Origin of the sequence: Pseudoalteromonas qingdaonensis (assembly GCF_038739665.1) — a bacterium.
Lineage (GTDB): Bacteria > Pseudomonadota > Gammaproteobacteria > Enterobacterales > Alteromonadaceae > Pseudoalteromonas > Pseudoalteromonas qingdaonensis.
Window position 1 is genome coordinate 1 of record NZ_JBCGCU010000004.1, and the last position, 221,730, is coordinate 221,730.

Sequence of the window (221,730 nt, forward strand, 5' to 3'; positions counted from 1 at the left end):
CCATAGTCAGCCTGGTTGAGCGCAAAAGTAAGCTGTATCTGATACGTAAAGTACCAGCAAAGTGCGCGGCTGATGTGAGCCGAGCTATGGTCGGCATGCTGTGGCGTTATCGCCGTCACGTTCATACGATAACGGCAGATAATGGGTGTGAATTCTGTGACCACGAACAGGTTGCAAAGAAACTGAAAACGGATATCTATTTCGCTAATCCATACTCTTCATGGGAACGTGGATTAAATGAAAACTTTAACGGCTTGCTGCGCCAATACATACGCAAAGGCACTGACTTACGCACGGTAACAGACAAGCAAATTGCAGAGATTGAACGCGCGTTAAATGCCAGACCGAGAAAATGTCTGGGGTATAAACAGCCAGCAGTCGTATTCGAAGAATTACGCAAGGCGGCTTAATTTAGCGAGTGGTGCACTTCGGAGTTGAATTCGCGTTAAAATCAATTTACTAAATGTGAAATGAGAAGGGCGCCCTTAGATTAGGGCTTGCTGGCACTTTATATCAGTCAAATGGGTTGGGTTCTTTCCAAATAAAAAGACGCCATATTGGCGCCTTCTCTAGTCAAGCAGACTTAGTCAACTCACACTCTATTCACCCATAAACTTCATGGCTTGCAACAGGTTGCTATAGTCATCGCGCCATATAAAGGGAGTTGTATTGCTTGGCCAGGGTGATTGAATCGCGCGGTAGGCCTGTAATCGTGCGTGGTCTTGGCTTAGCAGCACCCAGCGTACGTCATGACCATGGCGCTGCTGTGCTTTCGCTTCGCCATAGACGATGGCTAAATCGAATTTCTGTGCGAGCCCACGCATCAGGGGGGTGAGATCCAAATGAGTATTGGAGATATGCACCGCCAGTATGCCGTCTTCTTTAAGCTGGGTTAAGTACAAGGCCATGGCTTCTTGAGTCAGCAAATGCATGGGGATGGCATCGCCGCTAAAGGCATCGAGCACTAGGGCATCAAATACCTGTTCCTGCCCCTGCGCTTGTTGTGCGCTTAACGTGATACGGCCATCTCCGAGCACATAATCCAGCTTGGCCTGGGAGTTCTCAAGGTAGCTAAACTGCGCCTTGGCTGTGGCCAGCACATTGGGGTTAAGCTCATAGAAGGTATAGGTATCTTTGCTTTTACCATAGGCCGCCAAGGTGCCGGCACCCAGGCCGATAAAGCCTGCTTGGGCGCCATTGGGTAAGCCTTGCAGCAACTGCCCCACCAGGGTTTGGTGGCGGTAATAGCTTTGTGGCTCGCCTTGGCCTTCACCTTTGAGTACCTCCACACCGTGCGTGGTGGTGCCGTCAATCAAACGGCGCTCTGTGCGCCCATCAATGTCGACTTCCGTAACGGTCAATAAGCCGTAAAAGTTGCGCAAGCGTTCTATATCGTTACTTTTAAACTGACCATCTAGCCAAACAAACAAGCCTGCTGCAAGCACGGCGCAGCTCAGAGCGCTGGCGCTCAACATAGTGCGCTTTTGGGTGTTTTTATCGAGCCAAATTCCTACCGCAAACAGCACCAAGGCGGCACCTATAGCTAGCGGATATTCGTAGTAGAGTGTGAATACTTGCGGGGCGATAAAGGTGATAAGCGCCGTGCCCAGCGCGCCACCTAAGGCCATCACTAGATAAAATTGCGTAAGGTATTCGGTGCTGGGTTTGGCATGCACTAGCTCGCCATGACAGATCATACAGGCGGCAAACAGCACCAAGGAATAGAGAATAACCTGGCTGACGATATCGAATTGGCTGCCGATAAAGAACAAGAAGCAGGAGATAAAGGCACACACCACCAGGGCCGCGAGCCAGAAAATACGATGATAGGCTTTGGGCGAGTGGAAGCACAGTACAAAGGTCAGCAGATACAGAGCTAGCGGTAACAACCATAAGAAGGGCACAGGCGCCACGTTTTGGGTCATGGCATTGGTGCTGGCGGTTAGCACCATCACGCCGCAGGCGCTAAGAGCAAGCCACAGCAGCCATTTACCGTGTACACCGCCACGAAAGGCGCTCTGCTCTGTGCTGCCTAGGCGTTTGGCCTGGTGATAAAAGCGCGCCATATAGGTATAGAAGGTGGCGGCAAAGGCCACAAATAAACCGCTCCACAACCAGGATTGATTGCCCAAGCCGAGCCAGGGTTCCACCGCAAACGGGTACGAGAGTAGGGCCAAAAAGGAGCCGATATTGGAATAACTATACAGCTTGTAGGCATGCTCATTATCTACCTTGGCCTGCCAGCTTTGCATCAAGGGCGCCGTGGCAGCCAGGGCAAAATAAGGCAAACCCACGGCCATCGCTAATTGTGCTAGTACGCCTAACGCGGGAGTGTCGCTGGGGGTAACAAGCACTTGCGTGCCTATGGGCAGGGCGATGGCTCCCGCCAATAACAGGCCAGCATGGACGAAAAACTGCTTTTTCAGCGCCAAGCGGCTCGAGATAAGGTGCGCATAACCATAACTTGCGAGCAAAAATGTTTGGAAAAATAACAAACAGGCTGTCCAAACCTGAGTGCCGCCGCCAAAGCTGGGGAGCAACATTTTGGCCATGATAGGCTGCACTTGGAAAAGTAAAAATGCGCTTAAAAATACAAGAATAATTGCAAGCATGGCGATAGCCGCCTCAATAGGGTGAAAAACGCGGCAAATGTAGCACAAATCATGCTTCTATCGCATTGCTTTGCCATGCAGAAGTAAAATTAACCGCTAAAAACACAGGCCTGATCGTTATTTTCAATAACTTGATGTATAACAAGGGGTACGACACCCAAGAATTAGTCAAAGCCTTTACCTTAAAAGCCAGGTAAAGCAAGCGACTGGTCAATCCATGCGCGAGTCTTTATGAATATTGAAAACAATCGTCTTCACCAGCATACCGAAGTTGCTCAGTTGCAGCCTTTGTTTGAAGCGCAGTTGAGAGCCTTTAACAAGAATAAATACCCAGCTGTCAACGAGCGGAAAGCTCAGTTACAGGCGCTTAAAAGAGCCATGCTAGCCTGGCAGGATGAGCTGGTTGCGGCCATTAGCAAAGACTTTGGTCATCGCAGTGAAGATGAAACCCGCCTTTGTGAGGTGCTGACTCTGGTTGAGGCTATCGACTCCACCATTAAATACCTTGCTCGCTGGTGTAAGCCTTCGGCTCGTTCAACCGCATTGATTTTCCAGCCGGCAAGCAACAAGGTGGTGTATCAACCCCTTGGGGTGGTGGGCATTATGGTGCCGTGGAATTACCCTCTATATTTAAGTTTAAGCCCGTTAATTACCGCCATAGCTGCAGGAAATCGGGTGATGCTTAAACTTTCCGAGCATACTCCTTATTTTAACCATTGCTTAGTGCAGCTGTTGGCCGAGGTTTTTAGCGAGGATCAGGTAGCGGTGACTACCGGCGTTGCCGATGTGTCTACGGCGTTCTCGCAATTGCCCTTTAACCACTTGTTTTTTACCGGCTCAACCGCAGTGGGCAGGTTGGTGATGCGCGCCGCGGCGGCCAACCTTACCCCGGTGACGCTGGAGCTGGGCGGTAAATCCCCAGTGATTATCGGCGATACTATCGATCTGGAGATGGCCGCCGAGCGCATTTGTTTTGGTAAATCTCTGAATGCTGGCCAGACTTGCGTGGCACCGGATTATATTCTTTGCCCCGAGCATAAAAAGCAGGCCTTTATTAGCGCCTATCAAAACGCCTTTGCTCGCATGTACCCCAGTATTAAAGACAACTCTGATTACACCGCCATTATCAATGACGGCCAACTCCAAAGGTTGCAGGCACTGCTGCAAGAGGCCAGAGCTGCGGGTGCGAGCTGCACCACTATTAACCCAGCCAATGAGGATTTGAGCGACAGCAGAAAAATGCCGCCAGTGCTGATTGAAAACGCCGGAGTCGACACTCGGGTGATGACAGAAGAGATTTTTGGCCCCTTGCTGCCCATTATCAGCTATGAGTCCTTGCAACAGGCAGTGGACTATATCAATGCGCGTCCGCGACCCTTGGCGTTGTATCTATTTAGCCTGGATAAGAATGAACACGCGCGAGTTATTCAGGACACCCACTCCGGCGGAGTCTGTATCAACAACACCATGACCCATTTGGCCCAGGTGGATTTACCTTTTGGCGGCATCGGTGAGTCGGGTATGGGCCATTATCATGGTTTTGAGGGCTTTCAGACCTTTTCCAAGGCCAAGGCGGTACAAACCCTGGGTAAGCTCAACGGCGGTAAGCTGCTTTATCCGCCTTATGGCCGCAGCATTCACCGATTGTTTTACAAGCTCTTTGTCAAATAGGTGCTTGTTTAGGCAGAGCGCCAAAGCGATAAATGAAATACCAGAGTAAAGATCAAACAAAGAGACTCAGACCCAGCCCTTCATTCCCCCCTTAGTTAAAGTGGGTGTCTTAGTTAGTTTTCTGAGTGAAATATGTACAGCAAAGAACAACAGGCCCAAGTTAATTTACTTTTGGATATCTATTCTGAAAAAAATAAATAACCAAGACACCCACTCTAAAGATTATTAGGTGTCTAAAAGAAGTACTCGTAATTACAGAAGGTTAAGCTGGTGTTCGGAGAGCTGGTTTGAATCGGTAGTTTTAGGAGCTCTGATGAGAACGTAAAGGGTCATGACAATAACGAACCTACGCAAACCAATCCTACACTTGCCCGTATTGGTCTGGGAGCAGAGCTACTTATAAACCTAATAAACAGTGACGTTTTTGGTAATAGCGAAATTTAACCTAGTGCATTACTCAGGGTAAAAAGTGACTCGCTATCTTTTTTACTTCAGCTTAAACACACCCACGGCGACACAGATGGCACCGCCGACCATGCCCAGCCAGGCTTCAATGGGTGTTTCACCGTTAAGCGAGCGGGTTAGCTGTGCTTCTACCGCGTCATACACGTTGTAACCCCAGGCAACCAAGGCCACGCCGATCACAATAAGAATAATACCGATAATTTTACCATTCATAATAAATGCCTCATTTTCTTGTTATTTGAAGTATAGACATTTCTACCTTACACACTTAATTACTTGATTGCATGTGTTTTGTGCCTATAAAAAGCGAAAGATGAGCACCTTTGTTGTCGGTAATTATGAATGTATAGGGCTGCTACTGAACCGCCACTACTTGGGTGATCAGCAGGCTTTTGTTAAGAGTTACCCTAATGTGGTTTCTAAAACAGGCGTATTCGGGTACACTGCGCGTCCTTTTTTTGAGCAAACATGGATATCACTTCCCTTGATCGCAACAGCAAATATCGCCATGCAGTTTGGCGCTAAGCCTCTTTTTGAAAACGTTTCCGTTAAGTTCAACAATGGAAACCGTTATGGCCTCATTGGTGCCAACGGTTGTGGTAAATCGACCTTTATGAAAATTCTGGGTGGCGACCTTGAAGCTTCAGCGGGTAACGTGATGCTGGGCGAAGGCGTGCGTTTGGGTAAGTTGCGTCAGGATCAGTTTGCCTTTGAAGAATATTCTGTGATGGACACGGTATTAATGGGTAATACCGAGCTGTGGGCGGTGAAAGAGCGACGCGATTTCATTTACAGCCAGGCCGAGATGAGCGAAGAAGAAGGCATGGAAGTGGCCGACCTGGAAGTGCGCTTTGCGGAAATGGACGGTTACACCGCAGAAAGCCGCGCTGGCGAGCTTTTGCTGGGCTTGGAAATTCCTATTGAGCAGCATTTTGGCCCCATGAGCGAAGTGGCGCCGGGCTGGAAGCTACGTGTATTGTTGGCGCAAGCCCTGTTCTCCGATCCGGATGTACTACTACTTGACGAACCGACCAACAACCTGGATATCAACACCATTCGCTGGTTAGAGCAGGTACTGGTTGAGCGTAAGTCGACCATGGTGATCATCTCGCACGACCGTCACTTCTTAAATACCGTGTGTACCCATATGGCCGATTTGGATTATGGTGAGGTGCGCCTATTCCCGGGGAACTACGACGAGTACATGACGGCGGCCACTCAGGCTCGTGAGAAAATGCTCAACGAAAACGCCAAGAAGAAGGCACAGATTGCCGAGCTACAAAGCTTTGTTAGTCGCTTCTCTGCCAACGCTTCTAAGGCCAAGCAGGCCACCTCGCGTGCCAAGCAAATCGATAAGATTCAGCTTGAGGAAGTCAAGCCATCAAGCCGCGTCAGCCCCTATATTCGCTTTGAGCAAGAGAAGAAGCTGCACCGTCAGGCTATTACTATAGAAGGCTTGTCAAAAGCATTTGAAACGCCCTTGTTCAGCAACTTTGATTTACAGGTTGAGGCCGGTCAGCGCGTTGCCATTATCGGCCAAAATGGCGCCGGTAAAACCACCTTGTTACGCTGTTTATTAGGTGAAATTGAGGCCGATCAGGGCTCTGTAAAGTGGGCCGAGCAAGCGAAAATTGGCTATATCGCCCAGGATCACGCCGCCGACTTCGTTGAAGACGATAACCTGTTCGACTGGATGAAACAGTGGACCACGGGTGATGATCAGGTGGTGCGCGGTGCCCTTGGACGCATGCTGTTTTCCAATGATGACGTGAAAAAACGCGTTAAGGTGCTTTCCGGTGGTGAAAAAGGCCGCATGCTGTTTGGTAAAATGAGCCTTATTAACCCTAATGTGCTGGTCCTGGATGAGCCGACTAACCACCTGGATATGGAGTCTATCGAGGCCCTTAACCTGGCGCTGGAAAATTACGAAGGCACCTTGTTCTTCGTCAGCCACGACCGTGAGTTTGTATCATCACTGGCTACGCAGATTATCGACATTCGTCCCGAGGGCATAGTGCACTTCCAAGGCTCGTACGAGGAATACCTTAAAAGTCAGGGTGTTGCATAATAGATTCTAAAATCTAACAGGCAAGGGGCGGCAATCACAGTCGCCCCTTATCATTTGTAAAACTCACCGCAAGACTCCCATCAAAATAATAGATTAAGCCAATCTATTTTTATCGCTGCAATAGATTGAAACCCTGAACTATATTTATTCTCGTTAATCACTAAACTCCAAACGGGGAGAGAGTTTCATGGGTAAAAAAACACGTCCTTTTATCAGCGCCGCGGCCTTAGCCGTTACCTCGGTGCTAACGTTCGGTGCACAAGCTGCAGCTGCTGAACCAAAATCAAATCAATTCTGGTGGCCAGAGCAACTCGACCTCAGCCCGCTGCGTGCCCACGGGGTAGAATCTAACCCCTATGGTGACAATTTTGACTATGCCAAGGGCTTTGAAAGCCTAGACCTAAAAGCCGTTAAAGAAGATATTCGCGTCGTCTTGACCCAGTCCCAGGACTGGTGGCCAGCGGACTATGGCCATTATGGTCCCTTCTTTATCCGCATGGCCTGGCATGCCGCCGGTACTTATCGAGTATTTGATGGTCGCGGCGGTGCCGGTGGTGGTCAGCAACGTTTTGACCCACTCAACAGCTGGCCCGACAATGCCAGTTTAGATAAGGCGCGTCGCCTGCTGTGGCCGATTAAGCAAAAGTATGGTCGCAATATCTCCTGGGCCGATTTAATGGCTTTGACCGGTAACGTGGCCCTGGAAGACATGGGCTTTAAAACCTTTGGTTATGCCGGTGGTCGTGAAGACGACTGGGAGCCTGATCTAGTGTACTGGGGCCCGGAAGGCAAGATGCTCACCGATGAGCGTCGCGATAAAAAAGGCAAGTTAAAAGGCCCTCTAGCCGCGGTTGAAATGGGTCTAATCTATGTTAACCCGCAAGGTCCTCATGGTAAGCCGGATCCGCTTTTGGCGGCTACCGATATTCGTATGTCGTTCGGTCGTATGGCCATGAATGACGAAGAAATTGTGGCACTTATTGCCGGTGGCCACACCTTTGGTAAAGCACACGGTGCTAAAAAGCCAGACTGTGTAGGCAAAGAACCGGCAGCTGCGCCGATTGAAGACCAGGGCTTTGGCTGGAAAAATAAGTGTGGTAAGGGCAATGCTGAAGATACTATGACCAGTGGCTTAGAAGGTGCGTGGACGGTTACGCCAACACAGTGGACAACCAACTACCTGGACAACCTCTTCAACTTTGATTGGAAACAAACCACGAGCCCCGCCGGAGCAATCCAGTGGATCCCGACCGATGAGGCGGCAAAAAATATGGTCCCCGATGCGCACGTTAAAGGTAAGCGTCACGCGCCTATCATGTTCACAACAGATATCGCGATGAAGGAAGATCCAGAGTTTCGCAAGATTGCCGAGAGCTTCCGTGCCGATCCTGCAAAATTCGAGCTCGCGTTCGCCAAGGCCTGGTTTAAGCTAAATCACCGTGACCTGGGCCCACGTGCTCGTTACCTTGGCAGTGAAATACCAAGCGAAGTATTGATTTGGCAAGACTACATTCCAGAAGTGAACCACACTCTGGTGAATGATAAGCAAATCGCTGATTTGAAAGAGCAAATTCTTGATTCTAAGTTAACCGTGCCTGAGTTGGTGCGTGTGGCCTGGGCCTCGGCGTCTAGCTACCGTGATAGCGATATGCGCGGTGGTGCAAACGGTGCCCGCTTACGTCTAGCGCCGCAAAAAGACTGGCCGGTGAATAATCCTGAAGAAGTAGCCAAGGTACTGAAAGAACTTGAGAAAATTCAGAATAAATTCAACAAAAAAGCAGGTAAGACGCAAATTTCACTTGCTGATATGATTGTACTTGGCGGTGCCGCTGCCATCGAAAAAGGCGCGAAGGATGCAGGGTTTAAGATCACTGTACCATTTAAGCCTGGTCGTATGGATGCATCACTTGAATACACAGATGTTGAATCATTTGAAGTGCTAGAGCCTACCGCCGATGCGTTCCGTAACTACTACAGCAGCGCGTGGAAATCACCCACTGGCATGCTGGTTGAGCGTGCTAATCTACTTGGCTTGAACGTGCCCCAAATGACGGTACTGCTAGGTGGTATGCGTACGCTTGATGCAAACTACAAGGGCTCGGATCACGGTGTGTTAACGAACAATCCGGGAACCCTGAGCAATGACTTCTTTGTTAACCTGCTTGATATGTCGACCAAGTGGAGCAAATCAAGCAAGGAAGAAGGTGTGTACGAAGGTTTCGATCGTCAAAGTGGTGAGAAAAAGTGGACGGCAACCTCGGTTGACCTGATCTTTGGCTCAAACTCTGAATTACGCGCCATTGCCGAGGTGTATGCCTCACAAGATGCGAAAGAGAAGTTCGTCAACGACTTCGTTGCTGCTTGGACAAAAGTGATGACAGCAGATCGTTTCGATCTAAACTAAACAGCAGTTGTGATGTTACGCAAAGGGCCGCATAAGCGGCCCTTTTTTTACGTATTGGTATCGCCTCCGAGATGATGTAAAATTAACCGCCCCTTAGAGCTGACCTCAAGGGACGTATGTTTTACTAAATCGAGCGACAGATATGCAGTACTTCAAATATACCCTTATTGTTTTAACCTCATTATTTATGCTTGGCTGTGGTGGCCATGGGTATGAAGGACACTATGTCAGTACTTCTGACAACAAGGTATTTAACGCGCTATCAGAGCTTGCTGGCGTCAAAAAAATCTACATCGGCGAGAACTTTATTGAAGCGGATGGCCAGCGCAGCGAGTTTGATGAAATCTTTGTACGTGAGCTGAAATCCGGTGATTACCTGGTGTTTAAATCCGGCAATGAAGAACAAGCCTGGTTGATTGAAGACGGCGACGTACTGGTACGCGATTTAGGCTTGATGTCTTTACGCTTTGAGCCGGTAGAAAAGTAAACCCCCTCTTTTATTGTTAGTGAGTAAATACTCGCTAACATCGAATCCAAGGTCTCTTTTTATTTTTGATTTATATATTTCCAAAATAAACCAAGACGATTGCACGCAAAAAGACGATAATTGGAACATTAAACTCATTAGATTGACCGACATTGCCACCTAGTCTGCCCAGCAGAGTTGGCAAGCTCGGTCATTGCGATTTTTAGGGTAGCGATAACTCATGGAAATTAAAGTTAATTTTCTCGATAACCTCAGATTAGAAGCCAAGTTTGACGACTTCACCGTAATAGCCGATCAGCCGATCCGCTACAAAGGTGATGGCTCGGCACCAAGCCCGTTTGACTACTTCCTGGCATCATCTGCTTTGTGCGCCGCTTACTTTGTGAAGGTGTATTGCAACAGTCGAGAGATTTCGACCGATGGTATCCGCATTTCGCAAAACAACATTATCGACCCAGAAGATCGCTACAATCAGATTTTCAAAATTCAGGTTGAGTTACCAGAGAGCATTTCTGATAAAGATCGCCTGGGTATTTTGCGCTCTATCGAGCGTTGTACGGTTAAACGCGTGGTGCAAACCGGGCCCGAGTTCCAAATCGATCCGGTAGATAATATCGACAAAGATGCCCAGGCCATGTTGATGGTTGAGGCCGACCTTGATCACAGTACCTACATCTTGGGTAAAGACCTGCCGCTAGAGCAAACAATTCAGAACATGACCGCCATGCTGGCCGACTTGGGTATGAAGATTGAAGTGGCCTCGTGGCGCAATATCGTTCCCCATGTGTGGTCTTTGCATATCCGTGATGCAGCTTCACCGGCGTGTTTCACTAACGGTAAGGGTTCGACCAAAGAAAGTGCGCTTTGCTCTGCGTTGGGTGAATTTATCGAGCGTTTAAGCTGCAACTTCTTCTATAACGATCAGTACCTGGGTGAAGAAATCGCGTACAGCGATTTTGTCCATTACCCCAATGAAAAATGGTTCCAGGCGGGTGCAGACGACGCCCTTCCGGAAGGCATCTTAGACGACTACTGCTTAGAGATTTACAACCCGGACGGCGAATTGCAAGCGTCGCATTTAATCGACACCAACTCAGGCCGTGTGGACCGTGGTGTGTGTTCAATTCCCTACACTCGTCATTCGGACGGCGAAACGGTTTACTTCCCGCAAAACCTGATTGAGAACCTGTTCCTAAGTAATGGTATGAGTGCGGGAAATAACCTCAATGAGGCCAAGGTGCAGTGTTTGTCTGAGATCTTCGAGCGTGCCATTAAACGCCAGATCATTGAGCAGGAAATTGTGCTGCCGGACGTACCGCAAGAGGTGCTGGCCAAGTACCCAGACATAGTTGAGGGCATCGAAAAGCTTGAAGAGCAGGGCTTCCCGATTGTTATTAAAGACGCCTCACTAGGCGGCCAATTCCCGGTTATGTGTGTGACCTTGATGAACCCACGCACCGGTGGCGTATTTGCCTCATTCGGTGCGCACCCAAGCCTGGAAGTAGCATTAGAGCGCAGCCTGACCGAGCTGTTGCAAGGTCGTAGCTTTGAAGGTTTGAACGATGTGCAGAAGCCAACATTTAACTCCATGGCTGTGTCTGAGCCGGAAAACTATGTTGAGCACTTTATTGACTCAAGCGGTGTGATCTCATGGCGTTTCTTCAGCGCCAAAGCGGATTACGACTTTGTTGAATGGGATTTCTCGGGTACCAACGAAGAAGAAAGCAAAGCCTTATTCGGTATTTTGAAAGCGCTTGGTAAAGAAGCGTATATTGCTGAATTTACAGAAATCGGCAGTGCGTGTCGTATTCTTGTGCCGGACTTTTCTGAAGTGTACCCGGTGGAAGACTTGATTTGGGATAACACCAATAAAGCACTGCAATACCGTGAAGATATCTTGAATCTGCACTCGCTCTCGGACGATGCACTGGCCGCCTTGGTAGAGCGTTTGGAAGAGAGCCAGCTGGATAACTATATCGACATCATCACCCTGATTGGTGTTGAGTTTGATGAAAACACCGTATGGGGTCAGTTAACCATCCTTGAGCTTAAGATTTTGATTTACTTAGCACTTGGTGAATTGGAAGAGGCTAATGAGCTGGTCGGTGACTTCTTGCAATATAACGACAACACGGTTGAGCGTGGCTTGTTCTATCAAGCCGTGAGCGCGGTGCTGGAAGTAACCCTGGATGAAGAGCTTGAATTGGCTGATTTTATCCATAACTTCTCTCGCATGTTTGGTAAAGACACCATGGAAAATGTCGTGGGCTTGGTAACCGGTGAAGTGCGTTTTCATGGCTTGACCCCAACCAATATGAAGCTCGAAGGCTTGGACAAGCACTTGCGCCTGCTTGAGAGCTATAAAAAGATCCACAAAGCCCGTGCTGACCTGTTCAACAAAGGCTAGTGTGAATAAGTTTAATGCCCATAATAAGGCGTTAAATTAAAGCTAAAAAGCGAACCGCGGAGGTTCGCTTTTTTGTTGGCTGTTTTAGTAAAGGTTAAAGATGGGTGCCCAAGTTAAAGTGGGTGTCAGTTACCCCATTAATTACTCACTAAACACTCTCATCTTTATCGAAATTGTATCAGCTTCGACATTATAGGAAACTCAAAATGCGTACCTAAAGCCTTTGTTTTTTGTTAATCTTTTGTTTCGGGGTGGCTCGGATAGTTAACAAAGGAATGTAAAATTGAATAAATATACATTTTTAATATTTGTAGCTGGAGTTTTTTCAGGTACTTCGTTAGCAGCTACTAGCTCGGTTCCTAGAGCCTTCGCCTGTACAGATTGTACTTTCGAAGAAAGTAAAACGATAGCAACCCGTGAAGCACCAGCTAACTATTGTAATATCTGGGAAAACGGTAGTACAGCACAGTACTGTGAACCTGTTTCGCAGGACATAATAGTAGTGGTGCATAGTACTAAGACTTTTGAGAAGTTCACTGTTACTACGTCAATCAACTCAGTTAACCAACCATTTGTAACTGTCTTTTCAACTCTTAAAAGTCCAGCAGATAACGCGGCAATTCAAAAATATTTCGATATCGTAGATACGATTGCGTCGTTTACTGTTGACATCGATATGACATCATTTAGTAGTCAATCTAGTACTTTGAATTTCAATGATGATCTGATGAGTATTAGCTCATCAACAGGTGAAGAAATATCTGATTGTGCTGAACACCCAACACACTACTTCAAGAGCCTAGATAATGAAAGAGATGTCAAGATGTATGCGTCTAGAAAAATGACTCTTCTTTCCGGTACGGACGTTAAGCAAGTAAACCTAGAGTATGATGAGATAAAAAAAGAAGGCGTAACAGTTGGCTTTGGCAGTACTGAACTCAAAATCGAGCAGGTATATGTCAAACAAAAGCTTGCTGTAAGATTAAAGTACGATAAAGAGGGAACTCACAACTACCTTACATTTATGATCGGTTCTATAAATGAGGTAGTGTGGGACGATGACAACAAAAGAGCGCTTATCAACTTAAAGTTAGCTCCTTCCTTTTCTCGTATTGACGGAATAAACGTCGCTAAGCTTTTTAGGGATGGTAAAGTTGATTTGACTGATGTGCCAATGTCTAAATGTTTCCAAGAATTTTTACAGGAAGAAACAGAACCTTTACCAGAAGACCCAAACAAACCTAGCTCAGGTACAGGTACACAGGAAGACCCATTTGAAGGTGGTGACCGTTCAAATTATCAAATGGGCACTTTTTGTAAGTTTAAACTTTCTGGTCTTGAAACATGCTCAATAACTGAAGATGAAACTGTAAAATGTACCGAAACTTTTGTTGAGTGGGTTGGTCCATGTAACACATGGCCATAGAGACCGTCCTTGGTAGATATTTAATATAGTCTGCCAAGGAAAGCCCCTTCCAGAGACTCTTCGAATAACGATACCCCTATTTTGAGATCAAGTTAAAGTGGGTGTCTAAGTTAAGGTGGGTGTCCAAGTTAAGGTGGGTGTCCAAGTTAAGGTGTCGGTGTCCAAGTTAAGGTGTCCAAGTTAAGGTGGGTGTCCAAGTTAAGGTGGGTGTCCAAGTTAAGGTGTCGGTGTCCAAGTTAAGGTGTCCAAGTTAAGGTGGGTGTCTGCGTTGTTGTTTAAAACATGTCGGTCTAAATGGCAATTGCAGGGTATAATTGAGGGCGATGTCATCAATCACATATCGAAACTAAGCACCAAGATAATGAACCGTAAAAAGAAAATTTTCACCAAGCTCAAAGCCAAAGACAAACGTGCGAATGCAAAATTGCACAAAAGCAATAAACCAGCCTATATCTCAAAAGCAGAGCGCGAAAAGTTAGAGCAGCAAGAGAATACGGCGTCTCAAGAGTAATCCAACACTCTAATTAATACGCCATATCAATAAATTACACTATTGGCAGCTGACGGCGAAATAGCCATTATTATCGCTTACCGTCAGTTCGGGCAGTTGGTTAATTAGGTGCTGGTACATTTCGGGATGCTCAAATCTGTGCTTCATCATCAGGCGATGATGGTGCGGTCGGATCTCGGCACCCTTATCCTTTAGATATTCTACAAGTCGGTGGTAATTTACAGGCCGCTCTGTGCCCGATTCGGGATGTATATAGCGCTCTAGAGCGTAGTTTTTGAGTGCAAAATACAGCGGGTCCAAGTGTTCACTCTTATCGAAACTCAGATAGGGCTCAAGCAATTTATATTGTGCAATATGACCCTTGGCGGCGGCCGCATTCGCCAGCTCGAAGGCTGTTTGCTCTGGGATATGAGAAAAGGTTTCTAACCACAGGGTCAGTTCTTTACTGCCGGCAAATTGAGCCAGCACCTGATGTGCCAAGGGACTCGGATCCAGCCCTAGGTTACTGAGCTTATTTACTATTTCCTGCTCTGTTAGCTTGTTATCAGCGACCGCCATTGACGATATAAACAGGCCCATGGCCGTTTTTTGCTGTTCTGAAAGAGGTGGCAAATTAAGATCATCCAGCTCCAGGCGCATTAGCTCGGGCAAGGGTTTGTTTTGCGCCAAGCTTACCAGCAGAGCTGCGGTGTCATTGATAAACAGCTTGATATCCGCATTATTATGGCTTTGGCAGTATTCATACTCGGGCGACTCGCTCACCTCGGCCACAAATTCTGAGTCGGCGAACTCTTGCCATTGTTCGACGGGCTTTTCCCGCTCCTCAAACCATTTATCTTGCACCGAGCAGGCCTCCAGTTGTGCCTGTTGCTGCGCATCCAAGGCCGCACTTGCCTCAAACTTTAATTGCACGCTGCCATTATCCCGTGGCAACTCGGCTAAAGGATGAATATCGATATGAATACCCAATTGGCTTAAGAGACTCGGAGCTCGGCTGACAGGTCTGACCGTCAGGCGGTGGTAATAGTAGCGTTTGCTCCCTAGTTGCGTGCCCTGAATAAGCCGGGACAGGGCATGAGTATCGGTAAATGTGCTGCCATAGGCTTCTATATGTTGCAGCACTGCCTGCTGTATATCATTGAAAAACAGGGAGTCATTGCGAAATGCTTGGGGGTATTGCTCGGTCAGCATGGCCGCCGCTTCGGTTTTTCCCAACATCAGCAGGGCGGCAAAAGACAGCTTAAGGGGAGTGAGGTGTGGGTCGTTCACCAAGGCGCTATCCACATCATAAACCGTGTTTTTGACCGCCTGCACCAGCTCATGGGCGGGCACATTGCTGACGATAAGTTCTTCAAAGCCCTTTTGCTCCAGGGTATGCCTGTAAAGGTATTCCATGGGAAAGCTCTGGGGTAAGCGCTGATCCTGCTGCATTTGCATCGACAGTTCGTCAAGCTGCTCTATAAAAGACGCCATGGCCTGAGCTTGAGCTGTTTCAACTTCCGTTTGTGCATTGGCTGGGATATTTTTTTGCATATAACTCTTGAGTGCCGGCCGCATCTTTAGCGTTGCCTGCAGGGCTGCGGCGCCATTGTGCCAGTGGTACAGGGCTCTTTCATCCATGCCCGCAGCCCACAGTGCCAAGCTAATATCGTCCAGGCTATGGCCCTGCTTTAAGGCGCGGGCGGCCAAGATTTCAAGTTGCTGACGATTTTGAAAATGGTGTTGATTAAAGAGGTCTTTTAAGTTCTCACATAGCTCGCTATCGAGTGTTTGCTCGGGAAAGGGCTCAGGAACATAGTGCTTTGTGGCTTTGTTTTGCGCTGAGAGAGTGCTCTGCTGCTGTGCGGGCTGCACATCGGCAGCAACATTCATCTTAGCCGTTTGTTGCTTATCCGCGCTTGGCAGAAGAAAATAACCCAGAAGCGCTGCGAGAGCCAGAGCCGCCAATATCACAATCACTTTTCTCATTGCTTTCCTTGCTTGTTATTTGAGCATAACATCATAGCGCTATTGTTAATCTAATTTGCTTATAAAACAAGCTTATACCCTCTATGTGCTGGGTATTGTCCAACAAAGCTTACAGCCGCTGATCAAGCACAATACACGCTAGTAAAATACTGATCCCAAGCCGCAGTAATGAGCGCAGGCTAAAGGTGTAGATCAACATCGATAGTTTGCGGCCATTAGGTCAGTATCACAGGCTTTTTGTGAAATTTAGGCGTTACATCCAAGGCAAAGAGAAGCTATAGTAATTTGTACTTTTATAATGAATTTAAAATGAATGGTTAGCTTTTCGTTAATTAGCTAAGCTGGAAGAAATGTATTCTTATCAAAATATTACATTCTATTACAGGGGGTAATATTGGGTTTCACTTTGCAGTTAAGTGCTATAAGATAACTCAGTCTTTTTCATTAAATTTTAGATATGGAAGTCTTGTCACTGTGGATTTTTTGTATTGGTTTGCAAGTTACCTCTTTGTCTTGAAATATGTAGTTTACGTATTAAGTGTATTGCTACTGTTTTTCGGCTTGGATGATCTATTTATTGATCTAGTCTATTGGGGCCGTAAATGTTACCGACGCTTGGTGGTCTATCGTAAGCATCCAAAGCTGCATTACAGCAAACTTAAGGAAAAGCCCGAGCAACCTTTGGCAATCATGGTTCCTGCATGGCAAGAGCAAGACGTAGTGGGGCCAATGGCCGAGCTGGCAGCATCCACTCTAGATTATGAAAACTACCACATCTTTGTTGGTACCTATCCCAATGATGAAAAAACCCAGGCCGATGTCGATGCCGTGTGCGCCCGTTTTCCAAATGTGCATAAAATTGTCTGTGCGCGTCCTGGGCCAACCAGCAAGGCGGATTGCCTAAATAACATCATTGCCTCTATTTTTACCTTTGAAGCGCAAGCCAAGTTTCAATTTAAAGGTTTTATCTTGCATGATGCTGAAGATGTCCTTAGTCCCATGGAAATGAGTTTGTTCAATTATTTGGTCGAACGTAAGGATCTGATTCAATTACCCGTTTTTCCATTTGAACGAAAATGGTACGAGTTTACCAGTGGCAGTTACCTTGACGAGTTTGCCGAGATCCATGGTAAAGATGTACCGGTGCGCGAAGCCCTGGTTGGTCAGGTACCGAGTGCCGGTGTGGGCACCTGTTTTAGCCGTCGTGCCATCGAGCTACTTATAGAGCAAGGTGATGGTATTGCCTTTGACGTACAGAGTTTGACCGAAGACTATGACATTGGCTTTCGCCTAAAACAACATGGTATGTCGGAGGTGTTTGTTCATTTCCCTGTGTTGACCGATAGCCATAAACAAAAAGTAAAAAAAGGTTCATTAAAGTCGCCCAGCTACAGCAGCGTGGTGTGTGTGCGTGAATATTTTCCCAATACCTTTACTACTGCTGTGCGGCAAAAATCACGGTGGATCATAGGCATAGTTTTCCAAGGCATGAAGTCACACGCGTGGACTAAAGATTGGAAGCTAAATTACTTCTTATGGCGAGACCGCCGTGGCGGCATCACTAACTTTATCGGTTTTATGGCGCTGTTAGTTTTGTTCCAGCTGGGTTGTGTGTGGGCTTATCAATTACTTTCAGACAGTGCCTATAACTTCCTTTCCATCTATGGTGATGAGCCATGGCTGGCAGCTGTGCTGTGGGCGAATGCGGTGCTGCTTGGCAACCGTATGCTGCAACGTTTTGTGTTTGTATCGCGTTATTACGGTTGGGTGCAAGGTGTGCTGTCACTTCCGCGTATGGTGTGGGGCAACATAGTTAACTTTTTCGCTAACCTTCGTGCGGTGCGACAAATCCTTGAAATTGGCGATGTAAAGCGAGTCGCATGGGATAAAACCAGCCATGATTTCCCATCTTTGGGAGAGCAGCGGGTGAATCACCGACCCTTGGGTGAAATCTTGGTGGAGCTTGGGGCTATTGATCGCGAACAATTGCAAAGTGCGCTGACGCAGGGGCAACGCAAAGTCAAGTTAGGCCGTTATCTGATGCGCGAAGGGCTGATCAGCGGTGAGCAGTTAGGGCAAGCACTTGCCGTCCAAGCGGACGTCTCATACCAAGATTGTCCTCCCCTGGCCAGCGTCGAACAGAATGAGTTGGGGATCACCAAAGCGGTGGCACGACGTTACGGTATTGTTGGCTTGTATAAGGAAGATGGGGTGCTGACCATTGCCAGTGAGCAATATTTATCGCCGGTAGCCATCGGTGCCATCAGCCGCAAAATTGGCACTAAGGTCAAGTATGTTATCGCCCAGCCAGGGCAGGTGACCCTGGCACTGCTTATGCACTTTAGTGGCCGTGCTGAGTATCAACACAGTGCTTTACAAAAGCGTGCCGTATGGGCGAATTGGTCGCGTTTTGTTAATGCTCATTACAGTGAGCTTGAAGCAATTAGTGAAGTGGCTATGTTAAGTCCATCTGTGGTCAACCAAGTGATGATAGGCCAAGAAAGCAGTGAAGATGGAGTGGGGGAGTACTTACTTGAGCGGGGGGTTATCGGCGCTGATATTTTACAGCAGGCCCGCCAGCATATGCAGCAGGCGCTGGCAGAAGTGTTAGGCATAGATAAAGAGGAGTCTTTGGTATGAGGATGATCTGTTTAGCCTTATTAGCTTCTTGGTCGGTGGCTGCGGCAAAACCTGGGTTTGAAGCGGGGAAAAACTACAGCGAGTACACCCAGTTTTTGCTCTATCCTCATGTTGACATGGCCTACCGCCATATAGATAAGCAGCAATACGCGGAGGCGGAAGACGAACTGCACAAAGCCTTGGCGATCACCGCCGACAATCCTTATTTGCTTGAGCGACTATTCTATGTTGTGAGTGCGCAGCAAGATTGGCTGGAGTTGGCACGCTTATATGGGCACCATAGCAGCACTTTACTCGCGCAGCCACAGTGGCATGACACCTTGGTGCATTATGTACAGCTTGGTTTAGCGCAGCAACCTGAGCGCTTTATCGGCTTTGTTGAGCCCCTGCTGGGCGATACCCGACTGAGCTTAACTCAGCGCTCACAATTAGGGGCGCTTAGCGCCAGTGTCGTTAATACAGAGATGCGTGCCGCCTATATAGAGCGACTGGTAAAAACATACAACCTTAATGAGTTGCAACTTAACTACTGTTTTGCGTTACTTGAGAGCGATGCTTTTGACAGCGTTGCCACTTGTATTACCGAGGTGAGCGACCCAGAGCAGCAACTGCAGATACGTAAACACTTTATTCAAGCCCTGATCGGCGCCCAGCGCTATCAAGAGGCTGGTGATCAGTTCCTGCTTTATCAACAGCAAACTCAGTTAAGTGCAGATGAGCGGGCACAGTGGCTGGAATTATCGATGATGGGTCAAGATTGGCACCAAGCACTGGCGCTGAACGCGGCTATGCCTGCATCGGTAGCGCAGCTGTTACAGCGGGCCGATATTGCCAAACTGGCGCAAAATGATGAAGAGTTAAGCTCTACCCTAATCGCCCTCACTCAGATGCAGCTACACCAAGCACAAGAGTATCGCGTGCTGGTGCTGATGGCTGACCAAGCGAGTAAGAAAGCGCCATGGCGGCAGCGTTTTTACCGCTATCAGGTGCACCATCTAGAGAATCACAGCGCTTGGCGTGAACGCGCTATACAAATAGCGCAAGCACATCAAGATAATGAATTCTGGGTCACTTTGCTTGCTGCGCAACCTAGATTATCACGTCAACAGCAGCTGCAATTGGCCCTAGGTTATGATCGCCTTGGTCAGCAGCAACAGGCACAACAACATTGGCAAACGCTTGCTGAGCGTTATCCCTATGAACTGGCTTATGCAGCGCGGGCCTCGCACTTTGCTATGCAACAGCAGCAGTATGCCCAGGTTGTCAGGTTATTGGCGCCGTTTTGGCCGCTTGCCAGTAGTCAGGATGAAAGCGCCGAACTCAGCTATCGTTTTCTATCTAGCCTAGAGCAACTCGACCCTGAGCGTGTGCCCGGGGCTTTAAAACAGGCTTTTGATGTGCCACTGAGCCTTGCTCAACAGGCAATATTCAGCGGCTTTGCCAGCACCTTGGAGTACTGTGATCTCGCTGCCCACTGGTTGGCGGCTACTGCGAGCTTGGCAGAGTTACATCAGCTTGGTACTTGCTACGCTAAGCTTGATAAAGAGCGGGCATATACGATTTTTAAACGTGCCGAACAGCTTGCCCCTGAAGATGTTAACACTCGTGTACAGCTTGCTTATCTCAGTAGCTTGATGGGCTTACATCAAAATGCTTTCGACTACTGGCTAAGTTTAGATCGTGAGTTGAGTGATGCTGAGCAGTTACACAATGCCATCGTCAGTGCGGTGAATGTGCATCAGTATGCTCCAGCCATGACTTGGCTGCACCGTTTGGAGGCCTTAGATATCCCCAAGGAAGCACGTTTTTACCAACTGCAATTGTTGTTGGCGCAACGTCTCGGAGATGTGTATACCCAGGAGCAAAGCCTGCTGTGGTTAAACCAACAGCAACCACAGCCGAGCTACCAAATACAGTTAGCGGGTTTATATTGGCAGCAAGGAAAACAGCAGCAAGCAATGGCCTTGGTGGCTGATATTGAAGCGTTGGGCGTTGAGCATCTCACCGTGAATGACTTGGCGCCACTGGGGTACTTATACACGGATATGGAGATGGCCAATAAAGCAACACCTCTGTACCAAGAGTATCTAAATTCGCAACCAGACCTTTACCCTATGCATCAGCAGTTGGCTTACAGTTATGTGGCTATCAATGAGCTTGATGCCGCGCTTGAACATGCGACCATAGCGGCGCAGCACATGGATATTATGGCACTGGATAAACCGGCGCAGCAGCAGCTAAAACGTTTGCGTCGTGATCTGTTAGCCGATAGTCGCTGGTTACTACAAGCCCAAATAGGGGAGCAATTACTCCCTATAGATGCTTCTCCACAGGCTAATGAGCTTGACTATGGCGGCTTTATTGATGTCCGTTATAGCCAGCGTCTGCATTATCATTGGCGCGAGCAAGACACTCATCAGTGGTACGCCCGTGCTTTTATGCAAGGTGATGAAGATAACAGGGCCACCACGTTAGCCACAGGCTACAGTTGGCAGCCCTCGGCGGCGATCGACTTTAATTTAGCCATTGAGCCGCAGTGGCAGCTTGATAGTGGCCATTTTGATGTCATGGTCAAAGCTGCGACCGATGTTTTCAGTATCAGCGACAGCCGCGCTAATTGGCAGGTTGAAGGCGAGGGCTGGGTACAGCAAAGCCTGTATTTGGAGGCGGTGCACTGGCTTAAGGCCGATCAAGGGCAAATATATGCACAGTACCAAGGTGGTTATCACTTTAAACTCAGTGAATCGGTACAGCGCGCATTTTCGCTCCAACCTTATGTACAGGCGCAATGGGCGCACTCGGGGCAACAGCAAGACAGTCGCATAGGTGTCGGCTTAGGCTTACATTGGTGGGGACAGGGCGATGAGATCACCGCTTATCGCAGCCGTGCCATGGTCAAATTGTTATTGCAGCGGGTTATGGATGGTGAGCGTGAAGGTGAGAACCTAGTGACGATGAATGTGGAGTGGTTATGGTAGGGTTACGCTGGTTTGTAATAATAATGGCTTTGTTCGCCAGTGTGCTGGCCGAGGCCAAGGTGATCATCTATCAACCATTGAATGATGATCGCGTGCTCAGCAGCATGCAATGGCATCAAGTGATGGTGGAGCTAAAACAGCAGGGCTACCACAGTATCGCCCTACAGTGGAGTCAACATGAACAAAGTGACTTTATTGATGAGCAAGGAAATGCCCTATTGCAGCAGTTGTTTAACCAAGCTGCCGAGCATGGACTACAAGTAATTGTTGGCTTGTACCATGAAAATAGCTTTTATCAGCGCATTAAACAGCAGCCTGTGGCATTACATTATTACCTTGCGCGTTTGGCTAAAAAACACCAGCAGGTGGCCATACAGTGGCAACCCTTTACCAGCAAGAGCAACTTTGCCGGCTGGTATATCAGTGATGAAATAGATGATCTGCATTGGCAAAACTATGCGCAACAACAAGAGTTGGTGGCGTATTTGCGCACCATAGAGCAGCAGCTTAAGCAATTGGCGCCAACTAAGCCCATTTATATGTCGAGTTTTTATGCCGGTCATAGCTATGCTGAGCAATATCTGTATTTGTTAACGCAAATACGCCAGCACACCAATATTCAGCTGTTATGGCAAGATGGCCAAGGTACTAAAGTGCTCAGTGATACGCAGCGTCAAGCGGTACAAGCGCTGATTTGTCAGGATCATGAAGATATTGCGGTGATCGCTGAGCTCTTTAATAACCCTGCGCCACTGCGTCAAGGTGGTGCCTCAGAGTGTCGTAACCAATGGGCTTTTTCGTTGCGTTATTTGTTGCCACACTATTTTCCTCCAGCATCGAATACGGTGCTGTAAAAGAGCTTGCCACTGCCGGTGGCTATCAACTAGGCCAGTAGTAAACATGCTGGCCTATCAGCACAACAAATACGTGTCTGTGCCATGTGGGCGCTGCTGTGGCGACAGCAACCACTTGGTGCAGTTTAGTATTAGGCCAGTACACCATGGCCTGTCATCTACCCAAACACTCCCCAAACACAATCCTAACGTCACCAGTGCGGTACAGGCATGGCAATAGTATTGGCCGCGCTTGTTGGTGCTGCCGCGTCCCAGTCCTAGGGATAAACTAGATGCCAGCAAAAATATGTGCCTGGCGGGGGAGTTATTCCTTTGAAGTATGGTTGGTTAATATATCAACAGTACGCATTCAAAAAGCGATCTTTTTTATTTTAAATGCAGTAAAAAACAACTAGAAAAGATTAATAAATGACCTGTTTGAAAATTATTTATACATATAATAAACAATATATAAACATTGATGGCATGTGGCTTTTTTGCAATTGTTAAATAAAGTGATGATTAATCACCTCCAAATGTTACATTTTTATTTTATTTAAAACAAAATCAAACATCTTGTGAATCAGTAATTTACAAAGCGGTATTATTTCTAGTTATTTGTGTCATTTTGTTTGTAAAAGTTACATTTACCATGTAAAAAATAATCCGGCCTTGGCTCCTCTTAATCAAAAGGTCGATGGAATTAGTTCTTAATAATTATAATTTCAGGGTTTAATAATGTTTAATAAATCATCAGTTAATAAGGCGATTCAATACTCGCTTTTACTTAGCTCAAGTGCTGCTGCCTTTTCTATTAACGCGGCACAACAACAAGACGCTGACACAGCGCAAAAAGAAGTCGAAAGAATCCAAGTAACCGGTTCTCGTATCGCCCGTCCTGAACTATCGCAAGCAGCGCCTTTGATGACTGTGGGTCAGGCTGACATTGCTCGCGCAGGCTCTCCAGACTTAGGTCAAATTCTTGCTGAATTACCGGCAATTGGTGCGACCGACACCTTGATCGGTAACCGTGAAAGTAACGCTTCAGCCGGTGTTAGCTCGGCGGATTTACGCCGTATGGGCGCAAGCCGTACACTTACCCTTGTAAATGGTAAACGTCATGTCGCCGGCTCAGCAGGCTCTGCTGCGGTAGATTTATCGACAATTCCAGCGGGTATGATTGAGCGTGTTGAGATCATCACAGGTGGTGCCTCTGCCGTGTATGGTTCCGATGCCGTATCTGGGGTTGTGAACGTTATTCTTAAAGACGGTTACGAAGGTTTTGAAGTGACAGGGCAAGCAAATGGCTCAACTGAAGGCGTGGGCGCCCGTAGCCACGAGTTTAGTCTATTAGGTGGTGGTGACTTTATGGATGGTCGCGGTAACGCTACCTTCTTTGCTGGTCTTAACCGCTCGCAAGAAACCATGGAAAACGACATCCGTCAGTTTGAGAACTGGGGAACAGTGTTAAACCCTGCCGATACCGGTCCGTCGGATGGTAATCCTAAGCGTTTTTACGTGCCAAATGTTGGCTCTGAATTTATCTCTGGCGGCGGTGTTATTAATGCCGACCAATTGTACGGTTTCTTCCCAGATGGTAGCTGGCAAGTGCAGCCGGAGCGAGATGGCACCAGTTCAGGTTTGTTCGGTTCGTTCCCTGAAGGTTGTGATACTTGTCTGTTTACACAGGACTATTCTAACTATCAGCCAGAAGTTAAACGTTTCAATGTTGGCTCTATGGTCAACTTTGAGATCAATGACAATGCCCGCTTCTACTCGGATTTTAAATATTCACAAGCGGACATTACTCAGCAATTTCAGCCGTCATTCTCTCAGTCATTACAGATCAATGTTGCAGACAACCCGTACCTAGACGAAGCCTTACGTCAGCACTTGCTCTCTGAAGGGGTGACGACTGCGAAAATGAGTAAGTTCTTTGAAGATTGGGGTAACCGCACCGCAGAGAATGAGCGTAGCGTATTCCGCTTTACTTCAGGTATTGATGGCGCCATCGAGTTTAGTGACACCTTCTTGGACTACGATATTTACTATGGCTATGGCGAGACTAAAAATACCCGCCGTACCCTTAACTCGCAAATTCCTGGCAATATGCACGCGGCTATTGATGCCATCAAAGACGCCAATGGCAACATTGTTTGTCGTGATATTGATGCCGGCTCGGTGAATATCGGTGGCGAATGTGTGCCGTACAACCCGTTTGGCGATCAAGCAAGCCAAGCGGCGGTGGACTTTATGAGTGCCGACGTACAGCGTGAAGACACCATTACACAAGAATATTTTGGTGCTTCGTTTGTTACCGATACAGCAAGCTTCTTGGAATTCCAAGGTGGTCCAATTGGTGTGGCATTCGGCTTTGAATGGCGTGAAGAAACATCGCAAACCCTTACCGATGAATTCACTAAACGCGGCTTAACGCGTAACGCGGCGACACCTGATGAGTATGGTGAGTTTGACGTTACCGAAGGTTTTGTTGAGGTGAATCTACCTATCCTTGCGGGTGTAGACTTCGCCGAAGAGTTAACCCTTGATCTTGCGTATCGTGCCGCTGATTACTCTCATGCGGGCAGCACAGATGCGTGGAAAATTGGCTTTATGTACGCGCCAATTGACCAGTTCCGTATACGTGGTACCTATGGCGTTGCAACGCGCGCGCCGAATATCACCGAAGCATTCAGTCCACGTGCGCCTGGTTTTACCCGAGTTACCGATCCATGTGACAAAACGCGTGTAGACCAGAACGCCAACCGTGCAGCTAACTGTGCAGCCTTGGGTGTGTCTGCGAACTTCGAATCAAGCACCAATGCAAGTATCGATCTTATCTCCGGCGGTAACCCAGAATTACAACCGGAAGAGTCAGATTCTTACACCCTAGGTACGGTTTGGACACCTACTGACGACTTAAGCTTTACCTTAGATTACTACAGCATTGAAATCACGGATGCGATCACCTTTATTGATCCTCAAGACGTGATCAACAACTGTGTAGATTCTGCAACGGGCATCAACAACACCTTCTGTGCTCAGGTTACCCGTGGTAGCGATATGAACTTGACCAATGTTGAGTCGGGTTACCTTAATGCTGCATCGCTGGAAACTGCTGGTTACGAGTTTGAAGTAAACTATCGTCCTGATATTGCTGATTTCGACCTGCCGGGTGAGTTACGTACCAAGCTATTTATCAACTATGTAGATAAGCTTGTTTCTTACTCATTCCAAGATCAGCCAGACTTGGATGATCAAGAAGCAGGTGAGCTAGGCGATCCTGAGTGGCAAGCTCGCTTTAGCGCCACGTATCAGCTTGACGACTTCAATGCGGCGTGGACAACGCGTTACATTGATAGCTCAGCACTGTTTGACGTTACTCCACGTCATAACTTGTCTGAAAACGTCGGTCCTAACTATGTTGGCTCTATCACCACTCATGATTTAGGTTTAGGCTACGCAGTGGATGAGCACTTGAATATCTCTGGCGGTATTCGCAACCTATTTGATAAGGTGCCTCCGGGTTATGTTGGCAACGCACTTTATGATCTGGTTGGTCGCCGTGCTTACGTGAACTTCCAATATCGCTTCTAAGCGTTTTTAAGACATGTTCAATATCGAGCCATAGTATTTATACTTATGGCTCTGTTAAAAAAAGGCCTGGACTCACCTCCAGGCCTTTGATCTTTATTCTACATAGTAAAATTCTGCCTTCTTACCATATTATTTATCCAGCGCTCTCTCTGATCATCTACTTAATTACATCTTGCCCAAGGTGAGCATCATGGCGGTGTACATTTTCAGGTTAAGTGCCAGTTGCTCCTCGGTAATAAACTCATGCTCTGAGTGACCTGTATAGCGTTTGCCCGGCATGGATGGACCAAAGGACACGGCATTATCAAATAGCTTGGCATTGGTGCCACCGCCGATGGAGACAAAAGAGGCATCCTGATCCCCAGTGTAATGCTTGAAAATATCCAACAGCGCCTGGGCGTGCGGGGCATTATCTAGCAACATGGGGGTGCCAAGTTCTACTTCTACATTACTTAAGGTTACCTGATGTTGCTGTTGCCAGGTTTTAAGAGCGCTGTCGATCTGCTGGGCCAGCAAGTCGGCATCCTTACCCATGGGGCGGCGCAGATTCACCGATAAAGTGATGTCGTTATTTTGCCCATCGCGACTAAGTAACGTAGGTGCCACTGTCAGTGGGCCCATAAAGTCATGCTCGTAGGCGATATCACCAAACTGCTTGCCATATAAACCCAAGCCAATGAGTTCATTAATAAACATCAGTGCCTGGCCATCGCTGTTGGTGGCAAGGGCGATGCCGTCAAAGATGGCCGCCAAGTGAGCAATGGCGTTAACGCCCGATTCCGGCTCGGATGAGTGAGCCGAAGTGCCCTTTACTCGAATATGCAGGCCATCTTCTTGCTCAACCAAGGACACCTTAACTCCTTGTAAGGCGCTGATATTGCGCTGTAGCTGGGTTTTGGTCTGATCGTCGGCATTATGCAGGATCACGCTTGCATCTTCGGGAATTTGGCTGACAAAAGCACCGCCTTGCAGCTTAGATACATAAAGGCCGCTGCTTGGGTTGGCGCCGCTAAAGGTGGGGGCTATCAGGCTCCAGCCTTTTTCCGCTACGACTACCGGGTAGCTGGCGTCTATGGTGACCGCATACTTGGGCTGGTTATAGGTTTTCATAAACTCTGTGATCGGTCCCCAGTCTGACTCCTCGGCCAGGTAAACCATCAGCTCGATGCGGTTATCAAGGGTTATGCCCTTGTCTTTAATCGCTTTCATGGCATATAAGGCGGTGGCGATGGCACCCTTGTCGTCTTCACTGCCACGGGCGATCAGCTTGCCCGGCTCTGTGATTTTATCTAGCTCAAATGGGCTTTTGCTCCATTTACTGGGATCCGCCGGTTGCACATCGCCATGGGTGACTATGGTAACTTTTTCGCTTTGCTCGCCCATGCCAATCAGCACTGTGTAACCAAAATCCTGATAGTCGAAGCCAAACAGCTCCGCCTTCATCTTTAAGTAGTTTTTAAAGCCGATAAAGGCTGGGTTATCCGGCGCTTTTAGGTCCTGAGTATTAACCGTGGGGAAAGACACCAGATTTGCCAGGGTATGAATTTGCGCTTCCTGGTACTGGTCCAGGGCGTAGTGCGCCACTGCATCTTTGTCACTGCCAACCGTGGCCGCCATAGATGCGGTACTGAGTAACGCCAGGGCCGAGGCCAAAATAGAGATTTTCACTGTTATTCCTTGATGTTGATGTGCATTAACGACCCGGATTGTAACGCCAGCTTAAGCTTTGAGGCCAGTTTTTGCTGTGTATGCCCGGCATATATCTTTACTCAGATACAGGGTTAAGCACCTAATTCCCCATTATTGAGAAAACAAAAACAAACATTGAAATGATAGTGGTTATCATTTACATTATTAGCCATTACTTCCCAAATCTAATAAGCTAGTAAGGACAAGGTCATGAAGTTCAAGCTGTCGCAGCTGTGTTTCGCAATTCTCGCAGGCCCACTTATCACTAACAACGCGCTTGCCGAGCAAGGCTCCAAAGAGTCGGCCGAGCCGGTGGAAACCATAGTGGTTACCGCCTCGCGCATTGAAAGGCCGCTAAGCCAGATCCCTAATACCATTACCGTTATTGATGAGTCTGAGCTGCAGCAGCAGTTGTCGCTACAGCATGATATTTCTACCGTGCTGGGAAATCTGATCCCGAGCTTTTCGCCAAGCCGTCAGAAGATGACCAGTGCCGGTGAGAGCCTGCGCGGTCGTAAACCCTTGTACCTGATTGATGGTGTGCCGCAATCGAACCCGCTGCGCAGTGGTGGCCGTGACGGTCATACCATAGACCCTTTTTTCCTTGAGCGCGTTGAAGTACTGCACGGTGCCAATGCCATTCATGGTCTGGGCGCCGCCGGCGGGATCATCAATCTGATCACCAAAAAGCCTAGCGGTGGCTTGGAGCAACAGCTGCGCTTTGATACCACAGTGCAAAGCGACAAGCTCTCCGAGGGCAGTTTAGGTGTTAACTACAGCCTGTCTAATCGCTGGGACAATGCCGATATTTTAGCCGGTATTAGCTGGCGGACCAGCGGCATGTCGTATGATGCCGATGGCAAGCTGATCGGGGTGGATAACACCCAGGGCGATACCATGGACGCCGATACCTTTGATGGCTTTTTAAAGGCCGGTTATGAATGGGACGACTCGCGCTTAGAGTTGATGTTTAACCGCTATCAGATTGAAGGCAAGAATGACTGGATTTCTGTGCCCGGCGATGTCGATGCGGATATTCCCAGCAGCGCTGAAAAGGGTGCGATCAATGGTGATGCGGCTCAAAACAAGGTGACTACCACGAGCCTGAACTATTCCAAGCAGGACTTCTTCTCTCAGCGTTTATCGGTGCAGTTATTCCGCCAGGATTTTGCCGCCACCTATGGTGCCGAAGCCACTCCTTTAGCGACATTCCAGGACCCAGCCTATGGCCCGGATCTGATCGATCAGTCGCAGAATAACTCTGAAAAAACCGGCATGAAGATCACCCTGGTTAAAGAAAACTTTGTTTTTGAACCCCTGAGCCTGGTTTATGGTTTGGACTTACTCGAAGACGAAACCTGGCAGGCGCTTATTCAAACCGGCCGTACCTGGGTGCCGCCGACTAAATACCACAACTATGCACCCTATGCGCAGCTGGAATATGCTGGTAGTTCACCGCTGAGTGTCAGCGCTGGTATTCGCTATGAAAAGTCGAAACTGGAAGTGGAAGACTTTACCACCTTGGCTTCCTATGGCAGTCAATTTGTTGCCGGCGGTAAGCCGGAGTTTTCACAAACCCTGTATAACCTGGGCGCCACCTACCGTTTAACCGGCGACTGGCGCACCTTTGCCAATTACTCGGAAGCCTTTTCAATGCCGGACGTGGGTCGTGTGCTGCGTGGTATCAATGTGCCTGGGCAAAGCGTGGAAACTTTCCTTGATCTTAAGCCCATTCTGACGGAAAACACCGAGATTGGCCTGGAATACGGCGGCGATCTGGTACAGGCACAACTGGCCTATTACACCTCAGACTCGGATTTTGGTCAGCGCTTACAGCGCGGTGACGATGGTATTTATACCGTTAAGCGTGAGAAAACCGAGGTTGATGGCATCGAGTTTCGTATTAACTATCTGGCCACGTCACTCGATAAACTGGGGCTGCGTTTTGCCACCTCCGACGGTCGTTATGACTCAAACCAGGATGGGCATGTCGACAGTGATTTAGGCGGCACCAATATCGCCCCAAATCGCATCAACGCCAGTTGGGACAGGGATTGGACGGACACCCTAAGTACGCGTTTACAAGTTAATCATCTGTTTGACCGTGACGTAGACAATGCTCAAGGCGAGGTAATAAATGAATTCGATGGTTACACCACGGTGGATCTTAGTGCCAATGTAGAGGCGTTTTCTGGAGTGGTGACCTTGGGTATTCAAAACCTGACCAACACAGATTATTACACCTATTACTCGCAATCGAGCCCGAACGATAAGCGTAATTTTAAGGGTATAGGACGTACCTTCTCAGCGTCTTATCAGATTAATTTCTAGGTTTGCGTTTTGACTTTGTGGGTCGGTGCTTTGCGCCGACATGTCAACGAATGCGCATATTTGTCGGGATGAAATCCCGACATCCCTGGCGGCAAAGCCTAAACCTCACAGCAAAAGCAGGAATACAAATAAACGCCGGTGTATCAGCCTCATCCCCTTACATTGCACCCGAAACGCGCTACGAGAAGCGTAATCGCCAGCACGACGCTGGCGAAAACATGCTCGGGACATGGATGTCCTGTGCATGTTGGTTACCTTCATTTCTCGTAGCGCGCTGAGGAAAAAGTGCAATGTTGGGGCGCCTTGGGGTTCTTAGGGGCGACGAGTGACCGAAGCACCGCTTCGCAGCGCGAGAAGGTGGAGGCATGGATGCCGACAGGAACCCAGCTTCATGGATGAATTATTAGCACTATTCTTCCTATTTCCTCTAAGTCGTAGTCGGCGACCCGACAAAATCTTAATTTGAAGGCCGTTTGTAGGTCAATGCGCCGACAAGGTGATATTAATTGGCGTTGTGTCGGCCTTTCGGCAATATGCTCCTGCATTGCTAATTGTCGGCCTAAAAGACCGACCAACAAGGTAAAGCCTGCACCTAGGGGCATACTAGCTTATAGCTTTTAGGTATTGAAAACCTCTCCCGCACTGGCGAGATTGCTTTATAATTGCCGCGCTATGATTAAATTCTTTATTGTTAAATATCTGGCCTTTTTACTTGGCTGTACGCTGTGCTTTATTTTGCATGCGCAGTTTGCCGTGCCCGTGGTGCTGGCAGCCAGCATTACCGGCTTATTGGGCAGCTTTGTTCCTGCAACTCAGGCCTTTGGTTTGCATCCAAGGGCGGCTATTTATGCCGGTAGCTTTGCCGGTATGTGCTCGGCGGAATTGATAGGCGATTACTGGCAACTGGCCTTACTGGCCTTAATCGGTACTTCTTTATATGCCTTGACCATGAATTTGTTTGCCGGTTTTGGTGGGCGCCTAGGTGGTGTGGCTTTTGTCAGCGTGGCATTGTTTATGCTCACCCGAGGAGTTCTATGATCACATTGATCTTTATTCTATTGGCACTGCTTGGCGCTCTGAGCACCTATTTGCTGGCGCAGCATAAACGTTTTGATGCCATTCGTGCCTCGGCGCTGGTGACCATTTTCGCCTATGGCTTGTTGAGGTTATTTAGCGATAATCCGGATCTCTATGCCCTGGTCTTTTTTGGTGGCACCTTTATCGGTATGAGCGCTCCCCATCGCTTTGGTTTTTATACTTTGACCAGCTCGGCCATTATTTTCGCTCCTCTTTTTCAATACCTGGTGCCCAAGCTAAACGGCTATGGCGGCGCCTTGGGGCTCAGTGCCTTTATGGCTATTTGTGTCTGCCATGTTGCTATTTTACTGGGCGCGCCGCGGAGCATAAAAAAGCCGCCGGGTTCATTCGGCGGCTGATAGATTCTAAAAGCAAGTGCTTAGTTAAAACCCTAGTAGTCAAATTTATGCTGGCTAAAGAGGCTCTGCACTCTTTGCCACATGGGCCCGGGGCGGCCCTGACCTATCTGTTTGCCATCGACCTTAAGCACGGGCCCCACTTCCTTGGTGGCCGAGGTGATCCATACTTCATCGGCATCGAGTAGTTCATCCTTGGTGATTACTCGTTCTTCAATGCGCAGTTCGCTGTGCGTGTGCACTATTTGTAAAATCAACCAGCGGGTGATTCCCGGCAGAATTTGCGTGTCCAGCGGTGGCGTAGCTATCACACCCTCTTTGACGATAAAGACATTGCTGGAGCTGGCCTCGGTGATCTCACCCAGGGCATTAAATAAAATGGTTTCCTTATTACCTGCACGGGCGCCGCTTTGGTAATGCATTACGTTGCCAAGCAGGGCAGTGGACTTGATATTACAGCGCTGCCAGCGTCTGTCTTGCTCTAAAGAGACTTCATAGCTGCTGGCCTTGTCGGCATCGCAGCTGGGCTCGCCGGGCAGGGTAAAGCAAAATGCAAATACCGTGGGGGCAACGCCGCTGGGGTAGGCGTGATTGCGCTTGCTGTCTGTGCCGCGGCTAACGTGCAAATAAATGCCCTGGTTGGGACCTGGATTGGTGCTTAGCAGGGTTTCGCAGATTTCGCGCCATTGCTCGACGTCGTAATCAAGGGCGATTTCGATGGCAGCCAGGCCCTGTTGCATGCGCTCGATATGGGCATTAAAGCCAAGCATTTTGCCATGGTAGGCGGGGATCACTTCATAGATGCCATCGCCAAACAGAAAGCCGCGATCCATGGGCGAAATCTTCGCTTCCTCGGGGGCCATATAGTCGCCGTTTAAATACACCTGGCTCATTGTGTTTCCTCATTCAATGGGCAAAAAGCCCGTTAACCGTCGTAATTCTGTGATCACCGCCTGGGCATGGGTGGCATCCAGGCTGTCTTCGGTGGCTTCGTTGCGTTTGGTGACACCATCAACGCTGCCGTGTTTGCTTAAATACGCCAACCAGTGTGGCGGGTCAATAACTGCGAGCATATCTTTTTGCTGCCACAGGGCAAAAAAGGCGATCAGCCCATAGGCACCCCAGTTGGAGACATCGGCCACTATCAATTCATCGCAGCTGGTTATGCTGGGAATAATGTCCAGCTGGCTCAGTGCCGAGGCGACCTTGCCCATGCCTATTTCATTACCGCCATCGCCAATAGCTATGCTGGTGCAGGGCGCGGTTTCAATAAAGGGATCGAAACTGGCACAGCCATGGCTGATATCCTCGCCACGCATATTGCAATAGCCGCCTTGTTGATTAAGCCCTGGGCGCTCTATGGCGAGCACGCAGCCGACCTGCTCGGTAGCGAAGTACTGCTGTGCCAAGAGCTTTGCCTGGGGCAGATCGTTTAAGGGTAGTTGAAAACAATTAAAATCTTCGCTTAGCTTGCTGTAAAGGGGGTTGCCACAGACCAACACGGGTTCTTTGCCAAGCGCCTTTAGAGCCAAATACAGGGCAATGGCGCCGACTGGGCCATCGGTTTCAAAGGTGCCGGCAACCCAAAAGCCGGTACCGATCAGAATTTTACCTTCGGCCTGATACAGGGCTTTTGCGCTGCGCTGCACATAGCCCGGCTGCAGGGCCGGTTGTATTTGTGCCATACCACGCAGGTTGCGCGCCACCAATAGGTCTTCGATGTGGCGACTCAGTTGCAGCTCTTTGTTTAACGGGCACATAGGGCGCGGATCTCGATAATGGCGTTGACCGCTTCCAGGTTGTCGCCGTGAACACACAAGGTATCGGCCTTTAGAGGCAAGGTTTGACCACCCTGGGTTTGCACCGTCCCCTCACTGACCAGTTGCTGAACCTGCTCTAACATCTCAGCTTTGGTAAGCACACTGCCGGCCTGGTTGCGCGGCGTCAGGGTACCGACGTCGGTATAACGACGATCGGCAAAGGCTTCCAGCAACAGGCTGATGCCTTGCTTGGCCGCCAGTTCGCTGTAATTTTCGGTGTTGTTGCCCGCTAAAATCATTAACTTAAGGCTCGAGTCATATTGAGTGATAGCCTGTAGCACGCTGACAAACACCGACTCATTGGCCATCATATCGTTATACAGGGCGCCATGAGGTTTAACATATTCCACTTGCAGCCCTTGTACCTTGGCCATGCCAGTCAAGGCGGCAATTTGATAATGAAGATCGGCGATAAGCTCTGTGGGGCTCAGTGCCATGGAGCGCCGGCCAAAGCCTTGGCGATCCGGGTAACTGGGGTGAGCGCCAATACGCACGCCATATTGTTTTGCTAACGCCAGGGTGCGTTGCATTACCAAGGGGTCACCGCCATGAAAGCCACAGGCGATATTGGCCAAGTCGATATGGGCCATGGCCAGTTCATCCTCGCCCATGGTCCAGCTGCCAAAGCTCTCGCCTAAATCACAGTTCAGTAACATGCTGCCTCCTAAAACGTCGCCAATGAGGTATTTTTGATGTCGAGCACCAGCATATGTCCTGGGCTATGGGTAATGCAAAAGTCCGGGCGGGCATTGCTAATGGCCACTTGCGGGGTGACACCACAGGCCCAAAATACCGGTACTTCTCCCGCCTTAATACTGACCGCCTCGCCAAAGTCGGGGCGATTAATGTCCTTGATGCCTATGGCTGCCGGATCGCCAAAATGCACCGGCGCACCGTGCACACTGGGATAGCGACTACAAATCTGGATGGCGCGAATGGCGTCCTTGGGTTTCATTGGGCGCATGCTTACCACCTGATTGCCGACAAAGGGGCCGGCGCCGTTGCAGGCTTGATTGGTAATATACATGGGCACATTTTTATGTTCGCTGATATTGCGGATTTCTATGCCATCGGCCAGCAGCGCCTCTTCAAAGGAAAAGGAGCAGCCAATTAAAAAGCTCACTAGGTCGTCGCGCCAGATATCAAGAACCTGAGTCGGTTCATATATCAACTGGCCGTGTTCGAACACCCGATATTTTGGCAGATCGGTGCGAATATCCAGGTCTTTAGCCAGAGCAGGGTGACCCAGGGCGCCTGCTTCGGTTTGTCCCAGCAAGGGGCAGGATTTGGGGTTGGCCTGACAAAAACGTAAGAAATCGTAGGCGTACTTTTGCGGCAGAATAACCAGGTTTGCCTGCACAAATCCCGGCGCAAAACCCGATGTATGACCTGTGTAATCACCACCACGGATCAGCTTGCGAATATCCGCAGGGGTATTTAGCGAGGCATTGGTATCCATTTTTATCCGCCTTATCTATAAATTAACAGCCTAGATTATTGTTTAATAGTAACAGGTAATTGTCCGCTTGGTATTTGTTGTCCAAGCAACACCTTGGCCAGGGCGCTAAAGGCCGGACCTTGCACCGTTTCGCCATCATCCACGTCTATGTTATAGGCGTAGGTGGCCAGTATGGCATCGGCATAAGCGCCAAAGCGGGCAATATCATAGGGCGCGCGCAGGCTCACAAAAACAGTGGGCTTTTGTGTGTGTTTGGCCTGCTTTAATAAACGCTCCAGGGCGTCTGGTTGCTGCGCCTGACTCAGGGCAAATGCGGCAATGGCCTCGCTGTCGTCCATACCGCCAATTTCCACCGCGCTTTGCGCCGGGCTGGCATTTCCGGCGATAACAAGATCAACTTCTGCTATCAGCGCCTGCGCCTTCACGGGATCATGGCCTTGCAGGCTCAAGCAGTGGAATTGGGTGTCTTTCAAATTTGCTTGCAGTGCTTGCTCCAAGGCCAGGCATTTACGAGTATCGGGCATAATAATGGCGACATTTTTTGCGTTTTTAAGCATGGCTGAAGTGTGTTTGCCATTCTTTATATCCGTGATAGCGGCACTGGCAAGCTCAGCCTCTAACGCACGGTGCTTAGGGTTACCAAGCACTTGCCTGGCGACGGCCTGCTGTTTACTCAGGCTCTTGTGGTGCTCGGGCAGTAATTGATAGCTGGCCTTAAGCGCCATAATCCGGGCTGCGGATTGCTTAAATTCTGCGGCATCCAGCTCGCCTGTTTGCACCGTTTTTTCTACCGCCTCAATGAGTGCGTTGAGCTTGGTGATATCATCTTGGTTACGCACAGCGATAGGCATCAGGGCAATATCCACCCCGGCTTTAAAGGTGTTGATCACTGCATCTTCGGCGCTAAAAAAGTGGCTGATCCCAGCCATATCCAGCGCATCCGTGATGGTGACGCCGTTATACCCGAGTTCATTGCGCAGCAAGTCGGTCATAATGGCGCGGGACATGGTCGCCGGTTTGATCATGGTATCGCCGTCCTTGCTGACAAAGGTGCTGTTGTCGAGCGCCGGATATTGAATATGGGCGGTCATGATCATGCCCGGAGCATGTCCGGCATCGATAATCTGTTTAAAAGGAGCGATATCCAGGGCCATCACCTGCGCCTTATCATGGGCCACTCGTGGCAAGCCGGTGTGGCTGTCGACATTGGTGTCGCCATGGCCGGGAAAGTGCTTTAGCGCAGCTATTATCTGGTGTTGCTGATAGGCATCGACCTGAGCGCCGCCAAGCTCGGCCACAAGCTGAGGGTCTTCACCGAAGGAGCGAACATTGATCACCGGATTATCCGGGTTCATATTCACATCAATTGTGGGCGCATAATTGAGGTTAATGCCTAGGGCGTTCAGCTCAGTGGCAATCACCTCGGCGCTGCGGCGGGCAAAGTCGGTGCCATGGCGCGCATAGGTGGCGCCTATGGACATATTGCCGGTCATGGCGGTGCCTAATTCCCGAGGAATACGGGCCACCCGGCCACCTTCCTGATCGATACTGATAAAGAGCGGGGCGCCAAGCTCACTTTGTTGTGCGGCTCTTTGCAATTGTTGGGTGAGTTCGACCATTTGTGCGCTGTTTTCAAGGTTTTCCGCAAAAAGGATCACACCGCCGATTTGCTGCTGCGTCAGCAGCTCTGCCAAAGGTGCTGGTAAGGAGGTCATAGGGGCACGGCAGCGGGCGCTGCTAATATCCTTATCTTCGCAGTAGTAGCGAAAATCCAGCATGAGTTTTTGGCCGATTTGCTGTTTTAGCGTAAGCGTCGGGGCGGCTAGGCTAGATGCACTCATAAATACACATCCTAAAGTGGCGAATTTGGCTAGTCTCTTGGCTTGCAGGCGCAGCGTCAAGGCACTGACTAGGCGGCGGAAAATCATGGCGAGCTCCCTTGGAATAAAGTATTCAAGATTCTATAGTTATTAATACCATGAGCACAAGCGCTTTAGCCGCGGCTAATACTCAGCATAACCATCTATTCTTTATATATCAGTGCTGATCTATGAATACGAGTTTAATAATATTTTATTCCCAGCTATGCTAGGGCAACCATGTTATAGCTAGTGCCTCATTATGTCAGAGTCCCCTAAGGCTATGGAAGCCTTCATTGATGCCATGACCCAAGTCCTTGGCCGCGAGCAAGTGATCACAGATTATGCCTTGCGTTATGCCCTGGGCACGGATGCCAGCTTTTATCGCTTAACGCCTCAATGTGTGGTGCTGGTCAAAAGCGCCGAGCAGGTACAAAAGGTGATATTAAGCGCCGGCGAATATAAATTACCTGTCACCTTTAGGGCCGCCGGCACCAGTCTCTGTGGTCAGGCCATTAGCGATAGCGTACTGGTGCTGCTCAGTGATGATTGGCAAGACTATAAGGTGGGCGAGGATGGCCGTTGGATCAGCCTATCGCCTTCTTTGGTCGGCGCCCGAGTAAACCGCATTTTGGCTCCTTATGGGCGCAAAATCGGCCCGGATCCGGCCTCTATCAATAGCTGTAAAATCGGTGGTATCGCCGCTAATAATGCCTCCGGCATGTGCTGTGGGGTGAAACACAACAGTTACCACACCTTAAAGGACATGGTGATTATCCTTGCTGATGGCACCTGTCTCGATACCGCTGATGAGCAATCCAAGGCGGCGTTTCGGCAAAGTCACGCAGAGCTGCTCAATGCCCTTGAACAGCTGGCGCAGCAAGTACGTGATAACCAGGAATTAAGTGAGCGCATCGCTCATAAATATCGCTTAAAAAATACCACTGGCTATGGCCTTAATGCCCTGGTGGATCACATTGACGGCATAGAGATCATAAAACACCTGATGATAGGCTCTGAGGGCACCTTGGGCTTTATCGCCAATATTACCTACAACACGGTTGTTGAGCCTGCCTTTAAACGCACCGGATTATTTACCTTTGCCGATGTAGACAGCGCCTGCGCCTTGATTGAGCAACTAAGCGCCTTGCCCATAGCCGCAGTAGAAATGCTGGATAAAAGGGCGCTTTTATCGGTGCAGGGGCATGCGGTGATGCCGCAAAATGTCGCCGACTTTCCCGCTGAGGCCACGGCCTTGCTGATAGAAATTAGCGAAGAAAATCAGCAGGCACTTGATAAGCTGATGCGCTCGGTTAATGCCATCTTGGCGCAATATCAAGAGCAGCTGGTGCATGGCTACCCCTTGAGCGACGATGCCGAGCTGGCACAGGCGCTTTGGAATGTGCGCAAGGGCACCTTTGTGGCGGTGGGAGCTGTGCGCGACACCGGCACTACTGTGATCATTGAAGATGTGGCCTTTGCCTTGGCGGACTTAAGCCGGGGCATTAAGGCGCTGCATCACTTGTTTGATAAGCATGGCTACAAGGAGGCCATTATTTTCGGCCATGCCCTGGCCGGGAATCTGCATTTTGTTTTTACTCAGGCCTTCGATAGCCCGGAGCAGGTTCAGCGTTATGAGGCATTTATGGCCGATGTGGCGCACTTGGTGGCGGTGGAGCTCAAGGGCTCTTTAAAGGCGGAGCATGGCACGGGGCGTAATATGGCACCCTTTGTGGCCCTCGAATGGGGCGATGATGGCTATGCGGTGATGCAGCAAATTAAGCAGTTATTTGATGCCCAAGGGATTTTAAACCCTGGGGTGATCATCAACGCCGACCCCCGCGCTCATGTGCAGCATGTTAAAGCCATGCCCGCCAGCGATGCGCAAATCGATAAATGTATCGAATGTGGCTTTTGTGAACCTGTGTGTCCATCTAAGGAATACACCCTTACGCCACGCCAGCGCATCAGCCTGAAACGCCACGAGCAACAATTGCTAAATCAGGAGTTTACCTTCAAAGACAAGGACGTCTATCGACGTCTTTCGGCGCTGCAACAGGGTTATCAACATCTGGCCATAGACAGTTGTGCCGCCACTGGTTTATGCGCCACTCGCTGTCCAGTTGGCATTGATACCGGCGCCTATATCAAGTCGCTGCGCGCCAAGCAGATGGGTAACAAACCTGTGATCACTAAAATCGCTACCTGGAGTGCAAATCATTTTGCCATGACCAGCGCTTTGGCTCGAGTGGGTGTCCGCGGTGCTCATTTAAGCGCCAAACTGCTGGGGGCGCAGCGTCTTGAGCGTATTAGTGCCCAATTACAACAGCGTTTTGGTACGCCGCTTTACTTTAGTGCCTGGCCCAAGGCGCAGCATGGCGAGCAGACTAGCGGCCAGGTTATGGGCGGCGATAAGGTGGTGTATGTGCCCAGTTGCGGCAACCGTATTTTTGCCAATGCCACCGAGCAAAGTGTGCAGCAGACACTGCAAAGCCTGTGCGACAAGGCAGGGCTGACCCTGGTAATACCCGAGAAGATAGCCGAGTTATGCTGTGGCATGCCCTGGCAAAGCAAGGGATTGACTGAGGTGGCCACACAAAAACAGCAGCAATTACAGGAAATCATCACGCAACTGAGCGAGCAGGGGCGCTGGCCCGTGGTGATGGACGCCAGTCCCTGTGCCCTGCAAAGCCAGCCTCAGAAAAAGCAAAGCCAGCAAGAAGAAAGCAGCCCAGTTCGGGTGTTAGATAGTATGAGTTTTGCCAGCGAATATTTATTGCCTCGCCTGGCAATTAAACGCAGTGAGGAGCCTTTGTGGCTGCATATCACCTGTAGTTCCCAGCATTTGGATGGCGGTAGCGCCATGCTGAACCTGGCCAGGGCGCTTAGTTCCAAGGTCAGCACTACGGAAGTGAGCTGTTGTGGGTTTGCCGGTGATAAGGGCTTTACTCATCCCCAGCTAAATGAGCATGCACTACGCCATGTTAGTGCCAGCAAACCCAGGGGTTGTACTGTGGGTTATTCTAACAGCCGTACCTGCGAAATCGGTTTGAGCAGGCACAGCGGGGTCAGTTTTACATCCTTGTTGAGCTTGCTGGATGAGCGGGCGTTAGCGCCAAGCAATTAATATGAGATACGCTTTTAGTGCTCTTTTGTAGTGCCTGTTTTTGACAGTAATTGGTGGGCTTTAAATTCGGCAAGAACCTTGACCCTGGCATCAATACAGCCGAGCAGGGACACGGCGGCCACGGCCAGCAGTAAGATATCGTCTAGTAAACCCAGGACTGGATACGCATCGGCTATCAGGTCGTAAGGAAAGGCCACATAGGCCAGGGTTGCACATAAAGCGAGGCGGTGTAGCAGAGGGCAGGTATCGCCGCTGATGGCGTAGTACAGCAGCAAAATACGCTCTAGTACGGCATGTGCCAGATTAAAAAAAATTAGCAAGACACCCACCTTTATCCTGTTTTTTAATTAGGGTATGTTATTTTTAATAGCTCACCTACGATTTGGCCCTAACATTATGAAAAAGCTGCTTTCCATTTGCTTAGCCCAGTTATTATTTTCAGCGTTTGCCAGCGCACAGGATGCCTTGCCCGAGGATTTTGTTGCTGTCGGTGAATTGGACACCCGCATAGAAAAAGAGATTCGCTATTTTGGCAGCAATAACTTTGTGGGGGCTAAAGTAGATGGCTATTACGCGCCTAAGTGTATCTTGCATCGCGATGCGGCTAAGGCTTTGGTGCGCGTGCAACAGGCCGCGCAGGCAAGCGGTTTAACCTTAAAGGTGTTTGACTGTTATCGGCCGCAGCGTGCGGTGGATCATTTTGTGCGCTGGGTTGAAGATGAGACCGATATTAAAACCAAGGCCGAGTATTATCCGAATCTAGCTAAGGATAAGTTACTAGGGGGCTATATTGCCGCTCAGTCCGGTCACAGTCGTGGCGCCACGGTCGACCTGACCTTGGTAGATAGAGCCAATGGCAAAGAGCTGGATATGGGCTCACCCTTTGATATGTTCGATACCTTATCGAACACGGACGATCCGCGCATTAATGAGGTGCAGCGAAAAAACCGCTATCTGTTACGAGATCTAATGCTGGCCGAAGGCTTCGCACCTTATCCCTTGGAGTGGTGGCACTTTTCATTAAAACCTCAGCCCTATCCTAATACCTATTTTGACTTTGTAGTACGCTGAAAATTAGCAAGACACCCACTTTAAAAGAGAATAACCAAGACACCCATTCTAAAGATTGAGCTTTGTAACAGAACGAGGGGAATGGATTTTAAAGCGAGTGGCACCTTGTTTGAATATTTTTGACGATTTGCTTTACGTTTTTATCATTTTCGTGAATTTTGGATGTGCGAATTCTGCTTCTCGCGAGCCTAGTCAAGAATTGAGAGGAAAGAAACGATACTTAAGTAAACAGCGCTTGGCTGTTACTTAAATCCACACGTCGTTTTCTGTGTTGGTGCTGACAGTAGGTTGTTAAGGCTTGCTCTTTACCCACCGCACCGTGAAATACCTTGGTGAATGAGGTTGTTAGAGCCAACCAATTTTCAGAACAAATATCGAGGCGTTCAAGTATGGGGGCTGCGTCAGATGAAATATGCCCTGGTTTATCTTCGCGCATACAGCGCCCTGTCCATTCAATCAGCTCTAAGTAACTCTTTAGCTCAAAAGGTAACCCCTTAGGCATGTTTTTACGGGGATTACCAACAAAGGGCATTAAGGTAGAGGGTTGCTCTCCTTTTTTTGCTGAAGCGATGCGGGTTTTCACGCTGGTATAGTCTGAGCGCTCAGGTAAATCAGCAGCTTTTGCACGAATAGGGTTTAAGTCCACATAGGCTAAGCAGGCCACCAAGGCAGCTTCATCAAGGAGGGCTTGAGACTTAAAGCGCCCTTCCCAAAAACGGCCGGTGCAGTCATCTTCGCGATTGGCTTGACGGGCTATCCCTTCATTGAGCACGCGCATAAACCAGCTGATATCACAGAGGCGCTCCCGATAAATCAAGATACGACTGTGCAGCGCGGCCAACTCGGCCGTATCGAGCTGCTCTCCTTGCAAAAAGCGCTGGCAGAGCACGGTGCCTTTAAATAATTTATGCCACCGCAGCACTATGGCTTTATCCGTTAAGTGCTGGGCTTTAGGCTTATCCACATGCAGCACCACATGGGTGTGGTTACTCATTACCGCGTAAGCACAGATATCAATGCAGAAAATTTGCGCTAGTTGCAATAGTTTATTTTCAACCCAATCGCGGCGATGCTCATAAGAGCGGCCGGTCAGTACATCTATGCCGCATAAAAATGCACGCCGTACACAACGAGAAATACAGTGATAATAGAGGGTATCTGCCAGACTGATTTGGTTTTTTCGAGGTGTTGCCATGATCCACTCCTCCTTGAGTAGCACCTTCAAAGTGTAGTCAAAGGATCGGGGAGTGTGAAATATTGGAATGGGTGTCTATCCAAATACACATGCAGAATTAACAAGACACCCATCATAAAGAGCGCTTTAAAGTGGGTGTCTTAGTTATTTTTAGAGTGGGTGTCTTAGTTATTTTCTAGGGTTTATCCATATACACTTGCTGGTAGGCATCTTTCACCGCTAAGTCTGTGATTGCCTTGGCAATACCACGGCGCAGGCCGGTGCGCCAGCGGTCAATATGGCGCTGCTCAACTTCGCAGGGTGGCTTTTTACAGTCATTGTTAACGCTTGAGATGGCCTCAAACCAAATCTTTTCGCTGTTGTAATGAATATCGACGCGCAGCACGTAGCCCTTGTAGTCCAACTCCGCCGCTATTGTGCCCGGGGTTTGCTCGGTACCACGCCATTGATACTGGTTCATCCCCAGTTTGATCACTTTAGCCGGCTCGGTGACATAGGGCTGTATCAATAAGGGATCGTCATACATGGTAAAGGTGGGTGTGGAGTCTGCGCTGGCGCCGCCAACTAAGGCACAACCCAGGCTCGCCGCAACTAGCCAGTGTGATAATGTGCTTTTGATATTTTTCATGCTTTAGACTCCCTGCAAGGCGATTTTCAACTGCTTGACCAGCGAGCGGTTGTATTTGTAATAGTTTTTATGGGTCTTATAGCAGTAATCGCCGACCAGTTTTTCACATTGGTATTCATTTAGGCCGCCAGCATATTTGATTTGCACCGCTTCAGCGTTGTATTCAATACGATGGAAAATGGTGTGACCCTTATAATCCCAGCGCGCCAGAATATAGCCGTCGCCTTCTCGCTCCAGTAGCCAGGCAACCCCCTTGGTTTTTTGCATGCCTTGGAGAATTGCCAAACGCGCCTTAGCGGCATCGCCACTGGGGTTAGGGATCAGATCATAAACGCCACGCATCTTAGATTCCGATGCCGAGCCGCGTCCTTGTTTTTTATATTCAAATGGTTCCGGGGCAGCGCTTAAGGCGGTGCTTAACAAAACCGCCGATAGGCCCAGTGCCATTGCCGCTAGTTGATGTCGCATAAAAAGCCCTTTGTTCTTGTTATATCTAAGGTTGGGGAATGTTTAACTTGATATAGTTAAAACTAAATTTAAACCGGAACATTAATGTAGCACATTGATAGGGTATTCATAACAAACACCAAGCAAAGTCGGGATCAAGGGTCTGGGAAAGCGGGTTATGAACTTCTTGGGTGAAAAGTATACAAAAAGATATCGTAAATCTTAGGTGATCTCGCGCCCTTGTGTTAGGATGCTCGCGTCTGATGAGTTCTACCCAGATTCGATTTTGCTTTTGTACTTCAGTTCTTCGTGTGATCTACCCAGTTAGTGTTCCACCCGAATTTATGCAGCGTAAGCCACTCGTGTTAGCTAGTACTTAGTTCGGCAATTCTGATGTTGCAATGCAACACATTATTTTATTTATATATTTTGGAGACACTATGTCTAAAACAACTGGTACAGTTAAATGGTTCGACGAAGCAAAAGGCTTTGGTTTTATTACTCCTACTGACGGCGGCAAAGACGTATTCGTACACTTCCGTGCTATCGTTTCTGAAGGTGGTTTCCGCACTCTTCAAGAAGGTCAGCAAGTTGAATTTAGCGTAGAAGAAGGTGCTAAAGGCCCTCAAGCTTCTGACGTTAAAGCTATCTAATTAGCTTGCCCAGGTGGAGCTCAAGCTCCACCTAGATATCCCCCCATTTTTTCCGCTATTTTTTATTCCCCAATTTTTACTTAAGGTTTTCTTAAGTTTCATTCCCTAATCTGCTTTCAACATAAAAACTGTAATTTATTATGAAAGCAATCAAACATTTCGTAACCCAAGTTAAACCCCTTATTCTTTTCGTACTTCTGATAATGAGTCTGCTGATCTTAAGCCGCTTAGCCTTGTATATCTGGCTGGATGAGCGCATCGGCGAGGTCGCGCTTAAGGAGCTGTTTGTCGGTGGCTTGCGCATAGATTTAAGTACCACCGCCTATCTGAGTGCGCCGTTATTAATCTTGCTAACAATAAGCTCGCTGGGAGGTAGCGTTAGTCGGCGCCTGTTAAAATACCTGGTTCCTGCATATTGCGCCCTGGCGGTAATGCTGATCACCCTGGTTGAGGCGGCTACTCCAGCCTTTATCGCCCAATATGATGTGCGCCCCAATCGACTTTTCGTGGAATACCTGATTTATCCGCAGGAAGTCTTGTCCATGCTGGTTAATGGCCATTTACTGACCCTGATAGTAACCACAGTGGTAGTGGGTTTGGCCGGTTTTTTTGGCTATCGTCTTTTTGCCAGAACTGCGCCGCCTGGCCGCAGCTCGCCATGGTCGGCGGTGATTATGGGCCTGGTTGTTTTCCCCTTGGTTGCCCTCGGCGCCCGCGGAACCTTGACACACAGACCACTGAACCCCGCCCTGGTGTATTTTTCTCAGGATGCGCTGGTTAATTCACTGGTCTTAAATTCTGCCTACAGCATCGCCTTTGCGCTAAAAAATATTGGCAGCGAACAAAGTGCCGCCCAGCTTTATGGTCAGTTAACTAAGGAAGAAGTGCTGGCTACGGTGAAAAGTGCATCTTATCGCACCGAGTTTCTTTCTCAGGAAATCCCCACCTTGGCGGTTAACCCGGCATATAATCAGGGGGATAAGAAGAATTTGGTGATAGTTTTGGAAGAAAGCCTGGGGGCGCGTTTTGTCGGCGCCTTAAACGGCCGAGGGATAACACCAAGGCTCGATAAGCTTTACGATGAGGGTTGGGGGTTTGAGCATCTCTATGCCACCGGCACACGCTCGGTGCGCGGCATCGAGGCGGTAACCACGGGCTTTTTGCCCTCGCCATCGCGCTCTGTGGTTAAATTGTCTAAGTCGCAACAGCACTTTGCCACTCTTGCCCAGGTGCTGACCAATCAAGGTTACCGCACACAATTTATTTATGGCGGCGAAAGCCACTTCGACAATATGAAAAGTTTTTTCCTTGGGAATGGGGTAGAGGATATAGTCGACTTCGATGATATCGATAGCCCCGAGTTTGTCTCATCCTGGGGTGCCAGTGACGCTGATTTGTTCCGCCAGGCGGATAAAGAGCTCAGTATTTTGGCGGCGGATGATAAGCCTTTTTTCAGCCTTATCTTTACCTCCAGTAATCACGATCCCTTTGCAATACCATCAGGCAAGGTGCAACTGCCTGCAGATTATCAAGGCGATAATCCCGCCCGAGATAAGGCTATTATGTATGCCGACCTGGCTTTGGGAGATTTTATCGAGACCGCCAAAAGCCGCGAATACTGGCAAAACACAGTATTTTTAATTGTCGCGGATCATGATGTGCGGGTATTTGGTAAGGAGCCCGTGCCCATTAAATCCTTCCATATCCCCGCGCTTATTTTGAACTCGGATATGCCGGTGCAGCGCGATACGCGCCTGGTCAGTCAGATTGATTTGCCGGTGACCCTCATGTCGCTGTTGGGCGTTGAAGCCGCGACGCCGATGACGGGGCTGGATTTAACCCGGTATTATCCGGTGGAGCGAGCCTTAATGCAGTATTACGACAACTATGCTTATGTGGAAAATAATGAAGCCACCATATTAATGCCCGGCAATAAGGTCAGTTACTGGGTCTATGATAAGGGCACCAAAAAACAGCTGGAAATTGCCGCTAATCCTCATGTAAAGCAGTTGGAGCATAAAGCCTTGGCGCATGTGCTGTTTAGCTCCATGGCCTACCAGCAGGGATTGTTTAGTTTGCCCAAAGAGTAACGGTTATTTTTGCTCTCTAAGTGCAAGCTCAAGATCTTGGGCTTGCACATGGGCGATAAGTTCTGGAAAGAAAGCTAGAAAATGCGCCTCAAGGGCGTCGAAATGGCGCTCAATATCATCAATCGCGCCGGCAAATGAATTCTCAAAGCGGATCCGCGAGGCGATCCTGTCCAACGCCATGGCGACGCCATCGAGTTCGGCGTAGGTGGCAAACCAGTCTTGTTCGCACATTTTTCCTACCACAGTTTGCATACGCTCAGGCATAAGTTCGGTGCGGGTATCGAGAAGTTGGTAACTTTGCCGACGGAAATCGTCAAACTCGGCGTTGCTATATTCTTGCCAATGACGGATCAAGAGGTGATCAAAGAGCACATCGAGTGCCACAGGTGCAAAGCGTCGTCGTTGCGGCGAAAATAAGCCGATGGCAGCGCGTACACTGCTGTGCTTATCGGTAAACCTGTCCACCAGTAAATGATTTTCTAAACCTAACTGCACCGCTTTTGGCCATTGTTGATGGACCAGGCCGCGGCGAAAGTCACCGAGCAGGTTGCCAAAATGGGAGTCGGCATTGGGCTGAGCTAAATACAGATGAGCGAGGTAATTCATCGCGCGTTATGCCTTGTTAAACCATGGGGCAGTTAAGAGTGTAACGCGTTTAGGGGTAAGAAATAAGGGGGCTAATGCCCCCAGGTATTAGGCCTGGCCTTTTAGCCACTGCATAAAGCCTTGCATATCGGCGTTATTTGCAAACTCGATATAGCTTTTGCCTTGATGGTGACTAATGGCCATGCGGCGTTTGTTGATAGAAATACCTGCGATCGGCAAGGTAATATCAATACGTTGATTGTTATATAAATAGGACATAATAAAACTCATTAATTGGCGCCTGTGGCGCATTAAAATTGCCTTATTATCGTCTGGAAAGCGGCGATATTGTCGCTGCATTGGGGTCGACGCCATTAATGAAAAGGCGGCACCCGAGTAATCTTTGTCAGACTTTTAAGGCGTTATAAATTTCGGGATGGAACTGACTGGATCAAGGAAAGGCATCACACGAGCACATCTTTAATGTGCCTTGTTTACTGAATGAGGATGAGTAAACAATCGCGCATTATAGACAATAGATAATGCGATGGGAAGCACTTTTTAATCATGCCTATGCCATATTAGTTGATATTGGCCTTGGTATCGTCGGTTTTGACCCTGCTGCCTTATGCTTACCTAGTGCTGCGGAAGCTCTTTGAGCGGACTGTAATCGATTTGCAGCTCCACCAAGGAAAGCTCAGGCATGGCTTTTAAGCGAGCCAGTTCGGCGGCCATATCCTGGGTTGCTGTGGCGCCGTTAAGCGTTAAATCGTTAGGTCGCTAGGGTCTGTTGACCTTTGTTGTTTGTTTCTGCAGCAGTTTGTAGTGTATTTGTACAAGGCGGCACATGTGTGGTGTAGTATTCTACATAAACATGTAACAACACAGTAGAAATGCGCTACAAACGCTGCCCTACGGGTTCACCTAAACGCATCCTGCTCTGTGTTGCTCGCGATGAACATAGGCGAGCAAGACCGAAGCAATGCTTCGCAGCTTAGCGAGGTGAGCGCATGGATGCGCGATGTAACCAAGCTTCATGGATGAATTTGACGACATAAATCAGTGATTATATTCATCAGAATGCGTTTAGATTGAACATAAAGTAAACCGCAAAGATAAACAGACCCTAGCAATGGCGGCCTTTTTTATCTTTGCAGTAAATTTTTTCTTGCCTTAAGACTTTCTTAAGTTTCACTTTCTAAATTTATCCCATCGCCTCATCTTCAGTAGGGTTTTTATGGGATCTTTATCGCTCAGCTACGGCACAATGCAGTCGCAATATCAGTTACCCGAGCCCGCATCTATCGCTCAGGGCTATTTTGTTGCCAACTCACAGCAGCCCATCCATCGTAGTTTGGCGACCCGTATTCAAGCGGGGTTTGCCAAGCATTATGGCGCCGATGTGCAGGAGTTTATGCCGCTGCTGGCCTGTCTTGGTTACTCCGAGCAGCGCTATTGCTGTTTTGGGTTGCGCAGCGCCAGCCAGCCGCTGTTTATTAACCAATATTTAGAACAGCCACTGGCCGAGCACCTGCAGCAATGGCAATGCCTGCCGTCTCAGTGTATCGAGCTAGGTAATTTGGTGTCCACCCACAGTCAGGCAACGCTGGCGCACTTTGTCGTTTTGGCTAAGGCGCTGCAACAAGCCGATAAGCGCAAACTGGTATTTTGTGCCACCGCCCATATTCGTAACCTGCTTACTCGCATCGGTGCACCCTTTGCGGTGCTTGGCGATGCCAAGCCGGAGCGCCTGGCAGATTGCGGGCTGAGTTGGGGCAGCTATTACAAGAATACTCCTCAGGTCTGCGTGGTGGATATTGAGCAGGTTTGTAAGCATGTGGATAGCACCGACACCCTGGCCTTTTTTGCCAAGTCCTATCAGAATGATATCGCTAATCTGGCCCTTGAGGTGGCGCAGTTATGATGGCCGAATTAACCCGCCTTTGGCACGGTCAATTGGTCGATGAGCTAGAGCACATGGATGCACCGCAGTTTTGGCAGCAAGTGGATCGCCTGGCTACGCACCTAAAGGATATGCAGTTAAGCTGTGTGGCGGTGGAGCTTGATAATGGCCTGCTCTGGCTGGTGGTTGATTTTGCCCTGATGCAGGCAGGCATAGTGTCCTTGCCCTTGCCGGCCTTTTTTTCGCCTGAGCAACGCCAGTTTGCCCTGGATAAGGCGCGTCCCGAACTGATTATTGGCGTCGTCGAGCAGGCAAAAAATGCCGCACAAAATGGCATAGAAGTCTGGACTATCGGCAGTGAAAGCATAGCCTTGCAGCCGAGCAATCTGGCGGCGCCCGAACACGCGGTGCCCCAAGGCACGCAAAAAATTACCTTTACCTCGGGCTCTACCGGTCAACCCAAGGGAGTGTGTTTATCCGCGGCGCATATGTTTGATGTCGCTGCGTCCTTGGTCAGTCGTACCAAAGTGAATGCGCCCAAGCATTTATGTTTGCTCCCCTTGCCCGTGCTGCTTGAAAACGTAGCCGGGGTTTATGCGCCCATGTTGGCCTGTGGTGATATTTATGTGCCCTCGCTGGCAAGCTTAGGCTTCGACGGCGCCCGCTTAACTAGCCCGCAAAAGCTATTGGCCACCATTAGCGAGGTAGAGCCCAATACCCTGATTTTGGTGCCGGAATTATTAAAGGTCCTGGTGCAAGCCTGCGCTTCGGGTTGGCAGGCACCCAGCTCCTTAACCTTTATTGCTGTCGGTGGTGCCAAGGTTGCGCCTCAGTTAATCGAACGCGCCCATGATCTGGGCCTGCCCGTGTATCAGGGCTATGGCTTGTCTGAGGCCGGCTCTGTGGTGAGTTTAGCAACGAGCGGCGCCGCCGGTGTGGGCGAGCCATTGGCGCATGTGCGTTATGAAATCCGCGATGATGAAATGATCATCAAGGCCCCGACCTTCCTAGGTTACCTTGGCGAGCCGAACACCCAGTCACAAGGCTTTGCCACCGGCGATCTGGTGCGCATGGAATATGGTGAGTTGCATATTCTTGGCCGTAAAAAGAACCAGCTTATTTTGAGCACCGGGCGCAATATTTCCCCGGAGTGGCCGGAGTCGCTCTTGCTTAGCCAAGGGCCCATATTGCAAGCCGTGGTGGTAGGTGAAGGTCAGGCTTTTTTGAGTGTCCTTATTTATTGTCATGAGGCCGTCGATGACGCCCAGCTAGAGGCGCTTATCGACGCCACCAATGCGCAGCTGCCCGAGTATGCGCAAATCGTTAAAACCTTGCGTTTGAACGCGCCGCTCAGTACTGCTGAGGGCTTGCTCAGTGCCAATCAAAGGCCTAAGCGCCCGGCTATCAATGCGCATTTTTCACAACAAATTTCTCAGTTATATCAGGAGTAGTCCGCTATGTTATTTTTCCAAAAACTGGTCGAGCAAACCGAACAAGAGCGTCAATACCTGTTGTCTGCCGAGGTGATCCAACAGGCCCTCGCGGGCCAGGTCAGTGTGGACCTTTATGTGGCCTTTTTACAACAAGCCTTTCATCACGTTGAACACACGATCCCACTCTTGATGGCCTGTGGCGCCCGTATTAGCAGCGAGCAGGAATGGTTACGCGATGCCATCGCCGAATACATAGAAGAAGAGCTGGGACACCAGGAATGGGTGCTCAATGACATTCAGGCCTGTGGTTTTGATAAAGAGCAGGCCCGTCACAGCGAGCCCAATTTTGCCACCGAAATCATGGTCAGCTATGCCTACGACAGCATAGCGCGTATTTCGCCGCTCAGTTTCTTCGGCATGGTCCATGTGCTTGAAGGCACGTCCATTGCGCTGGCCGATAATGCCGCCGACACCATACGCACTAAGCTGGGGTTGCCAAAAAAAGCCTTTAGCTATCTCACCTCCCATGGTGCCTTGGATATAGAGCATGTGAAGTTCTTCCAGGGATTGATGGACCGTATTACCGACGAGCAGGATCAGCAGATGATAGTGAATGCGGCGAAGCGCTTTTATCGTCTCTATGGCGACATGTTCCGCACCCTGGACGCTAACCATGGCCTGGCGCCTCTGAGCGCCGAGGTGGAAGCGTTATGAGCGCGCCGATTGCGGTATTGACCGGAGCCAGCGGCGGGATCGGCAGTGCCATCGCCAAGCGGCTGGCGGCTCGTAATTATCGGCTTATCTTGCTTGGTCGCGACCTGCCCGCCTTGGAGCAGGTACGCCAGCAGTTGCCAAGCGACGAGGCGTCCTATCATCTGGCCTTACAGGTGGATTTAAGCAAGGACGCCGATATTAGCCGGGTGGTTGATCTACTTGGCGATATTGGCCGCTGTGATTTGCTGGTCAACAACGCCGGGGTGAACACCATGGTGCCCTTTGGATCCCTGAGCAAGTGTGATCTCGATGCGGCGCTGGCGGTCAATGTCCGTGCGCCCATGCTGCTGACACAAGGGTTATTACCCCTGCTGCAACAAAGCGGCGGCACCATAGTGAATATTGGCTCCTCGTTTGGCGCCATAGGTTACCCGTTACAGGCCCAGTACTGTGCCACCAAGTTTGCCTTGCGCGGTTTTAGTGAAGCGCTGGCCAGAGAGCTAAGTGATACTCAGGTGCGGGTTAAATACTTTGCCCCGCGGGCCACGCAAACGGCAATCAACAGCGACAAGGTCACGGCACTCAATAAGGCATTGGGTAACGCCATGGATACGCCGGAGTATGTGGCCGAAGAATTTATGCGTTTACTCGACTCCGACGAGCGCCGCCGCAGTGTCGGGGCCAAAGAGTCCTTCTTTGCAAAAATTAATGCGTTACTGCCCAAGGTGGTGGATAACGCCCTAGCGAAACAACTTGCGACCATTAAACAATTAATGAGGTGAACTATGAAACCCTATTTCGCAATGGCCCTTGTGGCCGCGGCATTATTTCAAAGTGCTTTGGCTCAAAATGCCCTGTCTCAAACCTTATCCAGTGCCGATGAGCAAATGAACCTGCAGCAACTGATGCGCCAGTGGGCCCATGTAAATTATGAGCTCAAGGGCGACGATCAGGAAGATGCCTTCGCTGAGCTTGCAAAAAATGCTCAGGCCTATAGTAAAACGCACCCGGATGAGGCCGAAGGCCATATCTGGTCCGGCATTATTCATTCCAGTTACGCCGGTGCAAAAGGCGGCTTGGGGGCCTTAGGTCTGGCTAAAGAAGCGAAAAAAGACTTTGAAATGGCCATGAGCATCAATGGCCAAGCATTGCAGGGCTCTGCCTACACCAGTTTAGGTACTCTGTATGCGCAGGTGCCGGGCTGGCCAATCGGTTTTGGCGATGATGAAAAGGCTCAGGAGCTGTTTAAAAAGTCCCTGGCTATCAACCCTGATGGCATTGATATTAATTACTTTTATGCTCAGTTCCTCTATGATGAAAGGAAGTATAAACAAGCGGAAGTGCATTTATTGCGTGCCCAGGCAGCGGCGCCACGCGCCGAGCGTCCACTGGCCGATAAATATCGCCAGCAAGAGGTGGCTCAGTTACTGGCTAAGGTGGAGCGCAAGCTAAAACGCTAACTTACATCCTAACAAAGGAGACTGGGATTGCGGTTGTTACTGGTGGAAGACGATGTCATAGTCAATGAAGGCTTGAGCCGCACCCTGGCTCACGAGGGTTATGCGGTGGAATCTGTGACCTGTTTGGCCGAGGCGCGGCCCATGGTGGCGCATGATGATGTGGATCTGGTGATCCTCGATCTCGGTCTGCCCGATGGCGATGGCTTAAGCCTGCTCGCGGATATTAAACGTCGCGCCAAGCCCTTGCCGGTGCTGATCCTCACCGCTCGTGACAGCCTGGATGATAAAATTCAGGGCCTGGACTTAGGCGCCGATGATTACCTGGTCAAGCCCTTTGCCGTGGACGAGCTATTGGCACGTTTGCGGGTGTTGGGGCGGCGTGTCAGCGGGGTGACGTCAAGCCTGTTGCAATGTGGCTCGGTGAAAATGGATCTCGGTGCCCATCAGGTCAGTGTCGATGGCGCCTTGCTCAATCTGCCGCGCAAGGAATACATGCTGTTAAAGGCGTTAATGGAAAACCAAGGCCGAGTGCAGTCCAAGGAGCAGCTGGAGCAAAAGCTGTACCAATGGGGGGAGGAGCTCGGCTCTAACGCCATCGAAGTGCATATTCACCATTTACGCAAAAAGTTGCCGACCAAGATGATCAAAACCCTGCGGGGTATCGGTTATGTGTTGGCCAGCAATGAAGGCGGCGAATCTTGAGCATACGCACCAAGTTGATGATGCTCTTGCTGGCCATGCTGGTGCTGATCCTGTTTTTAGCCCTGGCCCAGGGCTATCAACGCAGTTTGGCCCGTGCCGATGCTTTGTTTGACCAGCATCTCCAGGCCCGCACGCAGTTGCTGTTTGCCGTTGCTCCCGAGGCCCTGCCCAAGCAACAGGCGCAATTTTGGCAGCGTTGGCAAGGCGATACGTTAGTAGGCGGAAGCGAAAGTTTACTCGCAAAGGTGCCGCCCCAGGGCTTGCAAACCATCAATAGCCAAGGGCAACGACTGCGTATCGCTACCTATTGCCAGCAACAGGATTGCGTGGTGCTGGGCGAGCCCATCAGTGAGCGCTTTGCCCTGTCGGAGCAATTGATCATCGCCCTGATGTTACCCATGTTGCTCGGTATTGCTTTATTGGCGGTGTTTATCAGTTTGGCGGTGAAGCGCGCCTTACAACCCCTCACCTTACTCTCTCGCGAGCTTAAAACACGCGCCGCCAATGACTTTTCCATGTTGCGCACCCAAGCCAAGGCCTCGGAAATCAAACCCGTGGTGGACACCCTGAATGCCTTGTTGCGGCGCACCGAGCAGGCCTATTTGCGTGAGCGCTACTTTGCCAGCGATGCCGCCCATGAGCTGCGCACACCGCTGAGCGCGATGAAAATCAACCTGCACAACCTGTTACAGCGTCATAATGATGAAGATGCCAAAGCGCTGAGCCTGAGTGTCGACCGCCTTAATCATCTGGTGGAGCAAATGTTGGCCCTGGGACGGACTTCCTCCCAGCAGTGGCAGGATAAACTGGCTAAACAGTCGCTGGCGCATATTTGCCAGCAGTTAATCGCCGAGCTCTATCCGCAAATAGCGCAGAAAAATCTGGATATCAGCCTGGTCGGCGAGTGTCGCGAGGTTATCGGTGAGCCCTTTACCCTTAATGTGATGTTGAAAAATATTATTAGCAACGCGGTGAAATACACCCCGGCTAATGGCCGTATTGCCATTCACCTGGCCGATAAGGGTGATAATATCGAGCTGCGGGTGGCCGACTCAGGCCCCGGTATCGCCAGCGAGTTACGGGAGCGCATTTTCGATCGTTTCTTTCGCGTTGGCGGCGACTCGCACCCAGCTCATATTCCCGGTGCGGGTTTGGGTTTGGCCATAGTTCAGCATGTGATTGGCCTCTATCAGGGGGAGGTGCAACTCAAGCAAAGTGAATGGGGTGGATTAGAAGTGATCATTACCATGGCGGTACAGCGGGAGACCTTATGCAGCGATTGATATGGATATTGCTGCTGTTGAGTATGCCGACTTTTGCCGAACTCAAAGAGTTTAAGCTGGTACTCAAGGACCACCTTTTCTATCCGGCGCGTATGGAAGTGCCGAGCGGCGAAAAAATTCGCCTTTTGGTGCACAACCTCGACGGCGACCCAGAAGAGTTCGACAGCTTTGATTTAAACCGCGAGAAGGTGCTGTTCCCCGGGCGCATTAACGTTATCTATGTCGGCCCTCTGGCGCCCGGTGAGTACTTCTTTTTTGGCGAATTTGCACCCGACACCGCACGGGGCACCTTGGTAGCTGTGCCTATTGAGGAGCAAAAGCCATGATCAACAGTTTATTGGTCACCATCAATCAATTGCTGCCACCGGCGGTGCTGCTGGTGTTTGCCCTGGTATTGCACGTTAAGCCCCTGGGTGCAAAGCGCTGGCTTATTTTAGCCTTGTGGCTGGTGGTGCCGACATTGAGCTATATCCTCTTGCTTGAGCAGATCAGCCAGTGGTTCGACTACCTGGGCTTTGAATACTCGCAAATGCTGCTTGTGGCCCTATTAGTGCTGGCGGCGCTCAGCGGTTTGGCGCTGCGGCTATGGGCCAGTTTTGTGTTGCTGCTGGCCAGTGCCAGCTGTTTGTATCTGAGTCATTATCTGCCCTGGCTGATGCAGGGCGAAATGGAGCCAGGACGGGTGCTGGGGATCGGTTTGGGCGTCGGTATTGTCGGCAGCTTCGCCATCTTGTTTTATTTTTTCCTGACCTGGCTGGGCGAACACTACGGGCCCTGGGGTGTGAAGGGATTGTTTAGCCTGCATATTGCTGGGGCCATGGTTGGCATGCTGGATATCGCCGCTGGCGCCGGTTTATTTACCATGCCCTCGGCGCTGCTGGATTTGCGCATGGTACTGGATGAACACAGTATTTTCGGTCGCGTGGCCAAGGTGGTCGTGGGGTATGAGGCGACCCCGAGTTCGCTGTCCTTACTGGTGTATATATTGACGCTGTTGGCGCTGCTGGGAGCGGCAAAATGGCAGGGGAGTAGACAAAAATGCGATATTTAACCTGGGCTTTATTGCTGCTAAGTGCCAGCAGTTGGGCTGATGGCATGGTGGTCGATAAGGTCTATCATCCCTATGTCCTGCCCTATGAAAGGGAGCTGGAGTGGCGTCTGGTATCGCGACAAACCGATGAGGGCAATGTGTTGGCGCAACGCTTCGGCATTGGCGGTGCCATCAGTGAAACCCTGAGCCTGGAAGTCTATGGTGTCGGTGAGCGCGATGATAAAGGCGACTTTGGTTTGGCCGCCTATGAAGCTGAGTTGCGCTGGCAAATGGTGGAGCAGGGGCGTTATTGGGCCGACTTTGGCGCCCTATTTGAAATAGAAAAGCAGCACAAAGAAGATAACTATGAGATCACCTCCGGCCTCTTGTTCGAAAAAGAGTTCGGCATCACCAGCCTTACCGTCAATGCCTTCTTGGTGTATGAGTGGGGCAGTGATATTGAATCAGAGTGGGAGACTGAATTTCGGGCGCAATATCGTTACCGTTTGCGCTCGGCGTTTCAACCGGCATTAGAGCTATACAGCGGCGAAGACTTTGTTGGCATTGGCCCAGGCTTTATCGGTTTGCATCGTTACGATGGTCAGCATCAGCTTAAATGGGAAGCGGGCTTTATCAGCGAAGTAGGGCATGGCGGAAAAGACCATAGCTTTCGCCTGGCCTTGGAATTTGAGTTTTAACAGCACTTAGCAGTTGTTATCAGGGCCTGCCTCTCAAAAAGGCAGGCCCTAGGGTCTGTTGACCTTTGTTGTTTGTTTCTGCAGCAGTTTGTAGTGAATTTATACAAGACGGCACATGTGTAGTGTAGTTATTCTACATAAACATGTAACAACACAGTAGAAATGCGCTACAAGCGCTGCCCTACGGGTTCATCTAAACGCATCCTGCTCTGTGTTGCTCGCTATGAACATAGGCGAGCAAGACCGAAGCAATGCTTCGCAGCTTAGCGAGGTGAGCGCATGGATGCGCGATGTAACCAAGCTTCATGGATGAATTATGCCTTATAGGTTAGTGCTAAATTCATCAGAATGCGTTTAGATTGAACATAAAGTAAACCGCAAAGATAAACAGACCCTAGGCTCTACTTAAAACTTACTGGGTGCCGGCGGCACGCTCAGTGGTTGTCTTGGATTGGCCTCAAGTTCCTTGAGTAGCTCCTCAACGGCGCGCTCAATGGAAGGATCCTTACCCTGATAAATAAGCTCGGGACGATCAATCACCTCGATATCCGGCGTTACGCCTTCATTCTCGATGATCCAGTTCCCCTCGTTATCCAGGATGCGGAAGGTCGCCGCAACAACCTGACCGCCATCGACCAGATTCGGGTTGCCGGAAATACCGATTAAACCACCCCAGGTACGAGTACCGATCAGTTTACCTAAACCCGCCTGACGGAAATAGTAAGGCAGGGCATCACCACCGGAGCTGGAATAACCATTGATCAGCATGGCCTTAGGACCATCGTGAGCAAACTGCGGGGTTTTTGTTGGCTCGACACCACGGCGCTTCCAGTAGTTCAGCGGCTTGCGTGCCAGCCAGGTGATCATGTGCTCGGGAATAAAGCCACCGCCATTGTAGCGGTCGTCGATGATCATGGCGTCCTTGGTGGTTTGCGGCATAAAGCTTTTGAACATGGCGCGGTTGCCCTCGTAATGAGTGTTGGGCAAGTGCACATAACCAATACGACCATTGGAAAGCTTGGTCACATAGTCGGCGCGCTCATTCACCCATTTTAGATAACGCAGACCTTGCTCGCTGGCCACCGGCTTGACGCTGACCTTCCAGGCACCTTTTTGGTTTGGTTTGGAGTTTATTAGCAGCTCAACTTGCTCTCCCTGGGTGTTTTCCAGTAATTCATAGAAGTTACTCACCTGGGTGACCGAGCGGCCGTTAACGGCGATAATGAAGTCTCCATCGCTGGCTTTAACGCCTGTGGTGCCAAGGGGGGAGCGGAAGTCTTCATGCCAGTTTTCGCCTTGGAAAATCTGCTCGATTTGCACATAACCCGAGTTGTGGCTCGCCAGTTTGGCGCCCAGCAAACCGTGCATTTTACGCTCCGCCTTAGGCATATCTCCAGATTGCACATAGATGTGACCGGCGTTGATCTCACCGGCAATTTCGCTCAGCACATAGTCAAGATCGGCGCGGTGTGCCACGGCATTGGCCAATGGCTGATATTTAGCCAAGATGGCATCCCAGTCCTGACCATGATGGTTTTCGTCGTAGAACCAATCACGCAGGGTGCGCCAGCCTTCCACATACATTTGCTGCCACTCGATTTGCGGGTCGATTTTCAGCGTCATCTTGGTTAAATCCAGCTTGGCCGCGTTTAAATCCTGATCCGCTTTCGGGGCTATAAGGCTGTAGTCCTTGCCCGCTTGTACCAGCAGGTGTTCACCGTTTCCTGAAAGGGTATAGCGAGCGACACCCTTGGCCACGGTTTTCAGTTCAGCATCGTGCTCTGTGCCAAGCAGCTGTAAATCGCCACCGCTCATGGTTAACACACCGCCTTCGACGCCAGCTAAGGTGTTGTAGTCGCCCGCCGGGGCGTTAAGAGCGGTCACTCGCTGCATAAAGCCACTGCTTTGCAGCTGATTCTTTTTGTCCTTGTCTTTACTCTTATCATCATCGCTAAGGATGGCCGCTTCATCGCTTTGCAGCGCATTTAAAGGGGCTATCTTGTTGTTGACCGCGGCGGCATAAATGCGCGTGGCGCGGTTAAACATATAGTCAAACTCATAACTGCTAAAGGTAAGGTTAAAGTCGCGCTCAGAGGTAAAGTACAGGTACTGGCCGTCCGGTGAGAAACTCGGGTTTTGCTCATTGGTCATCTCGTCGGTTAAACGTGTCACCTTTTGCTCATCGGTATTGTAGTGCCATAGCGAGGCATAGCGGTTTTCATTGTTTTTCACAAAGACGATGTCTTCGCTGTTGGGCGACCAGGTGTACTGTTGAATAGCGTCTTCGTCGTACAGGCCGGTATCTATCTTATGTTGCTTACCTGATTTAGCATCCAGCCACCACAAGGTGTGATTCTTATCGGCAAACAGCAGTTTTGAGCTATCCGGCGACCACACAGGGGTAAAGCGCCAAATGGTGCCGTTGTCGGTGAGTTGTTTCACCGCATTGTTGTTGGCGCGATCTTTTAGGTAAATCTCATATTCGCCGCTTTCATCGCTCATATAGGCAATATAGCGGCCATTGGGCGACCAGCTGGCGTCAATTTCACGCCCGGTTGGCGTGTAAGACAGGTTACGCGTTGGCCCTTGTTTTACCGGCACGCTAAAGAGCTCACCACGGGCGCTGAACAGGGCGCGCTTGCCATCATGAGAGATGGACATGGAGTCGATAAACTCACTAACGTTTTTACTGTAAGGCATGGCGTACTGGCGCACGCCGGCAATATTAATATTGAGCTTGGTGCTTTGCTCGGTAATTGGGTCAAAGCGATAGAGGTAGCCGCCATTTTCATAGACCAGGGCGTTAGGGCCGGCCGATGGCCAGAGCACGTCAAAATCCGCGTGATTGGTGAGCTTTTTCGCCTCGGCTCCCTCGCGGTATTGATACAGATTCAGGGTGTAGTCGCTGTCGGAAACAAAATAGATGTTGTCGCCCACCCAGGTCGGTTGCTGCTCGGTGGCGCGGCTGCTGGTCAATTGCTTGGAGGTGTTGTTCTCTAAGTCATATACCCACACATCCTGAGCACGACCGCCTCGCGAGCGTTTCCAGGTACGAAACTCGCGGTCGATGGGGGTGTACACATACTTACCACCATCGGGAGAGAGCATGCCGCCACCGGTTTCCGGGATAGCCAGTGGCTGCTCTAAGCCACCATCCGCCGGCACCATATAGGGACGGCCCATGCGTTTGCCCCAAGGGGTACGGTTGGCACGAAAGACCACGTTTTTGCCATCGGGCGTCCAATCCAGCACTCGGTAATCATAACCGCCGCGCGGTGGCATGGGGCCAACATCGTTATAGTAAGTCAGTTGCTTTAGCCCGGAGCCATCGCGGTTGATCACATAAATTTGGCGGCTGCCGTTGTACTCGGCGGCAAAGGCGATGCGCTCACCGTCCGGTGAGAATTTAGGGAAGGTCTCAAAGCCAACATGATCGGTCAGGCGTTGGCTGGCACCGGTTGCGGTGTTGGCCACATAGACATCACCGGCGTAGATAAAGGTGACATGTTCGTTGTGAATATCAGGGAAGCGCAACAGGCGCGTGTCTTCGGTTTCATAGGCCGATACCCAGGGCGCTAAAGAGGCTGCCACGGCCAAAGCCAAGGTCGTTATTTTTTTCATGGTTATCCTATCCTTTTGGGGAGATGGTTACATCATAGCAAGAGGGCAGATAACTGCGACCGAGGTGCGACTAAAAGTTTGTTAAAAATTATGTAGATGGTCGCAAAGAAGGCCCGAATAGCTGCTAATCATTAAAGTTTTTCAGCTCATTATAGGGATTGCGCAGCTTTTGCTGATACCAGGGGGTGTCTTCAATGGTGGCGAAGGCTTCTTTAATCTTGGCAACCGTGGTGGCATCCAGATCTTTGTTGGCCGCCAGATAGCCGTAAACACTGAGTTCGTCTATGGTGGTGATAAAGCGCAGATGCGTGGCGGGCAGATTAAATTGCTGCGCCATGGTATCGACATAATTAGGGTCATCTATGATTAAATCTACCTTGCCGGAAAGTAATAGGCGGTAGGAATGCTTGATATCAGTGGTTTGCAGCACGGTAAAGCCGCGTTTAGCAAAAAACAAGGCGCTGATATCATCGCGCTGCGCGGCAATGCGATAGGCGCGGGCATCGTCGAGCTGTTTGATATTTATATGTTTGCTTGAGGACAAGCTAACAAAGCCCAAATGAAAATGGGCCACCTTGCCAAGCCAGTGAAAGAGCGGTTCGCGCTCCGGCGTTTTTGCCATGCTGTAGATAAGCGTATTGGTCTGTTTTTTGGCGAGATGAAAGGCGCGAGCCCAGGGATAGATATTGATATCTGCATCCACCTTTGCCTCGCTAAGCACATGGCGCACTATGTCTGTGCTGCTGCCGCCGATATTGTCATTGATGAGAATCTGATTGGGCGGGCTTATTTCGGTCACCACCTGCACTGTGTTATTTGCACCGCTACTAAAGGAAATAAGGGCACATAGGCAGCATAATAAGAACAAAGGCGTTCGCAGTAAGTGGGTCATGCATTTCTCATCGGGCCAATAATTCCCCTAAGCATAGATAAATGCCATTGATAATGCACACAATTATGAAGAAAACATTCCTTATTTGGGTACTTTAATGGATTTATACCAATTCTGTTAAGTATGTGAGCATGATATTTAGCCCGCTAGAATGATTAGCTATTTAAGTGAATTGGTATTGATGAGGCGCAGAAACGATAAAAGGGCCTTGCGGCCCTTTGGTGAAGTATCGTTCAAGTTAGCTGCCGCCTTAACCCCTTAAGGCAACAACCTAGGTCTGAGACCCTGTTTTGCAACACTGGCTTCTCTTTGTATCTAAGCAATAGAGAGGAAAAACCCAGCAATTGCGGCGCTCATAAGGTTGGCCATAGATCCTGCCAACACTGCTCTGAGCCCTAGACGTGCGATGTCCTTTCGCCGGCTTGGCGCCATACCGCCAATCCCGCCTAGTAAGATGGCTATCGATGACAGGTTAGCGAAACCACATAGCGCAAAGGTTACAATTGCTTGTGTGTGCTCACTTAACTCATCACGATAATTTACAAAGTCCAAATAAGCGACGAACTCATTTACGACTAATTTCTGGCCGATAAAACTACCGGCTCGCATGGCTTCATCCCAAGGTACACCCAGTAACCAGGCCACCGGGGCGAAGACATAACCTAAAATCTGTTGTAGCGTCAGCTCCGGGTTATCGAAGAAGCCGCCAAACCAGCCTAATACACCATTAAGCAAGGCGATTAGCGCTACGAAAGCCAACAGCATGGCGCCTACATTCAGGGCCAGTTGCATACCGCTTGAGGCACCCGCGGCGGCGGCATCGATAACGTTAACCGGCTGCTCATGATCGGTATCGAGCTCGGCCAGGGTTTCCTTCGGGGTTTCCGTCTCCGGCACTATCATTTTGGCCATCAGGAAACCACCAGGTGCGGCCATAAAGCTGGCAGCAATCAAGTAGTGCAGCTCAACGCCTATCTTTACATAACCGGCCATTACCGAGCCTGCCACGGTGGCTAAGCCACCTACCATCACCGCGAATAACTCCGACTTGGTCATGGTGGTAATAAAAGGTTTAACTATCAAAGGCGCTTCGGTTTGGCCAACGAATATATTGGCGGTGGCCGAGAGCGACTCGGGGCGCGATGTTTTCAATAGCTTTTGCAGCGCGCCACCTAAAAATTTAATCACCCAATCCATGATGCCGAGGTAATACAAGACCGCCACCAGGGATGAGAAAAACACTATTACCGGAAGCACCTGAAAGGCGAATAAAAAGCCTAATGTGTCTTCCTTGGCCAAGGGGCCGAATAAAAAGCTGATGCCATCGGTGGCATAGCCGATTATCTTGGCAACCCCTCTGGACATGGCTTCAAGTATGTTTTTGCCAAATTCAAAAAATAATACAAAGCCACCTATGATGACTTGCAGTAAAAATGCCACGCCGACTGTGCGCGGATTTATCGCTTTACGGTTTGTTGATGCCCCGTAGGCAATCGCCAGCAGCACCAGCATGCCGACCAGGCTCATTAATGTTGTCATTGCCGATGTTCCCGTTATTCTTGTAGTAGGTGTTTGATTTTACTTTTTATTATGTCAATTGCTACGCGGTTTTTACCACCACGAGTGACGACCAAATCGGCATTATGCTTGGACGGCTCGATAAACTGGTAAAACATAGGGCGCACGGTACGCTTGTACTGTTCGACAATCGACTGGATTGTGCGACCACGCTCTTCAATATCGCGTTGCATACGGCGCATCAAGCAGATGTCGAGCGGCGTATCGATAAACACCTTGATATCGAACTCATCTCTGAGGGCCGGATCGCTTAACAGCAAAATACCCTCAACGATAAGAATTTTTGCCGGTAAAACGCGGCGTGTTTCCGTAGCGCGGGTGTGCTCGTTGTAATCGTAAATGGGCACATCCACGGCGCACCCGGCGCGCAATTTACGCAGGTGCTCGACCATCAATTCGTGCTCAAAGGCATCGGGGTGGTCGTAATTAGTTTTGACGCGGTGCGCCATAGGCAAATGGGATTGATCCCGGTAGTAGGCGTCTTCCTCGATAATGGCGATCGCCCCAGGTTCTAGCTCATTGACCAGTTCGTTATAAATAGTTTGACTAAACAACGATTTACCCGATGCAGACGCACCGGCAATGGCGATAATGGTTTGTGTCACAAACAAAGCACCTAGACTGAAATTAGACAATTGATTACTTTAGCAAATTCGCCACGAATAATCTCAATTGATGCCATCCTTTAGCGCTTACGCGCGCCAAAAGCGACGCAAATCCTTACGTTATTGTGACAAATGTAGCCTTTATACCGGGTTTTTATTAAGGACTTATGTCCGCTTGAAAAAACATAAGAGGCGCGCATCTAGCTGGCCAGATCAAACCTATAATTATTGTAGGACTTTTGTCCTGTAGCTAAATTTATCAAGTGGTTAAAGTGATTAGCAAAGCGTAACTAAGCGAGGCAAGTTATGGCACGAGCAATGATCTTGATGGCCGACAGTTTGGGTATAGGCGCAGCACCCGATGCTGAAGCCTTTGGTGATCTTGGCGCCAACACCCTGGGTCACATTTTAGATGCTTACCAGCAGCAGTGGGGCGAACCCCTGGCGCTGGCAAACTTGTCACGACTGGGTTTGATTGATGCCTGTGAGGCGGCGTCCGGTCGAACCCTGAATGTTGCCAATCGCCAACAGCCAATGGCTGCGTGGGGTTATGCCAAGGAGTTATCCAGTGGCAAAGACACGCCGTCGGGGCATTGGGAAATGGCCGGTGTGCCTGTGTTGTTTGATTGGGGTTATTTCCCCTTAACCACACCCAGCTTTCCCACCGAGTTGATTGATGAATTGGTGGCGCGTACAGGTATCCCTGGGATCTTGGGTAATTGTCATGCCTCGGGCACGACCATTATCGCCGAGCTTGGTGAGGAGCATGTGCGCACCGGTAAGCCTATTTGTTACACCTCGGCCGATAGCGTGTTCCAAATTGCCGCTCATGAACAAAGCTTTGGTTTGGATAAGTTATATCAGGTTTGTGAAGTTGCACGCTCACTGCTTGATGACTACAACATTGGCCGTGTTATTGCGCGCCCCTTTGTTGGCAATGACAAGGACGATTTTAAGCGCACCGGTAATCGCCGCGATTATTCGGTGTTACCGCCGGCCCCGACTGTGCTTGATAAGCTGGCTGGCGCCGGAGGCGAGGTGATCAGTATCGGCAAAATCGCCGATATTTATGCCCATCAGGGGATCACTCAAAAATATAAGGCGCCGGGCCTGGAAAACCTGCTGACGAAAACCGTCGAGGTATTTAAACAGGCACCGGATAACAGCTTGGTATTTACCAACCTGGTGGACTTCGATGAACTCTATGGTCATCGTCGTAATGCCATGGGTTATGGCGAAGCATTGAAAGTATTCGATGACTTTTTGCCCCATGTGTTGGCGCAGTTAAAAGAAGATGATCTGCTGATCATCACCGCCGACCATGGTTGCGACCCCACAGCCCCTGGCTCGGATCATACTCGCGAGTATGTGCCGGTAATCGCCTATCGCCCGGGCATGCAGGCCGTGGCGCTGGGTGAGCGTGAGAGTTTTGCCGATATCGGCCAGACCCTGGCGCAATGGTTTGACCTAACAAAACTAGAATATGGTAACGGCTTTGTTGCGGAACTGTCTCTTGAGACGCCGGACACAGCACAGTAAGAGGACAAGATATGAGTACGCCACATATTAGCGCAGCCCAGGGCGATTTCGCCGAAACGGTATTAATGCCGGGCGACCCACTGCGCGCCCAATACATTGCCGAGCACTTTCTTGACGATGCCAAACAAGTGACTGGCGTACGAAATATGTACGGTTTTACCGGCACCTATAAAGGCAAGCCGGTGAGCATCATGGGCTCTGGCATGGGTATTCCATCTATGTCGATTTATGCCCGCGAGCTGATTGTTAGCTATGGCGTGAAAAATATTATTCGTATCGGCACCTGTGGTGGCATCGCCGCGGATACCAAAATTCGCGACGTGATTTTTGCCCAGGGTGCGAGCACCGACTCCAATGTTAACCGCGCCCGAGTTCGTGGCTACGATTTTGCCGCCCTGGCCAACTATGGTTTGCTTGAAAATGGCGTTCGCGCCGCCCGTGAACTGGGTATCGATGCCAAAGTAGGTAACGTGTTTACCACGGATACCTTCTATCAGGCCGACCCTTCGTTTTACGAAGAGTTGCATAAGCTGGGCGTATTGGCGGTGGACATGGAAACAGCTGGCCTTTACGGTGTGGCCGCTGAGTATGGCGCCAATGCCATGGCACTGTTTACGGTGAGCGATCATGTGATCACCGGCGAAGCAACACCAGCCGAAGAGCGTCAAAGCACCTTTAACGAGATGGTGAAAATCGCCCTCGAATCAATCTAATTTATGCACCTAGGGGTCACCCTAGGTTGCAATCCCCGTGTTCCTTGGTAATTACGTGAAAAAACGTTAACCTCAAAGCCCCCGCTGTTTAGCGGGGCTTTTTTTCCTGCAGATAAATTAGCTGGACACCCACCTTAAATTACCAAGACACCCACCTAAATTAGCTAGACACCCACCTCAGACTGTGAAGGATAAGAGTGGGTGTCCTAGATAATTAGAGTGGGTGTCCTGATAACTAATTAGAGTGGGTGTCCTCGTAACTTTCTCTCGTCCCATTATTGTCGCCAAATTCTCCCCTAGAACTCCTCGGTTGACCCGCTTCGCGCCCCTAAAACAAAGCCAAACTGGTCGTATCAGCACGCTAAATTACTTATAACTATTTCAAATAATTCAATAATTGCATTTTCACACTTAAGTCGTAGTTGTTTTTTCTTTCAATCTTTACTTTTGTTGATAGGATGTTTATTAAAGGTTAAATCGGTTGGCCTGAGTTAGCCGTGATAACCGTGACAGAAATTATAATAAGTGCTTTAGCTTGCTCTTCTTTCTCTCCACCCTCAGGTGCGCCATTGATCAAGAAGAGCTGGCAGGAAAATCTACAGGACATATATGACAACACATCGCTTAAATATGCTGGCAGTTGCCGTTGGCTTAGCCGTTTCTTCGGTCTCAGTGCAGGCTGAAGAGTCACAACAGGTCAAAGCAGATGAAAAAATTGAAGTAATTTCGGTACTGGGCTCGCGCATGGCTAATCGCACGGCCACAGAGTCTACATCGCCGGTTGATTTGATTGACTCAGACGACTTAAATAAGGGCGGCTTTACCGAACTGGGTCAAAGCTTACAGGCTACGGCGCCGTCGTTTAACTTTTCTCGTACCCAGGTGTCAGACGGCTCTGACTTGTTCCGCCCCGCGACTCTTCGTGGCTTACAGCCGGATCAAACCTTAGTGCTTATCAATGGTAAGCGTCGTCATAACCAGTCTATTTTTGGTCTAAATGGTACGGTTGGCGCCGGTGCGGCGGGTACCGATATGAACGCTATTCCATTGATAGCGCTTAAAGGCGTTGAAGTTTTGCGTGACGGTGCCGCGGCGCAATATGGCTCAGATGCCATCGCCGGTGTTATCAACCTTTCTTTAAATAATTCAACAGGTGTAACAACAGGTTACGTTCAAGCTGGCAGCACGGGCGAGGGGGATGGTGATACCATTTCTATCGGCCTAAACCGTGGTTTTGATATCGGCGATGACGGCGGTTTTATCAACTTCTCCGTTGAATATCGTGATGCTGACGGTACCAACCGTGCCGAGCGCGATATTGGTGGCTCGGTCGATGTACCTGCGGGCACCTTATCCGATGAGGTGCGTTGGGGACAAGGTAATGCCGACAGCGAATTTACTTCATTGTTTTACAATATGGCTCTGCCTATGAATGATGTCGAGCTGTACTCGTTCGGTGGCTACTCAAACCGTACCGCATTGGGTAATGGTTTCTATCGAAACTTCGATCAGGCCGCTAAAAACGTGGTCCAGGTTTACGGCGATGGCTTCTTGCCGCGTATTGATAACGAGGCGGAAGATATTTCCTTCGCTCTTGGCCTTCGCGGCGAGATAAACTCGGATTGGGGCTATGATGTTTCTGCGGTTTATGGTGAAAACACCTATGACTTCCATTCGAAAAACACCATCAATGCCTCATATGCCGCTGAGTATGTGTTTAATAATCCGGGTGCCTCAGATGCGGATATCATAGCGAATGCTGGCCCTAGCGGTGGTTATTCTGGTGGCTTCCGTTTCGATCAAACCACGGTCAATGCGGATCTAAATGGTACGCTTGATATCGGCCGCGCTGATCCTATTTACCTTTCTGTGGGTGCCGAATACCGTAAAGAAAATTATGAAATCGTCCCAGGTGAAGAAGCCTCTTATGCTTGTGGCCTGGCCAATATGGACACCTCTTATCCGTCGGTAAACGATCCCAATCAGTTTGCTGAATGTGGTTTCCAGGCTTATAACGGCCTGCGTCCTGAAGCGTCGAATGATGAAAGCCGCCACAGCTATGCTGTGTATGCAGATGCCGAGACCTTGATCACCGATGCTTGGCAGGTGAGCGCGGCATTGCGTTATGAAGATTTCTCAGATGCCGGTGACGACATCATAGGTAAACTAGCGACTCGCTATGAAGTAAACGATGACTTCGCTGTGCGTGGTGCAATTTCATCAGGCTTTAGAGCGCCGTCATTACAACAAAGTGCTTACACTGCCTACACCACTAACCTGGGTGCCAGTGGTGAATTAGAGCAGTCGTTTACAGCCACTGCGGGTGCAGATTTCCCTTCAGCCCTAGGTGTAGATAAGCTGGAGCTGGAAAGCTCGGAAAACTTAAGCCTTGGTTTTGTTTGGGATGTTAGCAGCGAGTTGTCACTGACTCTTGATTTCTATCATGTTGAGATCAAAGACCGCATCACCCTAGGTAGTTTGATGTCGGCCGAAGATGTGGCCTTTAGCCCAGAAGCTGTGGCCGCGCTTAACGCCACGGGGGCGGAGCAGGCTAACTACTTCTCTAACTCGGTAGACTCAACTACCAAAGGCGTGGATATCATCGCCGCTTATAACACTGATTTATACGATGGTGCTTTCTCAGCGACTTTCGCCGGTAACTTAAATGAAACCGAAATCGATGATGTAAACGCGCCGGAAGGTGTTCCAGATTCTGTTGCACTTGATGATCTGCAGCGTAGTTTCTTAACCGATGGTCAGCCGGGTGAGCGTGCAACTTTGACGTTCGAATATGAGCGCGGCGATTACAACAGCATGGTACGCTTTAACTACTTTGGCGAAACTGATGTGAGTTACTTTGCGAATGATCACATTCCTTTAGGTGATAACTTTAAAGCCACCAGTACAGTTGAATCAGCCGTGCTAGTGGATGTAAATGTCGGTTATCACCTCTCTGATGAGGTAATGCTGTCAGTGGGTATCGACAACCTGTTTGATCAAACCCCTGATGAGTTGGGTGAAGATGAGGTACTGGATGCTATTTCAAATCAGGCATTTAAATACCCGCTTCGCGCAGTGCCTTATGGCTTTGATGGTATGACTTACTACGCCAAAGTAAGCTTTAGCTTCTAAACGAGTTCAGCTCTTTGTTGTTCGCTACTTATATAGCGTTACTATGCTACGTAGCTCGCGCCGCGATCAGAACGCGTTTAGATAGAGTAAATGGGCACTAAAAAATCAACAAACTTTAATTAAAAAAGCACGCTTAGCGTGCTTTTTTGTGTCTATTACTTCAGTGCGTAACGCCTAGCGTAGCAACTAGTTACTGCAGTTTTTGCCGCGACAGTGGTAATTATCGAGGACACCCACTCTTATTCTTCACATTCTGAGATGGGAGTTATCTAGGGCATCCACAGAGTTATCTAGGACACCCATTCTTATTCTTCACGGTCTGAGGTAGGTGTCTTGGTAATTTCGCCACTCTTACACGTTGAGGTTTAAGATGGGTGTCTTGGTAATTTCTTCTGATTGCCATACACCGGCTTGTTTTTTATGAGCCTTTCTCGTTGCAGCTCATAGCCGCTTTCGTCGCTCACATCATTCCAGCTTATGACTGCGGTGCCATCGCCACCATTAAGTATCGCAAAATTTCCCGGCGTCAGAGGTGGCAGTAGTTATCGAGGACACCCACTCTTATTCTTCACATTCTGAGGTGGGTGTCTCGGTAATTTCGTTGAGGTTTAAGATGGGTGTCTAGCTAATTTTTTAAGCACCGCAAAATTACCAGGTATCAGAGGTGGCAGTAGTTATAGTTATCGAGGACACCCACTCTTATCCTTCACTGTCTGAGGTAGGTGTCTTGGTAATTTCGCCACTCTTACACGTTGAGGTTTAAGATGGGTGTCTAGCTAATTTTTAAGATGGGTGTCTTGGTAATTTTTTTTTGGCTTTTAGATAGAGGAAAAGGGCACTAAAAGCTCAACAAACCTTAATTAAAAAAGCACGCTTAGCGTGCTTTTTTGTGTCTATTACGTCTGTGCGTAACGCTTAGTGCTTATCGCTTATTGCGTAGCAACTAGTTGCTGCACTTTTTGCCGCGACAGGGCTTATCGCCGCCTCCGCCTCCGCCTCCGCCGCTGCCGCCACCGCTTGCGGTGACATCTATATTTATCCAGCTCGACCAATTTGATGCTCCGCTGTTATTAAAGGCGCGTAGGCGATAGCGGAAGGTGCCGGTGCCGCTGGCATCCACGAAGGCTGTTTGGTTGGCACTTAGCGGGCCAATAGAAGTGGTGGATTGCCATACACCGGCTTGTTTTTTATGAGCCTTTTCTCGTTGCAGCTCATAGCCGCTTTCATCGCTCACATCATTCCAACTTATGACTGCGGTGCCATCACTACCATTAAGCACCACAAAATTTCCCGGCGTCAGAGGTGGCAGCGGGTTGCTGCTGGCATTGAGGGCGCCGGCCAGATTTAGGCGTCCGTTGAGTGACCAAGCCTGCATATTCTGGCCTCCGGCGCCACTGACATCGGCACCTTGCTCCAGGCGTTCACGCACCGCCTGGTTACAGGGCACGCCCGGAGCCGCTTCGCAGCTACTGGGGTCGGCTAGGCCATCGCTATAAAAGTGCGCCCAGACCACAGCCGCGGCGCCGGCAACAAAGGGGCTGGCCATGGAAGTGCCGGAATACCAATCCAGGCAGGCATCGTTATCAGGGTCAAAAATTGTTCCTAGTATTTCCGCGTAGAAAACGCAGATCTCATTGGGAACCGTGGAGATAATATGGTCGCCGGGCGCCATCATGGATATCCAGTTACCGAAATTAGAAAATGAAGCCCTGTCATCATTTCGCTCCGTAGCGCCTACGGCCAATACGGGGTCGTATGCCGCCGGATAGGAGAGGGTGTTAACACCATCATTGCCCGCTGCTGCGATCAGCACAGCACCTCTGCTCCAGGCATAGTCAACGGCATCGGACTCTGTTTGTGTCCAGCCGCCGAGGCCAGCAGGCTCGCCGCTTTCATCTACGGCATCGCTGGCATAGCTCATATTGATCACATGATAGCCGTTATCGGCGGCATAGGTGATCGCCGCTGCGGACGAGGACACAGGGCAGACGCCGACTATCACATAAATTCCCAGTGGTGGCATGAGATCTATGGTGTATTCAAAACAGGTTTTAAGGTTGCCCACGGCGCTGTTCCAGCCCACCCCAGCAATGCCGATATCATTGTTGGTGGCCGCCGCAGCGATACCCGCTACATGGCTGCCGTGAGCGGCAACATCATCGACCGTGGTACTGTAATCGGTAACAAAACTGACTTCTTCAACGCATTTTCCAGGAGCAATAAATTCAAGGCTGCCACCGGGACGAGCGGCAGTGCGACAGTCGATACCGGTATCGAGAATGGCAATTTTCACCTGATTGGAGCCTGTGCTGATATCCCAGCCTTCTGGCGCATCTATATCCGCATCTACCCGGCCAACTAGGTCCTGCACTCCGGTTTGCGGGTTGAGCAGCATTTGCCCAGTATTATTCAGGCCCCATTGTTCGTTAAACCATTGATTGTCGGTGCCGGTAGGCGGTGGATCTTGCCCTTCGTCGGGGATCATCAAGACCCGATAGTGATCCGGCTCGGCGTAGAGCACATTGGGGTTATTGCTGAACATCTTGATACTGTTGCCGACACTGCCCACGGGCACTTTAATAACATGCACATTGAGCTGGGATATGACTCTTTGTGGCGAGCCGCCGGCCATGGCCGCCATTTGGCGAACCTCCCCAGCCTTGGTGCCCGGTTTGAACTTTACCAGCACCCGATCGGGAGCATAGGCGGGGATATCATAGCGGCTGGGGAACACCATATCATCGGGTGCGGCCAGAGCATGGCTATAAATCAGGGCAAATAACAGCGACAACAAAAGACGATTAAAACTTTGCACTTTTTCTCTCCTTTTGAGTTTTTAAATTATCTCCTGTTGGCACCACTACAAGGGTAGATCCTGACCTTACGCCCGTTACTGTGCTCTTAATTACTAAAAGAAGATGTCCAAATAGGTAACCAAGAACCGTCGCACAGTTCAGCTTAACTTCCTAAGTCTAGAGCCTTTTGCGCCATGGCAATGTTCAATATTGGGATTGGTACTTTAGGGTTAAGGAGAAACAGGGACAAAAAAGCCCCGCACTCGGGCGGGGCTCAATGGTGAGTTAATGTCGCGCGGCGTACTACTGATGTTCCAATTGATTATGAATACTGGCGACCAATTCTGTGGGAATGCAAAGCTGATTAGCCAGTGCTTCCAGGTAGTGAGTTGAAGCGGCTTGTTGCAAGTCGATAGCAGTGACGCTGGCGGCATACACTTCTATGCCGGTTTGCGCATCCGGCACTGTGTTTACTAGCTCGGATAAGGTCATGGGCTTTCGCAGCTCATCGAAGAGCATGGCTTTTTCTGTGACTGTGAGTTCCATATTTTCTACGCTTGCGAAAATCTTTTGGCGCTCAGCTTCGTCGATATGGCCATCGGCATAGGCGGCGGCTATCATTGCCCGCATAAGCAGTAATTGCCCCGACTCATTGTTATCATCGACCACCTCGGTAAAGGCTTGCTCTGGCATGCGTGCCGGGGTGTAATCAAAGGTACGGCCACTGTTATTGGTCGAGTGGGTGTCCTGGACTGATTTGGCCGAGTGTGCGCCCTGAGCCGATTGCGGTGGGTATTCTCTTTGTACCTGACCAGCTTGTTCGGTCTCACTTTTTTGCGAGTATTGCTGATAGGCCTTCCACGCAAGCCCACCAACGGCGGCAAGGGCACCATATTTAAGCGCCTTTTTACCCACCTTCTTGCCTTTTTTGCTTGTTGCCAGGCTGGTTAGTCCACCACCGGCCACGCCGCCTAAAAAGCCACTGAGCGCCCCTGATTTATTCAGGCTGCCCACTAATTTTTGTAATTCTTTCATCACTGCGTCCTTTTCTCTGTGTTGAACACACCATATGCCAATTTTTTTGAAATGAAAACGCCGGTTTTGTTACAAAGCGCTACAAGGGATTAATCCAGCCTTTTGGTGAAACGTCTGGCAGCAAAAATAATGCCGAAAACGGTAAAGGCGCCAAGCCAGAGTGAGTCCTGCCATAAACTGCTGATTTCGGCGCTGCGCAGCACCAAGCCTCTGATCATACGAATAAAGTGAGTTGCGGGCAGAGTTTCAGCAAGCCATTGTGCCGCAACGGGCATGCCTTCATAGGGAAACATAAATCCCGAAAGTAAAATGGACGGTAGCAAAACGAACAGGGTCATTTGCATCGCCTGTAACTGGTTTTTGGCAAAGGTCGAAATTAACAGCCCCAAGGTTAAACTGGCGGAAATAAACAGCAGAGAGCTCAATAAAATCTCCAGAGGCTTGCCATTAATCGGCACATCAAACATAAAGTGGCCTAAGCCTAAAACGATCACCACCTGAATTAAGCCGACGAAAATGTAGGGCACAATCTTGGCTATCATCAGCTCAAGGGGGCGAACCGGGGTGTTAATTAACAGCTCCAGGTTACCCCTTTCCCGCTCGCGCACTATGGCAATGCTGGTGAACAGCACCATGGTCATGCTCAAAATGATGGCAAGTAAGCCGGGCACTATATTTACCGCTGTTCTGCGGCTGGGGTTGTAATACAGGGCGATTTCAAAAGTGTGGTTGGCACTCACCAAGGCTTGCCGACCATTGGCAGATTTAGGGTCGAGCGTAAAAGGCATATTCTGCAAGGCAGAGATAGCGCCGCCAATAACGCTGTCGGTGCCATCAACCAGCCAGTGTGCAAGTGCCCGCTCTTGTTCCAAGCGTTGGTTGATATCATGGGGAATAACCAGCACGGCTCGCACTTCACCGGCTTGTATGGCGGCTTTTGCTTCTTCTGGGGTCTCGAACGTCTTTTTAAAATCAACTATCTGGGTTGCGCGCACGGTTTCAAGCAGTAAGCGACCGGTTTGATTATGGCTTTGGTCGACCAAGGCGACAGGGATATGACGCACATCGGTATTGATGGCATAACCAAACAACAGCAGCTGTATTAGGGGAATAATCACTATCATGGCAAAGGTGAGGCGATCGCGAGCCAACTGCTTGACTTCTTTGAACATCACGGCGCGAATGCGGACAAAGGAGATCATGTTCGGCTCGCTCCGGTCACGCTCACAAATACATCTTCTAAGGTGGGGCGCGCCAGGGTCAGCTCCGCCTGCTGTAATTCCGGGAATTGAGATTTAAGCCACTCGATAGGGTTCGCTACTTGCTCATCGACTAAAACTCTAAGCCGTACTCCTAACTGCGCGGCAGAGCGCACCTGCTTATTGGCGATCAGTTTAGATTTTAACGAGCGCAGGCTGGTGGTTTTCACTTCCACTATGTTCACCCCCATAGTGCGCATCAATTCTTCCGGCGAGCCATCGGCTCGTATCACTCCGGATTCCATAATCGCCAAACGATGGCAACGCTCCGCTTCGTCCATATAGTGAGTGGTGACCAAGATGGTGGTGCCTAGCTCGGATAAGTCGAATAACTTCTCCCAAAAATTACGGCGGTTTTCCGGGTCTACGGCGGAGGTGGGCTCATCTAAAAACAAGAGTTCGGGCTTGTTAATGGTGGCGCAGGCCAAGGATAAACGCTGTTTTTGCCCGCCGCTCATGCCGCCGACAATCTGTTTTTGTAATTTATCCAGCCCGTAGGTTTGCATCTGCTCCTGGCAGCGATTTTTGAGTTGGGCGCTGCTGATCCCGTAAATTTGCCCCATAAAAAGCAGGTTTTCTGCCACAGTTAAATCTTCGTATAACGAGAATTTCTGGGTCATATAGCCTATCTTCAGCCTTAATGCGTCCGCCTGCTTTGGGATGCTCAGCCCTAACACCTCAACCTGGCCAGTAGAAGGGGTGAGTAGCCCGGTAAGTACGCGAATGGCCGTTGATTTACCACAGCCATTGGGGCCCAAAAAGCCATAAATATTGCCCTTTTCCACATTCAGCGAAATATTGTTGATGGCTTTTAAGTCACCAAATTGCTTGGTGACATTATGAGCCTTAATCACTAATTCGCTCATGCCAGGCGCTTCCTTAGTGCAGCTTAATCTGCACGGGAATGCCCGCAGGCAGGGCCTGGGTGCTTGCCGGTAAGTCAATTTCACTCAGATACACAAGGCGCGAGCGATCGCCTTCGCTCATACTGCGATAGGGGGTAAAGGCGGGCTCCACAGACACCCAGCGAATAATGCCGGCGACTTCATTTTCCACTCCATCGATACGCACCATGATTTCTTTACCGGCGGCCATTTTCGCCTTGTATGGCTCGGGAACATACACCCTGGCATAGGGGGTGCTGTTGGCCTGTATGATGGCCACTATACTGTTTACTTTCACCCGCTCGCCTATGTTGTAGGGGAGTGAGTCTAAGATGCCATCGCGAGAGGCTCTTATGGTCATATCCGCTAACTGGGCTTGTTTATACTGCACATCCGCTTGCGCCGCCTTGAGTGCCGCTCTGGCCTGTTGAATATCTTCTAGGCGGGCACCACTTTGCAGCTTGTTGAGGCTTTGCTGTGCCACCTCGACCGCCGCCTTGGCTGAATCTCGCCCGGCAATGGCGTTATCCAGCTCTGCTTGTGAGGCTAGGGATTTTGCTACCAGCTCATGTGCGCGCTTAAGCTGCAATTCGGCCTCATGGGCACGAGCCTTTGCCGAGCTGAGGTTTGCCTCAGCAGCGCGAATGTCTTCTGCTCTTTCGCCATTGAGTAATTTTGTCAGCTGCATCTGGGCTTGCTGTTCAAGCGCCTTGGCCATATCTAAGGTGGCCAATTGTTTTGTTTGATTAAATTCAACCAGGATATCGCCCGCTTTGACCTCAGAACCTTCGGCAATGGGTTGAGCTGTGATCACCTCATTGGCGGTGGCCAGCAAGGTCACCCTGTCACGTTCAAGAATACCGAAAGCGGTATTTGAGTCGCTGTCGGTGCATGCCAGCAAGCTAGTGAGTAAGGCGCAAAACAACGGGATGTATCTCAATTTCATGTAGCTCGCCGATGGTTAGGGGCAGATAGTAATAAGATGCTGTTAGGTATAGTTTAGTTGAAATCTATAAAGGGATGTTTTTCAAAAACTTGCTTTGCCGCCATCCTTGGCGGCTAAGGCTGAAATAGGTTATCTGTAGGCGAGGCTTTAGCCTTGCAAGGTTGTTAGTTGTCAGCCTGTAGGTCGGGATTTTATCCCGACAAATGTGCAATATTGTCACGATGTCGGCGCACAGCGCCGACCTACAATTTATTGCATTTCCACTATGCGTTTCAGGGTTGGTTTGGCCTTTTCTACATCGCCAATTTCCTGAAAGACCACTCGGCCTTGCTCGTCCAATAGCGTCATTAGATTGGAGTGGGCCACTTCGTTGTCATCGCTTTTTTGGTATTTGATATTAAGCGCCATGGCCAGGGCTCTGACATCCTGAGAGTCGCCGGTTAGCAAGGTCCAATGATCGGGTGTCAGCTTGCGGCGCTCGGCAAAAGACTTAAGCATTTCAGGGGTATCCGAGTCCGGTGTTAAAGACACTAAAACAAAACCGACGTCGTTTTGCAGCTCGGCCGGAAGCGATTGCTGCACCTGTTGCATGGTCATCACTATGGTTGGGCAGGTGTGCAGACAATGGGTGTAAATAAGGCTGACCAGCTGTTTCTTCCCTTGCAAAGCCGCTAGGTTAAGGGCCTGATTATCCTGGGTTTGCCACTGGCTATTAAGGTGATAAATAGAATCGCCAGGTAGCTCAGCGGTTAGTGCGCCAGCTGAATCGCCGGCAAGGCTTTTCGCGCTGGAAAATAATAAAAGTGTGGATGTTATTAGCAAACTAGTGAATTTTTTCATCTTCTTCTCCGGGTGCTGATGCCACATTGGCGGCGCAGCGAAAACCTAAATTGGGAAGGGTATATTTGGCCTCTAAACTACTGCGAAAGCCGTAGCGCATAAAGGCGGCATAGTCACCTGGGTCAACGGCGCCAGTGACGCCGGCGGCACAAAAGAGTTTGGTATCTATGGCGCTGTCGGCGCGAGACTCACCAGTCACCAAGGAGGAGTTAAAGTCCTGAGTCCATTCCCATACCAAACCATGAAGGTCGTACACTCCCCAGAAGTTGCTCTCGGTTAAGCCGATATCGGCCAGGGCGCCTTTGCTTGGAGTGCTGTACCAGGTTAAGATTTTTTGTTTATATCCCGGCTCTTTTGAGCCATCGGCTTGAGTCTCGCTGGCCAGGGCCGCAAGTTCCCACTCGGCCACACTGGGCAGGCGTTTGCCTTGGGTTCGACAATAAGCATCGGCTGCAAACCAGGATACATGAGTCACCGGGGCGTTAGGGGAACTAAAGGGCGCTGAACCTTGCTGTTGCTGCCAGTGTTGCAGGTAGGTGGGCTCGGCAAAAAGTGCCGCCATTTGTTCTTTACGCCACCTCGGGTGGTCTTGGGTAAACTGCCAAAATGCCTGATTGGTCACCGGGTATTTATCGAGGTAAAAACTGGCGACCGATTGCATCGGGCTGTCTTTGCTCATATACAGGGGGCGATAATCGCCGCCTTTAACTAACACCTGATCACTGGCCCCGCTTAGAGCCAGTGAAACAGATACCAGTAGCATGGAGGTGCTAAGCATATTCGCTCTTGCCTTAATGCGCTTTTTGCTTACGAACCTTTTGCACTTGCTCAACCGTGATCTCACCACCCTTGTTATCCCAAGAGTTTAAGATGAAGGTTAAAACGTTGGCAATTTCGTCGTCATCAAGCAGCATGGCCGGCATTACGCTGTTAAAGCTTTCGCCGTTGACCTTAATCGGGCCTTCAAGACCATGAACTATGGCGCTGATACCACGAATAGGATCTTCGTTAAAGTAGTCAGACTTAGCCAGCGGTGGGAAGGCTTGAGGTATACCTTCACCATTCGGTTGGTGACAGGCAGCACAGTTAGCGTTGTAAATGCGCTTACCAAAGGTGATTTTATCTTCCTTGTTTTGCGCTTTAGCAACCTGGTATTCACCTTCAATGCTTTGAATTGCTGAGCCTTCTGGTTGATAGATGGCTTCGCTTATCTTACCTGAATACACCACCTTATCTTCTTCGCCTTTGACGTTGATCATACCCAGTGCACCCTTGTTAAAGGCACGGAAGATGGAGTGATCCACCATGATCAAATTGCCTGGTACTTGCACTTTAAAATCGACAATGGCCGAGCCGCCAGCAGGCACTAAGGTAGTTTGTACGTTATGGTTTTTCGCATCGCCACCTTCGATATACACGGTATCGAAAATCTCACCGATAACATGGAAAGAAGACACCAGGTTAGGGCCACCATTACCCACATAAAGGCGGATGGTTTCGCCAACTTTAGCGGTTAAGGAGTTTTCCCCTGTTAGGCTGCCTACAGCGCCATTAAAGACCACATAATCAGCGTTTTCTTCTATGGCTTTTTCCATATCGAAAGGTTGCAGGCCTGCTTCACCGTATTTGCCCTTGGTGTAGAAATCACCCTGCATCACATAGTATTCACGGTCCACCTTAGGCAGGCCACCTTTTGGCTCAACCAAGATAAGGCCATACATGCCGTTGGCAATGTGCATACCTACCGGCGCAGTTGCGCAGTGATACACGTATAAACCTGGGTTTAGGGCCTGAAACGCAAAAGTAGATGTGTGTCCCGGAGCGGTAAAGGATGAAACTGCGCCACCCCCAGGCCCGGTAACCGCGTGCAGGTCGATATTGTGTGGCATTTTCGAGCTAGGGTGGTTGGAAAGATGGAACTCAATCTCATCACCTTCTTTAACGCGTATAAAACTGCCCGGTACGGTACCACCAAAGGACCAGTACACGTATTCTACACCATCGGCCATGGTGCCGATTTCTTCTACTGTTTCCAGATGCACTACAACGCGAGCATTATGATCACGGCTAATGGCCGGGGGCACATGCGGGGGAGCAGTAAGTACGGCGTCTTCAACGGGGAGTGCCGAAGCTGCGCCAAGGTAGGTAGAGGCCGTGATAGCCAGAGTGATCCACAGTGTTTTTACACCCATAGTCCTTACTCCGTGTGTTGTCGGGTTATTAACCCTTTCATTTAGTTGTGTGCATACTTTGTTTTTGAATACACACAGGTATACAGGCTCGCGATGTGATGGGGTGTACCAGCTCAGCGTTAAATCGAGCACTGTAAAAATTAACCATAACCAGTATTAGCTACTCCCTAAAAACCGGCATGACCTGGATCATCTTTATTACATATTTAACAGAAGAATTAAGCAGTTGTTTCTGGTTTTGTCAAAGTCGGTGGCGGTGGATATTTATGGCAAAAATGGTTCATCGCGGCTTTCCGAGGAAGGTTATCGAGGAGGTTATCAAGGACACCCACTCTAGGAGGTTATCAAGGACACCCACTCTAATAGGGTTATCAAGGACACCCACTCTAGTGATGAAGGCTATGATGGACACCTACTCTTATCCTTCACATTCTGAGATGGGTGTCTTGGTAATTTTCGCCACTCTTACACTTTGAGATTTAAGGTGGGTGTCTTGGTAGTTTTCCTTTGAGATTTAAGATGGGTGTCTTGGTAGTTTCTTTGAGATTTAAGATGGGTGTCTAGCTAATTTACTTATCCTTCACATTCTGAGATGGGTGTCTTGGTAATTTTCGCCACTCTTACACTTTGAGATTTAAGATGGGTGTCTTGGTAGTTTTCCTTTGAGATTTAAGATGGGTGTCTTGGTAGTTTCTTTGAGATTTAAGATGGGTGTCTAGCTAATTTATTAAGATGGGTGTCTAGCTAATTTAGATGGGTGTCTTGGTAGTTTTAAGGTGCCGACCTTGTGCTTTGAGCTGCCCATGAGTCGCACCGACACTGCTAATTTGCTCGGGGTTTCCTCCGAGGCGGTGTGCCGCGAGTTTACCCGCTTAAAACATGAAGGCGTGCTTGAGGTGCAGCGTAAAAAAATCTACATCAGCGATCTAGATGAGCTTTATGCATTGGCCAGTGAATAAGCACGGGTTAGGCTGGCTCATCAACTATGCATAGGCTTCTTCTGAGCTCATCCAAATTGTTCCAACTTGGGTGCAGGCGCGTTTTTAACGCGTCGGTGCCCATACTTTTCAGTGCTGCCGGAGCGGCTATCTCGGCCGTCGGATTCCCCCAAAACGCATAACTGCCAATCGAAGTAACGGAGTCGGGCAGGATCACCTCGGTGAGCTCGTTACTATCAAAGGCGCTGCTACCTATATGGATCAGTGAGTCTGGCAGGGTGACGGCTGTTAGGTGTTGGCAATCAAAGACATGAGGGGCAATGCTGGTGACCGAATCGGCCAAGGTAATGGCCTTGCGCTCGCCGCCATAGGCAATCAAGGTGCGGTTAGACTCTTCCCCATAAATAAACCCATGTGTGATCTTGCCGTTGACCTTTTCAATGCGGTTATAGCGAAACGCGGAATAGTGAATATGCTCCAGTGTTTTTGGCAATGTGATGGCCGTGAGGGTATTGTGCTCAAAGGTGCCTTCCTCAATTCTCGTCACTGCCGCGGGAATAGCCACCGAGATAAGCTTGTTGACCTGAAAGGCATCCGCACCCAAGTGACTCAGTGAGTCGGGTAGATTAACCTGAGTCAGCTTATTGTACTCGAATGCCCCGGCATCAATTCGGGTTAGAGTTTCTGGTAGTTTAAGACTCACTAGCTCATTAAATTTAAAGGCGTCTTCACCGATATGGGTAAGTGAGGCCGAGAGCTTAACGCTACTGAGATTGCTGTCCCAAAAGGCGCGTTTACCTATATGGATCACCGAATCACCAATAATGACTTTGGAGAGCTTTTTGCGCTCAAATGCCGAAGGCGCTATATGGGTGATGACAACACCATCCAAGGTATCGGGAATACGTACGGCGACATAGTCCGAGATAAAGGTGCGCGGGCCGTACTCGCCCTGGTATTTGACTAAGGTTCCTGTGTCTCGATCTAGAGTAACATCCTTGATTGTCAGGCTGTACGGGGTGTAGCTGTAGGTAACAAGGCCACCAATAACCAGGGCCAATAACGGGAAAATTACAAACACCAGGGGTTTGAAAAATCGGCGTGACTTCATTTGTTCATCCTTGAATTTGGTGGTTAACAGCTATCGAAACTTAGGCGATTGTCGCGAGTCGATCATATTGAATCGATCATAGCGAATCGAACACTTCTAGTCGATCAAACCCAGGTTAACTGATTGCGGTGCGAATTTAAAAAAGTTTTTAAATCAATGAATTGTAAGGCTTGTTATCTGCGCCATCGGGGTGGGCAAATGCTATCTCAATGACGTGAAAGGGGGTGCCCCATTGCTGTATGGTCATCACCTCACGCTGCTCATGGCCGCGCAGTTTGACCTTGGCGCCGGGCTTTGAAAATTGTGCCGGCAGGTTTAGCGGCAGCAGGCGTTTACCATCTTTGGTAACTAGGCCAAAAAAGCCACCTTCTAACTCGATATAACAGACTTCGGCCTCGAGCCAGTTATCGTCTGTATTGTGTGACGCTGCTGCGGATAATTCGGTCATGCTCTGGGCTCCATTTATTGCTTTTATTAATCCATTATTACCGCTGAAGCTAGCTGTGGGCTGCTATTTTTCTCAACCCTGGCCTTGTTGCTATCTGGGGCCATAAACAAATGCTCAAGCTCTGTTGCCGATACTGGCTTGCTAAAATAGTAACCCTGGTAATAATCCACCCGGTAGTTTTTCAACAGATTAAAATGCTCTGGCGTCTCAACGCCTTCGGCGACCACGGTTAAATTAAAGTTATTCGCCAAATCAATAATGGATTTAACCACCAGGTGGGCATGTTTATCTGTGACCATGTCTTGCACAAAGGAGCGGTCGATTTTAATTTCGTCTATGGGCAGGGAGCGCAAATAACTTAATGATGAGTAGCCGGTGCCAAAGTCATCAAGAGCGATGGAAACGCCAAACTTTCTGAGTTTATTGAGTTTATCGGTGGCATCATTGATATCGCGAATAAGCACGGACTCGGTTACTTCAACGACCAGCTTGCTGTGGTCAATCTGGTATTTCTGCACCACCTTAATAAAGTCTTCGACAAAGTGGGCGCGCCAAATTTCTTTAGCACTTAGATTAACCGCTAGATGCAGGTGTTTGCTATGGGCCTGATGCTGCCATTGCTCTAGCTGCTGGCAGGCGAGTTCGAGCATTATGGCGCCCATAGGCACGATCAGGTTGCTTTCTTCGGCCATGTGCATAAACACATCGGGAGAGAGTAACCCCAAAGTAGGGTGCTGCCAGCGGAGCAGGGCTTCGGCGCCAATCAGGGTGGCTTTCATATCGAATTTGGGCTGCAGATAAATGCAAAAATCGCGATTGGCGATGGAGTCATGTATGGCTTTTTGCAGCTCACTTCTTTGGCGCAGTTCATCCTGCATATTGGTGTCGAAAATCATCGCTTTTTGACCGCCGCTGGCCTTGGTGCGATACAAGGCCATATCAGCCAGTTGCAGCAGCTTCATGGTGCACAGATCATCGGCGGTAAACACCACACCGCCAATACTGCCGGTGATCGAGTAGTCGATATCTATATCCTGCACATCGCTGGCTAAGGATGTCGACTTGGAAATTTCTTTAAGTACCCGCTCGGCATAGTGCTCTGCGGTGCGCAGTGCCTCACCCGGAACATTATTTAGCTGAGGAAGTACAATCGCAAATTCATCGCCACCGAAGCGGGAAATAATCCCTTGGCCCTGATTAATGTGTTTAAGTCGCTCGCCCACTACCTTGAGTAGTTGATCACCTATATGGTGGCCAAAACTGTCGTTGAGTAACTTAAAGCGATCCAGATCGAGAAACAAGAGCGCACTATAACTGTTTGTTTTCTGATTAGATTTTATTGCTTTTTCTAACTCAGCTTCCAATCGCGTGCGATTTAGTAAGCCGGTGAGCTGATCATAATAGGCAAGGTTGATTATCCTATCCTGATTGTTTTTCTCTTCGGTAATATCCAGTGCCAGGCCTACCAGCCACAGCGGCTGGTTATTGTCGTCGAACTCAGCAACACGGCCGCGGTCCCAAATCCAGATCACCTCGCCATTGGGCTTTTTCATACGAAACTCAATGCTATAGGGCTGGTGGTTGCGCATCAGTGTTTTCAGCACCTTGGTAACCATGGGTCGGTCTTCAGGGACGATACATTGCTCAAATTCCTTAAATGACTTGTCGCTATGTTCAATGCCGGTGATCAGTTCCCACTGGTGATTATGCAGCACCTGATTGGTCTGCACGTTCCATTCCCACAGCCCTTCTTCGGATACGTCCAACACATGCTCTAAGCGCTTTTTGTTTCTGTCTGCCTCTTCTTTTAAGCGGGTGATTTCGGTGATGTCTTTAGCGATAACGGCAATATGAAGACGGTCGCGAACGTCGTGAAATGGTACCTTTACGGAGTGAAAATGACGGATTTCGCCGGTATTTACATCGGTGGCCGACTCGTACACTTCTTCTATTTCAAAGCGGCGCATAATGCCCTGAACATTTTCCCTGAAGAAATCGGCCTGCTCTTTATTATCAATAAAATCAAGGTCATCTTTGCCTATCATTTGTTCCGGTGAGCTGTTGTACAGCTTGGCCATGGTGTCGTTGCAAAACTGGAAGTTGCCCTGATAGTCCTTTATCAGCACCACATCATTAATGGAGTTGAGTAGCCGTTTGATAATGTTCGCATGCTTATCGACTCGATTGCATACAAAAAGTAATAAGCTAAGGGTAAGCAGCAGCTGCGAGCCCAGTAGAAAGAGCACCTTGGTGGTGTCGCTTAGGTCATTATAAAAAAGTTTATAAAACAGTATGATAGATAAGGTGGATAAAGCTGAGGCGGCCACAGCAAACAAAAAAAGCCTACCCTTGTAAATTTTGTTTATATCAAACATTTATAATCCTAAGTCAGCATGATCCGGTGAGTCCTTACCCTTATCAATACCCTACAAGCTAGGTAAACCTTGCGTCAATGGCAAACTTCCCTGCCGTGTCAACGCGTTATTATTATCTGTGTTCTTGTCTACCGTGCCGAAAACGGCCTTATATAAGGAAGTAAAGCCCACATTTTCCCAGTTGCAAATCAATTATGAAATAAAGCGGTATAATTAGGGCCTTGTGTTGCCCATATGAAGCTACCTAAGCCCAGATGGTAACTGCGCATTTTCACTTTTGTATTGAGAGCCTCTTCACTCAAGGGAGCCTCAATTACCGCGTTAATCTAGCCTAATGCGTTGACGAAAACGCCAGTGTAAAGTGGCACAAGGGCTACCTATTATGCCTTAAAATACTGGCGAATCTAGCAGCAAAAAAAGGTATAACTCACTGTATTATCAATTAAGTATAGGTTCAGTGTGTAAGCAATACTATGGCCATTCACTCCTGTTAATGTTCCTTGAACCTTTATTGTTGTTAAGCAGGTTAGCCAGCTATATTTGTAGCTGGCTTTTTTTTGCCTGGACGCTGCCAAGCTGGCATCATAGGGGCTGCAAAAATAAGAGAAAAAGGATCTAAGCATGCTGAAATGGGCGAGTTACCTGTTTTTTGGTGTTATTTTGAGTGTTTCAATGGCGCAAAATGCGTGGGCACAGGCCGAGCAAGAGCCGGTTACGCTCCCCGAGCAGCAAGCCAAAGGGCTTTCTCAAGAGCAGCAAGTTCAGGCGCAGCAATCGGTTTCACAGTTGGATGGGCCCATGTACCGTCCCTTGATTGAGCGCTTTATTCTTGATGAATTACAGGCCGTGCGTAAGGATCAGCAGGCACTGCGCGCCGAATACGTTGAAAAAATAGCCCATGCCCAGTTGGACACCGCCGACCGCGCCCTTGGCTACACCACAGACACAATGAATAACCTCTTTATTCTTATTACCGCCACAGTATCCATCTTGGTATTGGTGGGCTGGAACTCATTGCGTGATGTGAAAAACAAGGTAGAAGATATAGTTAACACCCGGGTAAAAGCCATTACGGAAGAGTACGAATCGCGACTGGCCGGGTTAGAGAGTCAGCTGCGTGAGCGCTCTGAAGCCATCCTCAATAATCAGAAAAAGATCACCATTACCAATGAAATCCACTCCTTATGGATGCGTGCCAATCTTGAAAGCGATTACGGTACTAAGGTGGAGATCTATGACGAAATCCTTTCCCGCAAGCCTGAGGATGTTGAAGCTATTGCCTACAAGGCGGATGCTTTATTGGAGTTAGGCGATACCCAGCAGGCCATTATGCTGTGTAATCAGGCCTTGGATATCGATTCGGATTATGGCTATGCCTATTGGCAGCGCGCCTGTGCTTACTCGCTGCTTCATGAGCACAGCGATGCCCTGGCGGATATCCGCATGGCCTTGGAATATTCGCCAAACCTGCGTAATGAGCTGCTTCATGAAAGTGCTTTTGCCAGCCTGCACGATAACGCCAGCTTTAACGATATAGTGAACGGTTAACCCTTTGCAAGGCTAAAGCCTCGCCTACAGATAGCCTATTGCCTGTAGGCGAGGCCCTGTAGGTCAGACTCTGTAGGTCAGACTTTAGTCTGACAATTAAACAATTAAACAATCGAACAACACATGAGCTTATTGTCGATAAGGTCTGGCACTAACCCTTTGCAAGGCTAAAGCCTCGCCCACAGCACCGACCTACAAGGGGCTATTTCCCTTTAAAAAACAAAACCTTGGTTACCTTGGCATTATTGATTTCATAGCTGGCAACCACTTCGCCACGCTTATCTACTACCTCGGGGTCTTTGGAGCATGACTCGGAAAGCTCCTGATCTATCACGTATTTACCATGAACTATGCGCTTAATGGGTGTGCTTTTGACGCATTGCAGGCTTTTAAACATGGCGCCATAGCGGGCAATTAATTGCTCCTTGCCGCTAAACATCAGCTGTTCCGGGAACATATAAAAGGAAATGTCTTCGGCAAAATAGCTGATAAAGGTATCGATATCCTTGTCGTTGTAAGCGCTTAGCAGGGCATCAACAACGGCGACGGCCTGTTGTTGCGCCTTGCTTAGTTTCTTTGCAGTTTGCTGTTCGAGTTGATTCTCAACCAATTCGCTGGCTTGGGCGCTTAGCGGCTCTGCGCTTTCATTGGCCAGTGCCGGTTGCCAAAGCAGGGCTGCCAAGATAGCGACAATATGGGTTTTCATAATGGGTGTTAGTCCTTTGGTTACTACCAGTATTGCTCTACGGTTATTTGCCCCGGGCTGCGGCGGCGGTTGCGATTGTAGCCTAAATCCATTAAACATTGACTGGTTTCTTTGACCATGTCGGGATTACCGCAAATCATAAACTGTGCCATATCCGGGCTGGCTTCAAGCTGAACATGTGTAAAAAGCTCACCGCTTGTAATAAGTTGCGGAATGCGCTTTGTCAGTGGTGTGGCATCGCGTTCGCGGGTGACCACGGGCACATAATGTAATTGTGGGTATTGCTCCTGTAGTTCCAGGATCATCTCTTTATAGCTGAGATCCTGGCTGTGACGAACACAGTGTACCAGTACCAGATGTTGAAATTGTTGCCATACCTGTTGCTCTTGCAGCATAGATAAAAACGGGCCTATGGCGGTGCCTGTGCTTAACATCCACAGCTGCTCGGCGCTTGGCACCTCATCCAGGGTGAAAAAGCCATGGCTCTTGGCGGCAATTTGCACGCTGTCACCGGGCTCTAAGCGGGCCAGGGCTGCGGAAAGGGTGCCATCATCGAGCTTGATCAGGTAAAACTCCAGGTTCTTTGAGCTCGGTGGATTAACAAAGGAATAAGCTCTTGCTACGCGCTCATCGCCAATTTGCAGCGCCAGCTTGGTGTATTGCCCAGCCGTAAATGGCTCTATGTCTGCGGTGACCACTAAACTAAATAGCTTTTCATTCCACCATATCAGCCGTTTTACTTTTGCCTCTAACCAATTCGCCATACTGTGCTCCAAAGCCTTTAGCCTCAATAAGTTAAATCTGGCAATGGAATGACTTAAAGTCAATTTATACCGTACTAAAGCACTCTAAACGTCCCTTTTTTGTTTACTTAATCGCCAGCAATGGAAAAATCGTTGTTGGCACAGTAGATGGACAAAAATAAACCAAGGTAAAGTTATTTTACCTAAGATTACATTTTGCAACGCTTTGCCGTCTTGAAAGCCGAATGACCACCCCAATTATACTTGAGTAACCATTCAAGAATGTTTAGGAGTTAATAATGAATACAGTTAATCGTCAAATTCTGTTGAATTCACGTCCGGTAGGGGAGCCCGTAGCCGACAATTTTCGTATGCACCAAGGGGAGATCCCAAGTCCAAAACAAGGTGAAATGTTGCTGCGCACCGTTTATCTTTCCCTCGACCCTTATATGCGCGGTCGCATGAGCGATGCGGAGTCTTATGCGGATCCCGTGGCTCTTGGCGAGGTGATGATTGGTGGCACAGTAGCGCAAGTTGTTGAATCTAATCTTGATGGTTACGCCGCAGGTGACTGGGTGCTGTCTATTAACGGCTGGCAAGACTATGCCATCAGCACAGGTGAGATGGCGATCAATCTGGGTAAGAGCCCAGCCCAGCCATCTTGGGCTCTGGGCGCCTTAGGTATGCCAGGCTTTACCGCTTACATGGGCTTACTGGATATTGGTCAGCCACAGGCAGGTGAAACCGTAGTGGTTGCTGCGGCCAGCGGCGCCGTGGGTGCCAACGTGGGTCAAATCGCGAAAATTAAAGGTGCCAAGGTAGTAGGCATTGCCGGTGGCGAAGAAAAGTGTCGTTATGTGGTTGAAGAGCTTGGCTTTGATGCCTGTATTGACCACAAGGCCGATGATTTTGCCGAGCAATTAGCCGCAGCCTGCGACAAGGGCATAGATGTGTACTTCGAGAATGTTGGTGGCAAGGTATTCGATGCGGTATTGCCTTTGCTTAACACTAAGGCGCGAATTCCCTTGTGCGGCCTGATCGCGCATTACAACGATACCGAACTCCCGGCTGGCCCGGATCGTATGCCTTTGTTAATGGGCAAGGTGCTGGCAAAACGCATGACCATGAAGGGCTTTATTATTTATGATGATTACGGCCACCGTTATGAAGAGTTCGCCACCGATATGCACCAATGGGTGAGCGAGGGCAAGATCAAGTACAAAGAGCACCTGCTCCAAGGTCTTGAAAATGCACCCGCAGGTTTAAACGACGTACTCAATGGCCGTAACTTCGGCAAAATGGTCGTTAAAGTTAACGAACCGCTTTGATAGCTAGGGTCTGTTGACCTTTGTTGTTTGTTTCTGCAGCAGTTTGTAGTGTATTTGTACAAGGCGGCACATGTGTGGTGTAGTTATTCTACATAAACATGTAACAACACAGTAGAAATGCGCTACAAACGCTGCCCTACGGGTTCACCTAAACGCATCCTGCTCTGTGTTGCTCGCGATGAACATAGAATGACTATGCATCATAACGAGCGTCGTGATCAGAATGCGTTTAGATTGAACATAAAGTAAACCGCAAAGATAAACAGACCCTAAATAAAAGCCGAGAATTACTCGGCTTTTTCTTCTGCACACTGAGGTGCCGTTTGTGGCTCTCTCAACTGCTCTAAACGAGCATACATATACTCGGTAAAGAAGCCGTGCATCAGAAAACGCTGCCCCAGGTTCCACGGGCCAACCAGATATAAAGGATGCTTGTTATAGGCCATTTCGGTAAGGGTTGGGTCGCCAATCATCTGACCTATGCGCACCGCCATAGACTGGTCCAGATTAAAGCCGTTGATGGCATCGCGGTACTCGTCTTTTTTCAACAGTAAGCAAAATAAGCACATAAACAGGGCGTGAGCGCTTTCAAAGTCTAGAAACTGGGTCCAACGTTTTTCCACCCTAAAATCATCCATATTGACCGGTTGCCAGTGCGTCCAGTTAAGTGTTTGCTTAGGAGATTCCAGGCGTTGCCAATGACCGAGCTCGGCAAAGGCACTAAACAAGCACTGATCGTGCTCGACAAAACTGGCGTACTTCATATCCTCTATGGTTTTAGGATACAGAGCCAAGGGTGTTACCGCGTCCTTGCCTGTGTTGTCTATGATGAAATTGAGGATATTCGACTCGGTAGCATAATGTCTTAAAATCAATAGGTTGGCTTCGCGGCTAACAAAGTGGCGACAGAACCAACAGATTAATTTTTGCAGTGGCCCGTGGGCACTGAATTGCGGCAGCGGCAGGCGCTTAAACAGCCAGACCAGATGCAGCAAAAGCACAAAAAATGCTTGAAACAGCGGCCTTACCAACCAGCGCAACGGGTTATTGACGTCTTTTAACCATAAATCCACGGCGGCCTGCTCGATGGGAATGGAGTTGTCCACTGCCAGCGCTTTGAGTAGAGCCGAATATTGCTGTTTAGCCATCGATTTCCTCCAGTTGCAGCGTATATAAACGGCCCACTACCTTGGCGGTTCGTAAAATCGCTTCGACCTGTTGCTCGCTATGGCTGACGCGGTCGATAAGTCGGTAGAGCTTTTCTAAATGCGCATCGTCGTTATCGCCGTGATAGCGCATAAAGCGCGTATAGTCGCCATCTATTTGCAGACAATGCTCAACCTGTTTAGCCCAGTCGCTGGCCATCTTGTGCCCTAAGCCTTCGATGATCCACATGGCTCCTATCATGTCCACCGGGTTGGGCTGTGAGCCTCGGTACATAAGAAAGGCATGCAGAGCCTCGCTGCCGGCGTTGCGCGGTGCCTTAACTATGTCTTCCAGGGTACCGCCTGCGGCAACATAGTCTTGCTCTAACACCTCGTAATCTCGGTGTTCTTCTTGAGCGTGGCCGATCACTATGGCGCGCACATCGGCGTAGTCTCGATCAAAACTTGAGGCGGTGCGGGTGATCCAACGAGCCCCTTCGATCACTTGCTGGCGCAGATTAAGCAGTAGTTTTTGGTAGTCTTGCTGCTCAAACTGGCCTCGCTGCAGGCGGGCGATAATAGGCACTCGCCCCAGCTGACGTTCAAAGTCGAACCAAATACGCATCAGGCCTTGCAAGCAGCGCTGGCCGTTGTCACTTAAAACATGCTGCTCCATGTTGTTACTACTGTACCACGGTTAATTTCATATAAGCGTTATTAAAACGACCGCTCTCCGGCACCATGCACACCAGGGTGTCGCCAACCTGATATTCCTGAGTGCGTCTAAACTCGTCGAGCATTATAAAAATAGAGGCGCAGCCGGTGTTACCGCGCTCATAGAGATTGGTGTACCACTTATGTTCGGGGATCTCGCAACCTGCTCGTTTCAGCATGTCGAATATCGGCTTACGAAAATAATCAGAGGAATAGTGGCACAACAGATGATCGATACCATCCACGGTTAAACGGCCCTCATCAAGCAGGCGTAAAAAACCATCGACGCCGAGCTTAACTATGTTGTCGAGTAGGCGCACATCCTGGCGCAGCAAAATAGCGCCGTCTGCTTCGGCCTCGGCATAGTTGGGGTAATCCTGCCAGGAGCGCTCCTTGTTATTAGCTTTGCCCACTGACATACACACGGGATAGGCATCGGCGTGAGAAAAACTGCGGATCCACTCTATTTTGAAACACTTGCCCCTGGGCCTGCGCTCAAGCAAGAGCGCGCCGGCGCCATCGGAGAGCATCCAGCGTAGAAACTCGGCATTAAAGTCCAGCTGCGCATTGGCTGCTTCATAGCGACTGGCCTTAAACAGGCGTGACGCTAACTCGCTGGCGACCACCAGAGCCTGGCTGTGTTCATCGGCGAGCAACTGCATATAGGCAGCCTTTAGTGCCATCAGGCTGCTGGAGCAAATACCATGGCTGGAATGCACTTCCACATCGCTTAACCCTAGCTCGGCCTGAACCATGGACGCAAAGCCCGGCAGCACCAAATCCCCCTGACTGGTGGCGGCGCTAAGCAGGCCTATGCTGTGCTTATCAATATAACTTTGCTCTAAGCAGGATTGCGCGGCTGCGGCGGCCATGGCCGCATTAGAAATGCAGGTGTTGTGCTCTTTATCTATGGCGTAATGGCGGGTTTTAATGCCGTTAGACTGCAAGATGCGCTTTTTTAAGCGGCTGGGTTTGCCAAAAACGCGCCCGAGTACATCTTCGATCTGCTCATTATTTACCGCATCGCCGGGTAAATAATGACCGCTGCTGGTGATATAGACACCCATATTAACGTCCTTTTAAGCTAACTCGTAGACAACGAATATTTTCTTCCAGATAGGGGAACACGCACAATAGGGCCATAAAGGTAAGATAGCCGGGTAAGAACCAGGAGCCGCCATGGGGGTAAGTCATGGGCACCAGGTGCATTTGTCCCTGCCAATTAAAGGTTACCAGGTCGATGACCACGGGCCAGTTCACCACTGCGATCAGCGCCAGCATATATAAGGGCAAGGTGGCGAGATAACTGTGCGCATGCATCTCCCAGATACTGATATGGCGTTTGTCACTGGCATAAGAGACATCCCAGTGGGCGACAAACTCATGCAGCAGCCAGGCGGCTAAACACACTAGCAGTACCAGCACATTGACGCGATAAAGCAAACACATAAGAATGGGAATGCCCACTTGAATGCCCATCACCGAATGCATCAGAGACTCTTTAAGGCCGGAAGTCTGCTCTATTTTAGTGGCGCGATGGCAGCACCAGTCGACAAACCCGGCAATGCCCCATAAGGGTAGAAATACGAATAACAGTAGATTGATTAGAAGTTGTGCGGTGTCCATAGTGTGTCCAATCCTTGGCTTGAGGCGGCCAGATTAGCACAAGGCTGCTAGGGTAAGCCAATAAAACTCTAATGATTTCAGTATCTAGTGGTTAAAGAGGAGCGCCGCTGGCCGTCAACTCATCAGTTTTTTAGGCACAGGATCAAGGCTAAGACTGACCGCTGATCACACAATTACGCCGCAAGCGTTTGCCCTGATACAGGCACAAATCTGCCTGTTTAAACAGGGCATTAACCTGGGCCTTGGTGTATTCGGTGCTGGCCACACCTAAGGTGGCGGTGACCTCGACCATTTGCTGATTAATGCAAATGCTGGCCTGTGCAATTTTTCCGCGGATTTTTTCCGCCACACCCACCCCTTGCTCCTGTGTGGTATTGGGCAAAATAATGGCAAACTCTTCGCCGCCGATGCGGGCCACTATGTCATATTTACGGATAGCCGTATTGAGCAGTTGAGCCACGCTTTGCAGCACCTGATCGCCGCCATGATGGCCGAAATTGTCGTTAATTTGCTTGAACAGGTCGAGATCGAGGATGATCAAGGCCAATGGCTGCTCCTCGCGCACCGCTTGGTCGAGGCGCAGTTGTAACTGCTCAAAGAAATAACGGCGATTATAAAGCCCTGTCAGGGGATCGGTCGTCGACTCTTTACGTAATCTCAGCTCCAGCAGCTTGCGCTCGGTAATATCTATCACCATGCCGGTCCACATAATGCCACCGTCGGTTTGTCGCTGCGGAATGGCATGGGCAAACAGCCATTTGTAGCCAACGCTCAGGGTGACTTTAAACTCACATTCGAAATCTTCCAGCTTGGCCGCCGAGTGCACAACTTCTTCAAGCATTTTCCCTCTGTCGCTATGGACTACCTTGCTTAACATGCGCGCCGGGTTTTGCAGTGCTTGCTCGGGCGTTACCTCGAAAATACGTTTAACCCCTTCACTGGCATAGAGAAAATTCCAGGAACGCCCGGCCGTCAGCACAAACTGATAAATCATACCTGGGATGATCTGCGCCAAGGCATCCATGCGCGTATGCAGGCTCATGTTCTCGGTTTTATCGAACAGGGAACCTACCAGGGCATCCGGCTCACCATTATAGCCCTTAGGTGCCTTAATGCGCTGGCTATGCTCGCACAACCACACATAATGGCCCTGACTATGACGAAAGCGATAGTCGCACTTACACACGCCTCGGGCACCCTGGGCAAGCCAATGATTATATTCGGCCTGCAGCGCTTCTCTGTCTTCCGGGTGTATTTGCGCCAACCACCAATGGCTGTTGCCCTGTATGTTGGCGACCTTATAGCCGGTGATGCGCTCTACCTCGGCCGACATATAGGTAAAGTGACCAAGCCGATTAAGCGGGCTTTTAAACACCGCCGCCGGCAGGCTGTCGATAATGGAGTTGAGCTCGTTACGTACCTTTTGTAGCTCGTTAATAGTATTGATGCGGTTGGTGATATCTATATGAGTGCCGGTGATCCACTCCGGCCGATTATTGGCTGTACGGGTTGCCACCCGGCCGCAATCCCTCACCCAGACCCAATGGCCATCCTTATGTTTTAAGCGCACCTCGCACAGGTAATCCTCGTCATCACCGCAAAAGTGGCGCTCTAGGGCGCTGTTGGAGCGTTTAATATCATCCGGGTGGGCAAACTCCAGCCAGGTATCTATGGAGATGGGGGAGAGCTCTTCCAGGGTATAGCCGAGAATTTGCGCCCAGCGCTCATTTAAGATCACTTCCCCGGTTTGACAGTTCCACTCCCAGGTGCCAGCGCGGGTGCTGTCGATTATGGTTTTCAGACGCTCGGCATTACTAAGCTGCTGATAGCCGGACTGGCATCGCTGCAAAGACACCATAATGTAGGCCTGCTCACCACAGCACACATGTAAGTCACCCTGATATTCGCCGTTCTCGCATTCGGTCTTCACCCAATAATGCTCATCTAAAAGCAGGGCGCCAAAGTCCAAAACTCCGACACTGGTACGAAACGCAAACTCGTCTATATGCAAGTCCAGGTAGCGCTGTAAATGACGAGGGAAGACAGCATTGCAAAGTCCGCCACAATCGAAAAGCAAGATGATGTTATTTTCATTGTTGCCCAAGTTGGTTCCTACAACTGTTTAGCCAAGGTTATCGAGCCGGATTCTTTAGAGTTGGTTGTTGGTAGTAGGGCTCGCGGTGGTAAGGAAAAAGTATAGTGTAGGGATTTTTATCTGCGTACTTTTGTTCAGTTTTCATTAATAGTTTTTGGGTCGTGTAAATAAATGTAAAGGATCCCTTGGTTTATCTGGGGTTCATGGAATCGCACCTAGAGTAAAGATATTACAAAGAGGTCAACTGACCGAAAAAGGAGGTCCTTATGCGACTCACTACATTTGTTATCGGTGCGGCATTATTTTGTTTGGCACCCCTAGAAGCAGCTCTGGCGAAACCCGAACACTTCATACCGCCGGGCCAACAGAAAAAACTGGTGAATCACGATAATGGTGATCACAAATATCGTCATGAAGGTGACAGAAAGCGTTATGACCGCCACGAACGCGACAGAAAACGCCATGACAAACATGATCGTAAGCACAAAAAAGACCGTCACCATGACCGCCGTTACTACGGCTATCATAAAAAGCATAAACGTAATCGTCACTACTACTGCGACCATTACAGCCACCGCCGCTATGACCGCTACTGGCGTGTAGGTCATCATATTGATTACGACCTATACCGTCACGGCCGAGTACTGCGCCGCGACCGCCATGGCCACGTGATTATTGATATGCACGGCGACATTTTCCGAGTTCTGGAAAACAGTCTGGAGATTGTAGAAATCCTAAGCCGTCGCCACTAATTCAAATACGCACCAGAGCGCCCCGCAAGGGGCGTTTTTTTGTGCAAAGAAAAGCGCATCAGTCTTTGTCATTATTCTTGGGTATGCTATTTTCGACTTATAACTATAAGTAATAAAATGGATTCTGCTTGAGCTCCCAGTTCTACAACCAAAATGCCACACAATTAGCCGAGCAATACCTAAGCGCCGATTTTGAAAAAGTACATGCGGCCTGGTTGCACCTGCTTCAGCCGTTACTGCAAAAACCACAATGTCGCATGCTGGATATTGGTGCGGGAGCCGGTCGGGATGCTTTATACCTGGCTCAGCACGGACAGGACGTTGAGGTTTATGCGGTAGAACCAGCGCAAATGCTTGCCGAGCTAGGCGCTAGGCATACCAAAGACTATGCGGTTCATTGGCTGGAAGATTCCTTGCCGGAATTGGAACGTATTACCAGTAAAGAAATCAGTTTTGACCTTATTTTGCTCAGTGCCGTTTGGATGCATATTCCCGAAGGGCAACGTCCGCGAGCGATCCGCAAACTGGCAAACTTACTGAAACCCGGCGGCCAACTGGTGATCTCCTTGCGCCATGGACAAGGAGAGGTAGAGCTTAAAGAGCGTGGTATGTATCAGGTATGCGCTGATACGTTAAAGCAATTAGCCACGCAAGTGGGCTTGCAGTGTATTTTGTGCACCGAGCTTCAAACTGACGAGCTCAACCGCGCAGACGTTCATTGGCAAACCGTGGTGCTGCGCTTGCCGGATGACGGCAGTGGCTCTTTTAGTTTAATTCGCCATGTGGCCCTCAATGATGGTAAATCCGCGACCCATAAACTGGCATTGATGCGAGTGCTGTTGCGCATTGCCGATGGTCATCCCGGAGCCGTTATCCGCCGTGAGGATAACCGCGTTATTTTACCTGCGGGCTTGGTCGCTCTTTATTGGTGCCACCAGTATAAAGATTTGATCGATTACTATGAGTTGTATCAGACGCCGAATAAAAGCCCGAATATGGGATTTATGAAGGCCGATGGCTGGCATCTATTGACGCACCTGAATGCGACCGACTACCGCGTTGGTAACCTTTTTGTTGGCGATGATGCGCTTGCCTTGCACAAAACCCTTTCTCATGCGGTGCAGAACATTCGCAATATGCCTTGCAAATATATTACCTTTCCCAACACCGAGCAGTGCGTATTCGAGCTTGCGAGCCAAGTTGTTCGTGCCAAGGACACCCTGTTTTTAGACTTTGAGAGCCTGTGCCAATGGGGCGAGTTTTCCCTGCCCGAGCATGTTTGGACAGCTCTGAATCGCTTCGCTTGCTGGATTGAACCCGTTTTGGTCAGCGAATGGGCGAAAACCATGGCCAGTTATCGCGGTAATGCGATTCACTTGGAGCAGCAGCCATATATCTTCTCCCAGGCATTAAACTGGCTTGACCCTAAACGCACGACCACAGAAGTGCGCCAGCGAGTGACCGATATGGCCGAAGAGGGGGATGCTATTCATTGTGTCTGGACGCAGCGTTCGCTGCAACAAGGCTTTGATGTTGATCACTGCATGCCTTTTTCACGCTGGCCAAACAACGATTTATGGAATTTATTACCGAGCACACCCAAAGCGAACAATGAAAAGCGCGACCGATTGCCCAGTAATATCCGCTTGCATCATGCCGGAGAGCATATACGCCACTGGTGGCAACAAGCCTGGGAAACCGAGCAAGAGAGCGTGCTTTCGCAGCGCTTTTTCGCCGAAGCGAATCTGGCGCTGCCTGGTTTAGGAGTGGGCAATCGTTCGATAGACGACTTGTTTGCCGCTTTGCTATTACAACGCGGGCGTTTACGTGAACTGCAGCAATTGCAGGAATGGTAACTAAATAACTCTATTGCACTTACTAACACAATAAAATGGCGCCCATCGGGCGCCATTTCTTATTAGGACTTTTCGCTTTCCAGCGGGCCGGCGCCTATGTCTATCTTTTCTTCCTGAGGAGTGAAGTTGGGGTCGAGGGACAGATTGGCGAAGGGGTTGGCCTTGGCTTTTTTGTTCTGCTCTTCGTCTTCTTCAACCTCGGTTTCTGGAGCTGGTTCTTGCTCTTGCTCGGGCGTTTGTTGTGCCAGGGCCGATTCCAGTTCTAACAGGGCGTCGTCCAGTGATTGGGTGTCTGCGTTGTTTAAATCCAGGCTAACTTCGGTCTCGAGTTGAGTCTCGAGCTCTGCCTTAGTTTCAGCTTCTAATTCGGCTTCGTGGTGCGTTGCTGGAGTTAGCTGGCTGCCCAAAGGCTGTGTTTCTTCTTGCGGCTCTTCTTCGCTACTGAAGTGTGTGGCTGGTTCGATATCCTCAGCTGGCACCTGGCTATCCATGTTCGGCTCTGGATGAGCTTGGGGCTGCTGTGAGTCGGCAACTGGCTCGTCACTGGCTTTGCTTTTGAACTCATCGGCGCTTTCTTGCGGCAATGGCGCTGCTGTTGTTTGCTCAGCAGCTGCCTGGGCATCGTCTGCCTTGCTTGGTGTGGCTTTGCTTGAAGCATAGCCGGTGACTTGGTCTAAGTACGCCATAAACTCTTCATCGGACATGCTCGACCAGTCTTGAGCGGTCAGCTGGCTTGTTGACTTGCTCTCTTGCGGCGCGGTTTCTGTTTCTGGCTCGGCGCTGCTACTTGGCTCGGCCGGGGCTGCTTCAGGGCTGGCTGGCTGCTCATCGCTGGCGTCGGCTTTTTTGCGCACAAAGGGGTGGATCTCGGCGCTGTGTTGCTGGCCTTCACTTTGGCTTGTGGCCTTAGCTGCGGTCGGCTCGCGGCGCAGTGGTGCGACATTTGGTGCCTGTGGTTCGCCTTCATCAGGTGCCTGAGGGGTAGGCTGCTGTGCAGGCTCAGCCGCAGCATCTGTGTCTGCTTCTTCGCTGGGTTCTGGTTTGTGTGCTGCCGCATTAAGCGGTGCGTAGGCGCCATGAGCCAACAATTGTTTGATCTTATCTTTATGAATCGAGCTTAGCTCTTCACCATAGTTTTGGGTGCTGATGCTAAGCACATGGTCAACAAAGTCTTTTTCGTAAAGAACTGAGCTTGGCATGGGCGATTTAAAGACCGCATCCTGATTAAAGAGGATAAGACAGTGGATTTCCTGCATTGGCAGTGCCAGCACCTGTGCCAGGGCGTGCGCCTGTTCGCGCAGCACTGTGAGAGGGTTAGCAAATTTTTCGTCTTCACCATTATGTCTGGCAGTCCAGTCATGGGCTTTTTCGCCGCCATAAATATCACCAGCGACATCAATATGGGCGACCATAAACACACCAAATTGGCTCAGTAGCAGGTGCTCTATATGGGCTATCTTGCCTTGCTCTCCTACGGCTATGGGCACGGCGGTAAATTTGCTATAGAGCTGCGGATCCAGGGTGGCGTGTTTACTTCCAGTTAGCTTTTTCCATGCCATTTTAAGACCTGAGGGCTTTTTAATGGCTTTAACTTCCCCTTCAGATGACAGTTTAGGTTTAGCTACCTTGGGCGTGTCTTGGCGTTTTTTGCGCAGCACCAGCAGTGTGGCCAGGCCCACGATTAGAACCAGTAAAGCGATAATCGCAGGGATGGCCATGTCCAGTAAGGTGTTTGTACTGGCTTGTGCTGTCGGCTGTGGTTTTGGGTTCACCTTGGCTGGGGTCGCTTTGGCTGGTGCAACTTGAGTAGCAGCCGCATCACTTGCGCTTTGCTGCGTATTTGCTGGCGTAGTTAAATCGCTGGCTTGTGTCTCAATATCGCTTTTGGTTGCAGTTTCGCTTGCGACTTGTTGTGACTCAGTCAGGGGAGTCTCTGTTTGTGGGCTGGTAATTTCGCCAGCAAGGGCATTATTCTGGTCGTTTTGCACCTTTGTCGATACCAGCGCTTGGTCGGCACTGTTTGCGCCTTTGACTTGCTCTGTGAAAGGCTCAGGCTTAACCAAGGCTGTGGCGCTAACCTGCGGCCTTGTTCGCTGCACTTGTTGCTGTGCCTGGGCTTTATCAAGCTGCGGGCAGTTGCTATCATAATCCCGTTGCGCCTTACGGTAACTGGGATGCGTACGTGAATGATCGAACTGTGCCATTTGCTGTTTTAATAGAATGCACATGGCGCGGTTATATTCGCGCGCTTCGGCCTCGTTAGCCTGCAACAGCGTCAGGGTGACAAAAATTAGAAAAGCTAATCTCATTTCCTAAACATAAGTAAAATTTCTGTTATCTTTGTCTAGTCTAACAGCTAATTCATAAATTAGGCTATAGCCTTATAGAGTCATTTGAGAATTCAATAGGTTAATTGCTTATTATGTGAGATATTGATGCCGTATGGAGTAAGATAATGACGCTTTATTTGTGTGCTTGTATGGACTAATAACAAATCATTAGCATGGGTTTAGGTTACTCTAATTTGGTAAATAAGTATTAGTGGTGAATGTTTAATGCGTCTTATGCGATTGTTTGTACTCGAGCTGCGCCAAGTGATCCTAGGTTTTACACTGCTTTTGGTGTTTATTACCCTGGCTAACCAGTTTGTGATCAGCTATCGCGTTTATACCCAGCAGGCCATGACGCAAAGCCTGGAGGCAAACCGCGCTTATGCCAGTAAACTGGCCGATATTACCAGCCAGCTTATTCAATCATTGCAGATGCAGCTGGCCTATAGCGCCCAGTCGCTGAGCGGCGATCTGGATAATGCCGAGCGCCGTGAGCAAGAAGTACAGCGTTTACTATCACAAACCCAGTCTTTTAATTCAGTGGTGATTGTCGACCGCCGCGGCGAGGTGATCAGTGCTGCACCTGAACAACTGGGTGCCGTGGGTATCATTTTGAACGCTGCCGCTACCACGCAGTCGTTAATGGTGCCACAAGCCATGATGCCGCAGCCCTATGTATCGCCCTTGGGCAACCTGGTCGTGAGCCCTTCGCATCCGATCATGTCAGACACTGAGCCCGAGCGTTATCTGGGTTATATTTCCGGCAGTATGTATTTGCATGGCAACAATATTTTATCGCGGCTGTTAGGCACTCACTTTTATGGTGCGGAAGCGCGCATTATGGTGCTCAGTGAAAATGGTGCTGTGGTTTATGATAGTCAGAGCCAGCATATTGGTATGACAGTGGGCGATATGCATCCGCTGTGGGGCGCGTTCATGCAAGCGCAAGCGGGGGAAAGTGGTGCCATGGTCAGCACTCAGGGTGAATCCCAGTTAATAGGCTATGCCCCGGTTAAAGATATGCGCTGGGTGGTTTTGGTTTCGAGTGCGCAGCAGCAGGTGGTCACCAGTGTGGGTAACACCATAGGCAACTTGATGGAAAAAGCGGCGCCGGTGACCATTATCACGCTTTTGGTTATTTGGCTGCTTGCCGGTACCATTAGTGCGCCATTGCAAATTCTGGCCCGGCGGGTGCGCGATAATGATAAAACCTTTGACGATATTCCCGCCTGGTATACCGAAGCCAAAACCCTGAAGCAGGCCATTGAAGTCTACAGTAAAGAGCAGTTGCAACGTATCAGCGCCCTTAACCTGGCGAGCAACACAGATCCTCTGACCGGCATAGGCAATCGCCGTTATTTACAAAGCTGCATGGACTCCATGCGGGAGCAGGGACAGTCCTTTGCCATATTGGCCCTGGATATCGACCACTTTAAGAGTATTAATGACCGCTTTGGTCATGATGTTGGCGATCAGGTGATCAAAACCGTGGCGCAATTGCTCAAGCTGGGGTGTCGTGAATATGATTATGTGTGTCGCAGTGGCGGTGAGGAGTTTACGCTGCTGTTGCCCGGACTTGATGCCGTAAAGGCACTGGAGCTCGCTGAGCGCTTGCGCCAGCAGATTGCCGAGCATAGTTTTGCGCCAGTGACCCAGGTTACAGTATCTGTGGGTGTGAGTTTGTGGCAGGGCGGTGTGGAAATAAGTGCAGCACTGAAAGCTGCCGATAAAGCGCTATACAAGGCAAAAAATAAGGGCCGTAATTGCACCGAGGCGGAATTACTTTAGGGCAGACCCTAGCGTTTTCGTTGACGCTCAATAAGCATGAGTAAGCGTTGCGACAAGCCCCAGACCAAAAGCAGGATCACCAAGAGGGTGATGATCATCAAGATGGTCTGATCGCTAATAAAAAGCCAACTCAAGCTCAAAACAAAGCAGGAGATCAGGCATATTCGTAATAAATGATTCTTCGGCTTTTGTGCAGCATTTTGCATAATTTACGACACCTAATTTACGACACCTAAGTTGATTGCCTTGTGTATTTGTAAGTGGTACAAAGGAACAGTTGACTTTGTGCCATGGTAAAAAAACTATCATCTTAAAGTCATTGTTTTATATTGCTTTGATATATAACAATACGCTCAGGTCTAGCGAGAATATTGTGCTAAGCTACAAGAAAACAAAACAAAATATTAACATTATTTCATGACCCTGTCTTTTAACGCACTGTACCAAACAAACAGCAGTGAGCAAGCCTATGAGTTGGCCTTGTCGATGATTGATGAGGTGTTTGCGGCTAAATACTGTTTTATAGGTCGTCTTAGTGACGATGGCTTGCGTGTGCGTACTACGGCCTTTCACTGTCAAGGTCAGATACAGGACAACCTGGAATATGATCTTGAAGCGACGCCCTGTTCCGATGCCATGAACAGCGTGGATATCTGCATCTTTCAGGATAGGGTCGCAGCCTTGTTTCCTCAAGATGCCATGCTGCAGGAGCTTGGTATTAGCGCTTACGTGGGGATGACATTGCGCGATGTGGCTCGTCGGCCCATAGGTATTTTGGTGGCTATGTTTGAACAGCCGCAAAATTTCAGTGTGAAAAGCCAGCAATGGTTTCAAGACCTGGCCTTTATCGTCGCCGCACAAGCCCGCCATGATATAGATATCGAACGCAAAAATGCCATGTTGGCGGAGCTGTCGCTGCGCAATATAGTGTTTGAGCAAAGCAAAGAAGCCATAATGATCACCGACGCTGAGAATAAAATTCTGCGTGTGAATCCGGCGTTTGAGCATTACACAGGATATAGTGAAAGCGAATTATTAGGGCAATCGCCCGGGGTTTTGTCTTCGGGCCGTCACGATCAGCAGTTTTACGCCAATATGTGGCAGCAGTTGCACACTCATGGGCACTGGCGTGGTGAGGTTTATAACCGCCGTAAAACCGGCGAAGTGTTCCCAGAGGAATTGTCGATCACGGTTAATCGCGATGACCAGGGCGAGATCTCTCATTATATCGGCCTGTTTCGTGATATTAGCGATTGGAAAGAAAGCGAGCGACAACTGCGCTTTTATGCCTCTCAGGAGCCGCTCACCGGGTTACACAACAGGCGCAGCTTTTTAGAGCGGGTAGAGCAGCATATTAGCCTGTATCATGAGCAGCGTTTCCCCAGTTCTTTATTGTTTTTAAATCTAGATCGTTTTAAAGATATTAACGACCTCTATGGCCCGGAAGTTGGGGACAAGGTATTGGTAGCGGTGGCCTTACGACTACAACACTGCGTTGTCAGCTCGGATGTGCTTAGCCGTTATGGTGGCGATGAGTTTACCTTGCTGCTGGCCAACAGCTCGGCGCAGCAGGCTTATACCTGTGCGCAACGTATTTTAACCCATGTCTGTCAGCCTATCCGTTTGGGCGAGCTGAATATCGAGCTTAGCTGTAGCCTGGGAATTGCCCATATCGATGAACAGATCAATAGCGCTACCGTGTTTGTGCGCAATGCCAATCATGCCATGATCAGTGCTAAACGGGCTCAGTCGCAAAGCATCGCCGTATACAGCGATGAAATTGAAGGTCAGTACCTACGTAAAATTCAACTGCGCGATAAGCTGGCAAAGGCGCTTAAGGCCAATGAGTTAAGTGTGGCCTATCAACCTATTGTTAATTTTCGCAGCGGTAAAATCACCAAGTTTGAGGCCCTGGCCCGTTGGCATGACGCCGAGCTTGGCACCATCTATCCCGATGAATTTATTGCCATTGCCGAGGAGTTTGGACTGATCTCCCAGCTTGGAGAGTTTGTGTTGCAGCGGGCCCTGGCAGATTTATCCACCTTGCACAAACGGGGTTATCGCCATATCTGTGTGTCGGTCAACCGCTCCGCATCCGAATTAAATCATTTATTGCAGCCGGTCGAGGCCATTTTGGCGGCGCTGCAAGAACACCAGATAGCCACCCATCAGCTCACCATAGAGGTGACCGAGTCTGTGGCCATAGGCGCTCACAAGCAGGTACAGGATCAACTAAATGTGTTACGTGACAAGGGGGTTAAGGTGGCCCTGGATGATTTTTGTACCGGCTATTCTTCGCTAAGTAACCTGATAGATTTACGTGCCGATTACCTGAAAATTGATAAATCTTTTACTCATCAGCTGCTGAGTGAGCATAAACATCAGGTGGTGATCGCCAGCCTGATCAATATCGCCTCCGAGCTGGATATGGAAGTGATCGCCGAGGGCGTTGAATGCGCCGAGCAACACCAGCAGTTGCATGATTATGGCTGCCATTTTAGCCAGGGTTATTATTATTCCAAACCGGTCAGCCTGCCCCAGGCACTGGCTTTACTGGAGCAAGCCAACTCCTTCGCCGACATCTTGTAGATCGGGCTTTGCCGCCATGGATGGCGGTAGTAGAACAATGCAGGAGCACATTGTCGAAAGGCCGACAATAGGCGACCTTGCAAGGCTAAAGCCTCGCCTACAGATAACTGTAGATATTGTCGTTTAGGTCAGACTCTGTAGGTCAGACTTTAGTCTGACAATTAAACAATTAAACAATCGAACCTTGCAAGGCTAAAGCCTCGCCCACAGCACCGACCTACAGGCCGACAAAAATACACATTATGTTCCATTTGTCGGCCCACAGCACCGACCTACAAGCCTTAGGTTTTCAATGTGTTTTTTATCGCCACGATAAAATATTTTTGTTTTACCCATATTGAAGCTCAACGCATAATTCCGCCTTTTTCTCGTTGAGGGGGCATTATGCGCGGCTGGATTATCTACACTGATGGCGCCAATCTATTAAAACCAGAGCGGTATGAAATTGAACGGTTAGTGGCCGTTGCCAAAGAAGAAAATATCGAGCTGGAGGTGTATGCTCCGGATCAATTCGACCTGCTGGTGACCCGTGAAGACGAAAAAAGTATCCTGATCGACGGTAAACCCGTGCCCTTACCGGACTTTGTTATGCCGCGCATGGGCGCAGGAACCACCTATTTCGCCCTTGCCATTATTCGCCATTTAGAGCGCCTTGGGGTGTACTGTGTTAATGGTGCTCACGCCATTGAAACGGTCAAAGACAAGTTGTATGCCCAGCAAATTCTGGCTAAGCAAAACCTGCCGACGCCGACCACCATGTTGGTTAAGTTCCCGGTAAATATCGCTTTGGTTGAACAGCAAATTGGTTTCCCCGTGGTGGTGAAAACCCTGTCTGGCTCGCAGGGCAGTGGCGTGTTCCTGAGTAAAACTCGCAATGAATTTGACGATTTAATGCAGCTTATTGAGGCGACCAGCCCTCAGGCTAATATTATTTTGCAGCAGTTTGTTAAAAGCAGTCACGGTCGTGACTTGCGGGTTCTAACCATAGGCGGCAGGGCGGTTGCCTGCATGGAGCGCAACAGTGGTGGCGATAACTTTAAGGCCAATGTCAGCGCCGGCGGCACCGGCTCCTTGTATGCCATTACCCCGGAAATCGAATGGTTGGCAACGCAAACCGCCAATGCGCTGGACTTGGATGTGGCCGGTATCGATTTGCTGTTCGATGAGCAGCACTTTAAAATTTGTGAAGCCAACTCCAGCCCTGGCTTTGAAGGCCTGGAGCAGGCCACTGCCATAGATGTGGCGCGAGAGATCTTCCACTTTATTCGCATTCGCCTGGGTATTTTTGATAAGCCGCAGTCGGCGTCAAAAGCAGAGACGAAAAAAGCGAGCGCACAAGCCGCTCAGGAAGCACTAGAAGAGCTGTAATTTCAGCCTGTCGGCAAATTGCTCCAGCGCATAAATACCGGCGCTGGAGTTGCCATATTCATTGAGCTTAGGCGACCAGACCGCAACCGTAAACTTCCCCGGCACCACGCCAATAATGGCGCCGCCCACCCCGGATTTACCCGGCATACCAACGCGGTAGGCAAAGTCTCCGGCGGCATCATATAAACCACTGGTAAAGAGCAGGGAATTGAGCTGGGAGTTTTGTTTGGCGGCGAGAATGCGCCGCTTTGAGGCCACATCAACACCCCTGTTTGCCAGATAGGAAAAGGTGCGCGCCAATTCGGCGCAATTCATCTCAATGGCACAAAAGCCAAAATACACCTTCAACACTTCTTCCACTTCGTTTTCAAAGTTATTGAACGAGGCCATTAAATAGGCCATGGCCGCATTGCGGTGACGGTGTTGATACTCGGAGCGCGAGACCCGCTGATTGATATTGATACGCGGGTTGCCGCTGAGCTGACGCACGGTTGCCAGCATATGGTGAGTGGGCGCGCTCAGGCGCGAGTACAGAGCATCGCAGGTAACGATGGCGCCGGCATTGATAAAAGGGTTGCGGGGAATACCTTGCTCAAATTCGAGCTGGGTCAGGGAGTTAAAGGCCGTGCCCGAAGGCTCCTTGCCCACCCGTTGCCACAGGGTATCGCCATAGCGCTGCAGCGCCAGGGTAAGGGTTAAAACCTTGGAAACCGACTGAATGCTAAAGTTTTGTTCGCTGTCGCCGCTGACATAGCTCTGCCCATCAACTGTGTGCACCGCCATGGCAAACTGCTCACCTTCTACCTCGGCAAGCGCCGGAATATAACTGGCTACCTCGCCTGCCATCTCAGGCAAACGGGCCCGTACATCCGCGCTAATGTCGTCAATTACCTGTTGGATATTCATAGCACTCCGAATACTGCTTGGCTAAAGCGCAATAATACGCAATAGCGCGGGCGCTAAAAAGAGGCGTATAGAAATTTACCTGTTTTCAGATAAGGGAGCCAAACCAGGGTGGCAAACTGACCATAGTGAGTTTGTTGGTGACGGTCGTAGATGGCCACCCCCACTTCACCGCGGTTTACTAAATAATGCTGCGGACTAAAACGCCAGGTCAGCTGAGCGGCGCGTTGATGATAGTTATCCAACTGCTCGCTCTTAGGGCTGCCATGGCTGTAATCCAGGTCCAGCAACCACTGACCATCCCCCATGGGGCGGTAATACCTAAACTGCTCCGAGCGCACTTGCCAGGAATCTTTCAATTCATGCTCGTAACGCACACCGTGGCTGGCCAGTGGGTGTTGACTGGCTAGAAAACGCTGCAAGGGGGCAAGATTAAGCTTGGCAGTATGTGCCCCCAGTTGTTGCTCGGCTAACTGCCAGGCATGGGCGTTTTCACCTATTTTTGCCAAGGCCGTAGCGCGGGTGAAATCATCGAGCTGGCTCGAGTCGTAGGTAAGTTGATAAATAGTGCTGCGGTCGTCGCGAGCCAGCGCCAGTGCCAGCTGCACATAAATATTGACTTGCTTGTCTTTTAAGCTGCTATGTGTCTGCCACAGGGCTATTTTTTGTAAGCTGTTAATTTGTGAGCCAATTAAAATTGCGCTCAGATCCGGGTTGTTTCCCTGGGCCAGTAGATACTTAGTCAGCTCAGCTTCGGTTAGAGCCCCGGAGACAAACATACGTACCAAAGAGCGGTAGCTTGTTTCACCGTCTGGGGTATTGCGCAGTTGCTCACTTAGAGCACTGATCACCTGCCAGCGCAGGCTTGCAGCCTGAGCCAGATTGCCTTGGTGCTCCAGCAGCAGGGCCCAGTTCAACTTATCTGCGGCGCTTAGCAATGCAGTCGCATTGAGGCGCCCAAACCATAGGTCGGCTTGCTGGTACAGGCCTAATTGTTGGGCGGCGATAGCAAATGCCTGGTACATCTCGGAGTTGTTTTGATGGCTGCCAACCAGACGCCAATAGAGTTCCCGTAACCACAGATTATCGCCCGTAGAAATAGCGAACCACATGGCGGTTTGCTGTACTTCATCGTGCTCAGGATAGGTGCTAACTAGCTGATTTAAGATGGTTTTGGCACTGGCAAAGCGTTCTTGATACATGGCTATGCGCACCCGCAGCAGCTGCATATTCACGCTGGCGTCATCGCCATGGTTGGCCAGTAGCGCCGCGCCGGTAGCTTTTAGTAACTGCTCGTCACCTTGCTCTATTGCCAGGTTGACTAGATAAATCAGCAGCGCCGGCGAGTGGGTGCGCTGATAATAATCCCACAGCACGTCTATATCGTGGCGCTGTGTGCCATTATGGGTCGCTATTAACACATAAGGGTCTAAGCTGGTGTCGCCGCGCTCAATGCGTTGACCTTGATAATAAGCTTGTAGCTCGGTTGCTGCATTGTAATCGGCCAGATCCTGCAAGGTGATCAGCTGATCGAGATCTAGGTCATGTGGATCTGTGTATTGATGCAAAATAGCCAGGGCCTGCTGTGGCTCGCCAACGGCGATAAAGCTTTGGGCAAAATAATTGATATCCCTAAAGGCGCTCGGCTTGGGTACTTCAAGGGTTTGCCACAATGCCGTGGCCTTAGGTGATTGACCAGCAAAGTGATAGAAACGAGCCAGTTGGAACCAATAGAGAGGCTCCTTCGGGAAGCGCTGCTGCAAGTGCTCAAGGCGTTCAACCGTGGCTTCGGCGCCATAGGCCTTATCGTTAAAGTTGATCCACTCTAACTTTTCTTCCTGGGTCAGCTGCTCAACCTGTGCCAATCGATAGTAAAAATCACTGAGCGCTTTAAGATCGCTCTATGCCAGGGCTTCGGCTACGCCTTGGCGCAACTGCGCCAAATCAGAGTTGTAGCGCATCAAGCGTTTACTCATGGCCAGAGCCTTGCCGGTGTTGCCGCGCCAGAGGTAATAACTGTGCAGAGTACTGATATGGGTTGCTGATGGTTGCGCGTCATTGACCTTATTAAGCCAGGTAATAGCGGTGGCGATATCACCCACGCTGGCAGCGAGCTCGCTGGCCTGTAACCAGTCGGCGCTGTCGGTGCTGATATTGGCTTTGCGCACTGCAAATTGGCTGGCAGCCGCGCTGTTATCGGCGCTGCGTGCAAAGTCGATACCTTGTTGTAAACAGTCTAGATCGCAATGCCCAGCGTCAATATGCTGGTTTAGCAGCAGGATCCCCTGAGGCCAGCGTTGATGCTGTTGATACAAGCTCAGCAATTGCTCAAAGTGTGCCTTTGAGGGCTGGCGCTGATAAAGCTGCTCAGCATGATCAATGGCTGAGCCATAGAGATTGGCTTGCAGCGCGATTGTTAACATACGTTGTAGGTCGTCCTCGCTGTGCTTTTCCAGGAGCTTGTGAGCAATTGCCGGCTCGCCTATCTGCAGAGCGTATTCGGCAAAGGTTTGTCTTTGCTCAGAGCTGAGATCCTGGGGAAGATATTGTAGATAACGGCGCAGCTCGCGTGTTGCCTGATCTTTAAAGCGAGAATCATGGCTTAAGTGCAGCAAACTGGTGGCATACATGCTTTGGGCACTCAGCAAGAGCTCTGTATCGCTAAATTGACTAAGGGGAGTCAAACGCTGCAGCGTTTTTTCATAGTCTTTAAGACGATAATGCTGTTTTGCAAAGGCCATTTGTAAGCGTGGCGAAGGGTCTTCCTCATCTAACACCCGTAAAAATGCCAGTGCCACATTGGGGTCCTGGGCTTCATCGAGCATATTGAGCAGCAAGCCCCGGTTGGGCTGTAATACCCATAACAGGGTGAGGGCCACTAATGGCAGGATTATCAAGGTACGGCGATTGGTCAGAACAATACGCTTATTCTTCTTATCGCGGCTGCCGAGTACTTGTTTAGGTGAGTTCATCGGCTATCACCCGAGTGCGTTGTGGCGCAGGTGAGGGTAAAGCGCACACGGCCCTTTGTTTTGCTGGAAATAAGCAGTTGTTCGCCTTTTACCTTATGAGTCAGTGGCGCGCCATCTTGTTGTTGCACACGACAGGTGCTGGCCTGTGCAAAACTGGCCTGCAACGGCTGGTGACTTATCAAACTGATATAGGTTTTAGTACCTTCTTGCTGCCAATGTTCAAGCACCCCATTCGCGCTTTGTAGATACATGTGCCCAGAGAAGGGCTGAGCAGCGCTACTAAGGTAAAGACGAGCTCGTGGTGACGTTAAAGTAACATAGTTACCATCGGGACCGGCATTGACCCCGGCCACACCTTGGCTGTTAGCGTTTGGGCTTTGCGCTTTATTGATGCGCATGCTTTTTACACCCGTGCTGGTGATATACCAGGCCTGGTCGTGGATTGATTTAGCTAAACCGGTTTCATACAAGGAGCGGGCGCGGTGGGCATATTCGCTCAGATATAAAGGTGTTAACGGATGTTGCTCAACCCATTGATAAATATTTTCTAAGGCCTGCAGAGACGCCGGGTACACGCCGGAATACATATGATAATACACGCTCACCGGCTTTAAGCGGCGCGGCTCGCCAAGCAGTTCAAAGGTTTCAATGGCACGGCCAAAGCCACTGAAATTCTCCGTCCACAGTGCGGTATAGAGGTTTTCATTCATCACTGGCGCGTAAACCTGCACTGCGCCTTTATACCAGTTGAGGTGCGGTGTAACCTGGGCGATGGAGTAATTGTTATTGAGCACATAGGTATTGCCGCCATTAACATTGTACAGACCCAGTTGATCGACTTTGGCGATAATATCGGCGGTAGGGTTGGCCATACCTGACCATAAGTAAACTTCTACTTGCTTGTTTTTAGGCGCCAGGCGCTCATTGATATAGCGCACACTGGTAAAAATTTCGCGGTCGTAATCAAGCACATAATCGGGGACCGGCAAGGCATCTCCGTAGAGCTTTTCCTTGGCTTCAATTCGCGGATCCCAGAAAAACGGGTGGCTAAAGGTGTGCGAGGCAATTTCAACATTATCCAGCGCAAAGATATCTCGGGCTATGGCTTCAAGCTCAGGCGTTAGCTCGGGGTAAAGGCCATCTTTTGCGACTTCCGCTTCGACTATGGACACGGTATGAGGTAAGGGCGATTTACGCAGGATATTTTTATAAATAGAGGCGCCCGCATATGGCTTGCCTGGTAACCAGGCACGAGAAGGGAAACCGTCGCCATCTATATGGGCGGTGACGATGCGCTGTCCTGATTCGGTGGTGATATCGGCACTGGGAATAGACGCCAGCTGTAGCAGAGGTACTAAGTGTTCAAAGGGTTCAAGCGGCCAGCGCAGAAGGTTTTCAGGTAACTCTTGTACCGTCAAGGGCTCTAACCAAAGGCCGCCCCAAGCTGTGGCTGCCATGCCAATGCCTTGCAGGCCTTGCTCGTCACTCAGGGTAAATTGGCTGTTTGGCGCCTCACCTTGCCAAAGGTAACGCGGAAATTGCTCGCCTTGGGCGTGCGGCAAAGGATAAGCAAGTTTGGTTCCCTTTAGCTCTAAGGCACCTTGATAATTACCATCTTGTTTAACACCCAGGCGAGTTAGCAGGCTTGTTTGCTCGGGTAATTCACCGATTAAAACAGTGGGTATGGTATCCAAGCTGTGCAGCAGCGCGTTATAGGCACTGCGTTGCTGATAGCTTACCTGCGGCAGCCAGAACATGGCTGCGGCATAGCGATTCCAGTCCAGGTTGGCCAAAGCGGGTTCATTAATATCGATACATTGAGGCACATAGCCCTGGTATTCAATTAAGGTGGCAAGAAAGCGGTGGCATTCAGACTGCTTCTTTATGTTGACGCGAGAGTCATACAGGCCCAAAACGCGACGGCGCACCGGATAGTGAGTTGATACCCCAAACTGATACAACATAGGGTCGCTGATATAGGGAGTAAAGCCCAAAGCGGCAATCTCTTGTGCTGCTTTGACGCGCACGGCGTCATCGGCGGGGTGATAATCTATGACTATGGCTTCTATGCCTTTTGCCTGTACTTGTTGCAGTTTGTCCTTAAGCCACTGGGCATCCACCGCGCTTTGCTGACGGTAGCGCTTACCTTGGTAATCATAGGAATGGAACAGGGATTCGGCGACCACGGCCAGCGGCGGCTGCGGTAGATGTTGATAGAGTTCAAAGCCACGGTTTAAGAGTACAGGCCCTTGTGTTTGCAGCTCTGTGAGCAGACTGATCAGAGCCTGCTGCTGGGCGTTATATTCATCTTTACCAAGTGCCAGTTGATAACTCTCTAATGTGTCGAGAAAGAAACCATCAAACCCGGCTGTGCGCAGCTGCTTTGCTTGTGTTATCAGGTGTTGGCGCCAAGGCTCGGCGCTAGCGTCCATAATGCTGGCTTGCCACAGCTTGTTGTAACCCAGTGCTGCAGAGGGGAAATTTGCTGCTAGCTGCTCATCGGCTTCGCCCACACTTAGATAGGCATAGACTTGGGTATTAGCGCTTTTAAGTTGCTCTAATTGTGCCGCTGAAAGTTGCTCAGGGCTGACAACCACACGTTCATAGCTTAGTAACTCCCGCGTTGAGTCGATATCGCCATAATAGAAGGCAATAGACTGGGAAGTCTGAGGTGCTTGTGCTAATCCCTGCTTAGTACTTATTAAAAGTATAAAACACAGTAGCGACGCGGTGATTATGGTGCGAAGTGTGTGATACAAGAACTTTAATACCTATAGCTATTATTGTGTAAGTGCCTTGTAGGGGAGGAAATCCATTCCAAAGCAGTTAGTTATTCATTCTGGTACTTTTGGGTTAATTTTGTGTGATTTTATTTCAATTTCAAGTAATTTACTTGCTGCGTAATTTTTTTGTGTCCTTATTTTGACAAATAAGGCTATTACTACCGATTACACCTTAATGCTGTAATTGCACGAATTTACAGCAGTGTTAAAGCCCTTATGCTTTTGTGGGTAATTCTTTTCAGTAAGTGTCCACGGTGGTTCTGATTCATTATTTGTTCAGTATAGTAACTTCTTGGCACATTAGGAAAAATTTCCAAGGTTAAGATTTCAAACAGCAGATCATGGGCAGAGTGCATCACTTATATAGTGGGTAACTTAGGTAAAATTTGATCTAGATCAAATTTTGTAATTTATGTACTAAATTAAACATTATCTGTACCGATATTAGACTGTATTTATAAGGCGTAACGCCAACTTTTTGGTAATATACGGGCGTTAAATATAAGACTATTGTTGTGTTTTGAATGGGGGCCAACAAATGCGCACAAATCTGCCGGTGACACAGAATGAACGTCACTTCGAGAAAGATCAAAAGTTGATCTCGGTGACCGATCTACATGGCAATATTATTGACTGCAACCAGGCGTTTGTTGACGTAAGCGGCTTTAGCCGCGAGGAACTTATAGGTCAGCCACATAACCTTGTTCGTCATCCGGATATGCCAAGTGCGGCTTATGCCACCATGTGGGGTTACCTCAAAGCCGGCCAGCCTTGGATGGGGCTGGTTAAAAACCGTTGTAAAAATGGTGATCACTATTGGGTTGATGCCTATGTCACGCCCATTACCGAGCATGGTCAGGTGGTGGGGTATGAGTCGGTGCGCAGTTGTCCCGAGCGTGAGGATGTTAATCGTGCAACAGCCCTATATGAGCGAATTAATGCTAATAAAAGCACTTTTTCGCTACCAGATAACATAGAGTTTTATATGTTGATTCTGGCTTTGATCGCCGCTTTAGCATTGTGGTTTTTTGATCAGGTTTTAGCCGCTGAGATCTTGATGTTGGGCAGTGTTATTCTTTTTGCTGTTTTCAATACCTTTTCGCGATTACGCCTTAAGCAGCGTTTGGACAAACTGATAGAAGGTCGCTTTAACGACCCGCTGGCGGTACTGAGTTATTGCGATTTCACCGGCCCCTTGGGGCGGCTTCATGTTGCGGTAAAGTCCGATCGCGCCCACCTTGGTACCATTTTAACGCGCATTGATGATGCTGCAGCACGTGTGGCGGATGATGCCCAAGTGAGTTTTAACCTAGCCACCAATGCCGGTCAGCAAATCGATGCGCAACATCAGCAAACCGAGCTGGTAGCAACGGCCATGAATGAGATGACGGCGACCATATCTGAGGTATCGCAAAATGTGAATCTAACCTCGGAGCAGGCTCGAGCCGCCAATGAGCTAGCTATTGAAGGGGCTGAAATGGCCCAAAAAACCCGCGCCTCAATTGAAACCTTGGGACAAACCGTGGTGCAAATCAGTGATTCGGTGCGTGGCGTTTCCGAGCAATCCGGCTATATTGCCGCGGCGGCGCAAATGATCGAACAAATCGCCGAGCAAACCAATTTGCTGGCCCTTAATGCGGCCATTGAAGCGGCGCGAGCCGGTGAGCAAGGGCGCGGCTTTGCCGTGGTGGCCGATGAGGTACGCCAGTTGGCTCAGCGCACCCAGCGTTCAACCGGTGAAATTCAAGGCATTATTAATGAGCTTAACGCCCGCAGCGAGCAGGCCGTGTTGATTGCCGACCAGGGTCAGCAGGAATCCTTAATGGGTCTTGAAGAAGTTGAACGCAGCACCCAGATGCTCGCCGGTATAGTGCAGGCGGTGGCCAATATTAATGATATGGCGACGCATATGGCGGCGGCGGTTGAAGAGCAAGCTCATGTTTCTGAAGATATTAACAGGCAGGTTGTGGGAATTGCCGAGCTGGCAAACGATTCGCAGCAAAGTTCGGTGCAGGCGCAAAGTGCCATCACCCGTTTAACTAAGGTGGCGGATGATTTGTGTGAGCTGGTGGTGCGCTTCGCGAAACACTAGTCGTTCGCTTAGATTCGCTTAGAACAGCGGCAATTAATTTTTAGGTTTTTCTATGCACACACATATTGAACGCCTTTATGGTATCGCCGCCAAGTCGGAGCGACTTATTATCGGATTAATGAGTGGCACTTCCATGGATGGCCTGGATGTGGCCCTGTGCCGCATTCGCGGCGTGGGCTCAAATACCCAGGTGGAAGTGCTGCAATTTACCACTTGCCCTTACCCCGAAAGCTATCAAGAGCGTGTGCGTCAGGTTTTTGCCAAGCGTGATATAGATTTGCAGCACCTCACCTTGCTCAACCCCTGGATAGGCCAGTTGCACGGGCAATTGGTCAATGCCTGTCTGGCAAGTTGGCATATAGACCCACAGAGTATTGATATCATCGCCAGTCATGGGCAAACAATTTATCACTGCCCGCAAAGTCAGCATGGACTAAGCGACTATGGCAATGCCACGCTGCAACTTGGCGACGGTTGCCATCTGGCGCTTGAAACCGGAATTATTACTCTGAGTGATTTTCGCCAAAAACACATAGCCGCTGGCGGTGAAGGGGCGCCCTTGGCCGCCTATGGTGATTACTGGTATTTCGCCAGTGATGATGAGCACAGGGTGTTGTTGAATATGGGCGGTATTGCCAATTTGACTGTGCTGGCCAAAGGTGCGCCGTTAGAGCAGACTTTATGCGCCGATATTGGCCCAGGCAATACCATGCTAGATGCCTATGTGCAGCGCTATTTTGCTCCCCTTGAATATGATAAAAACAGTGCCTTAGCAAAGCAGGGCAAGGTGGAGCCGGCATTGCTGCAAGCGCTCAGCGCTCACCCGTTTCTTGCCAAGGAAATGCCTAAAACCACGGGACCGGAAGTGTTTAACCTCGCCTATTTGGCACAATGCCAAACGCAGAGTCAAACCCAGAATCTAGGTCATTATCATGTGCTGGCGACCTTGTGTGAATTTGCAGCGCTGGAAATTGCTAGGCAACTGAATGGCTTGGCTGAAAAACTCGGTGACATTAAGGTTTATGCCAGTGGCGGCGGTATTCATAACCCCTTGCTGATGGCCCGTATTAGGGCGTATTGCAGTGCGGGTATAGAGCTAAATTCATTACAGCAGCTCGGCATCAATCCGGATGCCAAGGAAGCTGTGTTGTTTGCCTTGTTGGCCAATGACACCCTGGCCGGCAGCACAAGCAGTGAAACTGGTCACCTGGGCATGCCGGGCGTTACCATGGGTAAAGTCAGCTTTGCTGATTAAGCCCAAATACGTTGGCAGTAGTCAACCAAACGGCGGGCTTTGGATTTACTTTGTGGGCTTGGGGGGTCGTACAGGCCTTGCGGGTGTAAATGAACACTGAATTGAGCGCTTTCTTTGATGATCTCATGACGACCGTGCAGACTCAGCTGTAACAGGCCTTGGCCCTGAATTTCCTCTTGTATCGACTCGGTGCCAAGACGCAGGGTTAACACCACCATGGCGCTGTGAAGATCGCGCTCTTGTACATGATGGCGAGCCTGTAGCAAGGCATGGCGTTGTTCGGCAAAGCTCACGCTGGCATGTAAACAGTCCCCAGGCTGGGTGTTGCTAGGGTCTGTTTATCTTTGCGGTTTACTTTATGTTCAATCTAAACGCATTCTGATCACGACGCTCGTTATGATGCATAGTCATTCTATGTTCATAGCGAGTAACACAGAGCAGGATGCGTTTAGATGAACCCGCAGGGCAGCGTTTGTAGCGCATTTCTACTGTGTTGTTACATGTTCATGTAGAATAACTACACCACACATGTGCCGCCTTGTATAAATTCACTACAAACTGCTGCAGAAACAAACAACAAAGGTCAACAGACCCTAGGCAAATGGCAAAGCAGTTGCGGCGGCTGCCCCGGTGCGCCTAAAAGCACAGGCTGCTGCGTTAAAGCATCAAAATCAGCTAAAGCATTGTCGTTACGCAGTGCAAATACTGCCAACACGGAGCGAAACTGGGTCATATCCTGTCTATTATTGCCAAAGAATGGGCAATAATACGCCACGAGTGTGACGAATTTATGACCAGCGATAAAATTGAAGGTCGGCTTTGCCGCCATGGATGGCGGTAGTAGAACAATGCAGGAGCACATTGTCGAAAGGCCGACAAAGGTGCACATTAGCAAGGCTAAAGCCTCGCCCACAGCACCGACCTAAAGGCTATTTAAACACCACTTCTTTTTGTGAGCGGCTATAACTGCGTTTTTGCTCAGGTGTCCATTCACCATTTTTTAGATACTGTGTAGTCACCACAAACTGGTCATCCACATAAGAGCTGGTGGATTTCACTCGGGTGATCCCTTCGCTGCTGCCGGTAACATCTTCATAGGCAACGAAAGAACCATCTTCAGTGACTTCCAATGTACCCTGGGTATAAAAATCGGCGGTGGTGAAGTAGTAGAACACTAGGGCTTCTTTGCTTTTATCCCAAAAGATCAAAGATTCACCGCCATAAGCGCCATCATTAATACTATGCAGGGTGCGCACCGCCTTACCGTTAAGTGCCCGCTCCCATTTACTTACATCGGTAACGCTTGGCTGATCAGTGGCCAAGCTGAAAGTGGACTCCCAGGTGCCCAGATAGGGCTCGAATACTTGCAGTTCGCTGGCTAGTTTGCCGTTGGCATTTGCTAGCTGGGTGCACAGTAGCAAGAGGGCGCTAATTAGGTATTTCATCAGTGGCTCTAGTTGTGAATATTTTGTTGCACTAAGAGTGAGGGAGATTTGCTTAGAGATCAAGAAAGAAGTAACAAATACAGCAAATTAGCAATATGCTCCTGGGCTAAAACCAGGAGCAAGGACGTGGAGGGGCGCTACAGCAGTGAAACTAGCTTATAAGCGCTTAATCCAATCACTATTATGATGACTGGCAGGCTTAACAAGTTTACAAACCAGCTGTTTTTATACTGACCCATAACGGCTTTGTTATTGAGAAGCCACAATAAATAGATACAGACTATGGGCAATAGCAAGGCATTGCTGGCCTGGGCAAAGATGATCACGGCGACGGGGTCGAGTCCGAGGCTCGCTACCACAGTGCCAAATACCAAGATGGCAATGGCCACCAGTTTAAAGCGGGTGTCTTCTACCTTATCTTTAGCGCCAAGCATGCCACAGACGGCATAGGCACCGGCTAAGGGAGCGGTAATGGCACTGGTGAGGCCAGCGGCAAACAGGCCGATGGCAAAGAAATATTGGGCATAGGTGCCAAGCAGAGGCTCAAGCTGTTTAGCCATGGTGGCAGCATTGAGAGCGCCCGTTTGTTGGCCAAAAAAGGCTACACTGGCGGTGGCGACTATGGCCAGGGTGATCAGGCCGCCAAGACCAACCGACAGTCCGGTATCCCAATTATGAGCGCGAATGGCCTGATCTACCTCCTGTTGCCGGGTATCTTCCCTGGCAATGACTCCCGAATGTAAAAACAGGTTATAAGGCACTATGGTGGTGCCAATCAGCGCCAGCACTGTGGTTAATGAGTCAGTTGGCAGGCTGGGCTTAAAACCGGCAAAGAGATCGCTAAGGGACGGTTGGGCAAGCACCATGGTAGCGATAAAGACCAGGCTCATAACGCCAACCAAAAATATTAAGGTGCGCTCAATCAACTTGTATTTACCGCTATAAAGAAGCAGGGCGCTGATCAGAGCTATAACTGGAGTCCAGATACTTCCCGTATGCTGGCCAAACAGACCTTGTAAGCCGAGACTGGCGCCACTGAGGTTACCGGCCTCGTAAGCGGCGCTGCCGATACCTATGGCGCTGATCACTAAAAAGATTGCCAGATACTTTAATAAGGGCTGGTTAATATTGGCGCGCAAAGCCGGTGCCAGGCCTTGACCGCTGACCAAGGCTAAGCGGGCCGCCATAGTTTGCAATAAAATGGTGGCAATCACAGAGAATAACAATGCCCATAGCAGGGTATATCCGAAATTGGCACCGGCTACCGATGCGGTGGTAATGGTGCCAGGACCGATAAAGGCGGCGGCAACGAGCAGGCCGGGGCCGAATTTCTTCATATTGTTAACCTGTTTATTATTCTAATTTAAACAAGATATAGAAAATCGGCGCTAATCTCCACTTCGTTCTAATTCTGGATGTTCGAGTAACACGGCACCACTGTCGTGCTCGCCCAGGTAGTCATCGGCATTGTAAATAGGGCAATTTTCCATGGACAGGCAGCCACAGCCAACACAGCCGTCAACCCTGTCTCTAAGCCTTTGCATATAAGCGATTTTTTCATCCAATTGCCGTTGCCAATGCTGTGCCAACTGTTGCCAGTCGGCTTTTGTTGGAGTGCGCTTGTCCGGTAGGGTGCTCAGTGTTTCTTTTATTTCTTCAAGGGTGATGCCCATTTTCTGCGCAGCCTTGATCACTGCGATACGTCTAAGCACATCACGCTTATAGCGGCGCTGGTTACCCTGGTTGCGCCAGCTGCGAATAAGCCCCTTTTTTTCGTAAAAGTGTAAGGTGGAGATGGCCACATCGGCCCGCGAGGCCACGGTGCCAACGGATAAATTCGCTTCTAATGTCATTTTTCTTGATCTGAACTTAAGTTGAGCTTTTAGCCTATTGCTAAATTTCAAATAAGGCAACATCCAAGTAAGTACGTACCTTTGATAGGTATTTACAAAGGTTGATTTAGTGTTAAAAATCCATACTTAAACAGTACGTTTGTGTTGTTTTTTGTTAATTATTATGTAAATAATAGGTGGCAAGGATGATCATTTATCCTTGAAAACAAAAAAATAACATTCAGGGTGTCGACTATGTTTAAGAAAACAACACTAAGCAAAGCTGTGCAGTATTCACTGCTGTTAGGCTCCGTTTCTTTTATGAGCGGTGCGTATGCAGCGGAAGAAGAAAAACAAGACGAAACAACAATTGAAGAAGAAGCGCCAGAGCGCATTCAGGTAACGGGCTCTCGTATTCGCCGTGCTGAATTCTCAAATGCTTCTCCTGTTCAGGTTATCAGCGGTGATTTCTCCCGTGAAATGGGTCTGTTCGACGCTGCTGATATGTTACAAACAACAAACCAGGCCGCGGGTACGCAGATCGATAACACCTTTGGTGGCTATGTACTTGATAATGGTCCAGGTTCAGCGACTATCGGTTTCCGTGGTCTAGGTGCCGAGCGTACTCTGGTACTAATCAACGGCCGCCGTATGGCTCCTGCTGGTGTAGGTGGTGCACCGACTTCAGCGGATTTGAACTTGATCCCTGGTGTAATGGTTTCACGCGTTGAAAACCTTTTCGATGGTGCGTCAACTGTCTATGGTTCTGACGCGGTAGCGGGTGTTGCCAACATCATGCTGCGTAAAGACGTTGAAGGTTTTGAAGTTCAAGGTTCATACAAGCAACCTAAAGGCGATGGCGGTGAAGAAAGCGTGCTGTCGGCCATGTGGGGTACAACCTACGACAATGGTTTTGTGACCATAGGTGCTGAATATACAGACCAAAAAGCACAGTCACGTGCTGGCAACACCTTCCTACAGGGTTGTGAAGAGCTAATTTGGGAAACTGAAGAAGGCGATATCATCACCCGTAATTCAGGTAATGGCCCAATCGCTTCAGATAGCGCTTGTGATATTTACCCGCTAACTAACCGTGTGCAACTAAATAACTTCTGGGGTAGTTTGTACTACACACCAGGGTTCACGAACACAGGGATTCCTAACCTGAGTGAAACAACGGTTGCCTCAGATTTTGCCGGTTTCTTCCCAACTTGGGTCCCAGGTGATTTCAATGGTGATGGCATCATAGACTTTGATCGCGGCGATGGTGTATTCGTAGATGGTAACTTGGATGGTTTGCGTGATGTTGACTTTACCGACCCATTCTATGCTTATCAGCAATCAGATTATTACCGCAGTGGTGATTACCTAAGTAAAAACAAGCGTTACTCCATCATGTTAAATGGTGAGCACTCATTTAATGATGACTTGAATACAACCTTCTATTACGAAGGCTTGTATGCAAAACGTAAGTCTCCAATTTTCAGCCCAGGTGCACAAATCTTTGAATGGGTGTCACCGACAAATGCTTACAACCCTTGTGGTGTGTACGGCATGAACTGTCTTGAGATGTTCGGTGCCCCAGACAGAGCTGACTGGGTTCGTCCTATCCTAAATATTCGCGGCGACCGTGACCGTGTAGATGTTGAAGTAGAGCAATACCGTATGGTTGCTGGTTTCACCGGTGACTTACCTGCTTTAACGGGTTGGTACTATGATGTTTATGCGTCATACAGTGCTTCAAAAGGTACCGACTCGCGTCAGGCTATTCTTGAACCTAACCTATTACAAGCACTTGATACCGTGGTGGCCGCTGATGGTACTGTGAGCTGTGCGGACACATCCAATGGTTGTGTGCCAGTAAACCTGTTTGCTGAGAACCTGTATCAAGCCGGTGGTGGTACTTTGACCGACGCCGAAGCTGGCTTCCTATTCGGTGACCGTTATATGGAAACCAAGGTTAACCAACTAGTAGTTAACGGTTTTATCGGTGGTGAGTTATTCAACATCCCTTGGAACAATGAAGCGGTTAACGTTATCGTGGGTGCGGAATATCGTCGCGATGAAATCGAGTCAAATCCAAATGCTGTATCGGCAGATGGCCTGGCTTGGGGTTACTTTGCTGACCAAGGCGCAGATGGTTCTCGTAATCTAAAAGAAGTATTTACTGAGTTTGAATTCCCGCTTGCACGTGGTGCTGACTATGCTGAGGAAATCACAGTGACTGCATCTGGCCGTATTTCTGAAGAAAGCTTCTACGATGCGGAAAGTACCTATAGCTTAAAGGCGATTTATCGTCCGGTAGATTGGTTCACTCTACGCGCAACCAAGGGTACGTCTTACCGTGCACCTAACTTACGTGAGCGTTTCCTCAATGGTACATCAGGCTTTACTACGGTAACTGATACCTGTGTTGTTCCTGATGATGCACGTGTAACGGATCCAAACGATCCTACCGCACCACCAACGTATAACCCGAATGAAGATGATCGTACAGCAGCGGTTCTTGCGGCTTGTACAGCATCAGGTGTTGATCCTACAACCCTAGGTTTAGGTCAGGACGGTAGTAGCGTGTTTACTCAGGGTACAAGTGTTGAAGTTGAAACTGGTGGTACAACAGAATTGTCGCCTGAAACCTCAGTCGCTAAGACATACGGCTTTATCTTTGAACAGCCATTTAGCGATGATTTTGAGCTAACCTTTTCAGCTACTCGCTTTGATATTGAAGTAACAAACAGTATTTCTGAACCATCAGCGTCTTATAGCGTTGGTCAATGTTACTCAGCGGATGGTAACCCGGCATTCTGTAGCCGTATTAACCGTGGTGCTGATGGTCGTATCAGCCTGGTTGACGCCAGCTTTATCAACATTGGTTTGATCACATCAAAAGGTACAGACTTCAACATTTACTACAATCAAGACTTTGTAGTAAATGACAAGAACTTGGGCTTAACTGTAGATCTACAAGCAACCAAGATGAGCGAGTCATTATATGACGTACTAGGTACGGTTGATGACAACGTGGGTGAGCCTGATTTCCCAGAATGGCGTGGTTATGGTCGTCTTAAGCTGGCTTATGATGACTACTCAGTAAACTGGGAAGCTCGTTATATTGGTAAAGGTGAAGAGGATGACCTGGGTGAATTCGAAGAATACACAGCTGGTTGTACCGGTCTAACCAACTCTGCGGGTGAAGCCCTTAAATGTCGTCCTGTGTCCTACACAGATGACTACTGGGTGCATAACGTGAGCTTTAACTTCCAGTTTGACTCATTCAGCATCAACGCCGGTGTTCGTAACGTATTCAACGATGCGCCGCCAAAAGTTGACCCTTATGGTTCATTCTCTAGCCACAACATTCCACTGGGTGTTGGCTATGATACCTTTGGCCGTACTCCGTTTATTAACTTTAAAGCTCAATTTTAACGTTAATTGATAAATACCAAATGGCTTCTCTCGGGAAGCCATTTTTATTTCAGGGAGAGTGTGAATGAAACCTTTCAAGTTAATCAACTCACTGGTTTTAGGATTCGTTTTTATATCGGCAGGTGTTTCGGCTAATACTGCGTCGAAAGCGAATGAAGGCCTGGATATAGTAGAGAGTTTCTCTATCCTGCCGGCTATCCAAACCATACAAGTATCACCAGATGGTAAAAAGCTCGTGATCCAAAGGGCTAGGTCTAAAGATGGTGATTACATCATTGAGGTGCATGAGCTGGCGAAACTAGGCCAGGAGCCGGTACGTTTAGGCGCCGATAAAATGCGCGTATCCAGTGTTAGCTGGCTTAACAATAAAAAACTTGGCGTGAATTTCCGTCAATTGGTAGAAAATAAAGGTAAAAAATACTGGACTAGCAAGTTTGCCATTATCAATGCCAACGGCAAAGGCAACTGGTTGGTGCCATTTAAGAAGCAGGGTAATGTTAATTTTAATTTGATAGATATACTGCCGGAGCAGGAAAACGAGGTTTTGGTTGAGATAGATATCAATGACAATTGGATCCCCGATGTGGTGCAATTGAATATTGAAAGCGGACGAGAAAAGCTCGTATTGCGTGGTAATGACAAGATTAATAATGGTTTTATCGCCGATAATGATGGTGAAATTCGCGTTGCCTCGGGTTGGAATCATGCTGAGCAAGGGGTGGATGTTTTTGCCCGTTTAAAGGGCAGCTCGGACTGGCAAAAGATCCATACAGTAACGGGTAAAGAGCGAGAAACGTTCGAAATAGCCGGAGTATCCAGCGAAGAGCCGAATAAGCTCTATGTGATAGCCAATAATGGCGAAGATAAAACCGGTGCGTATCTCTTTGATTTAGAAAAGCGAACCCTTTCAGACCGACTCTTTAGTTTAGAAACCCTAGATACCGATGGCATCATCTTTGATAGGGGTGGCATGCTAAGGGGATTTCGCTATAGCGCTAAATATCCCGAGTATTATATTACTGAGCCGCAGTACCAAGGTATTTATGAAGGCGTTAAGCAAGCATTTCCAGATTCCTACCTTGCTTTTGTAAGTACATCGGATGACTACAATAATATTGTCTTTCTAACTCAATCCGGCCGCGATCCCGGCACTTATTACCTGCTAAAAGATAAAAAGAATATTGTGAAATTAGGTGAGCGCATGCCGTTTATCGATAAAGATAAGTTGGCAGACTCCAAATATATTTCTTATCAAGCACGTGACGGGCGCAAGATCCATGCTTACCTTACTCAGCCTCAAGGTAAAGGGCCTTTCCCGTCAATCGTTCTTCCCCATGGCGGCCCTTGGGGGCGTGATACCATTACCTTTGATGAGTGGACTCAGCTGCTGGTAGCCCATGGTTATGCGGTTATTCAGCCTAATTTTCGCGGTTCAACGGGCTATGGTTTAGAGCATTGGAAGGCAGGTGATGCCAATTGGGGTCTGAAGATGCAAGATGATCTCGATGATGCGGCCCTGTTTATGATAGACAAGGGGATCACCAGCAAAGACAAGGTGGCCATGTTTGGCTGGAGTTATGGTGGTTATGCAGCATTTGTAGCCTCGATGCGCGATAATAATTTGTATCAGTGCACGGTTGCAGGCGCTGGGGTGAGTGGCTTATCTCGGATCAATGCCACACTTAATGAAAGCGCCATTCTCAGTAAATTACAGCGCCCAACCATTAAGGGCATATCTCCGGTTGAGCAGGTTGAAAAAGTGAACGTGCCTATTCTGGTTGTGCATGGTGATATTGATGTTCGTGTGCCCATAGAGCATAGCCAGGCTTTTGTTGATGAGTTGAAAAAGCATAAAAAAGAGCACAAATATGTGGTGCTTGAAGGGGCGGATCACTTTTTAAACACATTATTCTACGATCATAAGCAGAAATTCTATTCCGAGCTGATCGATTGGTTAGATAATACCTGTGGCCTGAAATAATACAAAAAAGCCTGCATCACGCAGGCTTTTTTATGGCTTAGTCTTCTTTTTGTGCGTCTTTTACCGCTTTTAGCTTAGCGGCATGGTCAATCTTAAATTCTGGCATCTCTTTGTTGCCGGCCATCAAGTAGTTGTCCATCCAGCGCATTAAACGCAAGCTGTAGTCGTATTGCGCTGCAACTTTACGGTTACCATGGCCTTCACCCGGGTAGTACACCAGGCGTACGTCTTTACCTTGCACCTTCATATAGCGATATAGCTCCATGGATTGTGCCGGGTGCACGCGCGGGTCGTCTTTACCGTGCATGATAAGCAAAGGTGTTTTCGACTGACCGGCCCAGTAGATTGGGCTGCGCTCTAGGTACCACTGCCACTTATCCCAAGGGTAAGAGCGGGCGTGTACCAGGTGCATTTCGTTGGAAATATCCGTGGTACCAAACTTGGAAAGCTGGTTGGTTACACCCACAAACATCACGCTGGCGGCAAAGTGCTCGGTTAGTTTAGTTGCACCCCAGGCCGAGGCATAACCACCGTATGAACCACCGGTAATACCTACGCGCTTAGTGTCAACCAAGCCCATATCTACCAGGTGTTGCTTCATATCGACCAGGTCGTCGAACTCTTTACCTGCATAGTCATTTTGACCCAGCTTAGAGTATTCAACGCCTTTACCCGTTGAACCACGGTAGTTAGGATAGAAAACCGCATAGCCGCGTGCTGCACCCATTTGGCCTGGATCTGAGTAACTTGTTACCCAGCCGTTTTTATCGTGGCTTTCAGGACCGCCGTGTACCGCCATGATCAGTGGGTAGGTTTTACCTTCTTCATAATCTAGCGGGTAAACCAGCACACCACCGATCTCAACGCCATCGCGGGCCTTGAAGGTCAGGGCTTCTTGTTTGGCAAAGCGCTTGTCGTTTAACCAAGGGTTTGAATCGCTTAAACGGGTAGCCTTAGAGCCGCGCACCATATACACCTCGTTCGGGTGCTTGGCACTGTTAGCGCTCAGGGCCAGGGTTTTGTCCGAGTCGGAAATACTCAATGAGCCGGCGATAAACTTGCCTTCTTTAACCAGCTTCTTGTATTTGTTTGAGCCAACCTTGATCTGACCGATAAAGCTCTCAGGGCTTACCTGGGCCACAAAGTTCAGGGTGTTGCGCTTGTTTGACCATTCAAAGTCGCTGATATGACCCATAAAATCAGGTAGCCATTCGTTGATCTCACCGGTTTCGGTGTCCGCAAGGTATAGGCGGCCCGTGGCCGGATCGTGCTTGTCATCAGCACCTAAAATCGCCACGTAGCGACCATCGTGAGACAGCTCGGCAGCGCCTAGCTTGCCTTCGGTTTTAAACGACAGGGTTATCTGCTTGCTGTCCAGATCGAACAGGTGCCATTGCGACTTCATATATTTGTCGTCAATCAGCGCCGTTGGCTGGGTCTTAACCAATAGCTTTTTGCCATCGGCAGAGTAGTTCATATCGCTGACATAGCCGTCTATGCTGATGGCTTCTGGGTCAAGCGGCTTATCAGCAGGGGCAAGATCAACCAGGTGCAGTTGCTTGTTATCCAGGCCTAGCTCATACACTTCGGCCATAAAGCCAAGCTTTTTAAGCTCTTTTTCAGACTTATCTTTGGCTGGCATGGCCAGTAGCGCTACCTGATCACCATTAGGGCTTAGCTGGTAGCTGGCAATGGCACGGCCTTTAAGGGCCATGACTTTTTGCGCTTGACCACCATCGACTGGGATCTGGTACAGGGCAGTGAATTTATCGTCGCCCAGCTTGGCCAGGAAATAAACCTGCTTGGCATCGGCAGACCAGCTGATGCTCTTAATATTGACCTTGCCGGTTATAAATGGACGCTCAACGCCTTCGTCATCAATAACATACAATTCGCTGTAGTTAAGGCCGTTTTCGTCCTTGTAGAGCTCACGTGGCAGGGAGCGGGTAAAAGCAACCTGCTCGCCATCCGGGCTGATAGCGGTTTGTAAAACGCTTTTTATTTTTGGAATGTCTTCAACCGTGATGGTGTCATTGGCAAATGCTGGAGCGCTTACACCCACGGCCATGGCCATGGCCAGCGTCGATTTCAATAATTTCATCTCTGTCCTTCGCTTGTTGTTATGCCAATTCTGTTAAGTATGTGATCAGATATAGCGCTGGATAAATGATGTGATAACAAGGCGGAATTTTTCCTATGTAGTTACTCTACATATAAAAATTCCAACACCGTTAGCACGATATTTAGCCCGCTAGAATGATTAGCTATTTAAGTGAATTGGTATTCGTGTTCGCTATTCTACAAAAGCGCGTAGCGAAAGCCAGTGTTTGCGATTAAGGCCAGATTCAGTGGGTTAAACAGCGGGCGGGAATTGTTGGCAGGGCAAAGGGGTTGGGCACCTGCCAACAGGGTTGGGATTTGCGTCAAAAATTGAGGTTTAGCACCTATTGGGTCTGCTCTTCGCCTTGCGCCGCTACCGTATGCAAGGTGGTGAGCTTGTAACCGGAAGCTGTGTTGGCATCAGCCTCTAAGATCATTATGTAGTTACCATCGGCAGTTACATCCACAGCACCTTGCTGGTGCAGCACTATCTGCTGGCCGTTATCCTCTAAAATGGCGTAAAAGCCATATGTTTTATCGAGCAAGGTTAAAGACTTGGCGCTATAGCTGCTAACGCTGTCGAGGTGATGCTCGGTTTGCGAAATGGGCTGGCCATCCAAGGTAAAATAAATGTCCAGTTTATTAACCGGCAAACCGGCGTACTCATCGACCAGATTCACTACAGTCACCTGATGGCTGACGCTGTTAGGCACCAGGTTTTGCGCCACGCTCATCAGTCGTGGGCCGTACTCGGCATCCTTATAGAAAACGCCCAGGCTGCTTTGCTCCTGCTCCAAGGTGAGCAGGTAATTATCTACCAGGGTATTGCCTTGCTCATCAAGCATGGAGATGGAGTAGCTGTTCGGTGCCAGCTCCAGTGTTTGCGACAGGGTATCTGCGCCAGTGCTCGCCGTACTTAGCTGGAAATCCCCTTTACTGGCGGTAAATTGGGCGCTTGGGTACTCGTCCATGCTGTTGTAAAACTGCACCTGAGCCTGGGCATCCTTGTTTTTCAGGCTATAGGGAGTATTGCCATTGGTGATGATATCCACCGTTAGATAGTTGCTGCTATTGTCATAACTGGGGCGAATGGCCATCACCAGGGCATCATCGACATTGATACGGGTTTCATCAGATTGCCAAATCGGCGTTGTGCTGCCGGCTTCGGTCAGATAGAAGGTGTAGTCATCTAATTTATGCTCTGTGCTGGCGCTCAGGGTTTCAAACATGGCTGAGCCAACCAATTCGGCTTGCTCGAATACGCCATCATCCGCAGCCATATAAAGATCAAAATTACGCTCGGCATTGGTCACATTGAGCATTTGCAAAGAGAACATATCGCTGGTTTCACGATAGGGCAGGTCGACGCTCAGCAGTTTTTGATCTTCGATATTGCCATACATCATGAGTAAGGTTTTAGTGTCGTTACGAATACTCAAGGTGTCGCTGATTATATCGACCAGATTTCCCTGATCGTTACGGTATTGAATGGCGAAGTCATAGTCATCCGTGGTGTAGCTGTGTGTTGACGTGACATTGCCAAGCTCCGCCGTGGTGCGCGCTACATCGGCGATGCTCAGGGTCATGGTGGGACCATTAGTGGTGCCATTGTACAGCTGAATACTGCCGGAGTCGCTGTTGCCGTCGGAGCTGCTGCCGCAACCGCTTAGGGTGATTAATGCAGTGCCGGCGAGCGCCGCCAAAGCCGGTTTAAGGCCTTTGTTATTGTTGTGTTTCATACATGAGTCCATAGTAAGTTTGGTGCCCAGTATGACCGATTAAAAATAAAAAAATCCCATGTTTTACATAGTATTACTTCGCTTAACAGATGTTTACACAAGTGTGAAAAAGTGTGCGAATTCAGGCAGGTTGGGTTACATATAAAGCCGCTTCAATGTCACTGCTTCATAACTAGGTTAAGGCCTTATTTTGGTTGATAAAGGGAGTCTAGATTGGGAATATTCAACTCCCAGCGCGGCACTGTCTCACCGATATAATGACGCACTGCATCCAGTAGTAAGCGGGTGCGCACAGGTAGGTCGCGATGGGGGTAGAGGGCGTACATGGCGCTGTAGTTCGGCAGGTTTATCTCGCTCAGCAGCGGCTGCAATTGGCCCGAGGTGATCTCATCCTGGATCAGCAGCGCCGGCACCAGGCAATAGGCGGTGCCGGAAAGCACCTTGTCTATCAGCACCTCGCCATCATTGGATGTATAGACGGCGTTTATTACTTGCTCGCAGTGCTCACCCTCGGCATTAATATAGCTTATTGAGTCTAAGCGCTTATGGGAGCTGGAATAGGTGGCAGCTGGCAAGGCGCCCAGCTCCTCCATGGTCTTTGGCTCGCCATAGGTGGCGATAAACTCTGGGCTGGCCAACAAGAGCATGCGGTTGCGGGCAATTTTACGGGCGATCAGAGAAGAATCTCGGGGCTCGCCGATGCGAAACGCCAGATCAAAGCCTTCGGAGATCATATCCACTGGGCGGTCATCCAGACGCATATCCACATTGACCTGAGGAAAGCGTTTTTGGAAGTCGTTGATCACCGGCTGAATATAGCGCCGCCCCAGAGTGTGAGAGGTGGCGATACGCAACAGGCCGCGCGGCTCCTGATGATAGTTTTCCGCCAGTTGCACTGTGTCGGCCAACAGCATGCGTAAGTCTCGGGCTTTTTTGACCATTTCAGCCCCGGCGGCGGTCAAGGAAAAGGAGCGGGTGGTGCGGTTAAGCAGACGCACGCCAAGTTCGTCTTCCAGTTTACTGATCTGTTTAGATATCACCGATCTGTCTATATTGCGCATGGCCGCAGCCTTGGAAAATGAACCCTGTTCCACTACCTCAAGTAGCATAATAAGTCGGCTGGTGGTATCCATAGCTGGCATCTCGGTGGGGCAAGAATTTATTGATGCCATTATGGCATTAATGTTTTTATAAAACCAGTGTATCTGATGACGCGGCGGTTATTTAACATGGTAAGGTTGAATATTGGCGCCTATTTGCTCAGTATGAGCACAACGATCGGCGCCAACCGCGATTATGATACTCGCCATCATGCGTTGAGACGAATCCCCAAGCAGAGGAAATAGCTATGCCCGGCCCTAACCCCACCATGCAGGCCCTTGTTTTACATGAAGCTTCGCCAAGTCTGGCGCTGCAGTTGCAAGAATTACCGATGCCGTCCATTGGTGCCAATGAGGTGCTGGTGGAAGTTGAATATGTGGGTCTGAACCATATAGATGCGCGCCTTGGTGCTGAGGGTTTTTGTCGTTGGCAATATCCTCATGTGCTGGGCATTGATGCGGTAGGCACAGTTGTTGAGGCGCCGGTTGGCGTGTTTCCTAAGCGTGGCACCCGGGTGATATTTACTACCAGCTTGGCGGATCAAGGGGTGCTTAAGCGCTATACCAAGGTGGCCAACTATGCGGTTGCCGAAGTGCCCGAGTCCATTCCCAGTGCTGTGGCGGCTACTTTGCCCAATGCGGGGATGACGGCGCTGGCGGCACTGGACAAAATTCAGCTGCAGGCCGGCGAGAGTATTTATATTAATTCCGGTTGCGGTGCGGTGGCTCATTTTGCCATTCAATATGCGCGTCAGCGCGGTGCCAAGGTGTTTGTCAGTGCCCCTAAAGGCGAGCATGAGCGCATTAAGGATTTAGGTGCCGATGTACTTTTTGCCAGCAAAGGTGAGCAATTGGCGCGGGATATTAAGCGTGAACTTGGCCCGGATGGTTTTGATACCATACTCAATAGCTGTGGTGGCGAGACCTTTGTTGCCGATTTGGCGCGCCTGCGCTTTGGTGGCCGAATCGCCTGCCTAAATGGTTTTTCCGAAATTCCTCAGGAGCTGTTATTTAGCCGCGCGCCTATTATAGCCGCCGTGTCTTTGGGTGGTGCCTGGTTGGCCAATAACTTGTGTGCGCAGCAAAAATTAAGCTTTATGGGGCAACAACTCTTGCAGGATGTGGGCTCGGGTAAGATTCAGGCTCCCGGCCATCGCATTGTGGCTTTTGATGTCAAGCTGGTGAGTGAGGCGCTGCGTCAACTCTATCAACAAAGTACCGCCGTGCGCCCCGTGGTAGCGGTTAAGCCAGGTTGAGGCTCACCGCATGAATAAAACAAGCCCTTCTCTGGGCACGCTAGAATGAACGCGAATAGGACAAGGAAATAAAGTCCAGCCCCGGGTTAGGGCTTTCAAAACCGGCGTTGGAATAATGCAGGTAGCGCAGTCCAAATTCGGTATTATCCACTTTGTAAACTAGGCCAATTCTGTCTTCAAACTGGTAGTGGGTGCTTACGTCCTTACCAGCGAACTCGGTGTCATCTAAGAGCGACAACCCTATGCCAAATTCAAACATCAGCGGGTGGCCCCGATATTGGGTGATGGGGTATTGAAATACCGGGGTGAGTGCCACAACAAAGTTGCGATCATAGTCATTGTTGTCGCCATAGCGCCAGAAGTTCACACTGCTTTCAAAAAACACCTCAAAATTATTGAAGCGCTCCGGCAGGTATTCGCTGAGATAATACTGATAACCTAATTTGATCCCTTGCACATCTCCCTCACCCTGAATGTACTGCAGGGTGTAGCCATGTCGCGGCGTTTCCTGTGCTTGGCTGGCAGCTAGGGGAGCCAGGCTTAAGGCCCCGACCAAGGTGGCTAACATTATTGATTTCATACGCTTAACCTCACAACAAAAGGGCGCGTACTATTCATTGTGAGGGGCTCAGGATCAATGCACGAAAATGCACAGTGCTGGTGCATACACGGCAACAATAAACTAACGTATTGAATAATAAAAATAAAATTATATGTGATAAATTGGAATCAATAATGTGCATATTTGTTGCTTATATTTCAAAATCCAATCCGCTACCATGGCTGTCAATTCGATGTGAGGAGAGTGGCCATGCGTGTCCCTAAGTTGTTTTTACTTTTTATTACCACCGCCATGCTGAGCTTGTCGGCCGCTAAGGCGCAGGCCGCCAATGCTGAAGATCCGTACACCATGCTTAAGCAGGTCGGCGAACAGCTATTTATAGATATCGGCAATATAGAGGCCGATGAACAACAGAAAAAGGCCGAGCTACGCAACCTGGTTAAGACGCAGTTGATCCCGCATATCGACACCAAATTCGTGTCCTTTAAACTCCTTGGTAAGCATGTACGCGAAATCAATAAGCAGCAGGCTGTCGCCTTTATTGGTGCCGTTGAGTCGTATTTGGCTCATACCTATGCCAATGCTTTGATGAACTACAAGGGTCAGGAAGTGCACTTTATTAAACCTAATGCGGCGCCAACTAATGGCTATGCGACGGTGAAAACCGAGATTGTCGAAGCGGGCAAGCCGACCATAGATATCGTCTTTAAACTGCGCCAAGACAAGGCCGGTAGCTGGCGAGTTTATGACCTGGTAGCCGAGGGTATTTCACTACTTGATGCCAAACAGAAAGAAATTATCGCTCGTATCACCGAGGTGGGTATCGACCAGGTTAATCAAGAATTGTTAGCCAAGGGCTAATGCAGAGTTCTGTTCCTGTAGTGTTTGGGGAAACTTGTAGTCTTCTACCCATGAGGCTCTCCCTTGGGCTATCCCAGGAGTTCCCCTTTTTTCTCTGCTGGAACACTGTGAGTACAATTTGCTAGTGCGTTGTTGTATTAGGGTCTGTTGACCTTTGTTGTTTGTTTCTGCAGCAGTTTGTAGCGGATTTATACAAGGCGGCACATGTGTGATGTAGTTATTCTACATGAACATGTAACAACACAGTAGAAATGCGCTACAAGCGCTGCCCTATGGGTTCATCTAAACGCATCCTGCTCTGTGTTGCTCGCTATGTACATAGGCGAGCAAGACCGAAGCAATGCTTCGCAGCTTAGCGAGGTGAGTGCATGGATGCACGATGTAACCAAGCTTCATGGATGAATTATGCCTTATAGGTTAGTGCTAAATTCATCAGAATGCGTTTAGATTGAACATAAAGTAAACCACAAAGATAAACAGACCCTATTAGGCAACATTTTTTCGGGTGAACTTATGGCCTTTTCCCTGTGGCCTCCTATCAATAAGTTCACCTTTTTTTCTTAGAGACTTTTCTTCGGTGGCAGCACCACGTTCGCAAAAATAAGCCCAGCCACAAGTGACATAAAGATCAAAAAGGTTTGTTGGCCGATATGGTCGGCATAGACAAAATCCTGCCCTTCAATCAGTGAATTAAGCCCTATATAGGTTTTTGACCCAGGCACTAGTACGATTAAGCCCTGCATGGCAACGATGGAGGCCGGGGCATTGGCGATACGGTTAAAGAGGTTACTAAAAATCCCTACCGCCAGAGCGCCAACAAATGTGCCCAAGGTGTAATCCAAGTAAGCGGCAGAGCCGATACTGGCACCATAGGCAATAAAGCCGGAGGCAATGGACCAAATTGCATGTTTTGTTTTGGTTCTAAAAATAACCACAAGCGCCGAACAAAGCAGCAGGATAGCGAGCCAGGCCGTCCATTTGGGTAAGGGCTCTGGCGTTACAAATTCTGCCTGCCCAAAAAGAGCAAAGCCAATCCCAATCCCAATAAAAGCCCCAAAATAGAGCTTAAAGAGCAACATAAAGGAGTCCATTACCCGCGCCGTGCCAGACACCAGATGCCGCGCTGCCAGCTCGGCCAGCCCCAGCGCCAAGGCGAGGCCTGGGATAAAGACGATGATACTGGAGAGCACCACCAGGCGAATGTTTATTTGCGCATCCAGATACACACTGATGGCACAGGCCAAAATGGCGGATATCACGGCCACCAGGGGCTCGAGCATGTGGGCCACACGGCGCGAATAGCTTGACCAGAGCACGAACAAGTACACCACCAGGGTGAGCAGGCCGGAATAAAAGACATCATTCCAGCTGGTGCCCATCAACATGGCAAAGGCGCCGCCAGAGAAGGCAAAGGCACCGGCGGTGATCCATTTGTTGTAGGGCGCCGGCATCACGGCGATTTCATCAAGGCGCTTGTCTGCCTCGGTGATGGTTAATTCGCCTTGGATCAGGGAATTCACCACCTCATCGGTGTTGGCTAACGAGCCGAGATCATGATCGCCCGGATCAACGCGGGCGACATGGGTGTACTCGTTCTCATGACCTTCGGTCCAGATCACAAAGGTCACCGAGGTGGGCGACATAACGAAGGAAGATTTCAGCTCTAAATAGGTCGCTACCTCCATCAGGTGCGCCTCGAGTCGATAGGCCGGAGTGCCGTATTTATGCAGCATTTTGCCGAGCTTAACGATAAATTTACGTTTTTCTTTAAAGAGAGCGTCTTCCACGCAGCGGTCCTCGGTAGTCATTCATAACGCATAGAGCGTGCGCATTTTATTGATCTAAGGTTACCTGTCTACTGATTTCTATCAAGATTTTATTGAATTTTTTGCTTCAATCCACTGTGCCATGTATTGGGTACTGCGCATGGTGTGGTGTTTAAGCATTTGCCCGGTAAAGTTGCTGCGCCTGTGCTGTGCCAGGTTTTGTTGTAATTCCTTGATACGCGCCAATAAAGCGGATGCCAAGGTATTGCTGTCGTAGACCTGATTCAGTATTGCTAGGCCATGCTCCTGAGCGGCAGTAAAGTCGGCCTCATTTTCATGCAATTGCACCGCGGCATCGGCAAACGCTTGCGGGTCATTGTGCAGCGCACCGTTCCAGGGTAAATCCAAATGCATGCCCTCAGCGCCAATCGAGGTGGTCACTGAGGGCGTGGCGGTGATCATGGCTTCCAACAGCTTGCCTTTAATACCAGCACCAAAACGCAGTGGCGCCAAACACACCCGCGCTGCGCTCATAACCTCAAGGGCATCATCGGCCCAACCCTTGATCAAAAAGCCGGTCTTGGGGTTATGCAAGGCGGTGGCTTTTGGTGGCGGATAGGAGCCGTAAATATGCAGCTGGGCCTTGGGCAGTTGCTTGCGGATCAGCGGCCAGATCTGCTGTAAATACAGCACCGCATCCCAGTTGGGTGAATGCCTGAAGTTGCCAATGGTCATAAAATGTTGGCGCTCGGCAAAGCTCGGTGTTTGCTTGGGCAGGGCGCTTAAGTCGACCATAAAGGGCAAATGATGCAGCAGCGCGCGGTCAACCTTAAATACTTGATTGAGCAGCTGCATCTCGTAGCTGGAGATGATTAAGCTGAGATCGCTGCGCAAAATAGCGGCGATTTCACGCTTGGCTAAATCCGTGTGCAGTTCGGCTGTGTCAAACTTCTTGCCCGCTTTATGGGCTTCATAGCGGGCGCCACGTAAACATTGCAGATCTTCGGTATCAAGAATTTTCAACGCATTAGGTGCATACTTATCGACCCGCCAGCCGAATTGCTCTTCCATCATAAAGCGGTCGAACATCACAATATCCGGCTTTAGTTCGCCAAGATAAGCATCGAAACTGCTGCAGTTGAGGGCAATATCCTTGCTGCTGATGCCATATTGTGACAGGTCTTCCATATGCTCGGTGCGCTGCGCCGGGGAAGCGAACTCTACCTGCCAACCTTGATTGCGAAACAGTTTGAGTAGCGACATCATATGGCTGCCGGCCGCCGAGGAATTTGGCTCTGGCCACACATAGCCAATCACTAATACTTGGGTCATAAACAAGACGCTCGTTTAATAAGGGTTACATCGATAAGAGTGCGCCGAGGCACGCTTTGGCCATTGAGTAAGGCGGTTAAAATACTTAGGCTGTGCTCGGCCAGGTCGCTGCTGCGATAGGCCACCGAGCTTAGCGGACAAGGTAAAATAGCGGAGTCGGGCAAATCGCCAACACCTACAAGCTTCACTTTATTGCCAGCACTATTGTTGGCAATAAAGCCAAGACTTGGCAGGGAGTCGAGCACGCCATAGGCGATCGGATCGCCGGCGCATAATATGCCCAGGGGCGATGCCTGCTCCGCACAGAGCGCATCATCGAGTGCGTCAGCCAGCGCCGGGTTACTTAGGGCCTGCTGGCCAGCCTGGCGGGTACCATCACAAGCAATCAATTGGCGTGTTAGAGGCGCTTGGTGCAAATGCAGCGCCTGCTCAAAGCCTTCCACCAGCTGGCTGTAATCGCTGATTGAAGGAGCGCCCAGTAAGGTAAGGGATTTACAGCCCTCGGCTATTAATGCCTGAGTTGCCAAAAACGCACCGCGCTGGGTATCGGCAAGCACACAAGGAGCTTCGCTAAAAGGCACTTCGCGGAGCACATTAATGATCAGCATGCCGCTTTCGCTAAGGGCATTTTGCCAGGTGACAACCGTGCCTGTGGCCGGACACAAGATCACCGCGGTAACATTCGACTCCCGCAGGCGTTCCATCAGTTGTTGTTGGGTTTTAAGCTCATCATTGCTGCACAGCAACATGGGCACAAAGCCGAGCTCAAGCACGCCTTGTTGCAGCGCCGTAGCCAGCTCAGTGAATTTGGGGTTATCCAAGGTCGGCAGCATGATGGCTACCAGGCCCGATCGTTTTGAGCGCAGCGCCGCCGCATCCCGGTTATACACATACCCCAATTCGGCCATGGCCTGGCGCACCTTTTCCTTGGTTTTATCGCTGACCTTATCCGGCTGAGTTAGCACCAGAGAAACGGTGGATTTGGATACTCCTGCCTGGTGGGCAACATCAATGATGGTAACTTTGGGATGAGGTGCTGTGCTGGTCATGGCGCTATAAGGGGCTGATTAAGCGTTATATGGTAGCAGATCCTGCGCCAAACTAACCAGTTAATCGCAACGACTTGCCTAGTTTATATACCGAGGTAGACTGGGGTTTAAAACAATAATCACAACAAAGGGTTTGCTATGAAACAACACCTCATCGCCTCAGTGCTCCTTGGGGCATTGGGCCTGGGATGTGCGTCGACCGCGCTTGCTCAACAAGAGGCGCCGGCCGGGGCACAAAATGACGCTGGCTATCAAGTGCCATCGAAAGAGCTGGCGCAGGTCGTCGATGCCAAGTTGGCACCGCGTTCCATGTTATCACCGGACGGCCAATGGCTGGCGTTACTTGAACGCCGTCGCGTTGAGAGCTTACAGGAGCTGGCCAAGCCAGAGCTGAAACTAGCCGGTATCAAGCTCAATCCAGATAATTTTTCTCGCTCGCGAGTGCGCAACAAGTACACGGCGCTGACGTTTAAATCCCTCGAGGGTGATATTACCCTGGACGTGAGCGGTTTGGATGAGGGCATTATGCGCTCACCGCAGTGGTCCAGCGACAGCCGCTATCTGAGCTTTGTCTATGAAACGCCAGCATCGGCCACCCTGTGGGTGTATGACATCACTACGCAGGCACTTAAACAACTGACCGACCATGCATTGAACTCCGTCGTCACGGCAACGCCTTATCAATGGATGCCCGATGCCAGTGGCTTAATCATTAACCATGCCGTGAACCTGGGTAAGGCCCAGCCACAAGACGATGCCAGTACGGTCGTACCTGTGATCCAACAAACCACGGGTGAAAAGGCGCCGGCCCGTACCTATCAGAATCTGTTAACCAGTCCCTACGACGAAGCGCTGTTTTCCTTCTATGGTCACGGCCAGTTGATGCGTGTGAGTTTGGATGGCCAGGCCAAAGCCATCGGCAAGGCCAAGCTATTTAGTAATTTCAGTATCTCACCCGATAGCAACAATATTCTTGTGGCGACCTTGGATCAGCCCTTCTCTTATCAGGTGCCGTATTTCCGTTTTGCCACTACCTGGTCTGTGTGGGGAATGAGTGGCTACGAGTTAACAGAGCTGGTTAAACAGCCCTTGGCCGACAATATTCCTCAGGGTTTTGACAGTGTTCGCACCGGTCCTCGTGACTTTGAATGGCGCAGCGATAAAGGTGCAACGCTTATCTGGGCCGAAGCCCAAGATGGCGGCGATATGAAAAAAGACGTGCCGCATCATGATCATATCTATACTCTGAGCGCGCCGTTTAAACGTAAGCCTAAGTTATTTGCAAAAACAGAGCGTCGTTTTGCCGGTGTGACCTGGGGCAATGAGAACCTGGCTATGCTTTCCGAGTGGCGCTTTAGCGACCGTCAGGTGCGCAGCTGGATTATCGCGCCTAACGATGCCGATGCCTCGCCGGTGTTGTTCTCCGAGCGCAGCTATAACGATGCCTATAAAGATCCGGGCGACCCCATTTATACCCATAATGATTTGGGTGCGCGCGTAATGCAGGTCGTGGGCGACCGCTATATTTACCTGCGCGGCGATGGTGCCTCGGAGCAGGGTAATATTCCATTTTTGGACCGTTACGATGTTAAAACCAACAGCACCGAGCGCCTGTGGCGCAGCGAAGCGCCTTACTATGAGCGCGTTGTTGATCTGTTAGACGAAAAGGGTGAGCGCTTTATTACCGTGCGCGAGTCTAAAACCGAACAACCGAATTTGTTTGTGCGTGATTTGGATGACGACACCCTGACGCAACTGACTCAGTTCCCGCATCCATACCCGGCGTTTAAGGGCATTCAAAAAGAGCAGGTACGTTATAAGCGCGATGATGGTGTTGAGCTCTCCGGCACCCTGTATTTGCCAGCCGGTTATGAGCCGTCGCAAGGCCCTATCCCCGTGCTGATGTGGGCCTATCCACTGGAGTACAAGGATAAAACCGTGGCCTCGCAAGTCCGTGAATCGCCTTATGAATTTACCTACATAGGTTATTGGGGCCCCATGCCTTATCTGGCCAAGGGCATTGCCGTGTTTGACGACCCGAAAATGCCCATAGTTGGGGTAGACGGCAAGGAGCCGAACGACACCTTCCGCAAGCAGCTGGTAGCCAGTGCTCAGGCGGCGGTGGATGTGCTGGTTGAAAAAGGCGTGGCGGATAAAGACAAGATAGCCATTGCTGGGCACTCCTACGGCGCCTTTATGGTGGCTAACCTGCTGGCCCACAGCGACCTGTTTAAAGCCGGTATTGCCCGCAGCGGCGCTTATAACCGCACCTTAACGCCATTTGGTTTTCAGGGTGAAGAGCGTAACTTCTGGGAAGGCCAGGCGGTGTATGCCAATATGTCACCGTTTTTCCATGCGGAAAAGATCAATGAGCCCATGCTGATGATCCATGGTAAGGAAGACCCCAACAGCGGTACTTTCCCGATGCAAAGTGAGCGCATGTATGCGGCAATGAAAGGCCTGGGTAAAGACGCCCGCCTGGTGATGCTGCCTTACGAAGCTCACGGCTACCGCGCCCGCAAGAGCCTGCTGCATGTTTTATGGGAGCAAGAGCAGTGGCTAGATAAGTACCTGCTCAGCGATGAAAGCGCCGAGTAATCTGCTTGTTACAAGTAAAACCCACGCTTGATGCGTGGGTTTTTTATGGCTCTTAGAGTGGGTGTCCTGCTAATTTTCACGCTCGACTTATAGCTTAAAGCTTCTTTACTCTTTCCCCTTGCTAACTCGCTAACTTATTTGTTTATCTTATAGCTGACGGCTGAAAGCTGATAGCTCCTGTGTGTTGGGTTTCACTTCACTCTACCCAACACATATGCTTTCAACCTATCGACCCCTATTTAAACCATCCTTGAAAGCGCTCCATTAATAGGTAATTAACTGGCACTAATAGTAAGGTGATAAGCGTTGCGAAGATAATCCCAAAGCCAAGGCTTACAGCCATTGGAATAAGGAATTGTGCTTGCGTTGCTTTTTCAAATAACAGCGGCATTAAACCAATAAAGGTAGTTAAACTGGTTAGCATTACTGGGCGAAAGCGTGCCGCCCCTGCAAGTTTAACGGTTTCAAGTAAATCACCGCCCTCTTCACGCTTCTTATTAATAAAATCAACCAGTACCAATGAGTCATTCACTACAACGCCTATCAAGGCTAGCATACCAAGTAGGCTCATAATGGTTAACTCCATGCCCATTACCCAGTGACCCATTACCGCACCTATCATGCCAAACGGAATAACACTCATCACAATTAATGGCTGCATATATGATTTAAATGGTATCGCTAATAACGCATAAATAATAAAGAATACAAACACCAGGCCCCAAGCGAGTGAACCAAATGATTCACGCTGCTCTTTGGCTTCACCTTCGAGCGAGTAATCAACGCCTGGGTATTGCACCATTAGCTCATCTAAGTAAGTTTTTAAGTCTGCTTGCAGTACCGTCATATTGGTATTTGATTTTTCAACATCGGCTGTTACGTTCAATGTGCGATAGCGATCAATACGATAAATAGACGATGGACTTTGCCCCGGCACTAAGGTCGCTACATGCGACAATGGCACTGTGCCACCCGTTGGTGTTTTAATTAAAATATCGGTTAAATCAGCAACTGAGCGACGCTCTTCAATTGGCAAACGCACCATTACACGCACATCATCGCGGCCACGTTGAATACGTTGAACTTGCGCACCAAAGAACGAATTACGCACTTGCTGCGATACATCAACACGGTTTAAACCAAGTGCCAAACCTTGCTCTGTTAGCTCAATTTGCAGCTCGTCTTTACCATCTGACATGCTATCGGCAATTTCGTACACAGTTGGGTAAGTTGCTAAACGCTCTTTGACCTTTTCTGCCACAGCTTCAAGGGTGTCGATTGAGCTGCCACTTAGCTGTACATCAATAGGATCTGAACTACGACCAAATTCAGCACGGAAAGTTACACTCTCTGCGCCCGGTATAATACCGATAAGGTCACGCCATTCACTGGCGAGCTCTCGAGAACCTATATCTGATTCACGTTTTTCGGCTGGTGTGATTTCAAAGCGCACACTACCTGTATTTGATGAACCACCACGGCCACCTGTGGTTGCCAAAATATTTAAAATCACGCTTTGGCCATCTTCATCACGATACTTGTCTTGTAGCTCTTTGGCCTTATCTGACATATCGATGATGTACTTGTTGGTCACTTCAAACGGTGTTCCAGCAGGGAATGTTAGCTCTGCGCGAACAGTTTCACTTGGAATACGCGGGAAGAATATAAACTTCGTCCAACCACTGGTGATCAGGGTCAAAATGATAAAGAAAATACCGACGAACAAGCTGACCGTTGCTAATTTATTCTTTAGCGCAACATTTAGTAGCGGTTGGTAGTACTTCATAATGGCGTGTTCAAAGCCATCGGCAAAACGCTGCTGAAAACGCTGTAGTTTTGACGGGTTACTTTTTTCACTACGTAGCTTTAAGTACTTTAAGTGAGCCGGCAGAACAAATTTAGACTCAATTAAAGAGAACAGTAATACCGGAATAACGACAACAGGAATTTGCGCGAATAAGGCACCACGGTTACCTTCGATAAAAGCTAATGGTAAAAATGCGGCAACCGTTGTAAGTACACCAAAGGTAACGGGTGTCGCAACTTCTTGCGTACCACGAATAGCAGCTTGTTCACCACTTTCGGCTGTTTTTAGGTGGGTGTAGACGTTTTCTCCGGTCACAATGGCATCATCAACAACAATACCAAGTACCAAAATAAAACCAAATAAACTCATTACATTAAGCGTAATACCAAAAATCGGCATCGCTAAAAACGCGCCCATGAACGACACAGGAATACCAATAAACACCCAGAAGGCAATAGCAGGACGCAAGAACAAGGTCAGTAACGCAAGAACTAAAATACCACCTTGAATAGCATTGGTTGTTAGCGTCGCAATACGGCTTTTCACGATTTCAGAGTCGTCATCCCAAAAGCTTAACTCAAACCCTTCTGGTAGCTGGCTTTGATGCTCGGTAATGTAATTTTTTACCGCATCAGCAACTTCAATCGCACTTTGTGGACCAATGCGATACACATCAATAAACGCCGCTTGCTTACCATTGAAGCGAGTACGAACTGGGGTTTCTTCGAAGTCATCGGTAATACGGGCAATGTCGCCTAAGCGAATAATGGTACCATCAGCTTGGTACTTCACCACAACTTGGGCAAACTCATCTTTACGATAGGCTTGGCCTTTTGAACGAATGAGTACATCACCCCCTTGTGTTTTTAAGTTACCCGCTGAAACATCGGTACTTGAATTACTAATTGCTGAAGAAATGTCCGATAAGCGTAAATCGTATTGGCGCAATGTATCTTGGCTTACTTCGATAGCAATTTCGTAATCTCGCACCCCACTTAGCTCTACCTGAGTGATTTCTGGCAAGCGTAATAAGTCATCACGTACATGCTCGGCATATTCTAAGGTTTCTTTTTCGCCGTATTCACTCGACACAGTTACCGCTATTACTTCACGGGTACGCTGCGCGAGGGCAACAACCGGTTTTTCGGCATCAACCGGAAACGTGTTAATGGCATCAACCCGGCTTTTAATATCGGCTAATAGCTCCCGTGGGTCATAGCCGGTATCGACTTCAATTGATACAGAGGCAGAACCTTCTGATGAGCGGCTAGTGATACGCTTGATCCCTTCAAGATCTTGCACCGCTTCTTCAATACGGATAGCGACACCTTTTTCAACATCTTCAGGTGTTGAGCCACGTAGGGTAACACTTACACTAATGCGGTCTGCTTCAAATGAGGGGAACACTTCGAGTGGTATTTGCGTCGATACGCTAAATAGCCCCGCTAATAAAATGCTGATTAGCAATAAGTTTGCTGCAACATGATTCTTTGTAAACCAAGCTATCATTATTGCGCTCCTTGCTCTTTAAGCGGCTCTTGGTTGCTTGGGCTCTTAGCTTTTCCTCTGGTCGCCTGATAGGCTTCGCTACCCATTACCGTCACTTGGGTACCTGAGCTAACTTGTCCAAGCGGTGTAATCACTAAATGATCCCCTGCCGATAAGCCTTCGGCTACCATGGCGTGATTAGCGTTTTGCCAAGCTAGTGAGATATTTTTACGACGCAACACACCTTGCTCTTCAACATACACATAAGTGCCTTGGTAAATTGCGCTGTTTGGGATCACAATGGCATTTTCAATCGTCTGGCCGGTAATTTGCGCTTTGATGTACTGACCAATTTTAATTGGGTATTGATTCGATGACGTTGCTTGGTAAGGGTCATTAATTTGTGCAACCACGTAAAGCTGCTGCGCGCTTTCATCAATGGCACCTTCGGTGCGAATAACTTGACCTTGCCATTGCTGTTTACCAACAAGATCTGAGCTGAAGTTAACGAGTGAACCCGCGCTATTTTTAGCACCATCACGAAACTGCTCTGGTAACTTAATGAACGGTAAGTCTTTATTTTTGATTGGTAAGCGTATTTCAACACGGTCAATAGCATAAATGTTAGCAAGTTCCATGTTATTACTCACCACTTGCCCCAAGTCTACGCTACGACTTAAAACACGTCCCGCGTATGGCGCAGTGATTTTTGTACGCTCTAAATCAAGCTTCGCTTTTTCAAGCGTAGCTTGGGCAGACAATACACTTGCTTCGGCTGCTGCAAGTTGTGGCTTACGCAGTACCAGGCTACTTGCTTGCTCACCATTGCCTAAGCGTTCCCAATCGGTAATTGCTTGGCGGCCACGAGCTTGCTCTTCAAGTAAGCTTTGCTCAGCAGTTAATAAAGCCGCTTGTGCTGATTTTACTTCGGCGCGGTGATCTCTATCATCTAGTTGCAACAACACATCGCCTTTTTCGAAAAAGCCACCTTCACGGAACTGCTCACTAATTTCGATAATTTGCCCAGAAGCCTGCGCCACTAGCATACTTTGCGTACGTGGTTTTACGGTGCCAAAGCTATCAATCATCACCTGATAGTTTTCTGGTGTTAGGGTTTTAACAGCCACATTCACTTTTGCTTTTGGCGGTGAAGAAAAGCGGTTAGCCTTTGGCGGGTTGCCTTTTATAAACATGACAAGCAGTACCGTCACGACGATCACTACCAATGGAATTAAAATTTTACGTGTCTTGCTATTCATGATTATTGCTCTGCTACTTCGCTGTTTGCTTCACTAAAATCACCACCAAGGGCAATATGTAAGTTGATTCTGTTGATAATTAACTGGTTTTTAATTTCGATTACCGAACTTTGCGCATTGAATGAACGGTCTTGCGCATCAAGTACCGTGGTGTAGGTAACCAAACCACTTTGATATTGTTCAAAAGACAAACGCTCTGCAGCAATAGCGTTTTCTTGCGCTTCTAAGGTTTTTTCGTAGCGTACTTTAAGCGCTTGTTCTTGGCTAATCGCTGTTTCAACATCGTTAAAGGCATCATAAAGTGTGGCAAGATACGCTTGCTCTTGGCGCTTAACGTTTAACCTTGCTTGTTCTTCATTGGCTTTTAAGCGACCACCTTCAAAAAGCGGCATCGAAATACTACCAATCAACGACCACGCTAAGCTTGAAGGCGAAAATAAGTCGCTCACTCTATCTGTGCTATCACTCATTGATGCAGAAAGATTCAAGCTCGGAAAACGTTGTTTATGCGCATAAGCAAGACCAGCATCGGTGCTAAGTAATTGATACCAGCTTGCCATTAACTCAGGTTTGCGAGTGATAAGCTCTGAAGGTAAACCAAGCGGAATGGCACTATCGAGTAGTGGTAAATCTGCGCTAACGCTTAACGCGCCAGTTGGGTATTGGCCTGTTAAACGCTCTAAATCGCGAATCGATTTAGTTAACGTTGCTTGCTGCGCGGCAATATTCGAGCGCTCAGTATTTAGTTCATTACGAGCAAGGTAAACATCAAGCGCTTCATTTAAACCTTGGCGATAACCAAACTCAATGATCGATAGATTCTGTTCGGCATTTTGTTCGCGCTGTTTATAAAGTTCGAGCAGTTTTTGATTTGTGATTACATCAAACCAACCTGATACTACATCAGCCACTAATTGTTGTTTGCTTTGCGCAAATGTGGCTTTTTCAGCTAGGTATTCAAGGTTTGCTTGTCGTTCCGAAGCCGATAATTTACCCCATAAATCAACTTCGTAACTTAACTCTAATGATGCTGAGTTGGCGTTTTTATAACTAACAGGGCGGTTATCTTTACTTCGGCTTGCACGTGTTGATAAATCAAGGCTTGGCCATAAATCTGCCCCAGCAGCAATAAGCTGCTGCTCTTTAATCGCTACATCGTAACCCGCTTGTAAAATTGCTTGGTTATAAGCTAATGCTTGCTCAACTAAAGTAAAAACTTGAGGATCGTGTAATTGCTGCAACCAGTTATCTTCAACAGCAAGCACCTTGTCACTCGATGGTAATTGCTGCCATACACTTGGAACACTCTCAAGCTCAGCAACTCGCTCATTGTGAGTCGGCTGGCTCGCACATGCACTGAGCAAAATTACACTTAAAGCCAATAAACTCGGCTTATATTGCCAATTCATTCTAAGAACCTGAAAAACATCAATTTATGAATGTTATTCAAGCACCACGTTAAGTTTTGCTCAACTGACTTTACATAAAATTACACCGCCTGACATTTGACGACGATGAGCTGCAGGGAAGAGGCGATGAAAGGGAGGTAAGCTGCAAACACGTATTTTAGGTGCGATTTTACATCGCGCAATATGCGAACAGCTAACCAAGACACCCACTCTAATATTTATTGTCGGTGTATACGGCGATGAAAGGCGTCCGCCTAGTGATGCTGCCCTATGAAGTATACGGCTGCTGTTCTCATAAGAGCCTGCTGCATGTTTTATGGGTGTCCGTTAATTCGATTCTTTACTACAGCGAGTACATTGTGAGCCAACATTTGAAGCTCTAAGGTTTAAACCTTGCCTCAGAATTATTTAAGGTGGGTGTCCTGCTAATTTTCTATAGTGATTTAGCATGGGTGTCTAGCTAATTTTCTTTTAGAGTGGGTGTCTTACTAATTTTTTAAGGTGGGTGTCCAGCTAAAGTTTGTCGGCGCAGAGCGCCGACCTAAAACAGCAGTTAAAGTCCGAATGGATTATCGATACTGTGCGCTGGTTCGGTAAACCACACAGGGCCATTTTCCGTGGTGTAGAAGTGATCTTCCAAACGTACGCCGAATTCGCCTGGGATCACCAGCATGGGCTCGTTGGAGAAACACATGCCCGGCGCCAGCAGCTGCGGGTTGTTTTTAACCAGATAGGGCCATTCGTGAATATCCATACCAATACCATGGCCGGTGCGGTGCGGGCAGCCTGGTAGTTGATAATCCGGGCCTAGGTTTTGCTCGGCAAGGTAGCTGCGCGCGGCCAAATCCACATCACCACAGGTGTTGCCTACCTGGGCTGCGGCGAAGGCTTTAAGCTGGGCATTCTTTTCAATTTCCCAGAACATGCGCTGGCGCTCGGTGGCCTCGCCGAACACATAGGTGCGGGTGATATCGCTGAGATAACCGTTAAGCTGACAGCCTGTGTCAATCAGCACCATGTCACCTTGTTTTAAGGTTTGTGCATCCTTTACACCATGGGGGAAGCTGGTGGCCTGGCCGAATAGCACGATGCAGAAATAGTTACCGGCCACGGCACCTACTTTTTTGTGCGCCGCATTGATAAAGGCTTCCACTTCACGGGTGCTGATCCCTTCATGAAGAATCGAGGCCGCGGCCTTGTGTACTTCCAAGGTCATGTCCATGGCGCGCTGAATAAGCGCCAGCTCATTGGCTGATTTATGCATGCGGCAATGCTTAGTTACTTCGCCGCCGTTGACCAAGGTGTAATTGGGCGCCGCTTTTTTAATGCCATCGGCAATAAAAAATTGCGCGCTTTCATCTATGGCTAAAGTCGCAGTGTCGCCATAACCCAGTTGCGTCATCACATCGCGAACTAGTTCATAGGGATTTTCTTCTTCCTGCCAGGCATGAATGGGGGCATCAATCACCTGGTAGTCGCGTAGCGAACCAATTTCAAAAAACGGGGCGATAAAAGCAATATCACCTTGTGCAGGCAAAAGGGCGCCCACCAAGCGCTCACTGGCGTACCATTTTAAACCGGTGAAATAGGTCATATTGGTGCCGGCATTCAGGTAGACGGCATCGATGTGATTTGCCTGCATATAGGCCTGTGCTTTGGAGATTCGCGCACGGTATTCCGCCTCTTCAATGGGCGCGATATCTGTCGTCATATCGCTCAGTTGTGCCAATGCTTGTTCTTGTGTTTGATAGCCTATGCCCTTCATAGCGTCTAGCTCCTTAATTATTGAAACCGCGAGATGCAAAATGCATCGAGATTAATCGCGGTGGGTTGTTCGTTAATACTTGCTGCAATCAGCTCGCTGGTGATTGCCGCCTGGGTCAGTCCTAAGTGCTGGTGGCCCAGGGCAAAATACACCTGTGGGTGTTTGGGCGCCTGACCTATCACCGGCAGAGAGTCCGGGAGCGATGGTCGTGCCCCTTGCCAACATGCCTGTGGGTTGTAGTCTTCATTAATGCAGGGTACCAGCTCTTTGCCATGCTTGAGCAGGTGCTTGGCGCGGCGATAATCTGCTGGCGTATTTAAGCCAGCAAACTCCACCGTGCCGGCCAAGCGCAGCCCTTGTTGCATGGGCGTTATAATAAACTGCCGCTCGCCACAGGCAATGGGCCGTGTCACCTTATAGTGCGCTGGTAACTGATAATGATAGCCGCGCTCCGCTTCCAGAGGCAGGGTGTAACCAAGTCGTTGACACAGCACTTTACTATATGCACCGGCACACACAACCATTTTGCGATAAGCACGTGTCTGGCCTGCGGTAACTAACCGGCAAAACTCCCCATCATGGTGTATTGCCTCGACGCGCTGGGCCAAATACTCCGCGCCCGCTTGAATTAATGTATCAAAAAGGTGATCGCTCAGTGCTTTTGGTGAGGCGGTATGGCCAACTTGAGTAAAATAAAGCGCATAAGTGATTTTGGCGTTTAGCTCGGGCTCAAGGGCCTGCACTTGCGCTTTGTTGAGCACTTCAACGGCAATGCCCTGGGCTGCGTATTTATCGGCAAGCGCCTGAACTGTGCGTAGCGGCGTGTGCTCAAAGGTCAGCAAGGAGCCATTGCATTGAATATGAGTATCAAAATCTACGCCGAGCAGCCGTTGCCAGGCGTCAAGCGCCTGCTTATTAAGGGCCTTAAGGGCCGCAGTATGGCGCTTAAATGGGCGGTTTCGCATGTTCATGCAAAACCGCCACAGCCAGGGTAGCAGGCTAAAAAAGTAAGCAGGGCGAATGCGCAACGCACTGGTTGGCGTAAGCAGCATTTTGGGCAGCTTGGGCAACAAGCTTTTGCAGGCCAGGGGGAACACCTGCTCGGTGGCAAAATGCCCGGCATTGCCGAACGAGCATTGGCTGCCCGGTTGCTCCGGATCGTATAGATGCACCTTATGTCCTTGGCGTTGGAGTTGCAGCGCACAACTTAGGCCGACAACCCCCGCGCCGATCACCGCAATGGGCAAATCGTCTGTATGTACATCGCTGTGATGATTTTGCATTGAACCCTTCTTGTTTTTACAGCGCCAGTTCCCGAGATTTATTTATTCAATAATTTCAACCTATTGAACCTTGTTTCCTGAGTTTAAGAGCTTTCTTAGGAGGACTTTGGCGCGCCAATTTAATTTTGCATGTTGAATATTGTATACAATATACCTATTATGGCAAGCACAACGACAACATGAGGAATAACCATGAAGGTAAATTGGCAGGGTGTATACCCGGCAGTCACGACCCAGTTCAACAACGACGACAGCATAAATTTTGAAACCACGGCGGCGATGATCGACACCCTGATTAAAGAAGGAGTGCACGGCATTATCGTGCTCGGCACCGTGGGCGAGAATTGCTCTTTGCGCAGTGATGAAAAGCGTCAGGTTTTAGCCATGGCCAAAGAGGTGGTCGCCGGCCGCGTACCCCTATTAAGTGGCGTGGCAGAAACCACTACACAGTTTGCCATTGAGTTTGCCCAGGATGCCGAAAAGCTGGGTATCGACGGTTTAATGGTGCTACCTGGCATGGTGTATCGCAGCAGCGAACGCGAGGCCATCGACCATTATCAAAAAATTGCCAGAGCCACGGCGTTACCCATCATGATTTACAACAACCCGGTTACCTATGGCGTTGATGTGACCATTGACGGCATGCGTGTGCTGGCCGAGGAAGCCAATATCGTTTCGGTAAAAGAAGCCACCGCAGACACCCGCCGTATCACCGAGCTATTTAGCGCCTTTGGCGACCGTTATGTGGTGTTCAGCGGCGTTGATGATATCGCTCTTGAGTCTATGATGCTGGGCGCAACCGGATGGATCTCGGGCCTTACCAATGTCTTCCCTCGCGAGTCGGTCGCCATTTATAAACTGGCGCAACAGGGGCGTTATGAGGAAGCCCGTGAGTTGTGGCGCTGGTTCTTACCGCTGTTACGTTTAGATACCATCCCTACCTTGGTGCAGTGCATCAAGTACGCCGAACAGTTGGCTGGTCGCGGCAGTGAGCGTACCCGTGCTCCGCGTTTATCCCTGACCGCCGATGAAAAAGCGTACGTTGAGCGCCTTTACAACGAAGCGCTTGATAATCGCATTGACCTTAGCAAGTACAACCTGGACTAGCCTATGAACCGCGGAACCTTCTTTTGTATCGACGGCCATACCTGCGGGAATCCGGTTCGCTTGGTCACAAGCGCCCATCCTTCCCTAGAAGGGCAAAGTATGAGTCAAAAACGTCAGCACTTTTTGCGTGATTATGACTGGATCCGCAAGGCGCTGATGTTTGAGCCGCGCGGTCACGACATAATGTCGGGTTCGTTTCTCTATCCGCCGACAACAGCAGACGGTGACGCGGCCATTTTATTTATCGAAACATCGGGCTGCTTGCCCATGTGTGGTCACGGCACTATCGGTACCGTGACCTTTGCCATCGAAAACGGCCTGCTGACTCCGCGTACGCCGGGAGTGGTCAAGCTGGATACCCCGGCTGGAAGAGTTCAAGCCCATTACCGCATGCAAGGTGACAAGGTGGAGGCGGTGAAACTCTTCAATGTGCCCGCCTACCTTGCTTATGAACAAGTGCAGGTGGATGTGCCGGAGCTGGGGTCGCTGTGTGTGGACATTAGCTTTGGTGGTAACTTCTACATCATCGTTGAGCCACAGGCCAACTTCCCCGGCATCGAGCACTGCACGGCGGCACAGCTATTGCGCTGGAGCCCTTTACTGCGTGATGCCATCAACGCGCAGCTTGAGTGCGTCCACCCTGAAGATGCAACCATGCGCGGCGCCTCTCATGTGCTCTGGACCGGGCTACCTAAAAATGACAATGCCAATGCCGCCAATGCGGTGTTTTATGGCGATAAAGCCATAGATCGCTCGCCCTGCGGCACCGGCACCAGCGCGCGAATGGCACAGTTATTTGCCAAGGGGCAATTGCAGCAAGGGCAGCCATTTGTGCATGAAAGTTACATCGGCAGCCAGTTTATTGGCTGCATTGAGTCGGTGACTGAAGTGGCGGGCAAAACCGCCATCATTCCCAGTATTGAAGGCTGGGCACGAGTGACGGGTCATAACGCCATAGTGGTTGATGATGACGACCCCTATGCCTTCGGATTTCAAGTTTTATAAGGAGACAGTGATGCCACATACACAACAGGCTCTGAGCGGATACAGCTATATTGCCGGTCAATGGCAACAAGGTAGCAGTGAGCGCTTTTATGGCTTTAGCCCGGTGCAAAATGAGCCATTGAGCCAGGCCTATTATGATATCAGCCTGGACTTGGTCGATGCTGCATGCGAAAGAGCAGCGCAGACGTTCGTTATCTATCGACAAACCAGCACGCAGGTGCGCAGTGAATTCTTAAACGCCATAGCCGACGAAATTGAGGCGCTGGGTGAGCAATTGCTAGAGGTTACGCACCAAGAAACCAACCTGCCCATGGCCCGTCTGCAAGGCGAGCGCGGGCGCACCATTAATCAACTGCGCGCATTTGCCGATGCCTTGGCGCAGAACCTGGCACCCTTACATATTAGCCGTGAAGACCTGGCCGACCCCGCACGGCAGCCGTTACCCAAACCCCATACCAAGCTGAAATATTTGCCGCTTGGCCCCGTCGCGGTCTTTGGCGCCTCTAACTTCCCTTATGCCTTCTCTACGCTCGGCGGCGACACCGCGGCGGCGCTAGCGGCGGGCTGCCCCGTGGTGATGAAGAGTCACCGGGCTCATCCGGGCACCAGTGAGCTGATGACCCGCGCCATCGACAAGGCTATCCAGCGTTGTGATATGCCCGCCGGGGTGTTCTCTATGCTGCAAGGCGTAAACTATGACATCTCCCATCGCCTGGTAGCCGCACCGCAAATAAAAGCAGTGGGCTTTACCGGCTCCATGGGGGTTGCCAAAGCCTTGATGGCCACCATTCAAACCCGGGCTGAACCAATCCCCTTTTATGGTGAACTGGGCTCCATCAACCCACAGGTTATCCTACCTGAGGCCTTGCACAGTAAGCCTGAACTTGCAGAGCAGTTGTGCGCATCCATGTTGATGGGCAACGGTCAATTCTGTACCAGCCCGGGACTGTGGTTGGTGCCGGCCACTGGCTGTGATGCCTTTATGGATAAGGTGATAGAAAGTATTAACACTGCCCCTTCCGATACCTTACTAACACCGGGGATTGTGCGCTCGTTTGCGCATGCGATTGAAAGCCTGACCGAGTGTAAGGCGACAACCCTGGTGGCACAGGGGGCAAGGCAACGTGACTTCCACGCCAATGCCCATGTGTTTAGCTGTGATGCCAAGGCATTTTTGCAAACGTCCTTGCTCCATGAAGAGGTGTTTGGTCCCTGTGCCTTGATTGTTCATTACACCGACTCGGTGCAACTGATGGCGGTGATCAACGCCTTAGAGGGGCAACTTACGGCTTCTGTGCATGGTGCCGATGAGCAAAACGATGAGCATCAGGCTTTGCTTGAGGCATTAAGTTACAAGGTAGGGCGGCTGATTTTCGAGCAAATGCCAACGGGAGTCGAGGTGTGCCCGTCGATGAACCATGGCGGACCTTTCCCTTCTTCTACCGATGTGCGTTCAACCTCGGTGGGCCTGGAGGCCATGCGCCGCTTTATGCGTCCTTTGTGCGTGCAAAAATAGCTCCCTGATAGGAAGGAAACGTTAAGCAAGACGTCCCCAAGCGCTGCCGCATCCCGTGTGTGGTCGCGCTTTTTCACCGTCCAAAAGTATACAAGATACTCGAAATAGCTTGGGTCCATCGGTATACTGTATAAAAGATGCAACTTATTGAAAGTACTATGGCAATCGAACATAAAACCCGCACCCAGCTGGTCGCCGAGGCGATTCGAGAAAAAATTCTGACCGGTGAATTTAAATCAGGCTCACCGCTGCGTCAGGCGGCCTTGGCCGAAGAGCTTAATGTCAGCCGTATTCCGGTGCGTGAAGCCTTGTTGCAACTTGAAGCCGAAGGTCTGGTCAATTTTGAAGCCCACAAGGGGGCCTCTGTGACCGAGGTTAGTGCCTCGCAAGTGGATGAAATTTTCGACCTGCGCGCCTTGCTCGAGGCGGAGTTACTGCGTCATTCCCTGGACAAACTCTCCGTAGAAGACTTGCAAGACGCCGAAGCCCTTTTAGAGGAACTTGAAACGGCCATGGCGGCTGGCGATACTCAGGCCGCGACGGGTCATCTTAACAGCGCCTTTCACGCTAAGCTGTATAGTCGCGCCGAACGTCCACAAACCCGCGAGCTGGTAGAGCAATTCAGTAAAAACTCCGAGCGTTACGTGCGTATGCATATTCTCCTTGCCGGAGGCCTTAACACCGCCCCGGAAGAGCACCGCGAATTGCTGAAATTATGCCGCGCTAAGCGAGTGGATGCGGCCTGTGATTACCTCATTCGCCATATTACCGGTGCCAAAGAAGACATCAAAAAGCTGCTGATTAAGATGGAAGCACAAAGCGCTTAAAGAAAAAAACAGGCAAAAGTGCCTGCTTTTTTAGTCTCTTTTTTGCATAAAAAAAGTGCTCACCTGGAGCGCTTGAAGTAACGATTATAAAGGAATAAAAACGAACTCGTTTAGCCTTGACCGCCTTTTTGGTTGCCTTGCAGAGCCTGGCAGCCATTGGCCTTGATATAGTCGACCGCATCCTTGGCCTGTACCAGGCCCCAGCCATAAGCAAACCGTAAAGACCGCCTTGCGAGTGCAAGGTGCCGCCAGCCGTCACACGGCCATCGAGCTTGGCGCAACCGCTTAACGTGGTTATTGCCCAAAGTATGAGTAATCCGAGATATGTTGATTTCATTGGACCTTCCCCAAAAATTTAAGATTTTTGTTTTTATATGTGTTGCCGCTTGTTATGCAAAGAGCCATTCAGGCGCTTTATCGACAAGCAGCGACTTACTGCCTACAAAAATTAGTAGAGCATTCGCCATGTGATTACAACGCACCGTCACGGCGAAAAGTAATCGAGATGGGATGGAGAAAAGCGAGGTGGAATTAAAAATCTAGTGTTAACAGGGTGTTACAATTGATTTTAAACACATGTGCCAAATGGTGTTATTTTGTACTCTTGTGTATCAGGTTTTAGCATTTAATACTTTTTGCTGTTGTTAGAATATAAGCTCTACTAATTCATAGTTATCAGTCATTTAATGATTTAATCGGTTCGCTATCCACACTGATAATGAAGAGCTTGTGTGTCGCCTATGGACATGGCATTATAGGTTTTATTGGATATTGTATGCAATTCTGATGGAGCCGATATAGATTGAGGCGTTATGTAGAGCCACTGGCTAAACCATCTTCTTTGTCTGCGCCAGCGAACGCAAAAACAGGCACTGACGCATTATTAAGGTTAGATTGGCTTGGCTGCTGTTATAAGGCATACATTGGCCATAACGGCCTTGTCACATCATTTATAGAGTCTTCTTACAAGGGGTTTTATTTACCATGAGCCAAGTTTTTTCTACGCGTTTGGCACGACTACAAAATCTTGTGCACTCGCAGGGTGATGAACTGCTAATAGTGCAGGGCTTTGAGAACATCTCCTACCTCACCGGCTTCTCTGGCCACGCGGCGACCCTGTTGGTGATGCCGCAAAAGGCAATGATGATCACCGATTATCGTTATTACCAGCGGGCCCTGAGTGAAACCCAGGATATCGAGGTGGTACAGCGGGACCGTGATAATGAAAGCTTGGGGGCCTGCATTGTGCGCTTAAGCGGCGCGAACCTGCGCATCGGCTTTGAAGCGGCGCATTTTAGCGTGGCACAATGGCAAGGCATAGCAAGTGAATTGAACGCCGTCTCGCTCACACCCAGAACCGATATGGTCGAGTCCTTACGCCGGGTCAAAGACGAGTATGAAATTGACTGTATACGTCGGGCGGCTGCTATCGCCGACAGTGCCTTGGCACAGACGCTAACGCAAATCAAAACCGGTATTACAGAGCGCGAGCTGGCCATTGAGCTGGACTATCAAATGCAGTTGCACGGCTCCACCGGCACCTCGTTCGATACCATTTTACTCTTTGCCGAGCGCAGTGCCTTGCCCCATGGAAACCCGGGGGATAAGCAACTGCTTGAGGGCGATTTTATTTTGATAGATTTTGGTGCCGTGGTGAATGGCTATCGCTCCGACATGACCCGCAGTTATGTGTGGGGGCAGCCCAGTGCTGAGCAACAGGCGATTTTCGATACGGTGCAAAATGCCCAGCGTGCAGCGCTGGATGCGGTGCGTCCGGGTATAAGCGCCCATGAGCTCAACGCCAAAGCCCACGAGGTGCTCCAGGCAAGCCCGTTCGGCCAATATGCCGGAGAAGGACTGGGTCACGGTTTGGGTTTATTCCTGCATGAAATCCCATTTTTAAAGCCCGGCGAGCAGTACCGTCTGCAAGCCGGTAATGTAATAACCATAGAGCCAGGTATTTATATCCCACACCTTGGCGGCGTGCGTTTGGAAGAAGACATAGTGGTCACGGCAGAAGGTTATGATTGCCTGACCCGGGCGCCACAACAGTTCATTTTAGGAGGTTGATATGAACATCATTACCGCCGAGCAGGTGCAACGGGTGATGGCCTACACGCCACTGCTACAGGCCTTACAACGGGGCTTCGCCGGTGAGGCAGGCACCCCCAGGCGCACTGTCTATGCGCTTGATAATAAGCCGAATAACCACGATGCCTTTGCCGTGTTACCGGCCTGGAATGACGAGGTAATTGGCGTCAAGGCGTTTACTTACTTTCCCGAGAACGAGCGCCAAGGTCGCTCGTCTTTATACTCAAAAATTATGCTGTTCTCGCGGGAATTTGGCGAGCCGCTGGCTTTGGTGGATGGCACCGAAGTGACCCTTTGGCGTACCTCCGCAGTATCGGCCCTGGCCGCTGATTATCTTGTGAGGAAAGATGCAAAACACCTGGTTTTATTTGGCTCGGGAAAATTGGCACCCTTTATGGCGCGAGCTCATATGGCGGTTCGCAACTACGCAAAAGTGAGCATAGTGGCGCGCAATGAACAAAAAGCGCAGGCGCTGATAGCGCTGCTTGAGGGGGAATACCCCCGCTGCCAGTTTAGCCATGAACCTGTCAGTGAGGAACTGATCGCCAGCGCCGATACCATTAGCTGCGCGACCGGCAGTCATGCGCCCTTGTTCGATGGCCGCTGGCTAACGGCCGGCACCCATGTGGACTTAATTGGTAACCACCATCGCGATGCCAGGGAATGCGATACCCACACTGTGGTCAATGCCAAGGTGTTCGTCGATAGTCGAGAAAATGTATTAAACGAAGCCGGAGAGCTGCTTATTCCAATCAATGAAGGCGTGTTTAGCGAAACGGATGTAATGGCAGAGCTTAGTGAGCTCGCCCGTGATAATGCCTATGCCCGTGAAAACGACACCGACATTACCCTGTTTAAATCGGTCGGTACGGCCTTGAGCGACTTGGTGGCGGCAAAATATGCTTATGATCAAATCACTTCTGTGGCGTAAGCCCAAAGCGCGCAGCTGTAAGGTGGTGGATATCACCGCGGTGCGCGACAACCGCGTCCTTCCCCTGGAATTAGTGGGCCAGCAGCAGATGCTGCTGACCTACCGTTACGGCAATGAACTGCGCTCGCAACTGATGCACATGGAGCCAACGCAGGCGGTGCCGCGTTATATATTGGCGGACGAGCAGGGTATGATAGCCACATTATCACAACGGCGATTGTTTTATGTGGTGTGGGCTTTGGCAGCAGTGGCCATTGGTTTGGCCGCGATGGTGGTCATGTTAAGCTAATAAACCTCAGCTATTTAAGTTCTTAGCCAAGGTGTTGGGTTTGGGCTAATTAGTTTATTTATGCCTTATGCGTTGAATTTTTGGGTGCAATTATTTGAATTACCCAATAAAAATGATTAACAATTGACGGCATTATGATTAAAACAACAAAAACAGCGCTTTCGCACCTGGGATCTTGAGTTTGGCATTAGTAGGGTGCTGCGGGGGAGGCTCCAGTGATCCCGACCCTCAACCCGTTGTTTGAAACCGTCGCTTTGAGTGGCAATGTGCAGCTAACACAGGTCGATGTGTCCGTATTCCCCAGCTAACCGATCTTTTTTATCGTTATGACTGAGGCACGCCCCGGTGTGATGTCGGTGTTGGACTTAAGTCAGAATGCAAACTTAGAGCGCCTGTGGTTGGGTTATCAATCTTTTACCCAGATAGACCTGAGTGCAAACCAGAAGCTCACCGAGCTTAATATCGAGAACAATAAATTGACCAGTATCGATGTCACCAATAACTCAGAGCTTACCTCGTTGACCCTCAACGATAACCAACTGACCAGTATCGACTTGGCCAATAACCCAGAGCTTGACACCCTGTATCTAAATAATAACCCCTTAACATCTTTGGATTTAACGGCAAATACCAAGCTTACGTATGTGTATTACGATGCCGATGTTCAATACGTGGGCACAGCCTGTAACTAGGCGTTAGTCTTAGCTTCTAGGTCAAAAGTTATGCCAACAAGGCGGGGTTATTTTACCCCGCCTTTTGCATGTGTCGGTCAAAAATAGCCTCGTCGTTTTGCTGATACACAGTGATTAGCTGGCGCAGGGCGCCTTGCATCATCTTCAGCGGCACCAGGGTAAAATACGCAGAAGCAATCACTACCATCATGGGATCGGCAAACACGGCGTACTTTGCCAGGCCTGCATAGCTTAGCAGTGAGGCAATAATAAACCCGGCCATCACCGCGGCGCTGATCACCGAGTCCATCAGCCATTGTTTAGACTCCGCCTCAATCAGCGCCGACTTAGTCTTGCTGCCGCGTTTGGCCAAGAGCCAATAGGTGGCGAGGCAGCCGACAAGATTGATCACGGCGAATACTAATGCCAGTCCAGTATCTACCTCGCGGCCTCCCGCTAAAATGGCCAAAACCGCCGAGACAAAAGAGGCGCCGCACATCAGGGTAATGGCAAAGCCCTTAAAGGCGATCACCGCCGGCTCAATCAAGTTGATATTTGCGTTATTCTGCCCCGCCTTGGGTGAGCGGATATACCAGGCGGCGGCCAGGGAAATAATGGTCAGAAACAGGCTAACCAGCGAGTAGGCGCCATCGAAGAGGATCACCAGTGAGCCCATCCAGACTCCCAGGCCTATGCCCATAAGAGCAAACACTAAGGCCGACGCGGTAGAGAAGGTTAATAATTTTTTCTCTAAAGAAATACTGCACGACATACACACCTCTATTTTGGCAATTTTTCGTCAGCTATCGCTGGCGTTTTATTTGTTGGTGCAGATTTTATAGTGGGTTTGGCTATTCCCATAATCGCTGAGCGACGATATTATCGTCGCTGGATGCTATGGCTTTATTTTGCTCTTTTAGCCTTGGCTGCAAACTAGTTAGATTTCAATGGATTTGTGCTTGATGAAAATAAGCCAGTTGGCAATGTTTCTCGCCATTAGCGAGTCGGGCTCTATTGCCGAGGCCGCGCGGCGGCTGGGGAAAAGCCGCACCACCTTGAGCTCGTCCTTAAGTGCGCTGGAGGATGAGCTTGGCGTTGAGCTCTTAGAGCGCAGTGGTAATCAGGTGATGCTTACCAATATCGGTCGGGTGATCAAGAACGATTGTGAGCGTATGGTGATGATAGCCAATGATATTTCCGGGCGCTGCCAGCAACATTTGCAGGGCGTTGAGTCTGTGCTGCGTATCGCTCGAGACGATGCCTTGCCCGAGTCTTATTGGCGCCAGCTTATTCATGATATGAGTATGCAGTTTCCCGGCACCAGCGTGTCTGTGTATATGGCGCCGCCACCGGAGCTTAACGACATGGTGGAGCAGAATATGGTTGATATCGCCTATTGCTTATTGCCTCATAGCAACCGCTTGCCGAACACCCACCATGTCAAGCTGGGGGAAATTCGCATGATGACGGTGGCCAAGAGCGATCATCCCCTGTGTAAGCTCTCTCAGGTTGTTCGCTCCGACCTGGCTCGCTATACCGAATTTGCTTTGGCGACCATAGACGATGAGGGGTTACGCGCCGTGTCACCAGCCTCAAGTAATTATATAGCCCTGCCGTTTTATGAGCATCTACGCAATGCGGTGCTCGATGGCACCGGTTTTTCCAATGTGCCCTCGGTGCTTATTAACCCCTATCTGCGCGATGGCAGTGTGAAGGTGCTCAACTATGATCAGGCGATGCAGCGCCAGGCTTATGGCATGATCCAAAATCGTTATAGCCAGCTCGGCGGCTTGACCCAATGGCTGGCCGAACAATTAGAGAACTATTTGAGCGAGGGCTAGGCCAGCTAAGTCTTAGGCTCCTTATTAGGTAAGAGCGAGCGCAGCAGGTTTTCCATCTCCTGCTGCGTCATAAAGCAGGGTACAGGGTAATCCGGGTGCGCTTCCGCCAGCGCTTGCTTGGCAATAAGTGGGATATCTTCGGCTTTTAAATCGGCAATGAAGGGTGGAATAGCCAGCTCATCCAGCAGCGCATAAATTCTATCGCGCAACTGGGAGGCATTGCTTTGCTCGCCTAGAGTCTGCTTTGCTAATTGCTCCAGACTGGCATCGACTCTTTCGCCATAAAAATCCAAAATGGGTCTAAGCGCTAAAGCATTGGCGAGGCCGTGACCTAGGCCGTAAAAAGCCCCTAGCTGATGGGCGATGGCATGCACATAGCCGACCGAGGTGCGGGTAAAGGCCTGACCGGCAAACATGGCGGCCCAGAGCATGTCGGTGCGGGCGCCGAGGTCGTCGGGATGGTGATAGGCCCTGGGCAACGCATCGAGAATAAGCGCCACGGCTTTTTCACTTTTATCTCGCGTATAGGCGGTGGCATTGATGCCAATATAGGCTTCAAGGGCATGGGTGAGCGCATCGATGCCGGTGCTGGCGGTCAGTGCCGGCGGTAAGCCGGTAGTGAGCTCGGGTAAAAACAGCACGCCCTTGGGCACCAGGCAGAGATCATTGATGGAAAATTTGATTTTACGCTCGGTATCGCTGACTACGGCGGCCACCGTAACCTCGGAGCCGGTGCCCGCGGTGGTGGGGACAACATACACAGGGGGCAAGGTGCGTAGCACCTTAAACAGTCCCTGCATTTGTCGTAACGACTTGTTGGGGCGAGCGATACGTGCGGCGATAAGCTTGGCGCAATCCATGGCCGAGCCGCCGCCAATGGCCAGCAGGGTGTCGCACCGGCTTGCTTGGTAGCAACGCACGCCTTGCTCTATCTGTTCGATACTGGGGTTGGCGCCAAGCTCGCTATAGATAATCACCTCGATATCATTGGCCAGCAGTTGTTCTTTTAGCTGGGCATGTAAATCAAGGGCGATAATACCCGGATCGCTGACCAGCAGTATGCGTTGGCACTTTTGCGCGCGTAAATGTGCCAGCCATTGTTCAATGGCCTTATCACCGTGAAACACATGGGGCTCGGGAATAGGCAAAAGCATGGCCGCCAGGCGCAAACCGAGATGATACATGCGATAAAAAAGGTGTTGAGCGGCCATTTTTCCCTCTGCTAAGGCATTGAATAAATTCTTATTCTTATAAAAGCAAATTTAGAAACTAAACACCAGTACAGCACTCAGTTAGAGCCTGATCAGATAGCGCTGCACGCATTTATCGCCGACTTCTATTTCAGAGTCGAGCCGGCCGCCGCAGGCGATGATGGTTCGTCCGGAGGCCTGATTATCCTTATAGCAATGGATATGCACCTCATTGACCTGGCGCTGCTGCAAAAACGCAATGGATTTGGCCATCAGCACCTTGCTCAAACCCAGCCCGCGTTTGGAAGGGCGAATGCTTAAGCCGATATGACCGCCGCAATGGGCAATGGCGTCATTCAGGGTGTGGCGAATATTGGTGACCCCAAGGATTTCACCCCTATCGACCAGCCACAAGGTTGAGCTTGGTACATAACCTGCTGGCAGGTTTATTCCCTTGGCAAAGTTATCCAGCCTTGCCAGTAGCGTGGGAAAATCCTGGTGCTCAAAATCGAGGGGAAACGGGTAGCGCTCTTCATCGCCTAACTCGACGATATAGTCGCGGTACGATTGCTCAAACGCCTGGCCAGGGGTAACTAACTCCATGTATTTAATTTACTTTATATTGCGATTTTGATTTTAGCCAGCTTATATCAAGTGTGCGCAGAACGGCTAGCGTATTTGCAAAATAATGGGGCCAACTGGCCCCGGATAAAGCGAGCTAAAATAAATGTCGATGCTGCTCATCGTAGCTGAGGTGCTTTGGCATCAGGTAATCGCGATACAGATAGCGATAAAGCTTGTTGATCTTATGTTTTGCTTTGTCTTCTGCGTTTTCCTCCGTCGCCGGGTAGTTGTCTAAAAAGGCGGTAAATCCATCCTCATGTTGAGCGGCCAGTTGCGCCAGGGTATCGGCGTAGCCTTGATAGAAATCTCCTTTTAGGTGCTGTTGCAACTGGCGCAGGCCATTTAAATCCTGCTCGGCCAGATAGCGAATGGCGAGATAAGACCATTGGTAAATTTGCCGGCTCGAATCCGCATAACTGGTGTCGAAAATCTCCGTCAGTGTCGGGCGCTCTGATGTTGGTGTTTCTGCAATGGCTTTATAGGCTTTTGGGTTGTGTTTACCCTTGGCGACTAATTCCGCCAAACCTTCACTCCACCAAACCAGTTGTGCCGGAAAGTGACCAAAACCGCCATATTTATTAAAGCGCCCATCCAGGTAATGTACGTACTCATGATTTAGATTCCACACCTTGTTTGCGTCTTCTAGCCAAAATGCCCTAAAGGTATAAAAGGTGGCCTGGTTATTGGGGTCGCTCGGGGTGCCTTCGATATACATGCCACCGTTATTGGTATTTATGTCGAACAGCAGCTGGCCGTAACGGTTATAGTCGGCATATTGGTCAAAAATCACCACTCGTAGGGCCTGGTTATGATCATTTGCCACCGGCTGATATTGGGTATCGAGCAGGGTATGAAAGTCCTCCTCCTGTGCGGTAAGCCTGTTACAGCTATAGGCGAGTTGCTCGGCGTCTAATGAGGTGGCGCGAATAAACAGGCGTTCGCTGCACTCATGATTTATTGGTAGCGCCTGGTCGATATCAATTTCCAGGCACTGACCTTTAAATGTGTCATGGCAACTGCTTTTGCCGCGAAAGCTATTGACCAGGTAAATGCTTGAAAACAGCGTTTGTTGCTGGGTCTTGTCTGACTCTGCCTTGGTCAAGGCCTGCCACACCTGAGTATCCAATAACTGCTGTTGCTCTTGGGCTAACAACTGGTGCACATAGCCCAGCACCCACAGGGCATGGGCCTGTTGCCAATCGCCTCGGGCGATGCTCTTGAGTAAGACCTGACGCAGCCTAGCGTCTGAACTGATGCTCTGGGCCAGTTGCTCGTTATCACGGGCGCTAAAGGCCAAAAAACCCAGGGCACGATAGCTTTCCCACAGGGCGTAATCGCCTTCTAGCGATGCCTGAGTCTGCTCTTTGGCTATGGTATTGAGCGTATTTTCAAGCCATTGTGGCGCCTCATCATAGAGTTCGGGGGTATCGAGTAGGCGGTACAGTGTCACCGCATAGTGCTCTAAAAATCGCTGTTGCTGCGCCTTTGGCGCATCCTCAACTCGCTCTATTAAGGCCTGTAACTGAGAGCTTAGAGCCACTAATTGCGACTCCTTGATGGCGTCTAGATCGCCCTTGTAACTGTAGGCGCGCAAAAAATACAAGGCATTGTTTAGCGCTGTCCAATCGACCGTGCGCGCATCGGCCTGGGTTGAGATAAATGTCAGAGTGTCCTCGAAGGCTCTGCCAAAGGCTTCGTCTGACGGGGTGAGTGTCGGCGAGCTTTGCCAGATATCAACATAGTTATAAGTATCTGTTGTCGATGGAGTTTTATGCACCGAGGTACTACAGGCGCTGATCAGGGTCAGCGCGATAAGTGCTGTAATTTTTTTCATTGTGATCGCGTTAGAGTGAACGAATAAAGCAACAAAATACATTTAAAATATATTGTATACAACAATTTGAGGTGGATTTCTTGCAAAGGGTTGGATTTTGATCGATTATATTGTGCACAATGTAAATGAGGTTCCCTTATGACTATCTATGAATTTTCCGCGACCAATAACCGGGGTGAAGAAGTATCTTTATCCGCCTATAAAGGCAAGGTGATGCTGATTGCCAATACCGCCAGCAAGTGTGGCTTTACGCCTCAATACCAGGGCTTAAATGATCTATATAAAGACCTGCAAGCAAAGGGGCTTGTAGTGCTAGGTTTTCCCTGTAACCAGTTTGGCGAGCAAGAGCCGGGCAGCGACAGTGAGATAAGCGAGTTTTGCGAGCTGAACTATGGCGTGTCTTTCCCCATTATGAGCAAGATAGATGTTAATGGTGCGGACGCCCATCCTTTGTTTGACTACCTTAAGGCTCAGGCCCCCGGTCTGCTGGGCACTAAGAAGATCAAATGGAACTTTACCAAGTTTCTAGTCGATCAAAATGGCAAGGTACTGAAGCGATATGCCCCTTTAACCAAGCCAGAAGCGATCCGCGCCGATATAGAAGCCCTGCTGGGGAATTAAGATGAGCGGGGATCAGGATCTCTATTTGCAAAACCAGCTGTGTTTTAAGCTCTATACCGCTTCACGGCTGGTGATCCGCGGCTACCAGCCGATGCTGAAAGACCTTGGGATCACCTACCCCCAATACCTGGTGTTGCTGGTACTGTGGCAGGCCAAGGAGCAAGAAAAGTTGCCGCTAAGCTTAAAGGCCCTGGGCTCGCGTTTGCATCTCGACTCGGGCACCCTAACACCCTTATTAAAGCGCATGCAGCAGGTCGACTTGATCAGCCGGGTGCGAAGTGAGCAGGACGAGCGTCAATTGCAGATTGCCTTGACGGAGCAGGGGATAGCCCTGGCGCCCAAGGCTAAAAAATGGCGGGCAACACTCAGTGAGGGCCTGGCCTGCCAGCAGCAGGCGTTAACCGAGATGGCCCAGCAGCTCGATCAGTTTATTGCTCTGCTAGAAATTGAATGACCCGAATCTGTCATTTAACTATCTGAAAAATATGATATCTTTTTAGCCAATTACATTGAATGAGCCCCCGCTTATGACCAGCGTCTGGCTATAACTTTTATCACGATACTCTCTTTACTAATGCCGGCACGCCCATCTGGTGGCCACAATTTTGCGGCATTGGTGGATCTGGTGTTGGCCCTTTACTTGTGTGCGCTGGCAGCCAGTTCCGGCGCGCTCAGGCTGCCGGGGTAGCGCCTGATCCACAAAGAATAATGGTCATTGCAACCGGCATTGACGCAAATGGCTCAGCAGCTCGATTAGTTTAAGAGGATTGAAAAGTATACGGCAACCTCAAAATACACTAAGGTTAGTAGGAAATTTAATTTATATAAAAAGGACTTATGATGAAAAAACTAATCCTAATTTTAAGCCTGATGGTGACCAGTCTAAGCTGGGCGGGAGAAACGCCGAGCGTGGAAGTGGCGAAATCCTGGCTAGGCGGCATAGATGCAGGTCTTTATGAGCAGAGTTGGGATGAGGCCAGTGCTTTATTCCAAGAGCAGATCACCAAGGAGCAGTGGCGAGATATTATCAAGGCGGTCCGCGCGCCTCTGGGTGAAGTCATCAGCCGCAACGAGCTGGGTCGCCAAAGCTTTACCTCTTTGCCAGGCGCCCCTGAAGGCGAATACCTGGTGCTGCAATTTAACACCGAGTTTGCCAATAAAGCGGGGGCAGTGGAAACCCTGACATTGAGCAAAAATGGTGATAAATGGCAGGCGGTGGGCTGCTTTATTAAGTAACTAAGCTGGTTCCTAACTAGCAAGCCATTCAAGGAGGAAGCATGAAGACAATACTCAGCATTGACGGTGGTGGTATTCGGGGATTGCTTCCCGCTTTAGTCCTAGCGCAAATAGAAGCTCGGCTTAATTGCCCCATTGCCAAGTGTTTTGATCTGATAGCCGGTACCTCGACCGGCGGGATTCTAGCCCTGGGTCTGGCTAAGGACGATGGGCAGGGCGTACCTCAGTATAGCGCTCAAGCACTGGTGGACATGTATGAGCAACATGGTAAGGAGATATTTCCACGCTCCTTGTGGCGCGGCGTCTCTTCTGTCGGTGGTTTACTCGATGAAGCCTACCCTCATAAGGGCCTTGAGCTCATTCTTAAGCAATATTTTAACGATGAACCTCTGGGCGCTTCACTGACCCGATTACTGCTTACCACCTATGATATTCATAACCGCAAGCCGCTGTTTTTAAAAAGTTGGCGCCTGGAGCATCACACCGTATTGATGCGCCACGCGGCGCGGGCTACATCCGCTGCTCCCACTTATTTTGAACCCGCTCATATTCCCGTTGATGGTGCCAAGCGTGCCCTGGTCGATGGCGGTGTGTTTATTAACTCGCCTTCGGTGTCGGCCTATGCCGAGGCGCAGCGTATTTACCCCGAGGAAAGTGAATTTATGCTGGTATCTCTGGGCACAGGTGAGCTCAATCGCCCCATAGAACTGCATGATGCTAAGGACTGGGGCAAGGCCGGCTGGGTGGCACCCCTGTTAAGTTGTATCTTTGATGGGGTGGCGGATGCCGCCGATTATCAAATGGATAAGCTGTTGGGGGATAACTACTATCGCCTGCAAACCACACTGGATATTGCCTCGGACGATATGGACGATGTCACCAATGGTAACATCGCCAACCTAAAATCCGAGGGCAACAAGCTGTTGGAAGCCAGTACGGCCGAGCTTGATGCGCTATGCCAGCGCTTAGCCGACAAAAATTAGCGCCCTTGGGCTAAGCCTTTGGATAAAGCTTAGGGGTTATGATGCTTCGGCTTCCTTGTCGCTCTTGCTCTCGCCCTGCATCGAGCTGCCGATAGAGGCGATGATCACCAGGGCGATGGCAAGCCATTGTAATGGTGTGAGCAACTCACTGAGGATCATAAAACCGGCCAGCGCGGCAATGGCGGGCTCCATGCTCATCATCACGCTAAAGCCTTGTGCCGGCATATTGCGCAGCGCCACCATCTCTAGGGTATAGGGCAGAGCACTGGACATAATCGCCACTAAAAAGCCCAGCGGGATCACTTCCCAGCTCAGTAGTGCCATGCCTTGATGGGCGGCGCCATAGGGCACTAACACAAAGGCGGCTACTGTCATGCCCAAGGCCACTGTGCGCCCCCCGGAGCTTTGGTTACCTGTGCGCTTGCCAAATAAAATATAGCCAGCCCAACAGGCTCCGGCGGCTAATGCCAGGGCAACACCCACAGGGTCCAGGCCTGTCTCGGCATCTATTTCCGGCAATAACAGAATAATGCCGGCAATGGCAAAAGCCACCCACAGCAGATCCCGTTTACGTTTTGAGCTCAGCAACGCCACCGCCAAAGGCCCGGTAAATTCCAATGCCACACCTATACCTAAGGGAATACGTTCGATGGCGTAATAAAAAGCGATGTTCATGCCGCCTAAGCACAGGCCATAAACTATAATGCTACGCCACTGCTGACCCTGGGGCAGGGCTTTCCAAGGGCGAAAAACAAGACACAATACCAGGGCCGAAAACCCCAGGCGCAGCGCCGTGGTACCCTCGGGACCAATTAAGGGAAACAGTTGTTTGGCGATTGAAGCGCCGGACTGTATGGTAACCATGGCCAGTAAAACACAGCCGATGGCGGTCAGCAGCACACGGTGGTGAGCAAAAAACATGTTGAAAACCTGTGTTTAGTGAAGTGGCGCTAGTGTAGCTAAGCACCTTGTTTGGGTAAACACCGCAAAGGGCTACTGGTCGTATTTTTATTGGCTTTGGTCTTGAACTTGAGTGCGCTTATCTAAGTTAGCCGCCAGAGGCAGAAAATAGTTGCTGTAAGGACTTCGCTGTTTACCTGCTCCATAACGGCCAGATTTTAAAAGTTTTTCAACAAGACATTCAATGCAAAGCGCTTTTATAAGGGTAATATTAGGAAAACCTAGCTCACCTGTTACTATGCACTGTCCTAGACGGGGGAGTTACTTCTCTGTTTAATTTGCACTATTGATCACATTAAGCAACGATACCGGCACCAATTTAGGTTTATAGCCAGCCTGTTTATGGAGTTGTAAATGAATGAAAATAAAACAAATAAACTAAATCGTCTGGTGTTCTTAGGGCTTGGGCCCTTAGTGATGCTACTGAGCTGTTTAATCGACCCGCCAAGTGGCATGCCGGTCGCGGCCTGGCGTACCGCTGGTTTGACTTTTTGGCTGGCTTCTTGGTGGGTGAGTGAGGTGGTGCCTATCCCAGCGACTTCCCTATTGCCCTTAGTGGTGGTGCCACTGGCCGATATTGCTTCTATTACAGCCGTGAGTGAGCCCTATTCAAACCCGATTATTTATCTTTTTTTAGGTGGCTTCTTGCTTTCCATTGCTATGGAACGCTGGGGTTTGCATAAACGCATTGCCTTGAGCACCTTGTTGTTGGCTGGTAGTAAGCCCAGCATACAGATTATGGCTATGATGCTGGTGACTGCCTTTTTATCCATGTGGATGTCAAACACTGCCACTGCTGTGATGATGCTGCCCATTGCGCTTTCCGTGATCCATCTGCTGCGCGAAAATGGCAGCGAGTGTGACAACTTCTCCAAGGCCTTGTTATTGTCTATCGCCTATGGCGCCAGTACGGGCGGTATTGCCACGCTTATAGGCACACCTCCAAACGCATTAATGGCCGCTTATCTGGCCGACAGCTATAACATAGAAATTGGTTTTGCTACTTGGATGTTGATTGGTGTGCCGCTGTCGGCGGTCTTGTTGGCGCTGGCTTGGCTATGGCTGACCAAGGTGATGTATAAGGTTGATACAAGCGCGGTGCAGGTGGAAACCCGAGGCATGTTTAAGGAGCAGCTTGCGACCTTGGGAAGCATGTCGCGAGCGGAAAAGGGCGTGCTGGCTGTGTTTGTCTTTGCCGCCATTGGCTGGGTGCTGCGCCCACTGTTGGCCAAGGCCTCCGGGCTGGCTATTTCCGATACCGGCATTGCCATAATTGCGGCGCTGCTGCTGTTTATTTTGCCGGCTAACAAAGGCAGTGAAGAGCGTATTCTTGATTGGGACAGTGCCGCTAAAGTGCCTTGGGGGATCTTGTTATTATTCGGAGGTGGCCTGGCGTTAGCAGCCATGATTAATGCTTCAGGCCTGGCCGATTACATAGCCAACATGCTCAGTGGTGCCAGTGCTCTGGAGTTGGCTTTGGGGGTGTTAATAGTGACGGCTTTAATCACTTTCTTAACCGAGATCACCAGTAATACCGCAACCGCTGCGGGCTTTTTACCCTTGCTAGGCCCTGTGGCCGAGTCGATTACCGGCACCCCCTTGGTGTGGGTGATCCCGGCGGCGCTTGCGGCCAGTTGTGCCTTTATGATGCCGGTGGCAACGCCACCTAATGCCATCGTCTTTGGCTCCGGTGAGCTGAAAATTAAGGACATGATACGGGCCGGTTTTGTGCTGAACCTGATAGCCATAAGCCTTATCACACTAGTGACCTTAACCTTGGCTCCCCTGGTGTTTGGTTTCTAAAGCTCAGCCTTTTCAAACTAAGGCCGCTCAGCGGCCCTAGTGGATATGCAGCTCTAGCTTATTATCCAGAATGGGCAACAGGGCGCGCTCACGGCGCAGGTCGTCTTGCTCATGCTCAAGGCGATGGCGGCGGTGCTTAAGCTCGCGGCGTTGATCGCGGGTAAGCTCCTCGGAGTGCAACTGCCAATGGATGCGTTTAAGCTCGTCGTCAATCTCGTTAAGGCGTGAAGATATCTCATTGCGATGGCGGTTAACCACATATCTGTCATTCCCCTGTTGCCAGGCGAGGCGAAATTCTTCGCTTTGGCAAATGGGGTTATAGTCGCGGCCATTAAGACCCTGAGTAAAGGCGTTTTCCGGCTCACAATAATCTTTTAAGCCTTCCTGATGACCACGCTTATAGTCTTGCAAAGTCGGGCGTACGCCGTATTCGAGGCAGTCATAAATAATGTTTTTACCCTTGGCCAGGGTACGACCCTGCTGGCCATGGTCGAAGCCGATATCAAACCAGTCACCGCGTTCGCATTGCTGCTGTGAGATGCTGGAGCAAGCGCTGAGCAGTGCCAGCATCATTATTATTAATCCGCTTCGGATTAAAGCCATAGTGATATCCTGTTGTACTTACTTATTGAAATACCGGCTATAAGCGGTATTCAGCGCCGTAAAAACGGCATAAATTAGGGCTAATTTACCCAAGTTCAGTGCGTTATTAAAGAGTACCAAGGGTGAACAAGCGCTGTTTTTGAATCAACAGCGCCTGCCTAACGCGCCAAAATACCTGAGTTAGCGGGCAAATAACAGGCTTAAGCGGCGCTTGAGTTCGGGTTTATCGAGCTGGCCATAATAGAGCAGCAGGTCGTTTTTACCGTCGTCGTTGATATCCGTGCTGCTGATATAACTGCCGGATTGCGGTAGCGTAAGCTTTTGTTTTTGGCTGCGGGCGAAGGTTTTTTGTCCCTGATTAATGCGATACACCAGGGTATCGTTATCTTCAGAAAACAACAGGTCTTGGCGGCCATCGCCATTGATATCGGCAAGCATCACCAAAGGATCGCTGGCGCGGCCCTTACTGATGCTAAAGTTCATTTCCGTTTCATAATCCAAGGATGGCTTTTGCGGGAACTGGCCCTGGGTATTTTGCCAATACAGCAATATATCCTGATCTATGCTGCTGGCCAGCAGCGCTGATATCACCTGTGATACTCCAAGTTCAAAACTGGCAACCATCACTTCCAGGCGGCCATCGCCGTCGATATCCTGCAACTGCAGGTCGGTCAGGGTGCCATCGGCGCTGACCTGGGTATCTGCTTTATTGGCGTAGCTTAGTTGGCGCTGTTTATCCAAACTGCCGTAGTAAATTTCGTAATCATTGCTTCTATCGAATACCCCTGAGCTCTGGGTGTAGCGCACGACCAAATCCGGGATGGCATCGCCATTGATATCCTCGAAGCGTTCCAGCTTGCGGTATTTAAGGTCGCTTTGATCCAGGGGTTGGCCATCGTCACCGAGTTGATCCCACCAGTCTATGCTGTGGATGCCGTCGCGGATGGCGACTTCTTGGTGCTCAAAGTGACGCTTATGGGCGTAGTAAAGGTGTAACCTGCCCTCATGCAGATGGGCGATATCGAGGCGACCGTCTTGATTCAAATCCAGGGTGAATACCTGGGCCGGGGAAGCATTGAGTTCGACGCCATTGAGTACGCTGTGGCTGCCAATATCCAGGCTCACTTTTTTATGGCCGCCTTCATGCTGCGAGAGCCATACATGCAGCTCGGTAAAATCCGCCAGCATGATGTCGCTTGCGCCATCGTTATTAAAGTCGTGGATAAAGTCGATTTGGCGCATAAAGTTACTGCGCTTAATACGATAAATGGAAGACACATCGGCAAACGCAAATAGGCGTGCCTCACCTTTTTGCTGCGGATACTGGTAACGGCCGACATGATCATGAGCCAAAAAATATAGCGTGTGTTCGCTCTTTTTCTGCTCACTGATATCGTAAGCAAAGTATTCTTCGCCCATGGCAAAACGGTCTACCAATTGTAATTTTCCATCGACCACGGCCAGCACAGCGACCTGGTGTGCCTGGGATTCATTACGGCCAAAAACCACAATTTCCTTGCCCGGATGTGGGGTGAGATCGGCGCTTAGCGGCGTGCGACTGATATTAAAGTCAAGATCTATGCTCAGCGCCTGGAATGGTTCGGCTGCCGCGGGTGTTGCCATCAGGCCCAGTGGCAGGCTGGCCAGTAATGCAGTTTGTAGAAATCCCTTCATGGTCGTCCTCGGCGGTACGCTGTTTGTTTTTTACTACAGTGCCAACAGCGGTGCATGAGTGCAAGGGGTAATATGTAAGCAAGTGTTCGGACTGTGCAAGCAAATATAAAGAGCGATTTAAGATTATTGGTATGAATGCCTTGCAAGGCTAAAGCCTCGCCTACAGAGAGTCGTGGGAGCTTTCGTGTAGGCTGACAAAAAGGTCCTTCATACCTAATCGGCCTTGTTATGAAAGTCCGCCAGCCAGCGTTGCCATTGGTTGTCATAGCCCTGCATATGGCGATGTTGTTTGGAGTTTATATGACCCTCGCGGTCTTGCTCGCTGTGAAACGGGCCGGCGCGGCACAGCAAACAGCAGTGCGAGTCATCAAGGTGATGGCGGCGATGGCAATGGGCGCTTATCTCGCTCTGGGCGTTAAGGGCGTAGGTGTAGGTAATGCCCAAGGTGTCTTTAACATGCTTATCGCGGTCGACATTGCGCACCTTGTAGCCGGGAAAGCGGCGTAAATCAAAGCGCTGCTCACCTAAGAAGTGCATTGGCGTATGCGATGTTAAGGCATGGTCTAAGCCCCAATGGCTATAGGGTTTAACGTCTTTGGAGGTGATATAACACAGACCTGCCCCTTGTGGGTCGAGAGCATAACGGGCGCTGTTGAGCAGATACTGGTGCAACAGCGCGCGATTGAGAATATTCAAGCCGCCGTTTTGTTTTGCCGCCGCAAAGGCCTGCATCGAACCAAGCTGGCTTAACAGCGGAAACTGGAAAATAACCAGATCGAAGCGCTTTTCACCCAGGCGCTGCCAGCTCTCTACTGAGGTGACGTCAAATTCAAAATCAAGGCTGACCTTTGCGGTGCGCAGCGCGTCTATGCCGTGGTGCTGGTATTTATCGCGCAGCTTCGCTTCACTGTCGTAGACACTGCCGTGTAACTGCGACGCTGGGTAGAAATCCAATAGGGCCTTGGTGAAAGTAAGGTCACCGTCGCCCACGGTCAGCACCCGCCAGGTGCGCTGCAAATACATGCTCGTTTATTCGCCTTGAGACTGTGATTTAGGCTCTGCCTCGTCGCGGCGCAGGGCCCCGGCGGCATATAAACGTGCCTTTAGCGACTCTATGGCGACTTGGCGAATAAGCAGATGCAGGGCAATCAGGGCGGCAATGGCAAAATGCACCGGACCATGGGTGAACCCCAGCTCCGGGTTATAAATGCTGGCACCAAACATGATAAACAGAAAAACCAGTGCGATTTCCAGCAGTTGGTTGCTGTAGAAGGTGAGTTTACCTTCGCGCTTATGGTCTTTTTTGATCTGTACCGCGCAGAAAAACGGGATCACCTTAACCTTAAATACGGCTTTTTTCTCAACGTAAATTTCACCGAGTTCATCCAGGGCGTGGCGCAGGGCATCTATCATAATTTGGCTCTTGTTCTGTTAGGCCGGCGCAGTGTAATGCAAAGGCGCCGGGCTGTCTAAGGGTTCAGTCGAGAAGGCTGGCGATCATCAGCAGGTGAGTAACAAATACTACTGAGGTCAGCACAAAGCGCATCTTGCGATAGTCCTTATGGTGCTCTTGCCAGGCGGGCGCCTTGACCTCAAAAAGCAATACTAGCCAATAGCTGGCGCTGAGCCAGGCCAGGGTGAAAATATGGTTGCCTAACGCCAACAGCGCAATGGGTAAAATGGGCACTATGGCGGCAATGGCGCGGCCGTGGGACTGGTTGCCCGGGCGCCACTGTTGACCGGCTAAAAAGCTGACAATGGCGATACTGTAATAGATAAATAAGGGTGCAACCGACTCGCCCTGGCCGGTTAATAAGGTCCAGCCCTGCATGGCCAAAAAGGGTAACAAACCAAAATAACCCAGTTGAATATGATTTACATAGCGCTCAATAGCCACAAATAACTCCGCAAATTAGCAACCTGGCAATTGTACGTGAGCGGGCATTAAGTTCAATAATCTTTCCACCTATTAGATAATTGCCTGCGCCGCAAGGTGCTGTTAGCTTAGGGGTTAAGCAAATTAATGAGAAAAGGATAGGGATATGCAGGTGAAATTCTTAACACAAGAGCAGGATGGCTCAGCAGTGTACGCTGAGGTGCTTGAGGTTTTATTGCTGTTGCGTGGCCAATATAGGCTAGAAACCCTAACCGCGCAGATAAAAAAACAACAGGCCCAGGGTTATCAGCTGGTGTATGTGCAATCTGATACAGGTATCTTGGCGGTGGCCGGTTTTGTGGTCACAGAGAAACTCGCCTGGGGCAAATTTAAAAATTTTTTGCTAACCAGCTGTTGGGAAAATTGAAAATGTTAAGGTCCTCATGTGAAAATGAAAAGCATAATAAATATAGTTCTATTTGTGATTTCAAGTGGTGTTTTTGCCTACATTATAGTGCCTAAATATTCATATTTTAAAATGCCTAAGCCAAAAGAAAATATAACTGGATTTAATGCTCTAAGAGTTGCGCATGCTGCTGGCGGGATAGATAAAGTAACATATCCATCAAAGGCGGTGCGTGATAGGTTTTTATCTTAAACTTTTTCTTGTCAGATCTTTTCGGCAATATGCTGGTTACCTTTTGTCGGCATAAAATGCCGACCTACAACAGCCTGTAGGGCGATGCTTAAGGCGATAATAAGGGACTTTTTAATCAATTGCGCGCTTTTTGCTGTTTCTAAACTAGGTATTACGTCAATCTAACATAAAAGATTGGCATGACACAGTTAGCTTAGACGAGTTTGCCTGCGCCTCAAGTGAGTCAAGTAGTTAATGACGCGAATACGACTATTTATGGTGTTAGGTGTTCCCCGAAAAAACTGTATTTCCCTGTGCGGCACTAAACCAATCACAAAATACGATTGAAGTAATCTAAACAATCAATTTTATTTATCAGTCCCTCATGGTTATCTTAGTAATCAAGCCAGCGGGGGCTACATACTTCCCGCACTAATTTACTTAAATCATTGAGATAAATGAGAGGATAAAATGAGCAACTCTTTAATCAACACAAAAATCAAACCATTCACAGCCACTGCCTTCCACAACGGCGATTTCACTGAGGTGAGCGAGCAGGATTTATTGGGCAAATGGTCAATCGTGTTCTTCTACCCGGCGGACTTTACCTTTGTATGTCCTACCGAGCTGGGCGATTTGGCTGACCACTATGCCAAGCTACAGGAAATGGGCGTAGAGGTGTACTCGGTTTCAACAGACACCCACTTCACCCACAAGGCATGGCACGACGCTTCAGACACTATTAAGAAAATCCAATTCCCTATGATTGGCGACCCAACAGGTCAAATTACCCGCAACTTCGGGGTAATGATTGAAGAAGAAGGTCTGGCACTGCGCGGTACCTTCGTGATTAACCCTGAGGGTGAAATCAAGGTCGTTGAAACTCATGACCTGGGCATTGGCCGCAGCGCGTCAGAGCTACTGCGTAAGGTTCAAGCCGCTCAGTACATCGCCACTCACGATGGTGAAGTATGTCCGGCCTCATGGCAGCCAGGTGAAGAGACGCTTGCGCCTTCACTGGACTTAATCGGCAAAATCTAAGTCGTCCGAGTTAAATAAGTCAGACTGTGGCGGTGGAGACACCGCCTTTTTCTTCTAATTGTTGAGGCAAACCATGTTAGACACTGCAATTAAAAATCAATTATCAAGCCATTTTAGTACGTTGACGGGTGACATAGAGCTGGTTCTTGCCCTTGACGACACCAACAAAAGTAACGAATTACAGGCGCTGACCGATGATCTTGCATCGCTAAGCGAGCGCATTCGCATCAGTACAAATAACGACGAGCAAGCCCGCCGTCCATCGATGACGGTTACGGGCGAGCAGGGTACGGCTATCGCCTTTGCCGGTGTGCCCATGGGCCATGAGTTTACCTCCTTAATACTGGCCATACTACACAGCGGCGGCGTTGCTACCAAGGCTGATGCGGCTCAGGTTGAGCAAATTAAAGCACTGGATAAGGAACTGAATTTTGAGATTTATATCTCTTTAAGCTGTCAGACCTGTCCGGGCGTGGTGCAGGCCCTAAATACCATGGCCGCACTGAACACAGAGATCACCACTACCATGATCGATGGCGCCTTATTCCAAGAGGAAGTAGAGGCCCGCAATATTATGGCGGTGCCCACGGTATACCTAAACGGTGAAGTCTTCAGCCAGGGCGCCATCAGTTTGAACGATATCCTTGCCAAGGTGGACGCAGGCGCCAGTGCCCGTCAGGCCGAGCTGTTAAATGAAAAAGACCCCTATGACGTACTGGTTGTTGGTGGTGGTCCGGCTGGCGCATCCGCGGCCATTTATGCGGCTCGTAAGGGGCTGCGCACCGGCGTGGTGGCAGAGCGCTTTGGCGGCCAGGTTGCCGATACCCTAGCGATTGAGAACTTTATCTCGGTCAAGGCCACCGAAGGCCCTAAGCTGGTGGCCCAGCTTGAGGAGCATGTTAAAGACTATGATGTGGACGTGATTGATAACCAGCGTGCATCGCGACTTTACAGTGACAATGGCAACCACATTGAGCTGGAAAACGGCGCCACCTTAACGGCCAAGGCGGTGATCCTGGCCACCGGTGCCCGCTGGCGTGAAATGAATGTGCCCGGTGAGCGCGAATATCGCGGTCGTGGCGTGGCCTACTGCCCGCACTGTGACGGCCCCTTGTTTAAAGGTAAGCCCGTGGCGGTAATTGGCGGTGGTAACTCGGGCATCGAGGCGGCCATTGATCTGGCCAATATCGTAGAGCAGGTCACCGTACTTGAATTTGCCGATACCCTGCGTGCCGATGAGGTCTTGGTGCGCAAGGCGCAGAGCATGGCCAATATCACCATCATCAAAAGCGCGCAAACGACAGAGGTGCTGGGCGATGGCAATAAGGTAACGGCGCTGGCCTATACCGACCGCAACACGGGTGAGCAGCATCAGCTCAGCATTGCCGGGGTATTTGTACAAATCGGTTTGGTGCCCAACACCGAATGGTTGAAAGAAAGCGGCGTGACCTTGTCAAAGTTTGGCGAAATCGAAGTGGATAATCGCGGCGCCACCAATGTAGAGGGCGTGTATGCGGCGGGCGATGCCACCAACTCCGCCTTTAAGCAAATTATTATTGCTATGGGCTCAGGCGCCACCGCCAGCTTAGGCGCCTTTGACTACCTGATCCGCCATGGCCAGGAGTAATACCAATTCTGTTAAGTATGTGATCAGAGTTAGCGCTGGATAAATGATGTGATAACAAGGCGGAATTTTTCTTATGTAGCTATTCTACATAGAAAAATTCCAACACAGTGAGCACGATATTTAGCCCGCTAGAATGATTAGCTATTTAAGTGAATTGGTATACCAGCTACTGCACTTACACCCTGAAATCTCCAGTGGTGCAGTGTCCTAGCCGCTCAATAGAGCGGCTTTTTTTGGTTTTAGTTAAGCGAGCTTAGTGAGCGGCTATTTCCTGCTCTTGGTCTTGCACATCTAACTCGCCAACATGCCAGTAAAAAGCGCCTATTTCCTGGGTTAGGCGCTTTTTAACCCATGCCCGATAGGCGGCATCGTCCGTGGGAGTCATCTCAAAGGAGTCTGGACCACTGCATTAGTTGTGAGCTCTGCAAACGTCTGTGCGTGAGCGCGACTGGCACCATCTTTATCGCGTTTATCCATAAGCGGCAAAAGCAAGGGCAGGGGGCAATTGATATTCATAAAGGCTTGTAAAACGCCCCATAACTCGGTGGCGGCGCTGATGTTAATGGCGCACCAAGTGCTTAAGGGCACGCGTCGTCGAGGCGTTTTTTGTGGGTATCGCGGGTATATCTCCAAGGTGGTGCTTGGCGGCTGGGTCTGATTGCCCGGGCTAAAATTCGCGTAAGTGTTCAGCTCGCTAAAAGGCAGCGCTACTGCAGTACCTTATTATGGTAATGCTCGACCATGCCTTTGTTGCGGTGGAACACTAAATAGGGATAGAAGCGGGTTACCTGCGTTTTGGTCTTTTTATAGATAAAGGGCAGGGCAGCGGAAAATAGAAAAAGTGCTATATAAGCGGGAGTATTCACCGGCTCTGACAGCATTTGAGTCAGCATAAAAGGCCAGCCTAAAAATATCATCAAAAAATTTAGGGCATTTAGCCCCCAGAGCAGATTGCCAAGTGAGGAGCGTTTCGAGCGATATAAAGTCAAGGATGTATCGCTCCAGTAATACTTATGTTTGGCGATAAAAGCTGCTTTATTCAGCCGTTGTGACGGCTTCATGTCTAGCAAATACAGGATATGCAGCGGCTGCAAATTGATAAGCGTGCTGTAGTCGAGCTTATGCATATTAACCTGCTCCTCTAGAGAGAGCATATCCCCGCCGGCATCCAGGTATTCTGGGTTCTGGGTAACGCCAGCGCAGATAGCGGTGGGAGAGCAGCCAAGGCGCTGCCGCTATGAGTGCGACCGCAAACCAATAACCGGCAAATTGCCAGGTGTGGGTATCGGCGATGATGTTTTGCCAAAACAAGCCATGGCTTAGAGCTAGGCCGACGCTTATTCCCATGGCTATAAGCAGTACGGGAACCGCAAGCAGAGCAAGTATAAAGAACACCTTGTCTAGGGTGCGATAGGCTGAGGAGGGCCGTGGGAAATCAAGCTTATCGGCGGTTGGATCTTCTGCGGTGAGTCTTTGTTGATCTGGCCCTTGCCAAGGAGACGTCCCTCGAGAATATGTCGATGGAGCGGGAGATTGATAATTTCTGTTATTCATATCTGACATCCTGTCATGTTTGTCACTAAGGCTGAAAATAGGAAGAGATGACGCCTAAGGCGTACAGATAAAGGCTTGTGCGGCTTTTAGCCCCATGGCATAACCGGCATCAAGTTTAGCTAAATCCCGAGTGGTGCGGGAAATATCAAACTCCGGCGGTGGGGCAATAATATGGATCTCACAGTCGTCCGGCGGCTGCATAATAAAGTCCAGACTGGCATTGTAGTCAGCCCAGCGGGTAGTCATGCTTTTGGCCAGTGCCGGCGTGTTTTTTAACAGGCGTTGGGTGAGCCAGTTAAATTTTGCCGGTTTTTTACGATATCCCAAGGGCTGAGAAAGGATCACTGTGATCTTACGAGCGCCCATGGCGTAGGCCTGGCGTACGGGAATGGAATCGCCAATGCCGCCATCGGTATAGAATTGGCCCTGATATTCGGGGTAATCCCGATACGCCAATGGCAAAGCGCAGGAGGCTTTTAGCACCTGCTCCAGATTCTCCGCCGTGCCTTGAATATACTCGGCTTGGGCGTTGTGCACATTGGTGGCCACTAAATAAAAGGGGGCGCTTTGGCTGGCGAAGGTGGTCAGGTCTAAGCGAATTTCACTTATGGTTTTATGCCACAACCAGTCCAAATCAAACAGGTGGCCGCCGCGGACAAAGCGTCCATAGCTGATAAATTCGGGGCGACAGGAATAGTCGGTGATCACCTTGTAATTACGTCCCAGCTGGGCGCACAAAAAAGCGGCGATATTAGTGGCACCTGCCGATACACCAAAATACATATCAAAGGGTTGATAATTGGCCGCCAGCCAGGCATCGAGTACGCCGGTGGCAAAGATGCCGCGCATTGCGCCGCCTTCCACTACCAGGGCGTGCTTACCAGATGGATTTGCCATAATTAACACCAACACTTTGATTATAGTGAGTTTACTTTTGCACTAGCCTACCACCGAACCGTTAGGGTAGCCAGAAAATGGGGTCGGTGGCGGCCCGCCTTAGAGTGGGTGTCCAGCGAAAATTAGAGTGGGTGTCCAGTGAAGGTTTGAGTGGGTGTCCAGTGAAGGTTTGAGTGGGTGTCCAGAGAAAGTTTGAGTGGGTGTCCAGCGAAGGTTAGAGTGGGTGTCCAGTGAAGGTTTGAGTGGGTGTCCAGAGAAAGTTTGAGTGGGTGTCCAGCGAAAGTTAGAGTGGGTGTCCAGCGAAAGTTAGAGTGGGTGTCCAGCGAAAGTTAGAGTGGGTGTCCAGCGAAAGTTAGAGTGGGTGTCCAGCGAAAGTTAGGGTGGGTGTCCAGTGAAAGTTAGGGTGGGTGTCCAGTGAAGGTTAGAGTGGGTGTCCAGCGAAGGTTAGAGTGGGTGTCCAGCGAAGGTTAGGGTGGGTGTCCAGTGAAAGTTAGGGTGGGTGTCCAGTGAAGCTTGGCGAAGGTTGGGGTGGGTGTCCAGTGAAGCTTGGTGAGCGCCATGGCTGATTTTGCTGCATTTGCCGGGATCAAGCGCGAAAACGGGTGTAATATTGTCGCAAAACAATTACAATTGCTACTATATATCATTTCTCCTTTTTAGTGACCTTGCGCCCATGACCGACATCACCACCCATCAGGCTTCACGTAAACGCTTGCTTATTGCCCTGAGCATCACGTGCAGCTTTATGGTTATTCAGCTGGTGGCGGCGTATTTTGCTAATTCTCTGGCGGTGTTTGCTGATGCCGGGCATCTGTTTGTGCATAACAGCACCTTGTTTATCGCTATTTTGGCTTCCTCTATTGCCATTCATCTGGCGCGCAATTTTAATGATGGCTTTAACAAGGCCGAGCTGGTCGGGGGGCTTATCAACGGCAGCTTATATCTGGCCATCAGTTTGACCATTTTAACCTTGGGTACAGATCGCTTTGTTGATATGCACCATGGTCATGAGCGTGGTGAGGTGAACCCGCAGATTATGGCTTTGGTGTCTATTTTAGGTTTTGTCTTCCATGGCTCCGCCGCTTGGGTGCTTTATAAAGGCCGCAAAGAAAGCATTAACGTGTATGCGGTGTTTTTGCATACCTTCTTCGACTTGCTCTCTACGGTCACTACCTTGCTTGCCAGCGTGATTATTGTGTTTACCGGCTGGCAGCAGGTGGATGTGCTCTTTAGCATGTTGATTGCTGTGTTTGTATTGGTAACCGGCCTACGCTTGATTTACCAATGTTTGCAGCGTTTGCGTGGCGCCGCGCCAGCTTTGCCTAAGGCGGCTCGGGTGGAAAAGGCGCTGGCTCAGCTCGACCATGTGGCCAGTGTTCACAATGTGACCGTGTCCATGGTTGATAATGCCCCCGCCGTGGGTGCGCATATCGTTTTGAAGCATCACTGTACCTTGGCCGCTCACGATGCTAAATGCCGCGCCGCGGCGGAGCGGATGTTACAGAGCAAGTTCAGCATAGGCCATAGCGTGTTGCAGATTGAGGCCAGTGCTATTGACGGTAATCATCAGCCTTGTGGTGTCAGCGGGGCGAATTAAACGGCTTTGCGCCGACAAAGGGAGCTGGGTGCCCTGTTGTCGGGATAAAATCCCGGCCTACAGGCTGTTCATTTTTTCCAGGATTTTTTCCAGGTAATACTTGTCTGCCAAGGTAGTAGCATCGCAGGGCTTGGCAAAGTAGAAGCCTTGCAGGTGGTGACAGCCCAGTTTATTCAAGAAAAAGATCTGCTCGCGCGTTTCTACCCCTTCGGCAATACAATACAGCCCCAGGCTGCTGGCCAAGTTATGTATGGTGCGGATAATGGCTTCGTTGGTGGGGTTAATACCAATTTTGCGTACAAAGCTTTGGTCTATTTTGATCACATCAATAGGGAACTGGTTGAGATAGGTCAGCGATGAATAGCCGGTGCCAAAATCATCTAAAAACAGTTTTAAACCAGCAGCGCGTAACTTATTCAGCTGAGCCGCGGCCTTGGTCTTGTCGTCCAATAGCGTGCTTTCGGTGATCTCCAAACGCAATTGTCCCGGGCTGATATCGTGCATGGCGAGGATATCCACCAATCGCTCGGTGAGGTTGGATTTCAGAATATGTATGGGCGAGAGGTTCACCGACAAATAGAAATCGTCATAGGTGCTAAACCACTGTTTCAGCTCGCGCAGGGCACGGTGCAAGGCTTGCTCGGTAATAGCATCGATCAGGCCAATTTCCTCGGCCACAGGAATAAACTCGGCGGGCGATATAAACTGGCCTTCGCTTTGCCAGCGCAGCAGTAATTCAACGCCAACAATACGTTTTTGATGAATATGCACTATGGGCTGATAATGGTTTGTCAGCAGTTCGTCACGATAAGCATCCTGCAGGGCATTTTCCAACATTAGTTTATGGGTGATACGATTATTCATCTGCTCGGTGAAGAACTTATAGCCGTTGCGCCCAGCATTTTTGGCGTAGATCATCGCCATATCGGCGTTACGGATCAGGTCTTCGGCGTTGTCGGCATCAAAAGGCGACAGAGCAATACCTATACTGACGGAAATATTGATAGTGATATTGCCGATTTTAATCGGCTTTTCCAAGGTTTTGGCAAGGAGCTCGGATAGCTCACTAAGCATTTGTGGTGATTGCACTTGTTCAATCAGCAAGAGGAATTCATCGCCGCTTTGGCGCGCCAGCAACGAATTATCATCAAGTTGTTCGCTAATGCGTTCACAAATGCAGCAAAGTACCTGATCGCCTACCGCATGGCCGAAGGAGTCATTCACCGGCTTAAACTTATCCAGGTCGATAAAGAGCAGGGCCAATAGAGATGAATTTTCTTTAGCGTAGTCAATAGCCTGGGAGATCTTTCCGCGCATCATGCTACGATTCGGCAAGCCGGTAAGGGGATCATAATTGGCTAGGTAGCGCAGCTCGTCTTCGGCGCGTTTTTGCTCGGTGAGATCTGTGATCACCACCACATAGTAGCTGATCTCTTCGCTCTCTTCTTTTTTGTCACGACACACGGCCGTCACGCTTATCTGTACCGGGTGGCGAATATCGTGCTTGGTGCGGATCTTCTCCTCGATACGCCAGTTATCGCCCGCCGCTAATTGACCGATCAGCTCCATATAGCGTTGGAACTTTTGTTTACCTAGGGCGCGTACAAACGGTTGTATGCTGAGCCCTGGATTGTCGGGGTCGGAAAATGCCTGTACAAAACTGTCATTGGCGGAAAATGGCTGCAGGTTCTCGTCTAAAATTAATAACCAATCGCTTATTTGCCCTATGGCTTCACCGAGTACAGTGGCCTGTTGCGCCGCGGCTTTGGCATCTGTGATATTGGTGTAGATCCCCGATACTTCCTGGGGTTGGCCATTGGCATCATATTCGGTAATGCGTCCCACCTCATGATACCAGTGCCAGGTGCCTTGTTTGTGGCATAAGCGATAGGTGAAATCCCAGGTGGCTTGCTCGCCTTGGTTTAAAAAACGCTTCCAGTTCAGGCGGTAACGGTCGGCATCCTGAGGGTGGATCAAGTCCACATATTGCTCAAAGGAACATTGATTATAGGTGCTTCTATAGCCCAGCTCTGCCGCTAAGCGACGCTGTATAAAGCGCCGCTGTTGAACCTGATAGTGCCAGATGCCACTGTGGGAGCTTTGCAGTGCCAAGTCGGTTTGTTGCTGCGAGGCTAGCAACTTGCCATGGGCATGGTGCAGGCGGCGTTGTTGGCGTCTTAGCCATAGCATCCAACCGCCAAGGAGTAGGGCGCTGACCACTATATACAGGGTAATGGCAGCCGGTGAGCGCCAAGGCGCGTAGGCCACCTCTATGCCCAGATGCAAGGTGCGGGACCATTTTCCCGATACCGGATCGAAGGCGCTAATGCTAAGTTGATGCGCGCCGGGATTAAGGGTCGCAAACTGCAAATTATGGCTGGCGTAGTTAGGGTATTTAAATTCACTGGCGCCGCTAAGGCTGATTTTATAGCGCACCTGATCACGATAAATGTAATTGAAGCTGGAAAAGGAAATAGTCAGACCAAGATCGTCATGTTGCAGTTGCAAGGGGGCGTTGGCATATTTGCTTGGTGTATAGCTTAGAGATCGGGAGAGCAGGCTAATATCGGTGATCTGCGGCGCCGGGGCAATATATTGATTGGTACTGGTGATAAAGTCGGCGGGGTCCAGGATCAACAGACCTTTCACCGTACCAAAGGCAAGCTCGCCACTGGCCAGCTTGGCTGCTGAGTGGCCGTTGAATTCTGCCGCCGAGAGGCCGTCTTTGACGCTAAAGTGGCGAAGGTGACCGCTGTTGATGTTATAGCGATATAAACCATTATTGGAGCCAAACCATAAAAAGCCGAAGTTATCCAGCACCGGGGTAAACACACTCAGGCTTTGCAGACCTTGCGCTCGGCCAATGCGGTCGCGCTCTTCTAGGGTTTCCAAGTCCAGAGCGACCACGCCCTCACCGTCTATGCTAAGCCACAAACTGTTATTTTGATCTAGGGTCCAGGAGTCGACTAAATTGTTCGATTGAGCGCTTAGGTACTGTGGGAGGTAAATGGGCTGCAGGCTGTCGTTATCAACGTTATAACGATATAAACCACCGCCATAACTCAGCAGCGGGTCGTCCTTATGGGTAGGCAGGGAGGGCAGAAAATGAGAGGCATGCTCCGGCTGCAATGTTTGTTTGATTGACGGCAATGCCTCTATGGTATTGCTATTTGGGTCAAAACGGTAGAATCCCGACTCGGTAATAAAATAGGCCATACCATTTGCGAGTTGATACAAGCCCCAGTGAATGGCTTTAGTATCGAACTCTAACGGATAAGCGGCCTTAATCAGGGGGTAACTCAGGCGGTCAGTGTTCATATCAAGCAGGGCTATGCCCTGAACTGTTTCCACCCATAGGGTGTTGTCAACATGAGTGGCTGGCTGTAATTGATAGACGGTTTGTTGGCCCAGGGCCATTTTTTTATCATCAACACTTAAAAAGGTACTGCTTGGCCCATCCTTCGGGATTTTATTGAGGCCATTACCGCTGCCAACCCACAAGGTACCATTGTCCTGCTCGTAAATGGCCCAGGCGGTATGACCGTGCTGGTATTTGCCGGTGGGCAGAGCCTTTTGTTTAAAGCGCATGGCCAAAGGCGACCAGGAAAAAATGCCTTGGGCTTGAGAGCCGAGCCAGAGCATGCCGCTTTTATCGCGAAACATAGACCTTATGGTGTTGTCGTTGACCGCATAGCGAGAGTCGCTAAAGCGAATTAAATTGAGAGTTTGGCGAGTTTGCCGATCAAATTGCAGCAGGCCGTCTTCGGTAGCGATAAAATCCACCGTGCCGTAGCGCTGCAGCGACCAGATATTGCGGTGCGCGATCAAGGTTTCTATAACGGGCTTCTGAACGTCGAGGTTGTGTCGGTACAGGCCTTCTACCGTGCCGACTAAGAGGCCGAATTCATTATCCCACTGTAAGAATTTGATATTGCGCTGATCGTTACTCCCGTACTCTGTGGGTAAATGAGCTAATGCCGAGCTAGCGCCATTGTGATAACTGAATAGACCTGTGGAGGTGCCTATATACAGGGTGTCCTCATGAGGTAGCAGGGCACGTATCATATGGGTGTGGTTGTTCAGACTAAACACCAGCTCTAGAGTACGACTAGCCAGGCTGTATTTATACACCTGATGGTTAATGCCTAACCAGACTATATCCTCATTATTATTATCCTGGCTGATTTCCCACACTGTGGCGTATTTGACATCGACTTCGGACATCGGGTTATTGATTAATTGTTCTGAGCTGAGGGTGGCTGGGTTGACTAAAAACAGGCCGTTAAGCTGGGCGGAGACGAGGAAGCTGCCGTTTTTCAAGGGGGCAATTGTTAAAATGGCATCGCTGACCAGGGCCGGGTCGCCACTGCTAAAGGGACTAAGTTGATAGCCATCATAGCGGTTTAGGCCCCGGTCGGTGCCAAACCACAGATAGCCGAACTCGTCTTGCGCTATGGTATTAACCGTGCCTTGGCTTAAGCCTTCTTCGGTCGAAAGGCGTTGCAACTGATAGCCATAGTTGACCCCAGAGGCGAAAACGACATTAGCGCTATAAAGGAAGACTAAAAAGCTAAGTAATGCGTTGAGCAAAAAACTGATATGGCGACGCAATTCTTGACTCCAAAAGGCGCTGACACCCACCTAGTAGGCGGCATCCCCAAAACTGAGATAGTCCAGCAAAAGGTTGAGCTAGGCTATCAACAGGGAATTAACATTATAATTTGTAAATCTAGCATAGAAGTGTCCGTGGTCACCATATCTTTATAATTTCACTTCTAAAAAAATCTAATATATGGTTAACATTGGAGCAACTTATTAGCCCAAGGATCGATCAAATGCCCCATCTCTCGCCCAATCCAGATCTAGCACCCGCACTTATCGTTATCGATATGCAGCTTCGTTTAGCCCCGGCAATGGCAGACTATCAACAGGTGTGTGCCCGTGTTGACTTGCTGAGCCAGGTGGCCACTATACTGGAATTAGCGCATATAATTACTGAGCAAAACCCGCAGGGTTTGGGGGCAACAGATCCTTGCCTGGTAACTCCCAACGCCAAGGTGGTGGCCAAAGACACCTTTAGTGCGGTGCAAAGCGAGGCCTTTATTGCCGCTCTTGAGCCTTTGGGCGAATCGCACCTGTATTTATGCGGCATGGAAAGTCATGTATGCGTGTACCACACTGCCAATGAATTGCAGCGCCAAGGCCATGCAGTCACAGTAATTGCCGACGCCGTGTGCTCGCGCAACAGCGACCATAAAGCACTCGCACTACAACAATTGCGTGCTAATGGCGTGCAAGTATGTGCCAGTGAAACAGTGATATTTTCTTGGCTGAACAGCTGTAAACACCCTCGGTTCAAAGAAGTGCTGGCACTTATCAAATAAGCACCAGCAGCAATGGGCTAATTACAATGAGAAGCTACGACTGACTGATAACACAAGCCTTTCATCAGCATATTTGCTATCGAGGTCCGTATCTTCAGCAGCGAGTTCAAAATCAAAGCCAGCAAAGGAAGTTTGATAAGCTAGGCGGTAGTGTAGGTATGACTTACCATCATCTTGCCAAGCATATTTGTCGCCATCGAGAGAGTTTGAGGTATCAATACTTGCTCTGAGCACATGGCCTTGGGCAATTTCGACGCTGTGTGCGAGCATCGCAATGACATGTCCTGCGTCAGTACCAAAATAGTCCCATGCATACCAAAAGTTCATTTCACTGGTGCCCATTGCATTGTCATAGGCAAACAGAGTATAGGCTTCGAAATAATTACCTTCACTCGAGTATGAGGCACCATGATAACTGTAGTATGCAAGACCATAATCAACACTTAACTGGTCATTGAGCTGTCGATACTGTCCCACGTAGGCATCCCACTCGAGATTTGTATCATCACCGAAGTCGACATTGGATGCCCAGGTACCGGCATAGAATCCACTGTCAGCTGAATAATCAATACTGCCTTGTAATGCTGGGTCATTGAGTGTTTGGCTTACACCGTTGAAAGTATAATCACTGACTCCAGTGACAGTTGCTGACCAATCTGCAAGGCAGGCAGTTGACGCCATCATTAGTGACATCGCGCTTATAGAATGTATAAATTTTTTCATTGTTGTTCCTAATGTACAGATTCAATTTTTGTATAATCGAGTAGATTTTCTTTTGGAGAGCTGTCGATATTTTTCACTGTTTTAAACTTGTTATATAAAATGTAGCCCAAACAGCTGAAAAACAGACAAATAACTAGCGCTCCAACCCATTGAATTTGTAAGAAGTCAAAAGTGAATAGCAGTGTTAATGCGCTTAATGCACTGATATGTAAAGCCAAATACTTCCATTTGCCGAGTCGCGCAGTACTTAACTCTAAATTGTCACTGTACAAACGAATCAGTGAGTCTAATGAGTTGATTACAAAAACAATACCCACAAAAACCATCGCAAAGTTACGGATGCCAGTCGTATCTAGTCCTGCATCATGATAGTGATACAAGACCCCAAACCACATCGCGATTGGGATTGAAGGGAAAATGAGCATTGCTGCAAGTACTTGGTATGTTTTCAAGCCACCCACAAAGCGCGCGGTAAATTGCCCTATCATGATACTCCACGCAAACCACCAGAACAGGTAGAAGGCATGATAGTCATTAATTGGGAAGATAAATTTATGGATATTGGTAAAGTAACCGCCTAGCATGCTTATCGATTGCGCATATTCTCCCATTGGGCTGTCGCCCCATAAGAACGCGCCGCCCCACATAAAAGCAATCAAGCCGATAAAGACCCAAGTGGTTGAAACACTGAGAATACGCACATATTTTATGTCAGTACTTGAGTACACAGAGAACACAATCGCTGCAAATACAATGAGATAGAATATCGGTAAAATGCTTTCACCATCGCCTATACTGGGAAGGTACCAGGGTAAGTTAGCAAGCAGCAATGATGCTGTGAACGCACATGTGCCTATAATAACCACGTTATTAATAAACTTAATCAACGGGATCTCAAAGAACTTCACCTTGGGTTCAATTACGCAGAAATAAAAGCAGGTAAGGAAGTAAAAACTCCAAATGAAAAAGCCCCAAAAACCAAATTCAATAGCAAGAGGGTTGGTAAAGGCATATTCTGGGCTTGCGTTTATGTCTGCGTAACCGCCGAATTCGGTGAGCGGGAACATGATCAGTCCCACGTCCAATCCTGAGGTGAACAATATGGCGATAAACGTAAAAGTACGAACAGGAGTTACCCCCACGCACTCTACATTTCCCCATTTTACGAGAATGAAAATGATAGCGAGCAACGTAAATAGGATGCCAGCACTAAGCCATAAGGTCATTGTCACCCTCCCAATATAAATAGAAAAAGTTCATCTTTTCTCCTTGTTGTGTGTAAGTTGGTTGCAGGCAGCACGAGACATCGTACTGCCCAAATTGATCGTTAATTGTTACTTGGCTTTAAAATGACGCACTACGCTGGCGTGTTGCCCATTGGCTATCACCAACGACTTCAGCACTGGCCTTGCTTAAAGGCTCTTTGCCGAGAATATGATCAGCTGCTTTTTCCGCTACCATGATGGTTGGTGCATTGAGGTTGCCGTTAGGAACCGTGGGAAATATTGAAGAATCGACAACGCGAAGGCCTTGAATACCATGCACGCGCGTTTGGCTATCAACCACGGCCATGTCATCCTCACCCATTTTGCACGAGCAAGAAGGGTGGTAGGCACTCTCTACAGCTTGACGCACAAATGCATCTATTTGTTCGTCAGTTTGGATGTGACTGCCTGGTTGAATCTCTTCATCTCGGAAGTCGTCAAACGCTGATTGGTTGATGATTTCACGGGTTAACCTCACGCACGCGCGAAAACCTTCAATATCTTCTTGGTGTTGTAAGTAGTTAAATTGGATTTGCGGAGCGGTGTCTGGGTCGCTATTTTTGGCTAACACATGACCACGGCTTTTCGGTTTGTTATGACCGATGTGAACTTGGAATCCATGCCCTGCAAACGCACTCTTACCATCATAGCGAATTGCCGCAGGTAAGAAGTGATATTGTAGATCCGGCCACTCAACGCCTTCTTTCGAACGAATAAAGCCGCACGATTCGAAGTGGTTAGTTGCACCTAAACCATCTTTGAATAGTAACCATCGAGCACCGATCAGTGCCTTTGAAAACAAACCTAACTTGCCATTTAAGGTGATTGGTTGTTTGCACTTGAACTGGAAATAGAACTCCAGATGATCTTGTAAGTTTTGGCCAACTCCCGGCAATTCGTGTTGGCATTCTATACCGGCTCCCTCAAGGTGCGACTTGTCACCAATGCCAGACAGTTGCAACAGATGAGGAGAGCCAATAGGTCCGGCGCTCAAAATAACTTCAGTGGTGGCTGTCGCGGTATAGACATTACCGCCTACACGGTACTGCACTCCCTTTGCGACTTTATTTTCCAGCACCACCTTTTGTGCTTTTGCCTTGGTGACAACGGTGAGGTTTTTACGGTGTTTGACCGGGTCCAAATAAGCTCGTGCCGTTGAACATCGCTTGCCCCCTTTGACAGTCATGTGCATGGGCCCAAACCCTTCTTGCTGGGCACCGTTGTAGTCGTTAGTAAAGGCATACCCAGCCTCTTTACCTGCGTCGATAAACGCGCGGTAAAGCGGGTTTTTCATTTCATTACCATTGTTTACCCCAAGTGGGCCGTCATCACCACGATAGGTATCCCCGCCGAGATACCATTGTTCCGCTTTTTTGAAGTAGGGGAGGCAGTCCTGATAGCTCCAGTTTTGGGCTCCATGCTCTTCCCATTCATCAAAATCCTTGGCATGGCCGCGCACATAGACCATGCCATTGATAGACGATGAGCCACCCAACACCTTGCCACGAGGGCAATGCATAACGCGGTTGTCTAAATAGGGTTCCGGATCGGTATGGAACTGCCATGCATACTTGTCTGTATTCATCGGAATCGACAATGCGGTGGGCATTTGTATGAAAATGCTTTTATCGCTGCCACCTGTTTCGAGCAGTAACACACGATTGTTCTCGTTTTCGCTCAATCGGTTTGCTAGCACACACCCTGCAGAGCCAGCACCAACGATAATATAGTCAAACTCGCTGTTCATAAGGTCTCCTTAAAATGGGCTTTCAAGTTTATTCATACCGACATAAATGGATTTAGTTTGTAAGTACTGGTTGAGGGCCTCGAGACCATTTTCGCGACCAATACCCGAAAGCTTGTAGCCGCCTACTGGCATTTCTGCAGGGGAGGCACCGTATGCATTAATCCAGCAAATTCCTGCTTCTAGCTGATGAATCACACGGTGAGCACGGCGCAAGTCTTGGCTCATGACACCCGCAGCCAAACCCAGTTGGGTGTTGTTCGCACGTTCGATGACTTCTTGCTCATCATCAAATACCAATACGCTCATGACTGGGCCAAAAATTTCTTCGCGACAAATCGTCATATCATCTTGGCAATCGGCAAAGATAGTAGGGGCTACAAAATAGCCATTCGGGGCGCTTTGCGGGCTTAAGGCATGGCCGCCGGTAAGTAATGAGGCGCCTTCGAGTTTACCCTTTTCGATATAGTCGAGTACCAATTGCTGGTGCTTTGCAGAGATGAGAGCACCCAGGTTCACCTCAGGATCCATAGGATCGCCCGCAACAACATTATTCTTTGTTCGTGCTACCAGCTCTTCTATGAACTGTTGGTATACACCGCGTTGAACAAATACACGCGTGCAGTTCGTGCACACTTCACCCTGGGTATAGAAATTACCCAACATAGCTGCACTGACAGCCTCACTGATGTCGGCATCATCAAAGACTAAAAGTGGTGACTTCCCGCCTAACTCCATGGTGACGTCTTTGAGGTTTGATGCGGCACTTTGCATTACTTTCATGCCGGTGTTGACTTCACCCGTAAAAGATACTTTTTCGATCTCATTGTGCGTTGTTAACCATTGCCCAACTTCCGCGGCACCATGTACAACGTTGAACACACCGGCAGGTACGCCAGCTTCAATGAAGATCTCTGCTAGCATAGTCGCGCCCTTAGGGGTTTCTTCTGAGGGCTTGAAGATCATCGCATTACCTGCTGCCAATGCGGGTGCGGATTTCCAACATGCGATTTGTAGTGGGTAATTCCAAGCGCCGATACCAGCACAAATTCCCAGAGGTTCTTTTCGGGTGTAATAGAAATCGCCAGCAACTTCTTGCTGCTGACCAACCGCTGTCGGCGCCAAAGACGCAAAATATTCGATTGCATCAGCGCCTGTCACGACATCAACACACTCTGCTTCTTGCCACGGTTTACCTGTATCCATTACCTCAATTTCGGCAAGCGCATCGTTGCGCTCACGAAGCAGCACAACGGCTTTATGTAAAATGCGAGCGCGCTCCATCGCTGTCATTGCTGACCATACCCTAAAGCCCGTTTTTGCACTTTGTATCGCTGCATCTTTAATGGCTTGGTCTGCACATTCTACTTGATAGATCACTTCACCGGTTGCAGGGTTGATTACATCAAACACTTCGCCAGAGCTATTTGCCATGGGTGAGCCGTTTATAAAGTTGAGTAAGCGAGAGTATGACATTTACTGTTCTCCAAATTGCGCTATCAAGGTATCGATATACTGTTTACTTAATTGCTCGGCATGCGAGAAATCAGCCTGAGATCCTCGGTTTAATACGCACCTTAACCACAGGCCATCTATCATTGCAGCAGTAAGTTCTGCTGCTTGCTTTGCGTCTTTACGAGGCATTAATTTACTAAATGATGCCTGTAGGTTGCTTCGTAACCGGGTGCTATTCACTTTTTGTAAGCGAAACAACTCAGGGTCATGCATTGATTGAGCCCAAAAATTCAGCCACGTTCGTGTACTGTCTTGCTGTTGCTGAATTGGCGCGAAGTTTGACTCGACGATCAGCTTTAAACGCTGCACCGGACTTAAAGAGTCGCTTTGTGCCATCTTAAGTAATAGGTTGCTCTTCAATTCACTCAGTAAAAAACGCACAGTGGCTTCGATAAGGCCTTGCTTACCACCAAAGTAATGACTAATGATGCCCGATGACATCCCAGCCCGTTTACTGATGCTGTTGATTGTGGTCGCGTGTAAACCGAGTTCCGCGACCGAGCTTAGTGTGGCGTCTATTAGCTGTTGACGCCTGACAGGTTCCATTCCAACTTTAGGCATTTTTATTAATTGATCGTTCAATTAAAATAAATGATAAATGTTTGAACTGAAACTTTCAAGTTGAGTGTAGATTAGTAGTAAAGGTTGGTCAGGCTATCTTGATCATTTTATTAATCGCCAAAACACAGCGTTGCTGCTGATTAAGACTAAATGAAGGTGGTTCTATTGGCTATTTTTGTCTCCGCAAAGCTACTTAGAGTCGTAATTATTTCTTTGTGTTGAGACTGTTTGAGTCCTAATGTTCTCCTTGCCCTATTAGCTGTGGCAGTCGAATTTTCAATTCATCAATCAAATTCTTATTGATAACTATTTTTGTTTAGATTAAAATCTCTTGCATAATCTAATTGAGAGTGGTTTGTATTCGTGTATATCTGTCTTTGTCATGGCGTTTCTGATAAGAAGATTGAGCAAGCTATTGATGATGGCGCTCGCTCTATGCGTGATCTTAGCTCCGAGCTTAAGGTCGGCTCTCAGTGTGGTAAATGTTGTAACTGCGCCAAAAAGATCCTGAATCAAAAGCTTATCGATATCGTCGATGTCACCGACGAAGTAGCCTAATCACCTTCCTCTGCAGTGTCGTTTATTTAGCTAATTTCTGTTATATCTCCCTGTTTTTGTTATATTGAGTGCACGATGATGGCAGGGGCCAAGGCTCATGTACGCAAAAACTTACCTCCGACTTCTGCTGATATCGCTATGCATCTGGTATTTGAGTGGCTGTAGCTCGGTTGCAGATTTTGAATCCATGCCTGAAGGCCCGGCCAGTTATGCATTACCCAGTGAGGATGCTGACTTGCTACATACGTTTTTTGAACAACAACCCAGTTCAGACTTATCCGGCTTTTACCCCCTGGTTGATGGCCTGGATGCGTTCGCGGCCCGTATTGCCTTGGCTGAAGTGGCGCAAACCTCCATCGATATTCAATATTATTTGTATCATCGCCAGGAAACCGGCAAGGTTCTGAGCGCTTACCTGCTAAAGGCGGCACAGCGTGGAGTCAGGGTGCGAATTCTGCTTGATGATATGTCGCAGGCTGAGTCGGAGCGTGACTTGGCGGCACTTGCGCGCCATGAAAACATTGAAGTACGTCTATTTAACCCTCTAAATCATCGCAAGCTGCGCTTTTTGAGCTTTATCACCGACTATTCGCGGGTATCGCGACGCATGCACAATAAAAGCTTTATCGTCGACAGCCAGGTTTTTATTACCGGTGGCCGCAATATAGGTAATGCTTATTTTTCTGGTGAGGATAGCTCACAGTTTGTTGACTTGGACGTACTCAGCATTGGCCCCGTGGTGGAAAAGGCTACTCAGGCATTTGATTTATATTGGAATCACCCCTTAGCCCAGGATATAGACCGCCTCTTTACCCAGGTGGATGATGGTCACTTCGACACCCTCAAGGAAACCCTGGCCTACTATATAAGCAGTCAGTACAGCGACAGCAGCCCCTATGTACAGCGGGTAAAAGAGTCGGATTTGGTGCAGTCGTTGCGCCGCGGTAAGTTGAACCTCGACTGGGCACTGGGCTATTTATATGTGGATGATCCCAACAAGCTACTGACCGACAGCAGCAATACCAGTACCCATATGGCGCCTAAGATGATCCGTGCTTTGGGTATGCCCAAACGTCAGGCGATTATTATTTCCCCTTATTTTGTGCCGCAAGAGCCGGGCATGGCCTTGCTACGGCGCTGGGTGGAGCAGGGAGTGGAAATCACGATATTAACCAACTCCCTGTCTGCCACGGATGTACCCGTAGTGCACGCCGGTTACGCCGGTTATCGCAAGGACTTATTGGCCATGGGCGTCAACCTCTGGGAGCTGAAACGCAACTTCGAGATAAGCCCGAAAAAAACCAAGATTAAAAGTTTTACCGGCTCTTCCGCCGCCAGTTTGCATGCTAAAACCATGGCCTTTGATAATGAGCAGGTATTTATCGGCTCGCTGAATTTAGATCCCCGCTCTTTTAATCTTAATACCGAGCAGGGGCTGGTGATCACATCCCCTCGGTTTAATCGCTTACTGCGTCGTTGGGTGGAAAACGATATGCCGAAATTTGCCTGGCAATTAAGTCTGGGTGCGGATGGCGAGTTGCAATGGCACAGTGCCGGCAGCGATAAGATTTACCATCAGGAGCCGGATACCAGTCGTTGGCAGCGCTTTAGCGTTTGGCTGATGTCTTTATTACCCATTGAGGGCATGCTCTAGGCGGGTTATGGGTCATAAAAAAGCCGCTCTAACAGCGGCTTCTTAGGTGAATTACAGCTGCGATTGCAGGTAGTTCTCTATTCCGGTGACCTTGATCAGGTGTTGCTGAGTTTCCAGCCAATCAATCTGCTCTTCCTGCTCATGCTGTATGGCATCAAGGGCTTCACGGCTGATATAGTCAAGGCGCTCTTCCGCCAGTTTAATTGCTGCTTGCAGGTCTTTTAACGACTCTGTTTCAAAGTGCATATTGGCGGCAATCATTTCCTCGGCATCTTCACCGATACGCAGGCGACCTAGGTCCTGTAGATTAGGCAGGCCTTCTAAAAATAAAATACGCTCAATTAAGCGGTCGGCATTTTTCATTTTTTGAATTGAGACCTTGTAATCGGCCTTATCTAGCTTGCTAAAGCCAAAGTCCTTAAACATACGGGCATGTAAAAAGTATTGGTTGATACCAACCAGCTCATTGGCCAATACCTTATTTAGCGCGCGGATTACGTCCATATCACCTTTCATTATGATACCTCGGCATCGCCCATTTGCGATTGTTGATAGTTTTGCAGGCCAATTTTATCGATAAGACCCAGCTGCTGTTCAAGCCAGTAAACATGGTCTTCTTCGGTGTCGAACAAGAGCTTTTCCAGCACTTCACGAGACTGATAATCCTGCTCTTCTTCGCAAATTTTGATGGTTTCTTTGACGCATTGCACCACTTCAAGCTCAAGCTTGAGATCGTTGGCCATCATGTCTTTTACATTGGTGCCCACAAGCAGATCGCGACGCTTGGTCATATCCGGCACGCCTTCTAAGAAAAGAATACGTTTTATGAGCCAGTCGGCATGTTGGGTTTCTTCATCGCGCTCATGCTCAAGACGTTCATAGAGTTTATTTAAACCCCAGTCTTCATACATGCGTGAATGGATAAAATATTGATCGATTGCGGCGAGCTCATTTGCCAGCAGTTTATTGAAGCTATCGATAACTCGTTGTTTACCTTGCATTTGCTACGGCCTCGTTGTGCATTGATGGGACAAGTGTAGACTATCCTGCCAGCAAAGCAAATATTTTCATTATAAATCAGTTGGTTACAATTGTGACTTATTCGCATTCCAATTTATATTTGCCGTTAGATTTTAAGCAAAATTGTCGCCAGAAATTGGTTTGAATTGCCCACCTTGTTAGCCTGTTTGATGACAAACAAGGTGGGCTCAATCAGGGCTAAAACTGATACTTTAAGCCGACGGTAATACTGGTGCCTAACCCTTTAATGTTATAGCCACCGTAGGTGTAGGCCTGAGCGCGGGCAGGGTAGTAGTCTCGATTTAAGAGGTTTTCAACGCCGATATAAGCATTGAGTTGCTCGGTAAACTTATGCTGGCCACTGAGATTGACGACCAGGTAATCGTCCACCGGGCCTTGATCGCCCACATAGTCGCCATTGGCATTGGCCGCAAAACGCTTACGATTGCCAACATACAGCAGAGTCATGCTGACGCCCGTATCGCGACTGGGTTGCCACTGCAGGTTGGCAGTCGCTTTCGGTGGGCTTATCTGTTTGGCGCCAAGATAGATGTCGTCCTTCGTATTTTTACCTTCGACATAGGCATAGGTCAAAGTGGTACGCCAGGCCGAATTAAAGCGATAATCGGCAAGCAGCTCATAACCCCAGATTTCCTGGGGTGCGCGCACTGGCATATACACACCTGTGGTTTCGTTAAAGCTGTTGCTTGTGCCTAACTCGGACGTGCTGCGATACAAAGAGCCCTCTAGGCGCAGCGCATCAAGAACAGAGGTAAAGCCAACCTCATAATTATCTATTACCGCGGCCTCGGTGCGAATAAGACTGATATCGTTGACCGTAGCGGTGCGTAATAATAGGCCAATATCCGAAATGTCAGCGCCTTGAGAATAGCTAATAAAGGGGCTAAAAGCCTCAAAGGCATTGTACTTAATGCCAATATTATAAGTGGTAGCGCTATAGTTTAGGGTGTCGCCTTTTACATCCATAGGCACTGAACACTGGGTTTCACTGCGACACAGCTCCAGGGTGCGATAATCATCCACCTTCAGGTCTATGTCTTCATGGCGTACGCCGGCCTTAATCACATAATGATCGTCGATAACCCATTTGCTTTGCACAAAACCGGCAAGGTTGCTCATATCCATTTCTGGCACCCAAATACGGCCATCGACAAGCGGCTGTGAGCTGATGTCATTAAGTAAATCAACACCATAAATAAAGGTGGCTTCGGCACCTTGCAGCTCAAATTGGCTGTTAAAGGTGGTGCGTAATCCTTGTTTTTCTGAGGCGATAATAGATTGGCCGCCATCATAGCCGGCACTTGGGTTGGCCAGGTTGGGAGAGTAGAAGAAAACATTCTCTATGTCTTGGGCGTATAAGTCGACCGTCATCCCGGTATTGGCAAACACCTCACTGTCACTGTATTTGAGCATGATATTGGTATTGCCGCTCGGGCCTTGTGGACGACCTTGCTTTTGCTGGTCGGCCGGTACATGAATGGCGTAGGACTTATCCCCTTGGTTGATATCACCAAAAATATCACCAAGATCTGTTTTCTGTTGTGACTTGTAGTAGTTGAAGGTCAACGACAGGGATTTTTCAGCGTCGAAATCATAACCTATTTTGGTGAAATAGTTTTCGGTTTCGACATCACTCAAGCCGTATTGCAGGCCAAGAATATCGCCTTCGGCATCGCGCTGTACGCCATTTTCTTCATAACTCAGGGTAGCCAGATAAGAGAATTTGTCCATACGACCGTTAATTGAGCCTTCCACGCGTGTGCCTAGAGTTTCATCGCTTTTAACGGCGCTAAAACGGGTCGAGGCATCCACCGAGGCGGAAAAATCACTGCTGTTGCTAGGCTTCTTGGTGATGTAGTTGATCACCCCGCCAGCGGCACCGTTGCCATATACTGAAGTGGCGCCTTTGATCACCTCAATGCGCTCCAGCACGCTTGGGTCCAGGCTACGGATGCCCAAAGAGCCATTTCTCAATGGCGTTGATTGTGGTACGCCGTCGATCATGATCAGCGGCGCACGGCCACGCAGGGTTTGTCCGGTATTACTCGAACTGTTGGTACTGGGTGCCATGCCAGGTACCAAAACCTCGAGTAGGTTTTGTAACTCCGGACTGACCTTGAGCTGAGCTTCTATCTGTTCGCGGCTGATCACAGTGACCGAGGCGGGAACTTCATCAATGCTTTCCACCACACGGCTGCCGGTGACAATAATATGTTCAAGGTTGTGAGGGACTGATTTGGCATAAAGGGGAGCGCTAAGCGCAATGGCTAAAAGAGAAAGTGAGAAACGCACAGAGTTACCTTTTATTATTTAAATTTTCGCAAATGATAATGAAAATAACTATCAATAACAATTATTGTTTCGTTAATTTTATCGCCGGTGTTTGGTCCAAGTGCGAACTCGGCGTTAAGTTTGGGCTAATACGAATGTTGGCTATGCTATAGCAAAAGTTGCTGTGAAAGCCCTGGGTGATGTTAGAGGATTAGATGAGTTAGAGGTTCCCGGGAAGGTCCCGGGAACCTTAAAGAGCTTAATGCAGCTCTTTGGGTTTTTCGATAAAGTAACCTTGGGCACCATCAAGACAAAGCTGCTCGATAATCTGCTTTTCTTCCAGGCTTTCTACGCCTTCGGCAAATACACGTACACCAATACGGTGCGCCAAGTCGACCATAAGGCGCATAAAGTACTGGTTGTTCTTGTCGTCTTCCAGGCCGCGGGTATAACTGGAGTCCATCTTGATATAGTCGGGCTTGAACTCGCGGAAAAATTTAAACGAGGTCAGGCCAACACCGAATTTTTCCACCGTCAGACGGGCACCACAACGGTGCAGCATGCTGATAAAACGCTTACTGGAGATTATATCCCGCTGTAACCCTAATTCCGATATTTCAAACACCAGGCGTTGGGCGAAATCACCTTCTTTAATAAGGCGACGCTCTAACCAGATCATAAACTTATCGTCATGGGCACTGGCGGCAGAGACATTAATACCAAAGTATTGAGCGGTGAGGTTTTTACTCTTTATGGCATTTAACGAGTGGTCAATGATCATTTGATCCAGGTCGACCGACTTGCCCAGTTGATCGGCCATGGCCATAAAGGAAGAAGTCGGTAGTATATGGCCTTCCTCATCGCGAAAACGAGCCTGTATCTCAGAATAGGCTACGCTGCTTTTACCGAGCGGCATTATGGGTTGAACGGCCAAATCAACCGCCTGTTTTTCCAGCATCTCATTGATCATCTTACGCCAGTTTTGCGTCCCTTGAACTGCACTTGCACTGATATCTTCCGCGCGCAGCATGTGCCAGGCATTAGCGTGCTTGCTTTGTGCTATGTTCATAGCGATATCAACATTGGCGAGCAATTCACTTAGTGGCTTATGTTGCTCAAAAGGCACTATGCCGATATAGGCAACCGAGGGCAAATTATAAACCTTTTGATATTGATTGAATTTGATCTGTACTTGTAGGGCGAAGCGCTCCGCCTCTTTGGGAGGCGTGTTCGGTAGCACCACGGCAAAGTCCGAGCTATTAAGACGAAACACGCTGGCTGAGCCATAGTTTCGAATGCCGGCCGTTAAGATATCGGCAATACTGCGAATATACTCATCCCCTTGCTGGTAACCCTTACTCTGGTTGATATGTTGTAACTCGGTACCTCGTACCAGGGCAACACAACCAAAACAATCATCGCTGGCATGCTCAATATGACGCTCGTAATACTCCACAAACATGTTGCGATTACCCAGTTCAGTGATCACATCCTTATAGGCTTCTTTTTTAATTTCCAGTGCCGAACTGGCAATATTTTCTATTTGCAGGCCTAGGTGAGCTTGCAAGCGATTAAGGGCTGGGGAGATCTGATTAGCAAGCTTGAGCTTTAAACTATCATCGGCAAAAGCTCGATTAATCGGCTCGGGCATATCATTGTTGGTGATAAATTGGTCGATAATAGCACTGACAATATCGGCGATACGACGGCGATAACCACGATATGCGGTTTTCAGGCTGGCTATGGGAATAAAGCACACAAGGGTGATCACTAGGGCGAAATAGATCAGACTCTGTTCAAAGGCACTGGCCATATAATTTATATCGGCGACAAACTCGACTCGTAACTCGGCGTCTTGGCTAGTGGCAAATTGACTGCGCAGGGTCTCGAATTGCAGCTGGGATATTTGTGCCAAAAAGCTTTCTTCGGTGCGCGGGGTTTTGCTGCTGAGCACTTCGCCGTTACTATCGCGTAGCCACAGCTTTTGCACCGGCATCAAGGCCACCAGTTGCTCAGCCAGAAGTGGAGCCTGCTCTTTGACTTGCTCGACATTCATGCTCGGCTGGAGATCTATAAAGCGTTGTAGTTGCGCCTGCATAGCTTCCTGTTTATGCATGCCATAGGAGTGAAAAACCATAATATTGGCCATTGCAGCGGCGCATAGAGCTAGTAGCCATAATGTAAACTGCAGTAGTGTGAATCTTTTCACGGTAGCTTATCCTTCCCTTTTTCTTATTTAGTTGAAGCATGTGGTTGAGGTGCCTTTACACCAGTACTACAAGAGTTCGATCACCAAGGCTTGGTGCTGCGAACGTTTGTGTACTTACATCCATGTTTATTTACCATACACCACAATAAGTTAGCTTTGCATTTTCGCGGCCACATTATTATGCAGCAGCATGATAATGGCAATGCACAGGATATTATTGCAATAACGCTGGGCGTTAATTTACATTTACTAGTGTATTGAATAATAAAAAACTATTATGGATAGAGACTAGTTCAAGGGGAAAATATTGTCTAGAAAAAGGGGATTTATAATTTTGTAAGGTATTGTGATTTCTGGAGTTATTTTGGCTCCCCCTCCCCGACTCGAACGGGGGACCTGCGGATTAACAGTCCGTCGCTCTAACCAACTGAGCTAAGGGGGAACAAAATAATACTAGGAGTTGGCTCCCCCTCCCCGACTCGAACGGGGGACCTGCGGATTAACAGTCCGTCGCTCTAACCAACTGAGCTAAGGGGGAACAACCTAGTGCTGAAAGATATTGGCTCCCCCTCCCCGACTCGAACGGGGGACCTGCGGATTAACAGTCCGTCGCTCTAACCAACTGAGCTAAGGGGGAAGCGCTTGTCTCTCAACGGGGCGAGATATTAAAGACCCCACCTGCGAGTGTCAACTAATAAAGCCAGCAAAAATGAAAAAAATGACTCGTTCGTCGCTTTTTCACTCAAATTGCCTACTGGGCAGGCAAAAATATCCTTGGCGAGGGTTTTCCAGTATTGTCCCTATGGTGTTTTCATCGACAATGGGGCTCGTCAAAGTACTATCAAAGGCTTAGTTAAGTTCTGCGAGGCCAAAAAATGAATGAAAATGGAACCTGGATGTATCAGTGTAAGAATGATTTTTTGCCTATAGCGATCAAACCCTTATATTTAAAGGCTTAGGTTAACTTATCCACGAAATCTGTGGATAAGTCTGTTTATGAATAGGGGGAAAGCAGCAGTGATAGGCGACAAAGAGTACTTAGGAAGAAAGCAATAGGTAAATTGCAAAAAATATTCTTCATATTTATCAGTATCTTAGTTTTATATGCTTAAAAGTTACAAAAAGTAATTTTTTTATAATTATAACTGGGTGGATAATACTGGTGTTGTGCAAAAATACAGCGTTAATTTGTGGTGATGTTTAAAAGGTGTAAATTAATTGTTTTTTGACGGGTTTCATTTGTATAAAACGCTGAACAACGAAAAAAGAACATTTTTTATGCGCTAATTAAGCGTGGAAGGGGAGGCCTTGATGCTTTAGAATAGAGCGCTTGTATCAGCAGCAATAAGCGTTGTTATGGCTAAAGCCGAACCTGCAATGATCCTCAGTGCGCCCATTGTGCCAACCTTACGCAAAATGACCATTCCGATGATCTTCGGGATGATCTTTTTAATGCTGTTCAATCTTGTTGATACCTTCTTTATCAGTATGTTGGGCACCGAGCCCCTGGCGGCCATTAGTTTTACCTTTCCCGTTACCTTTACTCTGATAAGCCTGGCCATAGGTTTAGGTATAGGCACTTCTGCGGTTATCGCGACCGCCTTGGGGTCTGGGCAGCAATCACAAGCCCGTTTTGATGGTGCTGTGGCTCTGATGGTTTCGGCCTTTTTAGTCACAATACTGGCCCTGGTGGGTTATTTTTGCAGTGATCCCATTTTTCTATTACTAGGCGCCGAGCCGCAGTTGCTGCCATTGATAGATGAATATATGCAGGTGTGGTTTTTAGCCAGTGTGTTATTGGTAACGCCCATGATAGGCAATGCCGTACTCCGTGCTAATGGCGATACTAAGACACCGAGCCTGATTATGGGAGCATCCGGGCTGGTTAACGCGGTGCTTGACCCTATTTTGATTTTTGGTTTTGGTCCTATTGAGGCCATGGGGGTGCGCGGGGCGGCCATCGCCAGTGCCATTTCCTGGTTAATCGGTGTTGCTGCGATTTTATATATTCTTATTGTCCACCGTCAGTTAATTGATATTCGTTGTCGCACCCAGTCGTTCGTCGTGGCGACGCGAAAAATCCTTAAAATCGGCTTGCCGGCGGCCGGTGCGAATATGTTGACTCCCTTGGCCATGGCGGTGATGACGGCTATTGTTGCTCACTTTGGTGCCCCCGCGGTGGCCGCCTTCGGGGTCGGCAGTCGCATTGAATCCATTGCCTCTTTAGTTGTACTGGCCTTATCTATGACATTGCCTCCTTTTATCAGCCAAAACTTTGGTGCCGGTAATAAGGACAGAGTAGAGCAGGCCTATAAGCAAACCCTGAAGTTTGTGATGTTTTGGCAATTTGCCATTTATTTGCTGCTTATTGTGGTAGCGCCTTGGATTGCCAGCGCCTTCGCCACTGAGGCTCAGGTGCGTGAGTTGATTAAGTTGTTTATCTATATTCTGCCCCTGACTTATGGTTTACAGGGAGTGATAATTCTCACCAATTCGTCGTTTAATGCCCTGCACAAGCCCATGCATGCTTTGGTATTGAGTGTTGTGCGCTTGTTTGTATTTTATGTGCCGATAGCCTACCTGGGCAGCCTGATTGGCGATTTAACGGGCTTGTTTATTGGTGCCGCAGTAGGTAATTTATTAACGGCCATCGTTGCTTATTTGTGGTTCAGCCGCGAGCTTGAACGCCAAAGTGTTTAAACAAGGGGTGATATAGTGAAAGATGTTTTTGAGCTGCATTCGAGTTATTCGCCCGGTGGCGACCAACCCACCGCCATTGCTCAATTGGTAGAAGGTCTGGAGTCAGGCCTCGCACATCAAACCCTATTAGGTGCCACGGGTACGGGTAAAACCTTTACCATGGCCAATATTATCGCCACCTTGAATCGCCCCACCATCATTATGGCGCACAACAAAACGCTGGCGGCGCAGCTCTATGGGGAAATGAAAGAGTTCTTCCCTAACAATGCGGTGGAATATTTCGTTTCCTATTACGATTATTATCAGCCCGAAGCCTATGTGGTGGCCAGCGACACCTTTATCGAAAAAGACGCATCAATTAACGAGCATATAGAGCAGATGCGCTTGTCGGCCACCAAGGCCCTGTTGGAGCGCCGTGATGTTATTATCGTTGCCTCTGTGTCGGCCATCTATGGTTTGGGTGACCCCGACTCTTATATGAAAATGATGCTCTTGCTTAAGGTTGGCGATACCGTTGACCAAAGGCAGATGCTTCGTCGCTTGGCCGAGCTCCAGTACACCCGCAACGATATGGACTTCAGTCGCGGCACCTATAGAGTGCGCGGTGAGGTAATCGATATCTTCCCTGCCGAATCGGACGATATTGGCGTACGGGTGGAAATGTTCGACGATGAAATCGAACGCCTTAGCCTGTTTGACCCACTCACAGGTCAGGTACAAAAGAACCTGGTGCGTGCCACCATTTATCCAAAAACCCACTATGTAACGCCGCGAGAGAAGATTCTAGGCGCCATCGACAATATTAAGATCGAGCTTAAAGACCGTCGCCAGCAATTGCTTGACGGCAATCGTCTGGTCGAAGAGCAAAGGTTGTCACAGCGCACCCAGTACGATATTGAAATGATGCAGGAGCTCGGCTATTGCTCCGGCATTGAAAACTACAGCCGCTATTTGTCTGGGCGCGCCCCCGGCGAGCCGCCGCCAACCCTGTTGGATTATCTGCCCGATGATTCCCTGATGATCATCGACGAGTCCCATGTCACCGTGTCGCAAATAGGGGCCATGTATCGCGGCGACCGCTCGCGCAAAGAAAACCTGGTGGAATACGGCTTCCGTCTACCTTCGGCTATGGATAACCGTCCCCTAAAGTTTGAAGAGTTTGAGGCGATTATGCCGCAAACCATTTATGTATCGGCAACTCCGGGCGATTATGAGCTGGATAAATCAGCCGGCGAAGTAGCCGAGCAGGTGATACGTCCCACCGGCTTGCTCGACCCTCAGCTTGAGGTGCGCCCGGTCAGTACTCAGGTGGACGATCTGCTCTCGGAAATTTACCAGCGCGTGGAAATAAACGAGCGTGTTCTGGTGACTACTTTAACAAAGCGCATGGCCGAGGATTTAACCGATTATTTAAGCGATCACGACGTCAAGGTGCGCTATCTGCACAGTGATATAGACACGGTGGAGCGTATGGAAATTATTCGTGACCTGCGCGCTGGCGTATTCGATGTGCTTGTTGGCATCAACTTGTTACGTGAAGGTCTGGATATGCCTGAGGTGTCCCTGGTCGCCATTCTCGATGCCGATAAGGAAGGCTTTTTACGCTCAGCTCGCTCATTGATACAGACCATAGGTCGTGCCGCGCGCCATATTAACGGTAAGGCCATTCTGTACGGCGATGTGATCACCAAGTCCATGCGCCAGGCCATGGATGAAACCGACCGCCGTCGCGAAAAACAAATTGCCCACAATGAAGCGCATGGCATCACACCGCAGGCACTGAATAAGCGCATTACCGATGTTATGGACACAGGAGATACGCCCAAGCAACAACCTAGCACTGCTCGTAAGACAGGCCAGGGACGTAAAGGCGGTGATACTGAGGTGGCGATGGATGCGACGCAAATCGCCAAGGAGATCACCCGCTTGGAAGCACAGATGCATGAATTTGCCCGCGCTTTGGAGTTTGAAAAGGCGGCCCAGGTGCGCGACCAGGTGCATTTGTTGCAGCAGCAACTGATCAAAAGCTAAGCAATTACGGTTTTTTTGCCGCTTAATTTGCTGTCTTGCTTGTCTTGGTACATGCGCTTATCGGCCTGTGCCATCAGGGCTGCAATATCTAAAGTGCACTCTGTGTGACAACTAAAGCCGCAGCTGATCGACGGATAAATGATATGGTTCTTATAACTCAGCGGTGAGCGCTCAATATGCAGGCGCAGTTTTTCGACTATGGCGGCAATTTGTTCATCGCTATTGATTCGATGTAAGAGCACTAGAAACTCATCGCCTCCGAGACGGGCGATAATGTCCGAATCACGCAAGGTGCGCTGCAATTCCTTCGCTATATGCACCAGCAGTGCGTCCCCACAATCATGGCCATAGCTGTCATTAACCGCTTTAAAGTCGTTCACATCGATATTGATAATGGCGAAGTGTTTGTGCACATCCGCGCCTCGGGTGAGGTCGTCCAGATGCTGCATAATGGCGCGGCGGTTGGCCAGCAAAGTGAGGTCGTCTTGCAAGGAGGTGGCCCTAACCAGAAAGTAAGCGCGCACCAAGATGGCGACAGATACAAATAACACAAGGCTCAAGAGCGCCCCAAGGGCGCGAATAAGGGTGGCATGCCGCTGAGGCTCGACATTAAATTTGGCCGCCAGAGCCCAGCGACCATTGGCAAGATGTAAGGGTAAGATCACATCGGCATGGGTAAATGTGTCGGCATCACCATAAAATACCAGGGAGCCCTCGGCGGTGTTTTTTAATGCATATTGCACCTGCTCCTGAGAGTCCAGCTCCAGCAATTGATAAAGGGTAGTAATGTCCAATACCAGGCTGAGTGTACCCCAGTAACTGTTTTCATCGGTGGGGGTGGCAAACAGTGGAAACTGCGCCAATAGCGCTTCACCGCCTTGCACTAAAGTAAATGGTCCGGCGAGCACCATGGATTGAGTTTGTCGCGCCTGCTCTATGGTGGCAAATTGTTCTTCATCGCTGCGATAGTCAAAGCCCAGGGCCCTTTGGTTGCCTTCTAAGGGATAGACATATTGCACTATGTTTCCTGGTGCTAAGGCAATATTGCGAATTAACCGCGAGCGCGCCACCAATTGCGCGGCGATATGCTGCCAGTGCAAGGCGGTAAATTCGCGATTGATATTAGCAATAACCACCAGGCTTTCGGCGGCAAAGAGCTCCTGATTCAAGGTAGTTTCAAGTTTGGCGCGCAGCAGAGCTGATTGTTTACGCAGGTAGAGTTGCTCTTCAACAAACTCTTGTTGTTGATAGAGGTGGGCGAAATACTCAATCACAAAGGCGCTGGCCCCCAGATAAAGGGTGCTGAGCAAGATAAGCAGGAGTGTGGAGCGTCTTGTCATATTAGGTGCACTGTTCGGCTTAAATTCAGAGGTTATCTATTTCTTGTTCGACACTAAATCCTTTATCCGTGACTATGGCTTCGAGCACCTGGATGCGCTCTTTAAGCTGGCTTATTTGCGCTGACATAGTGTCTGTTTGCTGGCTTGCTGCCTGACACTTATCTTGTAGCTGGGAGAGTTGCTGGCCTTGGCGGTGCTGTGCGCGCAGGCCGAAGCTAAATGCGAGAGCTGCGATAATCAGCAGTAATATCATGTATATAAGCATGGCTATATCTTGCTAGCTGGAATGATCTCAGTATAACTGCAAAATGCCACAAGGCCACTGATTAGACAAAATTATCAGTGGCTTAGGGGGAACAGGGAGTAAATTAAGCTTCGTACGGCAGGGGATCAACAGCGTTATTAAGAGCAAAGGCCTCTAAACGCTCCTGACAGGCGCCGCACTTACCACAGGCCTGCTCGCGGCCATTGTAACAGGTCCAGGTCTGGCTGTAGTCCAGGCCCATTTTCAGACCGTCGGTAAGAATATCGATCTTGCTGTTAGCAAGGTAAGGGCAAACGATTTCCACTTCGTCATAGTTGGCGATACGGCACACATCGTCCATTTTCTTCACAAACTCAGGACGACAATCCGGGTAGATGGCGTGATCGCCCGAGTGGGCACCGTAAAATACCTTGCTGGCCTTCAGTGACACCGCGTAGCCCACCGCTAAAGACAATAAGATCATATTGCGGTTTGGCACTATGGTGCTCTTCATGCTTTCTTCTTCGTAATGCCCTTCCGGCACTTCGATATCGTCGGTTAGTGATGAGCCGCCAATTAACTGATTAATGGCGGAAATATCGACTATCTTATGATTAACGCCGAGTTGCTCGCACACTTGCTTAGCAACTTCCAGCTCTTTGACATGACGCTGGCCGTAGTTAAAGGAAAGGGCATAGACCTCGTGACCTTGACGAAGTGCCTTATTGAGCACGGTATATGAGTCCATGCCACCGGAATATATTACAACGACTTTTTCTGTCATTTGCCTGCGAGCCTTTTAATCATAGAGGTTTACGTTAGGGCGCGGTATACTACAGGGTTTGAGCTTGGATCACAATTATTCGCCGTTAGGGTTTGTTTTGCCTCAGGCATTTGTGAATAGCGATTGTTAAGTTTTAGCAGCAGGTTAGATTTTTGTACCAAATAAACGAGATTTTTGAAACCATCCAAGGGGAAGCCAGTTTTACCGGTACGCCCTCAATTTTTGTGCGTTTGCAGGGCTGTCCTGTGGGCTGCTCCTGGTGTGATACCAAACAAACCTGGGATGCCAAAACCAGTTATGTGGTGTCCTTGGAACAAACGGTGGAAAAAAAGTCCGACTCTGAGCATTGGGCCAAGGCCGATGCCGAAGATATTCTGGCGCTGTTCCAAAGTCGCGGCTATCGTGCCAAACACGTAGTGATCACAGGCGGTGAACCTTGTTTGTTTGACCTTAATCCCCTGTGTGAACTTCTGCATCAGCACGGTTACAGCACCCAAGTCGAAACCAGCGGCACCTTTGAGATCAAAGTGCCGGCACAAACCTGGGTGACGGTATCGCCAAAAATCAATATGCGCGGCGGTTATGAGGTGCTGGCCAGCGCCATGAAACGCGCCAATGAGATTAAGCACCCGGTGGCGATGCAAAAGCATGTGGACGAGCTTGAAGAGCTGTTTAAAGCAACCGGTGTGCATCCGCGACTGGTCTATCTGCAGCCCATCAGTCAAAAAGCCAAGGCAACAAAACTGGCCATAGATACCTGCATCAAGAAAAACTGGCGTTTATCTGTACAGGTACACAAGTATCTGGGGATTAATTAGCCCGAATTGACTTATTAAACATAAAAAAACGCGGCTTAAGCCGCGTTTTTTTCATTAAAGCATTAATTAAGCATTATCTGCCAAATAGTCGATCACTACCTGGTGATGATCCTTGGTCTTAAACTTATTGAAAACATGTTTAATGTGGCCGTCTTGGCCGACTAAAAAGCTGATGCGGTGAATGCCATCGTACTCTTTGCCCATAAATTTCTTTAAGCCCCACACGCCGAAATCTTCGGCTACCTTGTGGTCTTCGTCGCTTAACAGCTGGAAGTTAAGTTCTTTTTTGGTTTCAAAGTTCTTTAGTTTTTTCACCGGATCCGGGCTGATACCCACAGCCACGGTGTTGAACTTGGCCAACTCGGCTTTATGATCGCGCAGTTGCTCGGCTTGTACTATGCAGCCTGGGGTCATGGCCTTGGGGTAGAAGTACACTAAAACCTCATGGTCCTTTAATAGCGTTGCTAGGCTAACCGCTTCGCCGTTTTGATCCTCAAGGGTGAAAAGTGGCGCTTTATCGCCCGCTTGCAAGGTGTTCATAATGCTGCGTCCTTATCTGATCCGCTTAAAAGTATAATCTATGTTCAGGCGTTGAGATAACGCCTCAAAGGCCACCTTAAAGGCATCAATATCAAGCTCTTGTGGCACATTAAACTCGAGTTCACAGCGCATTTGAATGTCGCCATCTTGTGCGTAGGTATCTGATTTTAAAGAGCAGATGCTGATATTGTGTTCGGCAAAATAACCGGTGATCTTACTTAGGGTGCCCGGCGTGTCTATGCCTAGATACTCCAAGGTATAACCGCCACTGAATTGCTCTTCGGTGTGGCTTGAGGTGCGTTTCATCATGGTCAACAGCCCCAGTTCCATGCCCTTATTTGGCAAAAGGTGCTCGACTCGGCTAATGGCGGCCATATCGCCGCATAGCAGCATAATAAAGGTGAGTTCATTGCCTAAAATGGCAATGCGGCTGTCGGTGATATTGCAGTGACAATCGCTGACCAATTGCGTTAAGGCGCTAACCACCCCGGCTTGGTCTTCGCCAATTGCGGTGATCACTAACTGTTGTTTGGCCAATTCGCCCATTGATTTGCCCTTGCTCTGTGAAAACAATCTGTTGGCGGCGCAGTGTAGCATAAACGGGGTTTTAAAGGGCAACTTTTAGCCTTGTCCCGCTTTATTGTCTTTTCGGCGGCGACATTCTTGTTTTTAACCCCGTGTAAAAGTACCATAGTGAAAATTTTTATAAGCCATTGCTGCGCGCCAGCGCAACACTGGTGTGGGTGTCGTTACTGGGGTTTAACACCTTGGTATATTAGGCAAGACAACAAAGCCGTTGTTAAGTTGAATCTGACACTGAACCAATTACCCCTCACCGACTCAAAGTTCGTACAATAATAATGGTGAGTAAAGGAGAACAACAACGTGCAGTATTGGATCCCTAAAGTATTGATCTTGAGTGCTTTAGTCACTTTGAGTGGCTGTGGCATTTTTACCAACGAGGCACACCACAAGCGTAACTATCAGGCGAATCAGCCATTAGTGACTCCACAGGGACTCGATGCACCGAGCCAAGATCCCACCTATAAGATGGACGTGGGCAGCTATGATAACAGCGAAGATGCTAAGGCCGTTAAGCCGCCGATGCAGATTATGCCTATCGCTCAGGGCAGCTGGATTGAAGAAGGCGACAAGCTAGCCAGGGTTTACTTCGATAAAAACGATGGTATTGAAGATCTTGACCAGTTTATTTTGGCGGCCGTGGAAGGCGTGCTGGAAAGCTACAACACTCCGGTGACCAATAAGTCACAAAGCAGTATCGAAAGCGATTGGTTTTCTATCGTAAAAGTAGAAGAAGGCTGGTTATGGGACGATGAAATCGTTGCCGAGCAGCGTTACAAGTTTACCGTTGAAGAAAAAGATCACCAGCGCACCGCGTCTTTGCGTGCCGAGATGATTGATTATCGCTCGCAGGAAGTGCCGTTAACGCCACTATTGCAGCAGCGCTTGGAAACCCGTGCCCTAAATGCGGCGGTGGCTGAGTTCGATTACCGTTACCGTCAGCTGCAGGTTGAACTGCGCCAGCGCCAAGGCATTATTTCCCTGGCTTTAGGCTTTGATAATCAAGGTAATGCGGCACTTATCACAGAGCAAGAGAAGAATGTGGTGTCTGAGCGCTTCAGTGCCTTCTTAGAGCGTCTACAATTTACTATTATTGAAGTGGATGCCGAAAAAGGTCGTATTATTGCCGACTACACCCAGCCTGAATCTAGTGTATGGGATTCAATTTGGGGCGAAGAGGCAATGCAACTGCCTTTAGAAGACGGCCAGTATCAGATTCTATTGGATAACGCCAAAGCTGGCGGTACCAGCATCACCTGGATGGATAAAGACGGTGAGGTTCTTGAGCCCGGCACCATGAATGATTTACAGCAAGCCCTAGTAACGGCTCTACGTGCTCGCGGGATTGAGCTGTAATCATTTGATTTTGCTGTAAAAAAGGAAAGGAGTTAAATCACCTTTCCTTTTTTATTTGGAGCTATAAGAGGCAGGGAAGCCCAAAGATAACAAAGAAAATAAGTAAACAATTATGACAACAAGCCAGCCACGGTCAATGACCAACACTTTACTGACGTTTTTAATTCCCTCACTGATCGGCGTCTTTCTCTTTATGGTGCCTATCCCCTGGGATGGTCAGATAAAAATCAGCGTGGCGATTTTGGCGGATATGTTACGCCAAGCCTTAGCGCCTATATCCAGCACCTTGCTGTTGGTGATTATTTGTATGACCGGCCTGTTATCCTTGCTGATGACGGTGAAGCAACCGCGCTCCCTGTTTGAAAAACCCCTGATGCGCCACCTCTTTTTAGTAACACCGACCTGGCTTGTAGTACGCCTTGTGGGCATGGTGTTTGTGGTCATGACCTATTTCCAGCTTGGCCCCAAGGCCATCTACTCAGACGCTACCGGCGCTTTTGTATTGACTGAGTTGCTGCCGCTGTTACTTACCGTGTTTATTCTTGCCGGCTTCTTATTGCCGCTGCTTTTGAATTTCGGCTTGCTTGAGCTGGTTGGTACCCTGTTTACCAAGATTATGAAGCCTTTGTTTTGTGTGCCCGGTCGCAGCGCCGTAAACTGCGCCGCCTCTTGGCTTGGCGATGGCAGCGTCGGTATTTTGATGACCGCCAGACAATATGAAGAAAAGCACTATACGCAAAAAGAAGCGGCCATTATCGGTACCACCTTCTCCGCTGTGTCTATTACCTTCTGTTTTGTGGTTATAGGTCAGGTGCGCCTTGAGCATTTATTTGCGCCTTTCTATTTAACCGTGTGTTTGGCAGGTGTGGTGTGTGCGTTGATTTTGCCGCGTATTCCTCCTCTTAGCCTGAAGAAAAACATTTATGTTGATGGCACCAGCCAATGTGATGACAATGAAGCTGTACCAGAGCATAAAAGCCTGTGGCGTCAGTCAGTGGGTATGGCTCTTGATAAGGCGCGCCATGCAAAAGGAGTAAAAGGCACGGTAGAAGAAGGCCTGCACAATGCTCTGGATATGGTATTTGCTGTGTTACCTGTGGTGATGGCCGTGGGTACCTTTGCGCTTATCGTTTCTGAATATACGCCGGTATTCCAATGGCTGGGTAAACCCTTTATTCCTTATCTTGAACTTTTGGGTATTCCCGAGGCGGTGAAGGCTTCAGAAACCATAGTGGTGGGCTTTGCAGATATGTTTATCCCGTCGATTTTGGCGGCCTCGAATATCGACAGTGAAGTAACGCGCTTTATTATCGCCGCCATGAGTGTGACTCAGTTGATTTATATGTCGGAAGTGGGCGCGCTCTTGCTAGGCAGTAAGATCCCGGTGAATATTTTTGAATTGTTTGTGATTTTTATTTTGCGTACCCTGATCACCTTGCCGGTGATCACCTTGATGGCAAAATGGCTGGTAGCCTAGGACTTTCCTAGGCACTAGGGCTTAGCCCTAAGCGCAGGGCTCTAAGGCTTTAGGATTCTTGGTCGTCGCTCTTTGAGTCCTGCTGCTTCGCTTTTTCGGCAAGGCTGCGTTTGGCCTTTTCGATAGGGTCCTGATTAAAACTTTTCATGTCCATTTTGGCTGAATATTTTAACAGTGCGATATTGCTCCAGATCACCGCCAAGACAAAGACGATGATCAGGATTACATGCCAGTTTTGCATTGCAGTGTCCGCTATATTAAGTGCAGGGTAAGGGAGCGCCCTTTATAACTGACAACCTAGTTGCGATGCAACATCTAGAACGATTTAGTGGAGTCTTCATAGGCTATGGAAAAGGTACTAATTTGGCCGGAACAATATCCGTTATTACTTAAAGGACTTATTGAGCAAAACGGCGCCTTTATACTCGATGCTTTGGAAGCATGGCCAGCTTGTAGTACAAAAATCGAGGATGAGGTCAGCAGCACCACGCTGCCACCTCTGTATTATTTAATCTGGCTGCAGCCGCGTGACCCTTTTGATGAATGTACCTTCCAGCATATCAGCGATTTTGATGAGCAGGCCCTGCGTTATATTCAGGCGGCAAAAGAATATTTCCTCAGCAATGACTACACCGCCGAGCAAATCAGCGAAATGCTGCTTGAACGCCTGGCTCAGTATGCCGATATTAATGCGCAAATTCAGATTGAAACGCCGCTTTCGCTTGCCAAGTTATTATTTGAGCAGCGCTATTTTTCTTTGCTTGCAGAGCTTTTGAATCGCGATGTAAAGCTAAGCAGCGCTGATATCTTGCTGCTTTGGCAGGAAGTTGATTTTCGCCCTAAACTGGAGCCATATCTGCCGGATTGTGCTGCAGACTTGCCTGATTTACTGGAAGCGGCAAAGACCGAACTTATCCAGGGTCATGACTTTTTCACCTTGTTGCAGTGCCTCTCTAATGAGGAAAATCTGCAACAGTTGTTGGAGCAGGCCTTGCTGGCGCATTTACACAGTGAGCATGCCAAGCAAAGCCTGGCGATGCGCTTTATTGAACAGGGCGCACGAGGCAGTGAGCAAAACGAGCAAGGGCAAACAGCGCTTATGCTGGCTGCGGAAAAAGGCTTTGTTAGCGTGATTGAAGCCTTACTCGGTCAAGCATCGCTTGATGCCAAGGATCATCAGGGTAATAACGCTTTGCACTACGCTGTGGCTGCCGATAACGGCAATTGTTTAACCGTGCTGCTGCGCGCCGGTGCGAATTTCCATGCTAAAAACAATGCCGGACTAAGCTGCTATCGCTATGCGGTGGAGCAAAACCGTAAAGCCTTAGTGCGCCTTATGGAGCGCGAGTTTGGCATTAAGGAATTATCGCCTCAGGGTCAGTATATGCGTATTGCCAAGGTGCATGCCCTGCATGCCCTGGTAATGCTGCTGTTACCGCTGCAACTGTTTTTCTTTTTTGATGACGGCATCGACTATAAAAGCGAGCTGACCATGGTCTTTACCATGCTCTCTGTGGTGGCGATATTCTTTGCTATTAGCTTAAAGCGCTGCGCCCTGTATCCACAGTTGCGTCATCCATTTGGGCTTGGCTTATTAAGGGTGGGCTCTGTGCTGTCCTTGCTGGCGCAATTGGCATTACTGAGCGTGGTAGGGCTGGCATTCTTAAGTCAGCTGGGTGGCTAAGCTCGTCAGGGGCTAAGTAACGCCAACTTCGATTGCAAAAATAAAAACGCCGAGCGAGTAGCCCGGCGTTTTTTCTTACTGAGATATTATTGTTTATCCTGATTCTGGCGATGATATTCCTGCGCCGCCTTTTCATTGGCTAAATCGTCTTTTAATTTACCTACCTTTAAGCCTAACTCCTGACCGCGATGGCGGGCATAGTAGGTGCAGCCGATAAACATGCAGCTGGAAAAGACCAGCTCCAGTATCACCCATAGGCGCTCGTCCGGGCTGACCCACAGCAGGGTAAAGCCATGAATAAAGTAGATCATAACGATAAAGTTGGCCCAGGCATAGGTGTAGGGCTTGTCCTGAATAATGCCTTTTAGGGGCAAGAGCAGGGGCACTATATACAGGCCAAAGGTAAAGGCGAAGCTGTAATCGCTGCGCGGCGAAAAGACAAACAGCCACAGGGGCATTAACAGCAAGAGGCCGATATAACCGACCAGCGCGAGGCGCTGATAACGCTGAGTCAGCGGCTTTTTGGCGATATTAGTCATTGAGTTTTCTCGCTAAATTAACCAAACGCCGACCAAGGGCTTGGCAAATCTGTTTTTCATCATTGCTTAGCTGGGAATTATTATCCAGACCAGAAACATGGCTGGCACCATAAGGGGCGCCGCCTGTGGTAGTGGCATTGAGAGCGGGCACGTCATAGGGTACGCCCACCAACAGCATGCCGTGATGCAATAAGGGGATGCTCAGATGCAACAAGGTGGTCTCATTACCGCCGTGCATACTGCTTGACGAGGTAAAGACGCAAGCGGGCTTGTCGATCAATTGCCCCTTAAGCCAGATATCACTGCTTTGCTCCCAAAATGACTTGGCTTGAAAGGCCATCATGCCAAAGCGGGTCGGCGTGCCAAAGGCCAGGGCGGCGCAGTCGATAAGCTCCTGCTTATTCACCTGAGGGTGAGCGCCATCGTCACAGATACAACGCAACCAGACATCAGAGCCTTGTGCTTCTATGCTGTCGGCGATTTCTTCCGCCAGCGCCTGTACACTGCCACTACGAGAGTGGTAAAGCACCAAAATCGGTGCCATTAAATGATCTCCAGGGCATTTTCAGGCGGTCGGCCAAGCACGGCTTTGTCACCGTTCACTACGATAGGTCGCTCGATCAGCTTAGGATGGGCGTGCATGGCATTAAGCAGCGCCTGCTCGTCCTGCTCGTTTTGTAATTCCAGCTCTTTATACAGGTCTTCCTTGGTACGCATTAGCTCGCGGGCCGAGCCAAAACCCAGCTTGGCAACCAACTCGCTTAGAGTGGCAACGTTTGGCGTTTCTTCCAGGTATTTAACGATAGTGACCGGCGTGCCTTGCTCTTCAATTAGAGCCAGGGTTTGGCGCGACTTTGAACAACGCGGATTATGATAAATAACGACAGACATAATAATTCCTTAAATACAGATAATGGCGATAGTGTAAAAGATACTGGCGGCTAAGGGTAGGGGCGCGCCACCTGAGGGGGGCTTTTTAGCCAACCTGGCAGAATTTCCAGGTTGGCTGGGTGTATTTATAGCCGTGAAAGCTCTTTTTGCATGGCCCGGTATTGGCTAAGCAGGGCTTTTAAGCGTTTTTGCTTCAGGGCCTCGTTCGGCTCGATATGGTTCAGCGCTTTTTGCACCTCGTCAGCAGCCTTCATATAGGCGCCGTATTGGGCCATCAAATCGGCATTGGCTTCATGATAGGCGGCCTTGTTTTCCTGTTGCTTATAGGTATCGGTTAGCAATTGCTTAGCCAGGATATGATCGGGCTTTTCCAGGGCAAAGCTGCGCAGCAGCTCTTCGGCCAGCTTATACTGTTTGGCCTCAATGGCGGCATGGGCATAATTCAGGGTGATCACCTGATTATTAGGGCGCAACTGATGGAATGGGCGTAGATGCTCCACGGCCTTTTGTGGCTCGCCTTTACCCACATAGTAATCGGTCAGTGAGTCGAGATAGAAAAGGTTGTCTGGGGCTTTTTGCAAGAGATCATCAAGTAAAGGCTTTGCTTCTTCAAACTTCTTTTGGTCTATCAGGGTCAAGGCCAAACCATAACGCAGCGCCGAGGTATCGCCAAAACTGTGCTCTTTGAGCAGCTTGCGGAACTGGGCTTCGGCATACTCCTTGTCGCCATTATAGCGGGCAATAACACGGCTTTTGGCAAGGTGAAACAGCAGGTTATCTGCATAGGGCCGGTCTTGATATTGCTGCGCCCGCAAACGCACGTCACTTACCCGGCTTTGCGGCAACGGGTGGGTGAGTAAGAAGATGGGTGGCTTTTGTTTGTAGCGAATTTGTGCCGACAGTTTGGTTAAAAACTCCCCTGAGGCCTTAGGATCAAAACCGGCTTCGTACAAGGTACGCATACCTATGCGGTCCGCCTCTTGCTCGGCGCCGCGGCTATGGGTGAGCTGACTTAGCGCACTTTGCGTTTGCGTGCCTGTGATAATGGCCATACCGGCATCGGGAGAGACCATGGTTGCCAGCACACCGGCAATAAGGCCGGCTATGGTCAGGCCCGAATTATCTTGTTGTTGCTGTAGTCGGCGGGCCAGGTGGCGCTGAGTCACGTGGGCGATTTCGTGCCCTAGTACAGAGGCTAGCTGGCTTTCGTTATCGGCCTGAGCGATAAGCCCGGTATGCACGCCTACATGGCCGCCATAGAAGGCGAAGGCGTTGATTTCCTTGTTATTGATCCAGAAGAAAGAAAAAGGAAAGCGGATATCGTCGGCGTGGGAAACCAGTTGATTGCCCAAGCCGCGTAGGTATTCATCGAGCACGGGATCGTTGATCACCGGCGAGCTGCCACGAATTTGCATCATCATTACATCGCCTATGATGCGTTCCTTTTCAATCGGCATAGCCTGTAATGCTGAAGTGCCTAAGTCGGGCAAATCAAAAGAGTTTTGCGCGCGGGACTCGGTCACACTGGTGGTCAAAACCAAAGCGCATAACAGCAGACGTCTAAATAACATATTATTCCTTGCGGTCTTTATCTTTATTTTGCAACAGGCGTTTAGGCAATCTGAAGCTTATAACTGGCGTATAATTAATTGGTCTAGCCATTTATCTTTAGGTCTTCAGACCCTGTGCATGCGACGAACGTTCACTTTCAAGGGCAATAAAGTCACTAGGGTCTGTTTATCTTTGCGGTTTACTTTATGTTCAATCTAAGCGCATTCTGATGAATTTAGCACGAACCTATAAGGCATAATTCATCCATGAAGTTTGGTTACATCGTGCATCCATGCACTCACCTCGCTAAGCTGCGAAGCATTGCTTCGGTCTTGCTCGCCTATGTACATAGCGAGCAACACAGAGCAGGATGCGTTTAGATGAACCCGCAGGGCAGCGCTTGTAGCGCATTTCTACTGTGTTGTTACATGTTCATGTAGAATAACTACACCACACATGTGCCGCCTTGTATAAATCCGCTACAAACTGCTGCAGAAACAAACAACAAAGGTCAACAGACCCTTTAGTATGCACTTTCCTAAGTACATAGAAGATGAATGAGTCGCGCCAATTCGCCTTTGTGTATTTGACCATACTAATCTTAGGATAAACGAATGTGGCGATGCTTTTAAGTGTTTTTACGGTATTATGCCTTATGCGCCAAGGCTCTAGCTAAGGTTTGCATACAAGAAAACGCCTTACACAAGGCCTGCTAGGGTCTGTTTATCTTTGCGGTTTACTTTATGTTCAATCTAAACGCATTCTGATCACGACGCTCGTTATGATGCATAGTCATTCTATGTTCATAGCGAGTAACACAGAGCAGGATGCGTTTAGATGAACCCGCAGGGCAGCGCTTGTAGCGCATTTCTACTGTGTTGTTACATGTTCATGTAGAATAACTACACCACACATGTGCCGCCTTGTATAAATACACTACAAACTGCTGCAGAAACAAACAGCAAAGGTCAACAGACCCTGGGTGCAAAGAATATTTAAAAAGTATGTGGTTTAATGGGATTGACGGCCAGGAGCTATGAAAAATTCGGATCTACGCTGTTATCAATGTCCTGAGCTGTTTGTTCGTTTTAAACTGGCGTTAATGGCGGCGCAGGCCGAGCAGCAGGATATCGCCTTTATGCTCAAGGGCGATGATATACAAGGTGTCAGTGATATTAAGCGATATTTAACCAAACAAAAGCTAGCATTCACTGTCACAACAACGGCAGAACAATTAATAATAACCGTGGAGAGAGAAACTCGTGTTTGAATTTGTGCGCTCGTGGTACCAAAGAAAATTTACCGATCCTCACTCGGTGACTCTGCTTTTACTCTTGCTCTGCGCTTTTGCCGTGCTCTATTTCTTCGGCGCGCTATTAATGCCTGTGCTGGTCGCCGTGGTGATCGCCTATTTACTGGATTGGCCCGTGGTGCGCTTGCTGAACTTAGGCCTGTCGCGCACTTTGGCTACCATACTTGTGGTCAGCTTATTCTGCTCCTTGGTGATAGGCACCTTGTTCGGTTTTGGCCCAATTCTATGGCAACAAACCAGTAATTTACTGCAAGAAGCGCCCGCCATGCTGGAGCAGGGCAAACATTACCTTTTGCATCTGCCCATTGATTATCCTGCTTTGATCACCCCGGAGCAGGTGCGCACCCTGGTTGCCAGCGTTGAAAGCAAGGCGGTGGAATTTGGCCAGGTCTTGGTATCTGTGTCGCTTACCTCTCTTAAAGATGTGGTGGCCTGGTTGATATATCTGGTCTTGGTGCCGCTGCTGGTGTTTTTTATGCTTAAAGATAAAACCCAGCTGCTGCACAGTGTCAGTGCCTTGTTACCGGCGCAGCGTCGCTTGATCCAGCAGGTGTGGCTGGAAATGAATCAGCAGATCATGAACTATATTCGTGGCAAGGTGTTTGAAATCCTGATCGTCGGTGGCGTTTCTTTTGTGGTCTTTACCATCTTCGATTTACGCTATGCCGCCTTATTAGGGGTTTTGGTTGGACTGTCCGTGTTGATCCCCTTTATCGGTGCTGCCCTGGTGACCATACCCGTGGCCGCCGTGGCCTTGTTCCAGTTCGGTGTCAGCAGTGAGTTTTGGTCTGTGCTAGTAGCCTACGGCATTATTCAGGCGCTCGACGGTAACGTCTTGGTGCCGCTGCTGTTTTCTGAGGCGGTGGATTTAAACCCTGTGTTTATTATTATGGCTGTGCTGTTCTTTGGTGGCTTATGGGGCTTTTGGGGCGTATTCTTTGCTATACCCTTGGCTTCTTTAGTGCGTGCCTTGGCGAATGCCTGGTCATCGACCTTGGAAGACGCCAGCGCCACACAGGCTCAGGAGTAGTGCCCGCTTTATTCGGCTGGTTAGATGAAAAGCTGATAAAAGTTAGCGTCATGCAAACAAATTGGTATTAATAGCGCAAGGGCACTTGTGTACAATGGTTATAACTTATAGCTAATTGGAATATGGTGCCCATGACCCAGCGTTTTTTCACCCAGACTAGCCAGGATCTTGTTTATCTCGATGCCAATGCGACCACTCCTGTGTTGCCACGCATTGCCGATGTTGTCTCTCACACCATGCAGGTGTGTTTTGGTAATCCGTCTAGCTCGCATATTACCGGGGTCCAGGCCAAGTTTTTGCTGGAACAAACGCGTGCCAAGGCGCGTCAGGTTATAGGCGCCGAGCAGGGCGATATTCTCTTTACCTCGGGCGCCACCGAAGGTATCCAAACCGCTGTAGTCTCTACACTTTTAGCCAATCGACATAAGGCCACCGAGCACAGTGTATTGCTCTACGGCGCCACCGAGCACAAGGCAGTGCCAAACACTTTAAAACACTGGAATCAGGTACTGGGCTTAGGAGCTAAGATATTGGCCATTCCTGTGGATGAAGCGGGCTTGCTGGATTTGGACTTTATCGCCCAACATGTGGGTAAGGCGCTGATGATCTGCACCATGGCGGTGAATAATGAAACCGGCGTGTATCAGGATTTAGCCAAGTTGGAGCAGGTGATCCGCGCTAATAACGACCATGTTAGCTGGATGGTGGACTGCGTGCAGGCTTTGGGTAAGCAAGACCTGGCGCTTAGCGAAACAAGCATAGACTATGCGCCTTTCTCCGGTCACAAACTCTACGCCCCTAAGGGCATTGGCTTCTTATATATTCGTGAAAATAGCCCATACACACCTTTTATCGCCGGTGGCGGTCAGGAAAGTGGCATGCGCTCGGGTACGGAAAACCTGCCCGGGATCGCTGGCCTGTATGAGTTGTTCGATATGTTGCTGGATAAATCGCAAGGCGTATTCAAGCCGGTTGCGACTTTGCACTTGTACCGTCAGCAATTGATCCATGCCCTGGAGCAAACCTTTGGTGATATCAGCTTTAATGCTCCCCTTGAAGGTACAGTACCGACAACTTTGAACTTCTGTGTAAACAGTCTGACCTCAAAAGAAGTCATGGACCTGTTTGATGCTGCCGGTATTCGTGTCAGCGGTGGCTCAGCCTGTAGCTCAGGTGCCTCGCGCAGCTTTGTTTTGGATGCCATGAATGCCAATGACTGGCAAAGTGAAAATGCCATTCGTATGTCTTTTGGCCCGGCCGCCACAGAGCAGGAAATTGCCTTGGCGTGTGAGCGCATTTGCGCCTTGAAACCCGTGTTGGCGAATAACTGTTTAATCGTCTCAGATGCCACTCAGCCCGAGCATGAAGTCTGTGCCCTGGGCCTAACTCAGCTGCGCCACCAAGGCAGTTGCTGTTGGTTGTATGTGGGCATTAATAACGAGGCCGTGATCATCGACCCGGTTGTCGAGCTGGTACCGCGTATCGCCCGTCTGGTTACTCAGCAGCAGCTGCATGTAAAAGCCGTGCTGGAAACCCATAAACATCAGGATAAAGACTCGGCGCGCACGCTGTTGTCAGAGCGTCTTGGTCTGGCTCAGGAGCAAGATCCCCTGGGCTGGCCCGAAGGCGACGCCATCAGCCTTGGCGAGCAACGCCTGACTCGGGTATCTACTCCTGGCCACAGCGCCGACAGTCACAGCTATTTGCTCTATCAAGGGGATAAGGTTACTGCCTGCTTCTGCGGCGACCTCTATATTTTTAGCGGCTTGGGCAGCACTCAATTTGCCGATGCTGACACAGAGCAAATGCTGGACTCTATTCACACCCTGGCGACTAAATTGGCTGCGGATACCGTGCTGTGTCCGGCTCATGACTACGAGCAGTGTTTTGCTTTGAGTTGGCAGGCGCAGGTTCAGGCCACGCCTTTGTTACAGCAGGTCTTACAAGAGCAGATAAACAAGGCGCAATTCGCCGAGCAAAAATGTGTTTTGGATCAGCAGCTGAGCACAGAAAGCGGGGCCCTTTGCGGTTTTAGTCATAAGCCTAAGCATGCCAACGCCCAGCAACTGAGCAGTGCCGAAGTACAGCAGATGCTTGCCAGCGAGGAGTTTGAAACCGTGCTTTGGGATGTTCGCGAACCTTATGAGCATGGTGCCAAAGACATACGCTCGCTATTTAGTGTGCATGACGATCAACTGCTCAATGTGCCGCTAAGTCGCATGGCCAATGCCTTATTTGCTCATCAGTTGAAGCCGGATACACGTTATATTCTGGTCTGTCGTACTGGTAACCGCTCGGGGCAGGCGATCAAGAACTTGCAGTCTTTGGGCTACAATCATGTCTACAACTTGCAAGGTGGCTTAGCATTAGTATGATGGTGGTTTAGATTGTAAACAGGAACCACCATGAGCCAGGTATATATTCGCGATGCGGTGATCAATGATGTGCCTTTGATCTATCAGTTTATTAAGGCGTTGGCGGTGTACGAGCGAGAGCCCGACGCCGTTGCCGCCACCGAGCTAGATATAGAGCGCACCTTGTTTGACGAAGGGGCGACCGCGCACAGCGTTATCTGCTTTGAAAGTGATGCCCCCGACGCCGAAGCCATAGGCTTTGCGGTGTATTTTTATAATTATTCAACCTGGCTTGGCCGCAATGGCCTGTATCTTGAGGACTTGTTTGTCAGTGAAGACAAGCGTGGCCGCGGTGCCGGCAAGGCATTGATGAAATATCTGGCACAACGTGCCATCAGCAAAAATTGCGGTCGCTTTGAGTGGGTGGTGTTGGACTGGAATCAGCCAGCCATTGATTTCTATCACAGCATAGGTGCCGAGGCGCAAGCGCAGTGGCAAATTTATCGTCTTAGCGGCGACAAGCTGCTGCAATTTGCTGAGCAATAATCCTTCTTCTTGTGAGCACGTTTTTACCATTGAGTGCAAAATCCGGCTAGTGCCGCACCGCCAATGGGGTAAGCTAAGCATATAAATCACCCTTACTGGAACCTTGTTATGTTTACCGCCGATGTCTGCCAAAAAGCCCGCTTAAGCCGTGATAAGCGCTTTGACGGCTTGTTTTATGTAGCGGTGCGCAGCACAGGTATTTATTGTCGGCCTATTTGTCCGGCGCCCCCCGCCAAAGAACGCAATGTCGAGTATTTTGAGCATGCCCATTTAGCGGCGCAGGCGGGATTTCGCCCTTGTTTAAGGTGCCGCCCAGATGCCAGCCCGGGCAGCTATCCCTGGCTGGGGGCGCAAACCACGGCGCTCAGGGCAAAACGCTTAATCGATCAGGGTCATTGGTCAAATGGCGGCGCCGAGGCACTAAGTGCCCGCCTTGGCGTGTCATCCAGCTACCTTAATCAATTATTTAAAAAACATTATGGCATCGCTCCGGGGCAATATGCGCTCTTTAGCCAATGTCAGTTTGCTAAACAGCTGTTGCAGCAAACCCAATTACCAGTCACCGAGATAGCATTTGCCTCCGGCTTTAATAGCGTGCGCCGTTTTAACGATGCCTTTAAGAAGCTGATGCAGCTGACGCCGAGTGCCATTCGCACCAAGGCACAATTGGATGCTGGCTCTATCAGCCTGTTTCTCAGTTTTCGCCCCCCTTATGACTGGCAGGCCATGCAGGCGTTTTTAAATAAACGGCTAGTCGCGCCTATGGAATGGATTACTGCCGAAAGTTATGGCCGCGCCTTCACCTATAAGGGCGCAAAGGGGGAATTTACCGCTCATTATCAGGACAAGAAGCAGGGCTTTAGGGTTGAGATCAGCCTGGATAACTGGCACTGCCTGCAAGGAGTCGTGGCTAATATTCGCAGAGTGTTGGACCTGGATGCCGATACTCAGGTGATAAATAGCCAGCTGCAAAGCGCTGTGGGTGAGCAGTTCGCACTGACTCCAGGGCTGCGTCTGCCGGGTATGTGGGATCCTTTTGAGGCCGGTATTCGCGCTGTGCTGGGGCAGCAAGTGAGCGTTGGCGCGGCGCGCACGCTTACCACAACTTTAGTGAAGGAGGTGGGCGAGCAGGGGCGTTATTTTCCCACCGCACAGCAAATGGCGGTAAGCGAGTTGGCCTTTTTTAAGATGCCGGGGCGGCGTAGAGAAGCGTTGCGTGATTTAAGCGCCTATGTTGCCGAGCATGGTAATGCCGATTTGGATGCCTGGTTGGCTATTAAGGGCATAGGCCCTTGGACGGTCAATTACGCTAAAATGCGCGGCAGCAGCGACCCGGATATTTACCTCGGCGGCGACCTGGGTGTACAAAAGGCGCTGGCCGGGTTCAGCGGCATTGATATTGAGCGCGCCGCACCGTTTCGCTCCTATCTGACTTTTCAACTATGGCAACAATTATGACCTTATATCAAGAATGTATCGACACGCCCTTGGGTGAGCTGGTGATCCAAGCCAGTGACACAGGCCTGTGTTATGTGGGTTTTGACATTGAACGCAAGGCTGATGCGAGTGCCAATGCCATCACGGCGCAGGCAAAAAGCCAGTTAGCAGAATATTTCCAGGGAGTTCGCTCCCAGTTTGATCTCCCTCTGGATACCAAGGGTACCGAGTTTCAGCGCCAGATCTGGCAGGCCTTAGGCAGCATAGCCTATGGTGAAAACGTCAGTTATAGCGATATTGCCCGTTTGGTGGATAATCCTAAGGCGGTGCGCGCCGTGGGGGCGGCCAATGGTCGTAACCCCATCAGCATTATTGTGCCCTGTCACCGGGTAATAGGAGCTAACGGTACCTTGACCGGCTATGCCGGTGGGCTGGAACGCAAGCGCTGGCTACTGGCCTTTGAGCAAGGCCACACTAGGGTCTGTTGACCTTTGTTGTTTGTTTCTGCAGCAGTTTGTAGTGAATTTATACAAGGCGGCACATGTGTAGTGTTTATTCTACATAAACATGTAACAACACAGTAGAAATGCGCTACAAGCGCTGCCCTACGGGTTCATCTAAACGCATCCTGCTCTGTGTTACTCGCTATGTACATAGGCGAGCAAGACCGAAGCAATGCTTCGCAGCTTAGCGAGGTGAGCGCATGGATGCGCGATGTAACCAAGCTTCATGGATGAATTTAACCACATAAATCAGCGATTATATTCATCAGAATGCGTTTAGATTGAACATAAAGTAAACCGCAAAGATAAACAGACCCTAGCAAGTAATAGCCTGGGATGAGTTTGCCTTGGCCTTGATAGGGGCCTTAGTGTAAGCTTGGCGCGCGAAGTTTTTAGAAGAATTACCATGGCTCAACTGTATTTTTACTATTCGGCAATGAATGCCGGCAAGTCCACCACCTTATTGCAATCAGCATTTAACTACCGCGAGCGCGGCATGCGTCCGATGATCATGACCGCGGCCATCGATGACCGCGCCGGGGTTGGCAAGGTAGCCTCGCGTATCGGCTTGCAGGCCGATGCCTTTGTCTTTGATGGCAACAGCAATGTGTATGATCTAATTGCTTCGCAACACCAGGAAGAAGCCCTGCATTGTGTGCTGGTGGATGAGAGCCAGTTTTTGTCCAAGGCGCAGGTATGGCAACTGACCGAGGTGGTCGATCAGCTTAAAATTCCCGTCTTGTGTTATGGTTTACGCAGCGACTTTTTAGGCGAGCTGTTTGTTGGCTCTAAGTATTTACTGGCCTGGGCCGATAAGCTGGTGGAGCTAAAAACCGTGTGCCACTGCGGCCGTAAGGCCAATCATGTGCTGCGTTATGATCACCATGGCGATGTGGTCGCCAGTGGCGATCAGGTGCAGATAGGCGGTAATGAGCGCTATGTGTCCGTGTGCCGTAAACACTATAAAGAAGCACTCAATCAAGATGAAGCCTAAGGCTTAATTAAGCCTAGCCCAAAAGCCGAGCCAGTTGCGCTCGGCGCTCGTCAGCCTCCATAAAGGTCCAGGCAATAAAGCGGCTGCTTTTTTGCCCTTGTGCCATGGCCACCACTTCAATTTGAACGGCACCCAGTTTGCGTAAAGTGCTTTTCAACGGGCGCTCATTTTCCTTTTTTGATACCAGACTGGTAAACCAGATCACCTGCTCGGCAAAGTGTTGGCTCTCCAACGCCATATTACGCACAAAGGCCAGCTCACCTCCTTGGCACCACAATTCATTGGCGCGGCCACCAAAGTTCAGATCATTGCTCTGTTGTCCCTTTAAGTTACGCCACTTGCGCTGGGAGCCGGCCTGGGCACTTTGTTCACTGTCATGAAACGGCGGGTTGCACAGGGTGGCCACTATTGTGTCTTGCGCCTTGATGATGTCGGCGAAATACTGAGTCGGCTGCTTTTGCTGCACCACCTTGATTGGCAAGGCATTTAACTGAGCCAGCTGTTTAGCTAGCTTAACCGATTGCACATCTATATCGCTCGCTAGAAACTGCCAATTAAACAGCTTGTTACCTAGAATGGGGTAGATAAGCGAGGCACCTGTGCCGACGTCCATCACCCGCACCTTATGCTGCGCTAGCCTGTGCTCAGTATCCTGGCTGAGCAAATCATAAAGATGGTGCAAGTAGTCTGCGCGCCCGGGCACGGGTGGGCATAAAAAGCCCTCGGGCAAATCCCAAATGGCTACATCGTAGTGATGTTTCAGCAAGGCCTGATTGAGCATTTTCAACGCCTTGGCATCGCTAAAGTCGATACTGGCTTGCCCGTCGGGCCGCTTAATCACATAGGCTTGCAGGCTCGGTAAGCTGCTGCACAGGGCGTCGAAGTCATAGCCGTTTCGATGGCGGTTTTGTGGATGCAAGGGCGGGATCTCTATCACGTGAATATGGGCATAGTATAAGGGATCGGCCCGCTGGAATGTAGCGCCGAGTTCAAGTGGAGTGAGTGCCAGCTGTACCCAGCTTATTTACACCCAGGGTGAAAAGTGTAAATATGTTTATTATTAGTCAGTTAGCTAGGGTCTGTTGACCTTTGTTGTTTGTTTCTGCAGCAGTTTGTAGTGTATTTGTACAAGGCGGCACATGTGTGGTGTATTCTACATAAACATGTAACAACACAGTAGAAATGCGCTACAAACGCTGCCCTACGGGTTCACCTAAACGCATCCTGCTCTGTGTTGCTCGCGATGAAAATAGAATGACTATGCATCATAACGAGCGTCGTGATCAGAATGCGTTTAGATTGAACATAAAGTAAACCGCAAAGATAAACAGACCCTAGCCATTTTTTGCAATAGAAAGCGGCACAGGTAAATATTCCAACTTGCATAGAGCATGCAGCAATAAAGCTCAGCATCAGCAACCAATAAAACACGCGAATTCAACTCCGAAGTGCACCACTCGCTAAATTAAGCCGCCTTGCGTAATTCTTCGAATACGACTGCTGGCTGTTTATACCCCAGACATTTTCTCGGTCTGGCATTTAACGCGCGTTCAATCTCTGCAATTTGCTTGTCTGTTACCGTGCGTAAGTCAGTGCCTTTGCGTATGTATTGGCGCAGCAAGCCGTTAAAGTTTTCATTTAATCCACGTTCGAGACTGTAAAAAACTCTGTGTAAGTGGCATTCTTAACCTGTTGAAAGGAGACTGTAAAAAACTCTGTGTAAGTGGCATTCTTAACCTGTTGAAAGGAATGCAGAATGCCAATAACAGACAAACTTATCGATCAGCTGCTTGATGGCTGTGATTCTCCAGATGATATCCTCGGCG

178 protein-coding genes, 3 tRNA genes and 1 pseudogene are annotated in these 221,730 nt (G+C 49.4%); 82 read left to right on the top strand and 100 right to left on the bottom strand.

All coding sequences use genetic code 11. The features are described from left to right. Positions 1-410: IS30 family transposase (locus WCN91_RS04865; RefSeq protein WP_342676828.1), on the top strand; the 410-nt coding region annotated here is incomplete at its 5' end. A gap of 189 nt (positions 411-599) precedes the next feature. Here the strand turns inward: WCN91_RS04865 and WCN91_RS04870 are convergent. Next, the gene (locus WCN91_RS04870) at positions 600-2,612 is read right to left on the bottom strand and encodes a fused MFS/spermidine synthase (protein WP_342676830.1); all 2,013 of its coding nucleotides are present in this window, start codon (positions 2,610-2,612) and stop codon (positions 600-602) included. Positions 2,613-2,843: 231 nt separating this feature from the next. Here WCN91_RS04870 and WCN91_RS04875 point away from each other — a divergent pair, with 231 nt between their 5' ends. Further along, positions 2,844-4,283, top strand: a complete 1,440-nt coding sequence (locus WCN91_RS04875; protein ID WP_342676832.1) for a coniferyl aldehyde dehydrogenase — start codon at positions 2,844-2,846, stop codon at positions 4,281-4,283. A gap of 486 nt (positions 4,284-4,769) precedes the next feature. On the opposite strand, the gene WCN91_RS04880 is transcribed toward WCN91_RS04875, so the two are convergent. Continuing rightward, entirely contained in the window at positions 4,770-4,961 is a 192-nt protein-coding gene (locus tag WCN91_RS04880) for a DUF3185 family protein (RefSeq protein ID WP_105188797.1), read from the bottom strand. 271 nt (positions 4,962-5,232) lie between these two features. Here WCN91_RS04880 and WCN91_RS04885 point away from each other — a divergent pair, with 271 nt between their 5' ends. The 6 genes from WCN91_RS04885 (at position 5,233) to WCN91_RS04910 (ending at position 14,051) form a co-directional block, all read left to right on the top strand. Next, entirely contained in the window at positions 5,233-6,816 is a 1,584-nt protein-coding gene (locus WCN91_RS04885) for an ABC-F family ATPase (RefSeq protein ID WP_342676836.1), read from the top strand. A gap of 187 nt (positions 6,817-7,003) precedes the next feature. Next, positions 7,004-9,220, top strand: a complete 2,217-nt coding sequence (gene katG, locus WCN91_RS04890; RefSeq protein WP_342676837.1) for a catalase/peroxidase HPI — start codon at positions 7,004-7,006, stop codon at positions 9,218-9,220. Positions 9,221-9,362: 142 nt separating this feature from the next. Next, positions 9,363-9,707 carry a hypothetical protein gene (locus tag WCN91_RS04895; RefSeq protein ID WP_342676838.1) on the top strand — a complete coding sequence of 115 codons (345 nt, stop codon included), beginning with the start codon at positions 9,363-9,365 and terminating at the stop codon, positions 9,705-9,707. 220 nt (positions 9,708-9,927) lie between these two features. After that, positions 9,928-12,114, top strand: a complete 2,187-nt coding sequence (locus WCN91_RS04900) for an OsmC domain/YcaO domain-containing protein (RefSeq protein ID WP_342676839.1) — start codon at positions 9,928-9,930, stop codon at positions 12,112-12,114. 283 nt (positions 12,115-12,397) lie between these two features. Then, on the top strand, positions 12,398-13,540 hold the full coding sequence (locus WCN91_RS04905; RefSeq protein ID WP_342676841.1) for a hypothetical protein: 1,143 nt from the start codon (positions 12,398-12,400) through the stop codon (positions 13,538-13,540). Positions 13,541-13,901: 361 nt separating this feature from the next. Further along, the gene (locus tag WCN91_RS04910) at positions 13,902-14,051 is read left to right on the top strand and encodes a DUF2986 domain-containing protein (protein ID WP_105201276.1); all 150 of its coding nucleotides are present in this window, start codon (positions 13,902-13,904) and stop codon (positions 14,049-14,051) included. 39 nt (positions 14,052-14,090) lie between these two features. Here the strand turns inward: WCN91_RS04910 and WCN91_RS04915 are convergent, their stop codons facing one another. Then, entirely contained in the window at positions 14,091-16,019 is a 1,929-nt protein-coding gene (locus tag WCN91_RS04915; RefSeq protein WP_342676845.1) for a hypothetical protein, read from the bottom strand. 474 nt (positions 16,020-16,493) lie between these two features. Here WCN91_RS04915 and WCN91_RS04920 point away from each other — a divergent pair, with 474 nt between their 5' ends. The 4 genes from WCN91_RS04920 to WCN91_RS04935 all read left to right on the top strand — a co-directional run bounded on the left by WCN91_RS04920 (position 16,494) and on the right by WCN91_RS04935 (position 26,067). Beyond that, positions 16,494-18,659 carry a glycosyl transferase family protein gene (locus WCN91_RS04920; protein ID WP_342676847.1) on the top strand — a complete coding sequence of 722 codons (2,166 nt, stop codon included), beginning with the start codon at positions 16,494-16,496 and terminating at the stop codon, positions 18,657-18,659. After that, positions 18,656-21,637, top strand: coding sequence for an NfrA family protein (locus WCN91_RS04925; RefSeq protein WP_342676849.1), 2,982 nt, complete (start codon positions 18,656-18,658; stop codon positions 21,635-21,637). The genes WCN91_RS04920 and WCN91_RS04925 overlap by 4 nt, the downstream gene beginning before the upstream one ends. After that, a complete protein-coding gene (locus WCN91_RS04930) occupies positions 21,631-22,491 on the top strand; it encodes a DUF4434 domain-containing protein (RefSeq protein ID WP_342676851.1) in 861 nt (286 codons plus the stop codon). The genes WCN91_RS04925 and WCN91_RS04930 overlap by 7 nt, the downstream gene beginning before the upstream one ends. Positions 22,492-23,208: 717 nt before the next feature. Beyond that, a complete protein-coding gene (locus tag WCN91_RS04935; protein WP_342676853.1) occupies positions 23,209-26,067 on the top strand; it encodes a TonB-dependent receptor domain-containing protein in 2,859 nt (952 codons plus the stop codon). Positions 26,068-26,232: 165 nt separating this feature from the next. Here WCN91_RS04935 and WCN91_RS04940 read toward each other — a convergent pair whose 3' ends face one another. Next, positions 26,233-27,684: a dipeptidase gene (locus tag WCN91_RS04940; RefSeq protein ID WP_342677155.1), complete on the bottom strand. Its 1,452-nt coding sequence runs from the start codon at positions 27,682-27,684 to the stop codon at positions 26,233-26,235. A 282-nt stretch (positions 27,685-27,966) separates the two neighbouring features. Between WCN91_RS04940 and WCN91_RS04945 the strand changes: the two genes are divergently transcribed. The 3 genes from WCN91_RS04945 to WCN91_RS04955 all read left to right on the top strand — a co-directional run bounded on the left by WCN91_RS04945 (position 27,967) and on the right by WCN91_RS04955 (position 31,523). Next, positions 27,967-30,087, top strand: a complete 2,121-nt coding sequence (locus tag WCN91_RS04945) for a TonB-dependent receptor (RefSeq protein ID WP_342676855.1) — start codon at positions 27,967-27,969, stop codon at positions 30,085-30,087. Positions 30,088-30,759: 672 nt separating this feature from the next. After that, positions 30,760-31,125 (top strand): hypothetical protein, encoded by a 366-nt coding sequence (locus tag WCN91_RS04950; RefSeq protein WP_342676857.1) that lies wholly within the window; start codon positions 30,760-30,762, stop codon positions 31,123-31,125. Further along, complete coding sequence (locus WCN91_RS04955) at positions 31,125-31,523, top strand: hypothetical protein (protein ID WP_342677156.1); 399 nt, start codon at positions 31,125-31,127, stop codon at positions 31,521-31,523. Before WCN91_RS04950 ends, WCN91_RS04955 begins: the two co-directional genes overlap by 1 nt. 32 nt (positions 31,524-31,555) lie before the next feature. Here WCN91_RS04955 and WCN91_RS04960 read toward each other — a convergent pair whose 3' ends face one another. The 5 genes from WCN91_RS04960 to WCN91_RS04980 are packed head-to-tail and all read right to left on the bottom strand — an operon-like array spanning position 31,556 to position 36,640. Beyond that, positions 31,556-32,413, bottom strand: coding sequence for an aminotransferase class IV (locus WCN91_RS04960; protein WP_342676859.1), 858 nt, complete (start codon positions 32,411-32,413; stop codon positions 31,556-31,558). A 9-nt stretch (positions 32,414-32,422) separates the two neighbouring features. Continuing rightward, positions 32,423-33,280: a glutamate cyclase domain-containing protein gene (locus WCN91_RS04965; RefSeq protein ID WP_342676861.1), complete on the bottom strand. Its 858-nt coding sequence runs from the start codon at positions 33,278-33,280 to the stop codon at positions 32,423-32,425. Then, on the bottom strand, positions 33,268-33,996 hold the full coding sequence (locus tag WCN91_RS04970) for a 5-oxoprolinase subunit PxpA (protein ID WP_342676863.1): 729 nt from the start codon (positions 33,994-33,996) through the stop codon (positions 33,268-33,270). The genes WCN91_RS04965 and WCN91_RS04970 overlap by 13 nt, the downstream gene beginning before the upstream one ends. Before the next feature lie 8 nt (positions 33,997-34,004). Continuing rightward, positions 34,005-34,799 (bottom strand): putative hydro-lyase, encoded by a 795-nt coding sequence (locus WCN91_RS04975; RefSeq protein WP_342676864.1) that lies wholly within the window; start codon positions 34,797-34,799, stop codon positions 34,005-34,007. 35 nt (positions 34,800-34,834) lie between these two features. Beyond that, positions 34,835-36,640 carry a glycoside hydrolase family 3 N-terminal domain-containing protein gene (locus WCN91_RS04980; protein ID WP_342676865.1) on the bottom strand — a complete coding sequence of 602 codons (1,806 nt, stop codon included), beginning with the start codon at positions 36,638-36,640 and terminating at the stop codon, positions 34,835-34,837. Between the two features lie 280 nt (positions 36,641-36,920). Here WCN91_RS04980 and WCN91_RS04985 point away from each other — a divergent pair, with 280 nt between their 5' ends. Next, positions 36,921-39,785 carry an FAD-binding and (Fe-S)-binding domain-containing protein gene (locus WCN91_RS04985; RefSeq protein ID WP_342676867.1) on the top strand — a complete coding sequence of 955 codons (2,865 nt, stop codon included), beginning with the start codon at positions 36,921-36,923 and terminating at the stop codon, positions 39,783-39,785. 14 nt (positions 39,786-39,799) lie between these two features. Here the strand turns inward: WCN91_RS04985 and WCN91_RS04990 are convergent, their stop codons facing one another. Continuing rightward, positions 39,800-40,105, bottom strand: a complete 306-nt coding sequence (locus WCN91_RS04990) for a DUF1232 domain-containing protein (RefSeq protein WP_342676869.1) — start codon at positions 40,103-40,105, stop codon at positions 39,800-39,802. A gap of 76 nt (positions 40,106-40,181) precedes the next feature. On the opposite strand from WCN91_RS04990, the gene WCN91_RS04995 reads away from it, so the two are divergent. Then, complete coding sequence (locus tag WCN91_RS04995) at positions 40,182-40,856, top strand: M15 family metallopeptidase (protein WP_342676871.1); 675 nt, start codon at positions 40,182-40,184, stop codon at positions 40,854-40,856. Positions 40,857-41,076: 220 nt separating this feature from the next. On the opposite strand, the gene WCN91_RS05000 is transcribed toward WCN91_RS04995, so the two are convergent. The 3 genes from WCN91_RS05000 to WCN91_RS05010 form a co-directional block, all read right to left on the bottom strand. Continuing rightward, positions 41,077-42,051, bottom strand: coding sequence for a transposase (locus WCN91_RS05000; protein WP_342676873.1), 975 nt, complete (start codon positions 42,049-42,051; stop codon positions 41,077-41,079). Positions 42,052-42,226: 175 nt separating this feature from the next. Beyond that, a complete protein-coding gene (locus WCN91_RS05005) occupies positions 42,227-42,679 on the bottom strand; it encodes a hypothetical protein (protein WP_342676875.1) in 453 nt (150 codons plus the stop codon). Between the two features lie 3 nt (positions 42,680-42,682). Further along, a complete protein-coding gene (locus WCN91_RS05010) occupies positions 42,683-43,147 on the bottom strand; it encodes a hypothetical protein (RefSeq protein ID WP_342676877.1) in 465 nt (154 codons plus the stop codon). A gap of 419 nt (positions 43,148-43,566) precedes the next feature. On the opposite strand from WCN91_RS05010, the gene cspE reads away from it, so the two are divergent. Further along, on the top strand, positions 43,567-43,779 hold the full coding sequence (cspE, locus tag WCN91_RS05015; protein ID WP_342676879.1) for a transcription antiterminator/RNA stability regulator CspE: 213 nt from the start codon (positions 43,567-43,569) through the stop codon (positions 43,777-43,779). A gap of 140 nt (positions 43,780-43,919) precedes the next feature. Further along, positions 43,920-45,869: an LTA synthase family protein gene (locus tag WCN91_RS05020; protein ID WP_342676881.1), complete on the top strand. Its 1,950-nt coding sequence runs from the start codon at positions 43,920-43,922 to the stop codon at positions 45,867-45,869. Positions 45,870-45,872: 3 nt separating this feature from the next. On the opposite strand, the gene WCN91_RS05025 is transcribed toward WCN91_RS05020, so the two are convergent. Both WCN91_RS05025 and WCN91_RS05030 read right to left on the bottom strand, forming a co-directional pair. Next, a complete protein-coding gene (locus WCN91_RS05025; RefSeq protein WP_342676883.1) occupies positions 45,873-46,475 on the bottom strand; it encodes an acyl carrier protein phosphodiesterase in 603 nt (200 codons plus the stop codon). 87 nt (positions 46,476-46,562) lie between these two features. After that, positions 46,563-46,733, bottom strand: coding sequence for a hypothetical protein (locus WCN91_RS05030; RefSeq protein WP_158677988.1), 171 nt, complete (start codon positions 46,731-46,733; stop codon positions 46,563-46,565). A 958-nt stretch (positions 46,734-47,691) separates the two neighbouring features. On the opposite strand from WCN91_RS05030, the gene WCN91_RS05035 reads away from it, so the two are divergent. The 10 genes from WCN91_RS05035 to WCN91_RS05080 are packed head-to-tail and all read left to right on the top strand — an operon-like array spanning position 47,692 to position 55,677. Next, entirely contained in the window at positions 47,692-48,378 is a 687-nt protein-coding gene (locus WCN91_RS05035; protein ID WP_342676885.1) for a thermostable hemolysin, read from the top strand. Further along, positions 48,375-49,808: an AMP-binding protein gene (locus tag WCN91_RS05040; RefSeq protein WP_342676887.1), complete on the top strand. Its 1,434-nt coding sequence runs from the start codon at positions 48,375-48,377 to the stop codon at positions 49,806-49,808. The genes WCN91_RS05035 and WCN91_RS05040 overlap by 4 nt, the downstream gene beginning before the upstream one ends. A 6-nt stretch (positions 49,809-49,814) precedes the next feature. Continuing rightward, entirely contained in the window at positions 49,815-50,504 is a 690-nt protein-coding gene (locus WCN91_RS05045; RefSeq protein ID WP_342676889.1) for an iron-containing redox enzyme family protein, read from the top strand. Next, complete coding sequence (locus tag WCN91_RS05050) at positions 50,501-51,286, top strand: SDR family oxidoreductase (protein ID WP_342676891.1); 786 nt, start codon at positions 50,501-50,503, stop codon at positions 51,284-51,286. Before WCN91_RS05045 ends, WCN91_RS05050 begins: the two co-directional genes overlap by 4 nt. 21 nt (positions 51,287-51,307) lie before the next feature. Beyond that, positions 51,308-51,964 (top strand): tetratricopeptide repeat protein, encoded by a 657-nt coding sequence (locus WCN91_RS05055; protein WP_425416013.1) that lies wholly within the window; start codon positions 51,308-51,310, stop codon positions 51,962-51,964. A 27-nt stretch (positions 51,965-51,991) separates the two neighbouring features. Further along, complete coding sequence (locus WCN91_RS05060) at positions 51,992-52,666, top strand: response regulator (RefSeq protein WP_342676894.1); 675 nt, start codon at positions 51,992-51,994, stop codon at positions 52,664-52,666. Continuing rightward, complete coding sequence (locus WCN91_RS05065; protein WP_342676896.1) at positions 52,663-53,949, top strand: sensor histidine kinase; 1,287 nt, start codon at positions 52,663-52,665, stop codon at positions 53,947-53,949. Before WCN91_RS05060 ends, WCN91_RS05065 begins: the two co-directional genes overlap by 4 nt. Further along, the gene (locus WCN91_RS05070) at positions 53,937-54,275 is read left to right on the top strand and encodes a cupredoxin domain-containing protein (protein ID WP_342676898.1); all 339 of its coding nucleotides are present in this window, start codon (positions 53,937-53,939) and stop codon (positions 54,273-54,275) included. The genes WCN91_RS05065 and WCN91_RS05070 overlap by 13 nt, the downstream gene beginning before the upstream one ends. Continuing rightward, a complete protein-coding gene (locus WCN91_RS05075) occupies positions 54,272-55,000 on the top strand; it encodes a hypothetical protein (protein WP_342676900.1) in 729 nt (242 codons plus the stop codon). Before WCN91_RS05070 ends, WCN91_RS05075 begins: the two co-directional genes overlap by 4 nt. Next, a complete protein-coding gene (locus WCN91_RS05080) occupies positions 54,988-55,677 on the top strand; it encodes a hypothetical protein (RefSeq protein WP_342676903.1) in 690 nt (229 codons plus the stop codon). The genes WCN91_RS05075 and WCN91_RS05080 overlap by 13 nt, the downstream gene beginning before the upstream one ends. 405 nt (positions 55,678-56,082) lie before the next feature. Here the strand turns inward: WCN91_RS05080 and WCN91_RS05085 are convergent, their stop codons facing one another. From WCN91_RS05085 to udk, 4 genes are all read right to left on the bottom strand, one after another. Next, the gene (locus tag WCN91_RS05085; RefSeq protein WP_342676905.1) at positions 56,083-59,298 is read right to left on the bottom strand and encodes a S41 family peptidase; all 3,216 of its coding nucleotides are present in this window, start codon (positions 59,296-59,298) and stop codon (positions 56,083-56,085) included. Between the two features lie 124 nt (positions 59,299-59,422). Further along, complete coding sequence (locus tag WCN91_RS05090; RefSeq protein ID WP_342676907.1) at positions 59,423-60,190, bottom strand: substrate-binding periplasmic protein; 768 nt, start codon at positions 60,188-60,190, stop codon at positions 59,423-59,425. 315 nt (positions 60,191-60,505) lie between these two features. Further along, positions 60,506-61,729 carry a NupC/NupG family nucleoside CNT transporter gene (locus tag WCN91_RS05095; protein WP_342676909.1) on the bottom strand — a complete coding sequence of 408 codons (1,224 nt, stop codon included), beginning with the start codon at positions 61,727-61,729 and terminating at the stop codon, positions 60,506-60,508. Positions 61,730-61,743: 14 nt separating this feature from the next. Further along, the gene (gene udk / locus WCN91_RS05100; protein ID WP_342676911.1) at positions 61,744-62,373 is read right to left on the bottom strand and encodes a uridine kinase; all 630 of its coding nucleotides are present in this window, start codon (positions 62,371-62,373) and stop codon (positions 61,744-61,746) included. A 306-nt stretch (positions 62,374-62,679) separates the two neighbouring features. Here udk and WCN91_RS05105 point away from each other — a divergent pair, with 306 nt between their 5' ends. From WCN91_RS05105 to WCN91_RS05115, 3 genes are all read left to right on the top strand, one after another. Then, complete coding sequence (locus tag WCN91_RS05105) at positions 62,680-63,912, top strand: phosphopentomutase (RefSeq protein ID WP_342676913.1); 1,233 nt, start codon at positions 62,680-62,682, stop codon at positions 63,910-63,912. An 11-nt stretch (positions 63,913-63,923) separates the two neighbouring features. Beyond that, a complete protein-coding gene (gene deoD, locus WCN91_RS05110; protein WP_212547638.1) occupies positions 63,924-64,625 on the top strand; it encodes a purine-nucleoside phosphorylase in 702 nt (233 codons plus the stop codon). Between the two features lie 609 nt (positions 64,626-65,234). Then, entirely contained in the window at positions 65,235-67,757 is a 2,523-nt protein-coding gene (locus WCN91_RS05115; RefSeq protein ID WP_342676917.1) for a TonB-dependent receptor plug domain-containing protein, read from the top strand. A gap of 943 nt (positions 67,758-68,700) precedes the next feature. Here WCN91_RS05115 and WCN91_RS05120 read toward each other — a convergent pair. From WCN91_RS05120 to nirK, 8 genes are all read right to left on the bottom strand, one after another. Next, entirely contained in the window at positions 68,701-70,572 is a 1,872-nt protein-coding gene (locus WCN91_RS05120) for a S8 family serine peptidase (protein ID WP_342676919.1), read from the bottom strand. A 283-nt stretch (positions 70,573-70,855) separates the two neighbouring features. Continuing rightward, a complete protein-coding gene (locus WCN91_RS05125; protein WP_342676921.1) occupies positions 70,856-71,587 on the bottom strand; it encodes a tellurite resistance TerB family protein in 732 nt (243 codons plus the stop codon). Positions 71,588-71,676: 89 nt separating this feature from the next. Beyond that, positions 71,677-72,789: an ABC transporter permease gene (locus tag WCN91_RS05130; RefSeq protein ID WP_342676923.1), complete on the bottom strand. Its 1,113-nt coding sequence runs from the start codon at positions 72,787-72,789 to the stop codon at positions 71,677-71,679. Continuing rightward, entirely contained in the window at positions 72,786-73,712 is a 927-nt protein-coding gene (locus WCN91_RS05135; protein WP_342676925.1) for an ABC transporter ATP-binding protein, read from the bottom strand. Before WCN91_RS05135 ends, WCN91_RS05130 begins: the two co-directional genes overlap by 4 nt. A 13-nt stretch (positions 73,713-73,725) precedes the next feature. Then, positions 73,726-74,676 carry an HlyD family secretion protein gene (locus tag WCN91_RS05140; RefSeq protein ID WP_342676927.1) on the bottom strand — a complete coding sequence of 317 codons (951 nt, stop codon included), beginning with the start codon at positions 74,674-74,676 and terminating at the stop codon, positions 73,726-73,728. Positions 74,677-74,925: 249 nt separating this feature from the next. Continuing rightward, entirely contained in the window at positions 74,926-75,516 is a 591-nt protein-coding gene (locus WCN91_RS05145; protein WP_342676929.1) for an SCO family protein, read from the bottom strand. Continuing rightward, positions 75,500-76,294: a formylglycine-generating enzyme family protein gene (locus tag WCN91_RS05150; RefSeq protein WP_342676931.1), complete on the bottom strand. Its 795-nt coding sequence runs from the start codon at positions 76,292-76,294 to the stop codon at positions 75,500-75,502. Before WCN91_RS05150 ends, WCN91_RS05145 begins: the two co-directional genes overlap by 17 nt. Positions 76,295-76,307: 13 nt before the next feature. Further along, positions 76,308-77,708 carry a copper-containing nitrite reductase gene (gene nirK / locus WCN91_RS05155; protein ID WP_342676933.1) on the bottom strand — a complete coding sequence of 467 codons (1,401 nt, stop codon included), beginning with the start codon at positions 77,706-77,708 and terminating at the stop codon, positions 76,308-76,310. A gap of 776 nt (positions 77,709-78,484) precedes the next feature. Here nirK and WCN91_RS05160 point away from each other — a divergent pair. Then, complete coding sequence (locus WCN91_RS05160) at positions 78,485-78,667, top strand: helix-turn-helix domain-containing protein (RefSeq protein ID WP_342676936.1); 183 nt, start codon at positions 78,485-78,487, stop codon at positions 78,665-78,667. A 7-nt stretch (positions 78,668-78,674) separates the two neighbouring features. On the opposite strand, the gene WCN91_RS05165 is transcribed toward WCN91_RS05160, so the two are convergent. The 3 genes from WCN91_RS05165 to WCN91_RS05175 all read right to left on the bottom strand — a co-directional run bounded on the left by WCN91_RS05165 (position 78,675) and on the right by WCN91_RS05175 (position 82,580). Beyond that, positions 78,675-79,757, bottom strand: a complete 1,083-nt coding sequence (locus tag WCN91_RS05165; RefSeq protein WP_342676938.1) for a leucine-rich repeat domain-containing protein — start codon at positions 79,755-79,757, stop codon at positions 78,675-78,677. Positions 79,758-79,905: 148 nt separating this feature from the next. Beyond that, positions 79,906-80,205, bottom strand: coding sequence for a hypothetical protein (locus tag WCN91_RS05170; protein WP_342676940.1), 300 nt, complete (start codon positions 80,203-80,205; stop codon positions 79,906-79,908). Positions 80,206-80,231: 26 nt separating this feature from the next. After that, positions 80,232-82,580 carry a sensor domain-containing protein gene (locus WCN91_RS05175; RefSeq protein ID WP_342676942.1) on the bottom strand — a complete coding sequence of 783 codons (2,349 nt, stop codon included), beginning with the start codon at positions 82,578-82,580 and terminating at the stop codon, positions 80,232-80,234. Positions 82,581-83,201: 621 nt separating this feature from the next. On the opposite strand from WCN91_RS05175, the gene WCN91_RS05180 reads away from it, so the two are divergent. Next, the gene (locus tag WCN91_RS05180) at positions 83,202-84,128 is read left to right on the top strand and encodes a tetratricopeptide repeat protein (RefSeq protein ID WP_342676944.1); all 927 of its coding nucleotides are present in this window, start codon (positions 83,202-83,204) and stop codon (positions 84,126-84,128) included. Positions 84,129-84,330: 202 nt separating this feature from the next. Here the strand turns inward: WCN91_RS05180 and WCN91_RS05185 are convergent, their stop codons facing one another. Further along, positions 84,331-84,834 carry a nuclear transport factor 2 family protein gene (locus WCN91_RS05185; protein WP_342676946.1) on the bottom strand — a complete coding sequence of 168 codons (504 nt, stop codon included), beginning with the start codon at positions 84,832-84,834 and terminating at the stop codon, positions 84,331-84,333. A 23-nt stretch (positions 84,835-84,857) separates the two neighbouring features. Next, positions 84,858-85,598, bottom strand: coding sequence for a ferredoxin--NADP reductase (locus WCN91_RS05190; RefSeq protein WP_342676949.1), 741 nt, complete (start codon positions 85,596-85,598; stop codon positions 84,858-84,860). 278 nt (positions 85,599-85,876) lie between these two features. On the opposite strand from WCN91_RS05190, the gene WCN91_RS05195 reads away from it, so the two are divergent. After that, positions 85,877-86,905, top strand: a complete 1,029-nt coding sequence (locus WCN91_RS05195; protein ID WP_342676950.1) for an NADP-dependent oxidoreductase — start codon at positions 85,877-85,879, stop codon at positions 86,903-86,905. A gap of 287 nt (positions 86,906-87,192) precedes the next feature. Here WCN91_RS05195 and WCN91_RS05200 read toward each other — a convergent pair whose 3' ends face one another. The 5 genes from WCN91_RS05200 to WCN91_RS05220 form a co-directional block, all read right to left on the bottom strand. Beyond that, positions 87,193-88,053, bottom strand: coding sequence for a DUF6999 family protein (locus WCN91_RS05200; RefSeq protein ID WP_342676952.1), 861 nt, complete (start codon positions 88,051-88,053; stop codon positions 87,193-87,195). Further along, on the bottom strand, positions 88,046-88,726 hold the full coding sequence (locus tag WCN91_RS05205) for an iron-containing redox enzyme family protein (protein WP_342676954.1): 681 nt from the start codon (positions 88,724-88,726) through the stop codon (positions 88,046-88,048). Before WCN91_RS05205 ends, WCN91_RS05200 begins: the two co-directional genes overlap by 8 nt. Before the next feature lie 7 nt (positions 88,727-88,733). Beyond that, a complete protein-coding gene (locus tag WCN91_RS05210; protein ID WP_342676956.1) occupies positions 88,734-89,831 on the bottom strand; it encodes a beta-ketoacyl-ACP synthase III in 1,098 nt (365 codons plus the stop codon). Between the two features lies 1 nt (position 89,832). Next, positions 89,833-90,390: a diguanylate cyclase gene (locus tag WCN91_RS05215; RefSeq protein WP_342676958.1), complete on the bottom strand. Its 558-nt coding sequence runs from the start codon at positions 90,388-90,390 to the stop codon at positions 89,833-89,835. 148 nt (positions 90,391-90,538) lie between these two features. Then, entirely contained in the window at positions 90,539-92,494 is a 1,956-nt protein-coding gene (locus WCN91_RS05220; RefSeq protein WP_342676959.1) for a GGDEF domain-containing protein, read from the bottom strand. Positions 92,495-92,751: 257 nt separating this feature from the next. On the opposite strand from WCN91_RS05220, the gene WCN91_RS05225 reads away from it, so the two are divergent. Together WCN91_RS05225 and WCN91_RS05230 are read left to right on the top strand one after the other, a co-directional pair. After that, positions 92,752-93,237, top strand: coding sequence for a hypothetical protein (locus WCN91_RS05225; protein WP_342676961.1), 486 nt, complete (start codon positions 92,752-92,754; stop codon positions 93,235-93,237). Positions 93,238-93,365: 128 nt separating this feature from the next. Further along, positions 93,366-95,093, top strand: a complete 1,728-nt coding sequence (locus WCN91_RS05230) for a class I SAM-dependent methyltransferase (RefSeq protein WP_342676963.1) — start codon at positions 93,366-93,368, stop codon at positions 95,091-95,093. A 62-nt stretch (positions 95,094-95,155) separates the two neighbouring features. Here WCN91_RS05230 and WCN91_RS05235 read toward each other — a convergent pair whose 3' ends face one another. Further along, a complete protein-coding gene (locus WCN91_RS05235; RefSeq protein WP_342676965.1) occupies positions 95,156-97,402 on the bottom strand; it encodes an NERD domain-containing protein in 2,247 nt (748 codons plus the stop codon). Between the two features lie 246 nt (positions 97,403-97,648). Here WCN91_RS05235 and WCN91_RS05240 point away from each other — a divergent pair, with 246 nt between their 5' ends. Continuing rightward, positions 97,649-99,211: a sensor domain-containing diguanylate cyclase gene (locus WCN91_RS05240; RefSeq protein WP_342676967.1), complete on the top strand. Its 1,563-nt coding sequence runs from the start codon at positions 97,649-97,651 to the stop codon at positions 99,209-99,211. A gap of 8 nt (positions 99,212-99,219) precedes the next feature. On the opposite strand, the gene WCN91_RS05245 is transcribed toward WCN91_RS05240, so the two are convergent. Then, positions 99,220-99,345, bottom strand: coding sequence for a hypothetical protein (locus WCN91_RS05245; RefSeq protein ID WP_342676969.1), 126 nt, complete (start codon positions 99,343-99,345; stop codon positions 99,220-99,222). Positions 99,346-99,628: 283 nt separating this feature from the next. On the opposite strand from WCN91_RS05245, the gene WCN91_RS05250 reads away from it, so the two are divergent. Further along, positions 99,629-101,800, top strand: a complete 2,172-nt coding sequence (locus tag WCN91_RS05250; protein ID WP_342676971.1) for a putative bifunctional diguanylate cyclase/phosphodiesterase — start codon at positions 99,629-99,631, stop codon at positions 101,798-101,800. A gap of 384 nt (positions 101,801-102,184) precedes the next feature. Beyond that, positions 102,185-103,168, top strand: a complete 984-nt coding sequence (locus WCN91_RS05255; protein WP_342676973.1) for an ATP-grasp domain-containing protein — start codon at positions 102,185-102,187, stop codon at positions 103,166-103,168. On the opposite strand, the gene glsB is transcribed toward WCN91_RS05255, so the two are convergent. The 4 genes from glsB to WCN91_RS05275 are packed head-to-tail and all read right to left on the bottom strand — an operon-like array spanning position 103,154 to position 109,802. Beyond that, entirely contained in the window at positions 103,154-104,074 is a 921-nt protein-coding gene (gene glsB, locus WCN91_RS05260) for a glutaminase B (protein ID WP_342676975.1), read from the bottom strand. The two genes, WCN91_RS05255 and glsB, sit on opposite strands and share 15 nt — an antisense overlap. Positions 104,075-104,127: 53 nt before the next feature. Next, positions 104,128-105,936, bottom strand: coding sequence for a tetratricopeptide repeat protein (locus WCN91_RS05265; protein WP_342676977.1), 1,809 nt, complete (start codon positions 105,934-105,936; stop codon positions 104,128-104,130). Between the two features lie 36 nt (positions 105,937-105,972). Continuing rightward, positions 105,973-107,043: a tetratricopeptide repeat protein gene (locus WCN91_RS05270; protein ID WP_342676979.1), complete on the bottom strand. Its 1,071-nt coding sequence runs from the start codon at positions 107,041-107,043 to the stop codon at positions 105,973-105,975. Beyond that, complete coding sequence (locus WCN91_RS05275) at positions 107,040-109,802, bottom strand: endo alpha-1,4 polygalactosaminidase (RefSeq protein WP_342676981.1); 2,763 nt, start codon at positions 109,800-109,802, stop codon at positions 107,040-107,042. The genes WCN91_RS05270 and WCN91_RS05275 overlap by 4 nt, the downstream gene beginning before the upstream one ends. 562 nt (positions 109,803-110,364) lie before the next feature. Between WCN91_RS05275 and WCN91_RS05280 the strand changes: the two genes are divergently transcribed. Both WCN91_RS05280 and WCN91_RS05285 read left to right on the top strand, forming a co-directional pair. Then, positions 110,365-111,918, top strand: a complete 1,554-nt coding sequence (locus WCN91_RS05280) for a methyl-accepting chemotaxis protein (RefSeq protein ID WP_342676983.1) — start codon at positions 110,365-110,367, stop codon at positions 111,916-111,918. A gap of 52 nt (positions 111,919-111,970) precedes the next feature. After that, positions 111,971-113,173, top strand: coding sequence for an anhydro-N-acetylmuramic acid kinase (locus tag WCN91_RS05285; protein ID WP_342676985.1), 1,203 nt, complete (start codon positions 111,971-111,973; stop codon positions 113,171-113,173). On the opposite strand, the gene WCN91_RS05290 is transcribed toward WCN91_RS05285, so the two are convergent. From WCN91_RS05290 to soxR, 5 genes are all read right to left on the bottom strand, one after another. Then, positions 113,170-113,466: a hypothetical protein gene (locus WCN91_RS05290; RefSeq protein ID WP_342676987.1), complete on the bottom strand. Its 297-nt coding sequence runs from the start codon at positions 113,464-113,466 to the stop codon at positions 113,170-113,172. The two genes, WCN91_RS05285 and WCN91_RS05290, sit on opposite strands and share 4 nt — an antisense overlap. A 290-nt stretch (positions 113,467-113,756) precedes the next feature. Beyond that, positions 113,757-113,906, bottom strand: a complete 150-nt coding sequence (locus WCN91_RS05295; RefSeq protein ID WP_342676989.1) for a hypothetical protein — start codon at positions 113,904-113,906, stop codon at positions 113,757-113,759. Positions 113,907-114,102: 196 nt separating this feature from the next. Beyond that, positions 114,103-114,618 carry a hypothetical protein gene (locus WCN91_RS05300; RefSeq protein WP_342676991.1) on the bottom strand — a complete coding sequence of 172 codons (516 nt, stop codon included), beginning with the start codon at positions 114,616-114,618 and terminating at the stop codon, positions 114,103-114,105. A gap of 137 nt (positions 114,619-114,755) precedes the next feature. Further along, positions 114,756-115,955, bottom strand: coding sequence for an Nramp family divalent metal transporter (locus tag WCN91_RS05305; protein ID WP_342676993.1), 1,200 nt, complete (start codon positions 115,953-115,955; stop codon positions 114,756-114,758). Between the two features lie 51 nt (positions 115,956-116,006). After that, positions 116,007-116,471 carry a redox-sensitive transcriptional activator SoxR gene (soxR, locus tag WCN91_RS05310; protein WP_342676995.1) on the bottom strand — a complete coding sequence of 155 codons (465 nt, stop codon included), beginning with the start codon at positions 116,469-116,471 and terminating at the stop codon, positions 116,007-116,009. A 234-nt stretch (positions 116,472-116,705) separates the two neighbouring features. On the opposite strand from soxR, the gene WCN91_RS05315 reads away from it, so the two are divergent. Continuing rightward, positions 116,706-119,876, top strand: a complete 3,171-nt coding sequence (locus tag WCN91_RS05315) for a TonB-dependent receptor domain-containing protein (protein WP_342676996.1) — start codon at positions 116,706-116,708, stop codon at positions 119,874-119,876. A 64-nt stretch (positions 119,877-119,940) separates the two neighbouring features. Then, a complete protein-coding gene (locus WCN91_RS05320) occupies positions 119,941-121,857 on the top strand; it encodes an alpha/beta hydrolase family protein (RefSeq protein WP_342676997.1) in 1,917 nt (638 codons plus the stop codon). Positions 121,858-121,894: 37 nt separating this feature from the next. Here the strand turns inward: WCN91_RS05320 and WCN91_RS05325 are convergent, their stop codons facing one another. The 3 genes from WCN91_RS05325 to WCN91_RS05335 form a co-directional block, all read right to left on the bottom strand. Then, the gene (locus tag WCN91_RS05325; RefSeq protein ID WP_342676998.1) at positions 121,895-123,958 is read right to left on the bottom strand and encodes a S9 family peptidase; all 2,064 of its coding nucleotides are present in this window, start codon (positions 123,956-123,958) and stop codon (positions 121,895-121,897) included. Positions 123,959-124,301: 343 nt separating this feature from the next. After that, positions 124,302-125,696 (bottom strand): hypothetical protein, encoded by a 1,395-nt coding sequence (locus WCN91_RS05330; RefSeq protein ID WP_342677000.1) that lies wholly within the window; start codon positions 125,694-125,696, stop codon positions 124,302-124,304. A gap of 185 nt (positions 125,697-125,881) precedes the next feature. After that, entirely contained in the window at positions 125,882-126,829 is a 948-nt protein-coding gene (locus WCN91_RS05335) for a LysR family transcriptional regulator (protein ID WP_342677002.1), read from the bottom strand. A 215-nt stretch (positions 126,830-127,044) separates the two neighbouring features. Between WCN91_RS05335 and WCN91_RS05340 the strand changes: the two genes are divergently transcribed. Beyond that, positions 127,045-128,052: a zinc-binding dehydrogenase gene (locus WCN91_RS05340; RefSeq protein WP_342677004.1), complete on the top strand. Its 1,008-nt coding sequence runs from the start codon at positions 127,045-127,047 to the stop codon at positions 128,050-128,052. A 40-nt stretch (positions 128,053-128,092) separates the two neighbouring features. On the opposite strand, the gene WCN91_RS05345 is transcribed toward WCN91_RS05340, so the two are convergent. Beyond that, a complete protein-coding gene (locus WCN91_RS05345) occupies positions 128,093-128,632 on the bottom strand; it encodes an acyloxyacyl hydrolase (RefSeq protein WP_342677006.1) in 540 nt (179 codons plus the stop codon). A gap of 231 nt (positions 128,633-128,863) precedes the next feature. Between WCN91_RS05345 and WCN91_RS05350 the strand changes: the two genes are divergently transcribed. Next, on the top strand, positions 128,864-129,475 hold the full coding sequence (locus WCN91_RS05350) for an MlaC/ttg2D family ABC transporter substrate-binding protein (protein ID WP_342677008.1): 612 nt from the start codon (positions 128,864-128,866) through the stop codon (positions 129,473-129,475). A 560-nt stretch (positions 129,476-130,035) separates the two neighbouring features. On the opposite strand, the gene WCN91_RS05355 is transcribed toward WCN91_RS05350, so the two are convergent. Genes WCN91_RS05355 through WCN91_RS05365 form a run of 3 tightly spaced genes read right to left on the bottom strand, consistent with a single transcriptional unit; the run spans position 130,036 to position 133,622 of the window. Continuing rightward, complete coding sequence (locus WCN91_RS05355; protein WP_425416010.1) at positions 130,036-131,283, bottom strand: threonine/serine exporter family protein; 1,248 nt, start codon at positions 131,281-131,283, stop codon at positions 130,036-130,038. A gap of 60 nt (positions 131,284-131,343) precedes the next feature. Beyond that, positions 131,344-132,573, bottom strand: a complete 1,230-nt coding sequence (locus WCN91_RS05360; protein ID WP_342677010.1) for a glycosyltransferase — start codon at positions 132,571-132,573, stop codon at positions 131,344-131,346. Beyond that, entirely contained in the window at positions 132,570-133,622 is a 1,053-nt protein-coding gene (locus WCN91_RS05365; RefSeq protein ID WP_342677012.1) for a LacI family DNA-binding transcriptional regulator, read from the bottom strand. The genes WCN91_RS05360 and WCN91_RS05365 overlap by 4 nt, the downstream gene beginning before the upstream one ends. 138 nt (positions 133,623-133,760) lie before the next feature. On the opposite strand from WCN91_RS05365, the gene WCN91_RS05370 reads away from it, so the two are divergent. After that, the gene (locus WCN91_RS05370) at positions 133,761-136,220 is read left to right on the top strand and encodes a S9 family peptidase (RefSeq protein WP_342677014.1); all 2,460 of its coding nucleotides are present in this window, start codon (positions 133,761-133,763) and stop codon (positions 136,218-136,220) included. Between the two features lie 235 nt (positions 136,221-136,455). Here the strand turns inward: WCN91_RS05370 and WCN91_RS05375 are convergent, their stop codons facing one another. The 5 genes from WCN91_RS05375 to WCN91_RS05395 form a co-directional block, all read right to left on the bottom strand. After that, positions 136,456-139,536, bottom strand: coding sequence for an efflux RND transporter permease subunit (locus tag WCN91_RS05375; protein ID WP_342677016.1), 3,081 nt, complete (start codon positions 139,534-139,536; stop codon positions 136,456-136,458). Then, positions 139,536-140,774, bottom strand: a complete 1,239-nt coding sequence (locus WCN91_RS05380; protein WP_342677018.1) for an efflux RND transporter periplasmic adaptor subunit — start codon at positions 140,772-140,774, stop codon at positions 139,536-139,538. Before WCN91_RS05380 ends, WCN91_RS05375 begins: the two co-directional genes overlap by 1 nt. Positions 140,775-140,776: 2 nt before the next feature. Beyond that, positions 140,777-142,183 carry a TolC family protein gene (locus WCN91_RS05385; RefSeq protein WP_342677020.1) on the bottom strand — a complete coding sequence of 469 codons (1,407 nt, stop codon included), beginning with the start codon at positions 142,181-142,183 and terminating at the stop codon, positions 140,777-140,779. Between the two features lie 553 nt (positions 142,184-142,736). Continuing rightward, positions 142,737-143,948: a M24 family metallopeptidase gene (locus WCN91_RS05390; RefSeq protein ID WP_342677022.1), complete on the bottom strand. Its 1,212-nt coding sequence runs from the start codon at positions 143,946-143,948 to the stop codon at positions 142,737-142,739. A gap of 17 nt (positions 143,949-143,965) precedes the next feature. Further along, the gene (locus tag WCN91_RS05395) at positions 143,966-145,231 is read right to left on the bottom strand and encodes an NAD(P)/FAD-dependent oxidoreductase (protein ID WP_342677024.1); all 1,266 of its coding nucleotides are present in this window, start codon (positions 145,229-145,231) and stop codon (positions 143,966-143,968) included. A 192-nt stretch (positions 145,232-145,423) separates the two neighbouring features. Here WCN91_RS05395 and WCN91_RS05400 point away from each other — a divergent pair, with 192 nt between their 5' ends. The 4 genes from WCN91_RS05400 to WCN91_RS05415 all read left to right on the top strand — a co-directional run bounded on the left by WCN91_RS05400 (position 145,424) and on the right by WCN91_RS05415 (position 149,686). Continuing rightward, the gene (locus WCN91_RS05400; protein WP_342677026.1) at positions 145,424-146,338 is read left to right on the top strand and encodes a dihydrodipicolinate synthase family protein; all 915 of its coding nucleotides are present in this window, start codon (positions 145,424-145,426) and stop codon (positions 146,336-146,338) included. 3 nt (positions 146,339-146,341) lie between these two features. Further along, the gene (locus WCN91_RS05405) at positions 146,342-147,343 is read left to right on the top strand and encodes a 4-hydroxyproline epimerase (protein ID WP_342677027.1); all 1,002 of its coding nucleotides are present in this window, start codon (positions 146,342-146,344) and stop codon (positions 147,341-147,343) included. Positions 147,344-147,353: 10 nt separating this feature from the next. Further along, complete coding sequence (locus tag WCN91_RS05410) at positions 147,354-148,859, top strand: aldehyde dehydrogenase (NADP(+)) (protein ID WP_342677029.1); 1,506 nt, start codon at positions 147,354-147,356, stop codon at positions 148,857-148,859. A gap of 158 nt (positions 148,860-149,017) precedes the next feature. After that, positions 149,018-149,686, top strand: a complete 669-nt coding sequence (locus WCN91_RS05415) for a GntR family transcriptional regulator (protein WP_342677031.1) — start codon at positions 149,018-149,020, stop codon at positions 149,684-149,686. On the opposite strand, the gene WCN91_RS05420 is transcribed toward WCN91_RS05415, so the two are convergent. Beyond that, positions 149,661-150,023, bottom strand: coding sequence for a hypothetical protein (locus WCN91_RS05420; RefSeq protein ID WP_342677033.1), 363 nt, complete (start codon positions 150,021-150,023; stop codon positions 149,661-149,663). The two genes, WCN91_RS05415 and WCN91_RS05420, sit on opposite strands and share 26 nt — an antisense overlap. A gap of 647 nt (positions 150,024-150,670) precedes the next feature. Between WCN91_RS05420 and WCN91_RS05425 the strand changes: the two genes are divergently transcribed. The 4 genes from WCN91_RS05425 (at position 150,671) to WCN91_RS05440 (ending at position 153,689) form a co-directional block, all read left to right on the top strand. Next, positions 150,671-151,756: a M24 family metallopeptidase gene (locus WCN91_RS05425; RefSeq protein WP_342677036.1), complete on the top strand. Its 1,086-nt coding sequence runs from the start codon at positions 150,671-150,673 to the stop codon at positions 151,754-151,756. Between the two features lies 1 nt (position 151,757). Then, complete coding sequence (lhpI, locus tag WCN91_RS05430) at positions 151,758-152,708, top strand: bifunctional Delta(1)-pyrroline-2-carboxylate/Delta(1)-piperideine-2-carboxylate reductase (RefSeq protein WP_342677037.1); 951 nt, start codon at positions 151,758-151,760, stop codon at positions 152,706-152,708. After that, positions 152,683-152,997, top strand: coding sequence for a hypothetical protein (locus tag WCN91_RS05435; RefSeq protein WP_342677038.1), 315 nt, complete (start codon positions 152,683-152,685; stop codon positions 152,995-152,997). Before lhpI ends, WCN91_RS05435 begins: the two co-directional genes overlap by 26 nt. Before the next feature lie 326 nt (positions 152,998-153,323). Beyond that, positions 153,324-153,689 carry a leucine-rich repeat domain-containing protein gene (locus WCN91_RS05440; RefSeq protein WP_342677040.1) on the top strand — a complete coding sequence of 122 codons (366 nt, stop codon included), beginning with the start codon at positions 153,324-153,326 and terminating at the stop codon, positions 153,687-153,689. A 52-nt stretch (positions 153,690-153,741) separates the two neighbouring features. On the opposite strand, the gene WCN91_RS05445 is transcribed toward WCN91_RS05440, so the two are convergent. Continuing rightward, complete coding sequence (locus tag WCN91_RS05445) at positions 153,742-154,440, bottom strand: cation efflux transmembrane domain-containing protein (RefSeq protein ID WP_342677042.1); 699 nt, start codon at positions 154,438-154,440, stop codon at positions 153,742-153,744. Between the two features lie 190 nt (positions 154,441-154,630). Here WCN91_RS05445 and WCN91_RS05450 point away from each other — a divergent pair, with 190 nt between their 5' ends. Continuing rightward, entirely contained in the window at positions 154,631-155,509 is an 879-nt protein-coding gene (locus WCN91_RS05450; protein ID WP_342677160.1) for a LysR family transcriptional regulator, read from the top strand. Between the two features lie 5 nt (positions 155,510-155,514). Here the strand turns inward: WCN91_RS05450 and WCN91_RS05455 are convergent, their stop codons facing one another. The 3 genes from WCN91_RS05455 to WCN91_RS05465 all read right to left on the bottom strand — a co-directional run bounded on the left by WCN91_RS05455 (position 155,515) and on the right by WCN91_RS05465 (position 159,157). Next, on the bottom strand, positions 155,515-156,720 hold the full coding sequence (locus WCN91_RS05455) for an iron-containing alcohol dehydrogenase (protein WP_342677045.1): 1,206 nt from the start codon (positions 156,718-156,720) through the stop codon (positions 155,515-155,517). A gap of 81 nt (positions 156,721-156,801) precedes the next feature. After that, positions 156,802-157,302: a GNAT family N-acetyltransferase gene (locus tag WCN91_RS05460; protein WP_342677047.1), complete on the bottom strand. Its 501-nt coding sequence runs from the start codon at positions 157,300-157,302 to the stop codon at positions 156,802-156,804. 115 nt (positions 157,303-157,417) lie between these two features. Next, positions 157,418-159,157 carry a collagenase gene (locus WCN91_RS05465; protein ID WP_342677049.1) on the bottom strand — a complete coding sequence of 580 codons (1,740 nt, stop codon included), beginning with the start codon at positions 159,155-159,157 and terminating at the stop codon, positions 157,418-157,420. Between the two features lie 138 nt (positions 159,158-159,295). On the opposite strand from WCN91_RS05465, the gene WCN91_RS05470 reads away from it, so the two are divergent. The 4 genes from WCN91_RS05470 (at position 159,296) to WCN91_RS05485 (ending at position 161,997) form a co-directional block, all read left to right on the top strand. Next, the gene (locus WCN91_RS05470) at positions 159,296-159,778 is read left to right on the top strand and encodes a glutathione peroxidase (protein WP_342677051.1); all 483 of its coding nucleotides are present in this window, start codon (positions 159,296-159,298) and stop codon (positions 159,776-159,778) included. Between the two features lies 1 nt (position 159,779). Next, entirely contained in the window at positions 159,780-160,232 is a 453-nt protein-coding gene (locus WCN91_RS05475) for a MarR family winged helix-turn-helix transcriptional regulator (protein WP_342677053.1), read from the top strand. A gap of 383 nt (positions 160,233-160,615) precedes the next feature. Beyond that, positions 160,616-161,014 carry a DUF4019 domain-containing protein gene (locus WCN91_RS05480; protein ID WP_342677055.1) on the top strand — a complete coding sequence of 133 codons (399 nt, stop codon included), beginning with the start codon at positions 160,616-160,618 and terminating at the stop codon, positions 161,012-161,014. A 41-nt stretch (positions 161,015-161,055) separates the two neighbouring features. Continuing rightward, the gene (locus WCN91_RS05485; RefSeq protein WP_342677057.1) at positions 161,056-161,997 is read left to right on the top strand and encodes a patatin-like phospholipase family protein; all 942 of its coding nucleotides are present in this window, start codon (positions 161,056-161,058) and stop codon (positions 161,995-161,997) included. 36 nt (positions 161,998-162,033) lie between these two features. On the opposite strand, the gene WCN91_RS05490 is transcribed toward WCN91_RS05485, so the two are convergent. Next, the gene (locus WCN91_RS05490; protein WP_342677059.1) at positions 162,034-162,918 is read right to left on the bottom strand and encodes an EamA family transporter; all 885 of its coding nucleotides are present in this window, start codon (positions 162,916-162,918) and stop codon (positions 162,034-162,036) included. Positions 162,919-163,311: 393 nt separating this feature from the next. Between WCN91_RS05490 and WCN91_RS05495 the strand changes: the two genes are divergently transcribed. Continuing rightward, the gene (locus WCN91_RS05495) at positions 163,312-164,760 is read left to right on the top strand and encodes an SLC13 family permease (protein ID WP_342677061.1); all 1,449 of its coding nucleotides are present in this window, start codon (positions 163,312-163,314) and stop codon (positions 164,758-164,760) included. Between the two features lie 36 nt (positions 164,761-164,796). Here WCN91_RS05495 and WCN91_RS05500 read toward each other — a convergent pair whose 3' ends face one another. From WCN91_RS05500 to WCN91_RS05520, 5 genes are all read right to left on the bottom strand, one after another. Further along, positions 164,797-165,363: a DUF2799 domain-containing protein gene (locus WCN91_RS05500; protein ID WP_342677063.1), complete on the bottom strand. Its 567-nt coding sequence runs from the start codon at positions 165,361-165,363 to the stop codon at positions 164,797-164,799. A gap of 180 nt (positions 165,364-165,543) precedes the next feature. Then, positions 165,544-167,037, bottom strand: a complete 1,494-nt coding sequence (locus WCN91_RS05505; RefSeq protein WP_342677065.1) for an FG-GAP repeat domain-containing protein — start codon at positions 167,035-167,037, stop codon at positions 165,544-165,546. A gap of 213 nt (positions 167,038-167,250) precedes the next feature. Next, the gene (locus WCN91_RS05510; protein WP_342677067.1) at positions 167,251-168,060 is read right to left on the bottom strand and encodes a Rossmann-like fold-containing protein; all 810 of its coding nucleotides are present in this window, start codon (positions 168,058-168,060) and stop codon (positions 167,251-167,253) included. Between the two features lie 6 nt (positions 168,061-168,066). Then, positions 168,067-168,450 carry a hypothetical protein gene (locus tag WCN91_RS05515; protein ID WP_342677069.1) on the bottom strand — a complete coding sequence of 128 codons (384 nt, stop codon included), beginning with the start codon at positions 168,448-168,450 and terminating at the stop codon, positions 168,067-168,069. 64 nt (positions 168,451-168,514) lie between these two features. Beyond that, positions 168,515-168,928, bottom strand: a complete 414-nt coding sequence (locus WCN91_RS05520; RefSeq protein WP_342677162.1) for a DUF3429 domain-containing protein — start codon at positions 168,926-168,928, stop codon at positions 168,515-168,517. Positions 168,929-169,079: 151 nt separating this feature from the next. Between WCN91_RS05520 and WCN91_RS05525 the strand changes: the two genes are divergently transcribed. From WCN91_RS05525 to ahpF, 4 genes are all read left to right on the top strand, one after another. Then, the gene (locus WCN91_RS05525) at positions 169,080-169,340 is read left to right on the top strand and encodes a hypothetical protein (protein ID WP_342677071.1); all 261 of its coding nucleotides are present in this window, start codon (positions 169,080-169,082) and stop codon (positions 169,338-169,340) included. Positions 169,341-169,358: 18 nt separating this feature from the next. Beyond that, on the top strand, positions 169,359-169,571 hold the full coding sequence (locus WCN91_RS05530; RefSeq protein ID WP_342677073.1) for a hypothetical protein: 213 nt from the start codon (positions 169,359-169,361) through the stop codon (positions 169,569-169,571). Positions 169,572-170,021: 450 nt separating this feature from the next. Next, on the top strand, positions 170,022-170,591 hold the full coding sequence (gene ahpC, locus WCN91_RS05535) for an alkyl hydroperoxide reductase subunit C (RefSeq protein WP_342677075.1): 570 nt from the start codon (positions 170,022-170,024) through the stop codon (positions 170,589-170,591). A 73-nt stretch (positions 170,592-170,664) separates the two neighbouring features. Further along, positions 170,665-172,218, top strand: coding sequence for an alkyl hydroperoxide reductase subunit F (ahpF, locus tag WCN91_RS05540; RefSeq protein ID WP_342677077.1), 1,554 nt, complete (start codon positions 170,665-170,667; stop codon positions 172,216-172,218). Between the two features lie 253 nt (positions 172,219-172,471). Here the strand turns inward: ahpF and WCN91_RS05545 are convergent, their stop codons facing one another. The 4 genes from WCN91_RS05545 to WCN91_RS05560 form a co-directional block, all read right to left on the bottom strand. Next, positions 172,472-172,603, bottom strand: coding sequence for a hypothetical protein (locus tag WCN91_RS05545; protein ID WP_342677079.1), 132 nt, complete (start codon positions 172,601-172,603; stop codon positions 172,472-172,474). Positions 172,604-172,925: 322 nt separating this feature from the next. Continuing rightward, complete coding sequence (locus WCN91_RS05550) at positions 172,926-173,372, bottom strand: hypothetical protein (protein WP_342677081.1); 447 nt, start codon at positions 173,370-173,372, stop codon at positions 172,926-172,928. Then, on the bottom strand, positions 173,347-173,772 hold the full coding sequence (locus WCN91_RS05555) for a hypothetical protein (RefSeq protein ID WP_342677082.1): 426 nt from the start codon (positions 173,770-173,772) through the stop codon (positions 173,347-173,349). The genes WCN91_RS05550 and WCN91_RS05555 overlap by 26 nt, the downstream gene beginning before the upstream one ends. Positions 173,773-173,826: 54 nt before the next feature. Further along, a complete protein-coding gene (locus WCN91_RS05560; RefSeq protein WP_342677084.1) occupies positions 173,827-174,669 on the bottom strand; it encodes a patatin-like phospholipase family protein in 843 nt (280 codons plus the stop codon). Between the two features lie 673 nt (positions 174,670-175,342). Here WCN91_RS05560 and WCN91_RS05565 point away from each other — a divergent pair. Further along, on the top strand, positions 175,343-176,266 hold the full coding sequence (locus tag WCN91_RS05565; protein WP_342677086.1) for a cation diffusion facilitator family transporter: 924 nt from the start codon (positions 175,343-175,345) through the stop codon (positions 176,264-176,266). Positions 176,267-176,323: 57 nt separating this feature from the next. Here WCN91_RS05565 and WCN91_RS05570 read toward each other — a convergent pair whose 3' ends face one another. After that, a complete protein-coding gene (locus tag WCN91_RS05570; protein ID WP_342677088.1) occupies positions 176,324-180,877 on the bottom strand; it encodes an EAL domain-containing protein in 4,554 nt (1,517 codons plus the stop codon). 224 nt (positions 180,878-181,101) lie between these two features. On the opposite strand from WCN91_RS05570, the gene WCN91_RS05575 reads away from it, so the two are divergent. Further along, positions 181,102-181,650 (top strand): isochorismatase family protein, encoded by a 549-nt coding sequence (locus WCN91_RS05575; RefSeq protein ID WP_342677090.1) that lies wholly within the window; start codon positions 181,102-181,104, stop codon positions 181,648-181,650. 21 nt (positions 181,651-181,671) lie between these two features. Here the strand turns inward: WCN91_RS05575 and WCN91_RS05580 are convergent, their stop codons facing one another. From WCN91_RS05580 to betI, 5 genes are all read right to left on the bottom strand, one after another. Beyond that, complete coding sequence (locus tag WCN91_RS05580) at positions 181,672-182,373, bottom strand: TorF family putative porin (protein WP_425416011.1); 702 nt, start codon at positions 182,371-182,373, stop codon at positions 181,672-181,674. An 8-nt stretch (positions 182,374-182,381) separates the two neighbouring features. Next, the gene (locus tag WCN91_RS05585) at positions 182,382-183,599 is read right to left on the bottom strand and encodes a BCCT family transporter (protein WP_342677092.1); all 1,218 of its coding nucleotides are present in this window, start codon (positions 183,597-183,599) and stop codon (positions 182,382-182,384) included. Positions 183,600-183,717: 118 nt separating this feature from the next. Continuing rightward, complete coding sequence (gene betA, locus WCN91_RS05590) at positions 183,718-185,385, bottom strand: choline dehydrogenase (protein ID WP_342677094.1); 1,668 nt, start codon at positions 185,383-185,385, stop codon at positions 183,718-183,720. 9 nt (positions 185,386-185,394) lie between these two features. Further along, positions 185,395-186,858: a betaine-aldehyde dehydrogenase gene (betB, locus tag WCN91_RS05595; protein WP_342677096.1), complete on the bottom strand. Its 1,464-nt coding sequence runs from the start codon at positions 186,856-186,858 to the stop codon at positions 185,395-185,397. Beyond that, complete coding sequence (betI, locus tag WCN91_RS05600; RefSeq protein WP_342677098.1) at positions 186,859-187,458, bottom strand: transcriptional regulator BetI; 600 nt, start codon at positions 187,456-187,458, stop codon at positions 186,859-186,861. Between the two features lie 363 nt (positions 187,459-187,821). On the opposite strand from betI, the gene WCN91_RS05605 reads away from it, so the two are divergent. Together WCN91_RS05605 and WCN91_RS05610 are read left to right on the top strand one after the other, a co-directional pair. After that, positions 187,822-188,016, top strand: coding sequence for a (2Fe-2S)-binding protein (locus WCN91_RS05605; RefSeq protein WP_342677100.1), 195 nt, complete (start codon positions 187,822-187,824; stop codon positions 188,014-188,016). 187 nt (positions 188,017-188,203) lie between these two features. Beyond that, on the top strand, positions 188,204-189,670 hold the full coding sequence (locus WCN91_RS05610; RefSeq protein WP_342677102.1) for a phospholipase D family protein: 1,467 nt from the start codon (positions 188,204-188,206) through the stop codon (positions 189,668-189,670). Between the two features lie 51 nt (positions 189,671-189,721). Here the strand turns inward: WCN91_RS05610 and bfr (WCN91_RS05615) are convergent, their stop codons facing one another. The 7 genes from bfr (WCN91_RS05615) to WCN91_RS05645 all read right to left on the bottom strand — a co-directional run bounded on the left by bfr (WCN91_RS05615) (position 189,722) and on the right by WCN91_RS05645 (position 195,828). Next, positions 189,722-190,186, bottom strand: a complete 465-nt coding sequence (bfr, locus tag WCN91_RS05615; RefSeq protein WP_342677104.1) for a bacterioferritin — start codon at positions 190,184-190,186, stop codon at positions 189,722-189,724. Beyond that, positions 190,186-190,671: a bacterioferritin gene (gene bfr / locus WCN91_RS05620; protein ID WP_342677106.1), complete on the bottom strand. Its 486-nt coding sequence runs from the start codon at positions 190,669-190,671 to the stop codon at positions 190,186-190,188. Before bfr (WCN91_RS05620) ends, bfr (WCN91_RS05615) begins: the two co-directional genes overlap by 1 nt. A gap of 217 nt (positions 190,672-190,888) precedes the next feature. After that, positions 190,889-193,003 (bottom strand): TonB-dependent receptor, encoded by a 2,115-nt coding sequence (locus WCN91_RS05625; RefSeq protein ID WP_425416012.1) that lies wholly within the window; start codon positions 193,001-193,003, stop codon positions 190,889-190,891. A 238-nt stretch (positions 193,004-193,241) separates the two neighbouring features. Then, positions 193,242-195,131 carry an EAL domain-containing protein gene (locus tag WCN91_RS05630; protein ID WP_425416014.1) on the bottom strand — a complete coding sequence of 630 codons (1,890 nt, stop codon included), beginning with the start codon at positions 195,129-195,131 and terminating at the stop codon, positions 193,242-193,244. A 425-nt stretch (positions 195,132-195,556) separates the two neighbouring features. Next, positions 195,557-195,633 (bottom strand) — tRNA-Asn (locus tag WCN91_RS05635). A 19-nt stretch (positions 195,634-195,652) separates the two neighbouring features. Next, positions 195,653-195,729, bottom strand: a tRNA-Asn gene (locus tag WCN91_RS05640). Positions 195,730-195,751: 22 nt separating this feature from the next. Further along, positions 195,752-195,828, bottom strand: a tRNA-Asn gene (locus WCN91_RS05645). Positions 195,829-196,547: 719 nt separating this feature from the next. Here WCN91_RS05645 and WCN91_RS05650 point away from each other — a divergent pair. Together WCN91_RS05650 and uvrB are read left to right on the top strand one after the other, a co-directional pair. Then, positions 196,548-197,891, top strand: coding sequence for an MATE family efflux transporter (locus WCN91_RS05650; RefSeq protein ID WP_342677110.1), 1,344 nt, complete (start codon positions 196,548-196,550; stop codon positions 197,889-197,891). A 15-nt stretch (positions 197,892-197,906) separates the two neighbouring features. Then, positions 197,907-199,922 carry an excinuclease ABC subunit UvrB gene (uvrB, locus tag WCN91_RS05655; RefSeq protein WP_342677112.1) on the top strand — a complete coding sequence of 672 codons (2,016 nt, stop codon included), beginning with the start codon at positions 197,907-197,909 and terminating at the stop codon, positions 199,920-199,922. On the opposite strand, the gene WCN91_RS05660 is transcribed toward uvrB, so the two are convergent. The 3 genes from WCN91_RS05660 to queC all read right to left on the bottom strand — a co-directional run bounded on the left by WCN91_RS05660 (position 199,919) and on the right by queC (position 202,290). After that, the gene (locus WCN91_RS05660) at positions 199,919-201,262 is read right to left on the bottom strand and encodes a diguanylate cyclase domain-containing protein (protein WP_342677114.1); all 1,344 of its coding nucleotides are present in this window, start codon (positions 201,260-201,262) and stop codon (positions 199,919-199,921) included. The genes uvrB and WCN91_RS05660 overlap by 4 nt on opposite strands. A gap of 25 nt (positions 201,263-201,287) precedes the next feature. Further along, complete coding sequence (locus WCN91_RS05665) at positions 201,288-201,527, bottom strand: hypothetical protein (RefSeq protein ID WP_342677116.1); 240 nt, start codon at positions 201,525-201,527, stop codon at positions 201,288-201,290. A gap of 103 nt (positions 201,528-201,630) precedes the next feature. Continuing rightward, complete coding sequence (gene queC, locus WCN91_RS05670; RefSeq protein WP_342677118.1) at positions 201,631-202,290, bottom strand: 7-cyano-7-deazaguanine synthase QueC; 660 nt, start codon at positions 202,288-202,290, stop codon at positions 201,631-201,633. A 152-nt stretch (positions 202,291-202,442) separates the two neighbouring features. On the opposite strand from queC, the gene queE reads away from it, so the two are divergent. Beyond that, positions 202,443-203,108 carry a 7-carboxy-7-deazaguanine synthase QueE gene (queE, locus tag WCN91_RS05675; RefSeq protein WP_342677120.1) on the top strand — a complete coding sequence of 222 codons (666 nt, stop codon included), beginning with the start codon at positions 202,443-202,445 and terminating at the stop codon, positions 203,106-203,108. A gap of 66 nt (positions 203,109-203,174) precedes the next feature. On the opposite strand, the gene bcp is transcribed toward queE, so the two are convergent. Then, entirely contained in the window at positions 203,175-203,648 is a 474-nt protein-coding gene (gene bcp, locus WCN91_RS05680; protein ID WP_342677122.1) for a thioredoxin-dependent thiol peroxidase, read from the bottom strand. Positions 203,649-203,660: 12 nt separating this feature from the next. Continuing rightward, positions 203,661-204,194 carry a glycine cleavage system transcriptional repressor gene (locus tag WCN91_RS05685; RefSeq protein ID WP_342677123.1) on the bottom strand — a complete coding sequence of 178 codons (534 nt, stop codon included), beginning with the start codon at positions 204,192-204,194 and terminating at the stop codon, positions 203,661-203,663. 339 nt (positions 204,195-204,533) lie between these two features. Here WCN91_RS05685 and bamC point away from each other — a divergent pair, with 339 nt between their 5' ends. Continuing rightward, complete coding sequence (bamC, locus tag WCN91_RS05690; protein ID WP_342677126.1) at positions 204,534-205,586, top strand: outer membrane protein assembly factor BamC; 1,053 nt, start codon at positions 204,534-204,536, stop codon at positions 205,584-205,586. 112 nt (positions 205,587-205,698) lie between these two features. After that, complete coding sequence (locus WCN91_RS05695; protein ID WP_342677128.1) at positions 205,699-207,063, top strand: YjiH family protein; 1,365 nt, start codon at positions 205,699-205,701, stop codon at positions 207,061-207,063. A 49-nt stretch (positions 207,064-207,112) separates the two neighbouring features. Here the strand turns inward: WCN91_RS05695 and WCN91_RS05700 are convergent, their stop codons facing one another. Continuing rightward, complete coding sequence (locus WCN91_RS05700) at positions 207,113-207,304, bottom strand: DUF2897 family protein (RefSeq protein WP_342677130.1); 192 nt, start codon at positions 207,302-207,304, stop codon at positions 207,113-207,115. Positions 207,305-207,409: 105 nt separating this feature from the next. On the opposite strand from WCN91_RS05700, the gene WCN91_RS05705 reads away from it, so the two are divergent. Continuing rightward, positions 207,410-208,747, top strand: coding sequence for an ankyrin repeat domain-containing protein (locus WCN91_RS05705; protein ID WP_342677132.1), 1,338 nt, complete (start codon positions 207,410-207,412; stop codon positions 208,745-208,747). An 86-nt stretch (positions 208,748-208,833) separates the two neighbouring features. On the opposite strand, the gene WCN91_RS05710 is transcribed toward WCN91_RS05705, so the two are convergent. From WCN91_RS05710 to bepA, 4 genes are all read right to left on the bottom strand, one after another. Further along, complete coding sequence (locus tag WCN91_RS05710; RefSeq protein WP_342677134.1) at positions 208,834-209,286, bottom strand: DUF2069 domain-containing protein; 453 nt, start codon at positions 209,284-209,286, stop codon at positions 208,834-208,836. Continuing rightward, complete coding sequence (gene wrbA / locus WCN91_RS05715) at positions 209,279-209,830, bottom strand: NAD(P)H:quinone oxidoreductase (protein WP_342677136.1); 552 nt, start codon at positions 209,828-209,830, stop codon at positions 209,279-209,281. Before wrbA ends, WCN91_RS05710 begins: the two co-directional genes overlap by 8 nt. Next, complete coding sequence (gene arsC, locus WCN91_RS05720; protein ID WP_342677139.1) at positions 209,830-210,177, bottom strand: arsenate reductase (glutaredoxin); 348 nt, start codon at positions 210,175-210,177, stop codon at positions 209,830-209,832. The genes wrbA and arsC overlap by 1 nt, the downstream gene beginning before the upstream one ends. Positions 210,178-210,302: 125 nt before the next feature. Next, positions 210,303-211,748 carry a beta-barrel assembly-enhancing protease gene (bepA, locus tag WCN91_RS05725; RefSeq protein WP_342677140.1) on the bottom strand — a complete coding sequence of 482 codons (1,446 nt, stop codon included), beginning with the start codon at positions 211,746-211,748 and terminating at the stop codon, positions 210,303-210,305. Between the two features lie 1,016 nt (positions 211,749-212,764). On the opposite strand from bepA, the gene WCN91_RS05730 reads away from it, so the two are divergent. From WCN91_RS05730 to WCN91_RS05760, 7 genes are all read left to right on the top strand, one after another. After that, entirely contained in the window at positions 212,765-212,998 is a 234-nt protein-coding gene (locus tag WCN91_RS05730) for a hypothetical protein (protein ID WP_342677142.1), read from the top strand. After that, complete coding sequence (locus WCN91_RS05735) at positions 212,991-214,070, top strand: AI-2E family transporter (protein WP_342677143.1); 1,080 nt, start codon at positions 212,991-212,993, stop codon at positions 214,068-214,070. Before WCN91_RS05730 ends, WCN91_RS05735 begins: the two co-directional genes overlap by 8 nt. A 131-nt stretch (positions 214,071-214,201) precedes the next feature. Beyond that, positions 214,202-216,445, top strand: coding sequence for an aminotransferase class V-fold PLP-dependent enzyme (locus WCN91_RS05740; RefSeq protein WP_342677144.1), 2,244 nt, complete (start codon positions 214,202-214,204; stop codon positions 216,443-216,445). A gap of 30 nt (positions 216,446-216,475) precedes the next feature. Beyond that, positions 216,476-216,970, top strand: coding sequence for a GNAT family N-acetyltransferase (locus WCN91_RS05745; protein WP_105201541.1), 495 nt, complete (start codon positions 216,476-216,478; stop codon positions 216,968-216,970). Positions 216,971-217,078: 108 nt separating this feature from the next. Further along, complete coding sequence (locus tag WCN91_RS05750; protein ID WP_342677148.1) at positions 217,079-218,428, top strand: DNA-3-methyladenine glycosylase 2 family protein; 1,350 nt, start codon at positions 217,079-217,081, stop codon at positions 218,426-218,428. Next, positions 218,425-218,895: a methylated-DNA--[protein]-cysteine S-methyltransferase gene (locus tag WCN91_RS05755; RefSeq protein ID WP_342677149.1), complete on the top strand. Its 471-nt coding sequence runs from the start codon at positions 218,425-218,427 to the stop codon at positions 218,893-218,895. Before WCN91_RS05750 ends, WCN91_RS05755 begins: the two co-directional genes overlap by 4 nt. A gap of 421 nt (positions 218,896-219,316) precedes the next feature. Beyond that, complete coding sequence (locus WCN91_RS05760; protein WP_342677151.1) at positions 219,317-219,904, top strand: thymidine kinase; 588 nt, start codon at positions 219,317-219,319, stop codon at positions 219,902-219,904. A gap of 13 nt (positions 219,905-219,917) precedes the next feature. On the opposite strand, the gene rlmF is transcribed toward WCN91_RS05760, so the two are convergent. Both rlmF and WCN91_RS05770 read right to left on the bottom strand, forming a co-directional pair. After that, a complete protein-coding gene (rlmF, locus tag WCN91_RS05765) occupies positions 219,918-220,841 on the bottom strand; it encodes a 23S rRNA (adenine(1618)-N(6))-methyltransferase RlmF (protein WP_342677153.1) in 924 nt (307 codons plus the stop codon). A 528-nt stretch (positions 220,842-221,369) separates the two neighbouring features. Beyond that, positions 221,370-221,561: pseudogene (locus tag WCN91_RS05770) on the bottom strand (transposase); the annotation flags it as partial. Positions 221,562-221,730 lie beyond the last annotated feature (169 nt).

What these genes read in the sequence shown, in the direction of transcription:
- WCN91_RS04870 (WP_342676830.1), bottom strand. Translation starts at nt 2,612, where the DNA reads ATGCTTGCAATTATTCTTGTATTTTTAAGCGCATTTTTACTTTTCCAA.
- WCN91_RS04875 (WP_342676832.1), top strand. Translation starts at nt 2,844, where the DNA reads ATGAATATTGAAAACAATCGTCTTCACCAGCATACCGAAGTTGCTCAG.
- WCN91_RS04880 (WP_105188797.1), bottom strand. Translation starts at nt 4,961, where the DNA reads ATGAATGGTAAAATTATCGGTATTATTCTTATTGTGATCGGCGTGGCC.
- katG (WP_342676837.1), top strand. Translation starts at nt 7,004, where the DNA reads ATGGGTAAAAAAACACGTCCTTTTATCAGCGCCGCGGCCTTAGCCGTT.
- WCN91_RS04895 (WP_342676838.1), top strand. Translation starts at nt 9,363, where the DNA reads ATGCAGTACTTCAAATATACCCTTATTGTTTTAACCTCATTATTTATG.
- WCN91_RS04900 (WP_342676839.1), top strand. Translation starts at nt 9,928, where the DNA reads ATGGAAATTAAAGTTAATTTTCTCGATAACCTCAGATTAGAAGCCAAG.
- WCN91_RS04910 (WP_105201276.1), top strand. Translation starts at nt 13,902, where the DNA reads ATGAACCGTAAAAAGAAAATTTTCACCAAGCTCAAAGCCAAAGACAAA.
- WCN91_RS04915 (WP_342676845.1), bottom strand. Translation starts at nt 16,019, where the DNA reads ATGAGAAAAGTGATTGTGATATTGGCGGCTCTGGCTCTCGCAGCGCTT.
- WCN91_RS04925 (WP_342676849.1), top strand. Translation starts at nt 18,656, where the DNA reads ATGAGGATGATCTGTTTAGCCTTATTAGCTTCTTGGTCGGTGGCTGCG.
- WCN91_RS04930 (WP_342676851.1), top strand. Translation starts at nt 21,631, where the DNA reads ATGGTAGGGTTACGCTGGTTTGTAATAATAATGGCTTTGTTCGCCAGT.
- WCN91_RS04935 (WP_342676853.1), top strand. Translation starts at nt 23,209, where the DNA reads ATGTTTAATAAATCATCAGTTAATAAGGCGATTCAATACTCGCTTTTA.
- WCN91_RS04940 (WP_342677155.1), bottom strand. Translation starts at nt 27,684, where the DNA reads ATGGCGGCCACGGTTGGCAGTGACAAAGATGCAGTGGCGCACTACGCC.
- WCN91_RS04945 (WP_342676855.1), top strand. Translation starts at nt 27,967, where the DNA reads ATGAAGTTCAAGCTGTCGCAGCTGTGTTTCGCAATTCTCGCAGGCCCA.
- WCN91_RS04950 (WP_342676857.1), top strand. Translation starts at nt 30,760, where the DNA reads ATGATTAAATTCTTTATTGTTAAATATCTGGCCTTTTTACTTGGCTGT.
- WCN91_RS04960 (WP_342676859.1), bottom strand. Translation starts at nt 32,413, where the DNA reads ATGAGCCAGGTGTATTTAAACGGCGACTATATGGCCCCCGAGGAAGCG.
- WCN91_RS04965 (WP_342676861.1), bottom strand. Translation starts at nt 33,280, where the DNA reads ATGTGCCCGTTAAACAAAGAGCTGCAACTGAGTCGCCACATCGAAGAC.
- WCN91_RS04970 (WP_342676863.1), bottom strand. Translation starts at nt 33,996, where the DNA reads ATGTTACTGAACTGTGATTTAGGCGAGAGCTTTGGCAGCTGGACCATG.
- WCN91_RS04975 (WP_342676864.1), bottom strand. Translation starts at nt 34,799, where the DNA reads ATGGATACCAATGCCTCGCTAAATACCCCTGCGGATATTCGCAAGCTG.
- WCN91_RS04980 (WP_342676865.1), bottom strand. Translation starts at nt 36,640, where the DNA reads ATGAGTGCATCTAGCCTAGCCGCCCCGACGCTTACGCTAAAACAGCAA.
- WCN91_RS04985 (WP_342676867.1), top strand. Translation starts at nt 36,921, where the DNA reads ATGTCAGAGTCCCCTAAGGCTATGGAAGCCTTCATTGATGCCATGACC.
- WCN91_RS04995 (WP_342676871.1), top strand. Translation starts at nt 40,182, where the DNA reads ATGAAAAAGCTGCTTTCCATTTGCTTAGCCCAGTTATTATTTTCAGCG.
- WCN91_RS05000 (WP_342676873.1), bottom strand. Translation starts at nt 42,051, where the DNA reads ATGGCAACACCTCGAAAAAACCAAATCAGTCTGGCAGATACCCTCTAT.
- WCN91_RS05005 (WP_342676875.1), bottom strand. Translation starts at nt 42,679, where the DNA reads ATGAAAAATATCAAAAGCACATTATCACACTGGCTAGTTGCGGCGAGC.
- WCN91_RS05010 (WP_342676877.1), bottom strand. Translation starts at nt 43,147, where the DNA reads ATGCGACATCAACTAGCGGCAATGGCACTGGGCCTATCGGCGGTTTTG.
- cspE (WP_342676879.1), top strand. Translation starts at nt 43,567, where the DNA reads ATGTCTAAAACAACTGGTACAGTTAAATGGTTCGACGAAGCAAAAGGC.
- WCN91_RS05020 (WP_342676881.1), top strand. Translation starts at nt 43,920, where the DNA reads ATGAAAGCAATCAAACATTTCGTAACCCAAGTTAAACCCCTTATTCTT.
- WCN91_RS05025 (WP_342676883.1), bottom strand. Translation starts at nt 46,475, where the DNA reads ATGAATTACCTCGCTCATCTGTATTTAGCTCAGCCCAATGCCGACTCC.
- WCN91_RS05030 (WP_158677988.1), bottom strand. Translation starts at nt 46,733, where the DNA reads ATGTCCTATTTATATAACAATCAACGTATTGATATTACCTTGCCGATC.
- WCN91_RS05035 (WP_342676885.1), top strand. Translation starts at nt 47,692, where the DNA reads ATGGGATCTTTATCGCTCAGCTACGGCACAATGCAGTCGCAATATCAG.
- WCN91_RS05040 (WP_342676887.1), top strand. Translation starts at nt 48,375, where the DNA reads ATGATGGCCGAATTAACCCGCCTTTGGCACGGTCAATTGGTCGATGAG.
- WCN91_RS05045 (WP_342676889.1), top strand. Translation starts at nt 49,815, where the DNA reads ATGTTATTTTTCCAAAAACTGGTCGAGCAAACCGAACAAGAGCGTCAA.
- WCN91_RS05050 (WP_342676891.1), top strand. Translation starts at nt 50,501, where the DNA reads ATGAGCGCGCCGATTGCGGTATTGACCGGAGCCAGCGGCGGGATCGGC.
- WCN91_RS05055 (WP_425416013.1), top strand. Translation starts at nt 51,308, where the DNA reads ATGGCCCTTGTGGCCGCGGCATTATTTCAAAGTGCTTTGGCTCAAAAT.
- WCN91_RS05070 (WP_342676898.1), top strand. Translation starts at nt 53,937, where the DNA reads ATGCAGCGATTGATATGGATATTGCTGCTGTTGAGTATGCCGACTTTT.
- WCN91_RS05075 (WP_342676900.1), top strand. Translation starts at nt 54,272, where the DNA reads ATGATCAACAGTTTATTGGTCACCATCAATCAATTGCTGCCACCGGCG.
- WCN91_RS05080 (WP_342676903.1), top strand. Translation starts at nt 54,988, where the DNA reads ATGCGATATTTAACCTGGGCTTTATTGCTGCTAAGTGCCAGCAGTTGG.
- WCN91_RS05085 (WP_342676905.1), bottom strand. Translation starts at nt 59,298, where the DNA reads ATGAAAAAAATAACGACCTTGGCTTTGGCCGTGGCAGCCTCTTTAGCG.
- WCN91_RS05090 (WP_342676907.1), bottom strand. Translation starts at nt 60,190, where the DNA reads ATGACCCACTTACTGCGAACGCCTTTGTTCTTATTATGCTGCCTATGT.
- WCN91_RS05095 (WP_342676909.1), bottom strand. Translation starts at nt 61,729, where the DNA reads ATGACAACATTAATGAGCCTGGTCGGCATGCTGGTGCTGCTGGCGATT.
- WCN91_RS05105 (WP_342676913.1), top strand. Translation starts at nt 62,680, where the DNA reads ATGGCACGAGCAATGATCTTGATGGCCGACAGTTTGGGTATAGGCGCA.
- deoD (WP_212547638.1), top strand. Translation starts at nt 63,924, where the DNA reads ATGAGTACGCCACATATTAGCGCAGCCCAGGGCGATTTCGCCGAAACG.
- WCN91_RS05115 (WP_342676917.1), top strand. Translation starts at nt 65,235, where the DNA reads ATGACAACACATCGCTTAAATATGCTGGCAGTTGCCGTTGGCTTAGCC.
- WCN91_RS05125 (WP_342676921.1), bottom strand. Translation starts at nt 71,587, where the DNA reads ATGAAAGAATTACAAAAATTAGTGGGCAGCCTGAATAAATCAGGGGCG.
- WCN91_RS05130 (WP_342676923.1), bottom strand. Translation starts at nt 72,789, where the DNA reads ATGATCTCCTTTGTCCGCATTCGCGCCGTGATGTTCAAAGAAGTCAAG.
- WCN91_RS05135 (WP_342676925.1), bottom strand. Translation starts at nt 73,712, where the DNA reads ATGAGCGAATTAGTGATTAAGGCTCATAATGTCACCAAGCAATTTGGT.
- WCN91_RS05140 (WP_342676927.1), bottom strand. Translation starts at nt 74,676, where the DNA reads ATGAAATTGAGATACATCCCGTTGTTTTGCGCCTTACTCACTAGCTTG.
- WCN91_RS05145 (WP_342676929.1), bottom strand. Translation starts at nt 75,516, where the DNA reads ATGAAAAAATTCACTAGTTTGCTAATAACATCCACACTTTTATTATTT.
- WCN91_RS05150 (WP_342676931.1), bottom strand. Translation starts at nt 76,294, where the DNA reads ATGCTTAGCACCTCCATGCTACTGGTATCTGTTTCACTGGCTCTAAGC.
- nirK (WP_342676933.1), bottom strand. Translation starts at nt 77,708, where the DNA reads ATGGGTGTAAAAACACTGTGGATCACTCTGGCTATCACGGCCTCTACC.
- WCN91_RS05165 (WP_342676938.1), bottom strand. Translation starts at nt 79,757, where the DNA reads ATGAAGTCACGCCGATTTTTCAAACCCCTGGTGTTTGTAATTTTCCCG.
- WCN91_RS05170 (WP_342676940.1), bottom strand. Translation starts at nt 80,205, where the DNA reads ATGACCGAATTATCCGCAGCAGCGTCACACAATACAGACGATAACTGG.
- WCN91_RS05175 (WP_342676942.1), bottom strand. Translation starts at nt 82,580, where the DNA reads ATGTTTGATATAAACAAAATTTACAAGGGTAGGCTTTTTTTGTTTGCT.
- WCN91_RS05180 (WP_342676944.1), top strand. Translation starts at nt 83,202, where the DNA reads ATGCTGAAATGGGCGAGTTACCTGTTTTTTGGTGTTATTTTGAGTGTT.
- WCN91_RS05185 (WP_342676946.1), bottom strand. Translation starts at nt 84,834, where the DNA reads ATGAAAACCCATATTGTCGCTATCTTGGCAGCCCTGCTTTGGCAACCG.
- WCN91_RS05190 (WP_342676949.1), bottom strand. Translation starts at nt 85,598, where the DNA reads ATGGCGAATTGGTTAGAGGCAAAAGTAAAACGGCTGATATGGTGGAAT.
- WCN91_RS05195 (WP_342676950.1), top strand. Translation starts at nt 85,877, where the DNA reads ATGAATACAGTTAATCGTCAAATTCTGTTGAATTCACGTCCGGTAGGG.
- WCN91_RS05200 (WP_342676952.1), bottom strand. Translation starts at nt 88,053, where the DNA reads ATGGCTAAACAGCAATATTCGGCTCTACTCAAAGCGCTGGCAGTGGAC.
- WCN91_RS05205 (WP_342676954.1), bottom strand. Translation starts at nt 88,726, where the DNA reads ATGGAGCAGCATGTTTTAAGTGACAACGGCCAGCGCTGCTTGCAAGGC.
- WCN91_RS05210 (WP_342676956.1), bottom strand. Translation starts at nt 89,831, where the DNA reads ATGGGTGTCTATATCACCAGCAGCGGTCATTATTTACCCGGCGATGCG.
- WCN91_RS05215 (WP_342676958.1), bottom strand. Translation starts at nt 90,390, where the DNA reads ATGGACACCGCACAACTTCTAATCAATCTACTGTTATTCGTATTTCTA.
- WCN91_RS05225 (WP_342676961.1), top strand. Translation starts at nt 92,752, where the DNA reads ATGCGACTCACTACATTTGTTATCGGTGCGGCATTATTTTGTTTGGCA.
- WCN91_RS05235 (WP_342676965.1), bottom strand. Translation starts at nt 97,402, where the DNA reads ATGAGATTAGCTTTTCTAATTTTTGTCACCCTGACGCTGTTGCAGGCT.
- WCN91_RS05240 (WP_342676967.1), top strand. Translation starts at nt 97,649, where the DNA reads ATGCGTCTTATGCGATTGTTTGTACTCGAGCTGCGCCAAGTGATCCTA.
- WCN91_RS05250 (WP_342676971.1), top strand. Translation starts at nt 99,629, where the DNA reads ATGACCCTGTCTTTTAACGCACTGTACCAAACAAACAGCAGTGAGCAA.
- WCN91_RS05255 (WP_342676973.1), top strand. Translation starts at nt 102,185, where the DNA reads ATGCGCGGCTGGATTATCTACACTGATGGCGCCAATCTATTAAAACCA.
- glsB (WP_342676975.1), bottom strand. Translation starts at nt 104,074, where the DNA reads ATGAATATCCAACAGGTAATTGACGACATTAGCGCGGATGTACGGGCC.
- WCN91_RS05270 (WP_342676979.1), bottom strand. Translation starts at nt 107,043, where the DNA reads ATGAACTCACCTAAACAAGTACTCGGCAGCCGCGATAAGAAGAATAAG.
- WCN91_RS05280 (WP_342676983.1), top strand. Translation starts at nt 110,365, where the DNA reads ATGCGCACAAATCTGCCGGTGACACAGAATGAACGTCACTTCGAGAAA.
- WCN91_RS05285 (WP_342676985.1), top strand. Translation starts at nt 111,971, where the DNA reads ATGCACACACATATTGAACGCCTTTATGGTATCGCCGCCAAGTCGGAG.
- WCN91_RS05295 (WP_342676989.1), bottom strand. Translation starts at nt 113,906, where the DNA reads ATGACCCAGTTTCGCTCCGTGTTGGCAGTATTTGCACTGCGTAACGAC.
- WCN91_RS05300 (WP_342676991.1), bottom strand. Translation starts at nt 114,618, where the DNA reads ATGAAATACCTAATTAGCGCCCTCTTGCTACTGTGCACCCAGCTAGCA.
- WCN91_RS05305 (WP_342676993.1), bottom strand. Translation starts at nt 115,955, where the DNA reads ATGAAGAAATTCGGCCCCGGCCTGCTCGTTGCCGCCGCCTTTATCGGT.
- soxR (WP_342676995.1), bottom strand. Translation starts at nt 116,471, where the DNA reads ATGACATTAGAAGCGAATTTATCCGTTGGCACCGTGGCCTCGCGGGCC.
- WCN91_RS05315 (WP_342676996.1), top strand. Translation starts at nt 116,706, where the DNA reads ATGTTTAAGAAAACAACACTAAGCAAAGCTGTGCAGTATTCACTGCTG.
- WCN91_RS05320 (WP_342676997.1), top strand. Translation starts at nt 119,941, where the DNA reads ATGAAACCTTTCAAGTTAATCAACTCACTGGTTTTAGGATTCGTTTTT.
- WCN91_RS05325 (WP_342676998.1), bottom strand. Translation starts at nt 123,958, where the DNA reads ATGAAATTATTGAAATCGACGCTGGCCATGGCCATGGCCGTGGGTGTA.
- WCN91_RS05330 (WP_342677000.1), bottom strand. Translation starts at nt 125,696, where the DNA reads ATGAAACACAACAATAACAAAGGCCTTAAACCGGCTTTGGCGGCGCTC.
- WCN91_RS05335 (WP_342677002.1), bottom strand. Translation starts at nt 126,829, where the DNA reads ATGGATACCACCAGCCGACTTATTATGCTACTTGAGGTAGTGGAACAG.
- WCN91_RS05340 (WP_342677004.1), top strand. Translation starts at nt 127,045, where the DNA reads ATGCCCGGCCCTAACCCCACCATGCAGGCCCTTGTTTTACATGAAGCT.
- WCN91_RS05345 (WP_342677006.1), bottom strand. Translation starts at nt 128,632, where the DNA reads ATGAAATCAATAATGTTAGCCACCTTGGTCGGGGCCTTAAGCCTGGCT.
- WCN91_RS05350 (WP_342677008.1), top strand. Translation starts at nt 128,864, where the DNA reads ATGCGTGTCCCTAAGTTGTTTTTACTTTTTATTACCACCGCCATGCTG.
- WCN91_RS05355 (WP_425416010.1), bottom strand. Translation starts at nt 131,283, where the DNA reads ATGACTACCGAGGACCGCTGCGTGGAAGACGCTCTCTTTAAAGAAAAA.
- WCN91_RS05360 (WP_342677010.1), bottom strand. Translation starts at nt 132,573, where the DNA reads ATGACCCAAGTATTAGTGATTGGCTATGTGTGGCCAGAGCCAAATTCC.
- WCN91_RS05365 (WP_342677012.1), bottom strand. Translation starts at nt 133,622, where the DNA reads ATGACCAGCACAGCACCTCATCCCAAAGTTACCATCATTGATGTTGCC.
- WCN91_RS05370 (WP_342677014.1), top strand. Translation starts at nt 133,761, where the DNA reads ATGAAACAACACCTCATCGCCTCAGTGCTCCTTGGGGCATTGGGCCTG.
- WCN91_RS05375 (WP_342677016.1), bottom strand. Translation starts at nt 139,536, where the DNA reads ATGATAGCTTGGTTTACAAAGAATCATGTTGCAGCAAACTTATTGCTA.
- WCN91_RS05380 (WP_342677018.1), bottom strand. Translation starts at nt 140,774, where the DNA reads ATGAATAGCAAGACACGTAAAATTTTAATTCCATTGGTAGTGATCGTC.
- WCN91_RS05385 (WP_342677020.1), bottom strand. Translation starts at nt 142,183, where the DNA reads ATGAATTGGCAATATAAGCCGAGTTTATTGGCTTTAAGTGTAATTTTG.
- WCN91_RS05390 (WP_342677022.1), bottom strand. Translation starts at nt 143,948, where the DNA reads ATGAAGGGCATAGGCTATCAAACACAAGAACAAGCATTGGCACAACTG.
- WCN91_RS05395 (WP_342677024.1), bottom strand. Translation starts at nt 145,231, where the DNA reads ATGCAAAATCATCACAGCGATGTACATACAGACGATTTGCCCATTGCG.
- WCN91_RS05400 (WP_342677026.1), top strand. Translation starts at nt 145,424, where the DNA reads ATGAAGGTAAATTGGCAGGGTGTATACCCGGCAGTCACGACCCAGTTC.
- WCN91_RS05405 (WP_342677027.1), top strand. Translation starts at nt 146,342, where the DNA reads ATGAACCGCGGAACCTTCTTTTGTATCGACGGCCATACCTGCGGGAAT.
- WCN91_RS05410 (WP_342677029.1), top strand. Translation starts at nt 147,354, where the DNA reads ATGCCACATACACAACAGGCTCTGAGCGGATACAGCTATATTGCCGGT.
- WCN91_RS05415 (WP_342677031.1), top strand. Translation starts at nt 149,018, where the DNA reads ATGGCAATCGAACATAAAACCCGCACCCAGCTGGTCGCCGAGGCGATT.
- WCN91_RS05420 (WP_342677033.1), bottom strand. Translation starts at nt 150,023, where the DNA reads ATGAAATCAACATATCTCGGATTACTCATACTTTGGGCAATAACCACG.
- WCN91_RS05425 (WP_342677036.1), top strand. Translation starts at nt 150,671, where the DNA reads ATGAGCCAAGTTTTTTCTACGCGTTTGGCACGACTACAAAATCTTGTG.
- lhpI (WP_342677037.1), top strand. Translation starts at nt 151,758, where the DNA reads ATGAACATCATTACCGCCGAGCAGGTGCAACGGGTGATGGCCTACACG.
- WCN91_RS05435 (WP_342677038.1), top strand. Translation starts at nt 152,683, where the DNA reads ATGATCAAATCACTTCTGTGGCGTAAGCCCAAAGCGCGCAGCTGTAAG.
- WCN91_RS05440 (WP_342677040.1), top strand. Translation starts at nt 153,324, where the DNA reads ATGACTGAGGCACGCCCCGGTGTGATGTCGGTGTTGGACTTAAGTCAG.
- WCN91_RS05445 (WP_342677042.1), bottom strand. Translation starts at nt 154,440, where the DNA reads ATGTCGTGCAGTATTTCTTTAGAGAAAAAATTATTAACCTTCTCTACC.
- WCN91_RS05450 (WP_342677160.1), top strand. Translation starts at nt 154,631, where the DNA reads ATGAAAATAAGCCAGTTGGCAATGTTTCTCGCCATTAGCGAGTCGGGC.
- WCN91_RS05455 (WP_342677045.1), bottom strand. Translation starts at nt 156,720, where the DNA reads ATGGCCGCTCAACACCTTTTTTATCGCATGTATCATCTCGGTTTGCGC.
- WCN91_RS05460 (WP_342677047.1), bottom strand. Translation starts at nt 157,302, where the DNA reads ATGGAGTTAGTTACCCCTGGCCAGGCGTTTGAGCAATCGTACCGCGAC.
- WCN91_RS05465 (WP_342677049.1), bottom strand. Translation starts at nt 159,157, where the DNA reads ATGAAAAAAATTACAGCACTTATCGCGCTGACCCTGATCAGCGCCTGT.
- WCN91_RS05470 (WP_342677051.1), top strand. Translation starts at nt 159,296, where the DNA reads ATGACTATCTATGAATTTTCCGCGACCAATAACCGGGGTGAAGAAGTA.
- WCN91_RS05475 (WP_342677053.1), top strand. Translation starts at nt 159,780, where the DNA reads ATGAGCGGGGATCAGGATCTCTATTTGCAAAACCAGCTGTGTTTTAAG.
- WCN91_RS05480 (WP_342677055.1), top strand. Translation starts at nt 160,616, where the DNA reads ATGATGAAAAAACTAATCCTAATTTTAAGCCTGATGGTGACCAGTCTA.
- WCN91_RS05485 (WP_342677057.1), top strand. Translation starts at nt 161,056, where the DNA reads ATGAAGACAATACTCAGCATTGACGGTGGTGGTATTCGGGGATTGCTT.
- WCN91_RS05490 (WP_342677059.1), bottom strand. Translation starts at nt 162,918, where the DNA reads ATGTTTTTTGCTCACCACCGTGTGCTGCTGACCGCCATCGGCTGTGTT.
- WCN91_RS05495 (WP_342677061.1), top strand. Translation starts at nt 163,312, where the DNA reads ATGAATGAAAATAAAACAAATAAACTAAATCGTCTGGTGTTCTTAGGG.
- WCN91_RS05500 (WP_342677063.1), bottom strand. Translation starts at nt 165,363, where the DNA reads ATGGCTTTAATCCGAAGCGGATTAATAATAATGATGCTGGCACTGCTC.
- WCN91_RS05505 (WP_342677065.1), bottom strand. Translation starts at nt 167,037, where the DNA reads ATGAAGGGATTTCTACAAACTGCATTACTGGCCAGCCTGCCACTGGGC.
- WCN91_RS05510 (WP_342677067.1), bottom strand. Translation starts at nt 168,060, where the DNA reads ATGTATTTGCAGCGCACCTGGCGGGTGCTGACCGTGGGCGACGGTGAC.
- WCN91_RS05515 (WP_342677069.1), bottom strand. Translation starts at nt 168,450, where the DNA reads ATGATAGATGCCCTGCGCCACGCCCTGGATGAACTCGGTGAAATTTAC.
- WCN91_RS05525 (WP_342677071.1), top strand. Translation starts at nt 169,080, where the DNA reads ATGCAGGTGAAATTCTTAACACAAGAGCAGGATGGCTCAGCAGTGTAC.
- ahpC (WP_342677075.1), top strand. Translation starts at nt 170,022, where the DNA reads ATGAGCAACTCTTTAATCAACACAAAAATCAAACCATTCACAGCCACT.
- ahpF (WP_342677077.1), top strand. Translation starts at nt 170,665, where the DNA reads ATGTTAGACACTGCAATTAAAAATCAATTATCAAGCCATTTTAGTACG.
- WCN91_RS05545 (WP_342677079.1), bottom strand. Translation starts at nt 172,603, where the DNA reads ATGACTCCCACGGACGATGCCGCCTATCGGGCATGGGTTAAAAAGCGC.
- WCN91_RS05550 (WP_342677081.1), bottom strand. Translation starts at nt 173,372, where the DNA reads ATGCTCTCTCTAGAGGAGCAGGTTAATATGCATAAGCTCGACTACAGC.
- WCN91_RS05555 (WP_342677082.1), bottom strand. Translation starts at nt 173,772, where the DNA reads ATGAATAACAGAAATTATCAATCTCCCGCTCCATCGACATATTCTCGA.
- WCN91_RS05560 (WP_342677084.1), bottom strand. Translation starts at nt 174,669, where the DNA reads ATGGCAAATCCATCTGGTAAGCACGCCCTGGTAGTGGAAGGCGGCGCA.
- WCN91_RS05565 (WP_342677086.1), top strand. Translation starts at nt 175,343, where the DNA reads ATGACCGACATCACCACCCATCAGGCTTCACGTAAACGCTTGCTTATT.
- WCN91_RS05575 (WP_342677090.1), top strand. Translation starts at nt 181,102, where the DNA reads ATGCCCCATCTCTCGCCCAATCCAGATCTAGCACCCGCACTTATCGTT.
- WCN91_RS05580 (WP_425416011.1), bottom strand. Translation starts at nt 182,373, where the DNA reads ATGAAAAAATTTATACATTCTATAAGCGCGATGTCACTAATGATGGCG.
- WCN91_RS05585 (WP_342677092.1), bottom strand. Translation starts at nt 183,599, where the DNA reads ATGACCTTATGGCTTAGTGCTGGCATCCTATTTACGTTGCTCGCTATC.
- betA (WP_342677094.1), bottom strand. Translation starts at nt 185,385, where the DNA reads ATGAACAGCGAGTTTGACTATATTATCGTTGGTGCTGGCTCTGCAGGG.
- betB (WP_342677096.1), bottom strand. Translation starts at nt 186,858, where the DNA reads ATGTCATACTCTCGCTTACTCAACTTTATAAACGGCTCACCCATGGCA.
- betI (WP_342677098.1), bottom strand. Translation starts at nt 187,458, where the DNA reads ATGCCTAAAGTTGGAATGGAACCTGTCAGGCGTCAACAGCTAATAGAC.
- WCN91_RS05610 (WP_342677102.1), top strand. Translation starts at nt 188,204, where the DNA reads ATGCCTGAAGGCCCGGCCAGTTATGCATTACCCAGTGAGGATGCTGAC.
- bfr (WP_342677104.1), bottom strand. Translation starts at nt 190,186, where the DNA reads ATGAAAGGTGATATGGACGTAATCCGCGCGCTAAATAAGGTATTGGCC.
- bfr (WP_342677106.1), bottom strand. Translation starts at nt 190,671, where the DNA reads ATGCAAGGTAAACAACGAGTTATCGATAGCTTCAATAAACTGCTGGCA.
- WCN91_RS05630 (WP_425416014.1), bottom strand. Translation starts at nt 195,131, where the DNA reads ATGGCCAATATTATGGTTTTTCACTCCTATGGCATGCATAAACAGGAA.
- WCN91_RS05650 (WP_342677110.1), top strand. Translation starts at nt 196,548, where the DNA reads ATGGCTAAAGCCGAACCTGCAATGATCCTCAGTGCGCCCATTGTGCCA.
- WCN91_RS05660 (WP_342677114.1), bottom strand. Translation starts at nt 201,262, where the DNA reads ATGACAAGACGCTCCACACTCCTGCTTATCTTGCTCAGCACCCTTTAT.
- WCN91_RS05665 (WP_342677116.1), bottom strand. Translation starts at nt 201,527, where the DNA reads ATGCTTATATACATGATATTACTGCTGATTATCGCAGCTCTCGCATTT.
- queC (WP_342677118.1), bottom strand. Translation starts at nt 202,290, where the DNA reads ATGACAGAAAAAGTCGTTGTAATATATTCCGGTGGCATGGACTCATAT.
- bcp (WP_342677122.1), bottom strand. Translation starts at nt 203,648, where the DNA reads ATGAACACCTTGCAAGCGGGCGATAAAGCGCCACTTTTCACCCTTGAG.
- WCN91_RS05685 (WP_342677123.1), bottom strand. Translation starts at nt 204,194, where the DNA reads ATGGGCGAATTGGCCAAACAACAGTTAGTGATCACCGCAATTGGCGAA.
- WCN91_RS05695 (WP_342677128.1), top strand. Translation starts at nt 205,699, where the DNA reads ATGACAACAAGCCAGCCACGGTCAATGACCAACACTTTACTGACGTTT.
- WCN91_RS05700 (WP_342677130.1), bottom strand. Translation starts at nt 207,304, where the DNA reads ATGCAAAACTGGCATGTAATCCTGATCATCGTCTTTGTCTTGGCGGTG.
- WCN91_RS05705 (WP_342677132.1), top strand. Translation starts at nt 207,410, where the DNA reads ATGGAAAAGGTACTAATTTGGCCGGAACAATATCCGTTATTACTTAAA.
- WCN91_RS05710 (WP_342677134.1), bottom strand. Translation starts at nt 209,286, where the DNA reads ATGACTAATATCGCCAAAAAGCCGCTGACTCAGCGTTATCAGCGCCTC.
- wrbA (WP_342677136.1), bottom strand. Translation starts at nt 209,830, where the DNA reads ATGGCACCGATTTTGGTGCTTTACCACTCTCGTAGTGGCAGTGTACAG.
- arsC (WP_342677139.1), bottom strand. Translation starts at nt 210,177, where the DNA reads ATGTCTGTCGTTATTTATCATAATCCGCGTTGTTCAAAGTCGCGCCAA.
- bepA (WP_342677140.1), bottom strand. Translation starts at nt 211,748, where the DNA reads ATGTTATTTAGACGTCTGCTGTTATGCGCTTTGGTTTTGACCACCAGT.
- WCN91_RS05730 (WP_342677142.1), top strand. Translation starts at nt 212,765, where the DNA reads ATGAAAAATTCGGATCTACGCTGTTATCAATGTCCTGAGCTGTTTGTT.
- WCN91_RS05740 (WP_342677144.1), top strand. Translation starts at nt 214,202, where the DNA reads ATGACCCAGCGTTTTTTCACCCAGACTAGCCAGGATCTTGTTTATCTC.
- WCN91_RS05745 (WP_105201541.1), top strand. Translation starts at nt 216,476, where the DNA reads ATGAGCCAGGTATATATTCGCGATGCGGTGATCAATGATGTGCCTTTG.
- WCN91_RS05750 (WP_342677148.1), top strand. Translation starts at nt 217,079, where the DNA reads ATGTTTACCGCCGATGTCTGCCAAAAAGCCCGCTTAAGCCGTGATAAG.
- WCN91_RS05755 (WP_342677149.1), top strand. Translation starts at nt 218,425, where the DNA reads ATGACCTTATATCAAGAATGTATCGACACGCCCTTGGGTGAGCTGGTG.
- WCN91_RS05760 (WP_342677151.1), top strand. Translation starts at nt 219,317, where the DNA reads ATGGCTCAACTGTATTTTTACTATTCGGCAATGAATGCCGGCAAGTCC.